220 protein-coding genes, 22 tRNA genes, 1 rRNA gene, 1 pseudogene, 1 riboswitch and 5 other annotated features (2 of these 250 running past the window's edge) are annotated in these 230,686 nt (G+C 45.4%); of the genes and pseudogenes, 41 read left to right on the top strand and 203 right to left on the bottom strand.

Annotated elements, in window-relative coordinates:
• Together recJ and RRU94_RS13945 are read right to left on the bottom strand one after the other, a co-directional pair.
• Positions 1 to 966: the 5' portion of a single-stranded-DNA-specific exonuclease RecJ gene (gene recJ / locus RRU94_RS13950; protein ID WP_315694969.1), read on the bottom strand. The gene continues 1,371 nt to the left of window position 1, outside the view; only the first 966 of its 2,337 coding nucleotides appear in the window; its start codon is at positions 964 to 966; its stop codon lies beyond the left edge, outside the window.
• A 104-nt stretch (positions 967 to 1,070) separates the two neighbouring features.
• Positions 1,071 to 1,406 carry a LapA family protein gene (locus RRU94_RS13945; protein WP_242233362.1) on the bottom strand — a complete coding sequence of 112 codons (336 nt, stop codon included), beginning with the start codon at positions 1,404 to 1,406 and terminating at the stop codon, positions 1,071 to 1,073.
• Between the two features lie 127 nt (positions 1,407 to 1,533).
• Here RRU94_RS13945 and RRU94_RS13940 point away from each other — a divergent pair, with 127 nt between their 5' ends.
• Positions 1,534 to 2,580, top strand: coding sequence for a C45 family peptidase (locus RRU94_RS13940; RefSeq protein ID WP_315694964.1), 1,047 nt, complete (start codon positions 1,534 to 1,536; stop codon positions 2,578 to 2,580).
• Positions 2,581 to 2,622: 42 nt separating this feature from the next.
• On the opposite strand, the gene gltP is transcribed toward RRU94_RS13940, so the two are convergent.
• Positions 2,623 to 3,903: a glutamate/aspartate:proton symporter GltP gene (gltP, locus tag RRU94_RS13935; RefSeq protein WP_315694962.1), complete on the bottom strand. Its 1,281-nt coding sequence runs from the start codon at positions 3,901 to 3,903 to the stop codon at positions 2,623 to 2,625.
• Between the two features lie 331 nt (positions 3,904 to 4,234).
• Between gltP and RRU94_RS13930 the strand changes: the two genes are divergently transcribed.
• Both RRU94_RS13930 and RRU94_RS13925 read left to right on the top strand, forming a co-directional pair.
• Complete coding sequence (locus RRU94_RS13930) at positions 4,235 to 5,464, top strand: ATP-binding protein (protein ID WP_315694960.1); 1,230 nt, start codon at positions 4,235 to 4,237, stop codon at positions 5,462 to 5,464.
• Positions 5,465 to 5,470: 6 nt separating this feature from the next.
• Positions 5,471 to 6,403 carry a response regulator gene (locus RRU94_RS13925; protein WP_315694958.1) on the top strand — a complete coding sequence of 311 codons (933 nt, stop codon included), beginning with the start codon at positions 5,471 to 5,473 and terminating at the stop codon, positions 6,401 to 6,403.
• A 43-nt stretch (positions 6,404 to 6,446) separates the two neighbouring features.
• Here RRU94_RS13925 and secDF read toward each other — a convergent pair whose 3' ends face one another.
• Positions 6,447 to 8,708, bottom strand: a complete 2,262-nt coding sequence (secDF, locus tag RRU94_RS13920) for a protein translocase subunit SecDF (protein ID WP_315694956.1) — start codon at positions 8,706 to 8,708, stop codon at positions 6,447 to 6,449.
• Positions 8,709 to 8,824: 116 nt separating this feature from the next.
• Entirely contained in the window at positions 8,825 to 9,142 is a 318-nt protein-coding gene (locus RRU94_RS13915) for a post-transcriptional regulator (protein WP_315694954.1), read from the bottom strand.
• 118 nt (positions 9,143 to 9,260) lie between these two features.
• Between RRU94_RS13915 and spoVB the strand changes: the two genes are divergently transcribed.
• Positions 9,261 to 10,751 (top strand): stage V sporulation protein B, encoded by a 1,491-nt coding sequence (gene spoVB / locus RRU94_RS13910; protein WP_410493046.1) that lies wholly within the window; start codon positions 9,261 to 9,263, stop codon positions 10,749 to 10,751.
• Between the two features lie 89 nt (positions 10,752 to 10,840).
• On the opposite strand, the gene yajC is transcribed toward spoVB, so the two are convergent.
• The 14 genes from yajC to nadB form a co-directional block, all read right to left on the bottom strand.
• Positions 10,841 to 11,110 (bottom strand): preprotein translocase subunit YajC, encoded by a 270-nt coding sequence (yajC, locus tag RRU94_RS13905; RefSeq protein ID WP_251269541.1) that lies wholly within the window; start codon positions 11,108 to 11,110, stop codon positions 10,841 to 10,843.
• A gap of 35 nt (positions 11,111 to 11,145) precedes the next feature.
• Complete coding sequence (tgt, locus tag RRU94_RS13900) at positions 11,146 to 12,285, bottom strand: tRNA guanosine(34) transglycosylase Tgt (protein ID WP_315694949.1); 1,140 nt, start codon at positions 12,283 to 12,285, stop codon at positions 11,146 to 11,148.
• Complete coding sequence (queA, locus tag RRU94_RS13895; protein WP_315694947.1) at positions 12,272 to 13,330, bottom strand: tRNA preQ1(34) S-adenosylmethionine ribosyltransferase-isomerase QueA; 1,059 nt, start codon at positions 13,328 to 13,330, stop codon at positions 12,272 to 12,274. The genes tgt and queA overlap by 14 nt, the downstream gene beginning before the upstream one ends.
• Positions 13,331 to 13,346: 16 nt before the next feature.
• A complete protein-coding gene (locus RRU94_RS13890) occupies positions 13,347 to 13,553 on the bottom strand; it encodes a DUF2905 domain-containing protein (RefSeq protein ID WP_251269543.1) in 207 nt (68 codons plus the stop codon).
• Complete coding sequence (gene ruvB / locus RRU94_RS13885; RefSeq protein ID WP_315694944.1) at positions 13,550 to 14,554, bottom strand: Holliday junction branch migration DNA helicase RuvB; 1,005 nt, start codon at positions 14,552 to 14,554, stop codon at positions 13,550 to 13,552. Before ruvB ends, RRU94_RS13890 begins: the two co-directional genes overlap by 4 nt.
• A gap of 15 nt (positions 14,555 to 14,569) precedes the next feature.
• On the bottom strand, positions 14,570 to 15,181 hold the full coding sequence (gene ruvA, locus RRU94_RS13880) for a Holliday junction branch migration protein RuvA (RefSeq protein ID WP_315694943.1): 612 nt from the start codon (positions 15,179 to 15,181) through the stop codon (positions 14,570 to 14,572).
• A gap of 80 nt (positions 15,182 to 15,261) precedes the next feature.
• Positions 15,262 to 16,068 (bottom strand): uroporphyrinogen-III synthase, encoded by an 807-nt coding sequence (locus RRU94_RS13875; protein ID WP_315694941.1) that lies wholly within the window; start codon positions 16,066 to 16,068, stop codon positions 15,262 to 15,264.
• 99 nt (positions 16,069 to 16,167) lie between these two features.
• Entirely contained in the window at positions 16,168 to 18,042 is a 1,875-nt protein-coding gene (locus tag RRU94_RS13870; RefSeq protein WP_315694939.1) for a PTS fructose transporter subunit IIABC, read from the bottom strand.
• Positions 18,039 to 18,968: a 1-phosphofructokinase gene (pfkB, locus tag RRU94_RS13865; RefSeq protein ID WP_315694937.1), complete on the bottom strand. Its 930-nt coding sequence runs from the start codon at positions 18,966 to 18,968 to the stop codon at positions 18,039 to 18,041. Before pfkB ends, RRU94_RS13870 begins: the two co-directional genes overlap by 4 nt.
• On the bottom strand, positions 18,965 to 19,717 hold the full coding sequence (locus tag RRU94_RS13860) for a DeoR/GlpR family DNA-binding transcription regulator (protein WP_315694935.1): 753 nt from the start codon (positions 19,715 to 19,717) through the stop codon (positions 18,965 to 18,967). The genes pfkB and RRU94_RS13860 overlap by 4 nt, the downstream gene beginning before the upstream one ends.
• A 235-nt stretch (positions 19,718 to 19,952) precedes the next feature.
• Positions 19,953 to 20,627 (bottom strand): LysM peptidoglycan-binding domain-containing protein, encoded by a 675-nt coding sequence (locus RRU94_RS13855; RefSeq protein ID WP_315694932.1) that lies wholly within the window; start codon positions 20,625 to 20,627, stop codon positions 19,953 to 19,955.
• A gap of 64 nt (positions 20,628 to 20,691) precedes the next feature.
• On the bottom strand, positions 20,692 to 21,792 hold the full coding sequence (nadA, locus tag RRU94_RS13850) for a quinolinate synthase NadA (RefSeq protein ID WP_315694930.1): 1,101 nt from the start codon (positions 21,790 to 21,792) through the stop codon (positions 20,692 to 20,694).
• On the bottom strand, positions 21,779 to 22,639 hold the full coding sequence (gene nadC / locus RRU94_RS13845; protein ID WP_315694928.1) for a carboxylating nicotinate-nucleotide diphosphorylase: 861 nt from the start codon (positions 22,637 to 22,639) through the stop codon (positions 21,779 to 21,781). The genes nadA and nadC overlap by 14 nt, the downstream gene beginning before the upstream one ends.
• Positions 22,593 to 24,179, bottom strand: coding sequence for an L-aspartate oxidase (gene nadB / locus RRU94_RS13840; protein ID WP_315694926.1), 1,587 nt, complete (start codon positions 24,177 to 24,179; stop codon positions 22,593 to 22,595). The genes nadC and nadB overlap by 47 nt, the downstream gene beginning before the upstream one ends.
• Positions 24,180 to 24,275: 96 nt before the next feature.
• Between nadB and RRU94_RS13835 the strand changes: the two genes are divergently transcribed.
• Together RRU94_RS13835 and RRU94_RS13830 are read left to right on the top strand one after the other, a co-directional pair.
• On the top strand, positions 24,276 to 25,379 hold the full coding sequence (locus tag RRU94_RS13835; RefSeq protein WP_315694924.1) for an IscS subfamily cysteine desulfurase: 1,104 nt from the start codon (positions 24,276 to 24,278) through the stop codon (positions 25,377 to 25,379).
• A 22-nt stretch (positions 25,380 to 25,401) separates the two neighbouring features.
• Entirely contained in the window at positions 25,402 to 25,935 is a 534-nt protein-coding gene (locus tag RRU94_RS13830) for a transcription repressor NadR (RefSeq protein WP_315694922.1), read from the top strand.
• A 37-nt stretch (positions 25,936 to 25,972) separates the two neighbouring features.
• Here RRU94_RS13830 and pheA read toward each other — a convergent pair whose 3' ends face one another.
• From pheA to RRU94_RS13685, 29 genes are all read right to left on the bottom strand, one after another.
• Positions 25,973 to 26,842: a prephenate dehydratase gene (gene pheA / locus RRU94_RS13825; RefSeq protein ID WP_315694920.1), complete on the bottom strand. Its 870-nt coding sequence runs from the start codon at positions 26,840 to 26,842 to the stop codon at positions 25,973 to 25,975.
• A gap of 32 nt (positions 26,843 to 26,874) precedes the next feature.
• The gene (locus RRU94_RS13820; RefSeq protein WP_050181236.1) at positions 26,875 to 27,330 is read right to left on the bottom strand and encodes an ACT domain-containing protein; all 456 of its coding nucleotides are present in this window, start codon (positions 27,328 to 27,330) and stop codon (positions 26,875 to 26,877) included.
• A 33-nt stretch (positions 27,331 to 27,363) separates the two neighbouring features.
• Complete coding sequence (gene obgE, locus RRU94_RS13815) at positions 27,364 to 28,653, bottom strand: GTPase ObgE (protein WP_315694917.1); 1,290 nt, start codon at positions 28,651 to 28,653, stop codon at positions 27,364 to 27,366.
• Between the two features lie 14 nt (positions 28,654 to 28,667).
• Positions 28,668 to 29,234 (bottom strand): Spo0B C-terminal domain-containing protein, encoded by a 567-nt coding sequence (locus tag RRU94_RS13810; protein ID WP_315694915.1) that lies wholly within the window; start codon positions 29,232 to 29,234, stop codon positions 28,668 to 28,670.
• Between the two features lie 132 nt (positions 29,235 to 29,366).
• The gene (gene rpmA, locus RRU94_RS13805) at positions 29,367 to 29,651 is read right to left on the bottom strand and encodes a 50S ribosomal protein L27 (protein ID WP_309089865.1); all 285 of its coding nucleotides are present in this window, start codon (positions 29,649 to 29,651) and stop codon (positions 29,367 to 29,369) included.
• A gap of 16 nt (positions 29,652 to 29,667) precedes the next feature.
• Positions 29,668 to 30,000 carry a ribosomal-processing cysteine protease Prp gene (locus tag RRU94_RS13800; protein WP_242233336.1) on the bottom strand — a complete coding sequence of 111 codons (333 nt, stop codon included), beginning with the start codon at positions 29,998 to 30,000 and terminating at the stop codon, positions 29,668 to 29,670.
• 12 nt (positions 30,001 to 30,012) lie between these two features.
• Positions 30,013 to 30,321 (bottom strand): 50S ribosomal protein L21, encoded by a 309-nt coding sequence (gene rplU, locus RRU94_RS13795; protein ID WP_251269559.1) that lies wholly within the window; start codon positions 30,319 to 30,321, stop codon positions 30,013 to 30,015.
• Positions 30,322 to 30,333: 12 nt separating this feature from the next.
• Positions 30,334 to 30,408: a sequence feature (ribosomal protein L21 leader region), on the bottom strand.
• 47 nt (positions 30,409 to 30,455) lie between these two features.
• Entirely contained in the window at positions 30,456 to 31,277 is an 822-nt protein-coding gene (locus tag RRU94_RS13790; RefSeq protein WP_315694912.1) for a site-2 protease family protein, read from the bottom strand.
• On the bottom strand, positions 31,270 to 31,707 hold the full coding sequence (locus RRU94_RS13785) for a hypothetical protein (protein ID WP_315694910.1): 438 nt from the start codon (positions 31,705 to 31,707) through the stop codon (positions 31,270 to 31,272). The genes RRU94_RS13790 and RRU94_RS13785 overlap by 8 nt, the downstream gene beginning before the upstream one ends.
• Before the next feature lie 71 nt (positions 31,708 to 31,778).
• A complete protein-coding gene (minD, locus tag RRU94_RS13780) occupies positions 31,779 to 32,585 on the bottom strand; it encodes a septum site-determining protein MinD (protein ID WP_315694908.1) in 807 nt (268 codons plus the stop codon).
• Positions 32,586 to 33,263, bottom strand: coding sequence for a septum site-determining protein MinC (gene minC, locus RRU94_RS13775; protein ID WP_315694906.1), 678 nt, complete (start codon positions 33,261 to 33,263; stop codon positions 32,586 to 32,588).
• Between the two features lie 66 nt (positions 33,264 to 33,329).
• Positions 33,330 to 33,842: a rod shape-determining protein MreD gene (mreD, locus tag RRU94_RS13770; RefSeq protein ID WP_315694904.1), complete on the bottom strand. Its 513-nt coding sequence runs from the start codon at positions 33,840 to 33,842 to the stop codon at positions 33,330 to 33,332.
• Positions 33,839 to 34,732, bottom strand: a complete 894-nt coding sequence (mreC, locus tag RRU94_RS13765) for a rod shape-determining protein MreC (RefSeq protein ID WP_242233329.1) — start codon at positions 34,730 to 34,732, stop codon at positions 33,839 to 33,841. The genes mreD and mreC overlap by 4 nt, the downstream gene beginning before the upstream one ends.
• 103 nt (positions 34,733 to 34,835) lie before the next feature.
• On the bottom strand, positions 34,836 to 35,846 hold the full coding sequence (locus tag RRU94_RS13760; protein WP_315694900.1) for a rod shape-determining protein: 1,011 nt from the start codon (positions 35,844 to 35,846) through the stop codon (positions 34,836 to 34,838).
• Positions 35,847 to 35,982: 136 nt separating this feature from the next.
• Positions 35,983 to 36,690, bottom strand: coding sequence for a RadC family protein (gene radC, locus RRU94_RS13755; RefSeq protein WP_315694898.1), 708 nt, complete (start codon positions 36,688 to 36,690; stop codon positions 35,983 to 35,985).
• Between the two features lie 18 nt (positions 36,691 to 36,708).
• The gene (locus tag RRU94_RS13750; RefSeq protein WP_315694896.1) at positions 36,709 to 37,293 is read right to left on the bottom strand and encodes a Maf family protein; all 585 of its coding nucleotides are present in this window, start codon (positions 37,291 to 37,293) and stop codon (positions 36,709 to 36,711) included.
• 110 nt (positions 37,294 to 37,403) lie between these two features.
• Positions 37,404 to 37,994, bottom strand: a complete 591-nt coding sequence (locus RRU94_RS13745; RefSeq protein WP_315694894.1) for a hypothetical protein — start codon at positions 37,992 to 37,994, stop codon at positions 37,404 to 37,406.
• 79 nt (positions 37,995 to 38,073) lie between these two features.
• Positions 38,074 to 38,493: a type II secretion system protein gene (locus RRU94_RS13740; protein ID WP_315694892.1), complete on the bottom strand. Its 420-nt coding sequence runs from the start codon at positions 38,491 to 38,493 to the stop codon at positions 38,074 to 38,076.
• A 1-nt stretch (position 38,494) separates the two neighbouring features.
• Positions 38,495 to 39,304: a hypothetical protein gene (locus RRU94_RS13735; protein WP_315694890.1), complete on the bottom strand. Its 810-nt coding sequence runs from the start codon at positions 39,302 to 39,304 to the stop codon at positions 38,495 to 38,497.
• Positions 39,301 to 39,909: a hypothetical protein gene (locus RRU94_RS13730; protein ID WP_315694888.1), complete on the bottom strand. Its 609-nt coding sequence runs from the start codon at positions 39,907 to 39,909 to the stop codon at positions 39,301 to 39,303. The genes RRU94_RS13735 and RRU94_RS13730 overlap by 4 nt, the downstream gene beginning before the upstream one ends.
• A 6-nt stretch (positions 39,910 to 39,915) precedes the next feature.
• Positions 39,916 to 40,866, bottom strand: coding sequence for a type IV pilus biogenesis protein PilM (gene pilM, locus RRU94_RS13725; protein ID WP_315694886.1), 951 nt, complete (start codon positions 40,864 to 40,866; stop codon positions 39,916 to 39,918).
• A gap of 15 nt (positions 40,867 to 40,881) precedes the next feature.
• A complete protein-coding gene (locus RRU94_RS13720) occupies positions 40,882 to 41,625 on the bottom strand; it encodes a prepilin peptidase (RefSeq protein WP_315694884.1) in 744 nt (247 codons plus the stop codon).
• A complete protein-coding gene (locus RRU94_RS13715; protein ID WP_315694882.1) occupies positions 41,626 to 42,132 on the bottom strand; it encodes a prepilin-type N-terminal cleavage/methylation domain-containing protein in 507 nt (168 codons plus the stop codon). It abuts the gene before it with no gap.
• Between the two features lie 123 nt (positions 42,133 to 42,255).
• Positions 42,256 to 43,470, bottom strand: coding sequence for a type II secretion system F family protein (locus RRU94_RS13710; protein ID WP_315694880.1), 1,215 nt, complete (start codon positions 43,468 to 43,470; stop codon positions 42,256 to 42,258).
• A 4-nt stretch (positions 43,471 to 43,474) separates the two neighbouring features.
• Entirely contained in the window at positions 43,475 to 44,512 is a 1,038-nt protein-coding gene (locus RRU94_RS13705) for a type IV pilus twitching motility protein PilT (RefSeq protein ID WP_315694878.1), read from the bottom strand.
• A 5-nt stretch (positions 44,513 to 44,517) separates the two neighbouring features.
• Positions 44,518 to 46,179, bottom strand: coding sequence for a GspE/PulE family protein (locus tag RRU94_RS13700; protein ID WP_315694876.1), 1,662 nt, complete (start codon positions 46,177 to 46,179; stop codon positions 44,518 to 44,520).
• Between the two features lie 12 nt (positions 46,180 to 46,191).
• On the bottom strand, positions 46,192 to 47,508 hold the full coding sequence (locus RRU94_RS13695) for a G5 domain-containing protein (protein ID WP_315694874.1): 1,317 nt from the start codon (positions 47,506 to 47,508) through the stop codon (positions 46,192 to 46,194).
• A gap of 4 nt (positions 47,509 to 47,512) precedes the next feature.
• The gene (locus RRU94_RS13690; protein WP_315694872.1) at positions 47,513 to 48,448 is read right to left on the bottom strand and encodes a PRC-barrel domain-containing protein; all 936 of its coding nucleotides are present in this window, start codon (positions 48,446 to 48,448) and stop codon (positions 47,513 to 47,515) included.
• Entirely contained in the window at positions 48,432 to 49,982 is a 1,551-nt protein-coding gene (locus RRU94_RS13685; RefSeq protein ID WP_315694871.1) for a hypothetical protein, read from the bottom strand. Before RRU94_RS13685 ends, RRU94_RS13690 begins: the two co-directional genes overlap by 17 nt.
• A 119-nt stretch (positions 49,983 to 50,101) precedes the next feature.
• Between RRU94_RS13685 and RRU94_RS13680 the strand changes: the two genes are divergently transcribed.
• The 3 genes from RRU94_RS13680 to RRU94_RS13670 are packed head-to-tail and all read left to right on the top strand — an operon-like array spanning position 50,102 to position 53,446.
• Positions 50,102 to 50,590, top strand: a complete 489-nt coding sequence (locus RRU94_RS13680) for a prepilin-type N-terminal cleavage/methylation domain-containing protein (protein WP_315694869.1) — start codon at positions 50,102 to 50,104, stop codon at positions 50,588 to 50,590.
• Complete coding sequence (locus tag RRU94_RS13675; protein WP_315694867.1) at positions 50,538 to 51,218, top strand: PilW family protein; 681 nt, start codon at positions 50,538 to 50,540, stop codon at positions 51,216 to 51,218. Before RRU94_RS13680 ends, RRU94_RS13675 begins: the two co-directional genes overlap by 53 nt.
• Positions 51,218 to 53,446 (top strand): hypothetical protein, encoded by a 2,229-nt coding sequence (locus RRU94_RS13670; protein ID WP_315694866.1) that lies wholly within the window; start codon positions 51,218 to 51,220, stop codon positions 53,444 to 53,446. Before RRU94_RS13675 ends, RRU94_RS13670 begins: the two co-directional genes overlap by 1 nt.
• Before the next feature lie 54 nt (positions 53,447 to 53,500).
• On the opposite strand, the gene RRU94_RS13665 is transcribed toward RRU94_RS13670, so the two are convergent.
• The 3 genes from RRU94_RS13665 to RRU94_RS13655 all read right to left on the bottom strand — a co-directional run bounded on the left by RRU94_RS13665 (position 53,501) and on the right by RRU94_RS13655 (position 59,020).
• A complete protein-coding gene (locus RRU94_RS13665) occupies positions 53,501 to 54,961 on the bottom strand; it encodes a hypothetical protein (protein WP_315694864.1) in 1,461 nt (486 codons plus the stop codon).
• 46 nt (positions 54,962 to 55,007) lie between these two features.
• A complete protein-coding gene (locus RRU94_RS13660; protein ID WP_315694861.1) occupies positions 55,008 to 56,315 on the bottom strand; it encodes a bifunctional folylpolyglutamate synthase/dihydrofolate synthase in 1,308 nt (435 codons plus the stop codon).
• 62 nt (positions 56,316 to 56,377) lie between these two features.
• Positions 56,378 to 59,020 carry a valine--tRNA ligase gene (locus tag RRU94_RS13655; protein ID WP_315694859.1) on the bottom strand — a complete coding sequence of 881 codons (2,643 nt, stop codon included), beginning with the start codon at positions 59,018 to 59,020 and terminating at the stop codon, positions 56,378 to 56,380.
• A 490-nt stretch (positions 59,021 to 59,510) separates the two neighbouring features.
• Here RRU94_RS13655 and RRU94_RS13650 point away from each other — a divergent pair, with 490 nt between their 5' ends.
• Positions 59,511 to 59,696 (top strand): hypothetical protein, encoded by a 186-nt coding sequence (locus tag RRU94_RS13650; RefSeq protein ID WP_245629860.1) that lies wholly within the window; start codon positions 59,511 to 59,513, stop codon positions 59,694 to 59,696.
• Here the strand turns inward: RRU94_RS13650 and RRU94_RS13645 are convergent.
• From RRU94_RS13645 to hemA, 7 genes are all read right to left on the bottom strand, one after another.
• Positions 59,638 to 60,324 (bottom strand): hypothetical protein, encoded by a 687-nt coding sequence (locus tag RRU94_RS13645; protein ID WP_315694854.1) that lies wholly within the window; start codon positions 60,322 to 60,324, stop codon positions 59,638 to 59,640. The genes RRU94_RS13650 and RRU94_RS13645 overlap by 59 nt on opposite strands.
• A gap of 106 nt (positions 60,325 to 60,430) precedes the next feature.
• Complete coding sequence (hemL, locus tag RRU94_RS13640) at positions 60,431 to 61,720, bottom strand: glutamate-1-semialdehyde 2,1-aminomutase (RefSeq protein ID WP_315694852.1); 1,290 nt, start codon at positions 61,718 to 61,720, stop codon at positions 60,431 to 60,433.
• A gap of 14 nt (positions 61,721 to 61,734) precedes the next feature.
• A complete protein-coding gene (hemB, locus tag RRU94_RS13635; RefSeq protein ID WP_315694850.1) occupies positions 61,735 to 62,712 on the bottom strand; it encodes a porphobilinogen synthase in 978 nt (325 codons plus the stop codon).
• 5 nt (positions 62,713 to 62,717) lie between these two features.
• The gene (locus RRU94_RS13630; protein ID WP_315694847.1) at positions 62,718 to 63,473 is read right to left on the bottom strand and encodes a uroporphyrinogen-III synthase; all 756 of its coding nucleotides are present in this window, start codon (positions 63,471 to 63,473) and stop codon (positions 62,718 to 62,720) included.
• Positions 63,470 to 64,396: a hydroxymethylbilane synthase gene (gene hemC, locus RRU94_RS13625; protein ID WP_315694845.1), complete on the bottom strand. Its 927-nt coding sequence runs from the start codon at positions 64,394 to 64,396 to the stop codon at positions 63,470 to 63,472. Before hemC ends, RRU94_RS13630 begins: the two co-directional genes overlap by 4 nt.
• 34 nt (positions 64,397 to 64,430) lie before the next feature.
• Positions 64,431 to 65,264, bottom strand: coding sequence for a cytochrome C assembly family protein (locus RRU94_RS13620; protein WP_251269578.1), 834 nt, complete (start codon positions 65,262 to 65,264; stop codon positions 64,431 to 64,433).
• Positions 65,265 to 65,277: 13 nt separating this feature from the next.
• Positions 65,278 to 66,621: a glutamyl-tRNA reductase gene (gene hemA / locus RRU94_RS13615; protein ID WP_315694842.1), complete on the bottom strand. Its 1,344-nt coding sequence runs from the start codon at positions 66,619 to 66,621 to the stop codon at positions 65,278 to 65,280.
• Positions 66,622 to 67,059: 438 nt separating this feature from the next.
• On the opposite strand from hemA, the gene RRU94_RS13610 reads away from it, so the two are divergent.
• Positions 67,060 to 67,554: a hypothetical protein gene (locus RRU94_RS13610; RefSeq protein ID WP_315694840.1), complete on the top strand. Its 495-nt coding sequence runs from the start codon at positions 67,060 to 67,062 to the stop codon at positions 67,552 to 67,554.
• A gap of 31 nt (positions 67,555 to 67,585) precedes the next feature.
• On the opposite strand, the gene yihA is transcribed toward RRU94_RS13610, so the two are convergent.
• The 5 genes from yihA to RRU94_RS13585 form a co-directional block, all read right to left on the bottom strand.
• Positions 67,586 to 68,224 (bottom strand): ribosome biogenesis GTP-binding protein YihA/YsxC, encoded by a 639-nt coding sequence (yihA, locus tag RRU94_RS13605; protein ID WP_315694838.1) that lies wholly within the window; start codon positions 68,222 to 68,224, stop codon positions 67,586 to 67,588.
• A complete protein-coding gene (lon, locus tag RRU94_RS13600; RefSeq protein ID WP_251269582.1) occupies positions 68,221 to 70,545 on the bottom strand; it encodes an endopeptidase La in 2,325 nt (774 codons plus the stop codon). Before lon ends, yihA begins: the two co-directional genes overlap by 4 nt.
• A gap of 256 nt (positions 70,546 to 70,801) precedes the next feature.
• A complete protein-coding gene (gene clpX, locus RRU94_RS13595; RefSeq protein ID WP_315694833.1) occupies positions 70,802 to 72,067 on the bottom strand; it encodes an ATP-dependent protease ATP-binding subunit ClpX in 1,266 nt (421 codons plus the stop codon).
• 199 nt (positions 72,068 to 72,266) lie between these two features.
• A complete protein-coding gene (gene tig, locus RRU94_RS13590) occupies positions 72,267 to 73,553 on the bottom strand; it encodes a trigger factor (protein ID WP_315694831.1) in 1,287 nt (428 codons plus the stop codon).
• A 121-nt stretch (positions 73,554 to 73,674) separates the two neighbouring features.
• Positions 73,675 to 74,622 (bottom strand): tetratricopeptide repeat protein, encoded by a 948-nt coding sequence (locus RRU94_RS13585; protein WP_315694829.1) that lies wholly within the window; start codon positions 74,620 to 74,622, stop codon positions 73,675 to 73,677.
• Between the two features lie 133 nt (positions 74,623 to 74,755).
• Here RRU94_RS13585 and RRU94_RS13580 point away from each other — a divergent pair, with 133 nt between their 5' ends.
• Complete coding sequence (locus RRU94_RS13580; protein WP_242233308.1) at positions 74,756 to 75,145, top strand: SET domain-containing protein; 390 nt, start codon at positions 74,756 to 74,758, stop codon at positions 75,143 to 75,145.
• A 274-nt stretch (positions 75,146 to 75,419) separates the two neighbouring features.
• On the opposite strand, the gene RRU94_RS13575 is transcribed toward RRU94_RS13580, so the two are convergent.
• The 11 genes from RRU94_RS13575 to RRU94_RS13525 form a co-directional block, all read right to left on the bottom strand.
• A tRNA-Arg gene (locus RRU94_RS13575) sits at positions 75,420 to 75,493 on the bottom strand.
• Positions 75,494 to 75,638: 145 nt separating this feature from the next.
• Positions 75,639 to 76,148, bottom strand: coding sequence for a metallophosphoesterase (locus RRU94_RS13570; protein ID WP_315694826.1), 510 nt, complete (start codon positions 76,146 to 76,148; stop codon positions 75,639 to 75,641).
• Positions 76,145 to 76,753, bottom strand: a complete 609-nt coding sequence (locus RRU94_RS13565; RefSeq protein ID WP_315694824.1) for an XTP/dITP diphosphatase — start codon at positions 76,751 to 76,753, stop codon at positions 76,145 to 76,147. The genes RRU94_RS13570 and RRU94_RS13565 overlap by 4 nt, the downstream gene beginning before the upstream one ends.
• Entirely contained in the window at positions 76,746 to 77,504 is a 759-nt protein-coding gene (gene rph / locus RRU94_RS13560; RefSeq protein ID WP_315694822.1) for a ribonuclease PH, read from the bottom strand. The genes RRU94_RS13565 and rph overlap by 8 nt, the downstream gene beginning before the upstream one ends.
• A 69-nt stretch (positions 77,505 to 77,573) precedes the next feature.
• Positions 77,574 to 78,569: a GerMN domain-containing protein gene (locus RRU94_RS13555; protein ID WP_315694820.1), complete on the bottom strand. Its 996-nt coding sequence runs from the start codon at positions 78,567 to 78,569 to the stop codon at positions 77,574 to 77,576.
• Between the two features lie 64 nt (positions 78,570 to 78,633).
• A complete protein-coding gene (gene racE, locus RRU94_RS13550; RefSeq protein WP_315694818.1) occupies positions 78,634 to 79,428 on the bottom strand; it encodes a glutamate racemase in 795 nt (264 codons plus the stop codon).
• A gap of 10 nt (positions 79,429 to 79,438) precedes the next feature.
• Positions 79,439 to 79,888, bottom strand: coding sequence for a MarR family winged helix-turn-helix transcriptional regulator (locus RRU94_RS13545; RefSeq protein ID WP_315694816.1), 450 nt, complete (start codon positions 79,886 to 79,888; stop codon positions 79,439 to 79,441).
• Positions 79,889 to 80,002: 114 nt separating this feature from the next.
• Positions 80,003 to 80,221 carry a helix-turn-helix domain-containing protein gene (locus tag RRU94_RS13540; protein ID WP_242233483.1) on the bottom strand — a complete coding sequence of 73 codons (219 nt, stop codon included), beginning with the start codon at positions 80,219 to 80,221 and terminating at the stop codon, positions 80,003 to 80,005.
• 468 nt (positions 80,222 to 80,689) lie between these two features.
• A complete protein-coding gene (gene sdhB / locus RRU94_RS13535) occupies positions 80,690 to 81,457 on the bottom strand; it encodes a succinate dehydrogenase iron-sulfur subunit (protein WP_315694814.1) in 768 nt (255 codons plus the stop codon).
• Positions 81,457 to 83,220 carry a succinate dehydrogenase flavoprotein subunit gene (gene sdhA, locus RRU94_RS13530; protein WP_315694812.1) on the bottom strand — a complete coding sequence of 588 codons (1,764 nt, stop codon included), beginning with the start codon at positions 83,218 to 83,220 and terminating at the stop codon, positions 81,457 to 81,459. The genes sdhB and sdhA overlap by 1 nt, the downstream gene beginning before the upstream one ends.
• A gap of 68 nt (positions 83,221 to 83,288) precedes the next feature.
• Positions 83,289 to 83,897: a succinate dehydrogenase cytochrome b558 subunit gene (locus tag RRU94_RS13525; RefSeq protein ID WP_309089606.1), complete on the bottom strand. Its 609-nt coding sequence runs from the start codon at positions 83,895 to 83,897 to the stop codon at positions 83,289 to 83,291.
• A gap of 220 nt (positions 83,898 to 84,117) precedes the next feature.
• On the opposite strand from RRU94_RS13525, the gene RRU94_RS13520 reads away from it, so the two are divergent.
• Positions 84,118 to 84,552: a YslB family protein gene (locus RRU94_RS13520; protein ID WP_315694809.1), complete on the top strand. Its 435-nt coding sequence runs from the start codon at positions 84,118 to 84,120 to the stop codon at positions 84,550 to 84,552.
• Positions 84,553 to 84,569: 17 nt separating this feature from the next.
• On the opposite strand, the gene uvrC is transcribed toward RRU94_RS13520, so the two are convergent.
• The 10 genes from uvrC to zapA form a co-directional block, all read right to left on the bottom strand.
• Complete coding sequence (gene uvrC / locus RRU94_RS13515) at positions 84,570 to 86,345, bottom strand: excinuclease ABC subunit UvrC (protein ID WP_315694807.1); 1,776 nt, start codon at positions 86,343 to 86,345, stop codon at positions 84,570 to 84,572.
• Between the two features lie 152 nt (positions 86,346 to 86,497).
• On the bottom strand, positions 86,498 to 86,812 hold the full coding sequence (trxA, locus tag RRU94_RS13510) for a thioredoxin (RefSeq protein WP_251269621.1): 315 nt from the start codon (positions 86,810 to 86,812) through the stop codon (positions 86,498 to 86,500).
• 96 nt (positions 86,813 to 86,908) lie between these two features.
• Complete coding sequence (locus tag RRU94_RS13505; protein ID WP_315694804.1) at positions 86,909 to 87,889, bottom strand: electron transfer flavoprotein subunit alpha/FixB family protein; 981 nt, start codon at positions 87,887 to 87,889, stop codon at positions 86,909 to 86,911.
• A gap of 20 nt (positions 87,890 to 87,909) precedes the next feature.
• Positions 87,910 to 88,683, bottom strand: a complete 774-nt coding sequence (locus RRU94_RS13500) for an electron transfer flavoprotein subunit beta/FixA family protein (RefSeq protein WP_315694802.1) — start codon at positions 88,681 to 88,683, stop codon at positions 87,910 to 87,912.
• A 26-nt stretch (positions 88,684 to 88,709) separates the two neighbouring features.
• Complete coding sequence (locus RRU94_RS13495) at positions 88,710 to 89,294, bottom strand: fatty acid metabolism transcriptional regulator FadR (RefSeq protein ID WP_242233294.1); 585 nt, start codon at positions 89,292 to 89,294, stop codon at positions 88,710 to 88,712.
• 106 nt (positions 89,295 to 89,400) lie between these two features.
• A complete protein-coding gene (locus RRU94_RS13490; RefSeq protein WP_315694800.1) occupies positions 89,401 to 91,080 on the bottom strand; it encodes a long-chain-fatty-acid--CoA ligase in 1,680 nt (559 codons plus the stop codon).
• 239 nt (positions 91,081 to 91,319) lie between these two features.
• Complete coding sequence (locus RRU94_RS13485; RefSeq protein ID WP_251269626.1) at positions 91,320 to 91,727, bottom strand: DUF350 domain-containing protein; 408 nt, start codon at positions 91,725 to 91,727, stop codon at positions 91,320 to 91,322.
• 14 nt (positions 91,728 to 91,741) lie between these two features.
• Positions 91,742 to 94,096 carry an endonuclease MutS2 gene (locus RRU94_RS13480; RefSeq protein ID WP_315695959.1) on the bottom strand — a complete coding sequence of 785 codons (2,355 nt, stop codon included), beginning with the start codon at positions 94,094 to 94,096 and terminating at the stop codon, positions 91,742 to 91,744.
• Positions 94,097 to 94,118: 22 nt separating this feature from the next.
• A complete protein-coding gene (polX, locus tag RRU94_RS13475) occupies positions 94,119 to 95,825 on the bottom strand; it encodes a DNA polymerase/3'-5' exonuclease PolX (RefSeq protein ID WP_315694797.1) in 1,707 nt (568 codons plus the stop codon).
• Between the two features lie 67 nt (positions 95,826 to 95,892).
• A complete protein-coding gene (zapA, locus tag RRU94_RS13470) occupies positions 95,893 to 96,171 on the bottom strand; it encodes a cell division protein ZapA (protein WP_242233290.1) in 279 nt (92 codons plus the stop codon).
• 92 nt (positions 96,172 to 96,263) lie between these two features.
• Between zapA and rnhC the strand changes: the two genes are divergently transcribed.
• On the top strand, positions 96,264 to 97,187 hold the full coding sequence (gene rnhC, locus RRU94_RS13465) for a ribonuclease HIII (protein WP_315694795.1): 924 nt from the start codon (positions 96,264 to 96,266) through the stop codon (positions 97,185 to 97,187).
• A gap of 163 nt (positions 97,188 to 97,350) precedes the next feature.
• Here the strand turns inward: rnhC and pheT are convergent, their stop codons facing one another.
• The 3 genes from pheT to RRU94_RS13450 form a co-directional block, all read right to left on the bottom strand.
• Positions 97,351 to 99,765, bottom strand: a complete 2,415-nt coding sequence (gene pheT / locus RRU94_RS13460; protein WP_315694793.1) for a phenylalanine--tRNA ligase subunit beta — start codon at positions 99,763 to 99,765, stop codon at positions 97,351 to 97,353.
• A gap of 14 nt (positions 99,766 to 99,779) precedes the next feature.
• Positions 99,780 to 100,814, bottom strand: a complete 1,035-nt coding sequence (pheS, locus tag RRU94_RS13455) for a phenylalanine--tRNA ligase subunit alpha (protein WP_309089583.1) — start codon at positions 100,812 to 100,814, stop codon at positions 99,780 to 99,782.
• A gap of 42 nt (positions 100,815 to 100,856) precedes the next feature.
• Positions 100,857 to 101,088: a binding site (T-box leader), on the bottom strand.
• Positions 101,089 to 101,136: 48 nt separating this feature from the next.
• On the bottom strand, positions 101,137 to 101,892 hold the full coding sequence (locus RRU94_RS13450) for a TrmH family RNA methyltransferase (RefSeq protein WP_315694789.1): 756 nt from the start codon (positions 101,890 to 101,892) through the stop codon (positions 101,137 to 101,139).
• Between the two features lie 91 nt (positions 101,893 to 101,983).
• Between RRU94_RS13450 and sspI the strand changes: the two genes are divergently transcribed.
• Positions 101,984 to 102,184 (top strand): small acid-soluble spore protein SspI, encoded by a 201-nt coding sequence (gene sspI / locus RRU94_RS13445; RefSeq protein WP_251269632.1) that lies wholly within the window; start codon positions 101,984 to 101,986, stop codon positions 102,182 to 102,184.
• A 39-nt stretch (positions 102,185 to 102,223) separates the two neighbouring features.
• On the opposite strand, the gene RRU94_RS13440 is transcribed toward sspI, so the two are convergent.
• The 22 genes from RRU94_RS13440 to RRU94_RS13335 form a co-directional block, all read right to left on the bottom strand.
• Positions 102,224 to 103,309, bottom strand: coding sequence for a M42 family metallopeptidase (locus tag RRU94_RS13440; protein WP_242233284.1), 1,086 nt, complete (start codon positions 103,307 to 103,309; stop codon positions 102,224 to 102,226).
• Between the two features lie 20 nt (positions 103,310 to 103,329).
• Positions 103,330 to 103,815 carry a dUTP diphosphatase gene (locus tag RRU94_RS13435; protein ID WP_315694785.1) on the bottom strand — a complete coding sequence of 162 codons (486 nt, stop codon included), beginning with the start codon at positions 103,813 to 103,815 and terminating at the stop codon, positions 103,330 to 103,332.
• A complete protein-coding gene (locus tag RRU94_RS13430; protein WP_242233481.1) occupies positions 103,812 to 104,075 on the bottom strand; it encodes a DUF1294 domain-containing protein in 264 nt (87 codons plus the stop codon). The genes RRU94_RS13435 and RRU94_RS13430 overlap by 4 nt, the downstream gene beginning before the upstream one ends.
• 211 nt (positions 104,076 to 104,286) lie before the next feature.
• A complete protein-coding gene (gene rplT, locus RRU94_RS13425) occupies positions 104,287 to 104,643 on the bottom strand; it encodes a 50S ribosomal protein L20 (protein ID WP_242233282.1) in 357 nt (118 codons plus the stop codon).
• Positions 104,644 to 104,678: 35 nt separating this feature from the next.
• Complete coding sequence (rpmI, locus tag RRU94_RS13420; protein WP_242233281.1) at positions 104,679 to 104,876, bottom strand: 50S ribosomal protein L35; 198 nt, start codon at positions 104,874 to 104,876, stop codon at positions 104,679 to 104,681.
• Between the two features lie 23 nt (positions 104,877 to 104,899).
• A complete protein-coding gene (gene infC / locus RRU94_RS13415) occupies positions 104,900 to 105,436 on the bottom strand; it encodes a translation initiation factor IF-3 (RefSeq protein WP_242233280.1) in 537 nt (178 codons plus the stop codon).
• Positions 105,437 to 105,470: 34 nt separating this feature from the next.
• Positions 105,471 to 105,609 (bottom strand) — a sequence feature (ribosomal protein L20 leader region).
• A 124-nt stretch (positions 105,610 to 105,733) separates the two neighbouring features.
• On the bottom strand, positions 105,734 to 107,665 hold the full coding sequence (gene thrS, locus RRU94_RS13410; protein ID WP_315694782.1) for a threonine--tRNA ligase: 1,932 nt from the start codon (positions 107,663 to 107,665) through the stop codon (positions 105,734 to 105,736).
• A gap of 51 nt (positions 107,666 to 107,716) precedes the next feature.
• Positions 107,717 to 107,936 (bottom strand) — a binding site (T-box leader).
• 47 nt (positions 107,937 to 107,983) lie between these two features.
• A complete protein-coding gene (gene dnaI / locus RRU94_RS13405; RefSeq protein WP_315694781.1) occupies positions 107,984 to 108,910 on the bottom strand; it encodes a primosomal protein DnaI in 927 nt (308 codons plus the stop codon).
• Positions 108,897 to 110,300 (bottom strand): replication initiation and membrane attachment family protein, encoded by a 1,404-nt coding sequence (locus RRU94_RS13400; protein WP_315694780.1) that lies wholly within the window; start codon positions 110,298 to 110,300, stop codon positions 108,897 to 108,899. The genes dnaI and RRU94_RS13400 overlap by 14 nt, the downstream gene beginning before the upstream one ends.
• Before the next feature lie 65 nt (positions 110,301 to 110,365).
• Positions 110,366 to 110,824 (bottom strand): transcriptional regulator NrdR, encoded by a 459-nt coding sequence (gene nrdR, locus RRU94_RS13395; RefSeq protein WP_242233276.1) that lies wholly within the window; start codon positions 110,822 to 110,824, stop codon positions 110,366 to 110,368.
• 131 nt (positions 110,825 to 110,955) lie between these two features.
• Positions 110,956 to 111,336, bottom strand: coding sequence for an adenosylmethionine decarboxylase (gene speD / locus RRU94_RS13390; RefSeq protein WP_242233275.1), 381 nt, complete (start codon positions 111,334 to 111,336; stop codon positions 110,956 to 110,958).
• A 210-nt stretch (positions 111,337 to 111,546) separates the two neighbouring features.
• Positions 111,547 to 112,578: a glyceraldehyde-3-phosphate dehydrogenase gene (locus tag RRU94_RS13385; protein WP_315694779.1), complete on the bottom strand. Its 1,032-nt coding sequence runs from the start codon at positions 112,576 to 112,578 to the stop codon at positions 111,547 to 111,549.
• Positions 112,579 to 112,714: 136 nt separating this feature from the next.
• On the bottom strand, positions 112,715 to 113,311 hold the full coding sequence (gene coaE, locus RRU94_RS13380; RefSeq protein WP_315694778.1) for a dephospho-CoA kinase: 597 nt from the start codon (positions 113,309 to 113,311) through the stop codon (positions 112,715 to 112,717).
• Positions 113,308 to 114,144, bottom strand: a complete 837-nt coding sequence (gene mutM / locus RRU94_RS13375; RefSeq protein WP_315694777.1) for a DNA-formamidopyrimidine glycosylase — start codon at positions 114,142 to 114,144, stop codon at positions 113,308 to 113,310. Before mutM ends, coaE begins: the two co-directional genes overlap by 4 nt.
• 12 nt (positions 114,145 to 114,156) lie before the next feature.
• Positions 114,157 to 116,781: a DNA polymerase I gene (polA, locus tag RRU94_RS13370; RefSeq protein ID WP_315694776.1), complete on the bottom strand. Its 2,625-nt coding sequence runs from the start codon at positions 116,779 to 116,781 to the stop codon at positions 114,157 to 114,159.
• Positions 116,782 to 117,138: 357 nt separating this feature from the next.
• Positions 117,139 to 118,914, bottom strand: coding sequence for a two-component system histidine kinase PnpS (gene pnpS / locus RRU94_RS13365; RefSeq protein WP_315694775.1), 1,776 nt, complete (start codon positions 118,912 to 118,914; stop codon positions 117,139 to 117,141).
• Positions 118,911 to 119,627 carry a response regulator transcription factor gene (locus tag RRU94_RS13360; RefSeq protein WP_315694774.1) on the bottom strand — a complete coding sequence of 239 codons (717 nt, stop codon included), beginning with the start codon at positions 119,625 to 119,627 and terminating at the stop codon, positions 118,911 to 118,913. The genes pnpS and RRU94_RS13360 overlap by 4 nt, the downstream gene beginning before the upstream one ends.
• A gap of 120 nt (positions 119,628 to 119,747) precedes the next feature.
• Positions 119,748 to 120,689: a malate dehydrogenase gene (mdh, locus tag RRU94_RS13355; RefSeq protein ID WP_242233268.1), complete on the bottom strand. Its 942-nt coding sequence runs from the start codon at positions 120,687 to 120,689 to the stop codon at positions 119,748 to 119,750.
• Positions 120,690 to 120,768: 79 nt separating this feature from the next.
• Positions 120,769 to 122,037: an NADP-dependent isocitrate dehydrogenase gene (gene icd / locus RRU94_RS13350; protein ID WP_315694772.1), complete on the bottom strand. Its 1,269-nt coding sequence runs from the start codon at positions 122,035 to 122,037 to the stop codon at positions 120,769 to 120,771.
• A gap of 112 nt (positions 122,038 to 122,149) precedes the next feature.
• Complete coding sequence (gene citZ / locus RRU94_RS13345; RefSeq protein WP_251269644.1) at positions 122,150 to 123,268, bottom strand: citrate synthase; 1,119 nt, start codon at positions 123,266 to 123,268, stop codon at positions 122,150 to 122,152.
• Between the two features lie 295 nt (positions 123,269 to 123,563).
• The gene (locus tag RRU94_RS13340) at positions 123,564 to 123,797 is read right to left on the bottom strand and encodes a hypothetical protein (protein WP_242233265.1); all 234 of its coding nucleotides are present in this window, start codon (positions 123,795 to 123,797) and stop codon (positions 123,564 to 123,566) included.
• Between the two features lie 69 nt (positions 123,798 to 123,866).
• Positions 123,867 to 124,319 (bottom strand): DUF441 domain-containing protein, encoded by a 453-nt coding sequence (locus RRU94_RS13335; protein ID WP_251269646.1) that lies wholly within the window; start codon positions 124,317 to 124,319, stop codon positions 123,867 to 123,869.
• A gap of 76 nt (positions 124,320 to 124,395) precedes the next feature.
• Here RRU94_RS13335 and RRU94_RS13330 point away from each other — a divergent pair, with 76 nt between their 5' ends.
• Positions 124,396 to 125,415 (top strand): AI-2E family transporter, encoded by a 1,020-nt coding sequence (locus tag RRU94_RS13330; protein ID WP_251269647.1) that lies wholly within the window; start codon positions 124,396 to 124,398, stop codon positions 125,413 to 125,415.
• Here RRU94_RS13330 and pyk read toward each other — a convergent pair.
• From pyk to RRU94_RS13290, 8 genes are all read right to left on the bottom strand, one after another.
• Positions 125,402 to 127,165: a pyruvate kinase gene (pyk, locus tag RRU94_RS13325; RefSeq protein ID WP_315694770.1), complete on the bottom strand. Its 1,764-nt coding sequence runs from the start codon at positions 127,163 to 127,165 to the stop codon at positions 125,402 to 125,404. The genes RRU94_RS13330 and pyk overlap by 14 nt on opposite strands.
• 23 nt (positions 127,166 to 127,188) lie before the next feature.
• On the bottom strand, positions 127,189 to 128,148 hold the full coding sequence (pfkA, locus tag RRU94_RS13320; protein WP_242233261.1) for a 6-phosphofructokinase: 960 nt from the start codon (positions 128,146 to 128,148) through the stop codon (positions 127,189 to 127,191).
• Positions 128,149 to 128,303: 155 nt separating this feature from the next.
• Positions 128,304 to 129,275, bottom strand: a complete 972-nt coding sequence (accA, locus tag RRU94_RS13315) for an acetyl-CoA carboxylase carboxyl transferase subunit alpha (RefSeq protein ID WP_315694769.1) — start codon at positions 129,273 to 129,275, stop codon at positions 128,304 to 128,306.
• Positions 129,272 to 130,147 (bottom strand): acetyl-CoA carboxylase, carboxyltransferase subunit beta, encoded by an 876-nt coding sequence (gene accD / locus RRU94_RS13310; RefSeq protein ID WP_315694768.1) that lies wholly within the window; start codon positions 130,145 to 130,147, stop codon positions 129,272 to 129,274. Before accD ends, accA begins: the two co-directional genes overlap by 4 nt.
• 12 nt (positions 130,148 to 130,159) lie before the next feature.
• Complete coding sequence (locus RRU94_RS13305; protein WP_315694767.1) at positions 130,160 to 130,693, bottom strand: FadR/GntR family transcriptional regulator; 534 nt, start codon at positions 130,691 to 130,693, stop codon at positions 130,160 to 130,162.
• Positions 130,694 to 131,932, bottom strand: a complete 1,239-nt coding sequence (locus RRU94_RS13300; protein WP_315694766.1) for an NADP-dependent malic enzyme — start codon at positions 131,930 to 131,932, stop codon at positions 130,694 to 130,696. It lies immediately after the preceding gene.
• Between the two features lie 87 nt (positions 131,933 to 132,019).
• Entirely contained in the window at positions 132,020 to 135,286 is a 3,267-nt protein-coding gene (gene dnaE / locus RRU94_RS13295; protein WP_315694764.1) for a DNA polymerase III subunit alpha, read from the bottom strand.
• A 74-nt stretch (positions 135,287 to 135,360) separates the two neighbouring features.
• The gene (locus tag RRU94_RS13290) at positions 135,361 to 136,296 is read right to left on the bottom strand and encodes a DHH family phosphoesterase (protein WP_315694762.1); all 936 of its coding nucleotides are present in this window, start codon (positions 136,294 to 136,296) and stop codon (positions 135,361 to 135,363) included.
• Positions 136,297 to 136,392: 96 nt separating this feature from the next.
• Between RRU94_RS13290 and RRU94_RS13285 the strand changes: the two genes are divergently transcribed.
• Positions 136,393 to 136,704 (top strand): YtpI family protein, encoded by a 312-nt coding sequence (locus RRU94_RS13285; protein ID WP_315694761.1) that lies wholly within the window; start codon positions 136,393 to 136,395, stop codon positions 136,702 to 136,704.
• Positions 136,705 to 136,733: 29 nt separating this feature from the next.
• Here the strand turns inward: RRU94_RS13285 and RRU94_RS13280 are convergent, their stop codons facing one another.
• Together RRU94_RS13280 and RRU94_RS13275 are read right to left on the bottom strand one after the other, a co-directional pair.
• Entirely contained in the window at positions 136,734 to 138,047 is a 1,314-nt protein-coding gene (locus RRU94_RS13280; RefSeq protein WP_315694760.1) for a DRTGG domain-containing protein, read from the bottom strand.
• Positions 138,048 to 138,145: 98 nt separating this feature from the next.
• Positions 138,146 to 138,823: pseudogene (locus tag RRU94_RS13275) on the bottom strand (metal-dependent hydrolase).
• 150 nt (positions 138,824 to 138,973) lie between these two features.
• On the opposite strand from RRU94_RS13275, the gene RRU94_RS13270 reads away from it, so the two are divergent.
• Positions 138,974 to 139,423: a universal stress protein gene (locus RRU94_RS13270; protein ID WP_315694759.1), complete on the top strand. Its 450-nt coding sequence runs from the start codon at positions 138,974 to 138,976 to the stop codon at positions 139,421 to 139,423.
• Between the two features lie 192 nt (positions 139,424 to 139,615).
• On the opposite strand, the gene argH is transcribed toward RRU94_RS13270, so the two are convergent.
• On the bottom strand, positions 139,616 to 140,992 hold the full coding sequence (gene argH, locus RRU94_RS13265; RefSeq protein ID WP_315694758.1) for an argininosuccinate lyase: 1,377 nt from the start codon (positions 140,990 to 140,992) through the stop codon (positions 139,616 to 139,618).
• Positions 140,993 to 140,994: 2 nt separating this feature from the next.
• Positions 140,995 to 142,197, bottom strand: coding sequence for an argininosuccinate synthase (locus RRU94_RS13260; RefSeq protein ID WP_242233250.1), 1,203 nt, complete (start codon positions 142,195 to 142,197; stop codon positions 140,995 to 140,997).
• A 233-nt stretch (positions 142,198 to 142,430) separates the two neighbouring features.
• Between RRU94_RS13260 and RRU94_RS13255 the strand changes: the two genes are divergently transcribed.
• Positions 142,431 to 142,742, top strand: coding sequence for a hypothetical protein (locus RRU94_RS13255; RefSeq protein ID WP_315694756.1), 312 nt, complete (start codon positions 142,431 to 142,433; stop codon positions 142,740 to 142,742).
• A 15-nt stretch (positions 142,743 to 142,757) separates the two neighbouring features.
• On the opposite strand, the gene RRU94_RS13250 is transcribed toward RRU94_RS13255, so the two are convergent.
• From RRU94_RS13250 to ezrA, 7 genes are all read right to left on the bottom strand, one after another.
• Positions 142,758 to 143,582, bottom strand: coding sequence for an EcsC family protein (locus RRU94_RS13250; RefSeq protein WP_315694755.1), 825 nt, complete (start codon positions 143,580 to 143,582; stop codon positions 142,758 to 142,760).
• A 5-nt stretch (positions 143,583 to 143,587) separates the two neighbouring features.
• Positions 143,588 to 144,580, bottom strand: coding sequence for a class I SAM-dependent methyltransferase (locus RRU94_RS13245; protein ID WP_315694754.1), 993 nt, complete (start codon positions 144,578 to 144,580; stop codon positions 143,588 to 143,590).
• An 83-nt stretch (positions 144,581 to 144,663) separates the two neighbouring features.
• Positions 144,664 to 145,164, bottom strand: a complete 501-nt coding sequence (gene tpx / locus RRU94_RS13240; protein WP_242233246.1) for a thiol peroxidase — start codon at positions 145,162 to 145,164, stop codon at positions 144,664 to 144,666.
• Between the two features lie 74 nt (positions 145,165 to 145,238).
• Entirely contained in the window at positions 145,239 to 146,144 is a 906-nt protein-coding gene (rarD, locus tag RRU94_RS13235; protein ID WP_315694753.1) for an EamA family transporter RarD, read from the bottom strand.
• A gap of 70 nt (positions 146,145 to 146,214) precedes the next feature.
• The gene (gene thiI / locus RRU94_RS13230; protein ID WP_315694752.1) at positions 146,215 to 147,411 is read right to left on the bottom strand and encodes a tRNA uracil 4-sulfurtransferase ThiI; all 1,197 of its coding nucleotides are present in this window, start codon (positions 147,409 to 147,411) and stop codon (positions 146,215 to 146,217) included.
• Positions 147,408 to 148,550, bottom strand: a complete 1,143-nt coding sequence (locus tag RRU94_RS13225) for a cysteine desulfurase family protein (RefSeq protein ID WP_315694751.1) — start codon at positions 148,548 to 148,550, stop codon at positions 147,408 to 147,410. Before RRU94_RS13225 ends, thiI begins: the two co-directional genes overlap by 4 nt.
• Positions 148,551 to 148,639: 89 nt before the next feature.
• Positions 148,640 to 150,331, bottom strand: coding sequence for a septation ring formation regulator EzrA (ezrA, locus tag RRU94_RS13220; protein ID WP_315694750.1), 1,692 nt, complete (start codon positions 150,329 to 150,331; stop codon positions 148,640 to 148,642).
• Positions 150,332 to 150,542: 211 nt separating this feature from the next.
• Here ezrA and hisJ point away from each other — a divergent pair, with 211 nt between their 5' ends.
• The 3 genes from hisJ (at position 150,543) to rpsD (ending at position 152,688) form a co-directional block, all read left to right on the top strand.
• Positions 150,543 to 151,358: a histidinol-phosphatase HisJ gene (gene hisJ, locus RRU94_RS13215; RefSeq protein ID WP_315694749.1), complete on the top strand. Its 816-nt coding sequence runs from the start codon at positions 150,543 to 150,545 to the stop codon at positions 151,356 to 151,358.
• Between the two features lie 2 nt (positions 151,359 to 151,360).
• Entirely contained in the window at positions 151,361 to 151,846 is a 486-nt protein-coding gene (locus tag RRU94_RS13210) for a GAF domain-containing protein (protein ID WP_315694748.1), read from the top strand.
• A gap of 239 nt (positions 151,847 to 152,085) precedes the next feature.
• Positions 152,086 to 152,688 carry a 30S ribosomal protein S4 gene (gene rpsD / locus RRU94_RS13205; RefSeq protein ID WP_251269670.1) on the top strand — a complete coding sequence of 201 codons (603 nt, stop codon included), beginning with the start codon at positions 152,086 to 152,088 and terminating at the stop codon, positions 152,686 to 152,688.
• 78 nt (positions 152,689 to 152,766) lie between these two features.
• On the opposite strand, the gene RRU94_RS13200 is transcribed toward rpsD, so the two are convergent.
• From RRU94_RS13200 to acsA, 3 genes are all read right to left on the bottom strand, one after another.
• Positions 152,767 to 153,981, bottom strand: a complete 1,215-nt coding sequence (locus tag RRU94_RS13200) for an ATP-binding protein (RefSeq protein WP_315694746.1) — start codon at positions 153,979 to 153,981, stop codon at positions 152,767 to 152,769.
• Positions 153,982 to 154,141: 160 nt separating this feature from the next.
• Complete coding sequence (gene tyrS / locus RRU94_RS13195; protein WP_315694745.1) at positions 154,142 to 155,401, bottom strand: tyrosine--tRNA ligase; 1,260 nt, start codon at positions 155,399 to 155,401, stop codon at positions 154,142 to 154,144.
• A 43-nt stretch (positions 155,402 to 155,444) separates the two neighbouring features.
• Positions 155,445 to 155,658, bottom strand: a binding site (T-box leader).
• A gap of 131 nt (positions 155,659 to 155,789) precedes the next feature.
• The gene (gene acsA / locus RRU94_RS13190) at positions 155,790 to 157,508 is read right to left on the bottom strand and encodes an acetate--CoA ligase (protein WP_315694744.1); all 1,719 of its coding nucleotides are present in this window, start codon (positions 157,506 to 157,508) and stop codon (positions 155,790 to 155,792) included.
• Positions 157,509 to 157,695: 187 nt separating this feature from the next.
• Between acsA and RRU94_RS13185 the strand changes: the two genes are divergently transcribed.
• The 3 genes from RRU94_RS13185 to RRU94_RS13175 are packed head-to-tail and all read left to right on the top strand — an operon-like array spanning position 157,696 to position 160,150.
• Positions 157,696 to 158,328: a GNAT family N-acetyltransferase gene (locus RRU94_RS13185; RefSeq protein ID WP_315694743.1), complete on the top strand. Its 633-nt coding sequence runs from the start codon at positions 157,696 to 157,698 to the stop codon at positions 158,326 to 158,328.
• Between the two features lie 17 nt (positions 158,329 to 158,345).
• On the top strand, positions 158,346 to 158,993 hold the full coding sequence (locus tag RRU94_RS13180; protein WP_315694741.1) for an acetoin utilization AcuB family protein: 648 nt from the start codon (positions 158,346 to 158,348) through the stop codon (positions 158,991 to 158,993).
• Positions 158,990 to 160,150 carry an acetoin utilization protein AcuC gene (locus RRU94_RS13175; protein WP_315694739.1) on the top strand — a complete coding sequence of 387 codons (1,161 nt, stop codon included), beginning with the start codon at positions 158,990 to 158,992 and terminating at the stop codon, positions 160,148 to 160,150. Before RRU94_RS13180 ends, RRU94_RS13175 begins: the two co-directional genes overlap by 4 nt.
• Before the next feature lie 65 nt (positions 160,151 to 160,215).
• Here RRU94_RS13175 and ccpA read toward each other — a convergent pair whose 3' ends face one another.
• The 5 genes from ccpA to RRU94_RS13150 all read right to left on the bottom strand — a co-directional run bounded on the left by ccpA (position 160,216) and on the right by RRU94_RS13150 (position 164,292).
• On the bottom strand, positions 160,216 to 161,214 hold the full coding sequence (gene ccpA, locus RRU94_RS13170; protein ID WP_315694738.1) for a catabolite control protein A: 999 nt from the start codon (positions 161,212 to 161,214) through the stop codon (positions 160,216 to 160,218).
• 78 nt (positions 161,215 to 161,292) lie between these two features.
• Entirely contained in the window at positions 161,293 to 162,369 is a 1,077-nt protein-coding gene (locus tag RRU94_RS13165; RefSeq protein ID WP_315694735.1) for a bifunctional 3-deoxy-7-phosphoheptulonate synthase/chorismate mutase, read from the bottom strand.
• Between the two features lie 201 nt (positions 162,370 to 162,570).
• A complete protein-coding gene (gene ytxJ / locus RRU94_RS13160) occupies positions 162,571 to 162,891 on the bottom strand; it encodes a bacillithiol system redox-active protein YtxJ (protein WP_315694733.1) in 321 nt (106 codons plus the stop codon).
• 51 nt (positions 162,892 to 162,942) lie between these two features.
• The gene (locus tag RRU94_RS13155) at positions 162,943 to 163,752 is read right to left on the bottom strand and encodes a YtxH domain-containing protein (RefSeq protein WP_315694731.1); all 810 of its coding nucleotides are present in this window, start codon (positions 163,750 to 163,752) and stop codon (positions 162,943 to 162,945) included.
• 51 nt (positions 163,753 to 163,803) lie between these two features.
• Positions 163,804 to 164,292 carry a DUF948 domain-containing protein gene (locus RRU94_RS13150; RefSeq protein WP_251269681.1) on the bottom strand — a complete coding sequence of 163 codons (489 nt, stop codon included), beginning with the start codon at positions 164,290 to 164,292 and terminating at the stop codon, positions 163,804 to 163,806.
• Positions 164,293 to 164,450: 158 nt separating this feature from the next.
• On the opposite strand from RRU94_RS13150, the gene RRU94_RS13145 reads away from it, so the two are divergent.
• On the top strand, positions 164,451 to 165,566 hold the full coding sequence (locus RRU94_RS13145; RefSeq protein WP_315694729.1) for an aminopeptidase: 1,116 nt from the start codon (positions 164,451 to 164,453) through the stop codon (positions 165,564 to 165,566).
• Between the two features lie 60 nt (positions 165,567 to 165,626).
• On the opposite strand, the gene murC is transcribed toward RRU94_RS13145, so the two are convergent.
• The 4 genes from murC to RRU94_RS13125 form a co-directional block, all read right to left on the bottom strand.
• Positions 165,627 to 166,925, bottom strand: coding sequence for a UDP-N-acetylmuramate--L-alanine ligase (gene murC / locus RRU94_RS13140; RefSeq protein WP_251269683.1), 1,299 nt, complete (start codon positions 166,923 to 166,925; stop codon positions 165,627 to 165,629).
• A 156-nt stretch (positions 166,926 to 167,081) separates the two neighbouring features.
• Complete coding sequence (locus tag RRU94_RS13135) at positions 167,082 to 169,361, bottom strand: DNA translocase FtsK (RefSeq protein ID WP_315694726.1); 2,280 nt, start codon at positions 169,359 to 169,361, stop codon at positions 167,082 to 167,084.
• 121 nt (positions 169,362 to 169,482) lie between these two features.
• On the bottom strand, positions 169,483 to 170,283 hold the full coding sequence (locus tag RRU94_RS13130; RefSeq protein ID WP_315694724.1) for a DUF1444 domain-containing protein: 801 nt from the start codon (positions 170,281 to 170,283) through the stop codon (positions 169,483 to 169,485).
• An 18-nt stretch (positions 170,284 to 170,301) separates the two neighbouring features.
• Entirely contained in the window at positions 170,302 to 171,372 is a 1,071-nt protein-coding gene (locus RRU94_RS13125; RefSeq protein WP_315694722.1) for a M42 family metallopeptidase, read from the bottom strand.
• 142 nt (positions 171,373 to 171,514) lie between these two features.
• Between RRU94_RS13125 and RRU94_RS13120 the strand changes: the two genes are divergently transcribed.
• Positions 171,515 to 171,835 carry a PepSY domain-containing protein gene (locus tag RRU94_RS13120; protein ID WP_315694719.1) on the top strand — a complete coding sequence of 107 codons (321 nt, stop codon included), beginning with the start codon at positions 171,515 to 171,517 and terminating at the stop codon, positions 171,833 to 171,835.
• Between the two features lie 39 nt (positions 171,836 to 171,874).
• On the opposite strand, the gene trmB is transcribed toward RRU94_RS13120, so the two are convergent.
• The 5 genes from trmB to thpR form a co-directional block, all read right to left on the bottom strand.
• A complete protein-coding gene (gene trmB / locus RRU94_RS13115) occupies positions 171,875 to 172,522 on the bottom strand; it encodes a tRNA (guanosine(46)-N7)-methyltransferase TrmB (protein WP_315694717.1) in 648 nt (215 codons plus the stop codon).
• Positions 172,506 to 173,342, bottom strand: coding sequence for a phosphotransferase (locus RRU94_RS13110; protein ID WP_410493045.1), 837 nt, complete (start codon positions 173,340 to 173,342; stop codon positions 172,506 to 172,508). Before RRU94_RS13110 ends, trmB begins: the two co-directional genes overlap by 17 nt.
• 134 nt (positions 173,343 to 173,476) lie before the next feature.
• Entirely contained in the window at positions 173,477 to 175,612 is a 2,136-nt protein-coding gene (gene pulA, locus RRU94_RS13105) for a type I pullulanase (protein ID WP_315694713.1), read from the bottom strand.
• Complete coding sequence (locus RRU94_RS13100) at positions 175,613 to 176,566, bottom strand: NERD domain-containing protein (protein ID WP_315694711.1); 954 nt, start codon at positions 176,564 to 176,566, stop codon at positions 175,613 to 175,615.
• Entirely contained in the window at positions 176,554 to 177,120 is a 567-nt protein-coding gene (gene thpR / locus RRU94_RS13095; RefSeq protein WP_315694709.1) for an RNA 2',3'-cyclic phosphodiesterase, read from the bottom strand. The genes RRU94_RS13100 and thpR overlap by 13 nt, the downstream gene beginning before the upstream one ends.
• Positions 177,121 to 177,260: 140 nt before the next feature.
• On the opposite strand from thpR, the gene cysK reads away from it, so the two are divergent.
• A complete protein-coding gene (gene cysK, locus RRU94_RS13090; RefSeq protein ID WP_315694707.1) occupies positions 177,261 to 178,196 on the top strand; it encodes a cysteine synthase A in 936 nt (311 codons plus the stop codon).
• 177 nt (positions 178,197 to 178,373) lie between these two features.
• On the opposite strand, the gene pepV is transcribed toward cysK, so the two are convergent.
• Positions 178,374 to 179,783 (bottom strand): dipeptidase PepV, encoded by a 1,410-nt coding sequence (pepV, locus tag RRU94_RS13085; protein WP_315694706.1) that lies wholly within the window; start codon positions 179,781 to 179,783, stop codon positions 178,374 to 178,376.
• A gap of 324 nt (positions 179,784 to 180,107) precedes the next feature.
• On the opposite strand from pepV, the gene RRU94_RS13080 reads away from it, so the two are divergent.
• Positions 180,108 to 180,329, top strand: coding sequence for a DeoR family transcriptional regulator (locus tag RRU94_RS13080; RefSeq protein ID WP_045851690.1), 222 nt, complete (start codon positions 180,108 to 180,110; stop codon positions 180,327 to 180,329).
• Between the two features lie 44 nt (positions 180,330 to 180,373).
• Here the strand turns inward: RRU94_RS13080 and RRU94_RS13075 are convergent, their stop codons facing one another.
• Together RRU94_RS13075 and RRU94_RS13070 are read right to left on the bottom strand one after the other, a co-directional pair.
• Positions 180,374 to 181,084, bottom strand: a complete 711-nt coding sequence (locus RRU94_RS13075) for a pseudouridine synthase (RefSeq protein ID WP_315694705.1) — start codon at positions 181,082 to 181,084, stop codon at positions 180,374 to 180,376.
• A 13-nt stretch (positions 181,085 to 181,097) separates the two neighbouring features.
• Positions 181,098 to 182,720, bottom strand: coding sequence for a putative polysaccharide biosynthesis protein (locus RRU94_RS13070; protein WP_315694704.1), 1,623 nt, complete (start codon positions 182,718 to 182,720; stop codon positions 181,098 to 181,100).
• Between the two features lie 120 nt (positions 182,721 to 182,840).
• On the opposite strand from RRU94_RS13070, the gene RRU94_RS13065 reads away from it, so the two are divergent.
• On the top strand, positions 182,841 to 184,094 hold the full coding sequence (locus tag RRU94_RS13065; protein ID WP_315694703.1) for a BaiN/RdsA family NAD(P)/FAD-dependent oxidoreductase: 1,254 nt from the start codon (positions 182,841 to 182,843) through the stop codon (positions 184,092 to 184,094).
• A gap of 36 nt (positions 184,095 to 184,130) precedes the next feature.
• On the opposite strand, the gene RRU94_RS13060 is transcribed toward RRU94_RS13065, so the two are convergent.
• Both RRU94_RS13060 and leuS read right to left on the bottom strand, forming a co-directional pair.
• Positions 184,131 to 184,439, bottom strand: coding sequence for a rhodanese-like domain-containing protein (locus RRU94_RS13060; RefSeq protein ID WP_315694702.1), 309 nt, complete (start codon positions 184,437 to 184,439; stop codon positions 184,131 to 184,133).
• Positions 184,440 to 184,458: 19 nt separating this feature from the next.
• Positions 184,459 to 186,870, bottom strand: coding sequence for a leucine--tRNA ligase (leuS, locus tag RRU94_RS13055; protein WP_315694701.1), 2,412 nt, complete (start codon positions 186,868 to 186,870; stop codon positions 184,459 to 184,461).
• Positions 186,871 to 187,141: 271 nt separating this feature from the next.
• Here leuS and RRU94_RS13050 point away from each other — a divergent pair, with 271 nt between their 5' ends.
• Together RRU94_RS13050 and RRU94_RS13045 are read left to right on the top strand one after the other, a co-directional pair.
• A complete protein-coding gene (locus tag RRU94_RS13050) occupies positions 187,142 to 188,098 on the top strand; it encodes a tRNA modification radical SAM protein MnmL/YtqA (protein ID WP_242233209.1) in 957 nt (318 codons plus the stop codon).
• The gene (locus tag RRU94_RS13045) at positions 188,095 to 188,676 is read left to right on the top strand and encodes a tRNA 5-(aminomethyl)-2-thiouridylate-methyltransferase MnmM (protein ID WP_315694700.1); all 582 of its coding nucleotides are present in this window, start codon (positions 188,095 to 188,097) and stop codon (positions 188,674 to 188,676) included. The genes RRU94_RS13050 and RRU94_RS13045 overlap by 4 nt, the downstream gene beginning before the upstream one ends.
• A gap of 65 nt (positions 188,677 to 188,741) precedes the next feature.
• Here RRU94_RS13045 and RRU94_RS13040 read toward each other — a convergent pair whose 3' ends face one another.
• The 6 genes from RRU94_RS13040 to RRU94_RS13015 form a co-directional block, all read right to left on the bottom strand.
• Positions 188,742 to 189,746 carry a FecCD family ABC transporter permease gene (locus RRU94_RS13040; RefSeq protein ID WP_315694699.1) on the bottom strand — a complete coding sequence of 335 codons (1,005 nt, stop codon included), beginning with the start codon at positions 189,744 to 189,746 and terminating at the stop codon, positions 188,742 to 188,744.
• Positions 189,743 to 190,771 (bottom strand): FecCD family ABC transporter permease, encoded by a 1,029-nt coding sequence (locus RRU94_RS13035; protein ID WP_315694698.1) that lies wholly within the window; start codon positions 190,769 to 190,771, stop codon positions 189,743 to 189,745. The genes RRU94_RS13040 and RRU94_RS13035 overlap by 4 nt, the downstream gene beginning before the upstream one ends.
• A gap of 13 nt (positions 190,772 to 190,784) precedes the next feature.
• Positions 190,785 to 191,732, bottom strand: a complete 948-nt coding sequence (locus tag RRU94_RS13030; protein ID WP_309089455.1) for an iron-hydroxamate ABC transporter substrate-binding protein — start codon at positions 191,730 to 191,732, stop codon at positions 190,785 to 190,787.
• A gap of 100 nt (positions 191,733 to 191,832) precedes the next feature.
• Entirely contained in the window at positions 191,833 to 192,840 is a 1,008-nt protein-coding gene (locus RRU94_RS13025) for an LLM class flavin-dependent oxidoreductase (protein ID WP_315694696.1), read from the bottom strand.
• Between the two features lie 14 nt (positions 192,841 to 192,854).
• Complete coding sequence (locus tag RRU94_RS13020) at positions 192,855 to 193,931, bottom strand: tetraprenyl-beta-curcumene synthase family protein (RefSeq protein ID WP_315694695.1); 1,077 nt, start codon at positions 193,929 to 193,931, stop codon at positions 192,855 to 192,857.
• A gap of 9 nt (positions 193,932 to 193,940) precedes the next feature.
• The gene (locus tag RRU94_RS13015) at positions 193,941 to 194,750 is read right to left on the bottom strand and encodes an alpha/beta hydrolase (protein WP_315694694.1); all 810 of its coding nucleotides are present in this window, start codon (positions 194,748 to 194,750) and stop codon (positions 193,941 to 193,943) included.
• Between the two features lie 108 nt (positions 194,751 to 194,858).
• Here RRU94_RS13015 and RRU94_RS13010 point away from each other — a divergent pair, with 108 nt between their 5' ends.
• Entirely contained in the window at positions 194,859 to 195,371 is a 513-nt protein-coding gene (locus tag RRU94_RS13010) for a gamma carbonic anhydrase (protein WP_315694693.1), read from the top strand.
• Positions 195,372 to 195,409: 38 nt separating this feature from the next.
• Here the strand turns inward: RRU94_RS13010 and metK are convergent, their stop codons facing one another.
• Positions 195,410 to 196,606 carry a methionine adenosyltransferase gene (metK, locus tag RRU94_RS13005; protein WP_251269708.1) on the bottom strand — a complete coding sequence of 399 codons (1,197 nt, stop codon included), beginning with the start codon at positions 196,604 to 196,606 and terminating at the stop codon, positions 195,410 to 195,412.
• A gap of 118 nt (positions 196,607 to 196,724) precedes the next feature.
• Positions 196,725 to 196,833: riboswitch (SAM riboswitch) on the bottom strand.
• A 270-nt stretch (positions 196,834 to 197,103) separates the two neighbouring features.
• Here metK and pckA point away from each other — a divergent pair.
• Positions 197,104 to 198,690 (top strand): phosphoenolpyruvate carboxykinase (ATP), encoded by a 1,587-nt coding sequence (gene pckA, locus RRU94_RS13000; protein ID WP_251270088.1) that lies wholly within the window; start codon positions 197,104 to 197,106, stop codon positions 198,688 to 198,690.
• A gap of 65 nt (positions 198,691 to 198,755) precedes the next feature.
• Here pckA and RRU94_RS12995 read toward each other — a convergent pair.
• From RRU94_RS12995 to RRU94_RS12975, 5 genes are all read right to left on the bottom strand, one after another.
• A protein-coding gene (locus RRU94_RS12995) for an IS3 family transposase (RefSeq protein ID WP_315694691.1) occupies positions 198,756 to 199,906 on the bottom strand; the annotation gives its coding sequence in 2 pieces (ribosomal slippage) (positions 198,756 to 199,636 and positions 199,636 to 199,906; 1,152 coding nt in all).
• Between the two features lie 168 nt (positions 199,907 to 200,074).
• On the bottom strand, positions 200,075 to 200,317 hold the full coding sequence (locus tag RRU94_RS12990) for a DUF2584 domain-containing protein (protein WP_242233199.1): 243 nt from the start codon (positions 200,315 to 200,317) through the stop codon (positions 200,075 to 200,077).
• A 4-nt stretch (positions 200,318 to 200,321) separates the two neighbouring features.
• The gene (locus RRU94_RS12985) at positions 200,322 to 201,071 is read right to left on the bottom strand and encodes an alpha/beta hydrolase family protein (protein WP_315694689.1); all 750 of its coding nucleotides are present in this window, start codon (positions 201,069 to 201,071) and stop codon (positions 200,322 to 200,324) included.
• On the bottom strand, positions 201,071 to 201,544 hold the full coding sequence (gene ytkD / locus RRU94_RS12980; RefSeq protein ID WP_315694688.1) for an RNA deprotection pyrophosphohydrolase: 474 nt from the start codon (positions 201,542 to 201,544) through the stop codon (positions 201,071 to 201,073). The genes RRU94_RS12985 and ytkD overlap by 1 nt, the downstream gene beginning before the upstream one ends.
• A 34-nt stretch (positions 201,545 to 201,578) precedes the next feature.
• On the bottom strand, positions 201,579 to 201,887 hold the full coding sequence (locus tag RRU94_RS12975) for a hydrolase (RefSeq protein WP_315694687.1): 309 nt from the start codon (positions 201,885 to 201,887) through the stop codon (positions 201,579 to 201,581).
• Between the two features lie 121 nt (positions 201,888 to 202,008).
• Between RRU94_RS12975 and RRU94_RS12970 the strand changes: the two genes are divergently transcribed.
• Positions 202,009 to 202,251: a DUF6154 family protein gene (locus tag RRU94_RS12970; protein ID WP_242233195.1), complete on the top strand. Its 243-nt coding sequence runs from the start codon at positions 202,009 to 202,011 to the stop codon at positions 202,249 to 202,251.
• Positions 202,252 to 202,340: 89 nt separating this feature from the next.
• Here RRU94_RS12970 and RRU94_RS12965 read toward each other — a convergent pair whose 3' ends face one another.
• Positions 202,341 to 202,781: a Dps family protein gene (locus tag RRU94_RS12965; RefSeq protein ID WP_242233194.1), complete on the bottom strand. Its 441-nt coding sequence runs from the start codon at positions 202,779 to 202,781 to the stop codon at positions 202,341 to 202,343.
• Between the two features lie 118 nt (positions 202,782 to 202,899).
• Between RRU94_RS12965 and ytzI the strand changes: the two genes are divergently transcribed.
• Positions 202,900 to 203,046: a YtzI protein gene (ytzI, locus tag RRU94_RS12960; RefSeq protein WP_315695954.1), complete on the top strand. Its 147-nt coding sequence runs from the start codon at positions 202,900 to 202,902 to the stop codon at positions 203,044 to 203,046.
• Positions 203,043 to 203,279: a membrane protein insertion efficiency factor YidD gene (gene yidD, locus RRU94_RS12955; RefSeq protein ID WP_251269714.1), complete on the top strand. Its 237-nt coding sequence runs from the start codon at positions 203,043 to 203,045 to the stop codon at positions 203,277 to 203,279. Before ytzI ends, yidD begins: the two co-directional genes overlap by 4 nt.
• A 1-nt stretch (position 203,280) precedes the next feature.
• On the opposite strand, the gene menC is transcribed toward yidD, so the two are convergent.
• From menC to RRU94_RS12925, 6 genes are read right to left on the bottom strand one after another with little or no spacing between them, the layout of a single operon-like run.
• Positions 203,281 to 204,381, bottom strand: coding sequence for an o-succinylbenzoate synthase (gene menC / locus RRU94_RS12950; RefSeq protein WP_315694686.1), 1,101 nt, complete (start codon positions 204,379 to 204,381; stop codon positions 203,281 to 203,283).
• A complete protein-coding gene (locus RRU94_RS12945; protein WP_315695952.1) occupies positions 204,371 to 205,810 on the bottom strand; it encodes an o-succinylbenzoate--CoA ligase in 1,440 nt (479 codons plus the stop codon). Before RRU94_RS12945 ends, menC begins: the two co-directional genes overlap by 11 nt.
• A 57-nt stretch (positions 205,811 to 205,867) precedes the next feature.
• A complete protein-coding gene (menB, locus tag RRU94_RS12940; RefSeq protein ID WP_410493044.1) occupies positions 205,868 to 206,680 on the bottom strand; it encodes a 1,4-dihydroxy-2-naphthoyl-CoA synthase in 813 nt (270 codons plus the stop codon).
• A gap of 19 nt (positions 206,681 to 206,699) precedes the next feature.
• Positions 206,700 to 207,470 (bottom strand): 2-succinyl-6-hydroxy-2,4-cyclohexadiene-1-carboxylate synthase, encoded by a 771-nt coding sequence (gene menH / locus RRU94_RS12935; protein WP_315694683.1) that lies wholly within the window; start codon positions 207,468 to 207,470, stop codon positions 206,700 to 206,702.
• A complete protein-coding gene (gene menD / locus RRU94_RS12930) occupies positions 207,467 to 209,170 on the bottom strand; it encodes a 2-succinyl-5-enolpyruvyl-6-hydroxy-3-cyclohexene-1-carboxylic-acid synthase (RefSeq protein ID WP_315694682.1) in 1,704 nt (567 codons plus the stop codon). The genes menH and menD overlap by 4 nt, the downstream gene beginning before the upstream one ends.
• Entirely contained in the window at positions 209,163 to 210,551 is a 1,389-nt protein-coding gene (locus tag RRU94_RS12925; RefSeq protein ID WP_315695950.1) for an isochorismate synthase, read from the bottom strand. The genes menD and RRU94_RS12925 overlap by 8 nt, the downstream gene beginning before the upstream one ends.
• A 283-nt stretch (positions 210,552 to 210,834) precedes the next feature.
• On the opposite strand from RRU94_RS12925, the gene RRU94_RS12920 reads away from it, so the two are divergent.
• The gene (locus tag RRU94_RS12920) at positions 210,835 to 211,752 is read left to right on the top strand and encodes a 1,4-dihydroxy-2-naphthoate polyprenyltransferase (RefSeq protein WP_315694681.1); all 918 of its coding nucleotides are present in this window, start codon (positions 210,835 to 210,837) and stop codon (positions 211,750 to 211,752) included.
• A 77-nt stretch (positions 211,753 to 211,829) separates the two neighbouring features.
• Positions 211,830 to 212,357: a TraR/DksA C4-type zinc finger protein gene (locus RRU94_RS12915; protein ID WP_315694680.1), complete on the top strand. Its 528-nt coding sequence runs from the start codon at positions 211,830 to 211,832 to the stop codon at positions 212,355 to 212,357.
• Positions 212,358 to 212,372: 15 nt separating this feature from the next.
• On the opposite strand, the gene RRU94_RS12910 is transcribed toward RRU94_RS12915, so the two are convergent.
• The 26 genes from RRU94_RS12910 to rrf all read right to left on the bottom strand — a co-directional run bounded on the left by RRU94_RS12910 (position 212,373) and on the right by rrf (position 222,593).
• Complete coding sequence (locus RRU94_RS12910; protein WP_315694679.1) at positions 212,373 to 214,754, bottom strand: glycogen/starch/alpha-glucan phosphorylase; 2,382 nt, start codon at positions 214,752 to 214,754, stop codon at positions 212,373 to 212,375.
• Positions 214,744 to 216,195, bottom strand: coding sequence for a glycogen synthase GlgA (gene glgA / locus RRU94_RS12905; protein WP_315694678.1), 1,452 nt, complete (start codon positions 216,193 to 216,195; stop codon positions 214,744 to 214,746). The genes RRU94_RS12910 and glgA overlap by 11 nt, the downstream gene beginning before the upstream one ends.
• On the bottom strand, positions 216,192 to 217,202 hold the full coding sequence (locus tag RRU94_RS12900) for a GlgC family sugar phosphate nucleotidyltransferase (RefSeq protein ID WP_315694677.1): 1,011 nt from the start codon (positions 217,200 to 217,202) through the stop codon (positions 216,192 to 216,194). The genes glgA and RRU94_RS12900 overlap by 4 nt, the downstream gene beginning before the upstream one ends.
• A complete protein-coding gene (locus RRU94_RS12895; RefSeq protein WP_315694676.1) occupies positions 217,202 to 218,365 on the bottom strand; it encodes a glucose-1-phosphate adenylyltransferase in 1,164 nt (387 codons plus the stop codon). The genes RRU94_RS12900 and RRU94_RS12895 overlap by 1 nt, the downstream gene beginning before the upstream one ends.
• Before the next feature lies 1 nt (position 218,366).
• Positions 218,367 to 220,241, bottom strand: coding sequence for a 1,4-alpha-glucan branching protein GlgB (gene glgB / locus RRU94_RS12890; protein WP_315694675.1), 1,875 nt, complete (start codon positions 220,239 to 220,241; stop codon positions 218,367 to 218,369).
• A gap of 245 nt (positions 220,242 to 220,486) precedes the next feature.
• Positions 220,487 to 220,558: transfer RNA gene (locus RRU94_RS12885), tRNA-Glu, on the bottom strand.
• Between the two features lie 3 nt (positions 220,559 to 220,561).
• Positions 220,562 to 220,652 (bottom strand) — tRNA-Ser (locus tag RRU94_RS12880).
• A 3-nt stretch (positions 220,653 to 220,655) separates the two neighbouring features.
• A tRNA-Asn gene (locus tag RRU94_RS12875) sits at positions 220,656 to 220,730 on the bottom strand.
• A 14-nt stretch (positions 220,731 to 220,744) separates the two neighbouring features.
• Positions 220,745 to 220,818: transfer RNA gene (locus RRU94_RS12870), tRNA-Ile, on the bottom strand.
• Between the two features lie 17 nt (positions 220,819 to 220,835).
• A tRNA-Gly gene (locus tag RRU94_RS12865) sits at positions 220,836 to 220,909 on the bottom strand.
• 12 nt (positions 220,910 to 220,921) lie between these two features.
• A tRNA-Phe gene (locus tag RRU94_RS12860) sits at positions 220,922 to 220,997 on the bottom strand.
• A 9-nt stretch (positions 220,998 to 221,006) separates the two neighbouring features.
• Positions 221,007 to 221,083 (bottom strand) — tRNA-Asp (locus RRU94_RS12855).
• Between the two features lie 6 nt (positions 221,084 to 221,089).
• Positions 221,090 to 221,163, bottom strand: a tRNA-Met gene (locus RRU94_RS12850).
• A 19-nt stretch (positions 221,164 to 221,182) separates the two neighbouring features.
• A tRNA-Ser gene (locus tag RRU94_RS12845) sits at positions 221,183 to 221,275 on the bottom strand.
• Between the two features lie 20 nt (positions 221,276 to 221,295).
• Positions 221,296 to 221,372: transfer RNA gene (locus RRU94_RS12840), tRNA-Ile, on the bottom strand.
• 65 nt (positions 221,373 to 221,437) lie between these two features.
• Positions 221,438 to 221,514, bottom strand: a tRNA-Met gene (locus RRU94_RS12835).
• 21 nt (positions 221,515 to 221,535) lie between these two features.
• Positions 221,536 to 221,611: transfer RNA gene (locus tag RRU94_RS12830), tRNA-Ala, on the bottom strand.
• Positions 221,612 to 221,624: 13 nt separating this feature from the next.
• Positions 221,625 to 221,698 (bottom strand) — tRNA-Pro (locus RRU94_RS12825).
• Between the two features lie 28 nt (positions 221,699 to 221,726).
• Positions 221,727 to 221,803: transfer RNA gene (locus RRU94_RS12820), tRNA-Arg, on the bottom strand.
• A 17-nt stretch (positions 221,804 to 221,820) separates the two neighbouring features.
• Positions 221,821 to 221,909, bottom strand: a tRNA-Leu gene (locus RRU94_RS12815).
• A 21-nt stretch (positions 221,910 to 221,930) separates the two neighbouring features.
• A tRNA-Gly gene (locus RRU94_RS12810) sits at positions 221,931 to 222,005 on the bottom strand.
• 124 nt (positions 222,006 to 222,129) lie between these two features.
• Positions 222,130 to 222,211, bottom strand: a tRNA-Leu gene (locus RRU94_RS12805).
• Between the two features lie 7 nt (positions 222,212 to 222,218).
• A tRNA-Lys gene (locus RRU94_RS12800) sits at positions 222,219 to 222,294 on the bottom strand.
• A gap of 6 nt (positions 222,295 to 222,300) precedes the next feature.
• Positions 222,301 to 222,376 (bottom strand) — tRNA-Thr (locus tag RRU94_RS12795).
• 5 nt (positions 222,377 to 222,381) lie between these two features.
• Positions 222,382 to 222,457, bottom strand: a tRNA-Val gene (locus RRU94_RS12790).
• A 20-nt stretch (positions 222,458 to 222,477) separates the two neighbouring features.
• Positions 222,478 to 222,593 (bottom strand): 5S ribosomal RNA (gene rrf / locus RRU94_RS12785).
• A 256-nt stretch (positions 222,594 to 222,849) separates the two neighbouring features.
• On the opposite strand from rrf, the gene RRU94_RS12780 reads away from it, so the two are divergent.
• Positions 222,850 to 223,548, top strand: a complete 699-nt coding sequence (locus tag RRU94_RS12780; RefSeq protein WP_410493023.1) for an MgtC/SapB family protein — start codon at positions 222,850 to 222,852, stop codon at positions 223,546 to 223,548.
• Positions 223,549 to 223,620: 72 nt separating this feature from the next.
• Here RRU94_RS12780 and RRU94_RS12775 read toward each other — a convergent pair.
• The 8 genes from RRU94_RS12775 to RRU94_RS12740 all read right to left on the bottom strand — a co-directional run bounded on the left by RRU94_RS12775 (position 223,621) and on the right by RRU94_RS12740 (position 230,382).
• A tRNA-Ala gene (locus RRU94_RS12775) sits at positions 223,621 to 223,693 on the bottom strand.
• Between the two features lie 92 nt (positions 223,694 to 223,785).
• Positions 223,786 to 225,141, bottom strand: coding sequence for a glucose-6-phosphate isomerase (locus RRU94_RS12770; protein WP_315694674.1), 1,356 nt, complete (start codon positions 225,139 to 225,141; stop codon positions 223,786 to 223,788).
• 107 nt (positions 225,142 to 225,248) lie between these two features.
• Positions 225,249 to 226,406, bottom strand: coding sequence for an iron-containing alcohol dehydrogenase (locus RRU94_RS12765; protein ID WP_315694673.1), 1,158 nt, complete (start codon positions 226,404 to 226,406; stop codon positions 225,249 to 225,251).
• Positions 226,407 to 226,506: 100 nt separating this feature from the next.
• A complete protein-coding gene (locus tag RRU94_RS12760) occupies positions 226,507 to 227,751 on the bottom strand; it encodes a Glu/Leu/Phe/Val family dehydrogenase (RefSeq protein WP_242234002.1) in 1,245 nt (414 codons plus the stop codon).
• A 100-nt stretch (positions 227,752 to 227,851) separates the two neighbouring features.
• Positions 227,852 to 228,217: a S1 domain-containing post-transcriptional regulator GSP13 gene (yugI, locus tag RRU94_RS12755; protein ID WP_050183036.1), complete on the bottom strand. Its 366-nt coding sequence runs from the start codon at positions 228,215 to 228,217 to the stop codon at positions 227,852 to 227,854.
• Between the two features lie 113 nt (positions 228,218 to 228,330).
• Positions 228,331 to 229,515: an aminotransferase gene (locus RRU94_RS12750; protein WP_315694671.1), complete on the bottom strand. Its 1,185-nt coding sequence runs from the start codon at positions 229,513 to 229,515 to the stop codon at positions 228,331 to 228,333.
• Positions 229,515 to 230,015 carry an Lrp/AsnC family transcriptional regulator gene (locus RRU94_RS12745; protein ID WP_251269732.1) on the bottom strand — a complete coding sequence of 167 codons (501 nt, stop codon included), beginning with the start codon at positions 230,013 to 230,015 and terminating at the stop codon, positions 229,515 to 229,517. The genes RRU94_RS12750 and RRU94_RS12745 overlap by 1 nt, the downstream gene beginning before the upstream one ends.
• Before the next feature lie 103 nt (positions 230,016 to 230,118).
• Positions 230,119 to 230,382, bottom strand: a complete 264-nt coding sequence (locus RRU94_RS12740; RefSeq protein ID WP_315694670.1) for a DUF1871 family protein — start codon at positions 230,380 to 230,382, stop codon at positions 230,119 to 230,121.
• A 52-nt stretch (positions 230,383 to 230,434) separates the two neighbouring features.
• Between RRU94_RS12740 and RRU94_RS12735 the strand changes: the two genes are divergently transcribed.
• Positions 230,435 to 230,686, top strand: partial view of a MalY/PatB family protein gene (locus RRU94_RS12735; protein ID WP_315694668.1) — the 5' portion only. 918 nt of this gene lie beyond the right edge of the window; the window shows 252 of its 1,170 coding nt (coding positions 1-252); its start codon is at positions 230,435 to 230,437; its stop codon lies off the right edge, out of view.

The raw sequence follows: 230,686 nt of genomic DNA, 5'->3' as shown, positions 1-230,686 counted from the left end.
CTGCCGTTGTTTATTCATCGCGTCGATTTCTTCTGCAAGCATCATCGCTTCTTCTATGTCTTCCGTTAACATTAATTCTGCAGCAGGCCCCGCATCATCAAGGCGGCCGGCTGCATTAATACGCGGTCCGATCATAAATCCGACCGTTTCTTCATCAATAGATGACTGCTCTGTGCCGGTCTGTTTGCAAAGCGCGACAATACCCGGCCGCTCTGTCTGGCGCAGGGCGGACAGACCTTTTTTGGCAATAAGCCGGTTCTCTCCGTACAGCGGCACCAGATCGGCAATGGTGCCAATCGCAGCCAAATCAAGCAGATGTTCCGGTACTTTCCCATATAACGCATGTGCCATCTTCAGCGCCACCCCTACACCGGCAAGATATCCAAATGGATACGTGCCCTCTGGATGCTTCGGGTGGATAATCGCTAATGCTTCCGGCAGTACAGGCCCGGGTTCATGGTGATCAGTAATAATTAAGTCAATGCCAATCTCCTTGGCCACCTGTGCTTCATGAACGCCTGAAATTCCGGTATCAACCGTAATAATTAAACCAAAGCCACTTTCTTTCGCATGACGAAAAGCCGGCTCATTCGGACCATAGCCTTCAGTGAACCGGTTCGGAATATAATAATCAGCGAGAACACCATAATCGCGAAGCGCTGTTAAAAGCAGCGACGTACTGCTGACACCATCAGCGTCATAGTCACCAAAAACAAGAACAGCTTCTTCCCGCTCTTTCGCCTGACGAATGCGGTCGATTGCTTTGTTCATATCTTTTAACAAAAAAGGATCGTGAAAAGCGACACCTTCATCAAACAAAAATGCACGTGCTTCTTCTTTTTCTGTGATTCCCCGTCCCAATAAAAGCGATGCAGCGAGAGGGCTTGTTCCAACTTCTTCCGCAAACGCTTCACTTTTTTTGCGGTCCACTTCTTTCAAGGACCAGCGCATTTTTGGTTTCAGCATAATTTCACCCCATAACGTACTCATTATACGGGTCAATTGAACAAATGACAATATGATTCAAAAGAAGAGAGCTGAGTGGGTTTCACTCAGCTCTCCTTTTTCTTTTATGAATCACCGTCCGGCGCCAGCCGGGTTGACGTAGCAGCGGGTGTTCTCTGCTCCCGGTGCTCAAGCTTTAATTCATGCAATTCTTTTTTTAACTGCTCATTTTGCCGGACCAGCTCCTTACGCTGCCGCTTAAGCGCCAATGTACGAAACAAACTAAACATAAAGATAGCGAGTCCGCCAAGCAGCACAGAAAACAAAATAACAAGAATTAGCGGCCATTGTGCAGAACCAAATAGGTAATTTACCGTTACCGGATTTACATTAATGACAGCAAAAACAGCGATAACAAGTGCGAAAATCAATCCTAAAATAAGAGCTGTTTGTGTTTTCATCTTTTCCCCTCCCTACATGTCCTTACTTTTCCTTTTTCGAATTCACTTCAAACATCGGCCGGCCGCTTCTCTCTTGAATTCTTTTTCCAAAACAGGCACGATAAGAGAAAAAGAAAGCAGGAGTAGCATGCAGCGTTTTTATATCGACATTCTTCAAGGAAGAGGGAGTTATTATGAGCTCGGGCTGCTTGCCGGCGAAAAATTAAAGGAATCGCCTCTTTTTGCGGCTCATCAAAAACGGCGCCAAAAGTCTCTTCGTTCTTATGATATTGATTTCAAAAAGGTAAAAGCCTACTTTCAATCCTTCCTTCCTCTTGCATGGGAAGAGCTTGAGGGCCTTGCAGAGTCTCTTGGCTGGTCTTTATATGATGTGGTTCACGAATACAGCGGTTTTCAAGCTGATGATGTAAACAGCGGCTGTTCTGCCCTGATGAACAATGGCGTTTTCGCAAGAAACTATGATTATCACCCGAAAACCTATGAAGGCAGACTTTTATTGTGGCAGCCTGCTCATGGCTATGCTTCGGTCGGTATAAGCGGCAGGATGATTGGGCGGATTGACGGCATGAATGAAAAAGGGCTTGTGATTGGCTTTCACTTTGTAAACCGGCGCCGTGCTGAAGATGGATTTACATGCAGCTTTATCGCTCGCATGGTGCTGGACTCGTGTGCGACAACAGACCAGGCGATCGACCTGCTTCGTTCTATTCCGCACCGTCATGCATTTAATTACTCTCTTTATGATGCTTCCATGCATAGTGCAGTTGTCGAAGCGTCACCACGAGGGGTACAAGTGCATAAGCAAGCTGCAGCTTGTGCGAATCATTTTTTACCGGGCACCTTATCGTCCGAAAACCGCCATCATACAGCTGAGTCTAAAGAACGGCTGCAGACGCTGCAGCACTTTTCCGGAAGCGCACAAAGCGCCATGGAACGATACAAGCTTTTCAACGATCCTGCTTATGGCATTTTTAAAAAGAAATACGCCAGCTGGGCGGGAACCCTTCACACAACCGTATATGAACCGGCTTCTCTCCGGATGCTTCTTGGCGTCGGCGAAAGCGCCCATCCTCTTCCCATTGACTTCGGCCGCTGGCTGGCTGGAGAGCGGCTTCCCATTACCCGTGTGTTTGGAAAAATTGATTCGAATGAGTCGTTTTTGCATATGTCATGAGCGTACAAAAAAAGACAGGCTTTTTCAGCCTGTCTTTTTTTATTATGCAGATTTTGATTGCTGCATTTGACGCACTTCTTCGAGGTATTGTCTACCTTTCGCTTCATTGTACTGTCCTTCCCATTTAGACATTACAATAGCAGCAAGAGAGTTACCTACAACGTTAACCACTGTACGGGCCATGTCCATGATCCGGTCGATTCCCGCGATGAATGCCAAGCCTTCAACCGGGATTCCCACACTTCCAAGTGTAGCAAGAAGCACAACGAAGGAAACACCTGGAACTCCTGCAATTCCTTTGGAAGTAACCATTAACACAAGTACAAGTGAGATTTGTTCTGCCATCGACAAGTCGATTCCATACATTTGCGCGATAAACAAAGCTGCAATCGCCTGATAAAGGGTAGATCCATCAAGGTTAAATGAATAACCCGTTGGAATAACGAATGAAACGATCGCTTTCGGGCAGCCGAACTTCTCCATTTTTTCAATTAATTTCGGCAGCACTGTCTCCGAACTTGACGTTGTATACGCAAGAATCATTTCGTCTTTTAAAATTCTAAATACGTTAAAAATGTTTACTCCAGCGATTTTCGCTGTAAGTCCCAATACAACAAGGATAAAGAAAATCATTGACCCGTATACAAGAATAACCAGTTTACTTAGCGGGATCAGTGATTCAACCCCGAATTTAGATACGGTTACACCAATCAAGGCAAATACGCCGAACGGCGCGAATTTCATGATTTGGTTTGTAATATAAAACATCGCCTCTGCCGTTCCCTGGAAAAATTGCAGAACCGGCTTTCCTTTTTCACCAATTGCGGCAATACCAAGACCAAATACAACAGAGAAAAAGATGATTGCCAGCATATCACCCTCTGCAAGAGAAGTGAATAAGTTTGACGGCACGATATTAACAAACGTTTCAGCAAACCCATGGCTGGCTGTTTCTTCTGTTGTGTCTACATAGCTGCTGATATCGGTTTTATCCAAATTGGACATATCAACTCCAGCACCTGGCTGGAAAATATTGGCGGCAGCAAGACCAACCAAAATCGCGATTGTTGTAATGATTTCAAAGTAAAGAATTGTTTTACCGCCCAGTCTTCCAAGCTTTTTCGTGTCGCCGACACCGGCTACCCCGACAATAATGCTGGAAATGACAATCGGAATGACAATCATTTTAATGAGACGCAGAAAAATATCGCCAATTGGCTGCAGATACGTGGCAACATGCGGGTTTCCAAAAAACATGGCACCGACCGCTATACCAAGAATTAAACCAATTAAAATCTGCCATGCTAAACCTATTTTTTTCATTTCATCAATCCCTTCCCCTTATTTATCATCCATCGCTGCATTCAGCTTCCCGCCAAATACGGCTGGTTATTCCCTAAAAACAGCTGTCAACCGTGCTTTTTTTATTTACATCCAGATGACAGGTATACTTCCATGTGTATAACTATATTTCACCACCTACAAAATCATACAATTACCTACAAAGGGAGCGTTTTTTTTATAAAAAAAACGTTAAGTTGTATTACGCATCGCCCAATTGTATACTATTCTTCATAAATCGAAACAAAAGGAGGGGGTTTTTATTTTTCCTTCCCGCGCCTTTTTGAAAAATGAGCGGCTCCTGATACTTATCATGATTTTGGCTGTTCCAGCAGCAGGAGAACTGAAGATTTATCCATTTGGAGAAGTGTTCCGGATTGGGCTGGGTCCGCCGGTTATGTTTTTCTTTTTGTTATATTTAAGGAAGGAACGGATCATATGGGCCGGCCTGCTTACCGCTGCAACGGTCTTTTTATTTCGTACCGGTCTTGAGACAGCTTCTTTTCATGAACAAGATCTCATCCTTTCTTTTTCGCATCATGTTCCAGCTTTTATTTATTATTTTTCATACGCTTGTTTGTTCCGTCTTTTTTACGTAAAAAGTCATCGAAATGGGCTGCTTGGCGTTGGATTTGCCATGCTTGGAATTGATTTGGCTTCCAATTCTATCGAGCTTTTTATTGATTATCTGCTGTTTGAGATTTCTCTTTCTTTCAACGACATAAAAGAAATTGTTCTCATTGCACTTGCCCGCAGTTTTATCGTTGTTAGTTTGCTGAACATGCTGAAACTAAATGAAGCGTATACAAGAGAAAAGCATATCACAGAGCGAAATGAGTATATGCTCATGCTTGTTTCCAGTTTGTATGAAGAAACTGTTTATTTAAAAAAAACACTCACTGATGCAGAAGAAGCGACAAAAGAATCCTATCATCTCTATCGCTCTCTAAAACAGGAAGATCATCCGGCAAGCCAGGAGGCATTGAAGCTGGCGGGTAAAATTCACGATATTAAAAAAGATAATCAGCGGATTTATGCCGGACTTTCCAATGTAATTACAAACGAAAGCCCGAAAGATTTTATGAGTGCTGAGGAACTTCTTCAACTAACAGTCCAGATTAATGAAAAGTATGCTGCTGCCTTAAAAAAGAAGGTGATCTTTTTATCTGCAGTATCGGGGGAGCATCCTCCATATCATGCTTATACGTTCCTGTCCCTTCTCAATAATTTGGTTTCAAATGCCGTCGAGGCCATACCAAAGGAAGGGTTTGTCCAAATCAAGCTTTTATCGCAGCAGGAGCACATTGAGCTTCAGGTGCGCAATAGCGGTCTTCCTATTTCCGATAAATATCAGAAGGTAATTTTCGAGCCGGGCTTTACAACAAAGTATGATGAACAAGGAAACCCTTCAACAGGCATTGGGCTTGCCCATGTAAAGGAGATCGTGAATGGATTTCATGGCAGTATTGAGTTAAAAAATGAACCGGGCAGTGTTTTGTTTCAAATTAACATTCCGGTTCAGGCGTTTATGCAGAAAGGTTGATTACATATGCGTTTTTTTCTTGTAGATGATGATGATGCAATTCGTCTTACGCTGACGAAAATTATTGAAGATGAGGATTTGGGAGAAGTGGCCGGAGAACAAGCAGATGGCGATGGATTAACCGGCGCGTTTTTGAACATGCAAAAAATTGATATCCTTTTTATTGATTTGCTGATGCCGATTAAAGACGGCCTGGAAACGATCCGTGACCTGGCAGGGTACAATGGCAAAGTGATTATGATTTCACAAGTAGAAACGAAGGAACTGATCGGTGAAGCATACGCCCTCGGTGTAGAATACTACGTTATGAAACCGATCAACCGAATTGAAATCATTACGGTCATTCGAAAAGTAAAAGAGCGGATTCAGCTTGAAAAATCAATCCAGACGATTAAAACATCCTTAAACAGCCTGCTGCCGGCCGAAGAATCGGACAGACGCGCTGCACAAAGCGAAACGAGCTTAATCGATACAGGAGAATATCTGCTGGCTGAACTGGGGATTGTCGGCCATAACGGCGCGAAGGATTTGCTTGATATTCTTTCCTTTTTATTTTCAGACGAGGAAGCGGCTTTTGATCCAAACTTTCCTTCTTTAAAAACCATTTTTGAAAAGACGATTCAAAAAAGACTGGGTGAATCTGCTTCCGCCCAAGCGGTTAACAGGGAAATAAAAGCTTCGGAACAGCGGGTCCGCCGCGCTATTATTCACTCCATCGTTCATTTTGCTTCACTCGGGCTGACTGATTACGCCAATCCTAAATTTGAGTTTTATGCGGCCAAGTTTTTTGACTTTATGACCGTCCGCCAAAAAATGATGGAACTGCAAAAAGACCCAAATGCCGCTTCTGCTCCCGTTAAAGTGAATATGAAAAAATTTATCCAAATGTTCTTTTTTGAAGCGAAACGCCTAAGAACCGAAACAAACCATCCATATTAACAGAAAAAACCTGCAGACTGATGCGTCTGCAGGTTTTTTGCCTTTATACTTGTAATTCGTCTTTGTTTGCTGCTTTTTCTTTGTACGTAATTAACTTGCCTTTTTTCTTTAATTCTTTCTTTTTCCAAATCAGCCATAGCTGGGAAGCAATAAAGATAGACGAGTATGCTCCACCAATCAAGCCGACCAAAAGCGCAATAGAGAAGTTTAAGATCGACGGGCTTCCAAACACAATCAACGCAATAACAGCAATGACGACAGTTAAAACCGTATTTATAGAACGGGCCAGCGTCTGCCTGATACTTTTATTGACAATAACGTCCAGTTGCTCCGGTGCCGTGATTTTCTTTGCTTTCGTCATATTTTCGCGAATCCGGTCAAATGTAACGATCGTATCGTTAATCGAATATCCGACAATCGTCAATACAGCCGCGATAAAGGTAATATCGACTTCAAGACGCGTTAAACTGAAAAACGCAATGATGAAGAATACGTCATGCAAAAGTGCCAGAACGGCAGCAAGGCCCATATAAAATTCAAAGCGGAACGCCACATACAAAATAATTCCTATTGTGGCAATGGCAAGTGCCTTCATTGCATTTTTCGCCAGCTCTTTTCCAACGACCGGCGAAACAGTGCTGATATTTGGCTCAGATCCAAATTTTTCATTCATGCCTGCTTTGACTTTAGCAATTTCCTGCTGCGTCAGCGCTTCATCAAACCGGGCAGACGCAATGGTTTGATTGTCCCCGCCAAGCGTTACATTTACGTCATAGCCAAGCTTGTCAAGCTCTGCTTCAACCGCCTCCTCGGTTAACGGCTTCTCAGACAGCAATTCCATCCGGGAACCGCTGGAGAAATCAATACCCAGGTTTAAACGGAAAACAGCCAGTACAATCATGCCGGCAATAATCGCCACAGCCGATAGTGCAAACAGCTTTTTATGCGGTTTAACAAAATCCAGCTTGTCAAATTTAGTTGGCAGATCCAGCGCATCATATCCTTCACTGATCGGATGAATATCTGCTTTTTTCACGCCAAACCAGCCCGGCTTATTATTTAGCCAGTTGCTTTTCACAAGAATGCTCATCAGCACCCTTGCACCCCAGATAGCGGTAATAAAGCTGACAAGAATACTGATAATCAAAGTTGTCGCAAAGCCTTTTACAGAGCTTGTCCCAAAGTAAAATAAAACGCCGCCTGCCAGCAGTGTCGTTAAGTTTGCGTCAACGACGGTCAGGAAGGCGTTGCTGCTTCCTGTCTTGAAAGCGGCTTTGATCGGCCGGCCAATCTTAATTTCTTCCTTGATCCGCTCTGCGGTAATGATGTTCGCATCTACTGCCATCCCAACCCCAAGTATAAGAGCCGCGATACCCGGCAGCGTCATGACTGCACCAAGCAAATCAAAAATAAGCAGTGTTAAGTAAAGAAAGGCTATCAGTGTAATGACTGCTACGAATCCCGGCAAGCGGTAATATAGAATCATAAATAAGAAGATGATCCCGATACCAACAATACCGGCAAGAATCGTTTCATTGAGTGCTTGTTCACCAAACTGTGCCCCAACGGACGTTGAATATATTTCTTTCAGTTTGACCGGAAGAGCCCCTGCATCCAGCAGTGCTGCAAGTTCCTGTGCTTCTTCTACTGTAAAATCCCCTTGAATGGTGACTTCTGTTGTATTAAATACCTCGTCAACATTTGGGGCCGACAAAAACTTCGGATCTTCTTTTTGAACTTCCTTGGCAAAGGAATCTTTGCCTTCTTCAAAATCAAGCCAGATGACCAGCTGATTGTTTGGTGCCATGGAAACAATTTTTTCTGTTACTTCTTTGAATTTATCCTTATCTTTTAACTTAACAGCGACGTTGGGCTGCCCTGTTTCCGTAAAGGACTGCTCAGCTCCACCTTCGACAAGATCGCTTCCATCCATCATCAACTTGTCGTTTACATCGCGAAAAGATAAATTTGCCTGTGTAGACAGCATGCTTCGTGCCTGCTCCTGATCCTCTATACCAGCCAGCTGCACACGAATCCGATTGCCTTCCTCCACTTGAATGCTTGGCTCGCTGACACCAAGAGCGTTAATTCGCTTATCCAGCGCTTCAGCGGTATCCGCTACTACACTTTCTGTTATTTTCTGGCCTTCTTTTGCAGGCTGTACTTCATACAGCACTTCAAAACCACCCTGCAAATCAAGCCCCAGCTTAATATCCTGGACGATGTTTTTTGCCGTTGTACTCATCGCTCCTAACAAAACGAGGACCACGAGCAAAAAAGCAACGATCCGGCTCCGTTTTACCATTCTACATTCCCACTCCTTATGATATATAAAAACCAGTTGATAAAAAAAATTCCGGTAACGAATACCAGAATCCCTTAGCCCTCTACATTATGAATGAGAACAAACAGGCTGTCAATTTACTCCCTTTCTTTAGGCGGGGCAAACAAAGCAGCTATTTCCTCATCAGACAGCGGTTCACTCCATTCCGGCGCTTTAAAGGCCGTCAGCTGCGTGTAATTCATATATTCTCCCGGCTTCACTGATAAGATATCTCCTACTAAACGGGAAAGCGAACGCTCTGTGTCCATTGATTTCCACCTTTTTTCTTTCAAAAACCGCCATAGCATACCCGTTTCTGCAGTTTCATAGTGAAGCAGCCGAAACTCTTCAACTTTGCTGATTAGTGCCGGCAGCAGCTTGTCGTAATACACATCGTACGGATGATTTCCCATCATGAATGCCCCCTGTCATGCTCGTCCATCTTTGTACATATATCTCATTATACAATACTTTTCTCACAATTACTTTCTTAGAAAAGGCGGTGGCAGATTGTCATCATTTATAAAAGGAACGATGTGGCTTGCAGGCGCTATTTTCCTTGTAAAAATCCTTGGCTTCGTCAACCGGATGGTCATTGCCCGGTTAATTGGCGAAGAAGGCGTCGGCTTGTATATGGCTGTATTTCCAGCTTTTATATTAACGATTACAGCCGTTCAGTTCGGACTGCCGGTGGCTGTTACACGAAGCGTTGCCGCTGCAGAAAATGATGCACAGCGAAAGCATATTTTCTGCACATCGCTTTTTATTACCCTTTCACTGGCAGCCGTTTTAACACCTTTATTTTGTTTGCTGGCACCCTATCTTGCTGAAAACTTATTTCATGATAAACGGGCAGTCCTGCCGCTTTATGCAATAGCACCGTCGATTCCAATTATCGCCATTTCATCTATTGTGCGCGGCTATTTTCAAGGAAAGATGAATATGAAGCCGGCTGCTCTTTCACAGCTGATTGAGCAGGTCGTCCGAATCGGCTTGATTATTGTATCAGGGAGGCTTCTTCTGCCTTATGGAATCGAGTATGCTGCAGCAGGTGCCATGGCAGCTGCTTCAGCTGGAGAGCTGATTTCCCTCCTTTATCTTCTCGGCTCCTTTCGTTCGGAGTGGCGGAAAGTCCGGAAGTATCCCGGCAGGCGGACAAGCCGGCCTCTTTTTGGCGAATTGGCGGAAACGGCTCTTCCTGCTGTTGGAAGCCGGCTGATTGGATCGGGTGCCTGGTTTTTAGAGCCGATTGTCGTCGTGAAGAGCCTGGCCATTGCAGGGCTTGCTTCAAGTGAAGCGATGAAAGAATACGGAGTGTTGACGGGCTATGCGCTGCCGCTCATGTTCCTGCCGTCTTTTTTAACGGTTGCTCTTTCATCCTCGCTCGTTCCGGATATTAGCGAGTCTTTCAGTAAAAAAAGATTCAGCAACATTGCCTGGCGGGTAAATGAATCCATCCGCTTTTGCTTGTTGTCAGGCGGATTCGCTACGATTATTCTGTTTTTGTTTGCAGAGCCTTTTATGCTGGTGATGTATCATACCCAAAAAGGAGCCGATTTAATTCAGCTTATGGCACCCTTTTTTCTTCTTTATTATTGCCAGGGACCGCTCCAGGCAGTTCTTCAGGCACTTAACTTGTCACGAGCTGCCATGCTGAACAGCTTTTATGGCGCTGTGGTAAAGCTTCTTATCATCTTTCTTTTATCAAGCCAGCCTGTGTTTGGTATTCGCGGCACAGCTATTGCCATAGCGGCCGGCATCGTGATTGTTACACTTCTTCACACAGCGGCTATGCTAAAAGCTGTACCGTTTTCACTTCAATATGGGTTATACGCAAAAATCGGTTTGCTGCTTCTCTTTACCTTTTTCAGCGCCCAGGCGTTTCTTCCCTTTCTTAAAGAGAGTACCTTCCTTTATGTAGGAGGTGGAATGGCCGGCTGCCTGTTCGTTTATGTAGCTGGTGCTGTTGTACTCGGTATCTTTAAAAAGAACGATCTGTCCACGCTTCTTTTTTGGCGCACATAAAAAGCCCGGAATATTTTCCGGGCTTTCAGGCTGCTTTCTAACTTTGTCTACGCTCAAAAAGTCCAGAGTATTTTCCCGGCTTTTGCATGTTAGACAGTCGTTTTGTTTACTACATCACGTACCGCAGAGCGGTCAAATGTTAAACGTGTACCATCGCCAACTACAATGGTAATCGTTGTTTCATCGGTTGATTCAATCATACCGTGAAGACCGCCAATTGTGACGATTTTGTCTCCTTTTTGCAAATTGGTCTGCATTTCCATCACCGTGCGCTGACGCTTTCGCTGCGGGCGGATCAATAGGAAATAAAACAGTGCAAACATGATAATCAAAGGGAGAAACTGAGCTAATGCTTCCATTCGTATTCTTCACTCCTTTCCAAAAACAAACAACGTCAAAAGTTTTTTGCATCCGGACGATTGAACCCGTATTGCTCAAAGAACTCCTCGCGGAAATCACCAAGCCGGTCCTCTCGGATCGCTTGACGTACGTTTTCCATTAATTTTATCAGAAAATGTAGGTTATGGTAAGTCGTAAGCCTAATTCCAAATGTTTCATTACAATGAAGCAAATGGCGGACATACGCACGAGAATAATTTTTACATGCATAGCAGCTGCAATTTGGATCAAGCGGCCCAAAATCACGGGCATACTTGGCGTTTTTCACGACAAGTCTTCCTTCACTTGTCATCAGGGTGCCGTTGCGGGCAATGCGTGTCGGCAGTACGCAGTCGAACATGTCGATTCCGCGTATCGCTCCATCAATTAACGAGTCTGGTGATCCTACTCCCATTAAATAGCGCGGCTTGTCTGCCGGCAAATGAGGCGTTGTAAACTCAAGTACACGATTCATGACATCTTTTGGCTCGCCGACCGATAAGCCGCCAATGGCATAACCTGGGAAGTCAAGCGACACGAGGTCACGAGCGCTTTGTTTACGAAGATCTTCATATTCACCGCCCTGTACAATACCAAACAGCCCCTGATCCTCCGGCCGTTGGTGTGCAGTAAGGCAACGTTCTGCCCAGCGGGATGTGCGCTCTACAGATTTTTTCATATATTCATACTCTGCTGGATACGGCGGGCACTCGTCAAATGCCATCATAATATCAGAACCGAGCGCATTTTGAATCTCCATCGCTTTTTCTGGAGATAAAAACAGTTTGTCGCCATTAATATGATTACGGAAATGAACGCCTTCTTCTTCGATTTTCCGGAATTCACTTAACGAAAATACCTGGAACCCGCCGGAATCCGTTAAAATAGCGCCATCCCAATTCATAAATTTATGAAGGCCGCCTGCCTCCTTCACAATATCGTGCCCAGGGCGCAGCCATAGATGGTACGTGTTGCTGAGCAAAATGTTCGCGCCCATCGCCTTAATATCTTCCGGCGCCATTGTTTTAACCGTGGCAAGCGTTCCAACTGGCATAAAAACCGGCGTCTCGAAGCTGCCATGCGGTGTATGTACACGGCCAAGACGCGCTCCTGTTTGTTTACATGTTTTAATGTGTTCATATTTAATAGCTGTCATTCGTTTTGTCACCTTTCACATCGATAATAAGCATCGCATCTCCAAAACTGAAAAAGCGGTATCTTTCCCTTACGGCTTCTTCATAAGCTGCGAGGACACGCTGCTGTCCGGCCAGGGCACTGATTAACATAATGAGCGTAGACTTTGGCAAGTGAAAATTCGTAATCATGCCGTCAATCGCCCGGAATTCAAATCCCGGATAAATAAAAATATCGGTCCAGCCGCTTGATTGTTTCACTTCCCCGTGTTCGCGCGCAGCCGTTTCAAGCGTACGAACAGAAGTTGTTCCGACTGCAATAACCCGGCCGCCTGCTCGTTTTGTTTCGCGAATCGCTTCTTCCGTTTCGGCAGAAATGGTATAGTACTCCGCATGCATATCATGGTCTTCGATTGAATCAACCGAAACCGGACGGAATGTCCCAAGACCGACATGCAGCGTAATAAACTCGATTCGCACGCCTTTTTCTTTTAACTCGGCTAAAAGCGGCTCAGTAAAATGAAGACCCGCCGTCGGTGCAGCCGCAGAGCCGCGTTCTTTCGCATATACGGTCTGGTAGCGGTCCCGTTCTTCAAGCTGTTCTTTAATATACGGTGGGAGCGGCATTTCACCAAGCTCGTCAAGCACTTCATAAAAGATTCCTTCGTATTCAAAGCGAAGCATCCGTCCGCCCTGCTCTTTTTCTCCGACACAAACCGCTTTCAGTTTACCATCTCCGAATGAGATGACACTGCCTTCTTTAATACGCTTGGCCGGCTTCACCAATGTTTCCCATACATCCGTTTCATCCTGCTTCAAAAGAAGCACTTCAATATTGGCGCCTGTTTCTTCTTTGACGCCATGCAGACGAGCCGGCAGCACTTTTGTGTCATTTAACACAAGTAAGTCGCCCGGCTGCAAATAGTTTGTGACATTTTGAAACGTTTCATGAGTGACGCTTCCCGTGCCCTTATCGAGTACCATTAAACGACTCTTAGCCCGCTCTTTCAGCGGTGTCTGTGCAATTAACTCTTCAGGAAGCTCAAAATCAAAATCTTCTACTTTCATTTCTTACACCTCTAATTTATCTCCATTTTCCAATTACATAAAAAAGAAGCGACAGCACAATGCTTGCCACGATCGATGTTACAATCGGAAAATAAAAGGTTGCGTTTTCTTTTTTAATCACAATATCGCCCGGCAGCCGGCCGAGCTTTCCAAATTGGACAAGAAGCCCAATGAGGAATAAAACGGCCCCAGCTGCCATCAGCATTTTGCCCATACTTGTCATAATGCAGGCAGCTCCATTCCAAAATGCTCATAAGCGGCCGGCAGGGCGATTCTTCCACGCGGCGTCCGCTGCAGAAAACCAATTTGCAATAAATAAGGTTCATATACGTCTTCTATTGTAGCAGATTCTTCGCCAATGCTAGCAGCCAGCGTATCAAGCCCCACCGGACCGCCTTTAAAACGGCTTAATATCGTGTTAAGCAATTTATGGTCAATATGATCAAGGCCAAGGCGGTCGACCTGCAGAAGCTCAAGCGCTTCGTTCGCTTTTTCGATCGTAATGTGCCCTTCTCCACGGACTTCCGCATAATCGCGCACCCGTTTTAATAATCGATTGGCAATACGGGGTGTACCGCGTGAGCGGCGCGCCAGCTCACCGGCTCCTTCTGCATCAATAGAGGTACCCAGTATATCTGCTGTTCGTATGACAACTTCCTTGAGCTGATCAGGCGTATAATACTCTAACCGGGAGTGAACGCCAAACCGGTCACGAAGCGGCGCAGAAAGTGCCCCGGCCCGTGTGGTTGCGCCAATAAGTGTAAACGGAGGCAGATCAAGCCGCACTGACCTTGCTTCCGGTCCTTTTCCAATCACAATATCAAGACAGAAGTCTTCCATTGCCGGATAAAGGACTTCTTCAATCGAGCGTGGCAGCCGGTGAATCTCATCAATAAACAGCACATCGCCTGGGGCAAGGGCTGTTAATACTGCGGCTAAATCTCCTGGACGTTCAATGGCCGGACCGGATGTTGTCCGGAATCCGGACCCCATTTCGTTGGCAATGACCGCTGCCATCGTTGTTTTGCCAAGTCCAGGAGGCCCATACAGAAGCACGTGATCCAGTGTTTCTTCCCGTTTCAATGCTGCTTCAATAAAAATAGACAAGTTTTGTTTAACTTGTTCCTGTCCAATATATTGACGTAACGTTTGCGGCCGGAGCGACTGCTCTTCAAATCGTTCTTCTGCTCCGGCTCCGCCTGATAATACCCGCTGATCTTCCAATCCAGTCCCTCCTTCTTATCCAAGCAGCAGCTGCAGTCCTTTTCGAATGTACTCATCAGTAGACATGGCCGCTTCTTTCTCGAGCCGGCCCGTAATGCGCTTGATTTCCCGCGCTGAATAGCCCAGCGCCTCAAGCGCAAGCAGCGCTTCATCAAGCGCAGCATTCCCCGATGAAGCAGGTTCCGGCTGTTTTGGAGCAAATAAACCGGTCAAAGAATCCGATACAACGTGATCCAGCTTTCCCTTTAAATCTAAAATCATTTGGCGCGCCGTTTTTTTGCCGATCCCCGGGAATTTCACCAAATAAGGCTCGTCTTCGCGCTCGATTGCACTGACAACATGTGATGGTGTACCAGAAGCCAGAACCGCCAGTGCTCCTTTTGGACCGATGCCGGACACACTAATCAGCTTTTCAAATAGCCTTTTTTCTTCCACCGCTGCAAATCCAAACAGAACATGAGCATCTTCACGAACATGCTGATACAAATAAACCGTTTTTTCTTCCTGCTCATGTTTTGAAAAAGCAAACGGGTTCGGTGTAAGCACTCGGTAGCCGATGCCATTGTTTTCAACAACAATATACTCCGGCCCTACAAATGTAATAAATCCTTTAATATACTCGTACAAATTCCTGTCTCCTTTTATACGCTTGTTCATTGTATCATATCATATCAGCGCTAAAAAAGAAACATTTGTTCCCTGAATATTCAGTCACCTTTAAAAAACTCATCAACTGCCACAACAAGTGCTCCCATTCGCTCATGCTCCGGTGCTACCACCCGTGTGACGCCATATTCGCTTAGCGTTCCAGTTGTAACCCTGCCAATCGAGCCGGCAACCGCTTTTTCATTAAAGGATCGCGCCAGCTGCCCAGCCAGCCCTTGTTTTTCCGCTTCTTTAAATAAAACACGCACTTGTGGTGTCGCCGTAAATAAAACAGCATCAATTTCACCGTCAATGATTTCATGGACCAGTTTCGTAACTACTTCAGGATATGGGATCGTCGTTTCGTACGGCATAATGCATGTTAAATCTGCTCCTTTTTCCGCAAACCCCTGCTCAAGAGCCGGCACCCGCTCTCCATGAAGCTGTAAGAACACGCGCTGTCCAGCTAAATCCACTTCTTCAAGCGCCCCAAGCAGTCCGGCGTTTGTGCCGTCACCATCAATAATTTCCGGAGCTAACCCATGTTTTTTTAACTCCTGCACAGTTTTGTAGCCGCGTGTTGCAATTCGGGAAGCCGCTACCGCTTTTTGAAGCGGCTCACTCAAGCCAAGCGAGGCAGCTGCTTCAAAAAGAGCCGCTGTTCCGACACCTGTTGTAAAAACACTCCAATCTGTTCCGCTTGCGATCACAGCTTCAAGAATTTCCTGCATATCCTCCGGCTTACATTTTATTGTTTCCTGAAGTGGCCGTTCGTAAGCCGTGCCGCCTTTTTTTTGAACCATCATGCTCATTTCTGCCATTTTCCGTGAGCCAGTAATGGCAATTCTTTTTTCATGCAAGTTTCCCATTTTATCTCTCCGTTTCTCTTTTCTTTTAATACTATCCGTTTCCCCGGCTTTTTTCCATAGAAAAAGGCGGTTCAACCTCGGTTGAACCGCCTAAGTTTCTTATTTAACTGGCTTTTTCAAAACAGCAAGAAGGAGAGCTGTTACAGCTGCGCCTACCAGGACTGCTACCAGGTAAAGAAGCGGGTTGCCTTGTACAACAGGGAAAACGAAGATTCCGCCGTGTGGTGCAGGCAATTTAACACCAAAAATCATGGTCAGCGCACCGGCTACTGCTGAACCGGCTACTGCTGCTGGAATTACGCGTGCTGGATCTTTTGCAGCGAATGGAATCGCGCCTTCCGTGATAAAAGAAAGACCCATAATGTAGTTTGTTTTACCTGCATCGCGTTCTTGTACAGTAAAACGATTTTTAAAGAATGTTGTCGCAAACGCGATACCAAGCGGCGGAACCATACCGCCAGCCATAACAGCCGCATGTGGTGCAAAGTTGCCGGCATCAATCATCGCAATACCGAATGTGAAAGCGGCTTTGTTAATCGGGCCACCCATATCAACAGCCATCATACCGCCAAGAATCACACCAAGAAGAACAAGGTTGCTTGTTCCCATTCCGCCAAGGACATCTACAAGCCATTGGTTCAGGGCACTTACAGGACCATTAATCACATAAACCATTGCCATACCGGTAATAAAGATACCGAATAGCGGATACAACAGAACTGGCTTAATGCCATCCAATGCCTGCGGAAGGCCAGCAAAGATTTTTTTCAACAATACAACTGCATAACCAGCAAGGAAACCGGCGATTAAACCACCAAGGAAACCAGAGCCGCCATTTGCAGCCAGCATACCACCAACTAAACCAGGAGCAAGACCAGGACGATCCGCAATACTCATCGCAATGAATCCAGCAAGAATCGGAATCATAAGAGCAAATGCACTGCCGCCGCCGATATCCATCAATGCTTTTGCAAACGGATTGTATGTTGGATCATCAGGATTTACTGCATTAATACCAAAGAAAAATGAAATCGCGATTAAAATACCGCCGCCGACTACAAGTGGAAGCATTGCGGATACACCGCTCATTAAGTGCTTGTAGAATGCGTTGCCAGCTGAAGAATCGCTTTTCGATGAAGATGCTGAAGCACCACCGCCGCCCTGGAATACAGGTGCATCTTGTTTTACGGCACGGTCAAGCAGTCCATCCGGGTTGCGAATGCCTTGTGCCACCGGCACTTGAATCACATGCTTGCCTTTAAAGCGCTCCATTTCTACCTGCTTGTCCGCTGCGACAATAATCGCTGACGCTTTCGCAATTTCATCGGCTGTAAGCGCGTTTTTCACGCCGCTTGAACCGTTTGTTTCCACTTTAAAATTCAAGCCTTTTTCTTTCGCTTTTGCTTTTAGTGAGTCTGCTGCCATATACGTATGCGCAATCCCTGTCGGGCAGGCTGTTACCGCCAGTACAAGCGGTGCATCCGCCTCAGCAGGAGCAGCTGTTTCTTCTTTTTCTTCTACATTTTCACGCAGGTCAAACGCTTGAATAATTTCGTCTTTGTTTTTGGCGTTCATTAGCTCATCCCGGAAGCCAGGATCCATTAAAAAGCCGGATAAGCTTGAAAGGGTCTCTAAGTGCGCTTCGTTTGCACCATCTGGAGCCGCGATCATGAAGAAAAGTGTAGATGGCTGTCCGTCTAATGATTCATAATCAATTCCATTTTTCGCACGGCCAAATGCTATAGCCGGTGTTTTAACCGCTGCTGTTTTTGCGTGTGGAATGGCAATGCCTTCTCCAACACCTGTTGTGCTTTGTGCTTCACGGGCTAAAATGGCTTCTTTATAGGCAGCACGGTCGTTTAAGCGGCCAGCTTGATCTAGTTTCGCAACCAATTCATCAATAACAGACGCTTTATCTGTTGCAGACAAGTCCATAATGACTGTGTCTTTTTTCAGCAAGTCTGTAATTTTCATACTAATCCCTCCTGTTCTGCTTCTACAATCGTCACACGGCTGTACACGTCTTCTACTTCCTCTTTTGTGCACAGATCATCCGAAAACGCTGTTGCGCTTCCTGCTGCTACCGCCCAGCGGAACGCTTCATGCGGCGCTAGACCCGCATCGATTTTAGCCATGAATGCTGCTACCATGGAGTCACCGGATCCGACTGTGTTTTTCACTGTGCCTTTTGGTGAAGAAGCGAAATAAACGGCTTCTTTATGAACAAGAACAGCACCATCGCCGCCCATGGAAACGATCACGTTTTGAGCGCCTTCATCTACGAGTTTTTTCGCAATAGAAGCGGCTTGTTCTTTTGTTTCTACTTTTGTATCGAACAATTCACCAAGCTCATGATGGTTTGGTTTCACGAAAAACGGCTTGTATGGAAGAAGTGCTTTAAGAGCTGCGCCGCTTGTATCAACGACAACCCGCGCCCCTTTTGCTCTTGCCGCATCAATTAATGTTCCTGCATAGTCTGCTGGCAGTGAAGACGGTACGCTTCCGCCGATGTGAAGCCAGTCCCGATCCGTTAATTCACTCGTTAGCTGAACCAGCTGCTTCGCATTCTCGTCTGAAATAAGGGGTGATGGACCATTGATTTCTGTTTCGCTGTTTGATTTCAGCTTTACATTAATACGTGTGGCACCTTCAACAGGTGTAAAGCGGTGAGATACCCCTTCGCGATCCAGTTCGCTTTTGATAAACTCTCCGGTGAATCCTCCTGCAAAACCAATCGCGCACGTGTCGCTTTCAAGGCGCTTCAGAACACGCGATACGTTAATTCCTTTTCCTCCGGCATACATATCGGCGCTTTCAGAGCGGTTTAATCCGCCTGCTTGAAATTGATCGACCCGTATTACGTAATCAATGGCCGGGTTTAGTGTGCATGTGTAAATCATGATAGTGCCTCCTTGATGTCCGTTACTTTCTCGAACATCCGTCTTGTTTTCTCCGGGATTTTGCCCGTAATTATGACTGCGTCTTCAAGATTAGCAATATGAGCAAACGTGCTTTCCTGAAACTTCGACGCATCCGCTAAAATAAACGGCTGCTGTGCACGCTTTATTGCCTCTGTTTTCACAGCTGCTTCTTCCGGATCCGGTGTAGTATACCCTGCTTTTAAATGAATCCCGTTTACACCAAGAAATGCTTTGTCAAACCAATATTGCTGAAGGCCGTGTACCGCTCCTGTTCCCGTTAAAGCTTCCGTAGACTTCTTTAACCGGCCGCCGGTTCCGTACGCTTCAATTCCCTGTTCAGCTAAGAGACGCAAATGATCAAAACCGCTCGTGACGGCGACAATATTTTTCGCTTGAATATATGGAATAAGAGCCAGTGTTGTTGTTCCCGCATCAATAAACACGCAGTCATTGTCTTCAATAAGGGATGCAGCCAGGCGTCCGGCCGCACGCTTTTCTTCTGAGAAACGATTACTTTTTTCACCCATCGTTGGTTCAATACGTTTCCTGGATACTTTTGCAGCGCCGCCGTGAACCCGCCTAAGGAGTCCTGATTCTTCCAGATCCGTCAAATCGCGGCGGATAGTAGATTCTGACGCCCTTGTTGCTTCTGTTAGTTCTTGAATCTTAACCACTTCTTTTTCTTTTAAAAGATTTAAAATCGTGGCGTGGCGTTCTTCTGTCAGCACTGGCTGCATCCCTCCTTTGTTTTTGTTACTTTCATTATATAACCGCTTTCATACAAAAACAATCATTTTCAATCATTATTTCTCAAAAACATTCATGTTTTGATTATTTGTGACTGATTTATGAAAAAAGCGGGCATTTTCCGTACTATTTTATCTGAAAATTATGTGAATATACAAAGATATACTATTTTCCATCCATACAAAAAAAGACGTGCGAAAGCGCACGCCTTTTCAGTCAACGATGACAGTATGGGCATTTTGGCATCATCATTTCCGGATAATGCATGTTATCATGATGCTCTTGTTCTTCCTCATCTTCCATCTCTGGCATCAACCCGTAAGGCTGGTGCATATACGGCACTGGGCAAGGCACCGGCACAAAGTAACATGGCATTGGCGGACAAGGCATCATCATCTCATGTTCAAGCTGTGGCGGTGCGGATGGCATGGATGGCACCTGCGGTACAGATGGCATCGATGGCATAGGCTGTATCGGCGGCACAGACGGCATCGATGGTGTTGGTGCTGGCGTTGGTACAGATTCTGCCGTTGGTGCCGGTACCGGCTCTGTCATCCATTCTTCCGGCATGGTCAGTTCGGGTTCAGATTTCATGTCTTCTTCGATTCCCTTTACTTCTTCCATTCCTTTTGTTTCTTCCATTCCCTTTGCTTCTTCCATTCCTATTGTTTCTTCCATTAAAGGTGGGTATGCAAATGGCTTGTTGTTTGCATATGGATGGCTTTTTTCCATTATTACAGCCGTATCGGGCAATTTAATTTTCATACCCGGAACGATCATATCCGGATTGGCCAAATGGGCATTTAGTTTTTGTACTTCTTCAAACGTCACTCCATGTTTCTCGGCAATCGACCATAGCGTATCACCGCGCTGCACAATATGGATCTTCATTGTGTCCCTCCTCAATGATCATTCTCCCATATTGTATGCGCCCGGTAGGCCGGTGTGCGAAAAATCAGTATGCTCGTGCCAGCATACGGTCAAGCGACCATTTGGCTTCTTGGGCCGTGCGTGCATCCACTCGAATAATGTTTCCGCTCTTTCCTTCTGCAATGGTTTCCAGTGACCAAAGCAGGTGTGGCAGATCGATCCGATTCATAGTAAGGCACGGACACATATTCGGATTTAACGAGACGATTTCTTTGTCCGGATGCTGCGCCATAATCCGTTTAACAAGGTTCATTTCTGTTCCAATAGCCCAGGCTGTACCTGGCTCTGCCTGCTCAATCACATCGATAATATACTTTGTGGAGCCGTTATCATCTGCCAGCGCCACTACTTCTCTACGGCATTCCGGATGAACGATAATCTTCATGTCCGGCCGTGTGCGGCGCAGTTCTTCAATATTAGCGACCGTGAAATTTTCGTGAACCGAGCAGTGTCCCTTCCATAAAATAACCCGGACTTTTTCTATATCTCCTTCATATTCCAATGTATCAGTAATCGGGTTCCAGACCGCCATTTCTTCAAGCGGCACACCAATATCAAAAGCTGTATTTCGCCCAAGGTGCTGATCCGGCAAAAACAAAATACGCGGCTTTTCCGTAAACGCCCATTCTACCATTGACCTTGCATTGGATGAAGTGACACATGACCCGCCATTGCGTCCGGTAAAAGCTTTTATCGCTGCGGTTGAATTGACATAAGTCAGAGGAATCATCGTGTCACCGAACAACGCCTGAAGGGCTGTCCACGCGCGCTCTGTCTGGTAAATATCAGCCATATCCGCCATGGAGCATCCTGCACGCATATCCGGCAGGTAAACCGTTTGTTTTTCACTTGTTAAAATGTCGGCTGTTTCCGCCATAAAATGAACGCCACAAAATACAATATGTTCTGCTTCACGGTTCGCTGCTGAGACCTGTGCAAGTTGAAGAGAATCTCCTACTGCATCTGCGAATTGAATGACTTCATCTTTTTGATAATGGTGGCCAGGAATAAATAACGATTTGCCCATTTCCTTTTTAATTTCCCGCACCCGTGCTTCCATATCTTCCTGCGCCATTTGCCGATACCGATCCGGCAGCATCCCTTTAACCAGTTCAGTTAATGCCATGTAAAACCTCTCCTTTCATTTCTACTTTTGCGCTAATATCAAGTGCTTGAACGGAATGTGTTAATGCGCCAAGCGAAATCCATCCGATTCCCGTTAACGCGTAGTCACGGATTGTTTCAAGCTCAATGCCTCCTGATGCTTCTGTTTCAATATGCGCCGGTACAAGAGGCAGCCATGCTTCGATCTGGGCCGGCGTGCAGTTATCAAACATAATAATATCCGCGCCTGCCTGTACAGCTTCTTTGAGCTGTTCTTCCGATTCAATTTCCACTTCAATTTTGATGGTATGTCCGCATGACTGCTTCGCTTTTGTAACAGCCTGCTTAATTCCGCCTGCAAATGCAATATGGTTATCTTTCAGCATAATGGCATCATAAAGCCCATTGCGGTGATTGAATGCACCGCCTGTCCGAACTGCATACTTTTCAAGCATACGAAGGCCGGGAACTGTTTTTCTTGTATCACATATTCTCGCCCTTGTTCCTTCTGTTTCTTTTACCGCGGCTGCTGCGGCTGTGGCAATCCCGCTCATTCGCTGAACCAAATTTAAAATGACCCGCTCTCCTGCTAAAAGCGATCGATACGGCCCTGTAATTCTTGCAAGGCATTCTCCTTTTTTCACCTGGTCGCCGTCTTGTTTCAGTACACTTGTTGAAATGGTTTCGTCTACGAGCCGGAACCCCCGTTCAATCACAGCTCTTCCGCAAAAAATACCGGCTTCTTTTGCCCAAAAAGAAAACGTCCCTGCTTCATGTTCACTAAAAATGCTCTCCCCTGTCAGGTCGCGATCTCCTATATCCTCAATAAAAAAAGCTTTCAGCATATCGTCCAGTTTCATGCCATTCATGTTCTTCACTCCTTGTATACAGCCATTTATTTTGAAAGGTAATCCATGTTTTTGCCCATTGCTCATTTTTTTCCGGGTAATCAGCCCGAATATGAGCGCCGCGTGACTCAGTACGTTTTAACGCGGCGGAAACAATCAAATAAGCAGTTATATGCATAAAGAAACGCTCGATTTTCTCGATCGGCCAGCCGCTGATATCCCCTTTTTGTGTTCCTGCCTGCTTTAAGCAGTCTTCGAGTTCTTGAAGCGTTTTCTTTGTCCGGATAATACCGGCTCCCTCCATCATAGCCGCCTGAAGCTCTTCTTTTTGTAAAAGCGGCGGAGGGGAAGCCGGCATCACCGGCTCCGGTTCATAAACACTTCTTTTCTCTTCGTCGTCGTGAAGCACCGCTTCAACAAAACGTTTTCCAAAGGCGAGGCCTTCAAGGAGAGAATTGCTTGCTAAACGATTTGCCCCATGCACACCTGTACAGGCTGTTTCTCCAATTGCATACAGCCCTTTTACGCTTGTACGGCCGCATGTGTCTGTTTTTACGCCGCCCATTAAAAAGTGGCTTCCGGGCGCAACAGGGATGCGTCCTTTTGTAACGTCTATGCCGTTCCGGCGGCATAATGCGGCAATAGATGGGAAGCGGCGGTCAAACTGTTTGATCATCGAGATATCCAAAAAAACATCTCTTCCCTGCTGCCGGGCTTTGTAAATCTCAAAAGCTGTCACATGACGGGGTGCTAAATCTTCGAGCGGATGTATATCCTTCATTATTTTGCGGCCCTGCTCATCGACCAGTACAGCTCCCGCTCCCCTGACCGCTTCTGAAACGAGTCCTTTCGTTTCGCCATTTATAAATAAAAGAGTCGGGTGAAATTGCATAAATTCCATATCGGTTACTGCGGCTCCAGCCCGGCAGGCCAAAGCAATCCCGTCACCCGTAATCGTCTCCTGGTTAGAGGTAAACGAATAAAGAGCTCCGGCCCCGCCCGTTGCCAGCACAATATGGTCTGCATCATAGTGATACAAATCCCCTTGACTTGATTTTGTTTTAACACCCGTGCAGATACCATCATGAACAATGAGTTCAATCGCCATTTCTCCTTCACGGATCGTGACCTGCTCCGGCAGGTGTGCGATTAAATGCTCAATTGTCCACTTCCCGGTTGCATCGCCGCCCGCATGAATAATCCGGCTTGCGCTGTGTGCTCCTTCTAAACCGAATGAAAGACTTCCATCTGCTTGCCGATCGGCCGGGAACCCTTCCCTCAATAAGCTGTTTACTTCACGAGCTCCTTTTACAACCAGCTCTCTGACTGCTTCTTGATTGTGATGGTATTCACCCGCCGCGAGAGTATCTTGTATGTGAGATTCATTTGTATCAGATAAAGACAAAACGGCTGCAATACCGCCTTGCGCATAGTAAGAGTTGCTTTGCCGAATCGTCGTCTTTGTGATAACAATCACATTCATATGCAGCGCTAAATGTCTAGCGGCCTGCAGCGCCGCAATCCCGGAGCCGATAATGACCGCCTGTGGCATTTTTTTCATTGCCCACCCTCACTTTACAGTTGTCTTGACACCTATCTTTACATAAAATAAAAAGAAAGACAAGCTTTAATTTTTTGCTCAGAAAGCAGGGATAATATGTATTTTGATTATGCAGCCACCTCTCCAATGAAAAAAGAGGCACTCGATATATATATAGAAGCAGCAGGTTGTTTTTGGGGAAACAGTTCCAGTCCGCATGATGAAGGAACACGCGCTTCCCTCCTGCTTGAAAGAAGCCGAGCTCTTATTGCTGAGCGGGCTGGTGTGCAAAAAGAGGGGATTTACTTTACAGGCAGCGGAACGGAAGGGAATTTGCTGGCGATTCTCTCCTTAGCGCGAAGCAGCGGAAAAAAACATATCATTACCTCTATGGCAGAGCATACATCCGTGCATTCTGCGATGTCCGTTCTGCAATCAGAAGGGTTCTCTGTGACGAAGCTGCCAATGACCGGGGAAGGAATTGTTGCTGCAGAAGCGGTAAAAGCATCGATCACCCCCCAAACCGGGCTCATTTCCATTCAGCATATTAACCCGGAAATCGGTACGATTCAGCCGGTGGAAGAACTGGCTGTGGAGGCAAAGAAGCGAGGGATTTTTTTTCATACAGACTGTGTTCAATCGTTTGGCAAAATGCCTCTTCATTCCATTCACGCCGACGCCATGACTTTTTCAGCCCATAAAGTCGGCGGCCCAAAAGGCTGCGGGGCCATTTATCTGTCTCCGTTTCATGCGTTAAAGCCTGTGTTTCCCGGTTTAACGCATGAAAAAGGCGTCCGCGGCGGTACAGTGGATACACCAGCTGCTGCGGCTTTTGCAGAAGCTGCCCAAACGAATTCATCTCTTGAGAAGCTTTCCTCCCTGCGTCGTCTGCTGAAACAGGAGCTGAAGGACTCTTCGATTCGGTGGATTGAAGGGCCAGACAGCAAGCAGTACCCGGGTGTAATTGGTATGTGTATTCCCGGCGTGGAAGGACAGCTGGTGATGCTGGCTTTAAATGCCCGGAATATGTTCATCTCAACCGGGAGTGCTTGTGACGCCTCTTCTGCATCAGGCATGAAAGCAGCACTTGCGATGGGAATGTCCATGGAAGAAGCACGGCAGTTTTTCCGCGTTTCATTTGGTTCTGAGACGACAGAAGACGAAGTCCTGCAGCTCGGACAGGCGCTTATTCATGTTGCAAAACAAGCGGTTGTGCTATGATTACCGGTGGAGGGATTGCATCATGATAGATAAAAGAAAACTGATCGGTGAAAATCGGCGTGAGCAGATTTTGCACTGGCTTCAATCAAGCCAGAATCCGCTGACCGGGAGTGAGCTGGCCGAACGGGCACAAGTGAGCCGTCAGGTTGTAGTCGGAGATATTACGCTGCTTAAAGCCCGCGGCATTCCAATTGTGGCGACAAGCCAAGGGTATGTATATATGGATTCACCTCAGAACGGACAAGTGGAACGGGTCGTTGCCTGCTCGCATCCGCCCGGTCAAACAAAAGAAGAGCTTCTTCTCCTCGTAGACCTTGGTGTTCTTGTAAAAGACGTTAAAATTGAACATCCGGTTTATGGTGATTTAACCGCGTCCATTATGGTATCAAATCGAAAAGAAGCAATGCAGTTTTTGGATAAAATCAATCAAACAGGTGCGGCTTACTTGTCTGAGCTGACAGAGGGTGTTCATTTGCATACATTGTCCGCCAAAGAAGCCGCGGTGCTTGATGAAGCTGAGCAGGCTTTGCGTGAAGCCGGATTTTTGCTTCAATAAAATAAAAAAGAAGCCCGTTTTAAAACAGGCTTCTTTTTTATGCTTTTTCTGCGGCTTGTCCTACTTCATAGCCGTAATAACTTCCGAGCACCTGCACCTTGCATCCGAGTGCTTCCATCTCAGCGAAAGCGCCCGGCACTAACACATCGTCGATGCGCTGTGCAACGTCAATAATGAAAAAGTAATTGCCCAGACCTGTTTTAAGAGGGCGAGACTCAATTTTCGCAAGGTTCAGATTTCGCCAGGCGAACGTTGCCAGTACTTGATGAAGCGTCCCCGGCCGGTCTGTCGGCAGCGTAACAACAATGGTTGTTTTACCGCCTGTTTTAGGAAGTGAAAACGATAACTCTTCGTGTGTTTTAGATAAAACAAGAAAACGAGTATGATTAAACGCAAAATCATGAATATCTGCTTTTGCTGTATACAGGCCATATTCTCTTGCTGAAAGTGAATTCGCTATGGCTACAATGCATTCTTCCGGATGCTCACTTACATATTTCGCTGCGGCCGCCGTCGAAGTCATTTGCTGCGATGGAATGCCATAAAAATGACGGTGCAAAAATTTGTGGCATTGCGCAATGGCATGCGGATGCGACAAAACTCTTTTAGCTTCTGTCCATTTATCGGCATTGTCCGGATGAACAAGCAGGTGCTGCTGAATCGGAGCCGTTAGTTCGCCGACAATGGTTAGATCTGCTTCATGAAATAAATGATCGATAGTCATATTAACCGTGCCTTCTAAGGCGTTTTCAATCGGTACGACAGCCAGCTCTGCTTTTCCTTCAATAACATAGTCCATGCATTCCGGAATAGTCACACATGGAATCCGCTCATCATTCGGGAATGCTTCTGATACTGCAATATCAGTGAATGTAGCCGCGGGACCTAAAAAAGCAATTTTCCTCAAAACAGTTCACTCCAGTCTTCTCTTCAAACAACTTATGCGCCCGAACCGAGCACTTCTACTGTATCAACAAATTCCAATTTTTTTAATTGAGATAATAGCTCGTCCAGCCCGGTGATCATGCCGGTCACATTCAAGGACAGCGTCACGTTTGCGCGTCCCTGCAGCGGAATCGTCTGGTGAATCGTCAACACGTTTCCGCCGCAGCTCGCGACAACGGCCAGCAGTTCAGATAAGGTACCCGATCGGTCTTCCAGGTGAAAAAATAAAGTAATGATCCGCTCTTTGACAACGGTGTGAAACGGAAACACCGTATCGCGGTATTTATAAAAAGCACTGCGGCTCAAATCCACTTGTTGAACCGCGTCCCAGACAGAGTCTGCTCGTTTCCGTTCGATTAATTCTTTTGCATCAAGCGTTTTTTTCATCGCTTCCGGAAGTACATCTTCGCGGACAAGATAAAATTTTTCATTCTGTTCTTTCTTCCCCATGTCGCTCCCCCTCAAAACCGCCGGCTGCAGCTTTTAATCGACAAATTCAAATTCGTAATCAAGCAGACGGACGATGTCGCCGTTTTCAGCACCCCGTTCACGCAGCGCTTCATCTACTCCCATTGAGCGCAGCTGGCGGGCAAAGCGTTGAACAGATGGTTCCCGCGAGAAGTCCGTCATTTTAAACAATTTTTCAATTTTGCTGCCTGTCAGCTCAAACGCTCCATCCGGACCGCGTGTAATCACAAACTCAGCGGCTTGCTTGTCATGGCGGTACATCACCCGGTTTACAGACAAATCTTCTTCCTCGTGCTCAAGCGGGAATTCAGGCGTCTCTTCCACTTTATCGGCAATAGCAAACAGCAAGTCGCGCAGCCCGCTGCGTGTCAGCGCAGAAATTGGGAAAATAACCGCATCTTCTCCTACTTTTTCCTTGAACACTTTTAAATTTTCTTCTGCTTCCGGCATATCCATTTTATTGGCTACAATAATTTCCGGACGCTCTGTCAGCCGAAGATTATATTCTTTTAGCTCATTGTTAATGGTTACGTAATCCTCATACGGATCACGGCCTTCCATCGCAGACATATCAAGTACGTGAACAATGACGCGCGTCCGCTCGATATGACGCAGGAATTGATGGCCAAGTCCGGTTCCTTCATGCGCACCTTCAATTAATCCTGGCAGATCGGCCATAACAAAGCTCCGGCCGTCTTCGGTCTCAACCATGCCGAGATTTGGAACGAGCGTTGTAAAGTGGTAGGCCGCGATTTTTGGCTTAGCCGCCGTTACGACTGAAAGAAGAGTGGATTTCCCTACACTTGGAAAACCGACAAGTCCTACATCTGCCAAAAGCTTTAATTCTAACGTAACATTACGCTCGATACCCGGCTCCCCGTTTTCAGAGATTTCCGGTGCCGGATTAGCCGGTGTCGCAAAGCGGCTGTTTCCACGGCCGCCGCGGCCGCCGCGTGCAATAATGGCCTGCTGCCCGTGTTCTACGAGATCCCCAATCACTTCTCCGGTTTCATCATCTGTTACAACTGTGCCTGGCGGAACTTTGATAATCATATCTTTTGAATTACGGCCATGCATGTTTTTGCTCATGCCGTGCTCGCCGCGCGGCGCTTTGAAATGGCGCTGGTAACGGAAGTCCATTAATGTGCGGAGTCCTTCTTCCACTTCAAACACTACATTCGCGCCGTTTCCGCCATCGCCGCCGGCTGGCCCGCCGTTCGGTACATATTTTTCACGGCGGAATGCGACCATCCCGTTACCTCCGTCGCCGCCTTTAACATATATTTTAACCTGATCTACAAACATATTGTCTGTTCCTCCTAAAATGTCACTTCCATTAGTATATCCCCGGAATCCGTTTCCCACACAGCACTTTTAAGCTCAAGACTATGCGCAAATTCCTTTATTTTCTTCAGAAGCAGCGGCCGGTTAGCCACTTCTCCCATCCATTCCATCTCTGCAGCAAGAGACCCTTGTTTTTCAGATAAATGAACAAACAGCTCGTGCTCGTTAAATTCTTTTACATGCTGCTCCAGCAGTGAAAATAACCGATTAAAGAAACGGCACGCTTTTTGGTCGTCCGCCGTGCCGGCTGCAATGGATTCATCCAGTTCGTATTCAAGCCGGAATAAGTGCTGCGACCAGTTAAACGTCATAAACAGCTCCGCCATCCCCGGCATGCCAAGATTACACAGCCTCGACTCCTGTACAGCCTTTAAAATGATATGATCTGCAGCTCGGGCTGCGGCATCAATGTTATTAAGAGAAAGATACCCTTTGACAATTTGTATATCATTCATCCAGTCATGACGCGCATGACGAAGCGTTTTTAACAACGTCCATTTTTCATTTTCCACTTGGCTGATCACACCCCCCGCTCGTTCCAACGTTCACACATTCTTTTTTTAGTATAGCAGAAAAATGTCCCAATTGAACGGGAAAACCTCAAAGCCTGCACACAAAAAAATAGAGGCGCTCCGAAAGGTTGACTTTCAGAACGCCTCCATTCGTTCATCCAATTATTGAGCAGCAGGATAAACACTTACTTTTTTACGATCGCGTCCAACGCGCTCGAAACGAACGATACCGTCTGTTTTCGCAAACAATGTATCATCGCCGCCACGGCCAACGTTTTCACCTGGGTGAACTTTTGTACCGCGTTGACGGTAAAGGATTGAACCACCTGTAACGAATTGACCGTCAGCACGTTTAGCGCCAAGGCGTTTTGCTTCAGAGTCACGTCCGTTCTTTGTAGAACCTACCCCTTTTTTGGATGCGAAAAATTGAAGATCCAATTTCAACAACATGTGATTTCACCTCCTATAGAAAATTTATCTTAATATACTGTCCGTGCCCTTCTTCAATCGTCTGCAGTGAAACGACCATGCCTTCGAGCAGAAGCTGAATCTGGCTGCGCTTGTCTTCAGGCAGTCCATCCGGCACTTTGCAGTAAAGCAGGCCGCCATCTTCCCCCAGTTCGATATGAGGGGTGATACCGGTCAATGCCTGTACTGCATTAATGGCGCCGAATGAAACAGCTGATGCACCGGCGCAGACAAGATCTTTGCCGCTTTCATCAAAGCCGGCATGTCCCTTCATCGTAAATGATTGAATGAGCCCGGCCTCGTTTTTGTTCACATCTACATAGATCATTGCATCATCGCCTTATGCGTTGATTTTTTCAATGACTACTTTTGTGTAAGGCTGACGGTGTCCTTGCTTTTTGCGGTAGTTTTTCTTCGCTTTGAATTTGAAAACGATGATTTTCTTCGCGCGTCCTTGCTTTTCAACCTTAGCCGTTACAGTTGCGCCTTCTACGACTGGGCTGCCGACTTTCACGTCGTTGCCACCAACGAAAAGAACTTTATCAAAAGTGACAGTGTCACCATCTTGTGCGTTCAATTTTTCGATGTAGATTGCTTGACCTTCTTCAACTTTAACCTGCTTGCCGCCTGTTTCAATAATTGCGTACATTTCTGCACCTCCCTGTTTACTCAGACTCGCCACTTAACAGGTGATCGATCGATACTTAAAACCTGCTGTGCGCGGTTGTAGCACGGGTGCTACAAACAATAACATATGAATTCTATCATCTTTTAAAAGAAGTGTCAATCCATATTTTCATCAACTTCCCGGATGTATTTTTTTCCGGCAAAAAAGGATTGAAGCAGCTGTTCTTCTGTCATGTCCCTGCCGCCTTTCACTTTAAGCGTATGCGTCCGGTTTCGTTTAAACCTTCTGACCGTGTAAAGAAGGCGGTCTGATTTCAATACCGGCAGATCAAGCAGGCGCAGTGAAACCGGCTCATAATAGCGGGCCGTTAAAAACCGGATAAACATTACCTCTTTTTCTTTCCACATGACAAGAAGCTGGACGGCCACGTAGGAAGCTGTTAAAACGAGCTGGACGTAAAAGGGAAGCAGAACAACAGCTGCCCCCATCAGCAAAGCAAGCGACGCAAATGAAAAAAAGATCGACTGCTTGTACGCTTTGTAGTAAGGGTGAAGTGTACATAGAAAGAGCTGAACCATTTTCCCCCCGTCAAGCGGCAGGACCGGCAGCAGATTAAACAAAAAAATAAAAGCATTTAATTGAAACAGCAATTGCGATACATCTGCGCTGATCCAGCCGGCTTTTTGCATAAGCGTGCTTGCCGCAAGCATAGGGACATGCATAAAAGGACCAGAGATGACAACGAGCCATTCTTCGACAAGCGGCCGTCCCGCATGCTCATCTGTTTCAAGCTTTCCGCCAAAGGGCAGGAATTCCATTTTGGTGATGCGCCAGCCTGCTGCTTTAGCGGCGGCAGCATGCCCCATTTCATGGACAAACAGAATGAGGGCGATACAAAGCCCTTCTAAAAAAAGACCTGTAGCAGCAGCAACAGCCCCAAACAGCCAGGTGATCGGATGAATGGATATCTTATTCATTTACATTCACTTTTCTGGAAGAAAGAATCTGGCCGTTTTTTCGTTCGATGAATTCAACCGATTTTCCAGAAGCGGATCCAACCGGCTCCCCTTGTTTAATGCGTTCAAAAAGACGATACGAATGAGGACGCAGTCCCTTCACCTCCATTTCTGAACCATCTTCCTGCTGAATGACGATATATTCAGCGCCAACCCGCACCACTACGCCGTTTTGTTCTGCGGCGAGCAGGCTGTTTGTGCTGGCAACGAAAGTCTGCCTGTCATTTGTTTGATGCATAGCCGGCAATAAAGGACCGAATTGTTCCTCATATGCGGCCGAAAAAACGGCAAACGAAAAGTCACGGGTAAAGATGGTTTGCACAAAGGAGGTGTGCTGATTAACATACACGGCCGCAAATAAGCAAACAGAAACGAGGACTTTCTTGATCATCAGAATCCCTCCCGCCTGCTTATGTATATGCCGTCTAAAGAAAAAAAGCCGCTTTAAAAAAGCGGCTTTTTTTATCGGCTCATGCCGATAAATCGTTTGAACTTCGTGAAAAACGTATCTTTTTCCTGCTCAAGCGGCTGAAGCGGAACCGACTCGCCGAGTATACGGCGGGCGATGTTCCGATATGCGATTGAAGCGCGGTTGTTCGGATTATGCGCAACCGGCTCTCCGTTGTGAGACGATTTAATGACCTCATCATCATCTGCTACAATCCCGATCAGCTCAATCGACAAATGAGCAGCTACTTCATCCACATCCAGCATGTCACCTTCTTTGACCATATGATTGCGTATCCGGTTTACCACAAGCTTTGGCGGTGCCATGCCTTCTTCTTTTTCCAAAAGACCAATTACACGGTCTGCATCCCGGACGGACGACTTTTCCGGTGTAGTCACGACAATGGCGCGGTCTGCTCCAGCTACAGCGTTTTTATATCCCTGCTCAATTCCAGCGGGGCAGTCAATTAAAATATAATCGTAATCTTGTTTTAATTCATCGACCAATTTTTTCATTTGCTCAGGCTGAACAGCAGACTTATCGGTCGTTTGGGCAGCCGGCAGCAAATAGAGGAGATCATTAAAACGCTTGTCCTTTACAAGAGCCTGATGCGTTTTGCATCGCTCCTCCACTACATCAACAAGGTCATAAATAATCCGATTTTCAAGTCCCATGACTACATCCAGGTTACGAAGACCGATATCTGTATCAACGAGACATACTTTTTTCTCCTGCAGCGCAAGCGCTGTGCCGAGATTGGCGGTCGTTGTAGTTTTGCCGACTCCGCCTTTTCCAGAAGTAATGACAATTGCTTCCCCCACTTAAAAGCCCCCTTTAAACGTCGATAAATCAGGACGCAAATATTTCAATACTTGCAGCCGATCAATCACCAATTGTTGTGCTTCATTAATAAACGCGCATTCCGATTCTGTAATGTCTTCTTCATCATATCGGTCTGGTGAACGGGTTAAATGACTGCTGATCCGCAGCTGGGACGGCATCATTTTCCCAGCGGCAATTACCGCATTGTCATTTCCATAGCAGCCCGCGTGCGCCATGCCTTTTAGCGCCCCCATGATAAAAATGCTTCCTCCTGCCATCACAGCACCGCCAGGATTTACATCCCCAATCAGCAGTAAATCTCCTGGCACTTCCAGCACCTGACCGGAACGGATACGGCCTGTATATGAAACAATTTCATTTTCTTCTTTCCATTGTATAGCTTCGTCAATTGTCAGCACGTTGGACTTGATGTCTTCGACAACTAGATGACGGCGCTGCCTGATCAGCTGACGCAGTTCTTCTTTTTCTTCTTCAGTCAAATATCGGTTCCCTGTTTGAACCGTGACTGTAATGAGTGCATTTTCGCCGTCTTTTGTAACGGCATCTAATTTTTCGGTTAATTCCTCTATTAATTCATTATAGGAACATTTATCACTTAACTGAAGAGTCAGGCCGTCTTTCGTCCCTTTAATGACGACATTTTGACTTTGTTTCATAGAAAGTATCCCACCTCTGTACGTCTCAATATTCGACAGCGCTATCCGATATTCCTTTTTTCTCTCTTAATCGAACACTTTTTTCAATTTCAAAAAAGCACCTCGAAGCGGGAGGGCAAACAGAATGTAAAAAAGAGCGTTTAACACAAGCGTTGCCAAAAGCCGCATATAGGTGAACTGCTCAAATGAAAAGGTTGTCCGCTGTACGAGCACATTCAATCCGTACATGACCAATTCAAGCAGGGCAATATCAAACAACACGATAACGAGAAAAACAGGCAGCGTACCATGAAGCCATTTCGTCAGCATGGATGTTATGTAAACGATAAGCGGCAGGAAAAAGAAATAGGCGCCTAGAAGCCCTGTATAAAACATATCAAATAAAAAGCCGAAGAAAAAGCCATATTTTATAGCTGTATTCCTGTCAAAGAAAACAGACATAAACAAAAGGCCAATGATAAAAAAACGCGGAACCGGCATATAAGCCCCGTCAAAGGCCTGTTCTGAAAAAAAGATCATAAACACACTATCACTATAAAACAGGGCGATCATTAAAAGAGGAAGGAGCGCTTTTTTCACATTCCTTCCTCCTCAACCACTACCTGCTGGCGGTCTTCCTCTTCAGGCAGTACTTTTGTCATTTTACGCTTGGACACCATAACGTGTTCCAAATCGTAAAAGCTTGCGGCCGGTTTGACAAGTGCTGTCTGCGTTAAACCAAACTCATCCGGAACGAGCTCTGACACCTTTCCAATCACCAGGCCTTTCGGGAAAACGCCGCCAAGGCCGGATGTTGTGACAGCTTGTCCTTTTTTTACTTTCGCATCGGATGGAATCTTCGTTAATTGAAGCATTTGTTTTTCTTCATCATATCCTTCAATAAGCCCATAAACGGTTTTGTCGCCTTGGACAAGCGCCGAAACGCGGTTGTTTGAATCGTGAGCCGACAAAAGCTGCACAGTAGACGTGAACTTTGACGTACTCTGTACTTTTCCAACCAAGCCGCTCGCTGTCATCACTGCCATATCCGGCTCAATCCCATTTGATTCTCCTTGATCGATGGTAATCAACTCATACCAGCGGTCAGGATTGCGGGCAATGACCGTTGCCTGCACGGGCTCGTAATCAGCCAGGCTGTCTTCTTTCTCAAGCACTTTACGGAGTTCGGCATTATCTTTTTCAAGACGCGCCACGTCACTTTCCAGCTGGGCAAGCTCTTCCAAGTGAGTACGAAGCTTTTCATTTTCTTCATATGTATGGCGCAATCTGCTTACATCGTCAAAAAAAGACTCCACAGCACCCGCGGGCTTCGACACAATATTCTGCCCGAAACCTGTTACATCTTTAATAAATTTTTCCGGCCAAGTGATGTTCTCCCGGTCCCGCATGGAAAAACCAATCATAGCAACAAGAAGAATAATACTGCCGAGCAATATAATCAACCGCTTGTTTGTTAAAAAGTGCGGCATGAATTCCACCTCAGTTTTCTAAGCATTCAAAACGGTGAGGCTGGTTCAACGCGCACCGGCAAACCGGTTAAGACGCGCGGAGAACCGGCCTCATCGTCAAAGATTATTTGTTTTTAAACAGATGAATGTGATCCAATGCAAGACCCGTTCCTACTGCAACACAGTCAAGTGGATTTTCGGCAATAATAACTGGCATATTGGTTTCCTTGCTGATCACCTTGTCTAAATTGCGCAGCAGCGCACCGCCGCCCGTTAGTACAATACCGCGGTCCATAATATCGGCCGCTAATTCCGGAGGCGTTTTTTCCAAGGTACCTTTTACCGTTTCTACAATGGCGTAAACTGTGTCTTTTAGCGCATCTGCTATTTCTTGTGCAGTAATTTCAATCGTTTTCGGCAATCCTGTCAACAAATCACGGCCGCGGATTTCCAAGTTTGGAATGCCTTCCGCATCGCCGGCTGACCCGACCTCCATTTTAATCATTTCTGCTGTCCGGTCTCCGATCAGCAAATTGTACTGCTTGCGGATATACGCAATAATCGCATCATCCATTTCATCACCGGCAATCCGAAGTGATTCGCTTGTCACAATACCGCCAAGCGAAATAATCGCGACTTCTGTCGTACCACCGCCGATATCTACTACCATGCTTCCCGTTGGTTCCCATACAGGAAGATTGGCCCCAATAGCTGCTGCAAACGGCTCTTCAATCGGATAAGCATCCCGTGCCCCCGCCTGGCGTGTCGCATCAATTACCGCGCGGCGTTCAACAGCTGTAATACCAGATGGCACACAAACCATTACATACGGCTTGCTTGATAGGAAGCCGCTTGCACCTTTTGTCGCCTGCTTAATGTAGTACTTAATCATTGTGGCTGTTGTTTCATAGTCGGCAATAACACCGTCTTTCATCGGGCGAGTGGCAATGATATTACCCGGTGTCCGGCCGATCATGTTACGTGCATCATTTCCAACTGCCACGATCTGTTTTGTATCTGTCTGCAATGCAACAACAGATGGCTCCCGTACAATAACACCTTTTCCTTTTGCATAAACAAGTGTATTCGCTGTTCCAAGGTCGATGCCAAGGTCACGGCTCCCAATTCCAAACATGTAGTGTATCTCCCTTTCCTCAATAGACCCTTTTTATCGTGATCATTTCACTAGATATGGCTGTTTCAAAATGTGTGAAAAGCTTCTCAAAAACCATAACTTATATTATAGCGGAACGAAAAAAAAAAGCATAGCGTTATAAATAACCTTTTTCTTTCAAACTCACATATTTCTTCTCACCTATAATCAAATGGTCGAGGATATCAATGCCTAATATTTTTCCGCACTCCACCAGCCGTTTAGTTACATCGATGTCTTCACGGCTCGGAGACGGGTCGCCCGATGGATGATTATGCAGGCAGACAATCGAAGCGGCGGAGCGGCGGAATGCTTCTTTAAAGACCTCGCGCGGATGGACAATCGAGGCATTTAAGCTGCCAATAAACAGGGTTTGTTTGTGCATCACCTGGTTTTTTGTGTTTAAGTAAAGTGCGACAAAATGCTCCTGGCTTAAGAAGCGCATTTCTTCCATCATATAATTAGCAGCATCTTCCGGAGAGCGGATGGTAAAACGCTCATCATACTTTAAGCGTTCTATACGCCGCCCTATTTCAACGGCCGCCATCAGCTGAATCGCTTTGGCGCTCCCTATTCCTTTGATGGATGTAATTTCTTCAAGTGAGGCATCCTTGAGCAGGCGAAGGCCTTCAAAGTGGATTAAAATGCGATTGGACAGCTGCAGAACCGATTCTTCTTTTGAGCCGGTACGAAGTAAAATAGCGAGGAGTTCATGGTTGGATAAACTGTGCGGACCGCTCGCAATCATTCTTTCACGCGGGCGGTCGTGCGGCGGAACATCCCGTATCATCAGCGGCTGAGATGGGATTGTTTTATCATGGGTCATTTGGATTCTTCCCTTCTTTCAATCGCGGACCGGCCCGTCCTCAAGAAGGCCCAATTGATTCAAGCGGCGGTGAAGTGAGGAAACCGGCAGTCCCACTACATTAAAATAATCACCGTGAATCGCTTTAACAAAAAGCGCGCCGGCTGTTTGAATTCCATAGCTGCCTGCTTTATCAAACGGGTCACCTGTCTTGATATAAGCCGCCATCTCCGCTTTTGTCAGTTCCCAAAATTCAACGTCGGTTTTTTCATGAAAGACCACTCTTTCATTTCTCGAGAGAATGGCAACACCGGTATAAACGGCATGGTGACGGCCGGAAAGCCTGCAAAGCATATCCATCGCCTCCTGCTCGGTTTCCGGCTTTCCAAGAATACGATCGTCAACAGACACAACGGTATCCGCACCGATCACTACTTTATCCGGATATTCAGCCAAAACAGCTTCTGCTTTTCGAAGAGCAAGCTGCTCAACTGCCTGAGCCGGATGCGTTCCAGGTATGATGGTTTCGTCGGTATTGGCCGCATGAACGGTAAAAGGAATGTTTACTTGAGCAAGCAATTCTTTTCTGCGGGGCGATGATGAAGCCAAAATAATGTGGGTCAAAGAGGATCACCTTTCCTTTTGGTTGGATATAAAGAGTCATTGGGAGTTACGCGTTTATCATATCAAACAACGTACCGGCAAACAATAAAAACCCGCCGGATGGAGGCAGGCTACGGTGACAGAATCGAGGCAGCTTCTTCCAGCTGCTGATCCTCTGCCGCTTTTTTTAACACTTTTTCTTCTTCGCTTGAAACAGTGACTTTCGTTTCTTTTACATAAGCGGCTGTTCCGCCCGCTTCCAATTGACGCTCGGCTTGATCCGCTTCGGGTTTGGAGAAAAAAACACCGTAGATCATGCTGTATTGCTTCTCTGATGAAAGAACAGCAGCTCGCTCTTCTGATGCAGCAGCTGCTTCGTCTGCCGCCGATTTTGTGGAATAAAGCCCTCCTTGAAGAACAAACAGCGAAATACTTTTTTCGGAAGCGGCTGTTCCTTTTTCGGCCGACTCCTCTTCTGACGGCGCCTGCTCAGTAGGTGCACCCGATGCCTGCACTTGTTTGGCTGATTTTTGATCCGGAACCGCGCTCATCATTAACAGCCCAAATACACTGCCTGTTAAAAGAGCAGCAACAATGATTAAGATTCCTGTCCCCGCTTTTAAAGCAGGCTTTTTCTTCGGCTTCTGCAGCACCGTTTCTTCACCAGGAAGCTGCCAAATCAATACTTCTCCATCCCGGCGTGTCCAGTCCGGCTCTTCCATGTCTATCCCTCCTCATCACTCTATATATACGACGAATCTATTAAAAAAGAACAAAACGCAGGACGCTTTGTTCTTTCTCTTATTTAATATTCTTTTCTTCTAAACCTGCCAGTGTATCGGGGCAAAGCTGTTTTCCTTCACCATACAAACAAACTTTATAAACAGACCCGTTTGAGCGAATACCGACGTAGGTTTCGTTCTCGTCCGGATCGAGCAGTTTGTCTGTAAATGGGTCGATCACTTTCTCTACCAATCCTTTTTCATACAGCTGTTTGTAAGTCACGCGTTCAGGTATCGCATCCGGATTTTCGACCCGCTCATTTGTCACAAACAATGCTGCCGCTTCTTTGAAATGAAGAGCCTGTGCAACAAATGCTTTTTCTTTTGACTGCTCAATCAAGCGGCCGATGCCGACAACGGCAATAGCTGAAATGATACCAAGAATGACTACTATAGCGAGCAGCTCTATTAGGGTGTAGCCTTTTTCATTTATCTTCATATTACTCTTCTATGGCTGCAAACGGATCTTGTTTATTGGCAGGGTCCGGCGCATCCACTTCTGGCGTATCTTCGAAAAGATCCGTCAGCTCCGGCATATAATACGCGGCAACAGTCAAATTGTACGTGACCGGTTCATTCGACCCTTTTATTTTCTCCGCTTCTTCCGGCCCGGTAAATTCCAGCTGCTCCACGCGGATCATTCTCATCTGATTTTCAACCGAGTCGATAAAAGCATTCATCTCTGCAAATCCGGGTGATTCTATAGTCAGCTGGGCGCGGATTTTTCCAATACCCGCTGGCAGTGTTTCTTCCGGAAGGGGCTCCTCTTGAGCATCCGTCTCGGCTTCTGTACCGTCCGTGATATTTTCCTCTTCCGGCTCATTTGCCTGTTCTTCCTCTGAAGCATTTTCTTCATCTGCAGCTGTATCCGGATTTTCCGGCGTTTCGTCTGTATTGCTTTCTTCCTCTGAAACAGGCTGTGTTTCTTCTTCTCCTTCGGTAAACACAATTGCTGTGATCAAGCTGTCGGATAACAATTCGGCTTTTTCGAAATCGAGCATCAGCTTGTCACTCATCGGCTTGACCGGCACTTTGTTTTGCAGAGAACTTGTCGCAACAGACGGGCCTTTTATACCAGATCCGCCGCTGTTTGCTTCAAGCGCTGCGACCAGTGTTTCTTCTGCCTGCTTTTCTCGCTCTACTGTTTCGAGCTTTACAGCGGCCGTCCGGTAAAAAGCAAAGTAACAATAAATGAATAGGAGGAGGATTAAAATGAGAAACACGCTTATATAAATGTTTTTTTTGCTCATTTTTTCGCTTCCTCCACCTTTTGCAGGACAGCCTGCCGGTTAAATACAATTTCATACTGCACTAAATAACGCGGAAGCCCATCGGTTAATTCAAGAATTTGTTTCGCTTCTTCTTCCGTTTCATCCACTGAGGTATCTACTTGAAGAATCGACGCGCTTTCCACCCATTCTGAATCTTTTAATTCAGCCAGATAGTAAGCTCCTTCCCTGCTCGTATCAAATTGAACCGTTAAATTCATCGCCTCGTCGCTTACATAAGATATCGCCTGGAAAAAACCGCGTTCCGGCAAAAGGGATACAAGGTGCTCCAAAATTGGTGAAGCGGGCAGCCGCCTTGTTTGTGACCACTCTGCCGCCTGCTGGAGCTGGTCTGCACTTGTTTGAGTACCGGAGCTGGCATTCTGCGCCGCTTGTTCAAGTGCTTCCCGCAGCTGCTGCTGGGCCGCAAGTTCCTTTTCAGCCCGCTCGACCTGCCCCTGCTTGATATGGACAGCCGCAAAAAGAGCAAGGCCTGCCGCCAGCACTGCCGCGCCCGTTAGGAGCCAGACAAAAAGAGGGATATTTTTTTTTCGTTTGGCCGGAAGTAGATTAATATCGATTAACATGCATACTCACCCATCTTTCAATGCAAGGCCAGCCGCTGCGTAAAAAGCGGGCGGAAGCTCCTCGTTCTGCTTTGTATCCATGCTGATTGCTTCATCGGTTCGAAGAGGCACATCAAAAGACTGTCGGATAAATTGCTCAGCAAACGTCCGCTGGGAATGATAGCCGGTAAATAACATCCGGTCAATTTTCACTTGTCCGCCGTGAACAGAATTTTCATAGAAGTTGATGACTTTTTCAATTTCAGACAGCGCATCTGCCAAACCGCCGCTTTCCTCTGTTTCTTCTATTTCAAGTACATCTTCACTTTTTTCAATAAACACCGGCTTTATAAATTTGAGCTGGTGCCGGTGAAAAATAGACAGCGTCATGACGTTTTTTTTCAAATGAATAATCAGCTCGTGAGCTTCCTCCTCCGTCTGCCCTCCGGCATGAAACAGCCGGTAAACAGCGAGCGGTGCGATATCGGCAGCGGCCGGTTTCAGCCGGGCATGTTCGAACAAGCCTGCGTACTCCTCCATGACCTGCTCCGGCGCCGCTACAAGAAGAACCGTCTGCTTCGTTTCTTCATAGCCCGTTACGACCACATCAAAAACCGGCTCATCAAACGGCAGATGGATAGTCGAACCGATTTGCATAAAAAAGAAGTTTTTAATTTCATCCAATGTTAAATCACGGTCCACTTTTTCTTCTTTGATCGCCACAAACCGGTCCGGAATAGTAAAGCGGATATTCCGTTTTTTCAGCTTCCACTCATCTACGATATTGTCCAAAATATCCTGCAGCTCATCGATCTTCACAAGATCACCCTGTACAATCAATCCCTCCGGCAGCTGCCGTTCGCCAAATTTTTCAATGACAATGGGGTCAGACTGGCGCAGCTCCACAAAACGAATTGCTTCATCTGTAATTGTAAAATTGATCGTTCTATCTTTTTTTTGAAATAAACGCAGCGCCATTCTTCTTTTCTCCTTTTAAAAAAACTGAAGATACCAGCGGATCATGGCTTCACCATGTGTATAAGCAGCTACAGCCGCAAGAGCAATATACGGACCAAAGGGCATTGGCTTTCCGCGCTTGACGATGCCGGCCGCCATTAAAATGAGCCCAATCGCCGCCCCGAAAAAGCAGGCAAGCAAAAACGTCAGCAGTACAAGCTTGGTACCGAGCACAAACCCGAGCACGCCAAACAGCTTAATGTCCCCGCCGCCCATTCCGCCTTTTGATACGACAGCAATGAGCAAAAGCAGAACGAAGCCGACCGCCGCGCCAAGCAGCGTATCCCACCACGGATCGAGCGGATCGATAAAACGCATCACCGCAAACAGCGGCAGAAAAAACAATAAGATTTTATCGGGAATGAGCATATACGCCGCATCCGACACGACAATAATCAACAGCATCGAAAACAACAAAATCGCCATCCAAAATGGCGCACTGAATCCATATAATACATATGCATACAAAAATAACAGCGCTGCAGCCAGCTCTGTTAGAGGATAAATGACCGATATGTTCGCACCGCATTTGCGGCAGCGCCCTTTCAAGAACACATAAGACAGTACCGGCACCAAATCACGCGCCGTCATTTGATGGCCGCACAGCGAACAGGCGCTGCGCGGCTTTACAATCGACTTCCCGTCCGGTACCCGGAGCCCGACGACGTTAAAGAACGAGCCGAATAGGAGGCCGTAAAGGAGGATAGTAAGATTAATCATTTATCTTTTCTGTGCAGCTAAAACTTTATCACGATTAAGCTCTCCAGCATTTCCTGTGATGCCACGTTCTTTACCTTTTAACAGAACTGAGTATGAGTAAGTAACAGCTTTGGCTTCAGCGGTGGTTTTACCATCAGTGCCAACCGTTGCTGGAGTAGAGCTGTTTTTTGTAATTGTAACTTTAGAAGCAGCAGTATCGTAACCATTTGTCCCTTTTTCACCAGTATCCGGGTCCTCTGGTTCATCAATAAGTCCTTGATCAATAAGGTTTTGTAAGGAAATATCTGTAGTTGCAGTGTTTGGATGACTAGCTACGTATGTTTTTGCAGAGTTAATCATCTGCGTCGCGTTTGCAACATGCGCATCTTTCTTCGAGTTATCAATTAACCCCCCAATAGCCGGAATCGCAATAGCAGCAATAATACCCAGGATCACGACAACCGCCAAAAGCTCAATCAGGGTTAACCCTTTTTCGTTTTTTATGCGGCGTTTTAGTGCGTTTAACATATTTCTTTCTCCTCTCTTTTTTCGACAATAAGTATCGTATTAGGACACCAACACTAGTATTCTACTTATTACCAAAGACAAAAGCAATGAAATATAGGAAAAAAATCTCAACAATTAGCACATTTAACCACTTTCCTGCACCGTATTAAAGATTTCAAACATCGGCACCATGACCGAAATGACAATGGTCCCGACAATGGCCGCAAGCAGAACAATCATAAGCGGTTCGATAAGGGCTTTTAACCGGTCCGTGACTGTTTCCACTTCGGCCTCGTAAAAGTCCGCAACCTTTGACAGCATTTGATCGAGCGAACCCGTTTCTTCCCCAATCGCCACCATTTGATGCAAAAGCGGCGGAAATGCCCAGTGGCGCTGCATCGGTCCTGTGATCGACTCCCCGCACTCCAGCGACTGCCTTGACTGGCGGATTACACCGGCAATCACTTCATTTCCAACGACCTCGCCGGTAATATCCATTGCCCGCAAAATAGGCACGGAGTTGGAAAACAACGAGCTGAGTGTACGGGTCATCCGGGCAAGCACTGCTTTTCGCATTAAATTCCCGAAGATGGGCATGCGCAAAATCGCATAGTCTAGGTACATTTTTGATTCCGGGCGGCGGCGCATAAGCCAAATGGCTCCTGCCGCTGCTCCCGCAAGCAGGGCAATCATATACCAGAATCGCTGCATCCATTCACTCGCGTTGATCACAAACTTCGTGATCGCCGGCAGTTCTCCGCCAAAGTCTTCAAACATATTCACAAATGTCGGCACAACGGAAACGAGCAAAAAGATCACGACACAAACGGCGACGATCCCTACGACAACCGGGTAGGCAAGCGCCGAAATGACTTTTTGGCGGGTGCGGTGCTGCCGCTCGTAGTGAACAGCGAGATCGCTGAAGGTCTGGTCAAGCGTTCCCGTCGCTTCTCCGGCTTTCAGCATATTAATAAACAATGGCTCGAAGATTTTTTTTTGCTTGGCAGCGGCTTCTGACAGCGGACGGCCTTCCCGCATTTCCATTTCCATATTCATCAGCGCCCGCTTGAGCGGCTTGCTGTCGGTTTGCTGGGAAAGAATAAAGGCGGAATCGACGACAGTAACGCCCGCCTGTAGAAGCGCCGCGAACTGGCGCAAAAAAATAACCATATGCTCAAGCTTAACCGCCCGCCCGATGATAATATCCTGCTCCCAAAAGGCTTCCGGCTTCTGTTCAATTTCTTTGACCCGAATACCGTTTGACTGCAGCTTTTCAATTGCTTCTTTTTTAGAGTTAGCGGTCAGCGTGCCTTTTTTCGGCCCGCGGCGGTCTCTTCCGGTGTATGCGAATTTAGCCATTCCGTTAATCCCTTTCTCTTAAGTAAGGAAGCAGGGCCGATTTAGAAACAGCCTCCTGACGAAACAGCTCCTGAGCATGGTCTGCCATCAGCTGCATCCCTTGTGCTTTCGATGTTTGAATGACATTAATAATTTGGTGCACTTTTTCCGAGCGGATTAAATTGGCTACCGCCGAGTTGTTCAGCATAATTTCAAGCGCAGCGCGCCGTCCCTTTAAATCTGCGGTTGGGAACAAGCGCTGGGCAATAACAGCGGTCAGCACGGTCGCAAGCTGGGTCCGGATTTGCGGCTGCTGCTCAGCTGGAAACACATCAATAATCCGTTCAATGGTCGCTGGCGCACTGGATGTATGAAGCGTCGCGAACACGAGATGTCCCGTTTCAGCCGCTGTAATCGCCGTTTGAATCGTTTCAAGATCGCGCATCTCTCCCACTAAAATCACATCCGGGTCCTGGCGCAGGGCCGCACGAAGCCCGTTGGCAAATGACTGCGTATCATAGCCGACTTCTCGCTGGTCGATAATGCATTTTCCATGCTTATGCAGGTATTCAATCGGATCTTCAAGCGTAATAATGTGCTTTCTCGTATTGCGGTTTAAGTAATCAATCATACTGGCAAGCGTCGTTGATTTTCCCGAGCCGGTCGGCCCGGTCACAAGTACAAGCCCGTGCGGACGCTCGGACACTTTTTTCAGGATTTCCGGCATATGCAGCTCTTCAAGTGTCGGCACGCCGGACGCAATCACCCGAAATGCCAGGGCGATACAATTGCGCTGGTGATAAGCGTTCACCCTGAACCGGGATACGCGCGGCAGTCCGAATGAAAAATCAAGCTCGCCTTTTTCCTTGAAGGAGTCCCACATGTGTTCAGGAATAATCGCTTTTGCCATGGCTTCTGTGTCAGCGGGCTTCAGCGGGTCTTTTCCGTATCTCTTTAAATCTCCGTGAATGCGGAAGACCGGCGCCGTACCGACTGTTAAATGAATATCGGATGCTTTCAGCTCAAAAGCGGAACGCAAAATAAATTCAAGCTTTTCTCTCATAGGTTCTACTCCATTAGGACAGCACGAAGCACTTCTTCTGTCGTGGTGATGCCCTGTTTAATTTTCAGAAGGCCATCATCCAGCAAAAAAATCGTTTTGTTCTTCAATGCCATTTGTTTTAAATTCGACAGCGGTTCATTGTTTAAAATAAGGCGTTTCATTTCTTCCGTGACAACCAGTACTTCGTGAATCGCCAATCGGCCTTTGTAGCCGGTCATATTGCAGGAGGCGCAGCCTTTTCCCCGTTTGACACTTTCAATTTTCAATCCTCTTTTGGCAAAAATCTCCCGCTCCCGCTCCGTTGCAGATTCTTCCCGGCCGCAGTCCCGGCACACTTTGCGGATTAATCGCTGGGCGACGATGCCGCTCAGGGAAGACGCCACAAGAAATGGCTCAACACCCATATCAATAAGACGGGTAATACTGCTGATTGAATCATTTGTATGTAAGGTGCTCAGTACAAGGTGGCCGGTTAAAGAAGCACGGATGGCAATTTCGGCCGTTTCTCTGTCCCGGATTTCCCCGACCATAATGACATTTGGGTCCTGGCGCAAAATCGACCGAAGTCCCGCCGCAAATGTCAGCCCTACATTCGGGTTGACTTGAATCTGGTTGACCCCTTCAAGCTGGTACTCAACCGGATCTTCGATTGTAATAATATTGACTTCTTCACTATTGAGCTGGTTTAAGCCGGCATAAAGCGTAGATGACTTACCTGACCCGGTCGGCCCGGTAATGAGCACGATCCCGTTTGGGCGCTGAAGCAGGGATTCCATCCGTTTTAAATTTACTTTATTGAACCCAAGCTGGTTCATATCATTTAATGAACTGCTTAAATCCAAAATCCGCATGACGATTTTTTCGCCGTACACGGTTGGAAGCGTAGAAATACGGAGGTCGACAGCCCGAAAGTCAATATTGGTTTTGATCCGGCCGTCCTGCGGCACGCGGTGCTCGGTAATATCCATATTCGCCATAATTTTAATGCGCGCTGTGAGCATGCCAAGCATGGACTTCGGCAGCTGGCGGTCAAGCTGAAGCACACCATCAACCCGCATGCGGACGACCACTTTGGTTTCATGCGGGTCAATATGAATATCACTCGCTTTTTCAGTGAGTGCCCGGGACATAATCTGGTTCACCAGCCGCACCACCGGAGAATCTTCTTCTGCTTCCCCCGCTTCCGAAGATTCCGCCGTGTCCTGATTTTGCTGCATAAATTCCTGAAGCGAGTCGTCCATGTCGTAATATTTATTAATAGCACGTAAAATGTCCTGCTTCGTGGCAATAACGGTCTCAATTTGAAAGCCTGTAGAAAGACGCAAATCCTCTACCGTAAAGTAATCCATCGGATCCGCCATTGCGACAAACAGCCGATTTTCCTCTTTCTTCAAGGGAATGATGACATTTTTTTTGGCTATCTCTTTCGGAACAAGGCTAAGCAGCTTGCTGTCAACCGGATAACGGTACAAGCTGACATGCGGAATGCCCAGCTGAAACTCGAGCACTTCAATCAGCTGCTGCTCTGTAATAAAGCCTCTATTGAGAAGAGCGTCACCCAGCTTCTGGTTGTCTTTTTTTTCTTTTAGCGCTACAGACAGCTGTTCCTCCGTAATAAGGCCGGATTCAACCAGCAGATCACCGAGTCGTTTTCGCTTTGTTTTCATTCCGCATCACCTTTATTGTTCATTTTCCGTACTGTTTTCTTCAGCAGATGAGGAGTCATCACCGTCCGTTTGATCTTCGTTCTGGCTTTCTTCCTCTGTGTTATCCTCCGCTTCCGATGACGCATCTTGGTCTGTTTCTTCATCCGTTTCTTCCGGCTCTGGCGGAGGCGGTGGTTCCTGTGAGCTGTACAATTCAATTTGGTGAACCGGTGGATAAAAATCAGCTGCTATTTGTTCGCTGCCCAGTTTTTGGCTTCCTTCAAATTGACTTCTATACACATCAACCATTGAGCCATCTTCCCCATACTGCTCTACCTGCATTTCCCCGTAAGGAAGTTCGGGACTAAAGTGTAAAACGGTTTTGGGGTGGAGTGTTTTTTTGTTTCTCAACTCCGTTTTATAGGTGTAGTAAAAAGGCACACCTGTTAGGGAAACTCGCAGTTCACCGTTTGAAGCTGTCCAATTGATTGTGTAAGCTTCACCGTTTGGATTAAAGAAAACGAAATCCTGTTCTTTCGTTTGTTCCACCCTTGCTTCATATCCGAGTTCGATATCGTCTGGAAGAGCATTGCTTTGATTTTTTTCCATAATATTAAAATTTGTTTTGAGCACGAGCTGGTATAAGGACGAAGCTAAAATATTTAAGCTTTCTTCACCCATCTTTCCCCCGGCCGCCTCTGCCCAGCTGTTAAATGAAACAGACATATTGGCTTTAACCGGAAGGATCGGGTTCGCTTTGACAAAGCTCTCCGCTGCACTATCCAAACCATCCGCTGTAACCTCTGCCAGTTTCGCTGATTTCTCGCCCTCACTCAAATAAAGAGAAAGATCTACCACCGATTCACCTGACTTTAAGTAGTCGCCAATATCTGAAATATCCCCCGCCACCGTTTCCAAATCAATTCTTCCTTCTGTTTGAAGAACCGGCATTTTACGTGTCAGCTCTTCCTTCAGCTCATCAGGTGAAACCGACGCAAGTAAGGGATTTTGCCGGCCATCGGCTGCTTCGCGCACAGATTGCTCAACTTGAAACGAGATTAAGCTGTTATTCATCGTCACTTCTTTTTCTGCATACTTTAATGTGATGACTGCCCGTTTCTCCCAGTCTTCTATTCTGTTATTCAAAAGTTTTGCCGAAGCATAGCTTGTCATTTCATCCACTTTTTCCGGGCCAATCGTTGTGCCTTCATCAAAGATATCATCAGCAAAAAAAATCCGATCGATGAGACTTCCTCCGTATATCGAAAAAAAGGAAAGGTAAATCACAAGCACCAGCAGCAGTCCTGCTGTTTTTCCGATCACTTTTTGGTGCCGCTGTACTTCTTCCACACCATTAAGCCTCGCTGTTCATGCTTAATTCAACGAGAATTTCCGATCCAGCTGTGCGGGCTTTTTGAATCTCTTCTTCTTGTAAAACCGTTCCGGCGGGAATTAAGATCTCTCCGTTTACTTCAATATTTTTTGTAACAGTTTTGCCGGCTAACAGCTTGCTTTGCTGCTCTTCAATCAGCTGAAGCCAGCGGTCGACAGAAGACTCCTCCTGCTCCTTTGGTGCTGGTTCTTCTTCCAGTTCTTCAAAAGCTGGTTCCGCTGCTGCTTTTTCCTGCACGGTTTCTACTTCCTGCTCCACTGGTTCAATAACTTCTAAAACAGAACTTGGCTTTTCACTGGCAGGCTGAGGTTCCTCGTTTGTATGCTCAGCATGCGCGTCGGGCTGTGTGATGGGTTCTGCCGAAGCATCTGCCTCTACGGGATCAATAGAAAGAGAGTACGGCTCCTGACTTTCTCCTTCTATCGATTCTTTTACAACATCTTCATCTACTACAATTAAATCCCGGCCATAGGTGATGACATATTGCCCGCTAACCAAAAACAACTCCTGTTTATCTTCTACAACCAGCTGACTAATTTCACCGGTTTCATCATCGATCATGTACTCCACCGCTTGTCCAATCAGCTGTCCTTTTTTCGACATAAGGGGTGTTTGCTCAATTTTTGTTCTGCGGTTTAACAGTTCGTTCGCAACCGGAATACTGTTCATTTCAATTACGCTGCTTTCATGATCAATTGTCAGCGCATAATCCCCGATGCCGATAATTTTATTGAATGGGATCGCTTTTCCTTCCTGCTCCCATTCCTCGTGTCCAATTGTAATAAAATCAATGCTTCTTTTTTCTGGATTGATAATTAATGATTTAACCTGGCCAATTTCTACTCCATCCGCGATGCTGATAATTGGAAGACCTTGTACTTCACTGCTTTTCTTCATCTCTCTCACCTGTTTCTACTGATTGATTTAAAATAATTTCTTTTATACTTTTCATTTCTTCTATTAAAACTGGATAAGCCCCTAAGCGCTGTTTAAGTTTTTCTAACAGTTGAACAGCTTCGAATGAATGGCCGTTCGCCATATAAAAAGCGACCAGCATACGGGCAATGACATAGTAATCACGATCATGAAGCCGGGATTGCAAGTAACGCTGCATCACGCTTTCGGCTTCCATATAAGGCAGCGCTTTTTGTTTAATCTCAATTTCCTGAACGATTAGATGAAGCCATTCTGGAGAAAGACGCGGCGGCGATTGGAACTCTTCTGCTTCAGAATCATTCGTTATACTATGTATTTCTTCATTAGAATGAACAACGGCATGATTATTTCCCCAAACCTCTTCTACAAAATCTGCTTCTTCCTGTTCCTCTTTATTGGATAAAAAGACTTCATTTTCTTCAACCATGTCTTCTTCGGCTAAATGAATGTCCTCTTTTTCTGTCTCTTTCCCCTCCAGCTCTAAAAGAAGTTTCTTCTCAAGCTCTGGAATGGTATCCTCAGACTCTTCAGCAGACTCAGCTTTTGATTCATTGAATTCTTCTTTCAATAAATCGTTTAAATAGTGCTTATTCAGTTTTTCCGTTTCTTCTAAGTGTTTTGCTTCTCTCTCTTTATCGTCTGAAATTGGAATTTCTTCACGGTCAAAAATCTCTGTTTCTTTCTTTTTTTCTGACTCTTCCTCTTCAAACAGTTCAAGCAAATATAAATCGCCTGCTTCTTCACCTTCAACAGACTTGATATCACTTTCGACTTCAAGATGATTGTTTTCGTTCATCTCCTCAAGCCAATCGTCTGTATGCACGTTCTCTGCTGTTTTATGATCTGCTTCTGTATTAAAAAAAAGCAGCTCGAGCTCTTCTAATTCATTCTCCTCTTTCTTCTCAGTGGATTCTTCTAGATGGTCCTCTTTAAACCATGTGAGTTCCTCAAGTTCATCCTGCTCATTCAGCAAAGTCTCCAGGGCATCTGCTTCCTGTACAGGTTCTTTTGTCACATTAAAGATATCTTCTTTATCCGCCATCAATGCATCCTTTTCTTCTGCCCTTGTTCCCTGTCCTTCTTGCTTCTGCTCCTCTGGCTCAGGTTTTTTCTCAACCTGTTCTTTTTGAAACAGCACATCTTCCGGCTCATGCGTTCCTTTTTTTCTTGTAAACAGTGCTTCACCAAAAGGTTTTTTCGGCTGACTGCTGAAATCATCTGCCGGATCGGAATCTGTAAACGATTCTGCTTCTGCTGCCCAGGCTGGAAGTCCATACTTCACTGTAAAATAACCTGTCATGACAAAAAAAAGAAAGCCGATCAAAAAACTTTGCCAAAGCGGGAGATAAGCAGTGGTGAGCAAAATAGCCCCCGCAATGGCGAAGCTTTCAATCGCAATAATCAGCTTTCCTTTTAATGAAACACCGAGTGGCAGCCAGGGTAAAATCGGCAAAATAAGCAAGAATCCGATAAACAGCATAACTGTTTTTGTCATCCACAACCCTCACTATTACTAATGTAGTAGAATAATTACAAATTTGAGTAAGAAAAAACTAGTATAATAGGAATATTGTATAATAAAGTTAAGCAATTGCAAAGAAAGGATGGAAAGTTGTGACGAAAAAGAGCAGAAATTGTCAGGCGGGGGTCACATTGTTGGAACTATTAGTATCACTGACGATCTTAAGTATCCTTTTACTTTCCATCACCCGCTTCTTTTTCCAAGCTGGGACATTTAACACTGTTAATGAAAGCAGAACCGTTGCTTTGAACGTAGCCCGTAATGCTCTCATGTTTATGGAAAAGCAGTCCTTTGTTGAAATGAGATACACATTTGAAAACCCAGGTACCAAAAAATGGATTAAAATGTGTCCCGATGATCAGGGAGAAAAGGTGTACACTCTTCAATCAAGTGCGGCAGATAAATCGGATTGCAGCAACATTTCTGTAAACGATGGAGCGTATGAAGTGACCGTTACATCCAACACTGTTAACGAGGAAACAAAAAAATATTATATCCCTGTAACAGTTAAAGTGAGGTGGAAAGAAAATGAGCCGGAAGTGGAAATCGATGGGACGATTAAAAGCGAGGATATGCGATGAACGCGGCCTCACACTGATGGAGCTTTTAGCGGTGATCACCGTTTTGGCTATCGTCGGATCTGTTTTAACAAGCACCCTTGTAACCGGCCAGAAAATTTATATGAAGCAAACGGCAGAAACCCAATTTCGTGAAGACGCCGACTATGTGACTACTCGAATCATGAATGAATTGTATTCCATCCCTTTTGATGAAGTGATGACTTGTAAAAACACAACGGCTGTGTCCGGCACTGATACGTCCTGTATTAAAATGATTGATAACACAGATACCTCTTTTAATGCCGTTCAAAATGCGAATCAGGCAAGCGCAACCGATTACTATTACGATCCGGTCCGCACAAACAAAAGCATTGCGAATGAAACAACAATTTCTATTATCGATGAGCAAGTGCAGATTGAGCAGACGGAAATAGAAAATGGCCAAAGTGCTATAACCCGTACAGAAATTTTAAAAGTGCCTTCAAGTTTTCAAGTTAACAGCGACGGCAGCCCCAGCTTTGAGCTTGCTGCCTGTTCGGCAGAAACAGAAACCGGCACCTGCCAAAGTGGAACGATCAAGCTTTTATTTACACTTGGCAGTGATCGAACAACAGAAAAACTGCAGCTGGAAAGTAGGTTTGGATTTTAATGAGGTATATGCAAAATGAAAAAGGAAACGCACTCCTGCTTGTTTTATTAGTGATGGTCATTATGTCCACAATTGGCCTGGCTGTTGTTTCTTCTACAATTGGAGGCGCCAAACGAACCACTGTCCGTACAGCTGATGTAGATATAACCTATGAATCGATTAAAGCAATGGATTCTTTTACAGCAGGGCTGTCAGACCAATTACGAACGAATGCCCAGCTGGCACTTGCCAATGTAACCCCGGCTTCGATCGATATTCTTTTGGATCAAGCGGGCAATACCGTCGTTGAGCAGGTTAAAGCAGAAAATGCAGCGATTGAAGACATTCAAGTAAGAGACATAACCGGCGAATATTCTATAGACAAAGACATCGCTCTTACACGTGTGCTATCCGTGTCTATTACAGCAAAAGAAAACGAAGGTGCTGCAGTGTCAAGAACCGCGCATAAAGAACTGATCGTTTCACCTCTTCCCAGCTTCTTAAAATACGCGCTTGGCTCTGAAAAAGGCAGATTGTCTTTAAACGGCTCTCCCCATCTTGAAGGGAATATTTTCGCTAATACTTTATCAATTGATGAAAAAGCCCACTACCTGACTCAAAATGGAACAAATCTGTCACAGCAAACGCCCAAACCATCTATTTCAGGAGATATATATGTTGGAACACCTGGAAGCTACACTGATTGGGATTTTGATCCCCAGGCTTTAACAAACGTTTTGGTTCCCGAGAATTTTTATCACGAAGAAGTGCCCGGCTTAAAAAATGACAGTCAGTACCAGGACGTTCAATTTAGCCAGGCTTATACTGAAGGGCGCCGGGCTGCTGAAGAAAAAACGAAATTCCTAACAACACTGCCTGTTCCGGATAATCCAGCGAAAAACGTATCCTCTACAAGTGAAAAACTAACCACATACGAAACAGATAAAAATGGAAAAAGCAAAAGGGTGACCCTGTCCCTTTCTGAATATGAAGCGATAGCGGATGGTCTTTCTGATGTTGACTATAAAGGAGACGCAGTTCTTGAACCGAGAGGAAAACAAATTGAAAACATACGCGTGAAAGGTTCTTTAACCATTTTTGCCGACCATGATCTCGTTCTTAAAAACATCTTTGTTTCTGGCGGCACTTTAACCATCGTCAATCGTAACAGCAGTACACTGCAGCTGGAAGAACAGGTGGTTTCCGATGGAGGCATTTTAATTGAAAACGAAGCCGGAATGATTGATTCAAAGGAAGCACAACTTTACGATGACGAAAGTATTACCATCAACAATGAAAGCCAGTCAGTCTCTTTTTATTCTATTTCGAGCCACGGTAATATTACCGTTACAAACCATTCAGGTACTGTCGAGCTTATGGGACCCCTTTGGACTCAAGAACATATAACTCTTCATAATGAAGGAGAAATGACGGTTGATTTTCCAAACTCGGACAGCAATACGGTGTTTAGTGGTGAAGAAATGAAGATTATGTCTACCGGCACATTTACTTTAAAAAACCATCTTGTTTCCGAACGTTCCATTACATTAGACTTGTCGGATAAAGCAGCACTTGAAGGACTTATTTTAGCAAAGAATAATATCAACTTATATGTACAAGACAGCAAGAAAGGTGATATTTATTTTGAGGGTTCGCTGTTTACAGACCAAAACTTAACCATACAAGGCAATGATGAAAAAAGCAGCCACTCGGAGAACGACTTTTTTTCTATCGATGCCACCATGTATGCCCGGGAAAAAACATCGATCTCCAACTTGTCCATTCGAGGCTGGAACGATGGCCAGCTCGTTTCCTTATCGGGTGATTCCCTGCTCATTACGAGGATTAATGAATTTCAAAACCTTGAAGAAAGCACCGAACCAAGAAAAGGGCTGTATGTGCCAGATTTAAACGAAAACAGTACGGTCCAGCCGTTAAAAGGCTTTTTCTACACGGACAAGGATGTTCAGGCGGGCATATCCGAGCCCGCTGCTGAACTATACGGAGTAGGGTCTCTTTTTTTAGTGGACGGCGGCGTATTTGCAAAAGGAGATTTTATTGTAAATGCGGTGCGGGGCGAAACCGATGGGTTTAACATTCAAAGTGCTATACCTTCTCTTAGCCGGCAGGATGGCCATTACTCACGCTTTATCATTCAGTATGACCGAAATATTCTGCTCGGACAGCTGGACTATTTACCAAGAGTAAAATATTTATCCGTTTACAGTGATCAATTAACCGTTCAATAAAAAACAGCGCATATTTTAAGGATATGCGCTGTTTTTTTATCGTCATTCTGTTTCTTACCACCTTCCCTGTATAACTGTGTTTTCGTCTTCTTGAAGAGACTCATTTTCGTTAACAATAACGGCATTATCATGCTTATTAGTCGTTTTTCCGCCCGAAGCAGGCTGGGTAGCGGTTACTCGTATAACGGCCTGGCCTTTTTGAGACTCTTTTGGCTGAAGCGTGTAGCCCTCTGTTTCGCTATAATTCAATTCAAAGTTTTGATTGTTTTGCATGGTAAATTCAAGCTGAACATCTGTTGCATTAGATGGATAGATTTTTACTAACGATTCAAACGGCGGAACCATCTCATCCAAATCATATTTTTTCTGTGTAAAAGAAACTCTTTCAAGCTCAATGAATTCCCTGGCTATAAAGTCAGCTTGAGCGGTTTTTTCAATTCTCTCTTTACGGCCATCACTTAATGTTCTGCTTTGAACAGCAGTTACAGTAACGGTTGTTTGTCCACCGGTATTTTCTTTTACCCGAAGATAAGATTTACCCGACTTGTTTACAACTTCCGCGATATCATCGTTATCTGTTTCAAACGTATAAGAAACGTCTGGTGCATGGCTAGGATTGATCAAAATAAGGCTTTCTAAATCTATGAGTGTTTCATGCGTGATGTCATAAAAATCCTCGCTAAATTGAACTCCCTGCAATTCAGCATAATCGGCAACCGAAACAGAAAGCTGGTCGGTTACATCAGGAAAATCTTCCAGCGATACATTTACGAACGCCTGGCCCGGTTTATGGGCAACAATGATTCCAGCTGTTTGCGTTATATTTTGAACATCAATCACACCATATTCAGCACTTTCAACGGTATATACCCAATTTTCAGAAGCTATTTTCCGTTTATTAGCCAAAACCTCTACTTGAAATGGCTGAGAATCTTTTTCTAGAAGCTCCATTCCATCCGGCGTTATTTGAATGTACATGGAAGCTTGAGCTTTCTTGTGATTATGAATGATGACTTCTTCTTCGCTATATTCATGTATCATTTTTCCTTCAGCATCTTTAATCCGAATCGTTACTTTGTTGCTGCCACTTTTATATAAAAGTATCGGATCTTCTGGTGAGAAAGGTGTAAACGATCGATTGTCCGGTCCATTATTTTTCTTAAATTCATATGTCCAATTTTTTGTGTGGTCAACATTCTCAAGCCAGACAAGCACATCTTCATCTACTTGTATTTTTTTATTCCCTCGTTCATCTTCAAGCGGTTCCCCGGATATAGTAAACAATTTCATCACCGGCCAGCTGTTATAGGAAGCCATGTAAATCGGTTCTGCAGGCATACTGACCGAAGAAGCTTCTATTCGCTCATAGGCTTCTGTTGATATCAACGTCTCATTACCAGCCACGCCTGAGCTCTCAGCCTGCTCAGCATTAGCTAAAAGAGGGTTAAAAAGCAAAATAAATAAGATCATTCCTATCATTGAACATACTGCACCACTTACCACTCTTCGAAGCATAATGGGTCATCCCCCAATTCAATCCTTTTTTACTATTATATAAAACCTAGTGTTTATTGGAAAGAATGGAACGTATATCTTTTTTCACAGTAGAAATAAAGTATAAAGACCCGGTGATAATCAGAACATCCTCTTTTTCAGCCTGATTTTGAAAAACCTGTATAGCCGTATTGTAATTTTCAATGATGTGGATTTTCTTAGACCGATATGGCTCATACTCTTTTGCGCCTGCGGCTCTTGGAAAGTCAAACGAAGTCAGGTACAGCTGATCTGCCATTTGATTTAAACGTGTAATCATTCCATCCAGCGGTTTATCTTTCATTGCCGCAAACAGGACCGTTATATTTTTATTCGGAAAACGCTGGCCGGCTGTCCGCACAAGTGCTTCTACTCCCTCTTCATTGTGGGCTCCGTCTGCAATGATCAGCGGATCGTCTAAGAGTGTTTCAAACCGTCCCGGCCATACGGCTTTTTGGAGCCCTTGCTCAATATGGTGCTCTTCGATTAAAAAAGAGTAAAATACACGTAAAAAGTCAGCTGCCATCACAGCTGTCGCTGCGTTTTGCACCTGGTGCAAACCGGCAAGTCCCGTTTCGAGAGCAGGACGGCTGCTGTAAAGAGACGTGAAGTCAAATTGTTCTCCTTTTTCCGTTGAAGCGGTCCAGCTGCCCGTGAAATCCCGGCCGTATTGGTAAAGTGCTGAACGTTTTTGCTTTGCCGTCCCGGCAATCACAGCAAGAGCTTCCAGCTGATGAACCGCTGTTATAACGGGCACACCGCTCTTAATAATGCCTGCTTTTTCCCGTGCAATTTCTTCCAGCGTGTCACCAAGGAATTGAAGGTGATCCATGCCAATCGTGGTGATCACCGATAGCAGCGGATGAACAATGTTTGTTGAATCCAGGCGGCCGCCAAGACCGACTTCAAATAAAACAAGGTCAACCGGGTGCATATAAGCAAAATAATAAAAAGCCATAGCCGTAATGATTTCAAATTCACTCGGCCCGCCCATTTCCAGCTCTTCCATTTCATCTGCAATCGTTTTAATTTTCACTGCCAAAGCCGTAATCTCTTCATCTGAAATAGGCGTCCCATCAACGCTGATCCGCTCATTGAATTGTTCAATGTAAGGTGATGTAAACGTCCCTGTTTCAAAGCCGGCTTCCGTTAAAATCGACCGCAGCATAGCGGTAGTCGAGCCTTTTCCATTTGTTCCGCCAATATGGACTGCACGCAGGCGGCGCTCGGGATGATCAAGCCGTTCCATCATATATTCCATCCGCATCAGACCCGGCTTAATGCCTACGCGCAGACGTCCATGAATCCAGGCAAGTGCTTCTTCGTACGTATTCATGCCATTTCTTCTCCTTATGTACGAAAAAGACGAACCGCCTTGAGGCGGGTTCGTCTTCTCGATTAATTCTTTAAATCTTCGATGCGTGCTTCAACAGCAGCGAGTTTTTCACGGTAATCCGCTTCTTTCGCGCGCTCTTCGTCAACGACTTTTTGCGGCGCTTTTGAGATAAACCGCTCATTAGACAGCTTTTTCAGTACGCGGTCTACTTCAGACTGCCATTTTGCTTTTTCTTTTTCAAGACGGGCAATTTCCTCATCAATATTCAATAGGCCTGCAAGCGGCATAAAGAGCTCAGCTCCCGTTACAACGGCTGTCATCGCTTTTTCAGGCGCTGCCGGATTTGTATCAATTACAAGCTCATCCGGGTTACAGAATCGCTCAATGTAGTAGCGGTTTTCTGTTAAAGTAGAAAGAACTGCTTCGTCTTTTGCTTTTAAAACAAGCGGTACTTTCTTGCTCATCGGCGTGTTCACTTCTGAACGAATGTTGCGGACAGCACGGATAATATCAACAAGCAGCTTCATATTGGCTGCTGCTTCTTTGTTTGTTAAAGAACCATCTGCTTTTGGCCATGATGCTTCGACAATCGTTTCCCCTTCATGCGGAAGGTTCTGCCAAATTTCTTCGGTAATAAACGGCATAAACGGATGCAGAAGACGCATTGTGTTATCGAGTACATAAGCAAGAACCGAACGGGTCATTTGCTTCGCCTGTTCATCTTCCCCGTACAACGGCAGTTTCGCCATTTCAATATACCAGTCACAGAAATCGTCCCAAATAAAGTTATACAGCGTCCGGCCGACTTCCCCGAACTCGTATTTATCCGATAAGTGTGTCACACTTTCAATCGTTTCATTTAAGCGTGTTAAAATCCATTCATCTGCAACTGATTTTTTGCCCGTCAAATCAATTTGATCATATGTCATGCCGCCCATATTCATCAGGGCGAATCGAGACGCATTCCAAATTTTATTGGCAAAGTTCCATGTTGCTTCCACTTTCTCGGTTGTATAGCGCAAGTCCTGTCCAGGCGAGCTTCCTGTTGCAAGGAAGTAGCGAAGTGAATCAGCTCCGTACTGGTCAATGACTTCCATCGGGTCCACACCGTTGCCAAGAGACTTCGACATTTTGCGTCCTTCCGCGTCGCGGACAAGACCGTGGATTAAAACATCTTCGAATGGACGCTCACCCGTAAATTCAAGTCCCTGGAAAATCATTCGGGATACCCAGAAGAAAATAATATCATATCCCGTTACAAGGGCTGCTGTCGGGTAGTAGCGCTTGAATTCAGCAGAATCTTCATCCGGCCAGCCCATCGTTGAAAACGGCCATAGAGCTGATGAGAACCATGTATCGAGTACATCGGTGTCCTGCTCCCAGTTTTCCGCATCCTGAGGCGCTTCCTGTCCTACATAAACTTCACCTGTTTCTTTATGGTACCAGGCTGGAATGCGGTGGCCCCACCAAAGCTGGCGGGAAATACACCAGTCACGGATGTTTTCCATCCAATGCAGGTACGTTTTTTCAAAACGGTCCGGAACAAAATCTACTTTGTTTTCGGTTTTTTGAAGCTCAACGGCTTGTTCAGCCAAAGGCCCCATTTTAACAAACCATTGGGTAGACAAGTACGGCTCGACAACAGCGCCGCTTCTTTCCGAATGGCCGACTGAATGTAAATGGTCTTCAATCTTAAATAGAACACCTTGTTCCTGAAGATCTTTGACAATCTGCTTACGGCATTCAAAACGGTCCATGCCGCTGTATGTACCGGCTTCTTTGTTCATTGTTCCATCTTCGTTCATCACAAGGATACGCGGAAGATCATGACGGTTTCCGACTTCAAAGTCGTTCGGATCATGCGCTGGCGTAATTTTCACAACACCGCTTCCGAATTCTGGATCTACATACTCATCAGCGATAATTGGAATTACCCGGCCGACAATTGGCAGGACAACATTTTTGCCGATTAAATGTTTGTAACGCTCATCTTCCGGATGCACTGCTACGGCCGTATCACCAAGCATCGTCTCCGGGCGTGTTGTGGCAACTTCAATAGAGCCCGATCCGTCCTCAAGCGGATATTTCATATGATAAAAAGCACCTTGTACATCTTTATAGATAACTTCAATATCTGACAGCGCCGTTTTAGTAGACGGATCCCAGTTGATAATGTACTCACCACGGTAGATGAGCCCTTTTTCATACAGCTTTACGAATACTTCACGAACGGCTTTTGACAACCCTTCATCCAGCGTAAAGCGTTCCCGGCTGTAATCAAGGCCAAGACCAAGCTTTGCCCACTGGGCACGGATATGCCCGGCGTATTCTTCTTTCCATTTCCATGATTCTTCAAGGAATTTCTCACGTCCAAGATCATAGCGGGTCTTGCCTTCTTCTTTTAACTTCTGTTCTACTTTTGCCTGTGTCGCGATACCGGCATGGTCCATTCCTGGAAGCCATAGAACGTCAAAGCCCTGCATGCGCTTCATACGCGTTAAAATATCCTGCAGTGTTGTATCCCATGCATGCCCAAGATGAAGCTTACCTGTAACATTCGGGGGCGGAATAACAATCGTATAAGGGGTTTTGGATTCATCGTTTTTTGCTTCGAAAAATTTGCCGGCTGTCCACCAGTCGTATCGGCCTTTCTCGATCGCCTGTGGATCATATTTTGTCGGCATCGTTGTTTCTTGTTGTGACATTGTTTTTCCTCCTTGTAAAAAGCGCAAGGCACACGTTTTTCAGCGACAAGCTTAAGACACCCCCCACAGAGACGTTTTAGGCCTCCTGAAGGAACTGGCTTATGCCCTTGCTGATGGCGCCTGGAGCTTGGACATCATAAAAAAAAGCCCCGCCGTCTGAAAAGGACGAAGAGGCTGCTTGCGGTACCACCTTTTCCCGGTCCACACGTTTCTTTTCAATACCATTATCTTAGCCGAAAATGCTTCAGTGCGTCAACCTTACGCACCTTTTTTCGTGCAATTCATATGATAAGAAAAGCGCAAGGTGCCGCTTATCGGCGACAAGCATAAGGCAATCACTGACAGAGGTGTTTTGTGCCTCCAGAAGGGGTTGCCTTATGGAACAAAAGCTAATAACACGGCATCTTGCCGTAATGCTTTTGTGACCCACAATCGTGTGGGTCCCGATGGCACCTGAAGCTGGACAGTGATATGAAAAGGAGTGTTTTCCATGATGCGCCATTACGACAGGTGGCCGCCGTGGCTGCGCCGCTGCCGCTTTATGTGCTGCCGGATTATTATTCCGCTCTGCTGCTTTCAAGGGCTGCGCACGCTTTTTTTGCCGACGACGTTTGATGTTATTCTGTTGTCTCTTTTGATTCTTCTTGCGGCTGCTCTTCATCTTGAGTGGTTATAAGTTCCACATTGCCGGAGGATACCTGGAACCGCCATTTTGCTTTTTGTGCAGGCCGCTCTTCAAGCCAGCTAAAAACGGAAGCATCGTCTTCCGCCCGTTTTTGAACTTGAACAGCGGCATCTTCTGATTCTATTTCGACTGTTTCCTGCTCTTCTTCGGCTTCTGTGCTTTCTTCTGATTCACTCTCCTCAAGCTCTTCTGCGTCGCTTTCTAAGCTTCCTTCTGGCTCGTACTCGTATGCAGCTGCCATGATTGGCGCTGGTTCTTCCTCTATTTTTCTGACAGTGGACACTGCAATAGCAAGCTCCGCTTCTAAAATAAGCCGGTCCGGCTTTTCTACTGTATAATCAAAGGTGTGAATTTCAATATCTGCCCCCTCCGCCGCACGCTGGTCCGGAGGCAAGACGGCCTGCACCGGAATATGACGGAAAAACTGGCGGATAGAATCTTCTTCCAGGCCAAAATAATCGTGTATACGATACTCGCCCGTTACCTCAATAGAGCCCTGCACACTTGCTCCTTGAATCACAACTTGCGGATCAAGGGAAATGGACAGCAGTTCATCCACTTCTTCTCCTTCTGGAAATACAACATCCTCCTGAAGCGCAACGAAAAATAACTCTTCCATGCACACCCCTCCCTTTCGCGCTAGTGTATGCGCGCAGAAACGGAAACATGAAAAAAAGGTGTCTATAACAAAGCATTGAATGCTTTGTTATAGACACCACGTCGTTTTATTTTGCCAAGCGGCTAAACGCTTTTTCGGCTGCTTGAATGGTTTGATTAATATCCTCATCTGAATGTGCTGTTGATAAAAACAGCCCTTCAAATTGGGACGGAGGCAAGAAAACACCTTCAAGCGCCATTTCGCGGAAATAATCAGCGAACAAAGCAAGGTCCGACCCTTTTGCATCGTCATAGTTTTGAACGGGTCCTTCATGGAAGAAGCAGCCGATCATCGAGCCAGCACGGTTAAACGTGATTGGAATCCCATATTTACGTGCCGCATCCGTCAGCCCTTTTTCAAGCATATCCGCTTTGCGTCCAAACTCCTCGTAGGATGCCGGTGTCAATTGACGAAGTGTTTCGATTCCGGCAGTCATGGCCATCGGGTTTCCGGACAGCGTGCCCGCCTGATAGATGGTTCCCGCCGGCGCCACATTATTCATAATTTCCGCTTTGCCGCCGTAAGCACCAACCGGAAGACCGCCGCCGATCACCTTGCCAAGACAGGTAAGATCCGGCGTAACGCCGAAGTGCCCCTGTGCACAGTTGTAGCCGACACGGAAACCCGTCATCACTTCATCAAAAATAAGCAGCGAACCATTTTGCTCCGTAATTTCACGCAGGCCTTCTAAAAAGCCCGGCAGCGGAGGAACAACGCCCATATTGCCGGCAACCGGCTCGACAATTATACAGGCGATATCCTCACCATATTGTTCAAATGCAAAACGAACACTTTCCAAATCATTGTATGGAACCGTAATGGTGTTTTTAGCAACACTCTCCGGCACACCCGGGCTGTCCGGCAGTCCGAGCGTTGCAACACCGGAACCGGCTTTAATAAGCAGCGAATCTCCATGTCCATGGTAGCACCCTTCAAACTTAAGGATTTTGTTGCGTCCTGTATATCCCCGTGCCAGCCGAAGCGTACTCATTGTAGCTTCCGTACCGCTTGATACCATTCGAACGACTTCGATCGACGGTACGCGCTCAATGACGAGATTTGCCATTTCATTTTCAAGCAGCGTAGAAGCGCCGAAACTCGTACCTGTTTCCGCCGTTTTTTTCAATGCTTCAACTACCTGGTCATTTGAATGGCCCAAAATAAGCGGACCCCATGACAGCACATAATCAATGTACTCATTCCCATCAATATCCCAAATTTTTGACCCTTTGCCCCGCTCCATGAAAATAGGATCGATATTGACCGATTTAAACGCACGAACCGGACTGTTTACGCCGCCCGGCATCATTTGAACCGCTTCTTTAAAAGCAGCTTTTGATTTTTCGAATGAACGCATGAAAAAGCCTCCTCTTATTGTTCGTTTAGCCAGCGTGCCGCATCTTTTGCATGATACGTCATAATTAAATCTGCACCTGCGCGCTTCATGCCGGTTAATGTTTCAAGAACAATCGCCCTTTCATCAACCCAGCCATTTAAAGCAGCGGCTTTCACCATGGCATATTCACCGCTTACGTTGTATGCCACAACTGGTGCATCAAATTCGTTTCGTACGTCCCGGAGGATGTCCATATAGGAAAGAGCCGGCTTAACGATTAAAAAGTCCGCACCCTGTTCAATATCAGCCCGCGCTTCCCGAATCGCTTCACGCCGGTTTGCCGGATCCATTTGATACGTTTTCCTGTCGCCAAATTGCGGGGTAGAATCGGCCGCATCACGGAATGGTCCATAATAAGCAGAAGAATATTTTACAGCGTAAGACATGATTGGCACTTCTGTAAAGCCCGCTTCATCCAGCCCTTTGCGGATTGCTGCGACAAATCCGTCCATCATGTTTGATGGCGCGATGATGTCGGCACCTGCTTCTGCCTGGCTGATTGCCGCTTTGGCCAAAAGGTCAAGAGATGGGTCGTTTAATATGCGGCTTCCTTCGATAACGCCGCAATGACCGTGATCGGTATATTCACATAAACATGTATCCGCAATCACAATAAGGTCTGGATAGTGGTTCTTAATATGGCGTGTGGCTTTCTGGACAATGCCATCATTATGATAAGCGCCTGTTCCAACTGCATCTTTTACATCAGGCAGACCGAATAAAATTACCGATTTAATGCCAAGCCCGACTACTTCTTCGATTTCCTCGTTTAATTGATCAATAGACAATTGAAAAACGCCCGGCATAGATGGAACCTCGTTGCGGATTCCCTCTCCTTCTGCTACGAAAAGCGGGTAAATAAAATCATTCACATCAAGCTGTGTTTCCCGCACAAGCGCCCGCATATTTGCGGTTTGACGCAAACGGCGGTGACGTTCAAAATTCAATTCCATTTGTATCACTCCTTATAAAATCTGCTCATTTCCTTTACAAGCGCATCAATGGTAAAAACGGATGGACAGACCGAAATCGGTATACCGCATGCAGCTGCTGCTTTTTCTGTTACCTGGCCAATCACTCCGTAATCTGTTCTTGGCAGCGGCTCTTGTGCCTGCTTCAGAATCTGCATAAAATGCCGGACAGCAGATGGACTTGTGAATGTAATCATATCTACTTTTTCCGTCCGAATCAGCTTTAATAAGTGTGCCCGCTCATCGGCTGGAAAGTACGTTTCATAAACAATCCATTCATCTGCCTGTCTGCCTGTCTCACGAACGGTATCCGCTATTAAGCTGCGCGCCATGCTGCCTTTTGGAATCAGCACTTTTTCGGGCAGAAAACATCCTTCTCGTATGTCTTCGGCAACATCCTCTGCGGAAAACCGTCCGGGCATATAAGAAACAGAAAGTCCGTAGGATGCTGCTGCTTTAGCCGTCTGTGTGCCGATCGCCGCCCATTTTGCCCTTATTCTGTGCAAATGATGACCGGCTTTTTGCATAAAAAAATCAACGCCGTTTTTGCTTGTAAACAAAATCCAATCATATGTATGCAAGCTGGCCAAAATGGCCTCTTCCTGCCCGTCTTCAAACGCCCGGAATGCGATAAGCGGCACTGCGTATGCTGTGCCGCCCGCTTCTTCTATTTTACCAATAAACGGTGCTGCCTGTCCCCTCGGACGGGTTACAACGATTCGTTTACCAGCGAGCGGCTTCATTCGGCTGCCGCCCTCGCTGCCTGGATTAATTCGAGCGCGCCCCGGTCCTTTAAAAGATGTGCCGCTTCTAAGCCCACTTTTTCAGCGTTACTTCCGGAGACCGTTTCTTTTAAAATGGTTTTTCCATCCGGTGAAGCAACAAGTGCTGTTAAAGACAGCTCTTCACCTTTTATTGTAGCAAAACCAGCTACCGGTACCTGGCATCCGCCCTCTACTGCTCCTAAAAAAGCACGCTCTGCAGTAACCGCTCGTTTCGTGTTGTCACAAGTGAATTGGTCCAGCAAATTCCGTAATTCTTTGTCATCTTCACGGCACTCAATCGCGAGAGCCCCTTGACCGACAGCAGAAACGGACAATTCTTCACTCAAAAATTCTGTTACGGTATCTGCAGACCAGCCCATACGTGCCAGACCTGCGGCAGCAAGAATAATCGCATCATATTCTTCGTTCTGGAGCTTGGTCAGCCGCGTGTCAATATTGCCCCGAATCCATTTGATCTCAAGATCCGGTCTTGCCGACAAAATCTGGGCGCTCCGGCGAAGACTGCTCGTACCAACAATGGAGCCGGCCGGCAATTCATGAAACTTCACATGCCCGTTTGAAATAAGCGCGTCGCGATGATCTTCCCGCTCCGGCACGGCGCCAATTACCAGACCTTCCGGCAGGGCAGCCGGCATATCTTTCATGCTGTGAACAGCCATATCGATCTCGCCGTCAAGCAGTGCCTGTTCGATTTCTTTTACAAACAAGCCTTTACCGCCCACTTTTGATAACGTCACATCCAGAATACGGTCGCCTTTTGTCACGATTTCTTTCACTTCAAATTCTGTTCCCGGCGACAGCGCCTTCAGCTGATCGATCACTTGATTCGTTTGTGTAAGCGCCAGGCGGCTTCTTCTCGATCCGACAATAATTTTCCGCAAGATGATTCCCTCCATAACCGCCCGAAAGCCGGTGTCACGAATACCAGAAATGGAATGTGGACAGCCGGCTTCCGAGGAAAAAGTTCATTAAGATGATAAGAAAAGCCGCTGCATTGATCGATGCAAGGGTTTTTCCCGAGACTCCTTTTCGCACTTTCACATACAAAAAAGCACTATATATAAACAGTAAAACAAAAGAAGTAACAATTTTCAAATCAAACCAGCTTACATCAGGCAGTTTAATCGTTTTCCAAACTAGTCCTAAAATTAAGCTCAGCAGCAAAAGCGGAACACCCATTGCATTCCAGATGACTGACAGCTTTTCAAGCTGGCCAAGATCTCCAAGCCTCCAGAGGCGTTCATTCCACTTTTTCATTTTTAAAAGCCGGTATTGAAGCAGGTATAGGGCTGAAAAAATAAACGACAGCGAGAACGCTCCATACGACAATATCGCTGTCGTGATATGAAGAAGCAAAAGCTCCGATACCAGTTTTTCCGCTGCCGCCTGCGACTCTACCTGAACCGGCGCAAAGGTATGGATCGTCATGATCATAAACCCTATCACATTCGTAAAGAAAACCGTGAAATCCATCCGAAGCAGCTTATTTAAAACAAGAGAAAACGTAACTAGCACCCATGCATAAAAATAAAGACCCTCAAAAAGAGTCAATACAGGAAATCGGCCTGTATTATACATATACAAGCCTAAAAAAATAGTTTGAAGGCTCCAAACCACTGTTAAAATCCAGAAGGCGATTCGATTCGCCCGCTGGTTTTTTTGAACAAAATCAAGAAAATAAAGCAATACGCTTACAGCGTACAAAATAATCATAAGTTCATGAAGGCGGATCATTCCTTGCTCCAACATCACGTAACCTCACTTAAAACTGGAGTAAAGGCTTTGTTTGAACCCTCTGAACACGCTCTTCTTCTTCCTGTGCACGCTTCAGTTCTTGAACGTCTTCCTCAATATTGAAAATGTGCATAAAAAGCTCAAGCTTTTCAGCCGCCCGCTTGTCACCGGCTAATTCTTTTGCCTGCAAGATCGGATCTTTCAGCATCTGATTGACAATACTTTTTGTGTGCTTGCTTAATACTTTCCGGTCACGCTCTGATAAATGCGGGAGCTTCCGGTTGAGGCTCTCCATCGTGTCCGCTTGAATTGAAAGTGCTTTTTGGCGCAAAGCCGAAATAACCGGCACAACACCAAGCAAATTAATCCACTCATTAAACGCGACGATTTCCCCTTCAATCATAAGACCTATTTTTGCGGCGGCTTTTTCTCGTTCAGCCAGGTTCGCTTCGACAATGCCTTCCAAGTCATCGATATCATATAAGAAAATGCTGTCCAAATCCGCAACCTCAGGTGCAATATCACGAGGAACCGCAATATCGACCATAAACAAAGGACGCCCTTTGCGCAGCTTTTGAACACCCTCGATTATTTCTTTTGTGATGACGTAATCCTTTGAGCCGGTTGAGCTGATTAAGATATCCGCTTCAACCAATGCGCCTTGCAGCTCGTCCATTGTTTTAGCCCGGCCCTGGAACCGCTCAGCAAGCGCTTCTGCTTTTTCGAACGTCCGGTTTACGACAGTCACTTTTGTCGCACCGCTGCCATGCAGGTTCTGGATGGCCAGTTCGCCCATTTTACCAGCACCCAGAACTAAAACATGACGGCCGGACAAGCGGCCAAAAATCTTTTTGGCAAGTTCCACTGCTGCATAGCTGACAGATACTGCATTCGCGCCAATGTCTGTTTCGGCATGCGCCCGTTTAGCCAATGTAATCGCCTGTTTAAATAAACGGTTAAAAACGGTACCTGCCGCTTTTACTTCTTGTGATTGCAAAAAGCTTTGGCGGACCTGTCCTAAAATTTGTGTTTCGCCCAGAACCATTGAATTTAATCCGGCAGACACACGAAAAAGATGTTCAACCGCAGCCTCTTGCTCATAAATAAACAAAAACGGCGTAAAGTCTGCCTGAGGAATATCGAACCATTTCGACAAAAATTCTTTTATATAGTAACGGCCGGTATGCAGCTGATCAACAACCGCGTAAATTTCTGTACGGTTACACGTCGATACGATGACATTTTCAAGCACACTTTTTTGTTTTTGGAGCTCTGCCATCGCTGCCGCGAGCGTTTCTTCTCTAAATGAAAGGCGCTCACGAATTTCTACCGGGGCTGTTTTATAATTTAATCCCACCGTGATGATATGCACGTCACTGCACCCCCGAAAACGATTCATTGTAGGTTTCATTATACCATAATGTAACGTTTTTATTTTTTATAAATTGTGAACATATGCTAACATAAAAGACAGTCATGTTTTTGAAACATATGTACACGTATTCCTGTTTCTGTTTGTACTATAGACAGAAACTCCAATGCTAAAACGACGGCGTTACCGATCACCGTTATAACGCATGAGCTAATGCGCTGAACAACAGGCAAAATGACATAAGTTCGGGGCCGTATTTTTTCAAACGACGTTTTGTTTGGTTTCTTATTTATAAATATTATCAAATAAAAATTATTTTAGCAACAGGTTGAAATTATTGTATAAAGACTAAGAAGGTGACGTCTTGTCACAACATTTTCATAACCCACTTCCTGTGGGCGCTCTATTAAATGTGTTGGAAAGCGGGGCTTAATCGATATGAATGAACAGCGTATCTTCCCAGGAGTTTTATTAATTGGCTTTGGTTTGTACTTCTTTCTCCACCAATCAGCTTTTACGTGGGTTAAGCCTTATCTTGGCTGGCCGGCTCTGCTCTTTATTACAGGTCTTGCTTTTCTTGCCCAAGGATTTAAAGGTGATGGGAGCGGACTGGTTCCCGGTGTCGTGCTTTCGGGATTTGGGTTTCATTTTTATGTAGTCGACTACCTTGGCTGGTGGGCCAATGATACCGGTGTTTTTCTTCTCATCATTGCCGTAGGCTTTTTGCTGCAACATCAGCAGACCGGCCGCGGTCTTTTAAACGGTGTTTTATTTTTAGCTTTAGCATCCGTCATGCTTTTTTATGGCACTGTGAAACAATGGCTCGGACCGGCGGGTTCCTTTTGGCAGTTTTGGCCGCTGATTTTAATTGTGGTGGGCGGATACCTGCTGTTTGTGAAAAGAAATAGCGGACCGGCCCGCAAAAAAACATAAAAAAACAGCCTCCCTTATTGGGAGGCTGTTTTTATTCTTCTCCGAATTCTTCTTCTTTACGCAGCTCTGCTTGATATTCTTTTTGATCGAGCATCCGTTTTTTCACAGCTTTCCACACTTCATCTTTTCCAAGGCCCGTCTCCGATGAAAAGACAATGATATCATCGAGCGGATCGAAATCAAGGGTTTCTTTTACCACTTTTAAATGCTTTTGCCATTTTCCTCTTGGAATTTTGTCTGCTTTTGTCGCAATCACAATAGCTGGAATGTCGTGATATTTTAGAAACTCATACATCGCTACATCGTCAGCAGATGGAGCATGACGCAAATCGACAATATGAATGCAGGCAGCAAGCGGCTCCCGGTCCGTCATATACGTTTCGATCATGCGTCCCCAGGCCTCACGCTCTGTTTTAGCCACTTTTGCATAGCCGTAACCCGGCACATCGACAAAAAAGACGGTGTCTTCAATTTTATAGAAGTTCAGTGTTTGCGTTTTGCCGGGTTTTGATGAAATACGGGCCAGGCTTTTACGGCCGATCATGCGGTTAATAAAAGATGATTTTCCCACGTTCGACCGTCCGGCAAGTGCAAATTCCGGCAGGCCATCCGTCGGGTATTGGTGCGGTTTCGCGGCACTGATCACCAGTTCCACATTGTTTACTTTCATGAATTGCTTCCTCCGATCGCGATGTCCAATACTTCATCCATGGTCGAAACAGGCAGGAACGTCATGCCTTCACGGATACTTTCTGGAACATCATCGATATCTTTTTCATTGTCTTTAGGCAGAATAATCGTTGTTAAACCGGCACGGTGCGCACCGAGTGATTTTTCCTTTACACCGCCGATAGGCAGCACGCGGCCGCGCAGTGTAATTTCTCCCGTCATGCCCACATCCCGGCGTACTGGGCGTCCCGTAAGAGCCGAAATAAGTGCCGTCGCCATTGTAATCCCTGCAGATGGCCCGTCTTTTGGAACCGCCCCTTCTGGAACGTGAATGTGAATGTCATGATGTTCATGAAAATCTGCTTCAATGCCGAGCTCATCCGCTTTTGAACGCACATAGCTGAATGCAGCCTGCGCGGACTCTTTCATCACGTCTCCCAGTTTTCCGGTTAAAATAAGCTTGCCTTTCCCCGGAGAAAGTGACACTTCGATTTGCAGCGTATCGCCGCCGACAGAGGTATAAGCCAGACCGTTCGCTACGCCGATCTGATCTTCGGTATCAGCCTGCCCATAGCGGAAAATACGCTTGCCAAGAAACTCCTGCAAGTTTTTGTCTGTAACCGTAATCCGCTTTTTCTCGCCTGATACGATTTTTTTAGCGGCTTTGCGGCAGATGGCAGCCATTTGGCGTTCAAGACCCCGCACGCCGGCTTCACGAGTATAATAGCGGACGATATCCCGAATCGCTTCTTCTTTTAAACGAAGCTGATTTCGTGAAAGGCCATTTTCTTTTACTTGTTTCGGGAATAAATGGTCTTTTGCAATATTGATTTTTTCTACTTCTGTGTAGCCGGCGATAGAGATCACTTCCATGCGGTCACGCAGCGGTCCTGGAATAGCGCTCAGATCATTGGCTGTTGCAATGAACATGACATTCGATAAGTCGTATGTTTCTTCAATGTAATGGTCACTGAAGTTATGGTTTTGTTCCGGATCAAGCACTTCTAAAAGCGCAGCAGATGGATCACCACGAAAATCGCTCGACATTTTATCAATTTCATCAAGCAAGAAAACAGGGTTGATGGTACCTGCTTTTTTCATGCCTTGAATAATCCGGCCCGGCATAGCACCTACGTACGTGCGGCGATGGCCGCGGATTTCCGATTCATCACGGACACCGCCAAGCGAGATGCGTACAAAATTCCGGCCAAGCGATTCCGCGATAGAACGGACCAGGCTTGTTTTCCCCACGCCCGGAGGACCTCCAAGGCAAAGAATCGGCCCGCGCAGTGACTGCGTTAATTGACGGACAGCTAAAAATTCAAGCACCCGCTCTTTTACTTTTTCAAGACCGTAGTGATCACGGTTTAACACATCTTCGGCTTTTAATACATCCAGGTCATCTTCGGTCGCCTTGGACCATGGCAGTGTAACGAGCCATTCAAGATAGTTGCGGATAACCGCGCTTTCCGCGGCGCTTTGCGGAATTTTTTCGTAACGGTCAAGCTCCTTCATGGCTGTTTTTTCCACATGCTCCGGCATATTTGCAGCCATAATGCGTGTGGTCAGTTCTTCAACTTCCCCTGTTTTTCCTTCTTTATCGCCAAGTTCAAGCTGGATCGCTTTCATCTGCTCACGCAAATAATATTCTTTCTGCGTTTTTTCCATCGATGTTTTCACACGCTGTCCGATTTTCTTTTCTAAATTCAATACTTCCCGTTCACTGTGAAGAAGGGAAATTAATCGTTCCAGTCGTTCTTTTATAGAGAATGTCGCTAAAATCTCCTGCTTTTCTTTTACTTTTAGTGACATGTGAGATGTGGCAATATCAGCCAGTCTTCCCGGTTCTTCAATATCAGCCACTGAACTGATCGTTTCCGCCGAACCTTTTTTGGACAACTTGACATATTGCTCAAACTGCTTTAACAGCATCCGCATCAGTGCTTCTGTTTCTGTATCTTTAGTCACGTCTTCTTTATGCACTTCTACGACCGCTTCATAAAATGCTCCCTGGTCTACAACAGAAATCAGTTTTGCCCGGTCCAGCCCTTCAACAAGCACACGAATCGTTCCATTTGGCAGCTTCAGCATTTGCTTTACTTTCGTTAATGTACCGACTTCGTATACATCATCCCCAGATGGATCATCTAAATCCGGGTCTTTTTGAGCGGATAAAAAAACAAGCTGATCGTTCATCATGGCTTTTTCAAGTGCTTCGATCGACCGATCACGGCCTACATCCAAATGCAGAACCATTGTCGGATATACATGCATTCCGCGCAGCGGAAGCAATGGCACAGTATAAATTGTATCTGCCTTCATGACAAATCTCCCTCCCAGTAAGAAAAGCGCAAGGCGCCCGTTTATCCATCCAAACAAAAGCCACGATATCATACCGCGGTGCTTTTATGCTTTACATAAGTGGATCTCCGGCAGCGCCTAAAGCTGGATAACGTCCAAAATATCTCTTTTCTTCCCTTTCTTTCTTCCTATCTTAACGCAAACGAACAGAAACTGTCGATTGAAAAGAAGGGACAGCACCCCGAGAGGCACTGTCCCTTCCTAAAATGACCCGTCTTTATGCAGACGTTTTATCGGCAGAGCCGACATCGTTTCCATTTTCATCAAGAAGACGCGGCGGCGCAAGGTCGGTTACGGTTTCCTTCGTGATCACACATGTTTTAATATCTTCACGTGTCGGCAATTCATACATTACATCGAGCATAATGCTTTCAATAATGGAACGAAGACCACGGGCACCTGTTTTCCGCTCAATCGCTTTTTTCGCAATTTCACTTAAAGCCTCATCTTCAAATTGAAGATCTACATCGTCAAGCTCCAGCATTTTTTGGTACTGCTTGATCAGCGCATTTTTCGGCTTTGTTAAAATTTCAATCAACGCGTCTTCATCCAGCTGCTCTAGGCTTGCAATCACTGGAAGACGTCCGATAAATTCCGGAATTAATCCAAAACGAAGCAAGTCTTCCGGTACAAGCTGAGCAAGGTAGGATTTTTCCTCGCCTTGATCATTTTTCTGCTCGGAGCCAAATCCAATGACTTTTTGGCCAAGGCGGCGTTTAATAATTTGTTCGACGCCGTCAAACGCTCCACCACAGATAAATAGGATGTTCGTTGTGTCAATTTGAATAAATTCCTGATGCGGATGCTTACGTCCTCCTTGCGGCGGTACGCTCGCTACTGTTCCTTCCAGGATTTTCAACAGTGCCTGTTGAACACCTTCACCGGATACATCACGTGTAATCGATGGGTTTTCTGATTTGCGGGCTACTTTATCAATTTCATCGATGTAAATAATCCCTTTTTCAGCTTTTTCCACATCATAATCAGCCGCTTGAATTAACTTAAGAAGGATATTTTCAACATCTTCCCCTACATAACCAGCTTCTGTCAGTGATGTTGCATCTGCAATCGCAAATGGCACATTTAAAATACGCGCCAGCGTTTGAGCAAGAAGCGTTTTCCCGCTTCCTGTCGGGCCAATCAAGCAAATATTTGATTTTGCCAATTCAACATCATCAATTTTGCTGTTTGAATTAATACGTTTATAGTGGTTATACACTGCCACAGCAAGCGATTTTTTCGCACGCTCCTGACCAATAACGTACTCACCTAAAATTTCACGAATTTCAGTTGGTTTTGGCACATCTTTAAATTCTACTTCTTCTTCTGTACCCAGTTCTTCTTCCACGATCTCTGTGCATAGTTCAATGCACTCATCGCAAATATAAACGCCAGGTCCCGCGACGAGTTTCCTCACCTGGTCCTGTGATTTTCCACAAAACGAACATTTCAATTGTCCTTTTTCTTCATTGAACTTAAACATCTGTTCACCCCTTATGCTATGTTGGTGCAGCTGGGAGCCCCTTTTTAATAGTCCGCTTTTTAACTGCGCCGTAACTAAGTTATGTATCGCATTGTAGCACATCTGCCACAAAACCAAAACGAAAAAGCGTTTCTCAGCTCTTTTTGGGTAGAAAACAAGGCACGATCACGTCGCGCCCTGTCAGTTTGTTCTTTATTTATTATGCACCAACTGTGCTGTTTTCGACAAGAAATTCGACTGCTTTACGAATTTTCAAGTCTGCTTTCATGCCTTCAAGACTTCCAAGTGCTTTTTGAACGTCTTCTTTAGAAAGACCAAATTGCTCAGACATTTTTGTTACTTCTGCATCTACATCTTCGTCTGTTGGCTCAAGGTTTTCTGCTTCTGCGATCGCTTCAAGCGTTAAGCTTGTACGTACGCGTGTTTCAGCATTTTCTTTCATTTGGCTGCGAAGGTCTTCTTCTGTTTGTCCAGAGAATTGATAGTACAAGTCAAGATTCATACCTTGCATAGAAAGGTTTTGCGTGAATTCTTGAAGCATACGGTCGATTTCTGTGTTGATCATTGCCTCAGGCACATCTGTTTGTGCATTGGCAACTGCTTTTTCAACAAGATCGTCACGAAGCTTTTGCTCTGCAGCATTTTTCTTTTGCTCTGCAAGGCGCTCTTGGATTTTTGTTTTTAATGCTTCTAATGTTTCTACTTCTTCGTCTGTTTCTTTTGCGAATTCATCGTTCAGCTCAGGAAGCTCCTGCGCTTTGATTTCATGAAGTTTTACTTTGAACGTTGCTGGTTTACCCGCAAGCTCTTCTGCATGGTACTCTTCAGGGAATGTTACTTCAACGTCTTTTTCTTCGCCTGTTTTCATGCCGATCAATTGATCTTCAAAACCTGGGATGAATGTGCCAGAACCGATTACGATTGAATAGTTGTCAGCTTGGCCGCCTTCGAATGCTTCACCATTCACGAAGCCTTCAAAATCGATTACAACTGTGTCGTCGTTTTCAACTGTACCGTCTTCTTTTACAACAAGCTCAGCATGACGTTTTTGAAGATCTTTTAATTCATTTTGCACATCTTCTTCTGTTATTTCTGTGTTTTCTTTTTCTACTTCAAGGCCTTTGTAGTCGCCAAGTGTTACTTCAGGTTTTACCGTAACTTTCGCAGTGAAGATAAACGGCTTGCCTTTTTCGAATTGCTCTACATCGATTTCTGGACGGTCAACTGGCTCAATGCCTGTTTCGTCGATCGCTTTTCCGTATGCTTCAGGAAGAATTGCATCAATCGCATCCTGGTAAAGAGCTTCCACGCCAAAACGCTGTTCAAACAACGGACGCGGCATTTTCCCTTTACGGAATCCTGGAACGTTAATTGTTTTAACTACTTTTTGAAATGCTGTGTTAAGGCCTTTATCAACGGTTTCAGCGTCAACCTCAACTGTTAGTACGCCTTGGTTGCCTTCTTGTTTTTCCCACTTTGCTGACATAAAAAATTCCCTCCAACAATCTATTAATAAATATGAACGTTCGTCCTATGTATATTCTGAATTGATATAAAAAGGACACAATACGACTTTTACATTATACCATACAGCCGCTTTGTTTCAACTAAAAGGCTGAAATTTCATCGAGTTCTTTCATAAATTGAAGCACTGCTTCGCCTTCTGAAGTACCTTCCACTGTACTGCTCATCTCGTACAGGCGGCTTATTTTCAGCACCAATGCCTCCGCCCACTGCTCTACAGATGCAGGGGGATCAAAAGGATACAGCAAAAACTGATACTGTCTGGCCAGCTCCACAGCCTGCTCGCACAGGGCGGGGTCATTTTGGCCGGCGGTTTCTTCTAAGTATTGTATTACATCTCTGAAAAAAGGATGGCTGAACACTTCTCCTTCCATCACAGGAATAACCTCTTTTTCAAAGTGAAATTTGCGCACCAACACCCTTTCGGCAGTTCCTATATCCCGCAGCAGCCCAAGAGCCATCGTTTGAATAAACGGATGCTCGATTTGATCGCCCGCCCGGTCTATCAGCTCTTTTTCAAAAGGGGCGGCATCCGTTTTGGCCAGTTCTGCCAGCTTCATCATTTTATCCTGAAAGGAATCGTCCGTTTGGAACAGCGTTTCTTCTTTTTTCACACTCATTCGGTCTGCCATTGCTTTTAAGTGTGCAAAATGCTCGTAACGATCTGGCGGAAGCCCTTCTTCAAGCAGGACGGATAATGTATCCGCGACTTCTTTATACCGCCGTTTTTGAATGAGCATCAACACATGCAGGTCAAGCACGTCAAAATAATGGCCTTCTCCTGCATGCAGCATCGCACGGGAAAGCTCTATCCCTTCATCGTGGCTCCCGCTTTCGTGATAAGCAATTAAGAGAGCTGTTTTAATTTCTTCCTGGTGCCCTTCGTCAAAACGGAGCGCTTCGGTATACAGACGAATGGCTTCATCAAACCGCTTTTCCTCCAGCGCCTGCTGTCCCTGCTGCTGGAGCCGGGCTGAAGTGCCAGGAAATTGAACGACATTGCCTGATTTTTTTCTTCTTTTTTTCTTCAACGTTCTCACCCGCCAGCTCTTATAATAGTTGAGTGTAGCATGGTACCGGGCGGTTGAACAGAGAAAACAGTTGCTCTTGCCGCTTCCGACTGTCATGCTGTTAGTATGAATACAATGAAAAGGAGATCCAATCATGATCGAAGTTAAAACATCTACATTAAGCGACGGTGAACTGAACCGCGGCGTTTTCGCTGTCCGTGATATAAAAAAGGGAGAGATGCTTCACGAGGCGCCTGTTATTCCCTACCCGAACGACCAGCACATCCATATCGAAAAGACCCTGTTAGCCGATTATGCTTTTGAATACGGCGTCAATCACTCAGCTATCCTGCTTGGTTATGGTATGCTGTTTAATCATTCCTATGACCCTAATGCTACATATGACATTCATTTTGAAAGTCATTCTTTTAAATTTTATGCATATCGGGATATTCAGGCCGGTGAAGAGATTTTAATTAATTACAATGGTGATGTGGATGACAACGCTCCGCTTTGGTTTAATGATGACAGCCTGGAGCAATAAGAGCAAAGCTGCCGTACTCTCAAGGCGGCTCTCTATGTCCAGTTTATAATAAGCCCTCTCGTCCTGTATCATGCATTGCAAAAAAGCCATACATCCCCTGTATGGCTTTTGCTTTGTTCCATATATCGGACTGCCAGATTTCCTTTTTCGCTCTAAAAAAAAATCAAAGCATTGGTCCATGCTTTGATCTGCAGCTTTACTTAATATAATAAAAATAGAGATAGATTCCTATAAATACACACAAAAAAAGCGCCCTACGGCGCTTTTTTTATTACGTCCCAGGAGGGATTCGAACCCCCGACCGACGGCTTAGAAGGCCGTTGCTCTATCCAGCTGAGCTACTGAGACTTCCTCTGAAGACAATATCTATAATATCAATCCATATATCGGCTGTCAACACTTATTTCATTTTAAAATAAATTATTTGTTATACCGCTCGATTTTTGACTTGAAACAAAAACGCCCTGCGCGAACAGCAGGACGTTCTGTTCGCTCACCGGCTGAATGTGCAGCTTAGTTCTTTTACTTCTTGATGTGTGTCATCATAAAATTGAACGGAAATCGCCGATTTGCTTACATCGACAATAGCGTATGTTTTTTCACGGCGTCCTCTCGGCAGGGAAATGCTTCCCGGGTTCAAATACAAAACACCGTCTTCCATTTCAGCACCCGGGGTATGAGAATGACCGAAAAAAACAAAATCGGCTCCGGTTTCTTTTGCCTTCATAGCTAAGTTCGTTAACGTCATCTTGATATTGTAGCGATGACCGTGTGTCACAAATACACGGCAGTCTTCTACACTTTCTAAGATGTCGTTTGGGAACTTGTCCTCATCATCGCAATTGCCGCGGACAATCGTATAGCCGACGACTTCCGGTTCTGTTGCCCTCATTTCGGAATCTCCGCAATGAATCATCACCGAAACTTTACCTGCATAGCGCTGCTTTAAATCCGACAAAATGCTGTTCCATCCATGGTTATCACTTACGACAAGCATCTTCATTCCGGTTCACCTGCCAATTCCGGCAGCTGTGCCCGTAATGACTCAAGGGCATTTGCACGGTGGCTGATTCGGTTTTTTTCTTCCGGATCAAGCTGTGCCATTGTCACATTGTACCCTTCCGGAATAAACAATGGATCATACCCGAATCCATGCTGGCCCGCTTCTTCAAAACCAATGATTCCTTCACAGCGCCCTTCTGCATAAATCGGGTCACGCCCATCCGGAAACGCTACAGCGAGCACACACATAAAACGGCCGGTCCGGTCTTCTCTCGGTACGTCTTTCATTTCGGCCCGTACTTTGTCATTGTTCGCCTGATCGTTTTTTTCTTCTCCGGCATACCGTGCTGAATACACGCCCGGACGTCCATCAAGCGCATCAATGATCAAGCCTGAATCGTCAGCAATCGCCGGCCGGCCTGTTGACCGGGCGGCAAAATCAGCTTTTAAAAAGGCATTTTCTGCAAAGGTTTTGCCTGTCTCCTCTACATCCGGAAGATCGGGATAATCAAGCAGTGTTTTCACTGTGATGCCGACAGGCTCAAACATGCGAATAAATTCCTTTGCTTTACCAGCATTACGCGTAGCCACGATGACTTCATTCATTGACTGACTTCCTTTCGTAGATCAACTCTGCTGCAACGCCCAGCGCCTCTGCTTGAATATCAAATAACGTTTCCAGGCCGCTTTGTGCTGCTTGAAGCATTTCTTGAAGCTCGTTCATAGAGAAAGTGGCTTCCTCTCCTGTTCCCTGTACTTCCACAAATTTCCCGGTCCCTGTCATGACGACATTCATATCTACTTCTGCAGTGCTGTCTTCTTCATAATTTAAATCTACAACAACTCCATGCTCCTTGACAATGCCGACACTTGTGGCCGCAAGAAAATCCGTAATCGGATAAACGGAAAACTCCTTTTCGATCGCCAAATCATGCAGAGCCAGGGTCATGGCTACGAACGCGCCTGTAATGGCTGCAGTCCGGGTTCCGCCGTCTGCCTGAATCACATCGCAGTCGATCCAGACAGTGCGCTCTCCAATAACATCAAGGTCTACGACTGCGCGCAGCGCCCGGCCGATCAGCCGCTGAATCTCCATCGTCCGTCCGGTTACTTTTCCTTTTGTTGATTCCCTCATGTTGCGCTGGCCGGTCGCTCGCGGAATCATCGCGTATTCTGCTGTAACCCAGCCTTTTCCGCTCCCTCTCATAAAAGGCGGAACCCGGTCTTCAATCGTCGCGGTGCAAATTACTTTTGTATTTCCAACTGAAATCAGCACGGACCCTTCCGGATGTGTTAAAAAGCTGGTTTGAATGTCAACCGGCCGAAGTTCTTTTTCTGTCCGTCCATCTGTGCGCATATACATTCCTCCGTTTTTTTCCTGCTTCCGCTGTCCATTTTCCAAAAATTATACGTGTCTGTCAAATATTCATTCGGCAGATGGAAGACTTTCTTCATTCACAAATAAAGGAGTCGTCAAGGAAGCCGGCAGAGGAGCCCCTGTTTCCATTTTCACCTCTGGATGGCCTTCCACCTCAACCCCTATACTTTCAATTTGGGCAGTAGCAGCCAGCGTAAGTGATAACGGCTTTAGCAGACTGCTTGAAACAAGAGCTTCTCCGTTGTTTTCCAAAACGGCTTCGTTAAACTGAAGAACAGCCCGTCCATCTTCTACTTCTGGTTCTTTTGTCAGCTTTGTATCAGCCGGCCAGCTTGTCATAAGCCCGCTGCCTGCTGCAGGTCCTTTCGCCAGCTCTTTTACCGAAGCAGCAATAAGGTCTGTTTCATCCTCTGAAATACGGCGGGTAACCGGCACTAAATAAGGTCCCTGTTCATTTTGCCCGGTAAAATACACGGTAATCGGTTTTGTTGCTCCAGGATCGGTATAGCCCGCTTTTAAGTTGATGCCATCTTCCCGCTTCATGCCTCCGGCTGCAATCGGCAGTCCTGCTTTTGGCATGGACTCTAGTGTTTCGCCGTTAAATTTAATTTGAACGCGATCTGCCTGGCCCATTCCGGTAACCGTCCACGTAATCGCTGATGCGACAAGTTCCTCTTCCTCTGCCGGATAATTAGCAAAAGCGCCCCCCACACTTACGATGGCTGTTTTCCCATCGAGCTCGACATCTTGAATAACGGTTCCTTCAGGCAATGGAGAACGGAAGCCGGCTGGAATGTTCCCTTCCGCCAGCGCGATAAGCGCAGCTTGCTCTTCCTGCCCGTTCCCTTCGACTGCCGCTATTTGAGGAACAAGAAGTCCATTTTCGTCCACCACATACAATTCTGCCATCACTTTTTCTTCTGCTGCGACCGGCTTGTCTCCCTCTTCTTCGGTATACACCACTTTCACCGGCAGTCCTTCCTCTGGTTCCGCTGAACAGCCTGACAGTATAAGCAGCAACAGCAAGCCACATTTTTTCTGCACTTAAACCGCCCCTTTCATTTGCATTCATACAAATATATGCAGACAAATGAAAAAAAGCCGGCATTTATGCCAGCTGAATTTTTTTCGTATTTAATGGAACATCCCCAAGCCAGTCTGCTGCAATCGCGTTAAAAGCCCGGACACTTCCGGTTGTAAAAAAACGGTGATCCGCCTGTTCGCTATCTGAAAGCATCTCATTAAACTCTAAAATCGCACTGACTTCACGGGCGGTTTCATCACCAGAACTAATGACTGACACCTCTTCCCCCATAAAATCCGCAATAATCGGTTCCAAGAGAGGATAGTGTGTGCAGCCAAGTATAACCGTATCAGAAGGCGTTTCTTTTAGCGGTTCAAGTGTATGGGCCACCACCTGTTTGGCTCGCTCACTGCGATATTTTCCACTTTCAACAAGCGGGACAAATCCCGGACAAGCAAGAGCATACACTTCTGCTCCCGGATCAATAGCAGCAATAGCTTTTTCATAAGCTTTGCTTTTCACCGTGCCGTCGGTTCCAAGCACAGCAATGCGACGATTCTTGGTTTGTTTAATAGCCGCGCGGGAGCCTGGCTGAATAACACCGACAACCGGAATAGGAAGCTGGCGTTTGATTTCATCTAACACAACGGCGGTAGCCGTGTTGCAGGCAATCACCAGCATTTTCATATCATACCGCTCTAAAAAACGGGTCATTTCCCAAGTAAACTGCCGTACCTCTCCGGGCAGCCGCGGGCCGTACGGACAGCGCGCTGTATCCCCTATATAATAAATGGTTTCTTTAGGCAGCTGGCGCATCATTTCTTTTGCAACCGTCAGCCCGCCGACACCTGAATCAATTACTCCAATTGGTCTGTTCAACACCGACGCCTCATTCCACTTTCATTTCAATGTGCATTTTACTTAAAAGGGCATTTAATTGCGCTGTTTCTTCCTCCGAAAAGTTATCCAGCACATCCTCCACATATTGGCGGCGCCTTTTAATAACTTCTTTAATAATTTTTTCGCCTTCTTCTAGAAGATGAATCCGGACAATGCGCCGGTCTTTTGTGTCCCGGACGCGCGCAACAAGGGATGCTTTTTCCATTCGGTTAATTAAATCCGTTGTCGTGCTGCATGCCAAAAACATTCTTGAAGAAAGATCGCCAATAGTTGTATCCCCTTTTTCATATAATGAATGCAAGGCAATAAATTGTGGCGGCGTAATCATATAATCATTTAAAATTTCACGGCCTTTTTGCTTGATAATGCTGTCAATATGACGCAGGTTCCGTTCAATATCGGCGACCGCTTCTCCCGAACTGCTTTGTGTGAGAGACATGTTTTTGCACCCTTTCATATGTAAAACAATATGCCATTCTTTTTTATTTTCGCTTTTTTTCAAACAAAATGCAAGCAAGGGAAAAGCCGCGCCCTTCCCGGCACGGCTTTAGCTTTATAACGTAAGCTCCCCGATCCGAAGCAATTCTACAATGGCTTGCGCCCGTCCTTTGACGCCCAGCTTTTGAATGCCATTTGAAATATGGTTCCGGACCGTTTTTTCACTGATTCCCAATTCTTCTGCAATGTCGTGTGTAGATTTTCCGTCAACCAGTCTCTTGAATACGTCTTTTTCGCGTTTCGTCAAAATCAGAGCTGCCACAAACAACGTCACCCTTTCAAAGAGCAGCCTGTGTCGGTTAGCCGCCACTACCCTTATCATATGCTCGCTATACGTAATTGGTTTTACATAAGAAGCTCTTTTGTATTATTGGTAAAAGAAACAGACCGGCCATAGGTTTTATCAAGGGCATCATCACGTTACTTTTTTGCCATAAAAACCACCGGGAAAGTGACAAGGGAAGCTACTTACATTTTAGTTCATTACGATAGAACACCTTTCCCTATAGTTACTTATAAATCAGCTGTTACAGCTGTAATGAGGTCCACGATTGGTTTTTTGGAGCCGCCCGCCTGCAAAAAGCAAACGAGACCTTTTCCAGAACATATAGATACGGCGGGTGTATGACCGAGACATGCCTATTCTTTCAGAGCCTCACATACGCAGTTGCTTTCATTGACCGACAACGGTCATGGTATCTTTCCGCGCAAAAAACCTCCAGCATAAGCTGGAGGTTTTCTATTAATCTACTGCGTGGTCGCTTCCGAAGAAATTACGGAACGACTGGAATGTAGTTTCACGGTTTAACGCAGCGATCGATGTCGTTAACGGAATGCCTTTCGGGCAGGACTGAACACAGTTTTGTGAGTTACCGCAGTTGGCAAGTCCTCCGTCTCCCATAATCGTTTCGAGGCGCTCATCACGGTTCATAGCACCAGTTGGATGTGCATTAAACAAACGAACCTGTGATAATGGCTGCGGACCGATAAAGTTTGATTTGCTGTTTACATTCGGACAAGCTTCTAAGCATACACCGCATGTCATACATTTGGACAGTTCATATGCCCATTGGCGCTTCCGTTCCGGCATACGCGGTCCAGGCCCTAAATCGTACGTTCCATCAATTGGCACCCACGCTTTAACACGCTTTAATGAATCAAACATACGGCTGCGGTCTACCTGAAGGTCACGGACAACCGGGAACGTATTCATTGGAGCCAGGCGAATCGGCTGCTCCAATTGGTCAACCAGAGCTGTACAAGACTGCCGCGGCTTGCCATTGATATTCATAGAGCAAGCGCCGCATACTTCCTCAAGACAGTTCATGTCCCAGGTAATCGGTGTTGTTTTTTCACCTTTTTTATTTACCGGATTACGACGGATTTCCATTAGGGCGGAAATCACGTTCATATTCGGACGGTAGGGTATTTCGAACTCTTCCTCATAAGGAGTAGAATCAGCGGCATCTTGACGTGTGATGAGAAATCGAACTGTTTTTTGCTCACTCATTATTTCTCCTCCTTCTTCTTCGAGTAGTCCCGTTTACGAGGCGGAATGAGCGATACATCGATGTCTTCGTAATGGAAAGAAGGCGCCGTGTTTTCACCTGTGAACGTGGCCATCGTTGTTTTCATAAATTCCTCGTCATTACGATCCGGGAAGTCCGGCTTGTAGTGTGCTCCTCGGCTTTCGTTCCGGTTCAAAGCACCAATCGTCATGACGCGTGCTAAATGAAGCATGTTTTTCAACTGGCGGGTAAACATCGCACCCTGATTGCTCCACTTGGCTGTATCGTTAATGTCGATGTTTTTATAGCGTTCCATCAACTCAACAATTTTATCGTCTGTCTGCTGCAACTTATCATTATATCGAACAACGGTCACATTAGCGGTCATCCATTCGCCCAATTCCTTGTGAAGAACATAGGCATTTTCAGATCCTTTGTTTAAGGACATGACATCGTTCCATTTTACCTGTTCCTGCTTCACATGATTGTCGAAAACAGACGAAGAAACGGCCTCGGCACTTTTCTCTAGCCCGTTAATGTACCGTACTGCGTTTGGTCCTGCTACCATACCGCCATAAATAGCGGAAAGGAGAGAATTCGCCCCAAGACGGTTTGCACCGTGCTGTGAATAGTCACACTCACCAGCTGCAAAAAGACCTGGAATGTTTGTCTGCTGGTCATAATCAACCCATAGTCCGCCCATAGAGTAATGAACAGCAGGGAAGATTTTCATCGGTACTTTACGCGGATCATCACCCATGAACTTTTCATAGATTTCGATAATTCCGCCCAACTTGATGTCTAGTTCGTGTGGGTCTTTATGAGACAGATCCAGGTATACCATGTTTTCACCATTGATACCTAGTTTTTGGTTTACGCAAACGTCAAAGATTTCACGTGTTGCAATATCCCGCGGTACCAGGTTTCCATAAGCTGGATACTTCTCTTCCAGGAAGTACCAAGGCTTCCCATCTTTATATGTCCAAACGCGTCCACCCTCACCACGCGCCGATTCACTCATTAGGCGAAGTTTGTCATCGCCTGGAATCGCTGTTGGGTGAATTTGAATGAACTCGCCATTTGCATAATGAACGCCCTGCTGATACACAATTGATGCAGCTGAGCCTGTGTTGATAATCGAGTTTGTAGACTTACCAAAGATAATACCAGGGCCACCTGTTGCCATAATAACCGCATCTGCTGGAAACGATTGAATTTCCATCGTTGCCAGGTTTTGCCCAACAATCCCACGGCAAATTCCTTCGTCATCAATTACGGCGCCGAGAAATTCCCAGCCTTCATATTTTGTCACAAGACCTGCTACTTCAAAGCGGCGCACCTGCTCATCCAGCGCATACAGCAGCTGCTGGCCTGTAGTGGCACCTGCAAAAGCGGTACGGTGATGCTGTGTGCCTCCGAAACGTCGGAAATCAAGAAGACCTTCCGGTGTCCGGTTAAACATAACGCCCATACGGTCAAGCAAATGAATAATGCCTGGTGCCGCTTCTGCCATCGCTTTTACCGGCGGCTGATTCGCTAAGAAATCGCCTCCATAAATGGTGTCATCAAAATGTACCCACGGGGAATCGCCTTCCCCTTTTGTATTAACCGCTCCATTAATGCCGCCCTGCGCACAAACGGAATGAGAACGCTTTACCGGGACGAGCGAAAATAACTCGACAGGCGTACCTGCCTCCGCTGCTTTAATCGTAGCCATCAAACCGGCCAAGCCGCCGCCGACTACGATAACTTTACCTTTACTCATTGTGAGGTCCACTCCCTTTTCAGTCCTGCCTTCTATCTATCTGACAAAACTCCATTCATTGCCGGGTTTTATACAAACGCAAAGATAGCGCTTAATCCGACATACGATAAAGCTAAAAATACAAGTAACGTTGCGTATGTAACAATGCGTTGCGAACGTGGCGATACTGCGATTCCCCAGCTCACACAAAACGACCATAAACCATTTGCAAAATGGAAAATTGCTGAAAGAACTCCAACTATGTAAAAAACAAGCATAAATGGATTATCTAAAATATTCTCCATCATCTGAAAATTCACTTCTGCACCAAGCGCAGCTTGAACCCGTGTTTCCCATACGTGCCATGCAACAAAGATCAGTGTAATCACGCCTGTCCAGCGCTGCAGCACAAACATCCAGTTGCGGAAGTACCCAAAGCGTCCAGGATTGTTTTTCGCAGTGAACGCAATGTAAAGCCCATAAATCGCGTGGAACAAAAGTGGCAGGAAGATCACTAACGTTTCAAGCACAAGCACAAAAGGTAAACTTCCCATAAAGCCTGCCGCCTGGTTAAACGCTTCTTCCCCTTTCGTCGCAAAATGATTCACGACTAAATGCTGCGTCATAAAAAGCCCGACTGGAATGACACCGAGCAATGAGTGCAGCCTGCGGTAAAAAAACTCTCGATTGTCAGCCACCATTTTCCCCCCTTGAATTTGAAGCATCCGACAAATATTTTGTTTATTCGCACATTGCTTCATCTAGTAATCTTACGATGTGACAAATTCATTTTACTCCCATAAATTAAGAGCGTCAAGGTAAGGTGGGGACATTTTTGTCCGGCTTTTCATGCGGAATATGCTTTTTTTGGGACGGTCAATTGTATATAATAACGAGAGAGAAAGCGAGGAATTCACTTTGACTATTGAAAACGAAGAACAGGGACTCGTTGAAGCACCGAAAGCGTCCGTTTCTGTCTTTGGCTATGAACTGATACGGGATGTTTTACTTGGCGATCTGCTCGGAAATGACGCGGCTGAAATCTTATATTGGGGCGGAAAAACGCTGGCGCGGCGCTTTCCTTGTGCAAATACAGAAGAATTGACAGCTTTTTTCAAAGAAGCCGGCTGGGGTACAATTGAACTTGTAAAAGAAACGAGAAAAGAATGGGTCTACCGCTTATCTGGAAGTTTAGTTGAACGGCGGTTTACCGTGCAGGCAGATCCTGCTTTTACGCTTGAAAGCGGCTTTATTGCGGAACAGGCAGCAGCCCGTTTTGAGTCGAACGCTGAAGCAATTTGTCAATTACATAAGAAAAATAAGCATGTCGAAATTACGGTAAAATGGGAATAGACCGCTCGCTGAGCGGTCTATTCTTCATTTAGAGCTGCCATAACGGCTTCGGCTGTTTTGGCTGGAATCCCAGCCGCCATGATTTCTTCTTTTGATGCATCTTTTAGTTTTTTAAGAGAGCCAAATGCCTTTAACAGCTGCTTTTTCCGCTGCGGCCCCACGCCCTCTATGTCATCTAAAATAGATTGGAAAGCACCTTTGCCCCGGATTTGCCGATGGAAGGTAATCGCAAACCGGTGCACTTCATCCTGAATACGCTGAAGTAAATAAAATGGCTGGCTGTTGTGCGCAAGCGGCACAATTTGCAGCGGGCTTCCATAAAGAAGCTGGGAGGTGCGGTGACGCTCGTCTTTTGCGAGGCCGGCGACCGGGATATCAAGCCCAAGCTCATCTAGCAATACATCGCGCGCTGCTTCTATCTGCCCTTTCCCGCCATCGATAATAATTAAATCAGGCAGCGGCAGCCCTTCCCGCAGCACACGAGTATACCGGCGCCGCACTACTTCCCGCATAGAGCCGTAATCATCGGGCCCTTTTACAGTTTTAATTTTATATTTTCGATATTCTTTTTTTTCAGGCTTCCCGTCAATAAAGACAATCATCGCCGATACCGGTGCTGTTCCCTGGATGTTTGAGTTATCAAATGCTTCAATTCGACGGGGAACATGAATATTCATGACTTCGCCAAGCTGCTCAGCCGCTTTGATCGTTCTTTCCTCGTCCCGGTCAATTAACGCAAATTTTTCTTTTAAAGCCGCTTTTGCGTTGTTGCCTGCAAGCTCCACCAATTCCTTTTTCTTGCCCCGCTGCGGCTTTGTAACCGGCACACCGATCAGCTGGCCGGCAAGATCTGCATCAACAGCGTCCGGAAGAAGAATCTCCTTCGGCTTAAAATGCTCCGGCGCCTCATAAAAACGGCCAAGAAATGTTAAAAATTCTTCTTCAGGCTCACTATAAATAGGAAAAGTGGACACATCCCGTTCAATTAAGCGTCCCTGACGCACAAAAAACACCTGCACACACATCCAGCCTTTATCGACTGTATAGCCAAAAACATCACGATCAGTAAGGTCGGCCATGTTGATTTTTTGCTTTTCCATCAGGGTGTCGATATGAGAAATTTGATCACGATATTCTTTTGCGCGTTCAAATTCAAGCTTTTCCGCTGCTTCTTCCATTTTTGCGGTTAAGGCTTTTTTCACTTCTTGATGGCCGCCATTTAAAAAGCGGGTAATTTCCGCTGCCATTTCTTTATACGTATCAGCTGGCACTTCTTTTACACAAGGAGCGAGACACTGCCCCATATGGTAATACAGACAAACGCGGTCAGGCAGTGTTGAGCATTTGCGGAGCGGATACAAGCGGTCCAGGAGCTTTTTTGTTTCCGATGCAGCATACGCATTCGGGTACGGGCCAAAGTACTTCCCTTTGTCTTTTTTTACCTTCCTCGTGATAATGAGGCGCGGATGCCGCTCTGCAGTCAGCTTAATAAACGGATAACTTTTGTCGTCCTTAAGCATGATATTATACTTTGGATCGTATTTTTTAATTAAGTTCAGCTCTAAAATAAGCGCTTCAAGATCCGAGGAAGTAATAATATATTCAAAGTCTACAATTTCACTGACCAGTCTCGTTGTTTTCGCATCATGCGAGCCGGTAAAATAGGAACGGACCCGGTTCTTCAGCACTTTTGCTTTTCCCACATAAATCACTGTCCCGTGCCGGTCCTTCATTAAATAGCATCCAGATTCATCCGGCAGGAGAGCCAGTTTATGCTGGATCAGTTCATTCATCTTTTTTCACTCCTTTTATATTAAGAAAGCGTACGGCGGACGAGCCAGGCAGCATTCTTTACCGGAAGGCTGCCTGGCAGGAAAACGAAGGAGATTTTTAAGGAAATAACGTAAAAAAAACGCCCCGTCAATGCGGGACGCTCTTTCTTTCATTACGCGTTGCGGTTGATTAGTTCTTCAAGCGCTTCTTTTGGCTGGAATCCAATCACTTTATCGACCGGCTGGCCGTCTTTGAACAAGATCAGTGTCGGGATACTCATTACGCCGTATTCGCCAGCAGTTTGTTGGTTTTCATCAACGTCAATTTTGACGATTTTTACTTTTTCGCTCATTTCAGAATCTAATTCTTCAAGAACAGGCGCAATCATTTTGCACGGTCCGCACCAAGGTGCCCAGAAATCCGCAAGAACAAGTCCGCTTCCTGTTTCAGTCGAGAAGTTTGCATCAGTCGCTTTTACAATTGCCATGTATAAATACCTCCTAAAGTTTCTGTACGGAAAGTATATCACCGTTTTTTGGGGTTAGCTATTATTTTGCTTACCCTAAGTAAAAGAGCCCCAAACTCAGGGGCTCACCGCCTTTATTTTTTTCAGCTCTTCCGTCAGCATCGGGACTACCTCAAATAAGTCACCGACAATTCCGTAATCTGCCACCTTAAAAATCTCTGCATCCGGGTCTTTATTGACTGCTACAATCACTTTTGAATTGGACATTCCGGCCAAATGCTGAATGGCTCCGGAAATGCCACAGGCAATGTATAAATCAGGGGTTACCACCTTGCCCGTCTGTCCAATTTGCAGAGAATAGTCACAATAGCCGGCATCACAGGCCCCCCTTGAAGCACCAACGGCTCCGCCCAGAACATCCGCCAGCTCTTGCAGCGGCCGGAAGCCTTCCGTGCTTTTTACCCCTCGTCCGCCGGCTACAATCACTTTTGCTTCTGAAAGATCCACACTTCCTGCTGATTTTCGAACGATCTCCTCGATCACAACGCGGATATCTTTAACCGGAAAAGAAAGAGGAGAAACATCTCCGGAACGCGTCCGATCCCTTGGGCATGGCTCAATGTTATTCGGCCGGATGGCCGCCAGCAAAAGGCCTTCAGGAACAGTTACTTTTTGAAAAGCCTTGCCCGCATAAATAGGTCTTGTAAATACAACCTCTCCGCTCCTTACTTCGAGAGCCGTCACATCCGAAACGAGCCCTGCATCCAGCTGTGCAGCGATTTTGGGAGCTAAATCCTTGCCGAGCGCTGTATGCCCGAAGAAAATGCCATCTGGCTGCTCCTGCTCAACAGCCGCAATTATCGCGCTGGCAAATCCGTCTGGTGTGTAGTGACCGAGCTTTTCATCTTCTGCTGTCCGCACCCGGTCTGCACCATATTGAATCATTTCTTCAGCAAGAGCACCGGCCTCTTTGCCAATCAGAACACCGACCACTTCCCCGCCCTCTGCAGCGGCTTTTGCAGCAGCAATGGTTTCAAAAGAAACACGGCGGAGCTGTCCTTCTCTTATTTCCCCTACTGCCATGATTTTCTTTGGCATAATAACCCCTCCTCTAAAAATCAAATGACATGTGCTTCAGAGCGGAGCAATGTGACCAGCTCACTGACCTGTCCGGCTAACTCTCCCTGCAGAATGCGTCCGGCTGTTTTTTGGGGCGGCATAAATACTTCAACGGTTTTTGTTTTGGGCGCTGCATCGTCTTCCTCGAGTTGAAGGTCGTCGAGCTCGCATTCTTCAAGCGGCTTTTTTTTCGCTTTCATAATGCCAGGCAAAGAAGGATAACGGGGGTCGTTTAACCCTTGCTGACAGGTTACAAGAAGCGGCAGTGTTGTTTTTACTTTTTCGGTATCACCTTCTACATCCCGGGTGATCAAAACTTGCCTTCCGTTTATTTCTATTTTTGTAATGGTCGACACGCAGACTATGCCGAGACTCTCTGCTACACGTGGTCCGACCTGACCGCTGCCTCCGTCAATCGTGACGTTTCCCGCCAAAATAAGATCTGCTTTTTTGTTTTTTAAATACTCGGTCAAAACTCGGGCTGTGGTAAAGGCATCCCCATCCTCGATCTCTTCTTCTATATTGATAAGCACGGCTTTGTCTGCACCCATGGCGAGAGCTGTTCGAAGCTGCTTTTCAGCTTCGTCCGTACCGACAGTTATAACGGTTACTTCTCCTCCGTGCGCATCCCGGATTTTGATGGCTTCTTCAATTGCATATTCATCATATGGATTGATAATAAATTCGGCTCCGTCTTCTTGAATACTTCCGTCTGAAATAAAGATTTTTTCTTCTGTATCAAATGTTCTTTTTATTAAAACATATAAGTTCATTTGATTTCCTCCTTCTGTTCAGACAATTAACGGCCGGAAAAACCATTTAACAGCATCCTGGTTACTTCTTCCGCTGAAGCAGCCAGGTTATACTTTTGGTCATTCATCACCCAGGTAGTGACCATTTCATCGAGTGTTCCGAATACCATTTGCCGGGACAGGCGTATATTTAAGACCGCGTTGAACTCGCCGTTTTGGACTCCCTTTTGTAAAATTTGTTCGATCAGCTGCAAGTATGATTTTAACACTTCATTGATTTTCAAACGCAGCTCCTTATTGGACTGACGCAGTTCTAACTGGGTTACAACCGCCAGATGGGGATCTTCTGCAAGAAGCCCGAAGTGGTTTTGGACAAGCAGCTCCAGCTGCTCAGCTGCTGTTTGCTTCGTTTCAATAATTTCACTTGTTTTTTGGATAAATGTCCCCATTTTTTCCTGGAACAATGAAATTAAAATATCTTCTTTGTTTTTAAAGTATAAATAGATGGTTCCATCCGCGACACCGGCCTGCCGGGCTATTTTCGATACTTGTGCTTGATGGTATCCGTTCTCGGCAATAGCGACAACGGCGGCATCGATGATTTGATGGTATTTTGGTTTGTTTCGCTGCATGAAGCAAGCCGCCTCCTGTGAAATCAATAATGAATGACTATTCATTCATGAATTTATCTTATTCTTATTCTTTGATTTCGTCAAGCAGGCAGCCCCTTCAGCTTGTTTAGTCCGTTTTTTGCTTTTCTTCTTCAATGAGCACGCGGCGTAAAATTTTACCGACAGCTGTTTTCGGCAACTCGTCACGGAATTCATAAATCCGGGGTACTTTAAAAGCGGCTAAATGTGTCCGGCAGTATTTGTCGAGCTCTTCTGCAGCTGTATGCCGACCTTCTTTCAAGACGATAAAAGCTTTGACTGTTTCACCGCGGTATGGATCTGGAACACCTGCCACTACGGCCTCTTGGACGTCTTCGTGCTCATAGAGTACTTCTTCTACTTCGCGCGGATATATATTAAATCCTCCTGCGATAATCATGTCTTTTTTTCGATCGACTACATAAAAGAAGCCGTCTTCATCCATATAGCCAATGTCTCCCGTTAACAGCCAGCCGTCTTGAAAACACTGTTCCGTTTCTTCCGGCCGGTTCCAATATCCTTTCATCACCTGCGGGCCGCGGACAGCAATTTCTCCGCGCTCTCCCGGCTGATCCACCGGCTTTCCGGTTTGCAGTGATAAAATCACTGCTTCTGTATCCGGCCATGGAACGCCGACACTTCCTTTTACACGCTTTTCCCAGATAAAATTAGCATGGGTAACGGGAGAGGTTTCTGTTAAGCCATATCCTTCAACAAGCTTTCCGCCTGTGGCCCGCTCAAACTTTTCCTGCACCTCAACCGGCAGCGGCGCTGAACCGCTGATACATGAATCAATAGAAGATAAATCATACTTTTGTAAGCGTGGAGCGTTAAGCAGACCAATGTAAATCGTCGGCGCCCCCGGAAAAATAGTCGGCTTTTGCTTATGAATCGTTTTTAAGGTTGTTTTCACATCAAACTTCGGCAGCAGTACCATTTTATATCCTTGCATAACGCCTAAAATCATCACGGTTGTCATGCCGTATACATGGAAAAAAGGAATGACGCCTAAAATCACTTCCCCGCCAGGGCGGTATTTGTACATCCATGCGCCGCACATTGAAGCGTTTGCCACAAGATTTTGGTGAGTTAGGACCACACCCTTTGGAAAGCCCGTCGTACCTCCTGTGTACTGCAAAACGGCCAGATCGTTTTCAATATCCACTTCCAAGGCTTCTTCTTTTGCTTCGATCTCTTCCATAATAGATGTGAAAAAGTGATTGTTATAACGGTTTTCTATACTTACCGAGATGCCAGTTTGCTTTTTTTGAATAAAGGGATAAAGGACGTTTTTTGGAAAGGGCAGATAGTCTTTGATAGCGGTTACAATCAAGTGCTGCACGTTTGTATGGTGAATGATTTTTTGAACGCGTGGATAAAGAAGGTCGAGGACAATCATCACTTTGGCACCACAATCTTTTAATTGATACTCAATTTCCCGTTCTTTGTAAAGCGGATTGAACTGGACAACGACTGCCCCTGTGTACAAAATAGCGTAAAAGCTGATCACAGCCTGTGGCGTATTGGGAAGCATAATACCGATACGATCGCCTTTTTGAATACCGAGTTTTTTAAAATAGAAGGCAAGTTTCAGTGCGGATTCATGAAGCTCTTTATAAGATAATTCTTTCCCAAGAAAATGAATAGCCGTTTTATCGGGATACTTCGCAGCGGCTTTCGTTAGAAACGATGACAGCGGATCCTTCGGGTAATCCAGCGCAGCGGGAATTTCCTTTGGATAATGAATCAGCCACGGTTTTTCGGACATCTTCATCTGCCCCTTTGCAAAAAGAATAGGTGCTGCCTTCAGTATAATGAACAGAAATTCATTTTACAAGAGAAGAAAAAGCAGCTCTTGAGCCGCTTTTTCTTTCCGCCATAAGCGGTTTTATTTCTTTTTTATTTTATGAGTTCATCACCATATAAATGATGCCGACAATCAAAAAAGCTGCACAGCAGGCCATCAAGATCTTTGCTAATGTTTCCATGTTTGTGCTCCTCTTTTCTTTACAAAAGCGCAGCGCCAATCATGTATGAGAGGCCTGCAGAAATGATAAATGAAATAAAGCCGACAGCCCGGTTATCACGCTGGATTTCTTTGTCTACGTTAAAGCTCGGCGTCAGAAACTCAAACATAAAATAGCCGGCCAATAGCAGGATAAAGCCGAAAATGCCCCATCCCGCCATGGTTAAAACAGAATCATTATGCAAAATAGAATGGTGAAAAACGTTGGCAATACCGAAGATTTTGCCTCCAGTTGCCATGGCTACTGCCATATTGCCTTTTTTGATTTCTTCCCAATTCCGATACGATGTGACCAGTTCAAATATAGCCAGGCAGATAATAATACAGATGGTTGCAATGCTGTAATAGCCCGCCATCTGCACATATTGGTTTTCCCAAAAACCTGTCATAACCCGGCCCCCTCTTATTTCAGCTCAGCGATTGTGACACCAAGTCCGCCTTCGCCCGCTCCGCCAAATCGTATATTTTTGACCATCCGGTGTTTTGTCAGGTAACTGCGTACCCCTTTCATAAGCGCACCCGTTCCTTTTCCGTGGATAATCGACACTTGATGATACCCCGCTAAAAGCGCGTCATCCAGGTACTTTTCCACTCGCTTCAGTGCATCCTCATATCGTTCACCGCGCAAATCCAGTTCAGAGGAAACGTGAAAATCTTTGCCCCTGATCGTCGCAATTGGTTTTGGTTCTTTCTTTTTCTCGGATTTAATGAATTCCATATCCGATTCGGCTACCTTCATTTTGATGATCCCCATCTGAACAATCCATTCATCGCCGGCGGCTTTTTCAATGATGCTGCCTTTTTGGCCGAAGCTGACCACTTTGACTTCATCGCCTGGTTTCCACTGGCGTTTCGCTGGTTCAATAGCCGGCTTTTTCGTTTTCCGTTCCGGCACCGCGTCTTCCAGCCTTTTACGTGCTTCAATCAGCTCGTGCTCTTTTACATTCGCTCCGCCTGCCAGGCGAAGTGCGCGAAGCTCTTTCATCACTTCTTCTGCTTCTGCACGTGCTTTTTCTACAATCTCGGCTGCTTCCGCACGCGCTTTTTCTTCCATTTTTTCTTTCTGCTCGTGGTAATCAATCACTTCTTTTTGCAGGTCACGATGAAGTTTTTCTGTGTCACGCAAATAAGCACGCGTTTCCTGTTCATGCTGTTCAGCTTTGCGGCGGCTCTCATCAAGCGCTGCAATCATATTATCCACTTCGTGCGAATCGGCGCTGATTAAATTCCGGGCATTTTCGATAAGCGCAGGATCAAGCCCAATCCGCTTCGAAATTTCAAACGCGTTGCTTCGTCCCGGAATGCCGATCAGCAAGCGGTATGTCGGGCTTAACGTTTCCACATTAAATTCCACACTTGCGTTAATGACTCTATCACGGTTATATCCGTAGGCTTTTAGCTCTGGATAATGCGTTGTTGCGATTACCCGTGCCCCTAGGCTGATCACTTCATCTAAAATCGAAATCGCCAGAGCTGATCCTTCCTGCGGGTCCGTTCCTGATCCAAGCTCATCGAATAGGACAAGGCTTTCATGGTCAATTTCTTTTAGCATGGCGGCGATATTAACCATATGAGAAGAAAAGGTACTTAAGTTTTGTTCAATCGACTGCTCGTCACCGATATCGGCAAAAACGGATTGGAAAACCGCTGTTTCGGATCCGTCTTCAGCAGGGATAAACAAACCGGACTGCGCCATCAGCACAGAAAGACCCGTTGTCTTTAGCGTAACGGTTTTACCACCAGTATTCGGACCCGTGATCACAATCGCGGTATATTCGCGGCCGATCTCAATGTCACTTGCTACCGCTTCATCCGCAGGCAAAAGCGGATGCCGCGCGCCAATATAATGAATATAGCCTTCCTCGTTTAAAAGAGGCTTTGTGGCATTCATCGAGCGGGCAAACTTTCCTTTTGTAAAAATAAAATCAATTTCAGACAGCATCTTTGTCATGGTGAAAAGACCCGGTGCGTGCTCAGCCGTTTGGGCGGTCAGCTCCTGCAGAATCTTTTCCACTTCATACTGCTCTTTTACGGTCAGCTCTCGCAGTTCATTGTTTAAGCTGACAACCGATGCCGGTTCAATAAACAGGGTTTGTCCAGAAGACGACTGGTCATGTACGATACCGCCATAGTGGGAACGGTATTCCTGCTTTACCGGAATAACATAGCGGTCGTTTCGAATAGTCACAATGGCATCCGACAGCATTTTTTGTGCACTTTGCCCGCGTGTCAGGCTTTCAAGCTTGGCCCGGATACGCGATTCCGCCGAACGCATGCCGTGACGAATATGCCGCAGGCTGTCACTTGCTGAATCAAGCACGCGGCCATTTTCATCGACTGTATGTTTAATTTTATGTTCAAGGTCTGTTAAAACCGGAATCACGGCTGTTTTTTCCGGTAAAATACGCAGGGTCACCTGTCCTTCTGAACGTACATCTTCAATAAAATTACGGATGTGGCGGCTTGCAGCGATTGTGCTGGCAATCCGCACTAGTTCTGTACCACTGAGTACGCCGCCGATTTGCGCGCGTTTAGCATGCGGACGGATATCATAAATGCCGTCAAGCGGAACATTTCCTTTAATGCGAATCACAGCGGCTGCTTCTTCTGTTTCATCGAGCCACCGCTGTACCTCTTCCGTATTTAGTGAAGGCTTTAATTCTTCCGCAAACGAACGGCCGACTTCGGAAGAAGCATGGTCGGCCAGTTTGGCAATAATTTTATCAAATTCAAGTGTGGCAAGCACTTTTTTATTCAACACGTTTCGACTCCTTTAAAAGCTACAAGCGGCGGATAAATGACATCAGTTCCGCTTTTGGCCATGTATTCACGACCGTTTCCGGCCGCAGCCATCCTTTTCGGCCAGCGCTCGCGCCAGTTTCCATAAATTGTAGATGCTCGATGGCATGGGCATCTGTATTGATCATAATTTTCACGCCGGCTTCCTGAGCCGCCTTTAAGTGCTCAGCAGACAAATCGAGCCGATGCGGATTTGCATTTAATTCAAGCGCTGTGTTCGTTTGGGCCGCAAGACGGATTAATTCTTCCATATCGACTGAATAGCCGTCGCGCCGGCCGATAATCCGCCCGGTCGGGTGAGCAATCAGTTTCACGTATGGATTGTGCAGCGCTGTTTTCAACCGCTCCATAATCTGCTCCTGCGTCTGTGAAAAGCTTGAATGAATCGATGCAATCACAAAATCAAGCTGTTTTAATACGTCGTCCTCATAGTCAAGTGTTCCATCAGGCAAAATATCCATTTCAATGCCAGAGAGGATTTCGATATCTTTATACTTAGCGTTCCACTCTTTAATTTCTTCGTTTTGTCGAAGCAGCCTGTCAACAGACAAGCCATTTGCTACTTTTAAATATTGGGAATGGTCGGTAATAGCCATGTATTCGTATCCGCGTGCGCGGCATGCTTCAATCATTTCTTCAATGGAAAATGCCCCATCCGACCAGGCTGTGTGCATATGCAGGTCGCCTTTAATATCAGACAGCTCAATTAACGTGCCTTCTTTATATTTATCCGTTTCTGTCCCGTCCTCGCGGATTTCCGGCGGAAAGTATGGCAGCCCAAGGTGATGATAAAGCGACGCTTCACTGTCGAATGTTTTGACGCTGCCGTCCGGCTGCTCAATGCCGTATTCGCTTACTTTCTCATCCCGTTCTTTTGCAATTTGACGAATCTTCACATTATGGTCTTTAGAACCGGTAAAGTGATGGAGCGCACTCGCAAACTGGTCCGGTGTGACAATGCGGAAGTCAATGGATAGATCAAATTCTCCTCCAATGACCACTGACACCTTTGTCGGCCCGGCAGCAATCACTTCTTTTATATCGGGCATGGCTAAGAGATGTTCTTTTACCCGTTCCGGCTGTTCGGTCGCAACGATAAAGTCAAGATCTTTGACTGTTTCACGGAGGCGCCGCAAGCTGCCTGCACGTGAAAAGCGGCTGATTTCTTCAAAACTGTCGAGATAAGCTTCAATCCCTTCCGCAACGGGCATAACATACATAATCGGCAGCCGTTCAGGCTGCGTTCCCGCTTTTGCTACCGCCGCTAAAATCTTTTCTTCTGTTTTAGCGCCAAACCCGGCAAGCTGCTGGACACGATGTTCTTCACAAGCTGCTTTCAGCTCAGTCATATTGGTAATACCCAGTTCCTTGTACAGCTTGGCAATTTTTTTGCCGCCGAGCCCTGGCAGTCCAAGCAGTGCCACAAGCCCTTCCGGCACCTCGCTGGAGAGCTCGGTCAGAACAGTAGATTTGCCTGTTTCGATGTACTCGGTAATCACAGCAGCCGTTCCTTTACCGATGCCGGACAGCTTCGTTACGTCATCAATTTCCGACAAGCTTCGGTCATCCTGCTCAAGTGCCGCAGCCGCTTTTCGAAACGCGGATATTTTAAAGGGATTGTCCCCTTTCAGCTCCATATAAACAGCGATTTTTTCAAGCAATCGAATGATATCTTTTTTATTTACCATACAGGTCACCTGCTTTTCTTTTATAGTAGCAGAAAAAAACTTCTCTACCAAATAGGAGAGAAGTTTTTCAGCCATTCACCGCATTGCGGCTTTTCATACGGCTCATTTCCATTTTCATTTGTTCCAATTCTTCTTCCATTTTTAAATAATCATTCACCATATTAACAGCCGTCAGCACCGCAATTTTCTGCGTATCGAGCGAGGCATTGCGGCTGCCGATTTCACGCATTTTATCATCAACCATTTCCGTTACACGGCGAATATGGTATTCTGATTCAGTTCCGATAATCGTGTACTGATAACCGTAAATGTCAACTGTTAGGCGAGTCTTTTGTCGATCTGACAAATGCAAGGCCCCCATTTCTGTTGCAATTCTGTTATATATCATACCATGAGTCATTTACCGTGAAAAGGAAGAAAGTCTGGAGGCGTGTCGAATTGAGTCATACTGTCCTTATTGTAAACGAAGCTACACTGCAAAAAATGAAAGATCATTACGGAGTACCAGCCAAACTTCCCGCTGGCGCCGTTTTTGCGGCAAAAGTGGACGGCTGTTCTGTGACAGGCTACCGGTCCGGAAAAGTGCTGTTTCAAGGAAAGGAGGCCCAAACAGAGTCTGCCAAATGGGAGGGCCAGGCAGCGGCTTCAAAACCGAAGAAGGCATCTCCGCCAAGCGGCCAGCTGCCCGCTGGGTTTGCCAATATGTCGGTGGCTGGAAGCGATGAAGTGGGCACAGGTGATTTTTTTGGACCGATTACCGTTGTGGCCGCCTACGTTGAAGCGGACCGGATTCCGGAGCTTGCCGCACTTGGTGTACGGGACTCCAAAGATATGAAAGATCCTGAGATTGTATCAGTGGCCAAAAAACTGCTCCGGACGATTCCGTACAGCCTGCTCGTTTTACGCAATGAAAAATACAATGATTTACAGGAAAGCGGCATGTCGCAGGGAAAAATAAAAGCCATCTTGCATAATCAGGCGCTTGGCAAGCTGCAGGATAAAATGGCACCCGAAAAACCAGAAGCGGTGCTAGTGGACCAATTCGCCGAAAAATCCATTTATTACCGGCATTTAAAGGGACAAAAACGGATTATAGAGGAAAATGTCTTTTTCAGCACAAAAGGGGAAAGCATTCATTTAGCGGTTGCAGCGGCTTCGATTCTAGCGCGTTATGCATTCCTGAAAGAAATGGACACGCTGTCTGAAAAAGCGGGCTTTACCATTCCCAAGGGCGCCGGTCCCAAGGTGGATGAAGCGGCCGCCCGCCTCATTCGAACTTATGATGAAAGCGTGCTGCGCCATTTTACCAAGCTTCACTTTGCTAATACAGAAAAAGCAAGACGGATCGTGCGGGGATTATAATGGTTTATGCCTGCAGAGCCGGAATATAAAAAGCAGGGCCGGATTCCTTTAAAATCCAGCCTGCCACTTGAAAATTATGGCCTAAACAAATGGATTCCGGCCCAAAAAGTACATTTTTTATCAAAAAAGCAGTCCCGCTATACGAGGGACTGCTTTTCTTCTTTTATGCGCGCAAATCAGCGTTTGCTTTTTCTTTCAACGCCGTAAGCACTTTTTCGTGTACAGCTGTGACTTCTTCATCTGTCAGTGTTTTTTCAGGATTCATATACGTCAGGGCAAAGGCAACAGATTTCTTGCCTGCTTCCATCCGGTCTCCTTCATACACATCAAACACGTGAACATTCGTTAAAAGCGCTCCGCCTGCTTCTTTAATGACAGCCTCCAGCGAAGCTGCTTCCGTTGCACTATCTACAACCAGCGCAATATCACGGCTGATCGATGGGAAGCGCGGAATTGGCGTATAAGCAAGTGCTGAACGCTCTGTATTCAATAGAACATCAAGCTTCAACTCAAACAAATACGCTTCTTTTATATCTACTTCTTTTGCTAGCGATGGATGAAGCTGTCCGATGACTCCGACCGGCTGCTCATCAAGTAAAACAGCAGCTGTCCGGCCAGGGTGGAAGCCTTCCGGCGCAGCTTTTTGGAAAGAAAGCCGGTCTGTTAAGCCAAGACGGTCAGCGATTCCTTCGATTACGCCTTTAACGGCAAAGAAATCAACGGCTGTTTTTTCTCCCTGCCACAGATGCTCCTGCCATAGGCCTGTAACGATACCCGCAAGCCGTTCTTCTTCTTTCGGCTGCACGTTTTCACCTTCATTTAAGTAAACAGAGCCTGTTTCATAAAGAGCGACAGAACCCATTTGACGGGCGTTGTTGTAAGCAGCCGCTTCGATTAAATGCGGCAGCAGGCTTTCACGCAAGTACGCACGCTCTTCACTCATCGGCATCGCAAGCGCGACCGGCTCGCGTACTTCAAGCGCAAACTGGGCAGCCCGCTTTTGGGACGTTAAAGAATACGTAACAGCCTGGTTAAATCCGGCTCCTTCCAAATAACGGCGCACCGTACGGCGGCCAAGCTGATATGGTGATAAAGCACCCGGCAGCGCTTCTCCTTCCGGCAGCGTAAGCGGTATGTGATCATAACCGTAAAGACGAGCCACTTCTTCTGTTAAATCTTCTGGAATAGTAATATCCGCGCGGCGCGTTGGAACCGTTACAGTAATCGTGTCTCCATTTGTTTCTGTTTGGAATTTCAAACGGCTGAAGATCTCTTCCACGGTTTCCATCGTTAAGCTTGTGCCAAGGCGGGTATTTAGACGGTCAAGTGTAATCGATACTTGTTTTGGCTCAGGTGCATATTCGCCAGCCACAACCGATCCTGATAAAACTGTGCCTTCTGCCAATTCTGCCATCAGCTCTGCTGCGCGGTCACATGCGGCCTGCACGCGGGCTGGATCTACCCCTTTTTCAAAGCGGGCACTCGCTTCTGAACGAAGACCATGTGCTTTAGAAGCTGCACGCACCGTTTGGCCATTAAAATAAGCAGACTCAATGAGTACATTTACCGTTTGCTCTGTTACTTCTGAATTTGCACCGCCCATTACGCCGGCAAGGGCGATTGGCTTCTGGCCGTTTGTAATCACAAGCTGATCAGCCGATAATGTCCGTTCTACGTCATCAAGCGTAGTGAATGTTTCACCTTCCTCGGCATGGCGGACCACAATTTCTCCGGTTTCAACCCGGTTAAGGTCAAAGGCATGAAGCGGCTGTCCGTATTCCATTAGGACATAGTTCGTAATATCAACCACGTTATTGTGCGGGCGGATTCCTGCATTCATAAGCAGTGTCTGCATCCATAGCGGTGACGGACCAATTTTTACATTTTTCACTACTCGTGCAATATAAAGCGGATTATCTTCAGGCGCGTCGATTTGAATGCGAACAGCGTCTGATGCTTTTTCATCCGCTTCAGCCGGCTTTGGCTCCGGCAATTTCACGTCACGGCCCAGGATGGCCGCTACTTCATAAGCTACTCCGATCATGCTGAGTGCATCTGAACGGTTTGGTGTCAGAGACAGCTCTAAAATGGCGTCGTCACGATTCAAGGCAGCGAGCGCATCCTCTCCTGGTGTAACGTCATTTGGAAAATTAAAAATACCTTCCGCGTATTCTTTCGGATTTAAGCGGCTTTCAATACCAAGTTCCGACAGCGAGCAGATCATGCCGTTTGATTCTTCGCCGCGCAGCTTGGCACGCTTAATTTTAAAGTTGCCAGGCAAAACCGCACCTGTTCGGGCTACAGCTACAAATTGGCCTGCATCTACATTTTTGGCTCCGCAAATAATTTGCACGGGCTCTTCCTCGCCTACATCCACAAGGCACTTGCTTAATTTGTCAGCATTCGGGTGCTGTTCACGTGATTGCACATACCCGACTACGATGCCTTTCATCTCAGAAGCAGGCATTTCAACGCCTTCCACTTCAATACCGGCGCGTGTAATTTTTTCGGCCAGTTCTTCCGGGGTTTGATCGGCAATGTCCACGTACTGAGACAGCCATTTATATGAAACAAACATGGGTTAATTCCTCCTTATTCGTGTACAGAAAATTGCTTTAAGAAACGAAGATCATTTGTGTAGAAATGGCGGATATCATCAATGCCATACTTCAGCATGGCAATGCGCTCCTGCCCCATGCCGAATGCGAAACCGGAATAAACATTTGAATCAAATCCGGCCATTTCAAGCACGTTTGGATGCACCATACCGGCACCCAGAACTTCAATCCAGCCGGTACCTTTACAAATCGAGCAGCCTTTGCCGCCGCACATACAGCTCACATCTACTTCAACAGACGGCTCAGTGAATGGGAAGAAACTTGGACGAAGGCGGATTTCGCGCTCTGCACCAAACATTTTCTTCGCAAATACATCGAGCGTGCCTTTTAAGTCGCTCATGCGGATGTTTTCACCCACCACAAGCCCTTCGATTTGGTTGAATTGGTGGGAGTGCGTCGCGTCATCACTGTCACGGCGGTATACTTTACCCGGGCAAATAATTTTAACCGGCCCTTTGCCTTCATGCTGAAGCATCGTTCGTACTTGTACGGGTGAGGTATGTGTACGCATTAAAAGCTCCGGTGTAATGTAAAATGTATCCTGCATATCACGCGCCGGATGGCCTTTTGGCAGGTTGAGCGCTTCGAAGTTATAATAGTCCTGCTCCACTTCCGGTCCTTCAGCCACTGTATAGCCCATGCCAATAAATAAGTCTTCAATTTCTTCTGTAATACGTGTAAGCGGATGATGTCCGCCAAGTTTGACCGGGCGGCCTGGCAGGGTTACATCAACGGATTCTTCTGCCAGCTGCTTTTGAATAGCTTCGGACTCTAATGAGGCCTGCTTCGATTCAATCGCTTTTGTGATGGCTTCACGCACAACATTGACAAGCGCCCCCATTTTCGGGCGTTCTTCTGCAGACAGCTTGCCCATGCCTTTTAGCACTTCTGTAACAGGTCCTTTTTTGCCAAGGTACGCAACGCGTACATCATTCAGTTCTTTTAAATCCTGTGCGGCTGCCGCTTTCTTAATCGCTTCTTCCTGCAGCACTTTTAACTGTTCTTCCACGTTTTTTCCTCCTTTTTGGCAACAAAAAAAGCCCCGTTCCCGGAAAGGGACGAGGCTTCTGATATCGCGGTACCACCCTTTTTAACGCGCTAGAAAAACACACGTTCACTTCATTAAGATAACGGTAAAAACCGGTATGCCTTTACACGAATGTGGTCCAAGCACCGGCTCGGGAGGTGAACTTCGGCCAGCTCTTTTTAAAAATGCTTTCAGTCGGGGCATTTTCTTCCTAAAAAAAGAGGGATGGCGTACTTTTCTCCGTCATTGCCTTTTAATTATCAAATTTTATACTTTCTTATTATAGACAACCCATTTTTGAAATTCAATTGTTTTCCCGAAAATGATAAAGAAGGATACCGGCCGCAACCGCTACATTCAGCGACTCGCTTTGGCCGAAAATCGGAATGTAAACATTTTTGGTTGTTTTCTCAAGAAGCTCTGGACGTACGCCGTTTCCTTCATTGCCCACGAGCAGCGCAAATGGCCCTGCTTGTTCCTTTCTGTAATCAGACGCTCCTTCCAAAGCCGTTCCGTACACCGGAATATTTCGTTTTTGCAGCTCTTCAACCGCTTCGGTTAAATCTACGCTTAAAACAGGCAGGTGAAAATGGCTTCCCTGTGCCGAACGAAGCACTTTTGGATTATACAGATCAGCAGATCCATGGCTGAGCAGCACCGCATCAATTCCAGCGGCATCGGCTGTCCGGATCATCGTGCCGATATTACCCGGATCCTGCACGGCATCCAGCAGCAAAAAGCTTTTGCCCGCCGGCAGTTCCGCCGCTTCCTGTTTCCGGCACACCGCAAAAACGCCCTGGCCGTTTTCCGTATCAGAAAGCTTTTTCGCCACCTCGGCCGAAATCATGGTCACGTCGAGGCCATCTATATTCCACGATGCCGGTACTGCCGCTTCCTCTGATAAAAGAAGTTCCTTTATTTGCTCTTTGTAGCGAAGCGCTTCTTCAACGAGATGAAAGCCTTCGAGCATATAAAGACCTGTTTTATCCCGTTCTTTTTTTATCCATAGTTTATTGAGCTGTTTTATATGTGTGTTATTTGCGGATTGAATGTATGTCAATGTGATTCTCCTTTCGCCGTATTCATTATAGCATTTCTCTGTATAATGGGCGCTACAGTGGTAAAAATAATCAAAACAAGGAGGGATAAACATGGATTTACGAGGCGCTATTATTCAAAATTTAAACGGACAAAATCCAAATGAATTATCGGCTGTAATTCAAGACGCAATTTCAAATGGCGAAGAAAAAACGCTGCCAGGTCTTGGTGTGATGCTTGAACTTTTCTGGAAAAAAAGCACAACAGAAGAGCAAAAAGTCGTATTAGAACGCATGGCATCTGCTCTTCAGTAACACAAAAAACCGCTCACAGCACTGTGAGCGGTTTTATTTTTAGTCAAATGTAATGGTGTTAACCGTATCGCGGTCAAGGCGAAGGATTACTTCTCCAAGCAGCTTCACGGCGTTTTCATAATCATCACGGTGAAGCATGGCCGCATGAGAATGGATGTAGCGTGTAGCAATGGTAACAGACAGCGTCGGAACGCCATTGCCTGTTTTATGAATTTCCCCTGAATCTGTTCCGCCGCCTGCCATAGCGTCAAACTGGTAAGGAATATTTAATTCATCGGCTACATCCGTTACAAAGTCACGCAGTCCTTTGTGGGATACCATTGATGCATCATACAAAATAATCTGCGGGCCTTTGCCCATTTTGCCCATTGCCTCTTTTTCCGTTACCCCTGGTGTATCGCCGGCAATGCCAACATCGACGCCAAATGCGATATCCGGGCCAATTTGGTGAGCGGATGTTTTCGCACCGCGCAGGCCGACCTCTTCCTGTACCGTTCCAACACCGTACACAATATTCGCATGCTGTTTATCTTTTACGTACTTCATCACATCAATGGCGATCGCACAGCCGATTCGGTTGTCCCAAGCTTTAGCCAGCAGCATTTTTTCATTGTTCATAACAGTAAATTCAAAGTAAGGAACGACCATGTCGCCAGGACGCACGCCCCATTCTGAAGCTTCTTCGCGGCTTGATGCGCCGATATCGATAAACATGTCTTTAATATCAACCGGTTTTTTGCGTGCTTCAGCCGGCAAAATGTGCGGCGGCTTTGAGCCGATCACGCCTGTAATATCTCCTTTGCGCGTCACGATCGTAACGCGCTGGGCGAGCATTACCTGGCTCCACCATCCGCCGACAGTTTGAAAACGGATAAACCCTTTGTCATCAATGCGTGTAACCATAAAGCCGACTTCATCCAGGTGCCCAGCCACCATGATTTTCGGGCCGTTTGCATCCCCGGTTTTTTTGGCGATCAAGCTGCCAAGGCCGTCTGTTGTCACTTCTTCTGCAAATGGCTCAATGTATTTTTGCATGACTTCCCGCGCTTCGCGTTCATTCCCGGCAATCCCTTTTGCATCCGTTAGCTCTTTTAGCATCGTTAACGTTTCATCGAGTTTCTTCATTATAAATAAAGTCCCCTTTCTTAGTAGCCCGACTGCTGGCGCTTATAGTTTACTTCATTTTTGGCGATATACGCCTGTTCCACTTCTTCTGCTGAGAATCCAAGCATATCCCCCAGTGTAAAGAAACGGTCAAGCAGGGATTGATACGCTTCTTTTGCTTTATCACGGTGGAAGGTATGAACGGCTTCTGTGACAAGCAAAAACTGGTCCGTTGCCGTTTTTGCAGGCTGCTGGGACGCCGGCACTGCATCTGTCAGGTCAGCTAAAATGCCGAGTGACAGAATAAAATGTACGCCGTCTACAAATTCTTCTAAAATGATTCCCCGCTCTGACGGCCCTTTTGTACTCCAAAATTTAAAGCATCTCGTTTCATTAGCCAGTTCACCAATTTCAACAAGCAGAGCGAGCACTTTTTGGTCAAACAAATTCGTTCCTTCCAGATTGTGTTCCTTTTCTATGTATGAATCGAGCCCGCGCTGCATTTCAAACAATGTATTCATATTCAAATGGCTGTTCCTCCTATCATTGCTAACACCATTAAATCCATAACGGCAAGAACCGGCATTCCGTATTTAAAGGATGCATGCTTCGTTTTATGCCGGTACGTCTGCATGGCCACCCATCCGCCCGGTGCACCGCCAAGCAAAGCCAGCAGCCAGAGCGTCCTTTCCCGGGTTCGGTACAGCCGTTTTTGCGCTTTTTTCTTATCATTTGCCATCGTTATATAGGCAATCATATTAATAAAAATAAAATAAATGAAGACCATCACTATCTGCTCTCCTCCTTCCCTATTTTAACAAACTTTTCCCGAAACAGCCTAATTTGGAGAACAAGCGAAACAAATCTTTTATCAGCCGGCTGCTTTCCTGAAGCTGATGATGTAAAAAACTGTTCATTCGGCTCGTTGCTTTTATAGGCCGTTAAACCCAATAGGTATAAAAAAACCGCCCTGAAGGATCAGGACGGTTTTGAGGTTATTAACCTAGTTGTTTTTTTGCAGCGTCTGCAAGCTGTGCAAATCCTTGCGCATCGCTAACAGCAAGATCAGCAAGCATTTTGCGGTTTACTTCGATACCAGCAAGCTTCAAACCGTGCATTAAACGGCTGTAAGAAAGACCGTTTGTACGAGCAGCTGCGTTGATACGAGTGATCCACAATTTGCGGAAATCACGTTTTTTGTTACGGCGATCCCGGTATGCATATTGCAGGGATTTCATAACTTGTTGGTTGGCAACTTTATATAAACGATGTTTCGAACCGAAATAACCTTTTGCTAATTTAAGAACCTTTTTACGACGTTTGCGTGTTACAGTACCGCCTTTTACGCGTGGCATACTATTTCCCTCCTAATGATGTTACGTTAATTTTCTTACAGATTGTCAAGCATGTGGCGAATACGTTTGAAATCGCCTTTTGATACAAGAGCGCCTTTGCGCAATTTACGTTTTTGTTTTTGAGATTTGTTTGCGAACAAGTGGCTTGTGTAACCGTGTGAACGTTTCAGTTTACCTGAACCTGTTTTCTTGAAACGTTTGGCAGAACCACGGTGAGTTTTCATTTTTGGCATTTCGTCTTCCTCCTCAAACTGGTTTACTTTTCGTTTTTAGGCGCCATAATAAGGAACATACTACGGCCGTCCATTTTCGGCTTGGACTCAACAGTCGCAACTTCCTTGCACGCTTCTGCAAAGCGGTCAAGTACACGCTGGCCGATTTCTTTATGCGTAATCGCACGTCCTTTGAATCGGATCGATGCTTTTACTTTATCACCTTTTTCCAAGAACTTAATCGCATTGCGAAGCTTGGTATTAAAATCGTGGTCATCAATCGTTGGACTGAAGCGCACTTCTTTTAATTGGATGATTTTCTGGTTTTTGCGGGCTTCCTTCTCTTTCTTCTGCTGTTCGAACTTGAACTTTCCATAGTCCATGATGCGGGCTACAGGCGGTTTCGCGTTCGGAGCAACAAGCACAAGATCAAGATTTACGCGGGCAGCAATTTCAAGCGCTTCGCGTTTTTGTTTAATGCCGAGCTGATCGCCGTTTTGATCGATCAAGCGTACTTCACGGGCACGGATGCCTTCGTTTAAATTCATATCTTTGCTAATAACAAGCCACCTCCGGGTCATTTTAAAAACACTATTTAAAAGAGAAGCGCACTGCTGCATGAAAAAAGCGAGGCATCTAAAAGTAGATGCCCCGCTAGTAAAAAGCTGCCCAAAACAGCTTAGTCGTTTTACCATGTCAACCTGCCAACTTTTCTGTCAGACGAGGTGAGAAGCGGGTGCTTCTGCTTTCTTTTATTATGTGTTTCATTCACCTAAGTAACTATATCATATCCTCTTTCAAATGTCCAGAAGACAAATTGAAAGAACCAACGTTTTAAATAATACCATTGCTTTTCAAAAAAAACAATAGTTTTTTTCTTAACGTTTGCCTTCTTTTTGAACAAGGTCGCGGAAAGCGTCAAATGACATCGTCTCAGACTGCTGTTCACCGTACTTGCGGACATTCACTGTACCGCTCTCAAGCTCTTTATCACCCACTACGAGCATGTACGGAATTTTCTTCATTTGCGATTCACGGATTTTATACCCGAGCTTTTCTTCACGGCTGTCCATTTCGACACGGATGCCGGCTGCTTTCAGCTCATCCTGTAACTTTCTTGCGTAGTCGTAGTGAACCTCGTTAGAAACAGGAATGATTTGAACCTGAACCGGTGCAAGCCATGTCGGGAATGCTCCCTTGTATTCTTCAATCAAAAACGCAACAAAGCGTTCCATTGTGGAAACTACACCGCGGTGAATAACAACCGGACGGTGCTGCTTGCCGTCTTCACCCACATATGTTAAGTCAAAGCGTTCCGGAAGAAGGAAATCCAGCTGTACAGTAGACAAAGTTTCTTCTTTGCCAAGCGCTGTCTTTACCTGTACGTCAAGCTTCGGACCGTAGAACGCCGCTTCATCTTCTGCTTCTACGTACTCCATGCCAAGCTCATCCATTGCGTCTTTCAGCATCGCTTGTGCTTTTTCCCACATTTCATCATCATCGTAGTATTTCTCGGTGTTTTCCGGATCGCGGTAAGACAAGCGGAACGAGTAATCATTTAAATCAAAATCTTTATAAACAGACAAGATCAGCTCGACAACACGTTTGAGTTCATCTTTGATTTGGTCCGGACGAACAAAGATGTGGGCATCATTCAATGTCATCCCGCGAACACGCTGCAGGCCGGCAAGGGCGCCTGACATTTCATAGCGGTGCATTGTGCCAAGTTCAGCAATACGGATCGGCAGCTCGCGATAGCTGTGAATGTCATTTTTATAAATCATCATGTGATGCGGGCAGTTCATCGGGCGAAGAACAAGATCCTCGTTGTCCATTTCCATGACCGGGAACATACCGTCCTGATAATGATCCCAGTGTCCGCTTGTTTTGTAAAGTTCAACGCTTCCCATTACCGGTGTGTATACATGGTCATAGCCGAGGCTTACTTCTTTATCGACAATGTAGCGTTCGATAATACGGCGGATTGTTGCACCTTTTGGCAGCCAAAGCGGCAGACCCTGTCCGACTTTCTGGGAATTTGTAAACAAATCAAGCTCTTTTCCAATTTTGCGGTGATCGCGCTCTTTTGCTTCTTCAATCATTTTCAAGTGATGCTCAAGGTCTTCCTTTTTAAAGAAAGCCGTTCCGTAAATACGCTGAAGCATTTTGTTGTCTGAATTACCGCGCCAGTATGCACCGGCGATGTTAAGCAGCTTAAATTCTTTTAACTTTCCAGTGGACGGAACGTGTACACCGCGGCATAGATCGGTGAAATCACCCTGCTCATACAGTGTAACCGTTTCGTTCTCCGGAATTGCTTCAAGAAGCTCCAGCTTGTATTCATCATCAATTTCTTTGAAAAACTGCTCTGCTTCCGCGCGTGATACTTCTTTGCGGATAACCGGCACGTTTTCGTTAATGATTTTCTTCATTTCTTTTTCGATTTTCGGCAAATCTTCCGGTGTAATGGATTCATCCAGATCAATATCATAGTAAAAGCCGCCTTCAATAACCGGGCCCACACCAAGCTTGACTTTGTCGGCTCCGTAAACACGTTTGATCGCCTGCGCCATCAAGTGTGCTGTACTGTGGCGAAGCACTTCAAGCGCGTCAGCATGCTCAGGTGTAATAATTTCAATCGCGCCATCCTGCTCGATCGGTGTTTTTAAATCAATAAACTGTCCTGATACTTTGCCGGCAAGCGCTTTTTTACGCAGGCCCGGGCTGATCGACTGCGCAACCTCTTCCATTGTTGTTCCAGACGGAAATTCCTTTACAGCGCCGTCTGGGAATGTTAATTGAATCGACATTTGTATTTCCTCCTTCTTTTTAAACGACAAAAAACCCCACTCCTTCATAAACGAAGGGGCGAGGTTTAATCGCGGTTCCACCCAACTTTCCGGGAAATTCCCGGCTTAATTACAGTCAGATAACGGTCTGGTGCCGCCGCTTCTTACTTTCAGGTTCAGAAGCAGAGCTCGAGGGTGGTGAATTCATTTGTTTCGACGGGAAAGTTGCAGCTCATCGCTTTCCCTCTCTGTAGACGTCTCAAATGAAACATGTCCCTGTCTTCGCTTTTCATATGACGTTATTATAGTCTCCCTCTCACTCAAAATCAAGAGTGAGTTTTAATGCCGGCGATTCATACCGCTCAGTTCCACCGGCGTGGTCAAAAACTTAATACGTTCCATAATGCGTGCTGCTTTCAGCTCTTCCGATTCACCGCGCTGTGAATGCGTCAAGTGATGCTCCAGCTCACTATAATTAAAGTTAGAGGTAAACAAAACCGGAAGCCCTTCAAGCATACGGTGCTGCAGAATCGTACCGAGTATATCGTCGCGAATCCAGCTCGACATCGTTTCTGCCCCAATATCGTCAATCATTAAAACAGGCGCAGATTTCACCGCTTCAATTTTCTCTCCCGTTGAATGGTCGTTAAGCGACTGTTTCATTTCACGGACAAACTCCGGAAAATAAACGATCATGGATGCAATATGCTTCTCGGCCAATTCATTGGCGATAGCACCAAATAAAAAGGATTTACCGACGCCGAATTTCCCATGTATATATAAACCTTTAGAAGACTGCCCAGGCGCGTAGCTGTCAACAAAATCTTTTGCCATTGAAACCGCATCTATTCTGCTTTCATCATCCAGCTCCACTTGATCAAATGTAGCTTTTAAAACGTCTCCCGGCATGTAGAGGCTTTTCACATGCCTGCGCAAATGTTTCATTTCATCATCCCGAATTTTACGAGGACAGCGCTTGTAATCCAGCTCAACTGCCTGGTAACGCATGGAAAGCTCCGGCTCAAAGCCCGGCATCATGTTCACACACCCGTCAAGAGATGGACATTTCCCGCAGCTTCGGCTTTGGGATACATACTCATATAGTTTGACCATCGCGCGCGTTACTTCCCGTTCACCAAGATTGTGTTCTTTAATAAATGCCTGGACCGTTTTGTCTGCCAGCACTTCCCGTTTCGTCTGCTCATATTGTTCTGCAAACCCCGGCGACGTTTTGAAATTCCCGAGTGCTTCGTTAATCTTTTTCACCGGCCGACGCCCCCTCTTTCCGTTTTCTCAATTCTTCTTCCAGTTTGCGTTTCTTCGCTTCAAAGTCTTTGCTTTGTTTAGGCCGCTCTTTTTCTGTGTCTTTTTCTTTTTCCTTTTCCGTAAACCAGGATGGCAGTTTTTCCTGGCGAACCGCTTTGCGGTTTCCATAGGATGATGAGGTGCTCTTTGGCTTTGTCCATTCCTTCGGCTGCTTTTGTTCCGTTTTTGCCAGTTCAATACCCTCTTTGGCCGTTTTTACTTTTTTGCGTGCCCACTGGGCGGCAATTTTGTCCATAAAGCTTTTAGACAGCTTCATATTTGATTTCAGCATAACATATTGAATGAGCGCATTCATTACACCCGGCGTAAAATCGTACTGCAGCATCACCTGCTCAATAAGCTTCATATCTACGGATGAGGGCGCTTTATCTGATATATCGATCATCATTTGATAGGGGGTAACCGATTCACAATGAAGGATCAGCTTTTCTTCTTTTGTTTTCGGCTCACCCGCTTCTTTAAGCTCCTGGCTTCCCATGCGCGGTGTCATGTCTGGAAGGCGCCCGCCTGATTCAAACTGATAGGCATTACGCGCAGATTTCCGAAGTTCCTCCACCTCAATTTCATCCTGTTCGTTTATCGAAGACAAAACCAGGTTCTTCATATCAAGCGGTTGAATGCCATATAAAAAAGACAATTTTTTAATGGTTTCTTTAATAAAGGGGGTGAGGGCAGATGCCGGAATCAAGGCGTCTTTAAGAGCCCGTTCAAGCGCTGAAAAATCAAAGGATTCATTTAAAACAGGTCCTGTTTTGGTTCCTTTTGAAGCGAGGCGGGTACCCGGCTCCGGCGCACTGTCTATTTCTGCTTCCTGCATTTCTGTATACCCTGTTGAAAAAACGTCCGGAAAAGCATGGGTCACATCCTGATAATCAGGCGACTTCGGCTCCCGGTCGCAAAATATCCGCTTCAGCCGCAAAAAATGAGGACGGCCAATTTTCCGGTATAAAAAAACGTTTAAAAGACCGTCTGTAAAAAATTGGTCTGGAGCAAGAGGCGGCAGCAGCTCATAAAGAAATTCGCGGTTTTCTCCTGTTTTTTTCACATAGGTTTTCAGTAAGCCAATCCCTTCCAGCTTAAGCCGGTCTTCGTATATTTGCTGCGGACTGCAGCCAAGTGTATTCATTAAATGATAGTGCAGAGCACTCTCAGACGACAGCTTGCCGTCCTCTACTTCCGCATACATGGTCATGTATAAGCTGAGTGCCTGGGCACCGATCAGCGGCTGGTACAACAGCGCAACCACTTTTTGTTCAAGGCTGTCTACACAGCCGGACACTGTCACCCTGTAAGCATCGGCGGGCTGCATTTCATTCCAGTGCCGATTCATATTCTTCACCTCAAAGTTTCTTAAATAAGAAGAAAAAAGCCCGGAGCTCTATCTCTCCCGGGAGTTTATTTTTCTTTGTTAATAATTTCTTTTAATTCATCCAAAAATACGTTAATATCTTTGAATTGCCGGTACACGGACGCAAAACGGACATACGCTACTTCATCAATTTCTGCAAGGCGGTCCATGACCATTTCACCGATTGCATCTGACTGCACTTCCGATACACCTTTTGAGCGCAGTTCCTGTTCGATATCAGCGGTCATTTTTTCAAGCGTTCCAAGCGGCACCGGGCGCTTCTCGCATGCTTTTATCAATCCGCGAAGCATTTTCTCGCGGTTAAATTCTTCGCGCATTCCTTCTTTTTTTACAACGATGAGTGGCATGTGCTCTACGCGTTCAAAAGTCGTAAACCGGTAGCCGCATTTTTCACATTCGCGGCGCCGGCGGATGGAATGCCCGTCATCTGCCGGGCGCGAATCGACAACTTTCGTCCCGTTAAAACGGCAGTCAGGGCAAATCATGGCTTTAATCAACTCCGATTTTATTTATATCCTGCAATGTGCTGGTTTCGTTCTTACTCATTATCATACTAAAAAAGAGACCTTATGAAAATAAAAAAGAGGCGTATGAAAGTTCATACACCTCGTTTTGCTTACACATTTGCAGTTTCTTTGAGTTGCGTGCGTACCGGACCCATACCACGCGGCATCTCAATTGTTTCGCGTGTTTCAGCTTCAAGTGCATCTGCAATATAGTTTGCAGCAATGTTCGGATCAAGATCCCCACATGTATAAACATCAATACTTGCATATCCATGTTCCGGGAAGCTGTGAATCGTTAAATGAGACTCGGAGATAATGACGACTCCACTTACTCCTTGAGGAGCAAACTTGTGGAACGCGACTTCGCGAATTTCCGCACCTGATTTAAGAGCGGCGTCGACAAATGTTCTCTCGATGACTTCCATATCGTTTAATTTGTCAAAATTGCAGCCCCATAATTCTGAAATGACGTGACGACCCATTGTTTCCATGATCGTTCCCCCTTTTACAAAGTAGTTTTTGAATCAATTGTAAAAGTGATCACTGCCACGGGGGAAAGTTAGTCCGAAGAGGTCCTAACCCTTTAAGCATTTATTTCACAAAGTTGAGTATACGACCTGTCAAAACATTTTGCAACAAGTTTCTTTATTTTTTTCATAGAAAAAAGCCCCGGCAGGCACCGGGGCTTATGTATGAGACAATTAAGCTGAAATATAAACTTTTTTCTTCATTTGTTCTGCCACAAACTGAACAAGATCGACAACGCGGCATGAGTAGCCCCATTCATTATCGTACCAGGCAAGCACTTTTACTTTTGTTTCGCCCATGACCATTGTAGTCAGGCCATCGATCGTAGAAGAATGAGGGTTTGTATTAAAATCAACCGATACAAGCGGCTCCTCTGTAAAGCCAAGAATACCATTTAATGGACCTGCCGCTGCTTTTTGAAAGGCTTCGTTTACTTCTTCTGCCGTTACCGGCTTTTTCACATCGACTACCAAGTCTACCAGTGAAACATTAGATGTTGGCACACGCAGGGCCATTCCATGCACTTTTCCTTTTAACTGCGGCAGCACAAGAGAAAGTGCTTTTGCTGCTCCTGTTGAAGTCGGAATAATAGACTGAGCGCAGGCACGGGCGCGGCGAAGGTCTTTATGCGGGTTATCAATATTTTTTTGATCATTTGTGTACGCATGAACGGTTGTCATCAATCCATTTTCAATACCGAATTGATCATCCAATACTTTTGCGACCGGCGCAAGACAATTTGTTGTGCAGGATGCATTGGAAATAATATGGTGATTGTCAATATCAAGTACTTCTTCGTTAACCCCCATTACAATAGTGACGTCTTCTTCTTTGCCAGGTGCCGTTAAAATGACTTTTTTTGCACCTGCCTGCAGGTGAAGGGCCGCTTTATCGCGGGCATTAAATTTACCTGTTGCTTCAATCACAATCTCTACTCCAAGCTTGTCCCATGGAAGCTCAAGCGGGTCACGGCTGGACAGAAGCTGCACGCGCTTTCCATTTACAATAAGCGCTTTTTCTTCAACTTCGATATCCCCTTCGAACTTTCCGTGATTCGTGTCGTATTTAAGCAAATGTGCAAGGGTTTCCGCCGGATAGCTGGCGTTTACCGCAATAATATCAAGGTTGTCTTCTAAAATAGCTTTACGAAATACCATACGGCCAATACGTCCAAATCCATTAATGGCTACTTTTGCTTTTGTCATAAATAAGGCCCTCCTGCTAATAAGGTTATACTTTATATTGATTAACTGAATTTAGTATAACATATTAAACGGAAAATGGAACAAAAAATGTCCCACTAATTTAAAAAAATTTATTAAGGGACAAAAAAAGACCCGATTAAGAATCGAGTCCTAGTCGGGTCAGCCACTGCTCAAGCTGCTTTGCGGTTTCTTCTTTTGTACCACTGTTATTAATGATATCATCAGCCAGCTCTTTTTTTTCTTCAATTGGCATTTGAGATTGAATGCGGGCAGATGCTTCTTCTTCCGTGTACCCGTTTCGGTTCATCAGCCTCTGCAATTGAACAGCAGGATCAGTGTAAACAAGCAGCGTGCGGTCTGCCATCCAGGTAAGCTTGCTTTCAAAAAGAAGCGGGATATCAAACACAATGGTTTTGCACCCCTTCTGGACAGCTTTATCCTTCTCAGCCATCATCCAGGCCCGCACGGCAGGATGTACAATTTCATTCAGCTGCTTTCGCTTTGCTTCATCATGAAAAATAATCGAGCCGAGCTTTTGCCGGTTTAATGATCCGTCCGCGCTTAACACATCACTGCCAAATGTATCGACAATTTCCTGTAAAGCTGGCTGTCCCGGCTCTACAACGGCACGGGCAGCAATATCAGCATCTATAACAGGGAAGCCTTTTTCTTTTAACATATTGCTGACCGTACTTTTTCCAGTCGCAATGCCGCCTGTTAATCCAATAATCATAGCGGACGCTCCAGCGGCTGGCAGTTCAGGCATATATGCGTGCCTCGCCCGCCTGTTTTCATTTTTATAATTTCTGCTCCGCACTCCACACATGCTTCCCCGGCACGTCCATATACATTTAATACTTCCTGGAAGGTCCCTTTTTGTCCCTGGCTGTTTACATATGTGCGAATCGTACTTCCGCCCCGCTCTACCGCTTCTGCCAGTACGGCGACCGTATGCTGGTGAATCTCTGCCGCTTCTTCCTTTGTAATCGTCCGGCCGAGCCGATGCGGATGCACGCGGGAACGAAACAGCACTTCGTCCACATAAATGTTGCCAAGCCCTGTTACAATCACTTGATCTAAAAGAGCCGTTTTCACCTGGCGTGATGTTTTTTGCAGCTTTTCATATAAATGATCGGCTGTAAAGTGTTCATCAAACGGCTCAGGACCGAGCCCTTTCAGCGAAGCCAGCTCGTGTTCGGCACCTTTCGCCGTTAAATGCATCGTACCGAATTTACGAACGTCCCGATACCGAAGCTCCGTACCATCTGTGAATGAAAAAACAACATGAGTATGAGGGGCTTCAGGCTCTGCAGCTTCATTTACACTAAACTTTCCTTCCATGCGCAAGTGGGAAATAAGTGCATAATGATCGAGCTGAAATATTAAAAATTTCCCCCTCCGATCGATGGACTGAATGGTTTCACCAATCAATGCATCGCGAAAAGCGTCTGCCTCGGGCTGTTTGATCATTTTCGGCCAGCGCACATCAACGCCGGCAATTGTTTTGCCCGCCGCCAGCTCGCTCAGCGTACGGCGGACCGTTTCTACTTCTGGTAATTCCGGCATGTTTCTCTCTCCTTACTTCGCATCATACCATGTTGGCCCAAATGAATAATCTACCTTCAGCGGGACATCGAGCTCAAAAGCATGCTCCATGACATCCGGCACAATTTGTTCCATTTGTTTGATTTCTTCCTTTGGCACATCAAAAATCAATTCATCATGCACCTGCAGCAGCAGCTTGGATGTTAAGCCTTCTCTCTCAAGACGTTCAGCAACATCAATCATCGCTTTTTTAATAATATCTGCTGCGCTTCCTTGAATCGGTGTGTTCATCGCCGTACGTTCCCCAAATGAACGCAGGTTAAAGTTTCGGCTGGTGACTTCCGGAATGTAACGCCGGCGGTTTAACAATGTCGTCACATAACCTTTTTCTTTGGCCTGGCGAATGGCCGTATCCATATATTCTTTTACACCTGGATAGGTGTTTAAATACCGTTCGATAAAAGCGGCTGCATCCTTTCGTGTAATGCCAAGACTTTGAGACAAGCCGTAATCGCTTATGCCGTAAACAATGCCGAAGTTAACGGCCTTTGCCTGGCGTCGCATGTTCGATGTTACTCCGTCTTCATCTACATGAAAAACTTCCATAGCCGTAGCCGTATGAATATCAAGTCCCTGCTGAAAAGCTTCAATCAGTTTTTCATCGCCGCTTATATGTGCCAGCACCCGCAGCTCAATTTGAGAGTAGTCGGCAGCAAACATAACAGAATCCTTTTTTTCCGGCACGAATGCCTGTCGGATTTTCCGTCCTTCTTCAAGCCGGATCGGAATGTTTTGCAGGTTAGGATCAGTAGAGCTTAACCGTCCCGTCTGAGTCAAAGCCTGATTAAAGCGGGTATGGATTTTATGTGTATCCGGGTCCGCTACTTTCAGCAGTCCTTCAATATACGTAGACTGCAATTTGCCGATTTGTCGGTAATCTAAAATATGCTGTACAATTTCATGTGACGGCGCCAATTTTTCAAGAACATCCGCCGAAGTCGAGTACCCGGTTTTTGTTTTTTTAACCGGCGGAAGACCGAGCTTTTCAAACAAAATAACGCCAAGCTGCTTCGGTGAATTAATATTAAAGTCCGTTCCAGCCAGCTGGTGAATCGTTTGTTCCATTTGCGCAAGCCGTTTTTTCAGCTCGGTTCCCATTTCATTTAACCGGTCCATATCAACCCGCACGCCTTCCGATTCCATGTCGGCTAAAATGAGGGCAAGCGGAAGCTCCAATTCATCAAACAATTCATTTTGGTCGTTTTTAGTCAGCTCCTGCCGGCACGTGTCATCAAGCCGGCTTAACGCTTCTGCTTTTGCACTAATATGCTTCGCATAAACAGCTTCGTCCGGAAGAGCCAGTTTTGCCCCTTTTCCATAAACGGTTTCGTCCGATGCGATGCCTGTTTCCCCATGCAGCTTCGCTACAGCAGCGAAATCTTCCGGTGATTCAGATGGGTTAATTAAATAAGACGCCAAAAACACATCAAAATCAATGCCGGCTAACTCGATCCCCGAACGCCGCAGCGCAATGACCGTTCTTTTTGCATCATAAACGGTTTTTCGGACAGACGGGTTTTCCGCCCACTGCTTAAATGCCGGAGAAGACACAGCCGTTTCGCCCGGCAGAAAAATGGTTTTCCCACTTCCCGACACAGCAATACCGGCAATTGGCGCCCGGTGGTAGTTCACATCGAGCATTTCTACATATACAGCGTCCGCTTGTTTAAAATGAGACGCCTGCGGCTCCCTTACAATGGTAAAATCCACGTCTGCTGCTGGTTCAGCTTCCTCCGTACGCTGAATACCGTCAAGTAATGACTTAAATTCGAGATCCCGGTATAAATCATACAATTTATCCTGATCTGCCCCCTGATAAGCAAGTCGTTCGACTCCGAGCTCCATAGGCACCGTCCGTAAGATCGTTGCAAGCTGCTTGCTCATGACTGCTTTATCTTTGTGTTCAACAAGCTTTTCCTTCAGCTTTGCACCGCTAACCTCATCAATAGACTCGATCAATTCTTCAACAGAGTGAAACTGCTTTAACAGTTTAATCGCTGTTTTTTCCCCGATACCCGGCACCCCGGGGATATTGTCGGAAGCATCTCCCATCAGCCCCTTCATGTCTATGATCTGCATCGGTGCCAGGCCATATTTTTCTTCAATATGTTCAGGTGTATATTCTTCAATATCTGTTATGCCTTTGCGTGTAATGCATACAGTCGTTTTGTCTGTAGCGAGCTGTGTTAAATCTTTGTCGCCCGAATATACTTTAACCGTATATCCTTCTTTTTCTGCTTGAAGAGACAATGTACCGATAATGTCATCGGCTTCATAGTTTTCTAACTCAAAGTAAGGAATACTGTATGCTTTCAGCAGTTCACGCACATAAGAAAATTGTTCAGACAGCTCGGGCGGCGTTTTTTGGCGCGTCCCTTTATATTCTGTAAATGTTTTGTGGCGAAAAGTCGTCTTACCCGCATCGAAGGCAACCAGTATATGAGTCGGCTGTTCGTCTTTCACCATTTTATTAAGCATCATCGCAAAGCCATATACGGCATTTGTATGTACACCTTTTGAATTACTTAAAAGCGGCAATGCAAAAAAAGCCCGATACGCAATGCTGTTTCCGTCAATAAGCACTAATTTTTTTTCCATACATCCTCCTTGGCATTCATAGTAAATGCACCTCAAAAAGCGCCAGGCACCCCCTTATTGGCAGCAGGCGTAAGAATGGAGCAGAAGTTGACAGCATCCGGCTGCAGTACCTTGTGACCCCTTCTCCTGTAAGCCCTCAGGCATCCGGCGCTACACATTCGTCAGTAAAAAAGCCGTTGTTTTTCTTTTTTATTCTACCATGCACGGCAGAAAAAAAGAAAACAACGGCTTGTTTGTTTTTCGGAAAAAAAAGCGGCGGAGAGCCATCAACTGAGCGCCTCCGCCAAACAAAAGCTGGATAAAGGGGTTGATATTTATACTATAACAGTTCAATATAAAATAAATGTAAACGGTTCGTTAATCTTTTGTAAAATCATTCCGCAAATTCTTGATGAACGAAACGGTAAATGTCGTTCCTTCATTCAGCTTGCTTTCCACGTTAATTTTCCCGTGATGGGCTTCCATAATATGTTTAACAATGGCAAGGCCAAGCCCTGTTCCGCCTGAATCCCGGCTCCGCGCTTTATCCACACGGTAAAACCGTTCAAAAATACGCGGCAGCTCCGCTTTTTCAATTCCAATACCAGTATCAGAAACTTTTACATTCACCATCTGGTCCGACTCGCTTGCATCCACAAAAATCTGCCCGCCTTTTGGTGTGTATAAAATCGCATTTGTAATAAGGTTAACAAACACCTGCTTGAGCCGGTATTCATCTCCTTGAATAACCAGATGATCAGACACGTTCATTTGAAGGGCAATATCTTTTGCTTCCAGACGGCTTTCAAGCGTGACAATCACTTCACTCAACAGTTTTTTCAATGGCACTGCTGTTAAATTAAGCGTAAGTCCTTTCTGCTCAATTTTGGAAAGGTCGAGTAAATCAGCCACAAGCCTTTCCATGCGGCCGCTTTCTTTCCAGATAATCTCCAGAAACATCTTTGCAGCATCCGGGTCATTCAGCGCACCGTCCAGCAGTGTTTCTGAAAAGCCTTTGATGGAGGTGATCGGTGTTTTTAATTCATGGGACACATTAGCAACAAAATCCTTACGCATTTGTTCCAAATGCTTAATTTCCGTAATGTCGTGATACACGACGAGAATCCCTTTCCATTCGTCGTTTGTACCGATAATCGGGGCACCTGATACTTCAATGTCCTTCTCTTCAAGACCAAACGTCATTTTAATTTGCCGGCGGACATTTTTCTCTGTCATAAAAACGTCCTCGACAATTTTAATCACGTCTTCCTGGGTAATGACTTCATAATAACGTTTTTTAATGATGCGGCCGGTGCTGTACATTTTTTTAAAAGACCGGTTCGCCATCACAATATAGCCGCGGTCATCAATAAGCAGAAGCCCGCTTTCAATGTTTTCAATTAGGGTTGTCAGGCGATTTTGATGAACTTCCTGCGCCTGCATCATTTCTTGAAGGTTTCTTGCTAATATGTTAATCGACGTACTGAGCATTCCCATCTCATCAGGAGGCGTTTCATATGTTCTCGCCCTATAGTTACCCTTTGCCAGCTCAATGGCCACCATAGCTGCCGATTCAATTGGCTTTACATACCGGGTTGTAATTTTGGTCCCGATTAAAATAATCAAGAGCAGGGACAGTCCGAGCGAAGTCAGCAAAATCGCCCAAATTTGACCGTATATTTCATCGAGCGCATCGACCCGCATACTCACAATGACGTAGCCTTCCTGCTCACCCGTTTTTGTTAAAATGGGTGTCCAGTGGTATTGAACATCCATTTTACGCATTAAGGAGGTTTGATAGTTTTTTTCATTTAAGGTTTCTGAGATCCGGTGGGCGATATCTCGGTGCACGGCGTTTTCTTCTTCATCTGTCCCGCCGCTGTCATAAAGAAGATCTCCATTGTTATCCGCCACACTCAAACGCGTATCCATTTGCTCGCTCCATTCGTCAAGCACCACCGGATTAATTGCTTCTGTTCCTCCCCAATCTTCCACTGCACTGGCAAGCAGGGAGGTTTCCCGCTCAAGCCGGTCATTAATGGTAGCAAGATAGTAAGATTTAAACATTTGACCAAGCCAGATTCCCAAAGCGGCCAAAACAGCCGCAATCAAAATAAAAAGCGACAGAATAAGTTTTGCCCGGAAATTGATCACGCTTCTTTCGGCTCTTCCAGTTTATATCCAAGTCCGCGGATTGTTTTAATATATTGCGGTTTTTTCGTATTTTCTTCCATCTTGTCTCTTAAATGGCTGATATGTACGTCTACAATGCGGGTATCCCCGACAAAGTCATATTTCCAGACTGCCGCAAGAAGCTGGTCGCGTGTCAGCACTCTCGTTTTGTTTTCAGCTAAAAACAGCAGCAGTTCAAATTCCTTTGGTGTTAAATCCAGCAGGTTTTGCTTGTAATACGCTTCATATTTCTCAGGATAAAGCTTTAAGTCCGCCACTTTAATTAAGGCGCTGTCCTCTTCTTCCTCAACAACTGGTTCTGCCGGCGGAAGCTGTACGCGGCGCAAAATCGCTTTTACGCGTGCAATCAGTTCTCTTGGACTGAATGGTTTTGTCATATAGTCATCTGCCCCAAGTTCAAGGCCAAGCACCTTATCAAATTCTTCGTCTTTTGCTGTCAGCATTAAAATAGGCGTAGCAACCCGTCTTTGCCGCAAGTCCTTGCACACTTCCATGCCGTCGAACTTTGGCAGCATCCAATCTAAAATAATTAAATCTGCAGACACAGACTCCGCTTTTTGAAGAGCTTCCTCTCCATCACAAGCGGTTTCCACTTCAAAACCTGCCTGCTCCAGATTATATTTAATTAACGTGACAATAGATGGTTCATCATCTACAACCAAAATTTTCTTCATATGACCCTCCTGATTCAAATATCTATCTTTCATTATAGCGAAGAAATCCTACTCGATAAAGTGCTGTTCTGCACAAAAAAGAACCTGCCGTAATACGGCAGGTTCTTTTTTATACTTGATTTAAGAAAGAACAGACATAACGCTGCGTACAGCTTCAGCAGATCTATCAAGACCTGCTTGCTCTTCCGCAGTTAATTCAAGCTCAATGATTTTTTCAATGCCGTTGCCGCCTAGAATGGTCGGAACGCCTAAATATAAATCATTGTAGCCATATTCACCTTCGAGATAGGCAATTGCCGGCAAAATACGGCGCTGATCTTTTAAAATCGCTTCAGTCATTTCAACAAGTGACGCAGCCGGTGCGTAATACGCTGAACCGTTGCCTAAAAGCTGGACAATTTCACCGCCGCCTTTACGCGTACGCTCAACAATGGCATCTAAGCGGTCCTTTGGAATAAGCGTTTCAAGCGGAATCCCGCCTGCGTAAGAATAGCGTACGAGCGGAACCATGTCGTCTCCGTGCCCGCCAAGAACGAATCCTGTAATGTCTTTTACAGAAATTTTAAGCTCTTGTGCAACGAATGTGCGGAAACGAGCTGTGTCCAGGACACCTGATTGACCGATCACACGGCTTTTCGGGAAGCCCGATTCTTTTAAAACAGTGTATGTCATCGCATCAACCGGGTTTGTTAAAACGATAATTGTACAGTTTGGAGAATATTTTACGATTTCAGACGTAACAGATTTCATAACCTTTTGATTTGTTTGAACAAGATCGTCACGGCTCATGCCTGGTTTGCGTGCAATACCTGCTGTAATAATGACGATATCTGAATCTGCTGTTTCAGCATAATCAGACGTGCCGGTAATATTTGCATCAAATCCCTGGACAGGGCTTGCTTCAAGCATATCAAGTGCTTTGCCTTTTGTTGGGCCTTCCGCCTGCGGGATATCGACAAGAACAACGTCTGCCAGCTCTTTTTGCGCTAGAAGAAATGCCGTTGTAGCACCAGTAAAGCCGCCGCCGATTACAGAAACCTTTTTACGGTTATATGCTGTCATAATAAAACTCCTCCTTTATTTATGGTGGAACCAAATATTATGCAAGATGCTCTCCTTTTAGGGAGAGCATCAAACAACATTACAGGTTTTTAATCAATTCGTCTGCGAACTCTGAACATTTAACTTCTGTTGCCCCGTCCATTAAGCGGGCAAAGTCATATGTAACAACCTTCGAAGAAATTGTTTTTTCAACTGATTTTGTAATCGCAGTTGCTGCTTCATTCCAGCCAAGGTGCTCAAGAAGCAAAACGCCTGACAACAAAACAGATGATGGATTTACTTTATCAAGACCTGCATATTTCGGCGCAGTACCGTGTGTTGCTTCGAAAATCGCGTGGCCCGTTTCATAGTTGATATTGGCACCTGGTGCGATTCCAATTCCGCCTACTTGAGCTGCAAGCGCATCAGAAATATAGTCTCCGTTCAAGTTCATTGTCGCTACGACATCAAACTCTTTCGGACGAGTTAAAATTTGTTGTAAGAAGATATCGGCAATAGAATCTTTTACGATAATTTTGCCTGCAGCTTCCGCTTCAGATTGTGCTTTGTTTGCGGCTTCTGTGCCTTCAGCTTCTTTGATTTTGTCGTATTGTGCCCAAGTGAACACTTTATCGCCAAATTCTTTTTCAGCAAGCTCATAGCCCCAGTTTTTAAATGCACCTTCTGTGAATTTCATGATGTTGCCTTTATGAACAAGCGTTAGAGATTTACGGCCTTCTTTGATTGCATAATTGATCGCCGCACGTACTAGACGCTCTGTTCCTTCTTTTGATACAGGTTTAATACCGATACCAGATGTTTCAGGGAAACGGATTTTGTTAACGCCCATTTCGTTTTTCAAGAACTCGATCACTTTTTTCACTTCATCTGAGCCTTCAGCATACTCAATACCTGCATAAATATCTTCTGTGTTTTCACGGAAGATGACCATATCAGTATCTTCAGGACGTTTTACTGGTGAAGGTACGCCATCGAAATAACGAACAGGACGAAGGCATGTGAAAAGATCCAATTCCTGGCGAAGCGCTACGTTCAATGAACGGATTCCGCCGCCAACCGGCGTTGTAAGTGGACCTTTAATTGCGATCAAATACTCGTCAATTTGCTCAAGCGTTTCTTTTGGAAGCCATTCGCCTGTTTGGTTAAAGGCTTTTTCACCCGCAAGAACTTCTTTCCAAACGATTTTCTTTTCGCCATTGTACGCTTTTTCAACCGCTGCATCTAAAACGCGTGAAGCAGCTGCCCAAATATCAGGACCAATTCCATCGCCTTCAATAAAAGGAACGATTGGATTGTTTGGTACATTTAGTACGCCATCTTGCATTGAAATTTTTTCGCCTTGAGTCATCTTGCCTTTCCCTCCAATTCCATGTTCAAAGGTTAGAGAAAATTTCTCTAACCCGTGTTTACCATCTTTCATATTACACTAGTTATTTATTTTTTTGCAAATGCTTTCTTAATTATACGCGTTCACTAATAGGTACGTATTTTTGCATATCCGGACCTGTATATTCAGCTCTCGGACGGATCAGTCTGTTGTTGGCATACTGTTCAAGAATATGTGCAATCCAGCCTGATGCACGGCTTACAGCAAAGATTGGCGTGAACAAATCATGCTCAATACCAAGGCTGTGATAAACGGATGCTGAATAGAAGTCTACGTTTGGCGGCAGATTTTTGCTTCCTGTAACAAGACTTTCAATTTCGATAGACATGTTATAAAGCTCTGCTTCACCGTTCTGCTCTGTTAAACGCTTAGACATTTCACGAAGGTGTTTAGCCCGTGGATCGCCCTGGCGGTATACGCGGTGACCGAAGCCCATGATCTTTTCTTTGTTATTGAGCTTCTCAAGAATATACGGTTCTACGTTATCCGCTGAACCGATTTCTGTAAGCATTTTCATAACCTGCTCGTTTGCGCCGCCATGAAGAGGCCCTTTTAAAGCGCCAAGAGCTGCAGTTACACCTGAATACATATCTGACAAAGTAGCGACACATACACGGGCTGTAAAAGTAGACGCATTAAGCTCATGATCTGCGTGAAGAACAAGGGCTTTATCAAATGCTTCAACTTCTACGGCTGTTGGTTCATTACCAGAAAGCATATATAAGAAGTTCTCGGCGATACCGTACTCCTTTTTCGGTGCAATCGGTTCTTCCCCTTTACGAATGCGTGAGAATGCTGTCACAAGCGCCGGAATCTTCGCCTGGATGCGAATCGCTTTACGGTAGTTGGCTTCATCTGTCATAACATCAGCTTCTTCATCGTAAAGGCCAAGCAGTGACACAGATGAACGAAGCGCCGCCATTGGATGAACTTTCTCAATTGGATACATTTTAAAATGATCCAAAATTTCTTTTGGAATTGTATAGTTTTCCGAAAGCTGCTCTTTCAGTTCATCCAGCTGCGCTTGTGTTGGAAGACGGCGATGCCAAAGCAAATAAATTACTTCTTCAAAGCTTGCATTCTCTGTCAGATCATCAATATTGTATCCTGCGTATGTAAGTGTGTCATCAATAATAGAGCTGACAGACGATGTTGTAGCCACTACTCCCTCGAGTCCGCGTGCAGTAGTCATAATTATCTCTCCTTCGCTTGTTTATTTCCCCGTTACCCGCTTTTTTATTTGTATATGTATGCCGAGCAACTGCTCAGTACCATTTTATAAATAAAAAAGCATATGTAAATTACGTGCTCCTTTTAAAACAAAATTACTTAAATGTTCAAAAAGGTGTGCGCTTACATTGCTTATTATAAACAATGTGAGCAAGTTTGTGAATCAAAACGTGCCAAATTGTTCGAATTTTTTTTGAAAACAGTAAAATTCCGGGCGTAACATACCCGGAATTTATGGTATTATAGTAAGTTTTAGTTTAAAAGTCAGACCGTCTGTTCATTCTGTCCGCTGTTTTGTAAGCATCATAAATGCCCCAGATCCATACAAGCGGATAAGTGATAAACCCAATCAGCACAAACATCAAGGCTGCATTAATCATCTGCACAACAATTAAAATTAAACCTTTCATAATCTGGCCGTTATAAATTTGCCCGACACCCGTCCAGAATACACTTAAGACAGCGGCAATACCCGGATTTTTGTTTAACAACACATCCAGCTCCTTTTATCTTATTGTGTATTCATACGAAGAAGCATTGAAAAAGTTTCATTTTTTCTGCTAAAGTACAGAAAACATCTTCATTGCATAATACGCGATGCCGGCACCAATTAACGGCCCGACTGGAACTCCATTAAAAAGAGCGACTGCTAGTACGGTGCCAAGCACCAGCGCTGTTGTAATATGGGGATCATCGGCTAAAAGCACGATTCCTCCTTTTGCAATGAGCGCTACTAAAATGCCGGCTGTAAGAGCGATCCAGGCATACGGTGATTTCAGAGCTGCGCCCAATTCCCTAAAGCCAATCGCCCCTGTTGCAATGGGGACGAGTACCGCAATTGTGATTACCGTAACCCCCCAATTTATTCCGTTTTTCTGCATCATATCAAACCACTTCAGATCAAGGCCTATTGCTTTTAAGGCCAGTAAGAATACCGAAGCAATAAGCAATGATTGGTTTTTGGCTACAATGCTGATTGCTGTCAGCAGAAGCAAAAATAAAAACGCCTGCATAACTTCACTCCTAAAAAAAGACGCATGGCCGTGCCCTTTTTCTCATACGAGTAGTATAGAAACGGGGGCATGTACCATGCGGATCATTGTTCAATATCTTATTGCCAGTGCAATTTTTCTGCTTATTTACTGGCTCCTGCCAATTTTCAAGCCATTTTTAGCTGGGGCATTTTTTGCCGCTGTGTTACATAGACCAGCCCACTTTATTCAAAGAAAGACGAATGCCTCCCGGACTGTGGCTGTATGTGTATCAATGGTCTGGATTCTTCTGCTTCTGTCAGCAGGGTGCCTTCTGTTCGCCTGGATTAGCGCCCGGACCGTTTCCCATCTGCATACGGTGATTCCTCATTATATTCCTATTGCCGTTATGCATTTGGAGCAGCTGCTTCAAAGCATGATGAATTTTTTAACAAAAGACCAGCTTGCTCTTTTGCTGCAATATCTGCACACGGTCGAAACGGCGGCTGCTCACACCGTTGAGGAATCCGCTGGAAAGTGGCTTCTTGCAGGCACTTTTTACTTTCTCTCGCTTCCAGGTACAGCCACCCAATTGCTGATTGCTCTGCTGGCTGCTTTTTTCATGGCAAAAGACGGCTCTTTTTTTCTCTCTCTTTTGCCCGAATCCATCCGTGCCAAAACAGCCCGTGCAGCCAATACCTTTTCTTTTTCCTTGTACGCCTATGGATACGCACAATTAAAGCTGTTTACTGTTACTTTTACAGCAGCATGCGCAGGCTTTTTTCTGCTGGGTACTCCTCATATACTGGAGCTGGCTTTTTTAACGGCCGTTCTTGAGTTTATTCCCATTGTCGGCTCTATCCTTTTGTTTGTACCCTGGATTTTCTTCTGCCTTCTTACTGGACAAACCCACGCAGCCATTTTCACTGCTGTTTTATATACGACCCTTGTTCTTGTACGCCAGCTGCTTGAACCGAAGCTTGTTTCCGATTCAGCGGGCCTTCATCCCCTGGCCGTTTTATTTGCAGCATTTGCAGGCTACCATTTAACCGGCGTTTTCGGGCTCATCACAGCACCCTTATTTTTGCTTCTTGGTTTGTCTATTCATCAAGCTGGTTTGTTTTTTACAAAACGTTAGCGTGACCGTTGTAAATAATACCGCGTGCCGCATCTACTGTAATTTCCTGGCCATCTGAGAACGTATTAAGAGCTCCCTCAACATCCACGATAACCGGAATGCCAAGATTGATGCCAACTACAGCTGCATGGCTTGTTAATCCGCCTTCTTCTGTAATAAGGGCACTGCATTTTTCAATGGCAGGCATCATTTCACGATCTGTTCCGTATGTGACAAGAATATCGCCCGGCTTTACTTTTTCAATGGCTTCAGAAGCTGTTTTAGCTGTAACAACTCTTCCATATGCTGAATGACGGCCGATACCTTGTGCTTTCACAAGAATGTCACCAACAACATGAATTTTCATTAAGTTCGTTGTTCCAGATTCACCTACTGGCACACCCGCTGTAATAACAACAAGCTCACCGTGGCTGATCAGCCCTTCATCAAGGCAGTGGACAATCGCGTTATCCAGCATATCATCTGTTGAAGACACACTAAGCCCCATAACCGGGAACACACCCCAGACAAGTGATAAGCTTCTCATTACGCGTTCGCTGTCTGTTACAGCATAGATAGATGCTTTAGAACGGTAACGTGAAATCATCCGTGCAGTATGTCCGCTTGACGTTGGCGCGATAATCGCTTTTACTTCCAATGCTTCTGCCGTTTTAGCTACAGACTGGCCAATAGCGTCTGTCATAGTCATACGGCCTGTATTGTTGCGGCGGCGAGGTGGAATATCTCTCATTTGCAGCTCTGCTTCTGCGCGGACTGCGATGTTGTGCATCGTTTTTACTGCTTCAAGCGGATATGAACCGGCTGCTGTTTCACCTGACAGCATAATCGCATCTGTTCCATCGAAAATCGCATTTGCTACGTCACTTGCTTCCGCACGTGTTGGACGCGGGTTACGCTGCATAGAATCAAGCATTTGTGTAGCCGTAATAACTGGTTTGCCAAGCAGATTACACTTTTTAATCAGTTTCTTTTGTACGATCGGCACTTCTTCAGCCGGAATTTCCACACCAAGATCGCCACGTGCAACCATCAGCCCGTCTGATACTTCAAGAATGTCATCGATGTTATCAACGCCTTCTTGGTTTTCAATTTTCGGGATGATTTGAATGTGAGTAGCATTGTTTTTTTCTAGCAGCTCACGAATATCCAATACGTCAGATGTGCGGCGTACAAAAGAAGCAGCGATAAAGTCGACACCCTGCTCGATACCAAAACGGATATCGTCTGCATCTTTTTCTGTAATACCTGGCAATTTAACAGAAACGCCTGGTACGTTTACACCTTTTTTATTTTTTAATGTACCGCTGTTTAAAATCCGAACGCCGATTTCGCCTTTTTCACGATCAATGCCTGTAACCAAAAGACCAATCAAGCCGTCATCAAGCAAAATACTTGAACCTGGCTCCACATCATCAATCAAACCTGAGTAAGTGATCGAAAACTTTTCAGGTGTCCCCAATACTTCTGTCATGGAAATAACAGCATCTTTGCCGCTTTCAAGCTCAATAGCTCCGTTTTCCATGTTATGTGTACGAATTTCAGGACCTTTTGTATCGAGCAAAATCGCAACAGTTTTCCCTGTGTTTTTTGCTGCCTGGCGAATGTTTTGAATGCGCGCTCCATGCTCTTCATGGCTTCCGTGAGAAAAGTTTAAGCGTGCAACATTCATGCCTGCGTTCATTAATGATTGAAGCGTTTCAAGGCTTTCGCTTGCTGGTCCAATTGTACAGACGATTTTCGTTTTTTGCATTGATAGTTCCTCCATTTTTGTGATTAAATCGACAGTTCTTGCGATAGTTCATACATACGCTGATCGACTTTATGCGGTTTTGAGAGCGCCTCAATAATGTCGTAATCAACAATTTGGTTTTGTTCGATCCCGACAGCACGACCGCCTTTTCCTTCTAGAAGTAATTCCACTGCATGTGCACCAAGACGGCTGGCGAGCACTCGGTCTGCTGCGCTCGGTGAGCCTCCGCGCTGCATATGGCCCAAAACGGAAACACGCGTGTCGAATCCTGTCAACTCTTCAATAATAGCACCAAATTTGCTGCCTGTCATGACGCCTTCTGCTACGACGATAATACTGTGTTTTTTACCGCGCTCCTGGCTGCGTTTCAGCTTGGCCGCAATTTTGTTCATATCGTAAGGTGCTTCCGGAATAAGAATGGTTTCCGCACCGCCTGCAAGGCCTGACCAAAGCGCTAGATCGCCGGCATGACGGCCCATCACTTCTACAATGAATGTGCGCTCATGAGAGCTGGCTGTATCCCGGATTTTATCGATCGCGTCGATGACTGTATTTAAAGCTGTATCAAAGCCAATTGTAAATTCTGTTCCGGGAATGTCGTTATCGATTGTTCCAGGCACACCGACACACGGAAAGCCATGCTCTGTTAATGCTTTCGCACCCATGTAAGAACCGTCTCCACCGATTACCACTAATCCTTCGATCCCAAACTTCTCCATTTGCTCGATACCCTGCTTTTGGCCTTCAAGCGTTTTAAATTCCAAACAGCGGGCTGAGCGCAGCATCGTTCCGCCCCGGTGAATAATATCGCCGACCGAACCACGATCTAATTGTTTAATATGCCCATTAATTAAGCCATGATATCCCTGATAAACACCGAATACTTCCATGTCGTGGTAAATTGCTTTCCGGACAACAGCACGCACGGCTGCATTCATTCCAGGTGCATCCCCGCCACTTGTTAATACACCAATTCGTTTCATATCTTGTCACCTCTAAAAATTTTTGTCAGTTGCATCTTTTGTATGCCTACCCTCTTTTAAGATAACAGAACGTTTTCCCGTTCACAATGTTTACTCAATAAGTAAGCGTTACCACTAAGAAAATGCCTATGCATGGAAAAAACCGGTCCTGAATATTAATTATTCAGGCCGGTTTTTTGTTCAGCATAGCCGCCGATTCGTTTGTATTTTTCATAACGCTGGTCAACCAGGTTTGCTTGATCAATGCCCTGCAGCTCTTTCATGGCCGGATACAACACTTGGTCAATCAGCTGCGCCTGCTCTTTTGCATCACGGTGTGCTCCGCCCCGCACCTCTGGAATAATTTCATCCACAATACCGAGTGAGCGCAAATCCCGAGCTGTAATTTTCATCGTTTCTGCTGCACGCTTCGCGAGACTCGCATCTTTCCATAATAAAGCTGCCGCTCCCTCAGGTGAGATAACCGAGTACGTAGAGTTTTCAAGCATAAACAGACGGTCACCAACACCGAGTGCTAAAGCTCCTCCACTACCTCCTTCACCAATAACGATGCAGATAATTGGTACGGTTAAGCCTGCCATTTCAAAAATATTGCGGGCAATGGCTTCACTTTGTCCCCGCTCCTCCGCCGCTTTGCCCGGATACGCACCTTTTGTATCAATTAAGCAAATGATCGGGCGGTTAAACTTTTCTGCCTGTTTCATTAAACGAAGTGCTTTCCGGTAGCCTTCCGGGTGGGGCATGCCAAACGTACGCTGAATGTTTTCTTTTGTATCGCGTCCCCGCTGATGTCCAATCACCGTTACCGGCTGGCCATGGTACTTTGCCACCCCTGCTACGATGGCTGCATCATCGCCGTATGCACGGTCTCCATGAAGTTCGAAAAATCCTTCAAACAAGAAAGGAATGTAATCCAGTGTGGTTGGACGATTTGGATGGCGTGCCATTTGAACACGATCCCAAGGTGTCATGCTGTTGTAAATGTCATCTTCAAGCTTTTTTAAACGCAGCTCAAGCTTTTCAATTTCATCTGACAAGTCTACATCAGAGCTAGAGGTGAAATTCTTAAGCTCGGCTATTTTTTCCTGCAGGTCACGGACCGGCTTTTCAAATTCAAGTCCTGTCATTGTTTTACACCGCCCGTTTGATGGATATCGAGTAAAAATGAAAGCTTTTCTTTCATTTCTTTTCTGTGCAGAACGGCATCAAGCTGTCCGCACTGAAGCAAAAATTCAGCTGTTTGAAAATCTTCCGGCAGCTTTTCGCGAATGGTTTGCTCAATAATCCGCCGCCCGGCAAATCCAATCAGCGCGCCCGGCTCTGCAAAGTTAAAGTCGCCGAGAGATGCAAAGCTCGCCGATACACCGCCTGTTGTTGGATGCGTCATTACAGAAATAATGAGCCCGCCCCGGTCGCTGAGACGTTTAAAAGCAGCCCCTGTTTTCGCCATTTGCATAAGTGACAATACGCCCTCCTGCATCCGCGCTCCGCCAGAAGCGGTAAAGATAATAAAAGGAATTTGCAGACGAATCGCTTCTTCAACGGCACGGGTAATTTTCTCACCCACCACTGAACCCATGCTGCCCATCCGGAAAGATGAGTCCATGAACGCAAAAGCGGCCTGATGGCCATCGATGGCTCCAACACCTGTGACAATCGCTTCATTGAGCCCGGTTTTCTTTCGGTCAGCCGCTATTTTTTCTTCATAATCAGGAAACTCGAGCGGATTAGCTGTTGAAAGCTCTGCATCAAGTTCACGGAAAGATCCTTCATCGAGAAGGCTTTCGATTCGTTCAAAGGCCTTCATCGGATAATGATACCCGCAGCCCATGCAAACATGAAGATTTTTTTCCAGTTCTTTCGTATACATGATTTTTTTGCACTTCGGACACTTTTGCATGATGCCTTCTGGAACATCCTGCTTGGCTGCCTCCGAAGGAATGGTTGCATATTTTATTTTTTTTGGTTTTTGTTTGGTAAACATATTTTTAATCGCCATTGTCCCACCCCTTTACTGGCGTTTTGAATACTGAATTTGTCTGGCTGATACCAGCAGCTTTTGGAGCCGTTCATGGTCCGGATCGCTTCCTGCGTAATTTGAAATAATCATCCATATGTTTTGCAGGAGTCGATTGCCGGTTTTACCTGTCAGCTCCTCAAAAGAACCTGTCAGCTCTATTGAATCTAAATCGGCTTTTCCCGCCAAAATGGCGAGACAGCCGAGCTCCAAGATCGCCTTTACATCGTGAAGTTCCTCTTTTGTTTGGTCGCCATCAAAAAGAAAGGTACCGATAAGCGGGACAAGCTGATGGTCTTTGAAGTCACGCAGAAAAGTCCCTTCGCCGCGCCGCGTTTCAATAAGCCCCAGCAGTTCGAGCGCCCGCAATGCTTCACGAACTGATGAACGCCCGATGGAAAGCTTGTCTGAAAGCTCGCGCTCTGAAGGAATTTTATCTCCGGGCCGAAGGCGGTCCCTTTTGATCATTTCCTGAATTTGTGCAATGGCAGCCAAAAATTTTGATGGCGGGCGCACAGAACCAGTCATTTATTCACCTTTGCCAATCAATGACAGCTGCATAGTTTTTTGGCGAACATCCTCCGGTTCTACTTTCCGGCGCGCCACGCCTGTTTCCATGCCGGCTTTTGCTACAGCCGCTGCTACGGCTGGCGCAACCCGGGGGTCAAAAGGACCTGGAATTACATAATCGGCATGAAGGTCTTCTTCAGCCACAAGGCTGGCAATCGCTTCTACAGCAGCTTGTTTCATTTTTTCATTTATATGTGTGGCACGGACATCTAATGCCCCGCGGAAAATGCCCGGAAAAGCCAGCACATTGTTTACCTGGTTCGGAAAATCAGAACGGCCGGTTCCGATTACTTTTGCTCCGGCTGCTTTTGCTTCTTCCGGCATAATTTCCGGTGTTGGGTTTGCCATCGCAAAAATAATAGGTTCTTCGTTCATCGTTTGGATCATTTCTTTCGTTAGCGCACCCGCTACCGATACTCCGATGAATACGTCCGCTCCTTCAATAACATCAGCAAGGCTGCCGGCTTTTTTCTCGCGGTTCGTAAACTTCGCAACTTCGTCTTTTACGGGATTCATGCCCTCTGGGCGCCCTTCGTAAATGGCTCCGCGCGAGTCACACATAATAATATTTTGCAAGCCATATCCTTTTAACAATTTAATAATAGCAATACCTGCCGCACCCGCACCATTTGCCACTACTTTAATGTCCGTCATTTTTTTTCCTGTCAGCTTAAGGGCATTAATTAAACCGGCTACTGTCACAATAGCAGTACCGTGCTGATCATCATGGAAAACAGGGATATTTGTTTCTTTCTTCAGCCGCTCCTCAATCACAAAGCAGTTCGGAGCCGCAATATCTTCTAAGTTTACGCCGCCAAATGTCGGCTCCATCATTTTAACCGTTTCAATGATTTTTTCTGGATCCGTTGAGTTTAAGCAGATTGGAAAAGCATCTACTCCTGCAAAGCTCTTAAACAGCACAGCTTTTCCTTCCATAACCGGAAGAGAGGCTTCCGGGCCAATATTGCCCAGTCCAAGCACTGCAGTGCCGTCTGAGACAACCGCTACCATATTGCCCTTCATTGTATAATCATACACGGTTTCTGGCTTTTCATAAATTTCTTTGCACGGCTCTGCCACACCAGGTGAATAAGCAAGACTTAAGTCTTTTGCATTTTTCACAACTGTTTTAATACCGGTCGACAATTTACCGTGATTTTCTTTATGCATTTGAAGCGCTTCTTCCCGATTCGACATTCTGCCAGCTCCTCTTTTTCTCCTTTAAGTGGTCAGACCACACAATTCAATATAATACTTTAAACGATTCAGCCCGAATTGTAAAGGTTAGTCAAAGGATTTAAGCACAACGTTGCGTGTTCCACACCTTTTTTTCAGCCCCTCAATCAACTCTTCTTTCGGTGATACTTTATACTTCGGCCCGAGCCTTACTGTTTCCTTCGTCCTTTCATAATGGATCACCACCGAGGCCTGGCCCGGATAAAGCTGAAGCTCTTCCACTACCCAGCCTGCCAGCTCACTTTCTCCTTTTCCTTCCGGCAGCTGGATAAAAAGAACTTGTTTTTTCTCCATCGTTTTGTTTATTCCTTCTTGAATCGGTTCAAGAGACTGAACAATAAGCTGGAGACTGCCGTTTCGTTCTTCTGCTGCTCCTTTTAAAAGTACAGCTTTCCCTTTTTCAATAAATGGGCCATGTTTTCGGTACACTTCCGGAAATAAGATCATTTCCCGCTCTCCTGTTTCATCTGCAATAGAGGAAAAAGCCATTTTATCGCCTTTTTTCGTGCGGATCTCACGAATGCTTCCGATCATTCCTGCTGTGATGACTTTTCGGCTGGCTTGAACCTTTATCACCGGAACGGCACCGGCTTGAGCAAGCACCTTTCGATGAAGCGCTATCGGGTGATCCGAAACATACAGACCGAGCATTTCCCGTTCTTTTTCCAGTTTTATATCTACGGGAAGTCCAGTTACGTCCGCATATTTAGGATGGAACGATACACCAAGCCCTTCAAATAAACTCCCTTCATCCGGCTGAATAAGAGCTGCGTGTTCTATGGCGGCATCAATACTGGCCAGCAGCACCGCACGATCCTGGCCAAACTCATCCATCGCTCCTGCATAAATCAGTGATTCGATTGCTTTTCGATTCACAATATTCACCGGAACCCGCTGGCAGAAATCAAACAAATCCTGAAAACGGCTCTCTTTGCGCTCCTCTATAATCGTTTTGGCAACCGTCTGGCCCACTCCTTTTATCGGCACAAGACCAAATCGAATCCCACCTTGTTCGGCTTGAAATGAATAGCCGCTCATATTAACAGAGGGTGCGAGAAAAGAAAGATCATACTCCGCTGCCTCCGCTGCGTATTGCCGCATCTTTTCTTCATTTCCCGTTTGAGATTGCAAAAGCGCTGCTAGAAAATGGGCAGGATAATGAACCTTCAGCCAGGCAAGCCAGTATGCGATCATACTGTAGGCAACCGCATGGCTTCGGTTAAAGCCGTAGTCAGCAAACCGGACAATCAAGTCGTACACGAAAAGAGCGATGTTTTCATCCACACCGTTTTGAACAGCACCACTGACAAAATGTTTTCGCTCCTGCTCCAATGTCTCTTTTTTCTTTTTGCTTACAGCACGGCGCAGCAAATCGGCTTCTCCGGGTGTGAAGCCGGCTAGCTGCACAGCGATTTGAATAATCTGCTCCTGATAGACAATAATGCCATACGTCGGCTCTAGTATCTCTTTTAAAACGGGATGTGGATATTGAAGCGATTCCTGTCCATGCCGCCGTTTAATATAGGTAGGAATCTGTTCCATTGGGCCGGGGCGGTATAAGGCATTCACGGCTACCATATCTTCGAAGCGGTTTGGCTGCAGCTGCGTGAGAACATTTTTCATTCCTTCAGATTCAAATTGAAAAATACCGGCTGTTTTTCCTTCTCCAAGCAGCTTGAAAACATCATGATCATCTAGCGAAAGCGACAATAAGTCTATCCTCCGGCCGGTTTTTCTTCGAATAGAAGCGATGATTCGTTCGATTGTTGTTAAATTGCGCAAGCCCAGCAAATCTATTTTTAAAAGCCCCAGCTGCTCAAGCGGCTCCATTGGATATTGCGTTAAATACACCTCGTCATGCCCCTTCATGATGGGCACATGGTCAGTGAGCGGCTTTTCAGTCATCACGATACCCGCTGCATGTGTAGAGGTATGGCGCGGCAGTCCTTCCAGGCGGAGTGCCGTTTGATAAATGCGTTCATGAACAGGTGACTCCGCCCGCCAGCCCTCTAAGTTAACCTGCGAAAGCTTTGTTCCTGGTGTCGACGAAATAAGCTTTGACAGCCGTGATAATTCTCCGCTGTCAAAACCGAAGACCCTGGCTGTGTCTCTCATCACCGCTTTAGCTGATAATGTACCGAACGTTACAATTTGCGCGGCGTGAACAGCACCATATTTTTGAGCGATGTACCGGATTACCTCATCACGACGATAATCTGGAAAATCAATATCAATATCCGGCATCGTAATCCGCTCCGGATTTAAAAACCGCTCAAATAAGAGATTATGGCGGATAGGATCTACTGCGGTAATACCAAGGGCAAAGGCTACAAGAGATCCGGCAGCGGATCCCCGGCCCGGCCCTGTCAGAATTCCTTGTTTTTTGGCAAAGTGTACAAAATCATGAACAATTAAAAAGTAATCACTGAAATTCATTCTGCTGATTACAGACAGCTCGTAGGAAAGGCGCTCTATATAAGCTGAATCACTTCGGTCCCTCAGCCCTTCCATACATAAATTTTTCAGCCGTTCATCGGCACTTTCTCCCTCTGGCAGAGGAAATGCAGGAAGAAGTCTGCTGCCAAATTTTATGTTTACATTGCAGAGCTTGGCAATAACCGCTGTATTGTCCATTGCTTCCGGAATATCTTGATAGAGTTCCTTCCATTCAGCCTCGGACTTAAAAGCATACGCCGCTTCCGTTAATTCTTCTTCCGGTTCAATAAGCCGGTTGTCCCGGATGGCCTGGAGGCATGCTGAAGCAAAAGCGCCTGCTGGATCGGCATACTGAACATGGCCAATGGCTACAACCGGAATGCCGTCAGCCCTTGCTTTTTCTATTAAAAAACGTTCAGCCCGCGTTCCACGAAGCCCGATATAAAAATGCTGAAAAATCTCTTTAAAAAAAGCCAGTGCTTCCCCGGAAGGATCACCATCTAGGCCTGGCAGAACGGCAATCAGATCCTTGGCATATCCGTTCAGCCAGCGAAGCGGAAGACCGGCTTCTGCTTTTGTCTGCAGAGCACTGGAAATTTTAATTAAGTTTGAAAAGCCATTATCATTTTGCGCGTACAAAAGAAGCGGATATGCCCGATCACTCTCCTGCTGGGCTTCCACTTCCGCTTTTAATCCCATAATAGGCTTAATGCCGCGCTTTTGGCAGGCAAGATAAAAAGGAATAGCTGCATGCAGGTTGTTCCAATCTGTCAGCGCGACCGCCTTTTGGCCCGCTTCCTGCGTTTTTTGAGCGATTTGCTCTGGCGTGAGCGTCGCGCCGCGAAAGCTGTATGCCGTTTCCGTTTCCAGCTGGATCACTTCTTTTCACTCCTCTCACAATCTGAATATACGTTCTCTTTTTAATATAAAAAGAAAGGAGAAAAATTTCTCCTTTATTGTCCTGCTACAAGATTTTTTAAATCTACTAATACTTGGTCTGCTTCTTCCCATGAATACACACTTGCCCCTGCCGCAAGCGCATGGCCGCCGCCTCCGTGCTTCATCGCCAGCCCATTAATGACAGGCCCCTTAGAGCGGAAGCGCACGCGGATTTGATCTTCTTCTTCAATAAAGAAGACCCACGCTTTAATGCCTTTTACACCGCTTAAAATGCTGACAAGCAGAGAGGTTTCAGCTTGTGTAGCGCCGAATTGCTTTAACAATTCTTTCGTCAGCCGCACTTCCGCTACACCCGATTCATCCATCACAAAATGCTGGAGGATATATCCTTCAAGCTTCAAGACATGTGCGTCTTTTTCATACAAATGGTTAAACAGCTCCTGCCGGTCAAACGCATACTGCATCAATTCACCAGCGCACTGCATAGTCTCAATCGTCGTAGACGGGTATAAAAAACGCCCTGTATCACTGACAATACCTGCATAAAGAAGGCGTGCTGCTTCGTCATTGATCTTCAGCTGTCCGCCAGATGTTTTAAACAGCTCATAAATCATCTGGCTGCACGCTGCCGCATCTTCCTCTACCCAAAGAAGATCGCCGTATGGATCCTCATTTGGATGATGATCAATTTTAATCACTTCTTTGCCAAGTTTGAAACGCTGATCACAAATTCGCGCCTGGTTGGCTGTATCACATACAATGACGAGCGCATTTTCATAAACACTGTCTTCAATTTGATCGAGGCGCCGCATAAAATAAAGCGTCTGCTCCTCTGCCCCAACCGTGTAAACGTTTTTTTCCGGAAACGTTGCGCGGATTATTTCAGCGAGTCCTCCTTGTGATCCGTATGCGTCCGGGTCCGGACGTACGTGACGGTGAAGAATGATCGTATCGTATTCTTTAATTTTATCAATAATCTGTTGTTTCAACTTTTTTCCCCTTCTCTACAGGCTTGTTTCCGGTGGAAATCCGCCGCTGTTCCCGTTACAATAAAACGGAAGCCAAAAAACGGAGGAATACATCGAATGCCTAATTTCTTTTTGGTCGTCATCATTGTTTTATCGTTTATGTTTTACTTGTTTTATAAAGTACAATATGTCAGAAGCAGACGGCCAATGGAAAGAAAATGGCTGTCCGCTAAATCCAGTATGGTACTGGGGTTATTTGTCGGCATGTTTGGCGTAAATACACTGCTTATTCAGCAGACTACAACCGCCTATATTATTTCCGCCATTTTTATTTTGTACGGCTTCGCCAGCATGGCGGCCGGTTTTAAATTGTACAGGCATTACCAGCCATTCGCCCGGCAGGAAGCAGAAAAAATGGATGGGCTGTAACCGAGGAAGCAGGCAGGCCGCCTGCTTTTTTATCGATCAATTAACTGGCACATCATCATCGCTTTGCCCGCAAGCACCCCTGCATTATATACCTCGACATCTACTTTCCCGAACTTACGGCCAATTTCCAGCACTTTGGGGACAACCGTAAGAATGGACTCCATCTGAATCGGTTTTAAAAAGTAAATCGTGATATTTTCTACCACGAGGTCACCACGTTTATGTGCACGCAAAACGCGATTTGCGGCTTCGGTTACAATCGTTGTAAACACTCCGTAAGAAACCGTGCCGAGCTGGTTGGTCATTTGCGGGGTTACCTCAAACTGATAACTGCCGCTTCCGCTTTGATCATCAGGCAGAATCAGCTGCTTGGCAATTGTATCATCGAGGGTCTCGGCTGCCTGTGGCTGACGCTGCGCGGTTTGCATCGCTTTAAGCACATCCTGGCGGCTGACAATACCCTGCAGACGATTTTGTTCGTCTACGACTGGCAGCAGTTCAATTCCTTCCCAGATCATCATATGGGCGGCTGAGGCCACACTTGTTTTCAAGGTGACGGTAAGCGGGTGTTTCGTCATCACTTTTTCCACACCGACTTCCCGGCCGCTTCCCATAATATCTTTCGCCGTTACAATACCGAATACCTTTAAGTGCTCATCCACAACCGGAAACCGGCTGTGTGATGTTTCTTTGTTTTTATCCAGCCAGTCACCCACTGTATCTCCAAGTTGAAGAAATACACTGCTTTCCACTGGTGTTAAAATATCCCCAACTAGTACAATTTCTTTTTTGATCAACTGATCGTAGATCGCCCGGTTGATCATAGCTGCTACAGTAAATGTATCATAGCTTGTTGAGATGACCGGCATCTCCAGCTCATCGGCCAGTTTTTTTATTTCATCGCCTGCCTCAAATCCGCCTGTAATGAGGACAGCAGCACCCGCTTGAAGAGCGAGCTCATGAGCTTTCACACGGTTACCAATAATCAGCAGGTTGCCGGGTCCTGTGTAGCGCATCATCGCTTCGAGCTGCATTGCTCCGATGACAAACTTATTTAATGTTTTATACAACCCGTTTCGCCCGCCAAGCACTTGTCCGTCTACAATATTCACAACCTCTGCAAACGTCAGCTTTTCAATATTCTCTTTTTTCTTTTGCTCGATCCGAATCGTGCCGACACGCTCAATCGCACTGACCATGCCCTTTGTCTCAGCATCCTTTATGGCCCGGTAAGCAGTCCCTTCACTAAGCGACAGCGCTTTGGCAATCTGGCGGACGGAAATTTTTTCACCGATCGGTAATTCCTCAATATATTGAAGAATTTGTTCGTGTTTTGTTGTCACTGGCTCCACCCGTCCCTTTCCGCTCTCATTCCTTTTTCAATTATAGAACAAAATAAAGCGAAAAAAAAGAAGCCGCCTCAATTGAGACGGCTCCGCTTTTATAACTCGATTACTTCCCCTACTGTCATTACCCGCCCGCTTCCATTTTGTACCACATAAGCAAAATCTGCGGGATTTTGGCGGATTGGCGGAAATGTATCGTAATGAATAGGTACAGTTATTTTTGTCTACAAAAATTCTGCTGCGACCGCCGCGTCTTCCGGCCCCATCGTAAAATTGTCTCCGATCGGAAGAAGGGCTAGATCGATTGGATGACGTTCCGCGATTAGTTTCATATCCGAAAATAAAGCGGTATCACCTGCATGATAAACGGTTTTTCCTTCATTCATAATCAGTACACCCGCCGGCATACCCATATAAAGAAACATTCCATCTGCCTGCTGAAGCCCTGATCCATGGAAAGCCTGCGTAAATTTGATTTTCCCAAACCGGCTCCCACCAATATGCATCGGCTGGGCTTCTACCCCCTGGTGCTGCAGGTAAAGAGCGAGTTCATTGACTGCAATGACGAGCGCGCCGCTTCGCTTGGAAATATCAACCGTATCTCCGACGTGATCCCCATGTCCGTGTGTAAGAATAATAAAATCCGGATTTTGTTCGTCTGCTCTTAAATCTGTTAAATCATTCCCGCTAATAAACGGATCGATTAGAACTGTTTTTCCGTTTGATCGGATTTTTACAACTGAATGCCCATAATACGATACTTTCCTGAGCAGATTTCCCTTTTAATCTTTTAATATATCAAATGAATTTTCCCTTTCTTTCATGTTTTTAAACCTATTCAAGAAAGTTTACAGAAATGTTAGACTTATCACTTTTGATTTCTTTTTTTTGAGGTAAAATAAAACTATAAGGGGGAATGATTTATGCTAAAATACAAGCACATCTTAGTAGCGGTAGATGGGTCAAAAGAAGCAGAATGGGCATTTAAAAAGTCTGTTCAAATCGCCAAACGAAATGGCGCTTCGCTTAATTTGGTCCACGTCATCGATACCCGCTCATTCGCCGCTATTGAAGCGTATGACCGTTCTATTGCCGACCGGGCAACAAAGTACGGAAATGAACTCTTAGATGATTACAAAAAAGAAGCAGCAGCGGCCGGTGTCACAAACGTAAATGTGTTTGTTGAATACGGGTCTCCAAAAGCTGTTATTCCCAAAAATGTAGCTAAGCATGTAGAAGCCGATTTAATTATATGCGGGGCCACCGGGCTTAACGCAATGGAACGCTTTTTGATTGGAAGCGTTTCTGAGCATATCACGCGGGCAGCTGGATGCGATGTGTTAATTGTCCGTACGGATGATCCTGATGAATAACAAAAAAAACCGCCACTCCTTTGGCGGTTTTTTTATAGAGGGCGCTACTGATAGCAGCGCCTTACGCTTTTTTTGATCCAGCTCCAAGCCCCATCAGCTCGAGGTCATAAGCCAATCCCTTCTGGAGGCAAAGTACGCCTCCGGCAGTGCTCGTCTTATGCTGGCCGCTGATAAGCGGGGGCCTTACGCTTTTTATTTAAGCAGTTCTTTTGCCGCTTGAATCTGGTTTTCTACTTGGTCAAAACCAGTGCCGCCAAGAGACTTCCTTCTCTTAACCGCTTCATACGGAGACAGAACACCGTAAATATCTTCTTCAATCACACTTGATGCTTCTTTCAGCTCTTCCATAGAAAGATCAAGCAGGAAGCATCCTTTTTGAATGCACGTAAAAACAAGTTTTCCTGTGATTTCATGCGCTTCCCGGAATGGGATGCCTTTTGCAGCCAGGTAATCCGCAAGCTCTGTTGCATTAGAAAAGTCATTTTGCACGGCGTCTTTCATGCGGTCTTCGTTTACCATCATTGTATCCACCATGCCAGCGAAAATTTTCAAAGAACCGAGAACAGTATGAACAGTGTCAAACATGCCCTCTTTGTCTTCCTGCATATCTTTGTTATATGCAAGCGGCAGTCCTTTTAAAATCGTCAGCAAACTAAACAAGTTTCCATATACACGGCCCGTTTTGCCGCGGATCAACTCTGCCATATCCGGATTTTTCTTTTGCGGCATAATGCTCGAGCCTGTTGAGAACGTATCATCCATCTCGACAAAACGAAACTCCTGGCTTGACCATAAAATAATTTCTTCTGCAAAGCGGGATAAGTGCATCATTAGAATTGACGATGCGCTTAAAAACTCAAGAATGAAATCCCGGTCGCTTACCGCATCCATGCTGTTTTGATAAACGCCGGCGAATCCAAGCAGTTCTGCTGAACGCTCACGGTCGATCGGGAATGTTGTTCCCGCAAGTGCCCCCGCCCCGAGCGGTGATACATCGATCCGTTTAAGCGCTTCTGTGAACCGTTCTTTGTCACGCTGCAGCATCCAAAAATATGTCATTAAATGATGACCGAATGAAATCGGCTGCGCCCGCTGCAAGTGTGTGTAGCCTGGCGCAATGGTTTCTTTGTGCTGATCGGCTTTCTCCACTAAAACCGATTGAAATTGGCTGATTAGCCCGATAATGTTTTTAACCTGCTTCTTCAGGTATAAATGCATATCTGTAGCAACTTGATCATTCCGGCTTCTTCCGGTATGAAGCTTTCCGCCAACAGGGCCAATCGAATCAATTAAAGCTTTTTCTAAATTTAAATGGATGTCTTCAAGCGAAACCGAAAACTCGATTTCACCGGCTTCGGCTTTCTTCTTTAAAGCCTCAAGTCCTGACTTGATTTGTTCCATTTCTTCACTTGTTAAAATACCTGTTTCACCAAGCATGGTCACGTGGGCGATGCTGCCTTCGATATCCTCGAAAACGAGCTCCTGGTCAAATGAGATGGACGCTCCGAATTCGTCTACCCACTCTTCCGCTGATTTTTGGAACCGGCCGCCCCATAACTTTTTCGTCATGATTACTTAAGCCCCTTCTCTTTATGAACCCGCGAGCTCACAACCGTTGGAAGACCATATAAGTTAATGAAACCAACTGCAGACGCATGGTCAAACGCATCGTCTTTCGAGTATGTTGCAAGGCTTTCGTCATACAATGAATACGGCGATTTTCTTCCCTCTACAATTGCATGGCCTTTAAACAATTTTACACGAACTGTGCCTGTTACATATTTCTGTGTATCTTTTAAAAACGCAACAAGCGATTCACGAATTGGGTTAAACCAAAGACCGTCATAAATAATTTCCGTTAAACGTTTTTCAATGACTGGTTTAAAGTGAGCCAATTCTTTTACAAGTGTAATATCTTCAAGCTCTTTATGCGCAGTGATCAATGTGGTCGCACCTGGAGTCTCGTATACTTCACGCGATTTAATGCCGATCAAGCGGTTTTCAATATGGTCAATACGGCCAATACCGTGCTTGCCTGCCACTTCATTTAAGTGAAGAATGAGTTCTGCCAGCTCCATTTTTTCACCATTCACAGATGTTGGAACTCCTTCTTCAAAATCAATTTCAATGATATCCGGCGTGTCCGGCGTATCTTCTAAGTGAGCAGTTAAGTCGTATGCCTCAAGCGGTGGTGCTGCCCAAGGATCTTCAAGAGCGCCACACTCATTAGCACGTCCCCATAGGTTTTGGTCAATTGAGAACGGGCTTTCTTTACCGATTGGCACCGGTACATTATGCTGTTTCGCATATTCGATTTCTTCTTCACGTGACCAAGCCCAGTCACGAACAGGCGCCAATACTTCAAGGTCTGGATTAAGAGCGCGGATCGCCACTTCAAAACGAACCTGGTCGTTTCCTTTTCCTGTGCATCCGTGCGCAACAGCCGTTGCATTTTCTTGTTCTGCGATTTCAACCAGCTTTTTTGAAATAAGCGGACGAGACAGTGCAGATACAACTGGATACTTGTTTTCGTACCATGTATGCCCCTGCAAAGCAACAAGCGCAAAATCTTCCGCGAATTCTTTTTTCGCATCGATCATGTAGCTTTCGACTGCACCAACCTGCAGGGCTTTGTTTTTAATAAATTCAAGATCTTTTCCTTCGCCGACGTCCAAGCAAACCGCTACAACGTCGTATCCTTTTTCTTTCAGCCACGGAATTGCAACGGATGTATCAAGGCCACCCGAATACGCCAGAACTACTTTCTTACCCATCTATATTTCCTCCTCTTTCCTGCGAACAAAAGTATATTTATTCAACGAATCTTATTTTTATTCTTATATTATGTATAAAGAATATCATGTTCAGAGCGGCCTTTCAAGTGGTTTTCTCAAAAAAAAATACATTTTTTTGTGTATTTATGTAAAGATTCTGCATATTCACCTCTTTTGCTATTTTACCCTTTTTCTTTTACTATGGAAGAAACCCGTTAAAAGCAGGTGACCAAATGTTTCAATATGATAAACGCCTGGGCATTCCTCTTCCTTTGCTTCAGCATGGCTGGTTTTCTTATTCGGTAAAAGAGCGCCAGCAGATCACTCTTGAATGGGAAACGATCCGAGGAACCATCCCAGACCGCATCGGCGAACTTGAAGGGCAAATTAATAGGAAACAAGCCGCCTTAAATGAAGAAGAGAACTTCGACCAATCGTGCCGGCTGAATACAGAGATCAGTGAGCTTGCTTCTATTATTAATGATTTATGGCTTTGGTTTAGAACGTCGCCAGACGTAGATGAAGCAAAAAAAACACATGCATAAAAAAGAACCGGTTTTTTAATTCCGGTTCTTTTTTTCATGCAAATAACGGTATTGATAGTATCGTTCGGCCAACACTGCTGTTTCGTTTACTGTCCGCCAGCTTGCTCCAATACCAATCGCCATTGACAGGAGCGGAAGGCCGGACATTTTCTGGCGGCGAAATCCTCTGACAGCTGCCAGCTTGATGATATATTGCAGCGGCTCCCGCAGCATCGACTCATTGAAGGACCAGCGGCCGTCTATATAAGATATTCCTTCTTCTACCTCCGTAATCAGCTGCGCCCATCCATCTACTTTTGAATGCTTCGGAAGCATGGCTGTATACAGTACGTGAAGGATAGTTTCTTTCTCAAACGGTTCGTTCAAATCAAAACCATAGGACATTGCAGTTGCTTCAATAACATGCAGCTGAATAATGGGCAGTGAAACCATATCGGCTGCCAGCGGCAAAAGCTTTCCAGTTCCCGTAATTGCCCCCTGTGCGGCCGCAAGCAGGCGGCTGCGGGCTGTTTGCTGGCTGCTTATGTAATGAAGCTGATCAATGGGCAGGCGGCGCATATGTGCCAGCGTTTCGATTTCCTCATCAAAAACCCGCGCCACAGCCAGCACTCGACTGCGTACTTCGTTTTGAAACTGTGTTTTGTGCATAAACGCATAAATATTCTTTAAACCTTCATCCACTTTTTCAGCGAGGAGCGTCTGCGTCTCTTCCGGCAGGACAGCTGCGGCCTGGCTCGTAAAAGAATTCGCTTCTTCCACTGTGCCGTTTTGATCCGCTGCAAGCTGCTGTTCCCACGCCATTAACTCATCCCAGTAAGCCTGATCCCGTTTTGTCCACATATTGGTCATCCCTTCTGATAATCTGCAAACCACCGATCAATTTTTTGTACAATAGACGCTGTTGCCCTTTTATCCGTTAAAGACGGCATTGCTGCGAGCAGTACTTCCTTCGGCTTTTTCACACCCGGTGCTTTTTTCCGGATCATCAAAATACTTTTTGCTGCATTTTTGTTTTTAAAAAGGGTTTCCGGCAGCTGGATTACGCCTTCGATATAAGCTTCTTCCGTTAAAAAAGCCTGCAGCTTTTTCGCTTCCGGCGTTTCGAAAAGACCATTTGGAATAATAAAGAAAAGCTGGCCGCCCGGCTTGGTGTGATGTAAGCTCTGCTCAATAAACAAATGATGTGCATACGAATGGCCGCTGTCTGCTTTTAGCTTGTAAGAAGACGCCCGGGCATCATTTGGATAATAGCCAACCGGCAGGTCGCATACAACAACATCAACTGGATCGATTAAAAGCGGCTCCAGCGCGTCCTGGTTGTACAGCGTAATAGGATGATGCAGGAGGTTGGCGCCCGCATACGCTAGCTTAAGCAGCACATCATCAACGTCAACTCCGTACGCTTCCACCTTGCCGTCAAACTCATTTAACACAGTGGCCACGAGGTTTCCCGTTCCAATAGTTGGGTCAAGAAGGGTAAAAGAAGGGTTTTTTCCCATGCTTTTTCTTAATAAATAAGCGATAAACAAACCGATCGAGTCCGGCGTCATTTGATGATTGGGCTGCACATGCTCTTTCATGCCTTTTAAAATAGCGAGCTGAAACGCTTTGCGGATCGCTTCTTTTGAATAGCGGTCGAGCTGTGCGCTGCTGTAAAGCTTTTGCAGGCGTTTTTCATCCATCTCATTTAATTCTTCCTGGATAACATCCCCGTGAAAAAGATTTTCTGCCGTTTCACCGAGCGCTTCTAAATAGGGAATAGACAAAAGACGGCTTAGAAGAGCGGCCGATTCATCGAATACCCCAAATAAATTTTCTACTGTTAATTCCTGTGTCATAAAAAAACCTCACTTTCCTGTCGAAAAAAACAGCCGGCTCCGACAAAATGTCAAAGCCGGCTGCAAACCGAGCCTGTACTAAATTAGTTTGCTGCTTTTGCAGCTTCAATTGCTGCGGCGTAGTCTGGATGATCTGTTCCTTCTCCAACATACTCCACGTATGTAACAGTGTCGCTCGAATCGATTACAAAAACAGAACGAGCCAGAAGGCGAAGTTCCTGCATTCCAACGCCGTACGCTTGTGCAAATGAAAAATCACGGTGATCTGATAATGTTTTCACATTTTCAAGACCCGCTGCTGCACACCAGCGTTTTTGAGCAAATGGAAGATCAGCTGAAATGGTTAATACTTCAACGTTGTCCAATTGGGCTGCTTCTTCGTTAAAACGGCGTGTCTGCGCATCGCAAACACCTGTATCAATCGAAGGCACTACACTGATTAAACGGACTTTGCCTGCTGTGTCTGCAAGCGTGACTGGAGATAAGTCATTCGCCAAAACAGTAAAGTCCGGCGCTTTGTCTCCTACTTTTACTTCATCGCCAATCAATGTCATTGGATTGCCTTTAAATGTTACGTTTGCCATCTATAATTCCCTCCACATTCTGCATTATACATACATCATACTGAATCGACCAATGCCATTGCAATGAAAAAGAGTTAAATAACGGCTTTTTTCTTTTGAACCGTTTTTAGTTGAGCAAATGTAAAAACAACAAGCGCACTCCAAATAAAAGAAAATGACAGCAGCTGGGATGGTGTAAAAGGCTCATGGTATAAAAACACACCGAGCAGCAGCGTCATTGTCGGAGCAATATACTGTAAAAAACCAATTAAATAAAGCGGTATTTTTTGGGCGCCGTGACCAAATAAAAGAAGGGGAACGGCCGTCAGTACGCCTCCTCCGATAAGCAGAAGATCCGTTTGTACACTGCCGGAAAACAATTGAAGGGTTCCGTTCGATGAAAGAAAAATCAAATATAAAACAGCGATCGGCGTCACAACAGCTGTCTCGATCGTTAATCCCACTGCAGCATCCATTCTGATCATTTTCTTAGCCAGTCCGTAAAGCGCAAACGAAACCGCCAGTGATATCGACACCCACGGAAAAGAGCCATAGGAAAAAGTCATAATGAGCACACCGCATCCCGCTAAAATAAAAGAAAGGATTTGTGCTTTTGAAAGAGCTTCTTTCAATACAAGAATACCAAGCAGCACACTCATAAGCGGATTGATATAATAGCCCATGCTTGTTTCAATAATATGGTTGTTGTTAACTGCCCAAATAAACACAAACCAGTTAATGCTGACTAAAACAGAAGCCGTTGCAAGTGCCGCCGCTTTCTTAGGGTGAGTGGTAATTTCTTTTAACACTTGTCCCAGCGGAGCAAGCTTTCTCATCAGAACAAGCAGCAAAATCATAAAAACAAACGACCATATCACGCGGTTAGCAAGTATTTCATAAGCGGATACACCGCTGACCAGCTTCCAGTAAATCGGAATCAAGCCCCATATTACATACGAACCGGCTGTATAGATCATGCCGGCTTTTCGTTCATCCTGCATTTTTTCACCCCCATTTATTTCTATACACGAAATATCCATTAAAAGAAGCCGCGCTCACAGGCGCGGTGTTTTACAAAAGATCGTCCATTTCTTCTTCAATGTTTGGAAGCAACATTGTCTCGGTTGATTGAATCGCTTCTTCAATCAGCGGTTCAAAGTCTAAAAAGCTTTCAAAAAACTGGACTTTTTCCGTTTTCGGCTTTGTTTTTGGTGCAGCCGGCGTAAAAATCGTGCAGCAATCTTCAAACGGAAGAATCGAAATGTCATGCGTACCGATTTTGCGGGCAATATTCATGATTTCAAGTTTGTCTACTGCAATGAGCGGCCGAAGAACTGGTGTGTTGGTTACATCATTGATCGCAGCCATGCTTTCCATCGTCTGGCTGGCTACCTGTCCAAGGCTTTCTCCTGTGACAATGGCCAGGGCGCCGGTCTGTTCACGAATGCGGTCAGCAATGCGCATCATAATCCGCCGTGTTGAGGTCATTGTGTAGTTTTCCGGCACCTGCTTGTGAATCGTTTCCTGAATCTTCGTGAACGGCACGATATGCAGACGGACATTGCCGCCATATGTTGTCAGTACGTTTGCCAGATCAATCACTTTTTGTTTAGCCCGGTCGCTTGTATAGGGAGGGCTGAAAAAATGAACTGCTTCGATTTCGACGCCGCGCTTCATCATCATGTAACCGGCAACTGGACTGTCAATTCCGCCGGATAAAAGAAGAACCGCTTTACCTGAAGCGCCCGCTGGCATGCCGCCTGCTCCAGGAATCGTTTCTGAAGATAAATAAACCCCTTCTTCTCTTACTTCGATCGTTAAGATGAAATCCGGATTTCGTACATCTACTGTTAATTGTTCCGTTTTTCGTAAAACAAAGCTGCCAATTTCATGATTCAGCTCATGCGTATCAAGCGGAAACTGTTTGTCTGCCCGGCGTGTATTGACTTTGAACGAAGCCGGTTTGCCATCCATTGCTTTTTCAACCAGCGCCAGTGCTGCTTCTTTTATGTCATCAATATTCTGCGCTGTTTTCATTACCGGGCTGAAGGATTGAATGCCCGACACATGGACAAGCGCACCCTTTACTTTGTCAAAAGATGCTCCATTTAAATAAAGAAACATCCGATCCCGCTGCGCTTCTACACTAATTCGATCATCTTTTAACAAACGTTTAATGTTGGTTTTCATTTTATTTGTAAATTTACTCCGGTTCCGCCCTTTTGTGGACATTTCACCGTACCGGATCAATACACGGTCATAATTCATGTTCGTTCATTCCTTTTTTTTGCGAGCGTTGGAACGACCTGGTCCAACGCTTCGATAAATTGTTCAGCTTCCTTCATCGTATTGCGGGATGACAAGCTGATGCGAATTGCCGAAGCCGCAAGTTCGCTGCTGATGCCCATCGCCTGAAGCACCCGGCTTGGCTTTGCGAGCTTCGAAGAACAGGCGCTGGTCGTTGAAACAATCACTTCTTCCTGTTCAAGTGCATGTACAAGAACTTCCCCCTTTAAACCAGGAAAAGATAAACTTAAAATATGTGGAGCCGATTGAGCAATCGGAGTATGGATGTTTACCCATGGACGTTTTCCCAGTTCATGATACAGCCATTCGGTGATGTGCCGCACCGGTTCCATATCCGATTCAAACGCCATACGAACGGCTTTTGCCAGTGAAGCCGCTCCAGCCGTGTGCTCTGTGCCGCTTCGGAAGCCGCTTTCCTGCCCGCCGCCCGAAAGCAAAGGAGCAAGGTGAATACCGTGCTTTTTAAATAAAAAGCCTGTGCCATTTAATCCATGCAGCTTATGACCGGATACAGACACCAGGTGAACACCCCAATCCTCCAGGTTAAGCGGCACTTTGCCAAATCCCTGAACAGCATCTACATGAAATAGTGTTTGCGGATGCTGCTGGATGATACGGCCGATCTCTTGAATCGGCTGCACTGCACCCGTTTCATTGTTCACGTGCATAACAGAAACCAAAATCGTTTCGTCTGTTATCGCCTGCTCAATATCCGCCGGCATCACAACCCCGTTTGCTGACGGCTTTACGTACGTCACTCGAAATCCATCCTGTTCGAGATCGCGGCATGCCTCAAAAACAGAAGGATGCTCAATTTGAGTCGTGACGATGTGCCGTCCCCTGCCCTTGTAGAACTGTGCCGTACCTTTGATCGCCAGGTTATTGGATTCTGTACCGCCCGACGTAAAAATAATCTCGGACGCTGACACTCCACAAAGCGAAGCCACTTGAGTACGCGCTTTATGAAGAAATCGTTCTGCCTCCATGCCTGCATGATGAAGGGAAGACGGATTGGCGAAGAAACGCTTGCTTGCTTTTATAAATGTCTCGAGCACCGAATCATCGGGCATTGTTGTCGCACTGTTGTCGAAATAGATCATAGGCGCTGCTCCTCATTTTTTTTACCTATCCATGTTAGCATATTGAGTCAGAAAAAGCCGCCTCTTTTTCTCGAGACGGCTCTGCATTATCATTGTTCTTGTTTGTACTGGGCATCAAACTTTTTGAGCCCTTTGGGATCCACTTTGTCGATCGCTGTCGCGCACAGTTCCAATGCTTTACTGTAATCTGCCTGGCGAAAAGCGAGCTCGGCTTCAGTCAGCTTAGGTCCCACAGCAGGATGCGTGCGGCGGTACCGGTTGCCAAACTGAATCATTCGTTCTGCCAGCGCTACTTGGTCGATCAGCTCGTCTGTTTTATTGGCAAGATGATCAATCGAGGCACTTGCTGCATCCAGCTGTTCCCGCACCGCTTTCATATTTAACGGTTTTTCATTCAAGTGTGTATTCGTCTGCTGAATACACACACGCGCATCTTCACTCATTTCCCGGTAATAATCTGGGATATCCGGCAGATTGCTTTGCTTTACTTTCCGCATAATCTGCTGAAGCTGGTTTCTGAGTCCGTGCAGTTCCTCTGCCGCCTCTACCTCGTCTTTTCGAAGCGTTTGAAGGAAAGCAGCAAAGCCCTGCTGCTCTTTTTTCATTTCGGCGATACGGGCCTGGATTTCTTTTAATTCATCATGAAGGAATGAATAAGCCGTTTTTTCTTCTTGAATGCGCCCGTGTAAAATTTCATATTGTTTCTCAAGATGGTAAATTTCCTCTTTTAGCCGTTTCGGCACATCGGATTCTTCTCCGCTGAGCTGATAGCTTTGTTTCACGAGATCGGTTTCTTCGAGCAGCTCCTCGTTCTGGTCAATGATCCCGGCAATAGCCGTGCCCGTTTCACCTTCATCTTTTAACACTTGATGCTTCGCCATCACTTCTTTTTCAAGCAGATCATAGAAAAATTCGATACTGTCTCTGGCATCGGACACTATAAGCTCTGTTTCCCCTACTTCTGTTTTCAAAAGAAGATCGCGTCCGCGGCTCAGCTCTTCTTTTAAAGCCGCTGTTTCTTTTTCAATCTGTAAATGATCGAGCAGATAGCCGTCCTGCTTCATTTCCTTATAGCCATGCTCAATTTCCGATAATTGAGCCGGAAGTGTATGGTTTACTTCTGTCATTAAAACAGGAATGCGCGACATCTTATGCTCCATCGCATCCATTTCCGCTTGAATTTCCATTAACAGCTCCCGCGCTTCAAGATAGTTTCCTTCTTCAGTTAAATCGGCGAACTTTTCAAAACGGCCTGCAAGCACTTCAAGCTGCACCTCAAGCACGGATGCCGCTTTGCCAAAAGTGTGACGATGAGCAAGCAGCCTTTTTTTCGCTTCACGCTGGCGTGTGTGCATGTCTTCACCTTCGGACCGGTTTTTTTCCTCACTTCCAACCAGCTGATCGAGTTCCGATAAAATATTATTTACTTTTTTTTCAATTTGATGGAGGCGGCTTTCAATCTCATTATTTGTTTTTTTGGCGGCGCCAAATCGAAATTTATCCGTCTGCTCTTCTGAAAGAAAAAGCTTTTCATCCACAGCTGGAATATCGATGGTTACGACCTCATCCCATTCGGTGCGCCATCTATCAAACAGAGCCTCTGTCTGCCCTGTCATATTAAGTCTTTTTACTTTAGCCAGCTCTTCATGAACCGGCCGGTGAAGCAGTTCTGTTTTCTTCATATCCAGCCGATCGATTTCAGCCCTGTTTTTTTTCTTATTCATCATTGTATAGATGAAAAAAACAAGTACGACAATGATCGCTCCAATGACAAATTCCACCCTCATAAGCCCCCTCGTAACCACGAATAAATAGTATGTATAGAAAGAAAACGCCTCATTGCGTCCTTTCAGTCAATTGCGTATAATTTCACTATCATTAATAATAGCATGATTGTCCACATTTTTAATGGGAACTTACGTTTTTTTAAGCGGGTTTTCGCAAAAAAATGTCAAAATAAGTGCTTTTTAAAAGAAAAAGGAGTTTTCGCGCATGCTTAGAGACGGACATATTCATACACGATACTGCCCGCACGGCTCAACCGATTCATTAGATCAGTATATTGAGCGTGCACTTGAGCTTGGCTTTTCGGAAATTACATTTACAGAACACGCGCCGCTGCCGGACCACTTTATAGACCCTGCACCAAACCGGGACAGTTCTATGCGAAAAAGCGACCTTGAACAGTATTTAAAAGAAGTGGAAAACGCGAAAAAGCAATATGCCTCTTCTCTTACCATCCATACCGGTCTGGAAGTAGATTTCATCATAGGTTTCGAAGAAGAAACCACTCAATTTCTAACAGAATACGGTCCCTTTTTAGATGATGCGATTTTATCCGTTCATTTTCTTCCGTTGAACGAACGATTTGTCTGCGTCGACTTCAGTGAAGAAGAATTTGGACGAATCATAAAAGAAGCCGGATCAATTGAATTTGTCTATGAATTATACTATGATACCGTATTGAAGTCTGTACAAGCAAATCTCGGGGCTTTTAAGCCAACCCGAATTGGACATATTACGCTTACGCGTAAATTTCAGCTCCTATATCCGTGTAAACAATCGTTCGAGCCGCATATAAATCGCTTGCTGCAGGCCATTAAACAGGCCAATTATTCGCTTGATTATAACGGGGCCGGGTTTGTTAAACCGCTTTGCGGTGAAACATATCCGCCTCTTGATATTGCCCGTGCCGCTCATTCGCTCGGTATTCCGATCGTTTACGGGTCCGATGCTCACGCGGCTGCCGGCATTGGGCAAGGATTAGAGCAAATTGACCGCACTATTATAATAGAAGGAAGTGTTTAAACATGTTTCAAACCGCCGCTTACTCTGGAACAAAACCAGAACAATATTCACTTGTAAATAAGCAGTTAGAAGCACTGCTGACAGGAGAAACGAATACGATTGCCAATTTAGCCAATGCGTCGGCTCTTCTTGGCCAATTCCTTCCCCGGATTAACTGGGTTGGATTTTATGTACTTGATGAAACCAAAAACGGACTGGTGCTTGGGCCTTTCCAGGGACTTCCTGCCTGCGTCCGTATTCCGTTCGGCAAAGGCGTATGCGGAACTGCTGCTGCTGAGGGAAAAACACTTCGTATTGAAGATGTACATGCATTTCCGGGACACATCGCCTGTGACGCTGCATCCCGTTCTGAAATTGTCGTTCCCCTTATAAAAGATGGTGAACTGCTGGGTGTGCTCGATATTGACAGCCCGGAAACAAACCGCTTTGACCAAGAGGACGAAGAAGGACTCATTCAGTTCGCCGAAACACTCGTCCGCTTTTTATAATAAAAGGTTGACACTATAATAGGCACGTTATATACTATTCTTTGTGTAAAATAAATGCAGCCTATGTGTTCGCTGTTTAGATGTCATTTTGTTTCTTTATCCGGTATCAATCTGGAAAAGGGGCATCGTGTAACCCGTTGCTGCAGGGCGATGGTGCATGAAAACAAAATGTGCTGGCAGTTATTCACACCGGTTTTTATTTTACAACAAAATAAAAACACAGAAGGAGGAGTCATTCAATGGCTCGTTACACAGGTCCAAGCTGGAAAATCTCCCGCCGTCTAGGCATTTCTCTTAGCGGTACAGGTAAAGAAATCGAAAAACGCCCTTACGCTCCAGGTCCACACGGCCCGAACCAGCGTAAAAAGATGTCTGAATACGGACAACAACTTCAAGAAAAACAAAAACTTCGTCACATGTACGGCGTGACTGAGCGTCAATTCCGTAATTTGTTTGACCGCGCTGGTAAACTAAAAGGCGTATACGGTGAAAACTTCATGATTCTTCTTGAATCACGTCTTGATAACCTTGTATACCGTTTAGGTCTTGCCCGCACTCGTCGTCAAGCTCGTCAGCTTGTTAACCATGGTCACATCACAGTTGATGGAAAACGTCTTGACATTCCATCATACCAAGTGAAAATCGGCCAAACAATCGGCGTTCGCGAAAAATCAAACAACTTCTCAATCATCAAAGAAGCAGTAGAAGTAAACAACTTCGTACCTGACTACTTGACGTTTGATGCTGATAAACTTGAAGGTACGTTCACTCGTCTTCCAGAGCGTTCTGAACTTCCAGCAGAAATCAACGAAGCGCTTATCGTAGAGTTCTACTCTCGTTAATTTTATTGCTTTATGGATTTACGCAAAACACCAGCTGTTATGTATATAACAGCTGGTGTTTTTTTATGCTCAATAGATTTACATCATCTCTTCATATAAAGGAAATTGAAGTGTTACTGTTGTTCCTTTTTCTTTTACACTTTGAAAACGTATGGTTCCTTTATATTTTTTTACGATATTGAAGCAAATCATTAAACCAAGGCCGGTTCCTTTGCTTTTTAATGAATAAAAAGGAGTGCCCAGTGATTGAATTTCCATTTCTGACATGCCCTTTCCATGATCGATAATGCTAATTTCTACGTTGTGTTTAACCTGTTTTGCCCGAACAAGTACAGAATGGCCATCTTCAGACGCTTCTATCGCGTTTTTAATGAGATTAATACATAATTGCTTGAATTCCATTTGATTGGCCGCAATAGTACACTCTTCCTCCGCTTCTAACTCAATCCGGTTTGCATGCAGCAGGCCATATGAATGAAGCAGGCCCACTACATTGTAGAGACTTTCTTTTACCTTTATTTTTTCCATACTAATTTCTTTGCTTGGCGCAGAAAGCGTTAAAAATTGAGAGATTACTTCCTCCGCCGTATCGAGTTCATCTATCATTAAAGCAAAGTGCTTTTTTGCTTCTTCATTGTATGAAGAGTCTTGTTCATACAGCTGTAAAAATCCTTTTACAACCGTTAGCGGATTTCTTATTTCATGTGCAACCGCAGCCGCTAATTGTCCGGCTGTTTTAATTCGCTCTGCCTGCTGAATTTGTTCATAATAAAGGCGCTGTTTTTTAATTCGTAAGTAGGTCAGATAAAAAAGAAGGCACAAGATAATCTGGCTGCCGAAAAAGTTAATCATATTTCCGATCAGATCCTGCTTTATTAAAACATACAGCCCGCCTTTTTGAGTGATCATGACATAACTTACAATACTTGTAATAGCGGCCGTATTCATAAACAGTGTTAAATAAAAAAGCTTTGGATCAAAGAATAAAATGGAGATAGCCGGAATCAAACAAATGTAAATAAACGTAGACCACGTATCTGGATAAAGGAAGAAAATCGTATAAAAATACGCGATGGCTGCCGAAATAAGCACGGTTTTCATCACGCGGTTTCGAAAAGCAGGATACATGAGAAGGCATAAAGAAACCAAGGCTACAAGAAGTACATGCATCATAAAGGTTGAATCCATTTGATGAAAATGAGGATTTCCCCATAATAACCCTGTGATCATGGCTGCTATCACAAATCCCATTCCAATATAATAGATTCTTTTTAAATTAAAATATGTGTTCATCTGATATAATTACTCCCTGACTTCATCACAAATGGATTGACTCTTATTTTTCTCTGCTCTTTATTTTACCATAAAACAGCAATCTCTATTTATCGATCGAAAAAGCAAAAAACCGTCCCCTTTGCGTGACGGTTTTTTGAATGCATATGCACTTTATTGATTACTTGTACTGAATTAAAAAGTACTTCTTTTTCCCACGGCGGATGACAGTGAATCGGCCGTCCATTTTGTCTTCTTCCGATAAAATATAAGCCGTGTCTGTCATTTTTTCACCGTTGATCGATACAGCGCCGTTTTGCACATCTTCACGCGCCTGGCGTTTTGATGGAGAAATCTTAGCGTCGACAAGCAGGTCAACAATGTTTGGAAGCTCTCCTTCTGCCGTGTAGCTTGGAACGTCTTTAAGCCCCTGCTCGATTTCGTCAGCAGATAATGACTTAATGTCACCGCTGAACAGCGCTTTTGTAATATTGATCGCTTGAGCCAACGCTTCTTCTCCATGAATGAGACGCGTCATTTCTTCTGCAAGCGCTTTTTGTGCTTTACGAAGGTGCGCTTCTTCTTTCATTGATGCTTCAAGTGCTTCGATTTCTTCTTTTGAAAGGAACGTGAAAATTTTCAAGTAGCGGATTGTATCAGCGTCCGCTGTGTTAATCCAAAACTGGTAAAACTCGTAAGGAGATGTTTTCTCCGGATCAAGCCATACTGCGCCGCTTTCCGTTTTTCCGAATTTAGTTCCGTCTGATTTCGTTACAAGCGGGATGGTAAAGCCATATGCCTGCTCGCCTTCTGGGTTTAGTTTACGGATCATTTCAAGGCCGGTTGTAATATTGCCCCATTGATCACTGCCCCCAATTTGCATGCGGCAGCCGTGGTTTTTATGAAGATAGTAGAAATCCATCGCCTGTAAAATCGTATAAGCAAACTCTGTGAATGAAATGCCGCTCTCAAGCCGTGATGCGACTGTATCCTTGGCCAGCATGTAGTTCACACCGATATTTTTTCCGAAGTCACGGAGGAATGTCACTACATCCATAGACCCGATCCAGTCGTAGTTATTGACAAGAACAGCGCCATTTTCACCTTCTACTGAGAAGATTTTTTCCAGCTGGGCACGAAGGCCGTTCACATTTTTTTGCACCTGCTCCATCGTCTGCAGCGTACGCTCTTCTTTTTTACCGCTCGGGTCGCCGATTGTTCCCGTCGCTCCCCCCACCAGCACAATAGGCTTATGGCCGTGCTGCTGAAAGCGGCGCAGTGTTAAAAATGGCAGCAAATGGCCGATATGCATACTGTCTGCTGTCGGATCAACACCACAGTACAGGGCAATTTTTTCATCTTTCAGCATTTTTTCAATGCCTTCTTCGTCTGTCTGCTGGTAGACGATGCCCCGCCATTTTAAGTCTTCTAACAATTCCATATTATCCTCTCCTTTTTCAACAAAAAAACGCCCCTGCAATCAATGCAGGGACGCTGTTTACGCGCGGTACCACCCAGGCTTGAGAAAATCGTTCTCCACTCTATACCGGTAACGACGGCAGACGTCAGCCGCTACTTGTTGTTCACGGCGAAAGCTCCGGGAGGTAATTCATCTCACTGTTTGTGCTTTCTTCCACCAGCCGAAAGCTCTCTTTGTAACAGGGACAGCAGACTACTTGTTCCGTTCATCGCTTTGTTTATTGAATATAACACACATTGTAGCCTGCACCACTTTGTTTGTCAAACGGAAATTGTCTTTTGTTACGTAATGCTCCTGCTTCACTAAAAAAGCTGCTCCGCTTTTTTTGCGGAGCAGCCGTTCAACCTTGTTAGTCTTCCATCGTCGATAAGTCACCCGTTGGCAGATCAAGCTCCCATGCTTTCAAGACGCGGCGCATAATTTTGCCCGAGCGTGTTTTCGGAAGCTTGTCACGAAACTCAATTTCACGTGGAGCAGCGTGAGCAGCAAGGCCTGTTTTAACAAATTGGCGGATTTCTTCTTTTAAATCGTCCGATTGTTCATATCCGTCACGAAGTGCAATAAATGCTTTGATCACTTCGCCCCGGACCGGGTCTGGTTTTCCAATCACGCCTGCTTCGGCAATAGCTGGATGCTCGACAAGCTTGCTCTCTACTTCAAATGGGCCGACGCGCTCACCAGCTGTCATAATGACGTCATCTACGCGGCCCTGGAACCAAAAATAGCCGTCTTCATCCATGTATGCAGAATCTCCAGATACATACCAGTCACCCGGCATAAAATAAGATTCATATTTGGCTTCATTGTTCCAAATCGCCGCCATCATAGACGGCCAGCCTTTTTTAATCGCCAGATTTCCCATTCGGTTTGGCGGCAGCTCATTGCCCTGGTCATCTACAATCGCTGCTTTCAATCCAGGAATTGGTTTACCCATAGACCCCGGGCGGATATCCATTGACGGATAGTTACAAATCACTTGAGCCCCTGTTTCTGTCATCCACCATGTATCGTGAATGCGAAGGTCAAAAACTTTTTTACCCCAGCGTACAACTTCCGGATTTAACGGCTCTCCAACACTTAAAATATGGCGCAGGGACGACAGATCAAACTTTTTCACAACTTCGTCACCAGCGCCCATCAGCATGCGGAAAGCTGTCGGTGCACTGTACCAAACGCTTACTTTATACTCTTCAATCGTTCCATACCATGCCTCCGGACTGAAGCGTCCCCCAACAATCACGTTTGTAGAGCCTGTCAGCCATGGGCCGAAAATGCCATAAGCTGTACCTGTTACCCAGCCTGGGTCCGCTGTACACCAGTAGACGTCATTCTCCTGCAGGTCAAGCACCCACTTGGCTGTCTGATATTGCTGAATCATTGCATTATGTACGTGCAAAACCCCTTTAGGTTTTCCGGTCGAACCAGATGTGTAATGAAGCAGCATCCCATCTTGACGATCTACCCATTCAATCTCAAACTGGTCTGATGCTTTTTTCCACTTTTGCATAAAATCTATTTGCTTTTCGTCTTCTTCTACGCTGTCAGACACGATAAATACTTTTTCCAGCTTCGGCAGCTCATCCACTGGAACACGGCTTGCAAGCTCCGGCGTCGTAATAATCATGCGTGCCTCGCTGTCTTCCAAACGGTCCCGCACAGCACCTTCCATAAATGCTTCAAACAACGGCCCCACAATAGCTCCTGCTTTAATTGCCCCTAATGCTGCGAAATAAAGCTCTGGTGAACGCGGCATAAAAATAAAGACACGATCTCCTTTTTGAAGATCTCCGTATTGCTTTAGTACATTGGCTGCTTTGTTTGTATTTGCTTTCATCTCTGCGAACGTGTATTGCTCACTGCGGCTGGCATCCCGGTAATAAAGCGCCACTTTTTCCCCTTTGCCAGACTCAGCATGACGGTCAATCGCTTCATATGCCGCGTTTACTTTACCTGTCTGGGACCAGGAAAAAGCTTTCTCTGCTTCTTTCCAATCAAAAGAGGCATACGTTTGATCATAATCTGCTAAATTATAATTTCCCTGTACAGCTGATAGCGCTTCCAATTTCATGAACCGATTCCCCCTTTTGTATGATGAATGCTCCCTTATTATATAACACATCCAGATTTTTCACAATTTATACAAAATTAAAATTATGAAGATTGTAAGGATTCTATGAAAATTTAGTGAAAACGCTTTATTTATTGTTTATTTATGTATATGGTTAGGATAGAAGATTTATGAAGGCGGTGACCTAATGGAACATATCAAAACCTATTATTCAAAAGAATTACAAACACCCAGCGGGACACTGATTGTAGAAGGTCCTATTGAGCCGGAACAGCTTGCAGAGTACAAGTTCCATGAAGGACTGGTAGCATTTCGCCAGCCTGACCAGCAGCTTGAAGCTCTTATTGAAATTGCGGGTCTTCCCGAAGGGCGGATTATTATTGCGAGAAATGATCAAACGATCGTTGGATATGTTACTTTTTTGTATCCTGACCCTCTAGAGCGGTGGTCAGAGGCAAAGCTTGATAATCTTATAGAGCTTGGCGCGATAGAAGTAGCGCCGGATTACCGGGGAGCCCGGGTCGGCCAAACGCTCCTGCACGTTGCCATGATGGATGACCAAATGGAGGACTATATTACCATTACAACTGAATATTATTGGCATTGGGATTTAAAAGGAACCGGTTTAAATGTGTGGGAATATCGTAAAATTATGGAGAAAATGATGGGTGCCGGCGGACTTGTATGGTACGCAACCGACGATCCAGAAATCAGCTCTCATCCTGCGAATTGTTTAATGGTCCGAATTGGTTCAAGAGTAGATCAGGAATCGATTCAAAAATTTGACCAGGTGCGTTTTATGAACCGTTTTATGTATTAAGAAAGGAGGGCTGACAAGTGGTCCTTGAAGAAATTATGAAAGTTTATATACATACACTTACCCCTGACGATACGATCGGGGCCGCTCTTCAGCTTTGCCGTGACCATAAAATCCGCCATATCCCTATTTTGGATGCAGATCATACATTGGCCGGACTGGTGACTGATCGAGACATAAAAGATGCGACACCCTCTATTTTAAAACAAGAAAACGGCTCTGAACAATTAAACAAGCCGCTCAGCCTTATTATGAAAACAAATGTGATTACAGGACACCCGCTCGATTTTGTTGAAGATGCCGCTGCAACCTTCTATGAGCATCATATCAGCTGCCTGCCCGTTGTTCAAAACGGCAAAGTGATCGGGCTGGTGACAGAAACCGACGTTCTTCATACCTTTGTAGAGCTCACAGGTGTTAACCAGCCTGGTTCACGCGTCGAAGTTCGTGTGGAGAATAGGGCAGGGGTTTTATATGAAATCTTACATGTGATGCATCATCGGAGGGTAAATGTACAAAGTGTTCTTGTTTATCCGGACCGCACAGCTGCAACACATAAAGTGATTGTTTTACGTATTCGAACGATGAATCCGGTCGGCGTCATCGACGATTTGAAAAAAGAAGGCCACGAGGTGCTTTGGCCAAACATGCCGGGGATTCGTTCATGAACCATGATGCCGTTTTTATTTATTCCGATCAATTACTGCGATATCGGTTTTCAGAACATCATCCCTTTAATCAGTTTCGCCTTACGCTGACCCTTGATTTGCTTCGTCACCTGAATGCATTGGACGTCAGTCAGATCATTGAACCTCGTATGGCAGATGATGAAGAGTTGACGCTTATTCATGACCGTGAGTATGTAGAAGCAGTAAAAAAAGCGGGACGCGGTGAATTGCCTGAATCAATCGGTGAAGGATTCGGACTTGGCACAGAAGATACACCGATGTTTAAAGACATGCATGAAGCAAGTGCTTTTCTGGTCGGCGGCGCTTTGACCGCAGCTGACCAGGTGATGACGGGCCGGGCCAATCATGCTATTCATCTAGGCGGCGGCCTTCATCATGGATTTCGCGGAAAAGCGTCGGGGTTTTGCATTTATAACGACAGTGCCGTTGCAATCAAGTATTTGCAAAAAAAGTACAAAGCACGGGTTTTATATGTAGATACAGATGCCCACCACGGTGATGGTGTGCAGTGGGCTTTTTATGATGATCCGGATGTGGCAACGTATTCAATCCATGAAACAGGACGTTACCTTTTCCCTGGAACAGGCAATGTAACAGAGCGAGGACATGGACAAGGCTACGGTTATTCTTTTAATGTACCGCTCGATGCATTTACAGAAGATGAGTCCTGGCTTGCTTCCTATGAAACAACGCTGCGTGAAGTAACGCACTTTTTCAAGCCGGATGTGATTTTAACGCAAAACGGTGCGGACGCCCATTATTATGACCCGCTAACGCACTTGTCTGCTACGATTAACATTTACAAGCATATTCCGGCACTGGCCCATGAGCTCGCTCACGAATACTGTGATGGCCGCTGGATTGCGGTTGGCGGGGGCGGCTATGATATATGGCGTGTTGTCCCGCGCGCTTGGTCTCTACTGTGGCTGGAGATGAGCGGACAGCAGCATCTTGCCGCAACATTTCCAGAGGGCTGGACGGCAAAGTGGCAGCCGAAAGCACCTCATTCCCTTCCCTCGTCCTGGACAGATCCGCCTGATATGTACCCTGCTATTCCGCGAAAAAGCGAAATTACAGAAAAGAACCAGCTGACGGTGGACAAGCTTCTTTATCCGCTCCGTGATCAAAAAAAATAACCGGACAGGCACAGTTTATTTTGACACTGTGCCTGCCCGGTTTTTTATTGTTTATGCTGTTTTTCTTATGCTTTCGTTGAGCCGCGCTTTTCAATGCGGTGCGGCAGTACCACGACTGGGTTTTCTACTTCTTCCTTGTTCATGAGCTTTGTTAACAAACGCATTGCAACGGCACCAATATCATATAGCGGCTGCGCAACCGCTGTCAGTTGAGGACGCACCATTAGAGACAGCTTTGTTGAATCGAAGCTGACTACTTCAAGATCATCTGGAATAGACAGACCTGCTTCTTGAGCTGTGTGAACAATACCAAGAGCCATCTCGTCATTGTATACAAATACAGCTGTTGGCTTTTCATCAGCTTCGCTTAGCTTCTCCCATGCTTCAATTCCAGAATCATATGTGTAATCGCCTTCTACAACAAGGGATTCATCGTAAAGATCCGCTTCTTCAAGCACCTCTTTGTATACCGCAAGCGCATACTCTGTGTTGATCACATCGTGGAACGGGCTGGCTACGTAAGCAATACGCTTATGACCGTTTTCAATTAAAGACTGCATCACCTCACGAGCGGCCTCTTTGTAATCGATATTAACAGAAGCTGTTTTTCCGGATGTTTCAACAGACCCTGCCAGCACAACCGGTACTGGTGAACGGTCAAATTCTTTTACATGCTCTTCTGTAATGTGATTGCCCATAAAAATAAGGCCATCTACTTGTTTGCCGAGCATCGTTTGAATTAAATGCATTTCTTTTTCTTCATTTTGATCCGAGTTGCTTAAAATAATGTTGTACTTATACATAGTCGCAATATCTTCAATTCCACGCGCGAGCTCTGCATAGAAAATATTTGAAATGTCAGGAATGATTAACCCAACAGTTGTTGTTTTTTTGCTCGCCAGCCCACGTGCAACCGCATTTGGACGATAGCCTAAACGCTCGATTACATCATTTACTTTCTTTCTTGTTGCCGGTTTCACGTTCGGGTTTCCATTTACTACGCGCGATACTGTTGCCATCGACACGTTTGCCTCTCTTGCTACATCATAAATCGTAATATTCATCGGGTAATAGCTCCTTTTCGTTTCTTTCTCTCTATATTAACGAAAAAAGGCTCCTGTGCAAACACAGGAGCTCTAATTTTATGCTTTTACCGGTACAGATTTTAAAATCTCATCATAAAATTCATCAAATTGTTGCAAATTCATCTGCTGCGCCGCATCAGACAGTGCAACGGCCGGGTCCGGATGCACTTCTGCCATAATTCCGTCTGCCCCGATTGCGATACCTGCTTTTGCCGCTGGAAGAAGAAGATCACGTCGTCCAGTGGAATGCGTAACATCCACGAAAACAGGAAGATGCGTTTCTTGTTTTAAAATTGGCACCGCGGTAATATCAAGCGTGTTTCGCGTAGCACGTTCATAAGTACGAATGCCCCGCTCGCAAAGAATGACTTGATCGTTTCCTTGGGCAAGAATATACTCTGCTGCATTAATAAATTCATCAATAGTAGCCGCTAAACCGCGTTTTAACAAAATAGGCTTTTTCACAGCCCCTGCTGCTTTTAAGAGCTCAAAATTCTGCATATTACGGGCACCGATTTGAATGACATCGATATATTCACAAGCTGTTTCAATATCAGCCGGATTGACAATTTCGCTGACAACTGCAAGGTCAAATTCATCTGCTACACGCTTTAGAATTTTCAGCCCCTCTAAGCCGAGTCCCTGGAAATCATATGGAGACGTACGCGGCTTGTAAGCACCGCCGCGGATCATTTTCAATCCTTTGCCTTTGATCGATTTTGCCACTTCTGCTACTTGCTCGTATGATTCAACCGCGCAAGGTCCAAAAACAAACGTAACATTGCCCTCTCCTACTTTATGGCCCCGCACCGTCACAACAGTATCTTCTTGCTTTTTCTTTCTTGAGACAAGAAGCGCTTTTCGATGATCGTCTTCTTGAAGTTCAAGACCTGCTTTGAAAATTTCTTTGAAAATATGTTCAATAGTGGAACGTTCAAACGGTCCATCGTTTTTATCTAGTAAATTATTAAGCATAGAGCGTTCACGAACTGGATCGTAACGGTTAACACCTTGTTTTTCTTTGATACGCCCGATTTCTTGAACAAGTTCTGCCCGTTCGTTAATTAACTTTAGCAGCTGGACATTCATTTCATCCACTCTGCTTCTTAACTGTTCTAGTTCCTGATTGCTCACATGTCTCATCCTTCCACACTGATATAATCGAAATATTTCCTCAATTCAAAGCAAACAAATGCCGTATTCAATTTTTAATTACATTTATTATAAATCAACCGTTTGGAAAAGTCACGATAATTTTACTTTATCACTAAAACGCTTTTAAGCATTAAAGTAAAAGGACCAGAAAAACCCAAACGAAATTCGTTTGGGTTTGACTTATAAAACGGAAGCAAGCTGGTCTTTTGTGATTTTCCAATGAGATTCATTCCACTCCGGTTTTCCATTTTTAAAATAAATCACCTGAGGAGATTCATGTCGAATATCCGTCACTTGAGCAATATGATTGGATAATTCTCGCGCTTCCTGGACCGCCAGGTAGACCCCCTGCTGACCAGAATCAGGGTCTTTTATAAATGATTCGTATGCTTCATATGCGGCAGCGCTGATGGGACATGTGGTACTATGCTTTAGTAAAAAGAAAGGCTCGTTTCTTTCCAAAAGTTCTTCAAACTCCGCAATATACATAATCTTCTGCATCCTGACAGCTCCTTTTTCAAAATGAAAAGCCGGAACAAGTCCGGCTTATTTTTATTTGTTGTTAAACTTTTTATTTGAGTTGTTGTTATTTCTGTTGTTGTTATTATTATTGTTGTTATTATTGTTGTTATTTAAGCCGCCGTTTTTCTTTTTTTCATTAATGCCTTTGTCAGCTGGGTCGACCCATCCGGCAGAAGTAGCATTCGTTGATGCTGTTGTGCTCGAAACCGTCGCTGTCGAGGTTGAAGTTGATGTATTGCTTGATGTATTGCTGCTTGTTTGATTTGAATTATTTTTTGCTTTTTCTGCTTCGTCAAACGCTTTTTTTGTTTCATCAAGCTTTGTTTTAGCTGTATCAGCTGTTGTATCTACTTTATCTTTTACCGCTTCTGCTACGCTGTCTACAACCGATTTTGCATCTTCTTTTTTCTCATCTAGCGATGTCGAATTCATTGTTTCAGTTCCTGAGTCAGCATTTTCAGATGACTTCATGGACTTCACTTTATCCATTAAAGCAGATGATTTTTCCTGCACTGCGCTTGTTAAAGAAGATGTTTTATCTTTTGCCGTATCCGTTAAGCCGCTGGCACGCTCTTTTAAAGAGCCAGCCTGCGAATTTAAGCTGCTGCGCAGTTCTGTACCTGATTTAGGTGCAAGCATCAAAGCGGCCGCAGCACCAACAACTGCACCAAAGATAGCGCCTGTAACAAAGTCTTTCGTATTCATTGACTCTTCATAATCATAACGGTCTGTACTCAAATCAAAGCTGTCATATTGAGGTTGAGCCTGAATTGGATATTGAGGTGAATTAACCCCATTCTTTTTAATATTAAACTGATCATATGTGTTTTTAGTTCTCATGGGTAAACGCTCCTCTTCAAATTTAGTCGTTATGCTTTACTTTTTAGTCATTCATATGTCGTTGTTTTTGTAAGCTGGAGCTGGTAAAGCTTCTGTGCGCCCTGCTGGGGACGGGGAACCTGCTGTAGTTTTTTCGTCCTGTTTAAATTTGTCAACCAGCTGCTTTATAACATTTCCCCATTGCACAGCTTGAGAAATTTTGTATTGATTTTTTTCTACTTGGGATGCAACGGTTGTTGTCACCTTTTTCAATGAATGGTTCAAGTTATGAACAGATGAACCAACATCCTTTACAGCATAAACAACTGTATTCAGCTGCTCCGTTTTATGCTGAACATCCTCAGCCAGCGCATTCGTTTTATGTAACAGTTCAGCCGTCTCCGCTGTCACATTCTTCAATTGCCCTTCTAGGCGGTCAACTGTACGGGATAGAGTATCAAGCGTGTTATCGACTGATTTTAATGTTCTGGACAAATTAAGGACCAGAATTAAAAACGCGATAGCCGCAACCGCCGCACTCAAATAAAGAATAATTTCCACTCCGGGACACCTCCAACGTTTATTTATGTAATAAAATTACCCTGTGCTTATGATTATAAACACTAATTTTATTATTTCTTTTTTTACAATTAAATTTCCTGCTTTTTGCACAAAGTTTTGGGAAATCGTACAATAAAAAGGATTAGGAGGATGATTTTATGAAAGATTCACGCATTCAAACATTAGCTGCCAATTTGATCAACTACTCTTGCCAAATACAACCCGGTGAAAAAGTATTGATTGAAAACTTTGGCCTGCAGCGCGAATTGGTCACTGCGCTGATAGAAGAAGCATATAAAGCTGGAGGATGGCCCTACGTGCTATTAAAGGACCACAGAGTAGACCGCTCCCTTCTGATGGGTGCGCAGGAAGGCCAATTTGACCTTATGGCCGATTTTGAAGCGAATGTAATGAAGGAAATGGACGCTTATATTGGTCTGCGGGCCGGTGATAATATAAATGAGCATGCTGATGTGCCGGCAGAAAAAATGAAAATCCACGGCAATACGATCGGCAAAAAAGTACACCGTGACATTCGGGTACCGAAAACAAAATGGGTTGTTCTTCGCTATCCGACATCTTCTATGGCGCAGCTTGCCAAAATGAGCACAGAGGCGTTTGAAGATTTTTATTTCGATGTATGTAACCTGGACTACAGCAAAATGGATGCAGCGATGGAGCCGCTTGTAGCGCTCATGAACCGCACAGACCGCGTACAGCTTAAAGGACCTGGAACAGATTTAACTTTTTCCATTAAGGATATTCCTGCTGTTAAATGCGCGGGTCAGCTGAATATTCCGGATGGTGAAGTATACACTGCGCCTGTGCGTGATTCTGTGAACGGCGTGATTTCTTTTAATACGCCTTCTCCTTATGAAGGCTTTACGTTTGAAAATGTAAAACTGCGGTTTGAAAACGGGAAAATTATTGATGCACATTCTAACGACGTTAAACGAATCAATGACATTTTTGATACTGATGAAGGGGCTCGGTTTATCGGTGAATTTGCCATCGGCGTCAATCCTTATATTCTTCATCCGATGCAGGATATTTTATTCGATGAAAAAATTGACGGCAGCTTTCATTTCACGCCCGGTGAATGCTATGAAGAGGCTTATAACGGCAATCATTCGAATATTCACTGGGATATGGTCAATATTCAGCGTCCGGAATACGGCGGCGGTGAAATTTGGTTTGATGACGTATTGATCCGAAAGGATGGCCGGTTTGTTCTGCCGGAACTTGAAGGCTTGAATCCAGAAAACTTAAAGTAAAAAGTGAATTTGCTCCATAAAAAACGCCTGCTGCCGGATAACGGCAGCAGGCATTTTTCATTAAGCAAGCTGTTCTTCGTAAGCAGCCTGGAATTTCTGAATGTCACCAGCGCCCATAAAAATTAAAACGCTGTTTTCATGCTTTCTTAAAACCGGCGTACCGTCTTCTTTGATAAGCTGTGCGCCTGGAATTTTTTCTTGAAGATCTTCAATCGTCAATTTGCCGTGGTTTTCACGGGCTGATCCGAAAATATCACACAAGTAAACCGCATCTGCTCCATTTAAGCTGTCTGCAAATGCATCAAGGAAAGTCTGTGTACGAGAAAACGTATGCGGCTGGAATACGGCTACGATTTCACGGTTCGGATATTTTTGGCGTGCTGCATTAATCGTTGCACGAATTTCAGTTGGATGGTGCGCATAATCGTCAATCAGCACCTGTCCTCCCGCCTGCTTTTCAGAGAAGCGGCGTTTTACACCCGAGAATGTCAGCAGCCGCTCTTTTACGATGTCTGTATCAATATCCTCGTAGTGGCATAAACCAATGACTGACAGAGCGTTTAAAACGTTATGATCGCCGTATCCAGGGATTCGGAACGTCGCATAAAATTCATTCCGGACAAACACATCAAAAGTGGTTCCTTTTTCGTCAAAAGACGTATTGCGTGCCTGGAAATCATTTTCATCGCCAAAGCCATAAAAAACAACCGGTACGTTCGCTTGAATGCCCTGCAAATACTCGTCATCACCGCATGCGAAAATACCCTTTTTCACCTGCATGGCCATTTGTTGAAAAGCAGAAACAACATCCTGCACATCAGCAAAATAATCCGGATGATCGAAATCGATATTCGTCATAACGGCGTAATCTGGCGAATAAGATAGGAAATGACGGCGGTATTCACATGCTTCAAATACAAAATAAGCTGCATCTTTTGCTCCGCGGCCTGTTCCATCTCCAATCAAATAAGACGTTGGCGCCGAGCCGCTTACAACATGTGCCATCAAGCCGGTTGTAGACGTTTTCCCGTGTGAGCCTGTAATCGCCACGCTCGTAAAGTTTTGAATAAAATCTCCTAAAAACTTGTGATAGCGGATCACCGGCACGTTCATTTCATGAGCGCGTTTGATTTCTTCGTGATCATCTCCGAAAGCATTTCCCGCAATAACTGTCATGCCTTCTTGAATATTATTTTCGTTAAATGGCAAAATTAAAATGCCTGCTTCTTCAAGCGCTTTTTGTGTAAAAAATGTTTTTTCTACGTCAGATCCCTGCACGGTATACCCTTTATCGTGAAGAATATGGGCGAGGGCGCTCATTCCAGAGCCTTTTATTCCAACAAAATGATAGGTTGTCATCATTAAACCTCCAGCATTCTCTAGCCTTTTACATGTAGTATATGTATTCCCGCCTCATTTGAAACGGAAGGCAGTCAATCATTGCATTTGTCCATTATAGCATTTTTTTCAGAGTGTGACTATTCTTCAAAAAACCGGTGCATATGCACCGGCCGGTTAATTTGATTCTTCGAAATAAGTCAGCAGCTCTTCTTCCGAAATCAACACTTCCCGCGGCCGTCCCGCCCGCTGGCCAGAAACAAGACCTTTTTCTTCCATTATTTCAATCAAGCGGGCAGCGCGATTATAGCCTACCTTTAAATTCCGCTGCAGCATAGAAGTCGAAGCGCCTCCCTGGCGGACTACCAGCTCACAGGCTTCTTGAAACAGTTCATCTTCTTCATCATGAACGGCTGCTTTTTGCAGCAGCTCTTCCTGCTTAAACAAATAATCGGGCTGCTGCTGTGCTTTTGCAAATTGAACCACTTCATCAATTTCCTCATTGGTTACAAACGTTCCCTGCAGACGGACAGATTCGCTCGCACCGTTATTTAGGAACAGCATGTCCCCTTTTCCAAGCAGTTTCTCCGCTCCTACTTTATCTAAAATCGTGCGCGAGTCAATTTGTGAAGAAACAGAAAAGGCAATCCGCGTTGGAATGTTCGCTTTAATCAAACCTGTAATAACATCTACAGACGGGCGCTGGGTTGCCACAATCAAATGAATACCGCAGGCACGGGCTTTTTGGGCAATCCGGCAAATCGACTCCTCTACATCCCCTGGTGCCATCATCATTAAATCTGCCAATTCATCAATCACTATGACCAAATACGGTAGATGCGGTTCATTGAATTCCGATGCTTTCACTTTTGCATTGTAAGAAGCCATGTCCCTTACACCTGCATGGACAAAAAGCTGATACCGCCGCTCCATCTCTTCTACCGCCCATTTCAATGCCGCAGTCGCTGCCTTTACATCCGTGATCACCGGGCTCGCTAAATGCGGAATGCCATTATACGGCGTTAACTCAACCATTTTCGGGTCAATGAGAAGCAGTTTGAGTTCATGAGGCGCTGCTTTGTACAAAAGACTAACTAAAATGGAATTAATACAGACGCTTTTCCCTGAGCCAGTCGCACCGGCAATGAGCCCGTGCGGCATTTTTTGCAAATCCAGCACAACCGGATTTCCGGCAATATCAAGGCCCAGCGCGGAAGCCAGCGGCGAAGAATGTGATTGAAAACGGCTGTGTCCGATAATTTCACTGATATAGACCGGGCGGCTTTTTTCATTAGGGAGTTCAATTCCGACCACCTGGGTGCCTGGAATTGGTGCTTCAATTCGAATCGTCCGCGCGGCAAGACTGCGTTTAATATCGTCTGTTAAACTAACAATCTTGCTCACTTTAACCCCGATCGCCGGTGTTACTTCAAAGCGCGTAATAGACGGGCCAGTGGTTACTCCAGTCACATGTGCATTGATATTAAAGCTTTTCAATGTTTCATTCAGCAGAGCTGACTTCTCCTGTACCCAAGTATCGTCAGCTGATTCCTGTGCCGGCGGTGTTAAAAACGAGAGCGGCGGACGATTTATTTTCTCAGGGATCACCATCGGTTCCTGTACAGGCGGCTTGTCCTCTTTGGCTTTGGCGGCAGGCACGTTGGATGGAGCAGAAGCGGACTGGGGCTGCTGCTTCAATGCCGGCTTAGGCTTTGTAATTTTCTCGCGATCTTTCTTCAGCATGACAACGTTAAAAGGGGAATGGCGCCGTTCTCTCGGCTTTTCTTTTTGCTCGGAAGGCATGCTCTTTTCTGGATAAAGAACGGCCGGCTTTTGTGCAGGCGCCTCCTCTTCCTCCTTCGGCTTTGGTACTTCCCGTCTTGGCACCTCTTGTATAGGTGCTTCCTTCTTCCGTTCAAACGGACGCTTCGCTTGCTCTTTTGAAAACAGCAGAAGCGGCTCATTCCTTTTTTCCCGCTCTTCGCTGCGTACACTGCGTATATCTTCTTTCACCGGCCGGGACCGAAATCCATAAATAGGTGATGGAATCTCTGTCGGCTTAAACGGCCGCGGTGCAATACGTGATGCTCCTGACGCAGAAGTATACGCTGGCTTGTGTCCCTGCTCACTCCTCGATGATTCAACCGGCGCAGCAGAAGCAGGCTCGTGCCGGGTGAGGCGCGGCGAGCGGCGTGGACTTTCCTCATGTCCGCTCCGCTTTACAGTCGGATACCGGTATGCTACACGCGTAGAAAGCTGCTGCACGGATGGAAGCGAAGGAATGGCGCGCTTCTGCTCAAAAGCAGCAGGGGCTGGAGCCTGGCGCGGCGGCGGCTCTTCCACCGGCTCTGGTTTTGGCTCTTCAACTGTATCAGCATCGACTGGTTTCGTTTCATCTACTTCAATGATTTCAATTTCTTCTCTGAAATAGGAGAGAATTTTTTTAAACAGACTCATTTGTAATCACTCTTTCTCCTTAAAGTCTTTTTCATTGTACCAACTATACACGATTTGTTAACAGAAAAACGAAATTTTGGGAAAATAGATGGGGATGAAAAAGAACCGTCCGCTAAAGACGTTACTCTTTACGCGGACGGTTTTTAGCTAAAATAAAGATTGGTTCAAGGTGTCCTTCTTCATACACAAAAGAAAGAGCGGTGATCGGAACACGGCCGGCCGCGAAAAAGCTCATCGCCATCTGTGCCAATATGTCATAGCCTGTTTCATTCCGAATGTCCCCAATAATGAGTACATCCCCATGCGGAATAGAAACCGTCATCGCTCCTTCTATTTTCTCACTCATTTCCTTTAAAAACCGGTCATTTAAAATACGAGTGGCATCATAGCCATCATTTGAATTCAAAAAATAAAAGATATTTCCCGCTACTGTATCCTGTTTCATCTCAAGCGGCAGAGAGCGCAGGTTAAAACGGGCTATTTCCCGTATTTGCTCTGCTGTCCATCCTTCTTTTTTCATGAGCCTCTCATCGATCAGCCGGTAAGTGGTACCAAGATCAACCGCATAGTATATACGGGTTTCTGCTGTATGTTCATCCCAAAAAAGCGGCACACCTTCCTCCGCCTCTGTTGGAAAGGAGGCGGCCCGGATTACCGGAAAAATCTGCTTTTCTTTTTCTTCTTTTTGCCCGGCTCCATCGAATGCATTTAACGCTTCATTTACATAATAAATCGTTTCCTCAGCTGCTTTTTGAACATTGCCTTCAAATTTAGCCAAAATGCCGCCCAGTGCTACTGTGACGCCTTTTTTCGTTTCACTGTTTTCAATCCGCATTTCTTCTTTTTCACGGTCATATACAATGGTTCGATTCGGCTGTTTAAGCGTTTGTTCAAGTTCTCTTTTTAATTTCATGGTAGACATATCAGTCTCCCCCCATCTTTAGTATTGCTTGATCGTATCAACCGTCGCTTTATCCATACTGGTGATCAATCGAACGAGCAGTTCTTTGGCCGCATCATAATCGTCCGTATGAATAATAGATGAATGTGTATGAATGTACCGGGAACAAATACCGATCACGGCACTTGGCACGCCGCTTCCTGTCGTATGAACACGGCCCGCATCTGTACCACCGGGCGATACGAAATATTGATAAGGGATGCTGTTTGATTCTGCCGTATCAAGTACAAACTCACGCATACCGCCATGCGTCACCATAGAGCGGTCAAAGATACGCAGAAGAACTCCCTTGCCAAGCTGTCCGAACTCCTTTTTATCCCCTGTTGCGTCGTTGGCCGGGCTTGCATCCAGCGCAAAAAAGATATCCGGGTTGATTAAATGGGCAGCGGTTTGTGCCCCGCGAAGACCTACTTCTTCTTGAACGGTTGCGCCTGAATACAGCATGTTCGGGACTGTTTTTCCATGAAGCTCTTTGAGCAGCTCAAGCGCCAATCCGCATCCATATCGATTATCCCAGGCTTTCGCCATGATTTTTTTCGGGTTTGCCATTGGTGTGAATGGGGAGACAGGCAAAATAGATTGACCCGGCTTAATGCCAATCGCTTCCGCGTCTGCTCTGTCGTCTGCTCCTACATCGATCTGCATGTGCTTAATCTGCATCGGTTTACTACGTTGATCTTCCGTTAACAGGTGCGGCGGCGTGGAAGAAATCACTCCTTCTATCGGACCATTCCTTGTATAGATACGGACTCTTTGGGCCAGCATGGTTTGATTCCACCAGCCGCCAAGCGGTTGAAAGCGAATCATTCCATTATCAGTAATCGCGGTTACCATAAAAGCGACTTCATCCATATGGCCTGCTACCATCACACGCGGCCCATTTTCATCCCCATTTTTCACACCAAATATGCTGCCAAGGTGATCTTGAATAATAGAATCAGCATAAGGCTCCATTTCCTTTTTCAAAAAAGCGCGCACGGCATGTTCGTTTCCCGGTGCACCCGGCAGTTCTGTCAGCGTTTTAAACATACTTTTGGTTTCCTGATTCATTTGCTCCATTCCTCCCGCTTTTCTTTTGTTCATTATACCGAAAATAACGCTCAAGGTGGACTGAAGCGCATTTTAGTTTTCAGTCCTTTCGTCTTCTTGTATACTAAAGAAGCAATCAACTAGATAAACAGGGGGTTTCAATATGGTAAAATGGGATCGAACCGCTTTTTTGATCGGCGCAGCCGCTGGAGCAGCCGCCGCCATTTTGATTCAAAAACAAACGTCCAAATCAATGAATATTCCACCTGAGAAAGTATTAAAAAAAGTAAAAGAGACCTTTAAACAGAATGGACCGGTCGATGGTTCCTGGATTCAAATGAAGCCGGAGCAAATTGACAACAATGGATTTCCTGTAATCGTTTATAAAGGCGGTATTTCCCGCCCTGGCGATTCCGGAAATACACAATTTGAATTTTCAGCAGATGCAAAAACGGGCACACTGTTAAACGTGCAGCCTGTATAAAACAAAAATCCCAAACGGGTTCGACCCGTTTGGGATTTTTTATGCACGCGGCTGGAATCGGGCCTCCGAACGGTAAATTCGCTGGCCTTTTGCCGAGAATTTTTCTTCATATTCAGTCATCACATTTCCTTCAAAGGAGCTGTTGTGCAGATCAAGGCTGACAAACGTTAACAGCATACCATATTCGGAAAAGCTTTTTAACGAGAATTCAAACAGCCCTTGGTTGTCAGTTTTAAAATGCACTTCCCCGCCCTCAGGCATAAGGGATTCATACAAGCTTAAAAATGTCTTATAGGTTAAACGGCGTTTGGCATGGCGGCTTTTAGGCCATGGATCAGAAAAGTTTAAATAAACGCGGCCTACTTCCCCTTTTTCAAAATAATTGAGCAGCTCTGCCCCATCTACATTAAGCAGTTTCAAGTTAGGAAGGTCTGCTTCAATAAGCCGGTCAAGCGCCGTCACAATGACGCTTTCATACATTTCAATCCCGATATAGTTGATATCAGGGTTTTGTTTTGCCATTCCTGTTACAAATTGGCCTTTTCCTGTTCCTACTTCAATATGGATCGGATTGTTGTTGCCAAAAATTTCATACCAGTGCCCTTTTGCTTCCTCAGGGTTTGGAACAATATATTGTGGATGAGCGCTGATTTTCTCGTGCGCCCATGGTTTATTTCGTAAACGCATCTTGCCTGTTCTCTCCATTTCCAAATAAATTATGCTCTGCTTCCAACAGCTGATGCAGAGAAGCTAAACCGCGGTTCATATCGTGGAAGCGGGTTTTTTCACGGTTCCACTCAATAGATGAAAGCAGCTGTGCTGCCGCATACCATTTCATGCGGTGAAAGAACTCTGGTGTTAATGCCAAGCCGTACTGATTGAGCCACTCGCCCCAGTTTTCCCGTTTCACATATCCAAACAGCAATGTACCAATATCCATCGCCGGATCGGCAATCATGGCACCATCCCAATCAATTAAGAATAACTCGTCCTCGTCAGAAAGGAGCCAATTATGGTGGTTTACATCTGTGTGACATACCACAAATTGATAATCCGGCACATTTGGCAGACCCTCTTCTAAAAAACAGAGCGCATCCGAGACAACCGGATGGGCAGACATCGAATGAACTTGGGAACGGATATCAGATAAAGTAGCTGCCGGCAGTACAGGCTGTTTTCCAAGCCGTTTGAGCATGTTTAAAAGCGGTTTGGATGAATGAATTTTCCCCATCAGCCGGGCAACACGATCTGACTCCATTTCTTCCGGCCCAAGTTCCCTGCCATTCATCCAATGCTGCGCGGAAATCACATCGCCGTTTTCGAGCCGCTTTGTCCAAACAAGTTTTGGGACAATTCCCTCAGCTGAAAGCATAGCAAGAAAAGGCGAAGAATTTCGCTTTAAAAACAGCTCCTGTCCAGCATGGCGCGCAAAAAAAGCTTTTCCTGTTACGCCTCCGGCAGGCATGATTTCCCAATCTCTTCCCAAAAAGTGTTCCAAAAACCTCACCTTTTTCATAAAAAAAAGACAGCAGCCGCTTCGAGAAACAATCGCTGTCTTTTTTATTACTTGTATCGTTCGTTTATCGTCTGACATATTGTATCATGAATCGGCGCTTTCGACCAGTTCCTTTATGAAACATTCTATCTGGCGAAAACGGCACAGCTGAATGGCTCTACTGAAGCGTCCTGCTTCACCGTTTGAAGCGGCTTTGTTCCAGCTTCAGTACCTGAAACGATCTGGTGCCATTCTTCTCCTTCCGGCAGTGCAAAAGTCGAAGCCATTTTACCCGTATTAAAACTTAAAACCAAGTCTTTCCACTTGCCGTACGAACCGACATCCTTCAGCCAGACAGTTAGTGTATCCGCATTGGCTGGCCATTTAACCATATGATAGCAAATGGCTTCTTCTTTTCTAAGACGAAACGCCCCCGTTGATTTTCGGACTTCTATCAGCCCTTTCACATATTGCACATGGTCTACAAATTCACCACGGCGGCGCCAATCCATTTGATTAATAATATCTGAGCTTGTGTAGCTGTTTTCAACTCCATGCTTTGTCCGGCAAAATTCCTGGCCGGCATGCAGAAACGGAATTCCCTGGGAGAAAAGTACAATAGCAGTGGCCAAAAGATGCCTTTTCTTATTCGTTTCTGTATCTCCTGGAAAGCATGCTTCAAGCTTATCCCATAGTGTATAGTTATCATGACATTCTACATAGTTGACAGACTGGGCCGGCGAGTGAAACAACCGGTCTACACCGCTGCACCCGACATTGGCTGTCAGTGCGGCAAAGGCATTGTCGAGCATCTTGCTGTTTCCAAACGCAAAACCGGTTTCAAACAGCTGAAAGGTACTTCCCTTAATGGAGTCACGGAACCGGTCATTGAAAAAAGCAACCTCCGGCAGTGCATGTTCATTGCGAATCGTTGCTTTTTCCTCAGCGGGCAGCGCGGTGTTTAAGTCCCACCCTTCTCCCAGCAGAATAAGACCTAGATTATGACGGCGAAGACGGCTGGCTGCCTGCTTCATCGTTTCCACATCAATCAGTCCCATCAGGTCGAAACGAAATCCATCGAGATTGTAGGCTTCCATCCAGTACTGAAGAGAATCTAAAATAAACTTGCGGCCCATTTTCCGCTCTGAGGCAAAGTCGTTTCCGCATCCTGATCCGTTTGAAGGCATTCCGTCGATTCCCTGGCGGAAAAAGTAGCCCGGAACGAGCTTTTCAAACGAGGAAGTCTCCCGGACGAATACATGGTTATACACCACATCCATGATGACTCGGAGCCCTTTTTTATGAAACGCTTCGATCATTTGCTTCAGTTCTACTGAGCGTGCATACAAGTCGGCTGGATTGGAGCTGAAGCTTCCTTCCGGCACGTTAAAATAAAGAGGATTGTAGCCCCAGTTGTAGTTGGCGGAAAAATCTGTGTCAGATACACCAAAAAAATCGAAAAAGGGCATCAGCTGTACGTGGGTGACACCGAGCGATGTGATGTAGTCCAGTCCAGTCGGCTGCCCGTCAGGACTTTGTGTCCCTTCCTCTGTGAGTCCAAGATACAAGCCCTGGTGCTTAATGCCGCTTTCCCGCTGGCTCGAAACATCACGAATGGAAGCTTCGTAAATAATCGCATCGAGCGGAGAAGAAAAAGGAGGGAGCTGGTGCTTTTCCACCTTCATTTTTTCATCATCGACAACACGTGCCCACTCGCTGTGAACAGAAACCATTTTTGCATAAGGATCGACCGCTTCATGCCAGATATTATTGACCCGCACTTGGTAATGGTAAAAAAAACCTTCTGCATTTCCGTTTATTTCTGCTTCAAATGTACCGGATGGTCCTCTTCTCATCGGCATATAGCGAAGCGGAGCTTCTTCTGTTTCTTTAAACTTTACAAAAGCTTCAGTTGCCGTTGGTGCCCACACTCGAAAAGAAGTTTTCTCCGGTGTGTACATGCTTCCCAGCTCACCTTCGTAGTAAAAGAGCCGGTCGAATTCTTTTGTCCGGATTACACCGCCCATTTGCAAATCGGTACGCATAAGGCGTTCATCTAAAATAACATGCTCCCGGCCAAATTCCGGCATTTCTTTTAAGCGGCACGTGTATTTTATTTCTGCATTCAATTCCTGCACGCCCACAAGCTCCATTTTCGTTACGTTGCCCCCGCTCTCAATATAAAAAGCAGAAGACTTCCCTGAATAATAATGCTTTGGAAGCAAAACAGCGACTTCAGTCAGTGTATCTAAATATGCATTAAACGGACGGGTTGAAATCATTTATATCTCCTCCTCCCATTCTGGGCGGCGCAGGCTGATCGAATCTGCATGTGCAAGCAAAACTTTTGCTGCTTTCAGCTGAATCGTTTTCAGTGGTGAAGAAAACTGTCTCATTTCTTGAAACCAGCGGGGAAATTCACGCTTATCAATGTAATATATGTCTGCTGGTGCGGACGGGTCATCAATGTAGCCGTTTCGAGATAAAATCGCTTTTCGAACGGGAATATCCACTTCATGATGCCGGAGCAGTTTTTTGGCGATTGTTTCTGTTCTTGCCAATGAAACGGCAGGACTTAACACTTTAGATTCCGTTTCTCGAAAACGCTTCATCCAAAACCGGTCAGAAGAACCGGTAAAAACCGCTTCGTCCTGCTCTTCCAAAAATGTAAGGCACCAGACTTGCAGCGGTGTGATCAGTACAATGTCCAGCTCGACAACGGCTTTTTGAAAGCGGAAAACCGGCTTATACAAAATGAGGAACGTATCTGGCAGACGCGTCGCTAAAAATTTCAGCTGCTCATCCACATAATATTTGTGATCGAGCGGTGACTGATGCAGCAGTGTTGAACTTGCCCATTTCACTTGAAAAGCAAACATTTTATCAACGAATGCTTTTTTTACATCCTCTTCTGTTTGCAAGTATATGAATTCTGATTCATTCATTGAAAACAAAGCTTCATCTTCCTGCAAAGGCCCGGGCTCTGTTTCTACCCGTTTTTCTTTTTTAGAAAACAACCCCCGGAGCAAAGAATGCTTTTCCTTTGGTTCTTCTAGCAGCCAATTTTCCTCTTTGCCGGGTTCTGTATGTATTATTCCCGTGCTCCGCTGGTATTCCCACTGGTTATGAAACTTTTCCCACTCTCCTTTTTTCAGCCGAACATACCGGGCTGGGTAATGGAAAGGGTCTTGTTCATATCTTGAGATATAATTTTGAAGCTTAATTAATTGCGCCATGGCTCTTGTTCCTCTCCTGACCCGCTTAATAGGCAGGACCATCTTTTCACGTACTTTGGACCCGCTGCCCTTTTCGTTTCATACAAAGCAATTTCAGCTGCAGGAAAAGACGGCCATTCCGGAAGTACATCTGGCACATACGGCTCGGAACCCGCCCATTTCCGCGCAGTGGTAATATGAGGACGAAACGGTTTTTCATCTATGGAAATTCCTGCTTTCCGGCACGCAGCTGCCACCCCTTTTTGCACATCGAAAAGAGAAGAAGGCTCATTCGTTCCAATCCAGAAAATACGCGGAGACGTTTTTTGGCCAAACGTACCAAATGACGTCAGTTTAAGTTCGAAAACAGGTATATGTTTTATGTTTTCCTCCATAAACACACAGGCTTTTTCCAGATCCGAAAGATCAGCTGCGCCCACGAATGCCAATGTTAAATGGTAATCCTCCTTATGGACCAGCCTTTTAAAAAGCTCATTTCTTCCTTTCATTTCATCCGCAATCTTTTTTTTCACGTCATCGGGAAGAACAAGTGCAAAAAAATAATGTGGCTGCATACTCTACACTCCTTTTTTCGGCCAATTGTTGTTTTTAGTTTACCAAAAACCCGCAAGAAAAGTCGTCTTTTCTCATCCACTGTATTTCGATTGGAATTGTTCGAGTAATATGCTTTAATTGAATAAAGAAAGGGTGACGTTTGATGAAAGTGGTTGATAATATTGCCAAACTGATTGGCGACACACCGCTCGTAAAGCTGCAGCGTTTGTCACCTGAACACGGAGCAGATGTGTACGTAAAATTAGAATTTTACAACCCGAGCGGAAGTGTAAAGGACCGCGCTGCTTATAACATGATTATAGAGGCAGAAAAATCAGGAAAGTTAAAACCGGGAGCTGTGGTCATTGAACCGACAAGCGGAAATACAGGCATCGGTATTGCGATGAACGCGGCTGCCAGAGGATACAAAGCCATTTTGGTGATGCCGGACACGATGACAAAGGAACGCATCAACCTTTTAAAAGCATATGGTGCAGAAGTCGTTTTGACGCCGGGAGATGAAAAAATGCCTGGCTCCATCCGCAAAGCACTAGAGCTGGCCGAGCGTGTTCCAAACAGTTTTATTCCCATGCAGTTTGACAATCCCGCTAATTCGGATGCCCACCGTGGCACGACATCCTCGGAAATTTCCGAAGCTGTAGAACAGATTGGCAAGCGGTTTGCTGCTTTTGTGGCAACTGCAGGTACAGGCGGAACAATTACGGGTACAGGGGAAGAACTAAAAAAGCAATTCCCTGATTTAGCTGTTCATGTCGTAGAACCGGCTGGATCCCCTGTTTTATCAGGCGGCCAGCCTGGCCGGCACAAGCTCGTCGGTACGAGCCCTGGGTTTATCCCTTCTATTTTAAATACAGAGGTTTATGACTCGATCTTTAAAATTACAGATGAGGACGCCTATGACATTACCCGCCGCCTTGCTGCTGAGGAAGGGATTTTGGTCGGTCCATCTGCCGGTGCTGCATGCTTTGCCGCGATCCAAGCAGCTAAAGCTTTATCAAAAGATGATATGGTCATTTGCCTGGCTCCGGATACGGGCGAACGGTACTTGTCTACGGATGTATTTCAAGATGAGTAAATAAGCTCTCTCCTAAAAAAGGCAGGAAATTTTTTTGGGGAAACATCGCTTCTTGAAAAGAGCCGATAGAGGAAGCCGGCCGGACTTCTTGAGCAAAAAAGAAACAAAGAGATACTTTGTCAAAAGATTTTGTTTGTCTACAAGCTGAAGAACCCTGCCTTTATGGCAGGGTTCTTTTTAATTCTTTTTTCCAGCAAGCTCGACAATAGCCCGTGCGTAAATAGCCGCTGCCCTGAACAGATCATCCAAGACCGCATATTCATCTTTCTGATGGGCAACGTCAGCCCGTCCAGGAAACAAAGCTCCAAACGCAACGCCTCTTTTTAAAGCCCGCGCATATGTACCTCCGCCGGTCGAAAGCAGCTTCGCTTCCTCGCCGGTTTCCTCTTCGTACACTCGCTTTAGCGTTTGGACAAATGGATCATCCGGCTCTGTATAATGCGGAGGATTGTTGTCTAAAACCTGTAGTGAAACAGGAGAAAGAGCTTCCTTAAGCTTATGTATTTCTTCTTCAAATGAAAAAGAAACAGGATATCGAATATTCAAGCCGATTTGCGCTGTTTGCTGCTTTTCATAGGAGAACAAGGCCGCATTCACTGTGACATCTCCCATTTCTGCATCGGTTGAGGCAATGCCCAGCCGGTGTCCCCGTGTATCATCCTTGAAATAATCTACAACAAACTGTAAATAAGCAGAAGCGGCAGGATCAATCGCTTCCTGGACTAAAAAATCCGCCAGGAACAGCGCAGCGTTTTGTCCATCCTTTGGTTCCGCTGCATGAGCAGATACGCCATTCATTTCGAGAAAAACAATTCCTCCGTCAATATAATAAGAGCCTTCTAAGTCGTTGTCTTTTATATACTCTGTATAGTTTTGTAAAAATAATGTATGCTGCTTTTCAATCCAAACGGCTGCTTTTGCATAATCCGGAACCATATTATACCGGCTGCCCGCCTTAAACGATTCGATTTGAATATCAGCTTGTCCGGGCTCCGGAACGGTCAGATTCAGCTGAACATCCGCAATCCCTTTTTCTGCAAAAATAATCGGGAAATCTGCATCAGGCGCAAATCCGACTCCTGGCATTTCTTCGGTTTTAAAGTAATGCTCCACGCATTGCCATGTACTTTCTTCATCAGTCCCCACAATCATTCGGATCCGCTTTTCAAGCGGAATGCCTAATTCCTGAACGGTTTTCATGGCATAGTACGCTGCAATAGTGGGTCCCTTATCATCAATCGCCCCGCGTCCAAAGATTTTGCCGTCCTCTACTTCTCCCTCAAATGGTTTATACGACCACCCGTCACCTGGAGGCACAACGTCGACATGGCACAAAATACCAATCAGTTCTTCTCCGTGTCCTATTTCAAGGTGTCCGGCTACGTTTCCTGTGTTTTTTACACGGAAGCCGCTTTTCTCGCCCAGTTCAAGCATAAAATCAAGCGCCTGCCGTACTTCCCTTCCGAAAGGAGCATCTTCTGCTGCTTGATCGCTTTTCACACTTGGAATTTGAATTAACGACTGCAAATCCTGAATTAATTCGCCTTCGCGTTTTTTTATTTCGTTTCGCCAGTTAATGGTACGCATAAGCATTCCTCCTTTTTTCATTTTACATGGGAACCGGCATTTTAACCAATTTCTTTACAAAAGATTTATTTTTCAATTTTTTTACCAAAATACGTACATTTTTTTTGTTAGCAGGCATAATATTATTAAAAAAGGGTAAATCTCTTGTAAATTAAGCTCTTTTCCCTAGCATAATCTCTATAAATACAGTACACTGTAATTGTCAGACAGTTTAGCGCCTGTTAAACAGGTGCAAGGAGATGTCTGAATCAGCTTATCATATTATCATTTCATGTCTCCTGCTGTCGTTATGTCTCATGGGAAAAAAGATGAGGGAGTGGTATTTTGAAGCCTACTACAAATCGGATGCTGACTCGCATAAAATCCATCTATATGTTCATTAAAGAAAATGGAACTGTGACAACGCAGGATATTGTAGATGAATTTGGCATCACCCCGCGAACCATTCAACGCGACTTGAATGTACTGGCTTACAATGAGCTTGTTTTTAGCCCGACACGTGGGAAATGGACAACCACAGAAAAGAAAGTTCGGATGACATCATAATGTTTTTATCAAAAAACGGCTGCCTCTTCAGGCAGCCGTTTTTTTTAGCTTTCACGCAGTAAAGCCAGCTCTTCTTCTGTTACTTCCCGGTACTCGCCAAGCTCCAATTCTTCGTCAAGCAAAAGACCGCCCATCGATAGTCTTTTTAAATAAAGAACTTCTTTACCTACGGCTTGAAACATTCGCTTTACTTGATGAAACTTTCCTTCCGTGATCGTCAGCTCAATCTCCGACTCTTCGCCTGCTGATAAAATAACAAGCTCTCCCGGCTTTGTATGATAGCCGTCATCAAGCGTTACTCCTTCTTGAAAAGCTGCTGCATCTTCTTCCGTTACATGGCCGAGGACACGGGCAAAATATGTTTTAGGAACATGATGCTTCGGCGAAAGCAAAGAATGGGACAGCTGTCCATCATTTGTTAAAAGAAGCAGCCCTTCTGTGTCTTTGTCAAGGCGGCCGACCGGGTGCGGGTCGAAATGCTTATGCATATCATCAAGCAAATCCACCACTGTTTCGTCCCGCTTGTCTTCTGTTGCTGAAATCACCCCTGCCGGCTTGTTCATCATCAAGTAAATAAATTCACGGTATTCAACCGGCTCATCAAACAGCATCACTTCATCTGTTTGGGGATGAACGTGCTGCTTTGCATCTTTTATTACTTTTCCGTTCACTGTTACGGCTCCCGATTTTAAAAGCTTTTTTACTTCTTTGCGGGAACCGATGCCGGAATTGGCCAGCCATTTATCTAAGCGCATAGTGTTACTCCTTTTATGCTTTTTTCAAGCGTAGTTTTCGTTTAATTCCGTCCAGTCTTGAACCGAATACTTCATCAAGCAGGCCAAACTTCTGGCTGAGCACAAAGTAAACAGCGGCTCCAGCGCCAGCACAGATGATGGTAATCAATAAAGCAGGACCGTCTGATTGTGCCGACAATACGAAAGACAGCACGCCGTAAAGGGCCATCACAACCACAGCCATCACCACGTTAAACCCAATAATCAAGCCGATTTTTTTCGCAAGCGGGCGAAGTGAGTAATTGGCATAAAAACGGATGACAACTAGATTGATGATAATAGAAGTGGAGTAGCCGAGTGCAGTCGCATAAACAGCCCCTTCTGTTTGGAACAATTTAATAAGCGGAATATTTAAAGACAGCTTAACCAATATACCGGTCAATAAACTTAAAACCGTAAAACGCTGTTCATTAATTCCTTGTAAAATGGCTGCCGTAACGGAAAATAGAGCAAATAAGATCGCAATCGGTGCATACACACGAAGTACGTCTGTGCCAAGCGCGCTCGCTTCATAAAAAATGGTATAAAGCGGTTCTGCTAAAAGCGCCATACCGACCGCCGCAGGAACCGTTAAAAAAAGCAGGACTTCAAAGGTTTTATTCAGCTGCTGCGTGACAACATCCATTCTTCCCTTTACAAATGAGCTCGTGACCATCGGAACCAGCGTCATGGCAAATGCAGTAGCAAGGGAAACGGGGATAATGACAAGCTTCTGCGTGCTGAAATTTAAAATCCCAAATGCCGATACTGCCTGATCGGCTAAACCAATTTGAGACATGGCGCGGGAAAAGGTTAACTGGTCGACAAGCTGGTAAAGCGGAATCGCGATGCCGACAAAAATAAACGGAATTGCATACACGACAATTTCTGAATACATCCCAAATAATGAAACTTTTGCTTGCCCTTTATCCTGCTCCAGGAGCTTGTCCAAATGCTTTTTACGCTTGAAGAAATACACGTATAACACAATTAACCCGAACACCGCACCGATAAAAGCAGCAAATGTCGCAACGCTGACCGCTGTTACGACCGATCCGTTCATCACATAAATCACAATATAGGCTCCAGCCAATAGAAAAGCAATACGGGCGATTTGCTCTACAACCGTTGAAACGGCTGATGGCCCCATCGATTGATGCCCCTGGAAAAACCCGCGCGTGATGCTCATAAATGGAACGATAATCAGAGCAAAGCTGACTGCGCGTATAACGGTCGTGACATCCTCAATCGTATAAGTCGTCTCTTCCCCATTTAATGATAATTGTGCAAAGAAAGGCGCAAATGAATACATAATAAGAAAAGCGGCAAAACCAGTCATCAGCATAATCACCATGCCCGATTTAAACAGCTTCCTGCCAACGGCATACTCTTCTATGGCATTATACTTTGCAATGTATTTAGAGACAGCAAGCGGAACCCCTGCAGTGGCAATACTGATAAAAATCGTATAGGGCACGTAGCCATAACTATACAGCGCTGCCGCATCTTCCCCTCCGATAATACTGTAAAACGGGATAACATAAAACAAGCCAAGAAATTTAGATATAAACGTGCCAAGTGTGAGGATAAACGTCCCTCGGATCAAATTGGATGACATACATTGAATCCCTCTTTTTCTCTTTAAACATCACTTGCTAGTGTACCTCTTTCTCTCGTGTCTGACAATTTTTTTCGCCATCTGCTATAATGAACAAAGTTCGAACAATGAGGTGACTATATGTATGACGTAATCGTCGTGGGCGGCGGACCGGCCGGCTTGATGGCAGCGATTGCCTCCGGCCGTGCAGGCGCACGCACACTGCTTATTGATAAAGGGCGTAAACCGGGAAACAAGCTGCAAATTTCCGGCGGCGGGCGCTGTAATGTAACAAACCGCCTGCCTGTTGAAGAAATTATCCGGCACATTCCCGGTAACGGCCGTTTTTTGTACAGCGCTTTTTCTGTGTTTAGCAATGAAGACATTATCCGTTTTTTTGAACAGCTAGGCGTGAAACTGAAAGAAGAAGACCACGGACGAATGTTTCCGGTCTCAAACCGGGCGCAGGACGTTGTGGAAGCACTGCTCGGTGAGCTTAAGCGCCTTCGGGTCGATATGCGCCTCGGCTCGCCTGTTGACTCACTATTGATGGATGAACAATATATACGCGGTGTCCGTCTGGTCTCCGGCGAAGATATTCATTCGAATGCAGTAGTGCTGGCAACAGGTGGAAAAGCGGTGCCGCAGACAGGCTCTACCGGTGATGGCTATCCATGGGCCCTGCAGGCGGGCCATACCATTACCGAGCTGTTCCCGACAGAAGTACCTATTACGTCAAAAGAGCCGTTTATTGTAAACCGCTCTATGCAGGGGCTTGCTCTTCGGGATGTCGGCTTGTCGGTGCTCAATAAAAAAGGCAAAGTGCTTGTTACTCACCGAATGGATATGCTGTTTACTCATTTCGGTTTATCGGGCCCTGCTGCCCTGCGCTGCAGCCAATACGTCGTGAAAGAAGGCAGGAAAAACGGCTTTCCCGTTCAAATGGCCATCGATGTGTTTCCAGACGGAAATGAACATGACGCAGGTGTTGCCATCCGCAAAACGATAAAAGAAGAACCGAAAAAAGCAGTGAAAAACAGCTTTAAAAAAATGGTGCCGGAACGATATCTGCACTTTTTGCTCCAGCAGGCCGGCATCGATCTTGAGACACCTGGAAACGGATTATCGGAAGCGTCCATCCGTGAACTCGCTTCTCTTTTCAAGTCATTTAAAATGTCCGTTCACGGAACATTGCCAATTGAAAAAGCATTTGTAACCGGCGGCGGTGTATCCGTAAAAGAAATCGAGCCCAAAACAATGGCTTCTAAAAAGAAAGATGGCCTTTTCTTCTGTGGGGAAATACTCGACATTCATGGCTATACCGGCGGCTATAATATTACGGCGGCTCTTATTACCGGACATATTGCCGGCACCAATGCAGCAGCCGTTCGATAAATAAAAAAACTGTGCGGAGCGAGTCCGCACAGTTTTTTATTTTTTCGGTGCTGTTTCACCTGTATAGTTCAGCATGCCGCCTGTCATGTTTGTGGCTTTAAAGCCGTTTTCAATGAGAAAGCGGGCTACATTCTCAGAACGTACACCTGAACGACATACGATGATATAGTCGGTTTCTGGATCAAGGCGATCCAATTCACCAGGAATGGTTCCCATGACGATATGCTCTGCTTCCGGGATCATGCCTTCTGCAACTTCATCTTCTTCACGAACATCGATCAGGGCCAATGCTTCACCGTTTTCGAGTTTTTGGCGTACTTCTTCTGCTGTAATCATTGGAATCATATTCTTCATCCCCTCAACATTAATTGGCTACAACGTTCACAAGCTTGCCCGGTACAGCAATAACCTTGCGAACCGTTTTACCAGTTAGTTCCGCTGCAAACTGTTCGTCCTGCATAGCCAGTTCTTCCAGTTGTTCACGCGTAGCGTCTTTAGATACCATACGTTTTGCTTTTACTTTTCCGTTCAGCTGCAAGACGATTTCAACTTCGTTATCGACAAGCTTTGACTCATCAAATTGCGGCCATGCTTCGTACGTTACCGTCTCGCTGTGGCCGAGCTTTTCCCATAGCTCTTCTGCCAAGTGCGGAGCAAGCGGTGATAGAAGCTTTACAAATCCTTCTGCGTATTCTGTTGGAATCGTTTCGGCTTTGTTCGCTTCATTTACAAATACCATCATTTGTGAGATGGCTGTGTTAAAGCGAAGGCCTTCATAGTCTTCCGTTACTTTCTTCACGGTCTGGTGATACACTTTCTCAAGCGCTGTATCGCCTTCGCCTACTTTTGATGTTAACGAACCATCATCCATCACAAGCAAACGCCAAATGCGGTCAAGGAAGCGGCGTGCTCCTTCTACGCCGTTCGTGCTCCAGGCAATCGATGCTTCAAGTGGGCCCATGAACATCTCGTAAAGGCGGAGCGTGTCGGCACCATGGCTTTCCACGATTTCGTCCGGATTAACGACGTTGCCTTTTGATTTACTCATTTTTTCATTGTTTTCCCCAAGGATCATTCCCTGGTTAAATAATTTCTGGAATGGCTCTTTTGTATGAACCACACCGATATCATACAGCACTTTATGCCAGAAACGCGCATATAGCAAGTGAAGTACAGCATGCTCTGCTCCGCCGATATAAATATCAACCGGCAGCCAGCGTTTTAAAAGATCGGCATCCGCAAGCGCTTCTTTGTTGGTCGGATCGATAAAGCGCAGGTAGTACCAGCAGCTTCCCGCCCATTGCGGCATTGTATTTGTTTCCCGGCGGCCTTTTTTGCCTGTTTCCGGATCCACGACATTCACCCAGTCTTCAATAATAGCAAGTGGTGATTCACCAGTGCCGGACGGACGAATTTCCTTCGTTTTCGGCAATACAAGCGGCAGCTCTGATTCTGGAACAGCTGTCATTGTACCGTCTTCCCAGTGAATAATCGGAATTGGCTCACCCCAGTAACGCTGACGGCTGAACAGCCAGTCACGAAGACGGTACGTCACTTTTTTCGTACCAATGCCTTCTTTTTCGAGCCAGGCGATCATTTGCGCAATCGCATCTTCTTTGTTTAAACCGTTAAGGAAGTCTGAATTAATATGCTCGCCGTCTCCTGTATAGGCTTCTTCTTCTACATTTCCTCCGGCTACCACTTCCTTGATTGGCAAATCAAATTTCCGCGCAAACTCATAGTCACGCTCATCATGTGCCGGAACGGCCATAATCGCACCCGTACCATATGTGATCAATACATAATCTGCGATCCAGATCGGCATTTTTTCACCGTTTACCGGGTTTACGGCATAAGCGCCTGTGAAAACACCGGTTTTGTCCTTGGCAAGATCGGTCCGCTCAAGATCACTTTTTGATTTGACTCCATCAATATATTGCTCGACGGCTTCTTTTTGTTCCGCTGTAGTAATTTTTTCAACAAATGGATGTTCAGGAGCCAAAACAGCATACGTCGCTCCAAACAGCGTGTCTGGACGCGTTGTGAATACCGTAAACGTTTCGTCATGGCCGTCAATATTGAACGTTACTTCTGCTCCTTCAGAACGGCCAATCCAGTTACGCTGCATATCTTTGATGCTCTCTGGCCAGTCCAACTCCTCTAAATCTTCGATTAAACGGTCCGCATAAGCCGTTATTTTAAGCATCCATTGACGCATTGGGCGGCGTTCAACCGGGTGGCCGCCGCGTTCTGATTTTCCATCAATCACTTCTTCATTTGCAAGAACCGTTCCTAGTGCCGGGCACCAGTTAACCGGCACTTCATCTACATATGCCAGCCCTTTTTTATACAATTCCAGGAAAATCCACTGTGTCCATTTATAATAATCCGGGTCTGTTGTATTGATTTCACGATCCCAGTCATAAGAAAACCCGAGTGATTTGATTTGACGGCGGAAGTTATTAATATTTTGTTCTGTAAATTCGGCCGGGTCGTTTCCAGTATCAAGGGCGTATTGTTCTGCCGGAAGCCCGAATGCATCCCATCCCATTGGATGAAGCACATTGTATCCCTGCATACGCTTAAAACGGCTTAAAATATCTGTTGCCGTATAGCCTTCCGGGTGACCAACGTGAAGCCCGGCGCCTGATGGATACGGAAACATATCCAGTGCGTAAAACTTCGGCTTATCCGAATCATTGTTCATTTTAAAAGTTTTATTTTGTTCCCAATAGTGCTGCCATTTTTGCTCGATCTTTTTGTGATCAAAATTCATGTTGAAACCTGCCTTCCGTTTATGTACTGCCGATCGAAAACTGAATACGCCGCGCTTCGCGGCCCACATAATAGATCTAATAGAAAACTCCTGCCCAGCGAGTGGGACAGGAGAGGTTTTTCTCTACCCAGAATGGAGCATTAGTCCGACGGCTTTCTTCATTAATCTTTACCTTTCATTTTAGAAAAATTCCAGCTAATATGCAAGCGCATTTTACCCGCTTCCCTCTTCATGCTACAATTTAAAACGAGCTTTAAAGGAGGAATGAATGATGACAAACCCGTTTCCGTACGCAAGCGACGACAGACGGTATCATACATGGAATTATCATTTGCGGCAGCACTTCGGTCATAAAGTATTTAAAGTAGCACTTGACGGCGGATTTGACTGCCCTAACCGCGACGGCACGGTTGCTTTTGGCGGCTGTACATTTTGCAGTGCAGCAGGCTCAGGTGATTTTGCCGGCGACCGGGTTGACCCGCTGGAAAAACAGTTTCATGATATAAAAACAAAAATGCACGAAAAATGGAAGCACGGAAAATATATGGCGTATTTCCAGGCATATACGAATACACATGCGCCGGTTGAGGTGCTTCGTGAAAAATACGAGACAGTCCTGAAGCAGGATGATGTGGTTGGTATTTCGATCGCCACACGTCCGGACTGCCTTCCGGATGACGTTGTTGACTATTTGGCTGAACTGAATGAGCGTACGTATTTATGGGTAGAACTCGGCCTGCAGACCGTTCATGAAAAAACAGCCCGCATTATTAATCGTGCCCACGATTTTCAAACGTATGTGGAAGGCGTTGAAAAGCTGCGCAAGCACAACATCCGTATTTGCTCCCATTTAATTAACGGCCTGCCGCTTGAAACTCCCGAAATGATGATGGAGACAGCCCAGGCTATCGCTGATTTAGATGTACAGGGCATTAAAATTCACTTGCTGCACCTTTTAAAAGGGACTCCTCTTGTCAAACAGTACGAAAAAGGCATGCTGGACTTTTTATCGATGCAGGACTATGCGAAGCTTGTTGTAGACCAGCTTGAAATCCTGCCGCCGGAAATGGTTGTCCACCGCATTACGGGCGATGGCCCAATCGAGCTGATGATCGGCCCAATGTGGAGTGTCAATAAGTGGGAAGTATTGAATGCCATTCATGCCGAAATGCAAAAGCGCGATACGTGGCAGGGCAAGTTCTACAAAGGAGCTATTGTGCAGCCATGACGCTAGATGGAATTTTGCCGTTCGCGCGGCTTCTCATTCAAAAAACCCTGTCAGATGCCCCATGCTTTGTCGATGCTACAGCCGGCAATGGACATGATACGGTATTTTTAGCCGGGCTGGCCGGCGAAGACGGCCGCGTTTTTGCATTCGACGTTCAAGAACAGGCGATTCATAATACAAAAAAACGCGTAGCAGAAGCGGGCTTCTCAAACCGTGTTTCGCTGTTTCATAGCGGCCATGAAGAGGTCCGAAAGCATATTCCAGACTTCTATCACAGAGGGATCAATGCAGCCATTTTTAATCTCGGCTACCTGCCAAAAGGCGACAAATCGATCATTACCAGACCGGATACCACTATTGAAGCCATCCGCCAGCTGTTTGATATGCTCAAACCCGGCGGTTTGATTGTACTCGTTGTATACCATGGCCATGCAGGCGGCGCTGATGAGCGGAATGCAGTGGTTGAATTTGCTGCCGGTCTTGACCAGCAGCGGGCACACGTTATGCAATACGGCTTTATCAACCAAGTAAACACGCCTCCTTTTATTGTCGCTATCGAAAAACGTCCGGCCATATAAAAAGCTTCCTCCTTTTAAAAGGAGGAAGCTTTTTTACAGATTGAAATATCTCTTTATGCAGGAGATTACTTTTTAACCATCAAATACATAAAATATGGAGCGCCGATCAATGTGACAATAATCCCTGCTGGTACAGAGGTTGTAAAAGGCATCAGGCGGCCGATCGTATCCGCTCCAAGAAGCAGCAGTGCGCCAATGACCGCCGCAACCGGCACAAAATGCTGATGACGCGGTCCTGTTAATCCTCTTGCAATATGCGGAGCCATCAAGCCGATAAACACAATGCCGCCGCTCACTGACACAGCTGCTGATGCAAGTGCAACGGATAGGAGCAGCAGCATAATCCGCTCCCTGCCAACTCTTACTCCAAGCCCCGCAGAAGTGCCTTCATTTAAGTTTAATAGATTCAATACATTTGATTTCCACAATACAGCCGGAATCAAGACAACCAGCCATGGCACCAATGCTTTTACAAAGTTCCAGTCATTACCCCATATATCGCCGGCAAGCCAGCCGGCGATAAATTCGTATTCGCGCGAGTCAAACTGTGAAGCAAGGATCAGCATGATGCCCGCCATCGCCATCGCCATGCCAACTCCTGCTAAAACAAGACGAATCGGATCAAGACCTTCTGTTTTATGATAGGAAACTGCGGAAATGATGAGTGCCGTCACCATGCCGCCAATAAATGCAAACAGCGGCACCATATATAAAAATGTAGAAGACTGCGGCGTAAAGACCAACGCGTAAATGGTGACCATCAAGCCCGCTCCCGCGTTAATGCCGAGAATTCCGGGGTCGGCCAGCGGATTGTGGGAGATACTTTGCAATATCGCGCCTGAGACGGCCAGCGCCGCTCCGGCAAGCATCGTAATCATCATGCGCGGCAGACGGAAGCTGTATAAAATAAGCTCTTCTCTAGGTGTCCCATTACCGAGCAGCGTTTCTAGAAGACGCATCGGCGGAACAGCCACTTTTCCTGACGCAGCACTTGCTATAAATAAAACAACAAGAAGTACAGCTGACACGGTGAAAACGCGTCTTGCTCTTTTCTTTAAATGATCATTCATTGTGTGAGCCGCCCCCTTTTGCGAATAAGATAAAGGAAAAACGGCACGCCGACAACAGAAATGACCGCGCCAACCGGTGTTTCAAATGGCGGGTTAATCATACGGGCTGCTGTATCAGCCAGCACAAGCATCATGCTTCCGAAAAGGGCTGAGCCCGGAATAATCCACCGATAATCCGTTCCGACAAGCGCCCGGACTAAATGTGGAGTCATTAAGCCAATAAACATAATCGGTCCCGCGACAGAGACGCCTGCCCCAGAGAGGATAAGCACGACCAAAATTAAAATCACTTTTACAAGCGTTGTCCGCTGTCCGAGCCCTTTAGCCATTTCCTCACCAAAGCTTAAAATAGTCAACGACCTCGACAGCAGAATGGCGGTCAGCAGACCAATTCCAACGACCGGAGCCAACACTTTAAGTTGAGGCCAGCTTGTCCCAGAAACACCCCCGGCCTGCCAGAAAGCAAGGTCTTGTGACAACTGAAACATAAGGGCGACACCTTCTCCAAGTGCCGTTAACAAAGCAGAAATGGCGGCCCCTGCGAGTACAATGCGCAGCGGCGAGAAGCCGCCTTTTTTGATTGAAGCCAGGCCGAATAATAAAACAGCTCCGACAACTGCACCGGCAAAAGAAAAAAGAATAGCCATTGTATAAGAACTGGCAGAAAAAAAGGCCAGCATACAGGCAAGGCCAAGACTTGCACCTGTATTCAAGCCAAGCAGACCCGGCTCCGCCAGCGGGTTGCGTGTAACCCCTTGCATAATAGCTCCTGCTGTTCCAAATGCCGCTCCCGTCAGCGCCGCTCCAATCTCCCTTGGCAGACGGATGCCCATAATAATTTGATCTGCTTCACGACTTGGATCAAATAAAAAAATAGCTTCCCAAACGGTTTTCAGCGTCAGTTCTGCTGCCCCGACTGAAACGGACAGCGCGAGACTGATCAATAAACCTGCAAATCCTGCTAAAAGAACGAATACTCCCGTCTTTGGACGGGAGCTTGCTTGTAATTCACTTGTATGATTCATACGGATCTTCCCTTTATTGCGCCGCTTTTTTCGTTAAAGCGTCTACGATAAAGTCAAGTTCTTTTTCAACTGAGATCGGATCATTGAAGTAAAAAGAATCCGAGTCAAATGTGATCACATTTCCTGCTTTCACAGCCGGAATGTTTTTCCAAAGGTCTGTTTCCATAAATGTTGAAGATGATACGTTGGCACCTTCTCCAACGAAAATATAATCACCTGCATACTCTGGAATCGCTTCAGCCGAGATGGCCTTATAGCCTGGTCCAAATGCTTCCGCTTCTACTTTTTCAGGGGCCTTCATGCCAAGAGCCTGATAGATGACTTCTGTTCCACGGCCCCAGTTTTTTCCGTATACATACGTGTCTTTACCGAATGTTTCAACTACAGTTGCTGTTGCATCTGTTCCAATCGCTTCTTGAACCTTTTTCTTTGCTTCTTCTGCTTTCGCATTCCATTCATCTACCCATTTTTGGGCTTCTTCTTCTTTGCCTAAAATTTTGCCGATTTCAAGATGCTGATCAAGATAATTGTATTTCTCGTAAGACAGTCCGACTGTTGGCGCAATTTCTTTGTATTTCGCCATGTTTTCGTCTCCTGTATACGTAATAATTAAATCCGGCTCTAAACCAATCAACGTTTCGTAATCATCTGGTGCTACTACTTTTGCATCTTTTAGCTTATCACCTAAAAACTTGCTTTTTGCAGACCAGTCTGTAATCGCAACAGGAGTTACACCAAGCTCCAGGAAATTCCCCGGATACGTAGCAGCCATGACAGCTACCCGTTCTGGGTTGGCCGGAATCTCAATGTCACCTTCTTCTGATGCATATGTACGTGTTTCTGCTTTTGTATTTGATTCTTTTTCCTGCCCGCTTTCTTCTTTCTCCTGAGAACACGCGGCTAGGAAAAGAGCACTTATGATCATAAGCAGCGGTAAAACTGAAAATAATTTACGCTTCATGTTGTTCGTCCTTTCTAAGTGAAAATGATTATCATTAACTAGGTAAATCTTATCGAAAATGATTCTCATTGTCAATGTTATTTTTTTAAAAAAGCTCCTTTTAAAGGAGCTCTTTATTACCCACTGTCTCAGCAAGTAATTGAAAGGAGCGTTTCTTTTTTTCAAAATCAAACAAGATCGTCACAGCCATGATCTCATCCGTCCCGCAATTTTGCGCTAATTCCTCCAGCTGCGTTCGAACAGTGTCCGGTCCTCCCACAATCATACGCTTTCGGTTTTCCTCAACATGCATCCGTTCAAACTTCCCATATGAGTAAGCCGCTGCTTTTTCCGGTGAAGGTGTGCCAGTTGATCGAATCCCCTGCCCGGTCATCATCAGGGACAGATCAAGGCTTCCCGCAAGAAAATCGGCTTCCTCATCTGTCTCTGCACATACAAGAAAAACAGCCACAGCGGATTTTGGCTCCTTTAAATGAGGAGACGGCTGAAAGGTGCGCCGGTACTCAGCCAGCTCATCGGGCCCCCCGTCGCCATTAATAAATTTAGCAAATACGTACGGCAGCCCTTTTTGGGCAGCGAGCGCTGCACTGGACGGGCTTGAACCAAGCAGCCACACATCAGGCGGTACTTCAAGAGCAGGAGTTGCCCTGACACCAGAATACGGATGGGGAACGGACTGATCATACAAATAAGCGAGCACATCATCAATTTGTTCCGGAAAGCGGTCTTTTTCCCGTTTCCGGCCATTCGACAGGGCAAACGAAGCCCTCGGCATACCGCCTGGTGCCCGCCCTACACCTAGATCGATTCGCTCCGGAGCAAGCGCAGACAGTACTTTAAAATTTTCAGCAACTTTATAAGCGCTGTAGTGCGTCAGCATCACACCGCCTGAGCCAAGCCGAATGCTGTTTGTTTTTGCTGCCAAATGGCCGAGCAGCACTTCTGGCGAAGAGCCCGCGAGTGTATCTGCATCATGATGCTCAGATACCCAAAACCGTTTGTATCCAAGTTCTTCCGCCCATTGAGCCAGCTCTACCGTTTCCTGAAGAGCTTTCATGGCGCTTTGTCCTTCCGACAAGGGAGACTGATCCAATATACTAAGCTTCATATTCCCCTCTCCTTTTACCGGCCGGCCTGGCGCATTTTCCGGTATGTTTTATAAGTTCGCCCATTCCAGTAAAAGAAAATACTGGCCGCTCCAGCCGTATGGACAAGCTTGCGGCAATGTCCACGCACGCTTTTTTTGCCAGCCGCTTTTTCTTCCGATAAGTAAACAGCCACAATGCCCTCAATTAAAAATGAATGAAACTTAGCGTGCGGCAGCCGTTCGGTTCCTTTTTTTGCCTGGCGCAAAAAGTGAAGAAACCGTTCCATCATTTCTGTTTCGCTATTGTAGTATGTACAGAAATTTAACTCGCCATCTTCCATATCTTCTTCCTGGTCAATAAAATAGTCGAGCAAAATGTGAATGCCCTGCCCATATGGGAAATAGCAGTCACGCACCATTTTGGCGTATGTAGGCGTAAACGCCGGCTGCATCGCGCAAGACATTAAGCAGTATACACCGACTGTCGAACCCGTGCAGGCGGCAAACTCATACCATTCCATTTCCGGTAAATCCGCTTTGTAACTCTCAAACCAGCGGACCAGGCGCTCTTCCCGCTCTTCTTCGCGGACATGCTTATGAATTTGCAGTTCGCTGTAGTAGCGGCTTAAATCCAGCACATGCGGTTTTGCAGCTCCAAAGAAAGGCATTTTTTCCACCACCTGGCGGCAGCCATCAACCAATGCATCTAAATAGCCGCCATCATTCTTGGTTTCACGAAATCGATAATAATCGCTTTTAGGATGGCCAGGAAAAAAACAGTCACGCAGCGCTTCATGAAGCGCCGCAAAATCATTCGGATCAAATGATGTAGTCTGGTCGCATAAATTATCGAGATAATCACAAATTAATTGATAAGGGACAATAAAAGAGATCGCTTCTTTCTGGCTATTACCGGCCAGCATGGAAATCACACCGCCTGCTTCGCAGTGAAAGTATTTTTTCTCATACACGTCCATTGCCTGCTTGCGCAGTTCCGGATTGGGTATTTGTTCCGCCAATTCCTTCCATTTGCTCCATTCTGTTTTCACAGCAGGGAAAATGGTTTTATATATTTTTCGCATTAACAGGAGCGAATTCGTAGGGACTGTCATGTTCTTACCTCACTTTTCCATAATAAAACCGAGCGACCGCAATCGGTTGTGGACAAAATCGAGCGCATATTGAAATACATCTTCCCGCTCTGGTTCGTTAAAAATTTCATGATAAAGGCCCGGCCATTCCTTGTATTGCAGCTCGGACAGCTCCAGCTTTTTGGCAAATGAACGGGCTGTACTTCCGTCGGTGATCCGGTCTTCTCCCGCCTGCATAATCAAGTGGGGAATATCCGGCACTTCTCCCGGTCCAGCTGTTGCGATTTTGATGGCCTGCACAATTTCTCTGTACCACCGAACCGATACTTTCCGGACAAACAAAGAGTCTTCAGCATCAAAGGCCCAAATTTCTTCGTTCCGGGTCGCCATTTCAGACGTAATGCCTGAATCAAATTTCAAGGACGGAGTCATTGAATTTAAGCCGTGTGTAAGCACATTTAAATGCTTAGGCGGCACATGTTTCATTTTAAATAGAGGAGACGACATAATGACCCCAGCAATCTCCGGCTTTTCCTCCTGTAAATAGCGGGTAATCACAAGCGCACCCATACTGTGGCCCAGCAAAAACACAGGGACGTTAAATTGGTATGCTGCCTGCACCCAGTCCGATAATTCATTCGTATATTCTTTAAAAGATGAAATGTGGCCGCGTTTTGCACGTGAAGTCATTCCCTGTCCAGGCAGATCTCCCATGACAACATGAAACCCGTTTTGCCGCCACATTTCAATAAGCCAGCCGTACCGGCCATGGTGTTCAAGGGCACCATGCACGATCACAATCACGCCTTTTGGCTTTTCTTCACATTCCCATTTCCACATATTGCTCTCTCCTTCAAAAAACGACAACCGTTTTTTCTATTATACAAATCTTTTGCTGTTCGATAAAATAAAACGGTATAACAGACAAAAAAGAAAGGGGCCTCAACCATGATTTATCCGTATAAAGATAAACAGCCGGTTATTGCTGAATCCGCTTTCGTTGCGGACTATACAACGATTACAGGAGATGTCGTGATCGGCGAACAATCCACTATTTGGTATAACACCGTCATACGCGGAGATGTTGCACCGACGATCATTGGCAGTAGAGTGAATATCCAGGACAATTCCGTTCTTCATCAAAGTCCAAACAACCCGCTCGTCATCGAAGATGAAGTGACAATTGGCCACCAAGTGATCTTACATAGCTGTAAAATTCGAAAAGGCGCCTTGATCGGCATGGGATCCATTATTTTAGACAATGCCGAAATCGGAGAAGGTGCATTTATCGGCGCGGGCAGCCTTGTACCGCCTGGCAAGGTAATTCCTCCAAATACAATGGCCTTCGGACGGCCTGCTAAAGTAGTGCGAAATGTAAACGAAGAAGACCGCAAAGACATGGAACGTATCGTGCGTGAATACGCTGAAAAAGGCCAGTATTATAAATCTATTCAAGCATAAAAAAAACCATGCCCAAGTATTTGGGCATGGTTTTTTTATTACTTCGCAGCTGCTTTCAATGCTTCTGCTTTATCTGTACGTTCCCACGGAAGATCTACATCCGTGCGGCCAAAGTGGCCATAAGCTGCTGTCTGACGGTAAATCGGACGGCGAAGATCCAGCATTTTAATAATGCCTGCTGGACGAAGATCGAAGTTTTGACGGATTACGTCAACAAGCGTTTCTTCCGCTACTGTTCCAGTTCCGAACGTATCAACTGAAATGGACACCGGATGTGCTACACCGATTGCATAAGCAAGCTGTACTTCACATTTGTCCGCAAGGCCTGCTGCTACGATGTTTTTCGCTACATAGCGTGCTGCATAAGCGGCAGAGCGGTCAACTTTTGTTGGATCTTTACCAGAGAATGCGCCGCCGCCGTGACGTGCATATCCGCCGTACGTATCTACAATGATTTTACGGCCTGTTAAGCCTGCATCCCCTTGAGGTCCGCCGATAACGAAACGGCCCGTTGGGTTAATAAAGAATTTTGTTTCCGCGTCGATTAATTCGGCTGGAACCACTTCATTAATCACTTGTTCGCGAATTTCTTTTTGAATTTGCTCAAGTGTTACTTCTGGATGGTGCTGCGTAGAAATAACGATTGTATCAACACGAACAGGTTTGCCGTTTTCATCGTACTCAACTGTTACTTGCGTTTTACCATCTGGACGAAGGTAATCAAGTGTCTCGTTTTTGCGCACTTCTGTTAAACGGCGTGCCAATTTATGAGCAAGTGAGATTGGAAGCGGCATAAGCTCTTCTGTTTCGTTACACGCAAAACCGAACATTAAGCCCTGGTCTCCGGCACCGATTTCATCAAGCTCTTTATCCGTCATTTGACCTTCACGCGCTTCAAGAGCTACGTTAACCCCTGCTGCAATATCAGGTGACTGTTCATCGATAGATGTTAAAACCCCTGCTGTTTCAGAGTCAAATCCGTATTTTGCACGAACATACCCGATTTCTTTTACCGTTTCACGAACGATTTTTGGAATATCCACGTAAGAAGTAGTGGTAATTTCCCCTGCAACAAGAACAAGTCCAGTTGTTACAGATGTTTCCGCTGCCACGCGGGCATTCGGATCTTTGTCAAGAATGGCATCAAGAATCGCATCGGAAATCTGGTCACAGATTTTGTCCGGATGTCCTTCCGTTACGGACTCTGATGTAAACAGACGGCGCTGTTTTGTCATGAAAAAATTCCTCCTTAAAATCAGTGTGTACGGTACTCATTTCCCTCAGGTGATCCAGAAAATAAAAAAACTCTCCCGGCATTGAGAGAGGAAAGGTTGTTTTCACTCGGGCCTTTCACTCTTATCGTCCAAGGCTGATCCTTGCTCAGGTTTAGCACCTTGTCCGCAAAGTACGGCAGGTTGCTGGGTTTCACAGGGCCTGTCCCTCCACCAACTCAGGATAAGAGTATCCGTTCAAGTGTCAATGTTACGAAATATCGCGCTTCGTGTCAACCCGTTTCTCTTTCAAAAAGCAAACAATTTTTAAAGGTACTTTTTTGTGTATCCTGCTTTTCTTCCTATTTAATTAAAATTCACATATTTACTAGCATGGCCCAAAAAATATAAAAATATACGAAAAATTTCATCCAATAGTATAGACTATTCATTTCAATGTGTTATACTAATTTCAAGTTAATCAAACACATTAAAACTCAAATAAAGGATGGTTGTACATGATGAACTCTTTAACTGTTTCCAGCGAATTAACTGAGCTGCTCAAAGGCTCCAATATTCTCGTTCAGCCTTCTGTACCGGTTCTTGTAGAAAAGGTACTTCAGCGCGGCGAAGGTGTTTTAACCGCGTCCGGTGCTGTTCGCGCCGAAACAGGCAAATATACAGGCCGCTCTCCAAAAGACAAGTTTACTGTCCGGGAAGCATCTGTTGAAAACAGCATAGACTGGGGTTCAGTCAACCAGCCGATTTCTGAAGAAGCGTTTAACCGCTTGTATGAAAAAGTGGTTTCTCATTTAAAAGAAAAAGAAGAACTGTTTCTTTTCAAAGGCTTTGCCGGCGCGGATCAAAAACACCGTCTTCCGATTCAGGTTGTAAATGAATATGCCTGGCATAACCTATTTGCGCACCAATTGTTCATTCGTCCAACGGAAGAAGAGCTTAAAACCCATGACGCAGGCTTCACTATTTTGTCAGCGCCTTCTTTCCAGGCGGATCCTCTTACAGATGGCACAAACTCTGAAACATTTATTATTGTTTCCTTTGAACAGCGTGTTATTCTTATTGGCGGCACAGAATATGCCGGTGAAATGAAAAAATCCATTTTTTCTGTGATGAACTACCTTCTGCCGCAAAATAATGTCCTGCCAATGCATTGCTCAGCAAACGTCGGCTACGAAGGAGATGTAGCCCTGTTCTTCGGTCTTTCGGGTACTGGAAAAACGACGCTTTCCGCTGATCCAAACCGCCGTTTGATTGGCGATGATGAACATGGATGGTCCGCCAACGGGGTGTTTAATATTGAAGGCGGCTGCTATGCAAAGACAATTGGCCTGACACGCGAAAAAGAACCACAAATTTTTGATGCGATTCGTTTTGGTTCTGTTCTTGAAAATGTTGTTCTTGATTCTAAAACACGGGAGCCGGATTACGACGATAACACATTAACCGAAAATACACGGGCCGCTTACCCGCTTCAAGCCATTGATAATATTGTAGACCCGAGCGTTGCCGGTCATCCGAATACGATTATTTTCCTGACTGCAGATGCGTTTGGTGTGCTGCCTCCAATCAGCAAACTGTCGAAAGAACAAGCAATGTACCACTTTTTAAGCGGATATACGTCTAAACTTGCTGGTACAGAACGCGGTATTACAAGCCCTCAGGCAACGTTCTCTACTTGCTTTGGGTCACCGTTCCTGCCGCTGCATGCAACGGTTTATGCAGAAATGCTCGGCAAAAAAATCGATGAGCAAAATGTGCAAGTTTTCCTCGTGAATACAGGCTGGACAGGCGGCGAGTATGGAACTGGCGAACGAATGAAGCTTTCCTACACACGTGCAATGATTCAAGCTGCTCTAGAAGGCGAATTGGCGCACACACCAACTTATAAAACAAAAGTTTTCGGCCTGGAAATTCCGCTTCATGTTCCAGGTGTGCCGGATGATGTTTTGATTCCACGCAAGGCATGGGCGGATGAAAAAGCCTTTATGCAAAAAGCGCAGGAATTAGCAGCAAAGTTCCGGGAAAACTTCAAAAAATTCAGCGGTGTAGCAGATGAAATTGCCCAAAAAGGCGGTCCGCTTCTTTAACCCATACAAAAAGCCCGAAGGATTGGGGACTGACCCCCGTTTTTGAGACAGGGATCAAAACACCTTTAAGCAGCCAGCTGCCGGTACGCAACCGGTGGCTGGTTGTTTAGTTTCGCTTGAATACGGATATGGTTATAATAGTGAATATAGTTTTCGACAGTTTGCTCTACGATGGCCGTCGTAGTGCTGTCTAACTTGTCGAGATAGAACGTTTCAGACTTTAGCGAGGAATGAAACGATTCGATGGAGGCATTATCAGCGGGTGTCCCTTTTCGGGACATGCTCATGATAATGCCTTTTTCTTTGACTGCCTGTTGATAAGCGTGAGATGTGCAAACAGATCCCTGGTCGCTGTGCAGGATGCACCCTTCTGGGAGGGAAGAAAGCTGCGACAGGGTGTCGAGCACAAAATTTGTGTCCTGGCAGTCTCCAATAGAATAGGCAATAATCTCACCGTTAAATAAATCCTGGATACTTGAAAGATACAGCTGTTTCTGGCCAAAAGGCAAGTATGTAATGTCTGTGACGAGCTTTTGAAGGGGCTGATCTGCCTGGAAATCACCTTTCAATAGATTATCGGTAATATGACAAGGCTGTCCTGTCTGCCTGCGTTTCTTCACTTTCACCCGGCACTGCCAGCCATACTTCTGCATCATACGCTGTACCGCTTTATGGTTAATCAACATCTCCCGTTTTAATAAGGCTGTGATTTTACGATAGCCATATCGAAACTTATGGTTCCGGCACAACGTGCCGATTTTTCGTTCAATGGCCTGCTTGGATGTTTCTTCCCGGCTCTGTCTTCTCCAGCGATAGTAAGTGGATCTAGTAATACCAAGATGCCGGCATATTTCCCTGACGGGCAAGCTGTTTTTGAGTTCTTCCACTAATTCTACGGCTGTTTCCGGTACCACTTCCTCTCCAATTCTTCGTACTTTTTTAAGACTTCAATCTGCTGTTTTAGATACCGGTTTTCTGCTTTCAGTTTCTCTGTTTCGTTTTCCTCCTCAGGTCCTTTTCCGAAGGAATATTGTTTGCCCACTGGCTGATCAAACCGATGAAGTTCGCCTGCTTTGTACCATTTCATCCATGTTTTAAGCTGTGTCTTATTTCGGATATTTAATTCCTTCAAGACTTCTTTGACCGGCACTCCAGCTAATCTCATTTTTACAGCTTTCATTTTTACTTCCGCTGGATAACTGACTCTTGTACCCATAGAAAAAAACACCTCCAAGTTGTTTTCAGGTATTCCATACCCGTTTTCAACTTAAAGGTGTTTTTATTTGTCTCACTCTATGGGGTCAGTCCCATTGATCCTTCGGGCTTTCTTACTTTTTGTCTACACTCTTAAAGCCCGAGAGACTGTTTCTCGGGCTTTCATTTTTTAATTCGTTGATTTCAAAGAAACGAGCGTATACGTAATGGTCGTTTTCTCCTGTTGCCATTCTACTTTTTTAATGAGGGCGGTACCGCTTTGTTCGCTGTCCTTTGTTTTAAACACGGCAATTGGAATATCAATTGGATAAAGCCGGTAGCCGTCTTTTTGAAGAACGAACCGATTTTCTTCCTCCCGTACTTCATTTCCTTTTGTGACAATCATCGTATTTAGTTCCATAGGCATTCCCATGATTTTAGTCCCCCTTTATCCATTTTGCAATGTAGCCGACAATCTGACGGTTTACTGCAGGTGGTATGTAATGATCATATTTATCCAAATACATCGTGTCTGCATGCGGCACAGCTTCCTTCAGCCGGTAAGCATGCTCTACCGATACATTCTTGTCACTGCGGCCGTGAATAATCAGCACGGGCGCTGTGATCTGGCCGGCTTCTTCCAGAGGTGTCCGCCAGTCGTACGCCTCCGGCACTTTTTGGGGCGTTCCGCCTATCACACGTTTCATCATTCGGCGCATATCCTTTCTTTCTTCATACGTAAGTTTCATGTCGGATACGCCGCCCCATGTAACAAGTGAAGACACCGGCCGGTGAATGGCTGTCCAAAGAGCCATAATGCCGCCTCGTGAAAAGCCAAACACATGAATCCGGCCATTTTTTACACGCGAATGATTTCTTAAAAGGTCAAAAGCGCTAAAGGCATCTTCGCGGTCTTCTCCTGCGAAGTCTTCATTTCCTTCTCCGCCGCGATTGCCTCTGTAAAACGGTGCGAAGACAATAAATCCTTCTGCAGCGAATTCGGCGACTCTTGACGGCCGCACCATGCCAATGCCTTTAATACCGCCTCGCAAGTATAAAAAACCTTCGTACGATTCCTGGTCAGCCGGCTCCGCTAAAAAGCCTTTTACTAAAAGACCCGCAGACTTATAATGAACCAGGAAAAGACGTACATGTGGATTTGGCGATGGGTACGGTATACACTCCATTAGACCAGCCCCTTTCTCCTTACTTCTGATAACGCGAGCGGAATCATTTCATCTTTCATTAAAAAAGAATAATGAGCTCCAAAGCGCGCTTCGAGCAAATCATCCTTTTCTATATATGGACCGTCTGTTTCTAAATAATCTTGTTTCTTTTTTATATCCGTTACGTGCGCAAAAAAAACCGCTTTTAAAAACGGCTGTTCTGGTGCATGAACATAATACTCACCTATGAAGTGCAAACCGGATATCGCGGCCCCCGTTTCTTCTGCCACTTCCCTGTGGGCTGCTGCTTCAAGCGTTTCACCCGGTTCTCTTTTTCCCCCCGGACATTCAAGACCTCGTACTTTATGTTTTGTTAAAAGCCAAGAATGCTCGAATCGGCATAAAACAAGAACGTGAGACGGCGCCCTTCCAAACGCTCCTCTTGTAAACACCATCGTAACAGGATAATTGTTTTGATCGGTAAAACTGTGCAACCGGCATCCCTCACCCCTGCTTGCTTTCTCTCTATTATACGTCATTTCTCCACTTTTTTATATGTTGTCGTGCGTCTTCATCTCCAAGTTCATAGATTTTTTCGTATACCGCCATCATATAGTCGTCATATCGGTCATTGTTTTGATCTTCATGATACGGAATAGCAGGAACGTGCGCCCGCCAGAACGAGCCAAAGTCCTCCCGGTTCATTCCATTTAACAGCTCACGCAGCGATTGTATTTCCTTATCATTGGCAAAAACACGAAAATTCCATGGGGACACATCCGGCTGTGACTGAATTTCTCCATTCGCGATGGCAATATAGTAAGGCTGTTTTTCCACATTAATCCCTCCTTTTTACAGCATGTGCGCTTTTTCTTTTCTTCATTCAATAAAAAAAGTTGGAATATGATAGCGTTTTCATGTATAACTATATATATATTCTTAAAAAGGAGGCACAGCGATGAAATTTGTAAATGAATTGTTTGAACTGTATCGCGGCCGGCTGCAAGGAACAGAAGACGACCTGGATATGATCACGCTGACCGTTCTTGGTGAAATGACTGAGACAGATATCCTGTCCATCATTGGAGAAATGCCTAATGAAGAACTTGCCTGGCTGTTCCGCGTTTATTTGTACGAAGGATTAAAAGAAAAATTCAACCAGGATCAAATACCTGCCGACCGAAACCGCCTGCTCCATTAATACATAAAGAAAAAACGGAGAGGACTCATTCTCCGTTTTTTTGTTTCCTTTCATAAAAAAACCGAGCTCTTATCGGCTCGGCTTGTTCATTATTTTCCTAGGAATGATTTAAGCATCCAAACATGCTTCTCCAGGCTTTGGTGGATCGCCAGAAGCATATCGCCTGTTGTTTCATCGCCTACTTCAGCGGCTAAATCCATTGCCTCTTTTAATTCGCCAGTCAGCGTTGTAAAGTCATTAACAACTGACTGTACCATTTCTTCCGCAGATTCCTGCCCTTCTGCTTCATTTACCGTTGCCAGTTCAAGGGATTCACGAAGCGTTGCTACCGGCTTTCCGTCCAGCGCCAAAAGACGCTCAGCCAGCTCATCAATATGCCCGCTTGCTTCAGTGTATAACTCTTCAAATTTTGCATGCAGCGTAAAGAACTGAGGTCCTTTTACATACCAATGATAGTTATGAAGCTTTGTATAAAGCACCGTCCAGTTTGCAACCTGTTTGTTTACACTGCTGATTAACTGTTCTGACATAAAAGAATCTCCTCCAACATTTTCAAATTTATCTCGACCTTTTTAGTATACCACTCTTATACAGAACTAAACAAAAACGTGATACACTATGAAAAAAGGAGAGATTTCCTTGTCGGATATGATGATGGTCCTTATCGTTTCTATGCTTGTTGTTCTCGTTGTACTGGCTCTTTCCTTATTCACCATTCAAAAAGGATACAGTTACAAACATACGATTGATCCGCCAAAAGAAAACTCCGCATATGAAAAACAGGAGGAAAAATGAAAAAGCTATTCTTGTTTTTGATCCGCTTTTACCAAAAAGGAATTTCACCGCTAAAGCCGCCTTCATGCCGCTTTTATCCGACTTGTTCCCATTATGGGTACGAAGCCGTTCAAAAGCATGGAGCCCTAAAAGGCGGACTGCTTGCTGTTATTCGTATTTTAAAATGCCATCCATTTCACCCTGGCGGCGTAGATTATGTGCCCGAAAAGTGGCCGCTAAAAAAAAGAAATTGAATTAAGCGGAATAAACCGCTTTTCGCTGCTTTTCTATTCGCTTCCGGCTGACTCCGAAGCCAATGCCTGGTTCCTGCGACAAATGAATCCGGCCGTTTTGAACAAAAATGCCGGGCTCAATAAAATCTTCTTCCCAGTAATAGTCAGTGGAAACAATGTCACCTGGCATCGTAAATCCCGGAAGCGAAGCAAGCGCCACATTGTGTGCGCGCGAAATGCCAAATTCAATCATTCCGCCTGCCCAAAGATCGATATTCTGTTGAAGGCAGTAATCATGAATGCGTTTTGCTTCCGATATTCCTCCTACCCGGCTGAATTTTACATTGATCACCCGGCAGGCCTTCATTTCAACCGCACACTTGGCATCATGGAAAGAACGGATGCTTTCGTCTAAACAAACCGGTGTCTTAAGCTGGCGCTGCAGCTTTGCATGGTTCCACATGTCGTCTGCTTCAAGCGGCTGCTCGATCATCATCAGTCCATATGTATCGAGCGTTTTTAAATGATCGATATGCTGCAGCGAGTAGGCTGAATTGGCATCAGCCATCAGCGAAATGTATGGGTATGCTTTACGAATTGCTGTCAGCATTTCGATGTCAGAGCCCTGGCTGATTTTCACTTTAATGCGCCCGTATCCGGCTTCAACATGAGCTTGTATGCGCTCCAGCATCTCGTCCGTCGTTTTTCCTGAGGCAACCGCTCCGACCGAAATGGATGAGCGCGTTCCGCCAACCACTTCAAAAAGCGGCTGATCCAGCTTTTTAGCGTACAAATCCCATAGTGCTGATTCTACACCCGCTTTAGCCATCTGATTGCCCCGTACAGCCCAAAAAAGGGACGATGCATCCGCCGGATGAGAAATGTCATGCTCTTTCAGCAGCGGAAACAGCACGTCCTTTATAATGTGCCACTCTGTGGCCACCGTTTCTTCCGTGTACCATGGCGTAGAAAAAGCGGACGCTTCTCCCCAGCCTACTGTCCCATTCCGGTCTTCTACCTCAATGATAATCGCTTCCCGCTTCGTGACCGTTTCCAAGTGTGTGTAAAACGGCGCTTTCAGCGGCATTTCTACTACATGCATCGTGAGCCGCTTAATGTTCATAACGCTCACTCCACTGCCTGGCCAGTTCACGCCGGAGCAATTTATTTGCCGCATTTCTCGGCAGGACTTCTACTTCAATAAAATAAGCCGGCACTTTAAAACGGGCGAGCTTTTCCTGACAGAAATGCAGTAATTCTGCTTTCGAAACCGGAGACTGCGCCACATAAAAAGCAGCGGGAACACTTCCCCATTTCTCATCCGGCACACCCGCCACCCCGGCTTCTAAAAGGGCTGGATGACCGGTAAGGACGGACTCGATTTCGGCCGGGTAAATATTTTCACCGCCAGAAATAATTAAATCGGAACGGCGGTCCAGCACATATAAAAATCCTTCTTCATCAAGCCGGCCGATATCTCCAGTCCGAAACCAGCCGTTTTGAAAAGCCCGCTCGTTCGCGTCCGGACGGTTTAAGTAGCCTGGCGTCACGTTGGGGCCGCTGACCCAAATTTCTCCCTCGTCTTCTCCATCAATATGGATCGCACATGGAAACAAAGGCTTGCCGGCGGAACCGATTTTCCGGAAAGCATCTTCTGGTGCGAGCGTTACAATTTGAGAGGAAGTCTCAGTCATGCCATACGTTTGGTAAACAGGGATGCCTTTTGCCTGGCACGTCTCCAATATGGGAAGAGGAGCAGGGCCTCCGCCAAGAAGAACACAGCGAAGCCGGGCGTGGTACGCTCCCTCGAGTGTATGCAGCATGGAAGAAAGCATGGCCGTGACAACTGAAATCATGGTCACTCGTCCTTCTTGTAACAGTCCGTTTACATAGTTCGGATCAAATTTTTCGATGAGGCACACTTCCATCCCATACAACACGCTTTTCATTAAAATAGAATACCCTGAAATATGAAATAGAGGCACCGCACAAAGCCAGGCATCGTCCGAGTGAAGACCAAGATTTAAAGCCGAAGCTGTCGCGCTGGCATAATGATTGCCATAGGTCTGTTTAACACCTTTTGGCCGTCCTGTTGTACCAGACGTATACATAAGCGAGCAAATGTCTTCTAAAGCAAACATTTCACGCTTGTTTTCTTTCGCTGCTTTCCCGAATGAGGTAAAACAAAAAGAGCGTATATCTGTCACAGAATGAGCTTTATTCTGATGCTCCCCGTCATACAGCAGACACACAGCATCGGCATCTTGAAGCTGCCAGGCCAGTTCTTCTGCAGCCAGCCGGCTGTTTAGCATCACTGCTGCAGCGCCGATCTGCTGAAGAGCATGAATGAGAAAAACCGTGTCCGGCCGATTTCCTGCCAGCACACCGCAATAGTCGCCTTTTTTTATTCCCGCTGCCTTCAATTGACCTGCCAGCACGGATGCTTTATCGAACAATTGTGAAAAGGTCCACGTTTCGTCATAAAAAGCAAGAGCCGTTCGCTCAGGAGTTAAAAAAGCACGCTGCTGAAGCCAGTTTGGCATGTTCATTATGATCATCCTTTCCATTTAAAAAAAGAGTGTCCGGTATAGGACACTCTTTCGATTTCGTTACGGGAATCTTGGGAACTGGCCAAAGTCTGGATCGCGTTTTTCTTTGAACGAATCGCGTCCTTCTTTTGCTTCATCTGTTGTGTAGTAAAGAAGCGTCGCATCACCTGCAAACTGCTGCAGGCCTGCAAGACCATCTGTGTCCGCATTCATAGCCGCTTTGATAAAGCGAAGCGCCGTCGGGCTCTTTGAAAGCATTTCTTCCGCCCACTGCACCGTTTCTTCTTCTAATTTTTCAAGTGGTACAACCGTGTTTACAAGACCCATGTCCAATGCTTCCTGCGCATTGTACTGACGGCAAAGGAACCAAATTTCACGCGCTTTTTTATGGCCGACGATGCGTGCCAGGTAACCTGAACCGTAACCAGCATCAAAGGAGCCGACTTTCGGTCCTGTTTGTCCGAATACAGCATTGTCTGCTGCAATCGTTAAATCACATACAACGTGAAGCACGTGGCCGCCGCCGATTGCATAGCCTGCCACCATTGCGATTACCGGCTTTGGAATAACACGGATCAAACGCTGTAAGTCCAGCACGTTTAAGCGTGGAATTTGGTCATCTCCTACGTAGCCGCCATGGCCGCGCACTTTTTGGTCACCGCCGGAGCAGAATGCTTTTCCGCCTTCACCGGCTAAAATAATAACGCCAATTTTAGAATCGTCACGCGCATATGCAAATGCATCGATCATTTCCGTGACTGTTTTCGGACGAAATGCGTTATGTACTTCGGGACGGTTGATCGTCACTTTGGCAATGCCATTATACGTTTCATACTTAATGTCTTCGTATTCGCGTTCTTTTACCCAATTAATTTCCACTTTGTTGTCCTCCTTATTGATTCAACAAAAACGTCTTTACTATTGTACCAAATTTTTCGCGCTGCTCCACATGAATTGCATGGCCTGCTCCGTCAAACTGAATCCATTCACAAAATGGAAGCCGCTCCTTCATCCGGCAGGCGATACGTGTAAATTTTTTATCTTGCGTTCCTGTAAGCAGCAAAACAGGCATGCTAAGCGTTTGAAGCCGGTTCCAATACGATGGCTGGCTGCCCGTTCCCATCAAACGAAGTGACGACGCCAGCCCTTCTGCCGACTGGGCCAGGCGCTCCCTCCGGACCTTTTCTTGAACAGCCGCTGGCAGTTTTTTCTGCGAAGCAAACATTGGAATACTTTCCCAAAAATTAACGAACGAGGCAACGCCTTCCTGTTCAATTCGTTGAGCCAGTTTTTCATCTGATTGCCGCCTTGCTGCACGCTCTTCTTCACTCTCGAGCCCCGGTGAAGTGCTTTCAAGCACCAAAGACCGGACCGCTTCTGGGTAAAGAAGCGCGAGAGCCAAAGCGAGGCGGCCGCCCATTGAATAACCGATAAGGTGAAAAGAAGAAAAACCGGCGTCATTCATCATCTTTTTAAGAGATTCAGCTTCTGTTTCCAAATCTGCTGCTAAACGGTTCGTTTGTCCATGCCCGGCAAGATCGGGCATCACAAGCTGAAAGGGAAAATGCTCGTCCAGGCCTTCCCACGTAGAAGAACTTCCCGTAAAACCATGCAGCAATAAAACCGGCTCTCCTTCGCCTTTCACTTGACGAAAAACGGTCATTGAATCACCTGTTTTGCAGCTGCAATCGCTCTTTGCCATAACTCCCGGTGAATCGCTGTGTTTTGGGAACGATCCGTTAATGCTTCTAATATGGTGATTCCGTCCCGTTTCACGGACAGCTCTCTTTGAAGCTCGCCGCTGTTCTCAATTCGAACGTAGTGGCAGCCGTAAAGTGCAGCTGCATGATCAAACTTTAAGCCAGACGGAGTGCCGAACAGCCTTTCAAAATGCTTTCGTTCCCCCGCCTGCGGCAAATAAGAAAAAATACCGCCGCCATTGTTGTTCATAATTAAAATGGTCATCGACAGGCCGTTCATTTTGGCCGCCAGCAAACCATTTACATCGTGAAAAAATGATAAATCTCCCATAACAGCATAAACCTTTTCCCCGCTTGCGGCAATGCCAAGAGCTGTAGAAACAAGACCGTCTATACCGTTTGCCCCACGATTTCCGTGAAGACGAAGAGTTTGTTCGCCTGAAAATAAAAAGGAATCAAGATCTCGAATCGGCATACTGTTTCCTGCAAAAACAGAAGAGCCGGATGGCACTGCCTCTAAAAACTGCCGAAACAATGAACCTTCGTCCATGCCTTCTGCTTTTTTCATCTCCGAGCGGGCTGCTTCGTTTATGTTCTGCCATAATGCGTACCATGAAGAGCGGCTTCCTTCCAATCTCTGTATCATTTCACGGCAAAAAGCGGCTTCATCTACATTCACCATATGAGTCGCAATGTGGGAAGGGTCACGCCATCCTCCGTCTGCGTCTACAATCACATGCACCGCATCCTGATGACGCTTCATATATTGCATGAGAGATTTGGAGACCGGCAGCGCACCAAACCGAACGATCGCTTCTGGTTTTAACGCGTCTTTCACCTCATCATCACGTAAAAAGGCGTCATAACTGTCAATCACTGCTTTGTCCGTACGAAGCTGCGAAAGCGGATCGGCTACAACCGGCCAGCCTGTTTTTTCGGAAAGCGAAAGGATCGCTTCTGACATCTCCGGCTTCACAATCTCTCCTGCTACAATAAGACCTTTTTCAACTTTGAGTGCTCCTGCTACATCATCCAGCATAATCGGATCCGGCACCTTTCTGCCAGAAATCAGCCGAACGGGAGCAGGGATTTTGATTCGTTCAAAAATACCATCATAATCCGGTACGAGCGGCTCACGGTAAGGAAAATTTAAATGAACCGGCCCTGCCGGTTCAGCAAGTGATTCAAAAACCGCCCGGGCACCTTGTGTGCGGACGTACTGCAATGCCGACTGATCTGATTCAGGAAGGGCCATTTCCGCAAACCATTTTGCTGTATGACCGTATAAGTGAAGCTGGTCAATCGTCTGCGGAGCACCAACATCCCGGAGTTCAGGCGGACGGTCTGATGTCAGCACAATAAGCGGAACGCGTGAGATTTTCGCTTCTGCTACTGCCGGCATGTAGTTGGCCGCCGCCGTGCCGGATGTACAAAGAAGCGCAACAGGATTTTGTGTGGCTTTAGCCAGCCCAAGCGCAAAAAAACCCGCCGACCGCTCATCCACTTGAATAAAAGTGCGCAGCCGGGGATGCTCTTCCATTAATAGCGCCATCGGTGTCGAACGGGAGCCGGGGCTGATAACCGCCTCCTTGACTCCCGAACGGACCAGGCTGTCTATAAAATGTGCATTGTATTGTGTCATGTTGTCCTGATGATTATTCATTGCCGCCTCCGATCGCCCGCAGCATCGGCCGCAGCTTCATGTTTGTTTCCTCAAGCTCCATCTCCGCAACAGACTCCGCCACTACTCCACAGCCTGCATATAAAAATGCTTCGTTCTGTACCAGTAATCCAGAGCGAATCGCCACCGCAAACTCACCATTTTTCCGGTAATCCATCCAGCCAACCGGCGCTGCATAAAAGCCCCGGTCCATATCTTCCAGTTCACGGATCACACCGAGTGCTTTTTCACTCGGAAGTCCGCCAAGTGCAGGAGTTGGATGAAGTGCCTGAACAAACCGCAGAATAGACTCGTCCTTGTCCGCTTCTCCGATGACCGGCGTATACAGATGCTGAATATCTCTTACTTTCATTACGACCGGCGCATCCGGCACGGCCACATAATCGCACATCGCCTGCATTTCCTCTCGGATCATCTGCACAACATAGTCATGCTCCATCCGGTTTTTACTGTCATGCAGCAGTGCATCCGCTAATTGCTCATCTTCCTGCTCTGTTGCACCGCGGGCTGTTGAACCGGCAAGGCACGTTGTTAAAACGGTTTGTGCCCGTTTCTTCACAAGCCGTTCAGGAGAAGCGCCTAAAAAACAGCTGTCCATTGCTTCAATAGAAAAAACGAAGCTGTCCGGCTGTCCCTCGTCCAAGCGGCGAAGAATGCGGTCTGACGAAATAGTACCGTCAAAAGCAGCGGTTGCTTTGCGGGCCAGTACTACTTTCTTCAGATCATCATCTGCTTCAATTCGATGAACCGCAGCTTGAACGGACTCCTTCCACGCTTGTGTATCCCCAGCACGAAGTTCCATTAATACCGCTTCTTTTTCGAATGAACGCTTCAAACCTGACAAAATGGCCTGCTTCCGTTCTTCAATTTGATCAAACAACCGGCCTGACTCTGCATCTTCGCACATCATATTGACCGTTACATATGTTTCACCGCCATAAACCGTCATCATTAATTCCGGCACATAAAAAAAAGACGGTGCAAAGCGGGACCACTCTTCTCCTTGAGAGCGAAGCGGATCAAATGAAAAACCGCCAAATGCAACGGGCCCTGTCCCGTAAATATCATAAGGATTATGGATGGAAGCACGCTTCATCAGGGCATCCCACTGCCCTTCCACATCCTCAAACCGCTCGGCTTTGCTGCTTTGGATCGTCTGTACGCTGCCGAGTCCTGCAATCGTTCTTTCCCCGTCACGGTCTTTGAAATAAAACCGTTCTCCTTTGTACCATTCTTTTCCATTTTCATAAAAACAGATCGGGTCGCCTTTTTCCACTTTTTCTACATAACTGAATAAAGTCGAACCGTTTATTTCGTTTATAAAATCAACAAAGGCCCCTTTAAGCGGGTGCCCCTTTATCATAGCCAATGAAATCCCTCCATTGTGCCGACCACACAGGGTCAAACTTCTTTGGCCCCTTAAGGCACTAAGACATTGCGGCTTTTAAACCGCTCTTTTATGTTTCCTTCTTATTATATACCACTTGTGCTACATTTTCATTTCCGAAAAACGATGTTCGATTTTTCGGAAAAAATTCAAGATTAATATCCTATTGAAAAAGGATTGACACTTTTGGTTCCGTTTTCTACACTTGATGAAGGACATTTGTTTATTTGTTCACAATGAAAATTGGGAGAGAAGAAGAATGAATCAAACCCCTTCCGCTGACACTGGCTTTCAAATATGGTGGCAGCTTATGCGGCCTCATACGTTAACAGCTGCGTTTGTTCCTGTTTTTCTTGGAACGGCGCTGGCTCTTGCCCATACAGACCTGCATGTTCCGTTGTTTCTAGCGATGTTGATTGCCTCTTTGCTTATTCAGGCAGCAACAAATATGTTTAACGAATACTTTGATTTTAAGCGTGGCCTTGATACAGAAAAATCAATCGGTATCGGAGGCGCTATTGTACGCAACGGTGTTAAGCCGAAAACCGTTCTTTATATGGCTTTCGCTTTTTTTGGCATCGCGCTTTTGCTCGGTCTGTACATTTGTACCGCTTCTTCATGGTGGATCGGCTTAATTGGCATCATTTGTATGGCTGTCGGCTACTTGTACACAGGCGGCCCCCTTCCGATTGCTTATACACCGTTTGGTGAATTGGCATCTGGCGTTTTTATGGGCGGCATTATTATCTATATTTCGTTTTATATTCAAACGGGTTTTCTGTCCACAACAGCGATTTTATTTTCAATTCCTATTATATTGCTTGTTGGCAGCATTAACTTATCCAACAATATTCGTGACCGTGTTGGCGACAGTGAAGCCGGCCGAAAAACAATGGCTATTTTAATTGGCCATGAGCGTTCGGTTTTCGTTCTTGCTGCATCTTTTTTCATTGCTTTCTTGTGGGTGATTGTTTTATTATTCACAAATTCAGGTTCCCCTTGGCTGTTTCTTTCATACTTAAGCATTCCAAAAGCCATAAAAGCAGTGAAAGGCTTTAAAGGCAAAGGCGGGGAACCTCCGTTTCAAATGATGCCGGCGATGAAGGCGACCGCCCAGACCAATACGTTTTACGGCTTCCTTCTTGCTTTCGGCTTATGCATCAGCTACCTTTTTTAACCCGATCAAACAATCGGGTTTTTTTCTATGTCAAAACGGCTATAGAGTAGGATATAGATGAAAGGATGAGGCAACTTATGCTTACACAAGAACAGTTAAACGAACTCAAACAAGAATTGCTCCTCCAAAAGGAGCAGCTCACCGGCCGGCTGGAGCAGGATAACGATAACGAGGATGTAGGAGAGCTGTCTTCTTACGACAATCACCCAGCGGATACCGGAACGGAATTGTATGTACGGGAGCGGGATATGGCCATTGATGATCACAGCCGGGATGAGCTCGATAAAGTCGAGGCTGCTCTTGCGGCGATGGAAGATGGCACATATGGCATTTGCAAAGAAAGTGGTGAGGAAATCCCATTTGAGCGTCTTCAGGCAGTCCCAACAACCCTTTATTCTGTAGATCACACACCAGATCAAGAACCTGAAACCGACCGCGTGCCGGAAGACCGTCTCTCCCATCCGGATGACGGCATTGACAGTTTTAGTGATGCAGCAAATTACGGAACTTCCGAGACTCCTGCTGATTTTGCAGAAGACAAAGAGAATTACAACGAACTGTATAAAGAAGACCGTGATGAAGACAACGAAAATCCAGCGACGTAATGTCGCTGGATTTTTTCAAATATGCCAAATGCCTTTTGCATATTCCTGAATCGTACGGTCGCTGGAAAAAATGCCGGAGCCGCTAATATTGTGGACCATCATTTTACGCCAGCGTTCCGGATCGTTTGTATAAATCCGGCCTGCTTCTTCCTGGGTTTTGCCATAAGACTCAAAATCTTTCAGCACAAAATATTGATCATTCTCTCCAAGAAGAGAATCATAAATGATATTAAACAAGCCTTTATCATCAAGCGTGCCATCCACAAGCTGGTCAAGCGTACGGCGAATGAGCGGACTATGATGATAGTAATCCATCGAACGATAACCACCTTCTCTATCATACGCCATCACTTCTTCTGCTTTTAAACCGAAGATAAGAATATTTTCAGGACCTGTTTGTTCTAAAATTTCCACATTCGCCCCATCGAGCGTGCCAATGGTAATGGCTCCGTTCATCATAAATTTCATATTTCCAGTACCGGATGCTTCCTTGCTTGCAGTAGAGATTTGTTCACTAAGATCTGCTGCCGGAATGATATCTTCCGCCAGAGATACGCGGTAATTTTCCATAAATACAACAGTAAGCAGCCCTTTTGTGGCCGGGTCGTTATTCACCAGGTCCGCTACCGAATGAATCAATTTAATGATTCGTTTCGCATAAAAATAGCCCGGTGATGCTTTTGCTCCAAACACAAAAGTGCGCGGCGGAATCTGATAAGAAGAATCTGCTTTTACCCGGTTATAAAGAGACAGGATATGAAGCACATTTAACAGCTGCCGCTTATAAGCATGAAGACGTTTAACCTGCACATCAAAAATCGACGACGGATCGACCTGAATGCCGTTTTGGTCAAAAATACGCTTAGCTAATATTTCTTTCCGCTTCATTTTTACATCCCACAGCTTTTCCTGAAATGCTGCATCGTCAGCATAAGGTGCGAGCTTAGAGAGCTCTGCCGCATTTTTGTGAAAACCGTCGCCAATCGTCTCTGTTAACAGGGATGTAAGCTCTGGATTTGCTTTTAACAGCCAGCGGCGGTGGGTAATGCCATTGGTTTTGTTATTAAACTTCTTCGGATAAAACTGATAAAAATCGTTCATTTCACGATTTTTTAAGATTTCCGTATGAAGGCGCGCTACTCCGTTCACACTGTGACTGCCGGCAATTGCTAAATGGGCCATACGAACTTCCCCGTTAGCGATAACGGCCATTTTTTCAATCCTTGACCAATCACCAGGATATTTTCCCCACAAACTTCTGCAAAAGCGTTCATTAATTTCTTCCACAATCATGAAAATACGCGGCAGTAGTGGTTTAAATAAACGAATCGGCCAGCGTTCCAGCGCTTCTGACAAAGTAGTATGATTCGTATAAGCAAATGTTTTTTCCGTAATATGCCATGCTTCTTCCCAAGAAAGCTGATACTCATCAAGCAAAAGACGCATCAATTCTGGTATAGCTAATACCGGATGAGTGTCATTGATATGGATCGCTACATGTTCATGAAGCTCCTTTAATTCCCCGCCAGTGCTGAGAAAGCGGCGTAAAATAGAACGTATGCTTGCAGATACTAGAAAGTATTGCTGCTTTAAGCGCAAAATTTTTCCTTCATCATTGGAATCATCAGGATATAGAAACTCAGAAATGGCTTCCGTTTCCCGTTTGTATTTGAGTACATCATGCATCGGTGTCATGGTAGACATTTCTGCGCTCCATAATCGCAATGTATTAATGGTTTCTCCGCCATAGCCTACAACAGGCATATCATGCGGGACAGCTCGTACGTATTCTGCATCTACATGACGAAACTTCATTGCACCGTCGCGCTCGATCACATCAACACTGCCCCAAAACGGGACATCGACTGATAAATCAGACTTTCGTATCTCCCATACATAACCATAACGCAGCCAGTTTTCCGGCAGCTCCATTTGAAAACCGTCGACCATTTTTTGTTCAAACAGTCCATGTTTGTACCGAATACCGCATCCATGTCCTGGTAAATTCAAAGAAGCCAGTGAGTCCAGGAAGCAGGCGGCAAGGCGGCCTAAGCCCCCGTTGCCAAGCGCAGCATCCGGCTCAATTTCCTCCAGTTCATGAAGCGGAATATTTAAATCTGACAGCCACGAATCCAGTTTTTCATACAAACCAAGATTAATTAAATTTTGTCCAAGCAGGCGTCCGAGCAAAAATTCTATAGACAAGTAGTACACCTGCTTGTTGCTTTTTCGATAGCGTTCATTTGTTTCAATCCACTCGCTGCTGATGTATTCACGAACCATGCTGCTGAGCGTAACAAACTGCTGGGAACGTGTAGAATCTTGAAAGCTGATGCTATAGGACTGTTCCAAACGTTTTTTAAACGAGTCTTGAAATGCTTGTTTATCAGAAAACATGACTTTCCCTCCTGTTGGATACATCCTCATAGAGCTTCATATATTCCTTAGCAGATTGCGACCAGCTGTAATCCGCCTGCATAGCATGCTCGACAATTTTCGCCCATACTTCAGGCTCTTCATGATAAAAATGCAGCGCCCTGCTCACGGTATGCAGCATATCATGGGCATTAAAATTACTAAATGAAAATCCGTTGCCTGTTCCGGTTTCTTCATTGTATGAATGAACGGTATCATTTAACCCCCCTGTTTCACGAACAATAGGCAGCGAACCATACTTCATGGCAATTAACTGGCCAAGACCGCAAGGTTCAAACTGGGAAGGCATTAAAAACAAATCAGATCCTGCGTAAATACGATGGGCCAGCTCCTCATTAAATCCAATATAGGAGCGGACTTTTTCCGGATATGCCCATTCCATTTCACGGAAAAAGTTTTCAAACTGGGCTTCACCGCTGCCCAGAAGGATAAATTGCACATCTTCCTGCATGATTTCATGAAAAACATGTTGGATGAGCGACAGTCCTTTTTGCTCTGTTAAGCGGGATACAAGACCAATAACCGGAACATCCTCTCGAACAGGCAGATGGAAAAACTCTTGAATCCGGCGCTTGTTCTCCGCTTTCCCAGCCATATTTTCAACACTGTAGGGGTCAATCATCTCATTGGTTTCTGGATTATAAATGGAATAATCTATTCCATTTAAAATACCTTTTAAATCACCCTGCCGTTCCTGCAGAACGCCTTCAAGCCGCTCTCCAAAATATGAATTTAAAATTTCATTTCGGTATGTCGGGCTCACAGTCGTAATCGCATCGGCAGCGACAAGTGCGCCTTTCATAAAGTTTGTATTGCCATTAAACTCAAGCTGGCCCGTTTGATAATGCTGGCTATGTAAGTTTAATAAATCAGTTACGGCTTCAGGCGGGAAAATCCCTTGGAACATTAAATTATGAATGGTGAACACGGTCCGTATTTTTTCATATCCCGGCCGGTGCTGATGCTCAACTTTGAGCATAAATGGAATCATGGCTGTGTGCCAATCATGACAGTGAAGGATATTTGGGAAAAAGTCCAAATGACTTAAAGAATCCAAAATAGCTCTTGTAAAATAAGAAAAACGCTCTCCGTCGTCATAATGGCCATACAAGCTGTCCCTTTGGAAATAATAAAGATTATCTATGAAGTAGTAAGTAACGCCATCCTGCTTCAACTCAAAAATGCCGCAATACTGATTTCTCCATCCAACCGGCACAGTAAAAACAGCGACTTGTTTCATTTCTTGTTGATATTTTTGAGGAATCGTGCCGTATTTCGGCATGATTACCCGTACATCCACGCCCATACTGGCTAATTCTTTAGGAAGGGCCCCTGCCACATCGGCGAGGCCCCCTGATTTGATAAATGGTACACATTCTGAAACAGCAAATAAAACCTTCACGAACTGGTCACCGCACTTTCAACAGATCCTTTTTTAATGACAAGCGGCTTTTCCGGCGTTCCGCGCAAAATAGCCCCATCTTGTACTGATACATCTTTATCAATAATGACGTGCTCCAGCACGCAATTTTCGCCTATCTTACTTTTTTGCATAACGATGCTGTTTTTAACTGTCGAATTTTTGCCGATGGCTACGCCACGAAAAACGATACTATGATTGACTTCCCCGCTGATGATGCAGCCGTTGGCAATCATGGCGTTTGTAACGTGTGAGCCTGCGAGATAATTGGTTGGTGGCTCGTCTTTTACTTTTGTATAAATAGGCTGAAATTCATTAAACAGCTCGCTCCACTTGTCTTTTTCAAGAAGCTCCATGCTTGTTTGGTAGTAATCGTCCACTGTCTTGATCCGTTGCAGGAAACCTTCAAATTCGTATTGGCATTTTATTAACGAGGAAGATGCATCTTCAACTGCTGCCTGTACAGATTCATATCCTGTTTCATTACGCCGGTCAATTAAGTCCAGCAAGAGCTCTAACGAGAGAAGATAAATATAAGTTGATTCACCTTTATGGGTAACTTCCAAAACATCACAATTTTGCTTTATAAACCGGTCCAACACAGGAGCAAAATCCATATTTGCTACTGTCGTGCAGTTTGAAACGATCACATACTTTTGATCACTGCGGTGGAAGTAGTTAAGGTGCTCCGACATGCGGTCCAGCTGCCCTTCTTTTGTTGGTGAAGGAAAGAAAAACAAGCCATCACGCTTACGATTCAAATCCCAATCTTTCCCTGAACCTAAATGATCCATTAATGAGCGGTAAGGAGATCTTGGGAAAATTGCTACACTCTGTACTCCTGAATTAACCATATTGGAGAGCACAAAATCAATAAGCCGGTACCGGCCCGCGAAAGGGATCGCTGCGGGGGAGCGATAAAGGGCAAGATCGCCCATTTCCCCTGGAAGCATAGTTGCATCAATAACACCAAGCATCGATTTTTTCATTAGGCTTCCTCCACTTTCGATTGTTGTTCAGTGTGCTCCATTAAGAATTGTTCAGTCACCAGCAAAATATCATTGGAGTCGTTTCGAATAACTGTATTTTCTGGTATTTCAAGATCACCCATCACGATCGCGCGCTCAATATAGGAACCGCGTCCGATACGGGCATTTGGCATGACTACACACTCTTTCAGTACAGCTTCTTCTTCCACTTCTACTCCCTGGAACATGACTGACTGCTCGATCACCCCGTCAATAATGCAGCCTTCATTCACAAGCGAATGCTGAACTTTCGCCTTTGAGCCGATAATTTGTGGCGGCTGATTCGGATTCACGGAATAAATGCGCCAAGAATATTCAAATAAGTTTAGATCCTGCTTTTCGTCAAGCAGATCCATATTGGCTTCCCATAAGCTTTTTACTGTGCCGACGTCTTTCCAGTAACCTTTAAATGGATAAGCAATCAGCTTTAAATTGTCCGCCAGCATAGCAGGAATAACGTCTTTTCCAAAGTCATTGGATGAGTCAGGATTGCTTTCGTCCATTTCTAAATACTTTTGGAGAACAGACCATTTAAAAATATATATGCCCATTGAAGCCAAATTGCTTTCCGGTTTTTCAGGCTTTTCATCAAAACGGGTTACATTAAAGTCCGCGTCTGTATTCATAATGCCAAAACGGCTTGCTTCTTCCCATGGCACTTCAATAACAGAGATAGTTACGTCTGCTTGTTTTTCGATATGGTAATCAAGCATTGTATCATAATTCATTTTATAAATATGATCACCGGATAAAATAAGGACATATTCCGGATCATATTGCTTAATATAGTTTAAATTTTGATAAATCGCACTTGCTGTTCCGGAGTACCATTTTACTTCAGACGACTCACTATAAGGAGGAAGAACGGTTACCCCGCCGTTTTTACGGTCAAGATCCCAGGCACTTCCAATTCCAATGTATGAATTTAAGACAAGCGGCTGATATTGTGTAAGTACACCGACTGTATGAATTCCTGAATTGGCACAATTGGAAAGCGGAAAATCAATGATCCGATATTTTCCGCCGAATGGCACTGCTGGTTTTGCAAGGTTCTCCGTCAATTCTTTTAAACGGCTTCCCTTTCCTCCAGCCAGAAGCATTGCTACACATTTTTGTTTTGCCATGTTAGTTCCTCCCTTTTTCGTCTACGCGGCGCAGATAAACTGCTCCAAATGGCGGTATATTTATTTCTACAAAAGCAGGCTGTCCATGAAACATGTCTGATACCGTTTCGATAGAACCGTTATTCACCTGATTTGATCCTCCATACAATGCGCGGTCACTATTTAATATTTCTTCATACTGCCCTGCTTCCGGAACGCCTACTCTATAACCACTGTACCCGTATTCACCAAAATTACACACAATTACGATCGGATTTCCCTCTTTGTCTTTTCGTACAAAAGACAAAATGCTTTGTTGGTGATTATGAACATCAATCCACTCAAAGCCTTCCGGACTGTGATCACGTTCAAACAATGCAGGTTCTAGTTGATAGCAGTGCAGCAGTTCTGTGAAATAACGGTTGAAACTATGATGCATGTCGTAATCGGTTAAATGCCAATCCACTTCCTCCAAATCCTTCCACTCAGAAAAAGGAGCAAGCTCTGTTCCCATAAACAGTAGCTTTTTGCCGGGATGAGCCATCATAAACATCAGCAATAAACGCAGTTGCGCGAACTTTTGCCAGTAGTCGCCCGGCATTTTATCCAGCAAGGACTTCTTGCCATGAACGACTTCATCGTGTGAAAAAGGCAAAATATAATTTTCCGAGTAGGCGTACATCAGGGAAAAAGTCATCAAGTGATGTTTCTGAGAGCGCTCGTTCCAATGTGTTTCCATATATTCAAGCACATCGTTCATCCAGCCCATATTCCACTTGTAATTAAAGCCTATGCCGCCTTGATGTACGGGAGCGGTTACTTGCGGCCAGTCACTTGAATCTTCTGCAATCATAAGCGCTTGTGGCTTAAATGAAAAAACGGCTTTATTTAATTTTTGCAAAAACGCGACGCCGTGTGGGTTTGCTTCTAATCCGTCACGGTTAGGCCAGTAAAATATGTTTGATACTGCATCGACACGAAATCCGTCGATATGGTAATAATCCATCCAAAAAAGAGCATTTGAAATTAAAAAGCTATGTACTTCTGTTTTACTTAAATCGAAATTGGCTGTTCCCCATACGTAATTTTCACGATCCCAGCTGTTTTCATATTCATAACTGAAATTCCCGTCAAAATTATGAAGACCATGCGCATCTTTACAAAAGTGACCAGGCACCCAGTCTAAAATAACCCCAAGCCCCGCGCGATGACATTCATCAACAAAGTACATAAAATCTTTCGGCTCTCCATAACGCCGTGTAGTTGCAAAATAACCTGTACTTTGATAGCCCCATGAGCGATCAAAAGGATGCTCTGTTATCGGCATAACCTCGATATGAGTAAATCCCTGTTCCTTCACATGTGGAATCAGCATATCAGCCAACTCTCTATATGTGTAAAGGTCATTTTCACCTTTTCCTTTTCTTTTCCACGTACCTAAATGCATTTCATAAATAGCCAGCGGCTCCTCATAAACAGAGGATGATTCCAAGCTGCGTAGCCATTCTTCGTCACGCCATTGATAATGATCAAGCGTTTTCACCACGCCGGCTGTATTTGGACGAAGTTCTGTCATAAAAGCAAATGGATCGGTTTTATGCATCACTCTGCCGCTTTGTGCAACAATTTCATACTTGTACAATGATCCTTCCAAATTACGTGGAACTTTTAAAAACCATACTCCTTCAGCAGATACCTGATGCATTTCATATCCTAATCCATCCCAGCTGTTAAAATCACCAATTACTCGAACCTTTCTTGCATTGGGAGCCCATAAAACGAAGCAGGTTTTTTCGTTTTGAACGTGCGCTCCAAATAGTTTGTAAGCTTTGAAAAGATTTCCCTCATGGAATAAATGGAGGTCAAAATCGCTTGGATAAAATGTTTCTGATGACATGGTCCACACCCTTTATTTATGTATTCTTGGTGAAGTGAAAAGAGGAAAATGCGGATGACTCCGTATTTATAATTGAATTATTGTTTAATATTCTTTAAAAAATCAGATTTCCCTTCTTTATTTCCATATTTATTTATTATCTTCCCTTATTTTTTAAAAAATAACACGAATCCTCATGCTAAAATTTTGCAAATAAAAAAGCACCCGGAAGTTATTTTAACTTCCGGGTGCTTTTCGCTTTTGAATGACCCCTACGGGATTCGAACCCGTGTTACCGCCGTGAAAGGGCGGTGTCTTAACCGCTTGACCAAGGGGCCATATGGCGGAGAAGGAGGGATTTGAACCCTCGCGCCGGTTACCCGACCTACACCCTTAGCAGGGGCGCCTCTTCAGCCTCTTGAGTACTTCCCCATATGGCTCCGCAGGCAAGACTCGAACTTGCGACCGATCGGTTAACAGCCGATTGCTCTACCACTGAGCTACTGCGGAATAATAAATAAAAATGGGCCTGAATGGACTCGAACCATCGACCTCACGCTTATCAGGCGTGCGCTCTAACCAGCTGAGCTACAGGCCCAAAGCGAACAATATGTATGGAGCGGGTGATGGGAATCGAACCCACGACATCAGCTTGGAAGGCTGAGGTTTTACCATTAAACTACACCCGCATATTGTTAAAATGGTGGCTCAGGACGGAATCGAACCGCCGACACAAGGATTTTCAGTCCTTTGCTCTACCAACTGAGCTACTGAGCCGTATAAAAATGGCGGTCCGGACGGGACTCGAACCCGCGACCTCCTGCGTGACAGGCAGGCATTCTAACCAACTGAACTACCGGACCAAACGATTGCGGGGGCAGGATTTGAACCTGCGACCTTCGGGTTATGAGCCCGACGAGCTACCGGGCTGCTCCACCCCGCGACGATAAAATAATGAATAATGGAGGAGGAAAGGGGATTCGAACCCCTGCGCGGTTTGACCCGCCTGTCGGTTTTCAAGACCGATCCCTTCAGCCGGACTTGGGTATTCCTCCGAATTAAATAAGAATTCAAGTGGTGGACCTTGCAGGACTCGAACCTGCGACCGGACGGTTATGAGCCGTCTGCTCTAACCAACTGAGCTAAAGGTCCTCTTATTCACCATGTGTGAATCAAGAATGCATCTTTTACAAAGGCACTCTCATTATTTAAATATATGGTAGCGGCGGAGGGGATCGAACCCCCGACCTCACGGGTATGAACCGTACGCTCTAGCCAGCTGAGCTACACCGCCATAAAAAAGTATTAAAAATATTGGTGGAGCCTAGCGGGATCGAACCGCTGACCTCCTGCGTGCAAAGCAGGCGCTCTCCCAGCTGAGCTAAGGCCCCATATTTAAACAGATCGGGAAGACAGGATTCGAACCTGCGACCCCTTGGTCCCAAACCAAGTGCTCTACCAAGCTGAGCTACTTCCCGTCAAAACGAAAGATCGTTTATGTATAAATGGCGCGCCCGAGAGGACTCGAACCTCTAACCGCTTGATTCGTAGTCAAGTACTCTATCCAATTGAGCTACGGGCGCACTATTTTGTTGTAAAGTGGTGCCGAGGACCGGAATCGAACCGGTACGGTAGTCACCTACCGCAGGATTTTAAGTCCTGTGCGTCTGCCAGTTCCGCCACCCCGGCAAGGGTGTATAAGCTTGATAATGGAGCGGAAGACGGGATTCGAACCCGCGACCCCCACCTTGGCAAGGTGATGTTCTACCACTGAACTACTTCCGCATGATCCAGCTGCAACGCTTAGAAACTCGGCCATAAGCTGCCCCGGCTTTACAGTGAAAAACACTGCTTCGCCGGTTCATCTTATGTCTGCCGTTTCTAAACAAGCGTTTACGCTTTTCATTAGTGCGGGTGAAGGGACTTGAACCCCCACGCCTTGCGGCGCCAGATCCTAAGTCTGGTGCGTCTGCCAATTCCGCCACACCCGCATATACATGGTGAGCCATGAAGGACTCGAACCTTCGACCCTCTGATTAAAAGTCAGATGCTCTACCGACTGAGCTAATGGCTCGGTAAATGGTGCCGGCAAGAGGACTTGAACCCCCAACCTACTGATTACAAGTCAGTTGCTCTACCAATTGAGCTACACCGGCATAAATGGTGGAGGATGACGGGATCGAACCGCCGACCCTCTGCTTGTAAGGCAGATGCTCTCCCAGCTGAGCTAATCCTCCACATATGTAATAAGTCAATCGCCAGGCAGCGTCCTGCTCTCACAGGGGGAACCCCCCAACTACCATCGGCGCTGAAGAGCTTAACGGCCGTGTTCGGGATGGGAACGGGTGTGACCTCTTCGCTATTGCCGCCTGACTTTTTTACGACATTTATTATTATAACATATTAAACAAATTTAGCAATCCATTTTTCAAAGGAACTTGTAAGTAATTTGTTTTTACTGCTAACGACAAAAAATAATATATCATAACTTTTTATCTTTACGCAAGTATTTTTAGAAGAATATTTTCTTCTTTTTCAAACTGAAAAGAAACTCACGTTTAATTACCTATCCTGTATAATACGAAACAAACACCTAAAGACTCTCCTTTATAGGAAGGCGGCAGATTGTATGGAATGGATGATTGATACTTCATTACTGCTTAAGCTTGGGTTATCCGGCGGACTCGGGGCCATTATAGGGTTAGAACGCGAATTAAAAAGCAAGCCGGTCGGCTTAAAAACAAGCATCGTGATCTCCGTTATCAGCTGCCTGTTAACCGCTGTTTCAGTGGAATCTGCTTATCTTTATCATGGAGATGCCGATGTAAATGTGACTATGGATCCTTTGAGATTAGCCGCCCAAATTGTTTCCGGCATTGGTTTTCTCGGTGCAGGTGTAATCCTACACCGGGCAAATGACACCATTTCCGGCTTAACGACTGCGGCCATGATCTGGGGCGCAGCAGGTATTGGTATTATTGTCGGTGCTGGTTTTTATGCGGCAGCGCTTGCAGGTGTAATCCTTATTATCCTGGCTGTAGAAATGCTGCCTGTCGTTCTTCGGTTTGCCGGTCCAAGCCGCCTCCAGGAAAAAGACCTGCACATTAAATTAAGAACTGCCTCGCATCATTATGTTGAGGAAATTTTAAAAGACGTAGAAAAGGGCCAAATTACCGTTAAAGAAATTCGTATTTTATATGATGAAAAACGCCATACTCATTTACTGGTTTTTACCGCAGGTGTACATTTTAAAAGACGAACTACAGAAGTTTATTATACCCTATCTGAAATTCCTCATGTGCAATCTGTTGAGCTTGAAAGCACATAAGCAGACTTCCTTCTTCTTTTAGATAGCAAAAAAAGCTGTTCCAATTGGAACAGCTTTTCATTTATCAATGTATGGAGACTATCGGGATCGAACCGACGACCTCTTGCATGCCATGCAAGCGCTCTCCCAGCTGAGCTAAGCCCCCGTTTTAAAGATATATGTATTTCTTAGCGTCTAGATTAAATTATAAAGATTTTTTCAGTTAATGCAAGTCTTTTTTTAAAAACTTCGGGGGAATTATTCCCCGCGAAGTCGTTTTTCAAGCTCAGCTTTCTTTTCTTCAAAACCTGGTTTGCCAAGAAGCGCAAACATATTCACTTTATATGCTTCTACGCCCGGCTGGTCGAACGGATTCACACCAAGAAGGTAGCCACTGATTGCGCATGCTTTTTCGAAGAAATAAGCTGTGTAGCCGAATGTGTACGCATCCATAGCTGGAATAGAAACGGTTAAGTTCGGTACACCGCCATCCGTATGAGCAAGAAGTGTTCCTTCAAATGCTTTATTATTCACGAAGTCCACTGTTTCACCTGCTAGGTAATTCAACCCATCCAGATCATTTTCTGCTTTTTCAATCGTTAAGGACTTACGTGGGTTTTCAACACGAATAACGGTTTCAAACAAGTCTCGGCGCCCTTCCTGCACATATTGGCCCAATGAATGAAGATCTGTTGAGAAATTGGCAGATGATGGATAAATACCTTTAAAGTCTTTTCCTTCACTTTCACCAAATAACTGCTTCCACCACTCAGAGAAGTATTGAAGCCCTGGCTCATAGTTAATCAACATTTCAATTGTTTTGCCTTTGTTGTACAAAATATTACGAACTGCTGCGTACTGGTACGCTTCATTTTCATGAAGTTCAGACGAGCTGTACGCTTCACGAGCATCGCGAGCTCCCTGCATCATGGCTTCAATATCCGCCCCTGCTGCTGCAATTGGCAGAAGGCCTACGGCTGTCAAAACAGAATAACGGCCGCCGACATCATCAGGAATAACGAATGTTTCGTATCCTTCTTCATCCGCAACGGTTTTTAAAGCGCCGCGTGCTTTGTCCGTCGTTGCGTAAATACGGCTCTTCGCTTCTTCTTTTCCGTATTGTTTTTCAAGCAGGTCACGGAACAAGCGGAATGCAAGTGCCGGCTCTGTTGTAGTACCGGATTTAGAAATAACGTTAATTGACCAGTTTTTTCCTTCCAGCACTTCGATAAGGTCACTCATGTATGTAGAACTAATGTTATTTCCGGCAAAGAATACTTGAGGGCCGTTGCGCTTTTCAGATGAAAGCACGTTATAGAAGCTGTGGTTCAGCATATCAATTGCTGCACGGGCGCCAAGGTAAGAGCCGCCAATACCGATTACTACTAAAACATCAGAGTCCTGGCGGATTTTTTCGGCCGCTTTTTGAATACGGGCGAATTCTTCTTTATCATAATCAACCGGAAGGTCGATCCACCCAAGGTAGTCGCTTCCTTGGCCTGTTTTTTCATGCAAAGAATGGTGAGCTACTTTTACAGCATCTTTTAAATAATCGATTTCATGTTCTCCGAAAAAAGGCAGTGCATTTGAGTAATCAAACTTAATATGCGTCATTCTTCATTACCCTCCATCTAAACGGTATTTTTCCACTTAACTGTATACGACTGTACGCGGTTTCGCAAGGAAAAAAACAAGGAAAAACCGGGCTTAATTCTGCCCGGTTAAAGTGATGCACGTAAGATCGCGACCACGTCTTCCCGGTCCAATTTAGTAAAATTCCCAAATGGTCCATTAAATAACGTTTTTTCCGCCATTTCCTCAAGACGGCTGTCATCAATATCGTAGTCAGCAAGGCGTGACGGAGCTCCGATCGATGTCCAGAATGCACGAAGTGCCTCAATCCCTTCCAAGCCTGCTTCGCGATCTGATTTCCCTTCTGGGTCCACATCAAAAACACGTACGGCGAGCTGCTTAAAGCGTTCCGGTTTCACATCGATATTGTGGTTCATCCAATTTGGAAAAATAATCGCCAGGCCGCCGCCATGCGGTATGTCGTACACAGCTGATACTGCATGCTCAATGTTATGGGTTGCCCAGTCGCCGCGGTACCCCATTTGCAGCATACCGTTTAATCCAAGCGTACCGGCAAACATTACTGTTTCACGCAGCTTTTCATCCTGAAGGTTATTCATAAGCGCGGGTGCTTTTTCTATCAGTGTTTTCATTGTCCCTTCAATTAAACGATCCTGCACATCGGTTTCCTCTGCATTGTGGAAGTATTGTTCCAACATATGTGACATCATATCTACGACCCCATAGACGGTTTGATCACGCGGCACCGTTAATGTCCATTTCGGATCACAAATAGAAAATTTCGGGAAGGTGTGTGGGCTTCCCCACCCAAGTTTTTCATTTGTATCCCAATTTGTAATAACGGATCCTGAATTCATTTCAGAAGCAGTCGCTGCGTGGGTTAAAATCGTTCCAAATGGAAGCGCTTCTTCCACAGTGGCTTTTCGTGTAATAAAGTCCCATGGATCTCCTTCAAATTTTGCGGCTGCTGCAATTGCTTTGGTACAGTCAATCACACTGCCGCCTCCAACCGCCAGAATAAAAGAAACGTCATTTGCCCGGCACAGTTCTGCACCGCGCTTGACCGTTGAAAGGCGAGGATTCGGTTCTACGCCGGAAAGCTCCGTAATATTAAAGCCGTCAAGCTGATCAATGACTTCATCATAAAGACCGCTTTTTTTTATGCTGCCGCCTCCATAAACGAGAAGGATGTTTTCACCAAACGGAGCAACATTATCCCGTAATTGCATCGCTGTACCTTTACCAAAAATCCACTTTACCGGGTTCCAATACATAAATTGATTCATTTATTTCAGCTCCTTTTCTTTTTCATTATGCGAAAGAAGCTGTTTGTTTTTCAACTGATTGACCTTGAGGCATAAAAAAACCGGCTGATCATCAGCCGGTTTATACCCACCCTCTAAACTTGGAAGCTTCTGCCGCGCGGCGTACGCCGACCATGTAGGCGGCAAGACGCATATTGACACCGCGTGTTTGCGCAACTTCATAAATATTATCAAATGCTTTTGTTAAGTTGTCATGCAATTTTTTATTTACTTCTTCTTCCGTCCAATAGTAGCCCTGGTTGTTTTGCACCCATTCAAAGTAAGATACCGTTACACCACCGGAGCTTGCCAGAACATCTGGAACAAGCAAAATATCGCGTTCTGATAAAATCTTTGTTGCTTCAAGCGTTGTTGGTCCATTTGCCGCCTCTACTACAATGGATGCTTTAATATTATGTGCATTGTCAGCGGTAATTTGATTTGAGATAGCCGCCGGCACCAAAATATCACAATCCATCTCTAAAAGCTGCTGGTTTGTAATTGTATTATCAAACAGTGTCGTAATCGTCCCAAAACTATCGCGGCGGTCTAATAAGTAATCAATATCAAGACCGTTTGGATCATAAAGTCCGCCATACGCATCTGAAATACCAACGACTTTCGCCCCGGCATCATGCATAAATTTCGATAAAAAGCTTCCGGCGTTTCCAAATCCCTGAACGATCACCCGAGCGCCTTTAATATCAATGTTTCGCTTTTTAGCGGCTTCGTGAATACAAATGGTTACACCTTGGGCAGTCGCTTTTTCACGGCCATGTGATCCTCCAAGTGCAAGCGGCTTTCCGGTAATAAATCCAGGTGAATCAAATTCACGAATCCGGCTGTATTCATCCATCATCCAGGCCATAATCTGGGAGTTTGTATACACATCCGGAGCTGGAATATCTTTTGTCGGGCCGACAATCTGGCTGATCGCCCGAACATAGCCACGGCTGATATTCTCAATTTCACGCATAGACAGCTGACGAGGATCACATACAACGCCGCCTTTTCCGCCGCCATATGGAAGATCTACAATGCCAGCTTTTAGCGTCATCCACATCGACAGCGCTTTCACTTCTTCTTCATTGACTTCAGGGTGAAAGCGAACTCCGCCTTTTGTCGGGCCAGGTGCGTCATTGTGCTGCGCCCGGTAGCCGGTGAAAATTTTAACCGATCCATCATCCATTTTCACCGGAATGCGCACCGTCATCATCCGGAGCGGCTCTTTCAACAGCTCGTACATTTCTTCTGTGTAACCGAGTTTTGTCAGCGCTTCTTTAATGACATTCTGGGTTGATGTGAATAAGTTTAAGTTCTCAGCCATGTACCTTCGCCTCTTTTATTCTCATTTTTTCAATCTTGCTTTTTGCTTCCGTTTTCATTTTCATTTTACGCCGGTGCAAGGACGATTCGCAAGCAATCCGTCACCCTTTTTTTCGTTCTTCTTTCATCGATTGCTCGATCCACTCCTGCAGCTTGTCCTGAAGTGGATGAAAACCGTCTCCGTCATCATCAATACGAATACCGCGCCGATGGTTTCGGCCTCCTTCGTCTGTTGCCCGGATCGACAAGCTGATCTTGCTTTCGTCCTCATTTACCGATAGCACTTTTACCGTAATTTCATCGCCCACCGTTAAATAATCATGGACATCACGGACAAATCCATGGGTAATTTCCGAAATGTGGACAAGTCCCTGACGGCCATGATCCAGCGCTACAAATGCACCATATGGCTGGATGCCGGTAATTTTCCCGGTCACAATTTGTCCCGGTTCAAATTTTGGTTCCATCAAATCTCTCCAGTTTTTTTGTGGTTTCTTGTTTTATGCGTCGCGATATTATATCACACTTTTGATTGACATAACATTATCTACCGGTTTTTTAACAAAAAAAGAAGCGCCGTTTACACGGCACTTCTTTTCTGCTTCTCTAAAAAGCGGCTAATTCGTTTGATGGCTTCCTGCAGCTGGCTCATAGAGGATGCATAGGAACAACGAATGTACCCTTCCCCTCCCTTACCGAACACGGAGCCCGGCACTACAGCGACTTTTTCTTCAAGCAGCAGCCCTTCGGCAAACTGTTCAGAAGTTAAACCTGTTGATTGAATGGATGGAAACACGTAAAAAGCACCGCCCGGCAAATGGCAGTCAAGGCCGATTTCTTTAAACGACTGCACCATGTAATTACGACGCTGCCGGTAATCTTTTTTCATGCTTTCCACGTCCGTCATTCCGTTCTGCAAGGCTTCGACGGCTGCATACTGTGCGGGTGTAGAAGCACACATCATCGTATATTGATGAATTTTCAACATGGCCCGTGAGACTTCTTCGGGCGCGCACGTAAAGCCAAGCCGCCAGCCGGTCATGGCAAATCCTTTGGAAAAGCCGTTAATTAAAATCGTCCGTTCTCGCATTCCGCTAAGTGATGCGATCGATGTGTGTGACTGGTCGTATGCCAGCTCTGCGTATATTTCATCCGCAATTACAAGCAAATCGTGTTTTTTCACAATCGAAGCGATCGCTTCAAGATCCTCCCGGTCCAGCTGTGTGCCGGTCGGGTTATTTGGATAGCAAAGCAAAACGGCTTTCGTTTTCGGGGTAATCGCTGCTTCAAGCTGCTCCGGCTGCAGTTTAAAGCCGGTCTCTCCAGTTGTGCCAATCGTTACAGCATGACCGCCTGTTAACTCTACCAGGGGAGCGTAAGACACAAAGCAAGGCTCTACCACAATGATTTCATCACCCGGGTCAATAATCGCACGCATCGCAATATCGAGTGCCTGACTTGCCCCTACCGTAACAATCACTTCTTCTTGCGGAGAATAACTTACTCGAAACCGGTCTGCCATATAACGAGCGATCTCTGTCCGCAGTTCTATTAAACCGGCATTCGCGGTATAAGAGGTAAAGCCTCGCTCTAATGAATTGATAGCAGCTTCCCGCACAGACCATGTAGTGACAAAGTCGGGTTCCCCTACACCGAGAGAAACAACTCCTTCCATTGTCGCAGCCAGGTCAAAAAATTTCCGGATACCGGACGGGCGCATTTTTTCCACAGACTTTGCAACATAACTTTTTTTAGTGAGTGTCATTATGGCGACACCACGATTCGGTTATCTTCACGCTTTGATGCATAAATCTTGCCATCATGCTTATATTTTTTCAATTGAAAATGAGTAGTTGTGGAAACGACTGAATCAAGCGTAGATAATTTTTCGGAAACAAAGCGGGCAATTTCATTCATGGACTGCCCTTCAACGGTTACCGATAAATCATAAACCCCTGACATTAAATAAACGGAGCTGACTTCTTTGAAGCGGTAAATCCGTTCTGCCACTTCGTCAAAACCGACACCTCGTTTCGGCGTGACTTTCACGTCGATCATCGCCGTTACACCTGTGAAATTATCCATCTTCGCCCAGTCAACGAGTGTGGCGTAGTGAACAATCACCTTTTCTTCTTCCAGGCGGCGAATCGTCTCCGCGACTTCAGTTTCTGACGTACCGATCATTTTGGCAATGTCCGCTGCCTCAAACCGTGCGTCTTTTTGCAGAATTTCCAGAATTTCCACTTCTTTTTCATTCAGCTTCATTACGAATCCTCCTCAACGATATCAAAAGCTACATGGATCATTATAGCAAAAAACGAAACGATTTGTGTGCTTCACTAAAAAATACGATTATATTTGTTTTTTTTCACAAAGAGCAAGAAACGGTTTGTTTAATAGAAAGCAGTTTTTTTGCGAGATGAATAGGATCTCCTCCCGGCATGGGAGCATCAAACGAATGCTCATAAATGCGGCGAATCTCTGCCGCCAGCTTTTCAGCATCGTCCTCCTGGTGAACCGCATAAATCGCATCCGCCATTTCTGTATCGTAAAATCCTTCTCCTGCTTTATAAGGGTCAAACGCCTGCAGTACGTCTGCAAGCGCAAAGTTTAATTGAGCAATTTCATTCATTTGTATCACCTTCCAACTTGATGTATGTTTATTGTCAAGGAGAGTGAAAGGCATGTCAAGATTTGATGAAGTCATTGAGCGCCGCGGAACAAACGCGGTAAAATGGGACGGATTAAAAACCGTATTTGGCCGCGAAGATGTCTTGCCGATGTGGGTGGCAGATATGGATTTTAAAGCGCCAGATGTTGTGATTGAAGCCATTAAACAATCAGCGGAGCATGGCGTGTACGGCTATACGATTGTACCAGACTCTACGCGGGAGGCTATTGTCAACTGGATGCAAGACCGGCATGGCTGGGCCATA

Origin of the sequence: Domibacillus sp. DTU_2020_1001157_1_SI_ALB_TIR_016 (assembly GCF_032341995.1) — a bacterium.
Taxonomy (GTDB): domain Bacteria; phylum Bacillota; class Bacilli; order Bacillales; family Domibacillaceae; genus Domibacillus; species Domibacillus indicus_A.
This window is presented reverse-complemented; position numbering and strand designations above follow the sequence as displayed.

What these genes read in the sequence shown, in the direction of transcription:
- RRU94_RS13945 (WP_242233362.1), bottom strand. Translation starts at nt 1,406, where the DNA reads ATGAAAACACAAACAGCTCTTATTTTAGGATTGATTTTCGCACTTGTT.
- RRU94_RS13940 (WP_315694964.1), top strand. Translation starts at nt 1,534, where the DNA reads ATGCAGCGTTTTTATATCGACATTCTTCAAGGAAGAGGGAGTTATTAT.
- gltP (WP_315694962.1), bottom strand. Translation starts at nt 3,903, where the DNA reads ATGAAAAAAATAGGTTTAGCATGGCAGATTTTAATTGGTTTAATTCTT.
- RRU94_RS13930 (WP_315694960.1), top strand. Translation starts at nt 4,235, where the DNA reads ATGATTTTGGCTGTTCCAGCAGCAGGAGAACTGAAGATTTATCCATTT.
- RRU94_RS13925 (WP_315694958.1), top strand. Translation starts at nt 5,471, where the DNA reads ATGCGTTTTTTTCTTGTAGATGATGATGATGCAATTCGTCTTACGCTG.
- secDF (WP_315694956.1), bottom strand. Translation starts at nt 8,708, where the DNA reads ATGGTAAAACGGAGCCGGATCGTTGCTTTTTTGCTCGTGGTCCTCGTT.
- RRU94_RS13915 (WP_315694954.1), bottom strand. Translation starts at nt 9,142, where the DNA reads ATGATGGGAAATCATCCGTACGATGTGTATTACGACAAGCTGCTGCCG.
- spoVB (WP_410493046.1), top strand. Translation starts at nt 9,261, where the DNA reads ATGTGGCTTGCAGGCGCTATTTTCCTTGTAAAAATCCTTGGCTTCGTC.
- yajC (WP_251269541.1), bottom strand. Translation starts at nt 11,110, where the DNA reads ATGGAAGCATTAGCTCAGTTTCTCCCTTTGATTATCATGTTTGCACTG.
- tgt (WP_315694949.1), bottom strand. Translation starts at nt 12,285, where the DNA reads ATGACAGCTATTAAATATGAACACATTAAAACATGTAAACAAACAGGA.
- queA (WP_315694947.1), bottom strand. Translation starts at nt 13,330, where the DNA reads ATGAAAGTAGAAGATTTTGATTTTGAGCTTCCTGAAGAGTTAATTGCA.
- RRU94_RS13890 (WP_251269543.1), bottom strand. Translation starts at nt 13,553, where the DNA reads ATGACAAGTATGGGCAAAATGCTGATGGCAGCTGGGGCCGTTTTATTC.
- RRU94_RS13875 (WP_315694941.1), bottom strand. Translation starts at nt 16,068, where the DNA reads ATGGGAAACTTGCATGAAAAAAGAATTGCCATTACTGGCTCACGGAAA.
- RRU94_RS13870 (WP_315694939.1), bottom strand. Translation starts at nt 18,042, where the DNA reads ATGAAAATTACAGACTTGCTGAAAAAAGACACAGTCATTATGGACTTG.
- pfkB (WP_315694937.1), bottom strand. Translation starts at nt 18,968, where the DNA reads ATGATTTACACATGCACACTAAACCCGGCCATTGATTACGTAATACGG.
- RRU94_RS13855 (WP_315694932.1), bottom strand. Translation starts at nt 20,627, where the DNA reads ATGAAGATCCATATTGTGCAGCGCGGTGATACGCTATGGTCGATTGCC.
- nadA (WP_315694930.1), bottom strand. Translation starts at nt 21,792, where the DNA reads ATGGCATTAACTGAACTGGTTAAAGGGATGCTGCCGGATCGGTATCGG.
- nadC (WP_315694928.1), bottom strand. Translation starts at nt 22,639, where the DNA reads ATGAATGGCATGAAACTGGACGATATGCTGAAAGCTTTTTTTATTGAG.
- nadB (WP_315694926.1), bottom strand. Translation starts at nt 24,179, where the DNA reads ATGAAAAAAATGCCACAGGCGGTCATTATCGGCTCCGGGATTGCGGCG.
- RRU94_RS13835 (WP_315694924.1), top strand. Translation starts at nt 24,276, where the DNA reads ATGTATTTTGATTATGCAGCCACCTCTCCAATGAAAAAAGAGGCACTC.
- RRU94_RS13830 (WP_315694922.1), top strand. Translation starts at nt 25,402, where the DNA reads ATGATAGATAAAAGAAAACTGATCGGTGAAAATCGGCGTGAGCAGATT.
- RRU94_RS13820 (WP_050181236.1), bottom strand. Translation starts at nt 27,330, where the DNA reads ATGGGGAAGAAAGAACAGAATGAAAAATTTTATCTTGTCCGCGAAGAT.
- obgE (WP_315694917.1), bottom strand. Translation starts at nt 28,653, where the DNA reads ATGTTTGTAGATCAGGTTAAAATATATGTTAAAGGCGGCGACGGAGGT.
- RRU94_RS13800 (WP_242233336.1), bottom strand. Translation starts at nt 30,000, where the DNA reads ATGATCTATGTAGATGTGAACAAAAACGAGGCCGGGCTCATTCAATCA.
- rplU (WP_251269559.1), bottom strand. Translation starts at nt 30,321, where the DNA reads ATGTACGCAATTATTGAAACAGGCGGCAAGCAGGTTAAAGTTGAAGAA.
- RRU94_RS13790 (WP_315694912.1), bottom strand. Translation starts at nt 31,277, where the DNA reads ATGAATAAGATATCCATTCATCCGATCACCTGGCTGTTTGGGGCTGTT.
- RRU94_RS13785 (WP_315694910.1), bottom strand. Translation starts at nt 31,707, where the DNA reads ATGATCAAGAAAGTCCTCGTTTCTGTTTGCTTATTTGCGGCCGTGTAT.
- minC (WP_315694906.1), bottom strand. Translation starts at nt 33,263, where the DNA reads ATGAAACAAAGTCAAAATGTCGTCATTAAAGGGACGAAAGACGGCCTG.
- mreC (WP_242233329.1), bottom strand. Translation starts at nt 34,732, where the DNA reads ATGCCGCACTTTTTAACAAACAAGCGGTTGATTATATTGCTCGGCAGT.
- RRU94_RS13760 (WP_315694900.1), bottom strand. Translation starts at nt 35,846, where the DNA reads ATGTTTGGAATTGGGAGCCGTGACCTTGGCATCGACCTTGGAACAGCG.
- radC (WP_315694898.1), bottom strand. Translation starts at nt 36,690, where the DNA reads ATGACCCATGATAAAACAATCCCATCTCAGCCGCTGATGATACGGGAT.
- RRU94_RS13745 (WP_315694894.1), bottom strand. Translation starts at nt 37,994, where the DNA reads ATGGAAGAGCCGGACTGGACACGCCGGGATGGAGAAGTATTGATTTGG.
- RRU94_RS13740 (WP_315694892.1), bottom strand. Translation starts at nt 38,493, where the DNA reads ATGAAGATAAATGAAAAAGGCTACACCCTAATAGAGCTGCTCGCTATA.
- RRU94_RS13735 (WP_315694890.1), bottom strand. Translation starts at nt 39,304, where the DNA reads ATGAGCAAAAAAAACATTTATATAAGCGTGTTTCTCATTTTAATCCTC.
- RRU94_RS13730 (WP_315694888.1), bottom strand. Translation starts at nt 39,909, where the DNA reads ATGTTAATCGATATTAATCTACTTCCGGCCAAACGAAAAAAAAATATC.
- pilM (WP_315694886.1), bottom strand. Translation starts at nt 40,866, where the DNA reads ATGGCGCTGCGTTTATTTCAAAAAAAAGATAGAACGATCAATTTTACA.
- RRU94_RS13720 (WP_315694884.1), bottom strand. Translation starts at nt 41,625, where the DNA reads ATGATTAATCTTACTATCCTCCTTTACGGCCTCCTATTCGGCTCGTTC.
- RRU94_RS13715 (WP_315694882.1), bottom strand. Translation starts at nt 42,132, where the DNA reads ATGTTAAACGCACTAAAACGCCGCATAAAAAACGAAAAAGGGTTAACC.
- RRU94_RS13710 (WP_315694880.1), bottom strand. Translation starts at nt 43,470, where the DNA reads ATGGCTAAATTCGCATACACCGGAAGAGACCGCCGCGGGCCGAAAAAA.
- RRU94_RS13705 (WP_315694878.1), bottom strand. Translation starts at nt 44,512, where the DNA reads ATGAGAGAAAAGCTTGAATTTATTTTGCGTTCCGCTTTTGAGCTGAAA.
- RRU94_RS13700 (WP_315694876.1), bottom strand. Translation starts at nt 46,179, where the DNA reads ATGAAAACAAAGCGAAAACGACTCGGTGATCTGCTGGTTGAATCCGGC.
- RRU94_RS13690 (WP_315694872.1), bottom strand. Translation starts at nt 48,448, where the DNA reads ATGAAGAAAAGCAGTGAAGTACAAGGTCTTCCAATTATCAGCATCGCG.
- RRU94_RS13685 (WP_315694871.1), bottom strand. Translation starts at nt 49,982, where the DNA reads ATGACAAAAACAGTTATGCTGTTTATCGGATTCTTGCTTATTTTGCCG.
- RRU94_RS13675 (WP_315694867.1), top strand. Translation starts at nt 50,538, where the DNA reads ATGAGCCGGAAGTGGAAATCGATGGGACGATTAAAAGCGAGGATATGC.
- RRU94_RS13670 (WP_315694866.1), top strand. Translation starts at nt 51,218, where the DNA reads ATGAGGTATATGCAAAATGAAAAAGGAAACGCACTCCTGCTTGTTTTA.
- RRU94_RS13665 (WP_315694864.1), bottom strand. Translation starts at nt 54,961, where the DNA reads ATGCTTCGAAGAGTGGTAAGTGGTGCAGTATGTTCAATGATAGGAATG.
- RRU94_RS13660 (WP_315694861.1), bottom strand. Translation starts at nt 56,315, where the DNA reads ATGAATACGTACGAAGAAGCACTTGCCTGGATTCATGGACGTCTGCGC.
- RRU94_RS13655 (WP_315694859.1), bottom strand. Translation starts at nt 59,020, where the DNA reads ATGTCACAACAAGAAACAACGATGCCGACAAAATATGATCCACAGGCG.
- RRU94_RS13650 (WP_245629860.1), top strand. Translation starts at nt 59,511, where the DNA reads ATGATGCGCCATTACGACAGGTGGCCGCCGTGGCTGCGCCGCTGCCGC.
- RRU94_RS13645 (WP_315694854.1), bottom strand. Translation starts at nt 60,324, where the DNA reads ATGGAAGAGTTATTTTTCGTTGCGCTTCAGGAGGATGTTGTATTTCCA.
- hemL (WP_315694852.1), bottom strand. Translation starts at nt 61,720, where the DNA reads ATGCGTTCATTCGAAAAATCAAAAGCTGCTTTTAAAGAAGCGGTTCAA.
- hemB (WP_315694850.1), bottom strand. Translation starts at nt 62,712, where the DNA reads ATGGAATTGAATTTTGAACGTCACCGCCGTTTGCGTCAAACCGCAAAT.
- RRU94_RS13630 (WP_315694847.1), bottom strand. Translation starts at nt 63,473, where the DNA reads ATGAAGCCGCTCGCTGGTAAACGAATCGTTGTAACCCGTCCGAGGGGA.
- RRU94_RS13620 (WP_251269578.1), bottom strand. Translation starts at nt 65,264, where the DNA reads ATGTTGGAGCAAGGAATGATCCGCCTTCATGAACTTATGATTATTTTG.
- RRU94_RS13610 (WP_315694840.1), top strand. Translation starts at nt 67,060, where the DNA reads ATGAATGAACAGCGTATCTTCCCAGGAGTTTTATTAATTGGCTTTGGT.
- yihA (WP_315694838.1), bottom strand. Translation starts at nt 68,224, where the DNA reads ATGAAAGTAAACAATGTGGAACTGGTGATCAGTGCCGCGAAACCGCAC.
- lon (WP_251269582.1), bottom strand. Translation starts at nt 70,545, where the DNA reads ATGAAGGCAGATACAATTTATACTGTGCCATTGCTTCCGCTGCGCGGA.
- clpX (WP_315694833.1), bottom strand. Translation starts at nt 72,067, where the DNA reads ATGTTTAAGTTCAATGAAGAAAAAGGACAATTGAAATGTTCGTTTTGT.
- tig (WP_315694831.1), bottom strand. Translation starts at nt 73,553, where the DNA reads ATGTCAGCAAAGTGGGAAAAACAAGAAGGCAACCAAGGCGTACTAACA.
- RRU94_RS13580 (WP_242233308.1), top strand. Translation starts at nt 74,756, where the DNA reads ATGATCGAAGTTAAAACATCTACATTAAGCGACGGTGAACTGAACCGC.
- RRU94_RS13570 (WP_315694826.1), bottom strand. Translation starts at nt 76,148, where the DNA reads ATGAAGATGCTTGTCGTAAGTGATAACCATGGATGGAACAGCATTTTG.
- RRU94_RS13565 (WP_315694824.1), bottom strand. Translation starts at nt 76,753, where the DNA reads ATGAATGAAGTCATCGTGGCTACGCGTAATGCTGGTAAAGCAAAGGAA.
- rph (WP_315694822.1), bottom strand. Translation starts at nt 77,504, where the DNA reads ATGCGCACAGATGGACGGACAGAAAAAGAACTTCGGCCGGTTGACATT.
- RRU94_RS13545 (WP_315694816.1), bottom strand. Translation starts at nt 79,888, where the DNA reads ATGTCTCTCACACAAAGCAGTTCGGGAGAAGCGGTCGCCGATATTGAA.
- sdhB (WP_315694814.1), bottom strand. Translation starts at nt 81,457, where the DNA reads ATGAGTGAGCAAAAAACAGTTCGATTTCTCATCACACGTCAAGATGCC.
- sdhA (WP_315694812.1), bottom strand. Translation starts at nt 83,220, where the DNA reads ATGAGTAAAGGTAAAGTTATCGTAGTCGGCGGCGGCTTGGCCGGTTTG.
- uvrC (WP_315694807.1), bottom strand. Translation starts at nt 86,345, where the DNA reads ATGAATGAACTGATCCAGCATAAACTGGCTCTCCTGCCGGATGAATCT.
- trxA (WP_251269621.1), bottom strand. Translation starts at nt 86,812, where the DNA reads ATGGCAATTGTAAAAGCGACTGATGCAAACTTCTCGACTGAAACAGGA.
- RRU94_RS13505 (WP_315694804.1), bottom strand. Translation starts at nt 87,889, where the DNA reads ATGCCAAAGAAAATCATGGCAGTAGGGGAAATAAGAGAAGGACAGCTC.
- RRU94_RS13500 (WP_315694802.1), bottom strand. Translation starts at nt 88,683, where the DNA reads ATGAACTTATATGTTTTAATAAAAAGAACATTTGATACAGAAGAAAAA.
- RRU94_RS13495 (WP_242233294.1), bottom strand. Translation starts at nt 89,294, where the DNA reads ATGCAGCGAAACAAACCAAAATACCATCAAATCATCGATGCCGCCGTT.
- RRU94_RS13490 (WP_315694800.1), bottom strand. Translation starts at nt 91,080, where the DNA reads ATGTCCGAAAAACCGTGGCTGATTCATTATCCAAAGGAAATTCCCGCT.
- RRU94_RS13485 (WP_251269626.1), bottom strand. Translation starts at nt 91,727, where the DNA reads ATGACAGGTTTTTGGGAAAACCAATATGTGCAGATGGCGGGCTATTAC.
- polX (WP_315694797.1), bottom strand. Translation starts at nt 95,825, where the DNA reads ATGGTAAATAAAAAAGATATCATTCGATTGCTTGAAAAAATCGCTGTT.
- pheT (WP_315694793.1), bottom strand. Translation starts at nt 99,765, where the DNA reads ATGTTTGTTTCATATAAATGGCTGTCTCAGTACGTGGACATTGCCGAT.
- sspI (WP_251269632.1), top strand. Translation starts at nt 101,984, where the DNA reads ATGGATTTACGAGGCGCTATTATTCAAAATTTAAACGGACAAAATCCA.
- RRU94_RS13440 (WP_242233284.1), bottom strand. Translation starts at nt 103,309, where the DNA reads ATGAAGAAACTCGATGAAACGTTAACGATGCTAAAAGAGCTAACGGAT.
- RRU94_RS13430 (WP_242233481.1), bottom strand. Translation starts at nt 104,075, where the DNA reads ATGGTCTTCATTTATTTTATTTTTATTAATATGATTGCCTATATAACG.
- rplT (WP_242233282.1), bottom strand. Translation starts at nt 104,643, where the DNA reads ATGCCACGCGTAAAAGGCGGTACTGTAACACGCAAACGTCGTAAAAAG.
- rpmI (WP_242233281.1), bottom strand. Translation starts at nt 104,876, where the DNA reads ATGCCAAAAATGAAAACTCACCGTGGTTCTGCCAAACGTTTCAAGAAA.
- infC (WP_242233280.1), bottom strand. Translation starts at nt 105,436, where the DNA reads ATGACCCGGAGGTGGCTTGTTATTAGCAAAGATATGAATTTAAACGAA.
- thrS (WP_315694782.1), bottom strand. Translation starts at nt 107,665, where the DNA reads ATGTCGATTCAATTAACATTCCCAGACGGCGCTGTAAAGGAATTTCCG.
- RRU94_RS13400 (WP_315694780.1), bottom strand. Translation starts at nt 110,300, where the DNA reads ATGAATCGGCACTGGAATGAAATGCAGCCCGCCGATGCTTACAGGGTG.
- nrdR (WP_242233276.1), bottom strand. Translation starts at nt 110,824, where the DNA reads ATGATTTGCCCTGACTGCCGTTTTAACGGGACGAAAGTTGTCGATTCG.
- speD (WP_242233275.1), bottom strand. Translation starts at nt 111,336, where the DNA reads ATGGAAACAATGGGTCGTCACGTCATTTCAGAATTATGGGGCTGCAAT.
- RRU94_RS13385 (WP_315694779.1), bottom strand. Translation starts at nt 112,578, where the DNA reads ATGACAAAAGCAAAAGTAGCCATTAATGGATTTGGACGTATTGGCCGT.
- coaE (WP_315694778.1), bottom strand. Translation starts at nt 113,311, where the DNA reads ATGATTATTGGATTAACAGGCGGCATTGCGACTGGAAAAAGTACGGTC.
- mutM (WP_315694777.1), bottom strand. Translation starts at nt 114,144, where the DNA reads ATGCCGGAATTACCAGAAGTAGAAACGGTCCGCCGTACGCTGAGCGAG.
- polA (WP_315694776.1), bottom strand. Translation starts at nt 116,781, where the DNA reads ATGGAAAAAAAATTAGTGCTTATTGACGGAAACAGCATTGCGTATCGG.
- RRU94_RS13360 (WP_315694774.1), bottom strand. Translation starts at nt 119,627, where the DNA reads ATGAAGAAAATTTTGGTTGTAGATGATGAACCATCTATTGTCACGTTA.
- mdh (WP_242233268.1), bottom strand. Translation starts at nt 120,689, where the DNA reads ATGACAGCATATAACCGTAAAAAGGTTTCTGTAATCGGCGGCGGCTTT.
- icd (WP_315694772.1), bottom strand. Translation starts at nt 122,037, where the DNA reads ATGACTCAAGGCGAAAAAATTTCAATGCAAGATGGCGTACTAAATGTA.
- citZ (WP_251269644.1), bottom strand. Translation starts at nt 123,268, where the DNA reads ATGACTACTGCACGCGGACTCGAGGGAGTAGTGGCTACAACATCGTCT.
- RRU94_RS13335 (WP_251269646.1), bottom strand. Translation starts at nt 124,319, where the DNA reads ATGCAGGCGTTTTTATTTTTGCTTCTGCTGACAGCAATCAGCATTGTA.
- RRU94_RS13330 (WP_251269647.1), top strand. Translation starts at nt 124,396, where the DNA reads ATGCGGATCATTGTTCAATATCTTATTGCCAGTGCAATTTTTCTGCTT.
- pyk (WP_315694770.1), bottom strand. Translation starts at nt 127,165, where the DNA reads ATGCAAAAAACGAAAATCGTCTGTACAATTGGACCAGCAAGCGAAAGC.
- pfkA (WP_242233261.1), bottom strand. Translation starts at nt 128,148, where the DNA reads ATGAAACGAATTGGTGTATTAACAAGTGGCGGGGATGCACCTGGAATG.
- accA (WP_315694769.1), bottom strand. Translation starts at nt 129,275, where the DNA reads ATGACAGGACTTGAATTTGAAAAGCCGGTCCGTGACCTGCAGGAAAAA.
- accD (WP_315694768.1), bottom strand. Translation starts at nt 130,147, where the DNA reads ATGGCGATTAAAAATATGTTTACCAAACAAAAACCAAAAAAAATAAAA.
- RRU94_RS13305 (WP_315694767.1), bottom strand. Translation starts at nt 130,693, where the DNA reads ATGACTGGTTCTGTGCGCCCGCCATCAAAATTTTTGGCTGCCATTGCA.
- RRU94_RS13300 (WP_315694766.1), bottom strand. Translation starts at nt 131,932, where the DNA reads ATGTCGAATCGGGAAGAAGCGCTTCAAATGCATAAAGAAAATCACGGT.
- RRU94_RS13285 (WP_315694761.1), top strand. Translation starts at nt 136,393, where the DNA reads ATGCCTAATTTCTTTTTGGTCGTCATCATTGTTTTATCGTTTATGTTT.
- RRU94_RS13270 (WP_315694759.1), top strand. Translation starts at nt 138,974, where the DNA reads ATGCTAAAATACAAGCACATCTTAGTAGCGGTAGATGGGTCAAAAGAA.
- argH (WP_315694758.1), bottom strand. Translation starts at nt 140,992, where the DNA reads ATGACGAAAAAGTTATGGGGCGGCCGGTTCCAAAAATCAGCGGAAGAG.
- RRU94_RS13260 (WP_242233250.1), bottom strand. Translation starts at nt 142,197, where the DNA reads ATGGGTAAGAAAGTAGTTCTGGCGTATTCGGGTGGCCTTGATACATCC.
- RRU94_RS13255 (WP_315694756.1), top strand. Translation starts at nt 142,431, where the DNA reads ATGTTTCAATATGATAAACGCCTGGGCATTCCTCTTCCTTTGCTTCAG.
- RRU94_RS13250 (WP_315694755.1), bottom strand. Translation starts at nt 143,582, where the DNA reads ATGTGGACAAAACGGGATCAGGCTTACTGGGATGAGTTAATGGCGTGG.
- RRU94_RS13245 (WP_315694754.1), bottom strand. Translation starts at nt 144,580, where the DNA reads ATGACACAGGAATTAACAGTAGAAAATTTATTTGGGGTATTCGATGAA.
- tpx (WP_242233246.1), bottom strand. Translation starts at nt 145,164, where the DNA reads ATGGCAAACGTAACATTTAAAGGCAATCCAATGACATTGATTGGCGAT.
- rarD (WP_315694753.1), bottom strand. Translation starts at nt 146,144, where the DNA reads ATGCAGGATGAACGAAAAGCCGGCATGATCTATACAGCCGGTTCGTAT.
- thiI (WP_315694752.1), bottom strand. Translation starts at nt 147,411, where the DNA reads ATGAATTATGACCGTGTATTGATCCGGTACGGTGAAATGTCCACAAAA.
- RRU94_RS13225 (WP_315694751.1), bottom strand. Translation starts at nt 148,550, where the DNA reads ATGATCTATTTCGACAACAGTGCGACAACAATGCCCGATGATTCGGTG.
- hisJ (WP_315694749.1), top strand. Translation starts at nt 150,543, where the DNA reads ATGCTTAGAGACGGACATATTCATACACGATACTGCCCGCACGGCTCA.
- RRU94_RS13210 (WP_315694748.1), top strand. Translation starts at nt 151,361, where the DNA reads ATGTTTCAAACCGCCGCTTACTCTGGAACAAAACCAGAACAATATTCA.
- rpsD (WP_251269670.1), top strand. Translation starts at nt 152,086, where the DNA reads ATGGCTCGTTACACAGGTCCAAGCTGGAAAATCTCCCGCCGTCTAGGC.
- RRU94_RS13200 (WP_315694746.1), bottom strand. Translation starts at nt 153,981, where the DNA reads ATGAACACATATTTTAATTTAAAAAGAATCTATTATATTGGAATGGGA.
- tyrS (WP_315694745.1), bottom strand. Translation starts at nt 155,401, where the DNA reads ATGGAATTGTTAGAAGACTTAAAATGGCGGGGCATCGTCTACCAGCAG.
- acsA (WP_315694744.1), bottom strand. Translation starts at nt 157,508, where the DNA reads ATGAAATTGGAAGCGCTATCAGCTGTACAGGGAAATTATAATTTAGCA.
- RRU94_RS13185 (WP_315694743.1), top strand. Translation starts at nt 157,696, where the DNA reads ATGGAACATATCAAAACCTATTATTCAAAAGAATTACAAACACCCAGC.
- RRU94_RS13175 (WP_315694739.1), top strand. Translation starts at nt 158,990, where the DNA reads ATGAACCATGATGCCGTTTTTATTTATTCCGATCAATTACTGCGATAT.
- ccpA (WP_315694738.1), bottom strand. Translation starts at nt 161,214, where the DNA reads ATGAATATTACGATTTATGATGTAGCAAGAGAGGCAAACGTGTCGATG.
- ytxJ (WP_315694733.1), bottom strand. Translation starts at nt 162,891, where the DNA reads ATGCAGAAGATTATGTATATTGCGGAGTTTGAAGAACTTTTGGAAAGA.
- RRU94_RS13155 (WP_315694731.1), bottom strand. Translation starts at nt 163,752, where the DNA reads ATGAGAACTAAAAACACATATGATCAGTTTAATATTAAAAAGAATGGG.
- RRU94_RS13145 (WP_315694729.1), top strand. Translation starts at nt 164,451, where the DNA reads ATGAAAGATTCACGCATTCAAACATTAGCTGCCAATTTGATCAACTAC.
- murC (WP_251269683.1), bottom strand. Translation starts at nt 166,925, where the DNA reads ATGACAACCTATCATTTTGTTGGAATAAAAGGCTCTGGAATGAGCGCC.
- RRU94_RS13135 (WP_315694726.1), bottom strand. Translation starts at nt 169,361, where the DNA reads ATGAGTCTGTTTAAAAAAATTCTCTCCTATTTCAGAGAAGAAATTGAA.
- RRU94_RS13130 (WP_315694724.1), bottom strand. Translation starts at nt 170,283, where the DNA reads ATGTCTACCATGAAATTAAAAAGAGAACTTGAACAAACGCTTAAACAG.
- RRU94_RS13125 (WP_315694722.1), bottom strand. Translation starts at nt 171,372, where the DNA reads ATGAATCAGGAAACCAAAAGTATGTTTAAAACGCTGACAGAACTGCCG.
- RRU94_RS13120 (WP_315694719.1), top strand. Translation starts at nt 171,515, where the DNA reads ATGGTAAAATGGGATCGAACCGCTTTTTTGATCGGCGCAGCCGCTGGA.
- trmB (WP_315694717.1), bottom strand. Translation starts at nt 172,522, where the DNA reads ATGCGTTTACGAAATAAACCATGGGCGCACGAGAAAATCAGCGCTCAT.
- pulA (WP_315694713.1), bottom strand. Translation starts at nt 175,612, where the DNA reads ATGATTTCAACCCGTCCGTTTAATGCATATTTAGATACACTGACTGAA.
- RRU94_RS13100 (WP_315694711.1), bottom strand. Translation starts at nt 176,566, where the DNA reads ATGGCGCAATTAATTAAGCTTCAAAATTATATCTCAAGATATGAACAA.
- thpR (WP_315694709.1), bottom strand. Translation starts at nt 177,120, where the DNA reads ATGCAGCCACATTATTTTTTTGCACTTGTTCTTCCCGATGACGTGAAA.
- pepV (WP_315694706.1), bottom strand. Translation starts at nt 179,783, where the DNA reads ATGCGTACCATTAACTGGCGAAACGAAATAAAAAAACGCGAAGGCGAA.
- RRU94_RS13075 (WP_315694705.1), bottom strand. Translation starts at nt 181,084, where the DNA reads ATGCGCTTAGATAAATGGCTGGCCAATTCCGGCATCGGTTCCCGCAAA.
- RRU94_RS13070 (WP_315694704.1), bottom strand. Translation starts at nt 182,720, where the DNA reads ATGTCATCCAATTTGATCCGAGGGACGTTTATCCTCACACTTGGCACG.
- RRU94_RS13065 (WP_315694703.1), top strand. Translation starts at nt 182,841, where the DNA reads ATGTATGACGTAATCGTCGTGGGCGGCGGACCGGCCGGCTTGATGGCA.
- RRU94_RS13060 (WP_315694702.1), bottom strand. Translation starts at nt 184,439, where the DNA reads ATGATTCCAATGATTACAGCAGAAGAAGTACGCCAAAAACTCGAAAAC.
- leuS (WP_315694701.1), bottom strand. Translation starts at nt 186,870, where the DNA reads ATGAATTTTGATCACAAAAAGATCGAGCAAAAATGGCAGCACTATTGG.
- RRU94_RS13050 (WP_242233209.1), top strand. Translation starts at nt 187,142, where the DNA reads ATGACAAACCCGTTTCCGTACGCAAGCGACGACAGACGGTATCATACA.
- RRU94_RS13045 (WP_315694700.1), top strand. Translation starts at nt 188,095, where the DNA reads ATGACGCTAGATGGAATTTTGCCGTTCGCGCGGCTTCTCATTCAAAAA.
- RRU94_RS13040 (WP_315694699.1), bottom strand. Translation starts at nt 189,746, where the DNA reads ATGAATGATCATTTAAAGAAAAGAGCAAGACGCGTTTTCACCGTGTCA.
- RRU94_RS13035 (WP_315694698.1), bottom strand. Translation starts at nt 190,771, where the DNA reads ATGAATCATACAAGTGAATTACAAGCAAGCTCCCGTCCAAAGACGGGA.
- RRU94_RS13030 (WP_309089455.1), bottom strand. Translation starts at nt 191,732, where the DNA reads ATGAAGCGTAAATTATTTTCAGTTTTACCGCTGCTTATGATCATAAGT.
- RRU94_RS13025 (WP_315694696.1), bottom strand. Translation starts at nt 192,840, where the DNA reads ATGAAGCTTAGTATATTGGATCAGTCTCCCTTGTCGGAAGGACAAAGC.
- RRU94_RS13020 (WP_315694695.1), bottom strand. Translation starts at nt 193,931, where the DNA reads ATGACAGTCCCTACGAATTCGCTCCTGTTAATGCGAAAAATATATAAA.
- RRU94_RS13015 (WP_315694694.1), bottom strand. Translation starts at nt 194,750, where the DNA reads ATGTGGAAATGGGAATGTGAAGAAAAGCCAAAAGGCGTGATTGTGATC.
- RRU94_RS13010 (WP_315694693.1), top strand. Translation starts at nt 194,859, where the DNA reads ATGATTTATCCGTATAAAGATAAACAGCCGGTTATTGCTGAATCCGCT.
- metK (WP_251269708.1), bottom strand. Translation starts at nt 196,606, where the DNA reads ATGACAAAACAGCGCCGTCTGTTTACATCAGAGTCCGTAACGGAAGGA.
- pckA (WP_251270088.1), top strand. Translation starts at nt 197,104, where the DNA reads ATGAACTCTTTAACTGTTTCCAGCGAATTAACTGAGCTGCTCAAAGGC.
- RRU94_RS12990 (WP_242233199.1), bottom strand. Translation starts at nt 200,317, where the DNA reads ATGGGAATGCCTATGGAACTAAATACGATGATTGTCACAAAAGGAAAT.
- RRU94_RS12985 (WP_315694689.1), bottom strand. Translation starts at nt 201,071, where the DNA reads ATGGAGTGTATACCGTACCCATCGCCAAATCCACATGTACGTCTTTTC.
- RRU94_RS12970 (WP_242233195.1), top strand. Translation starts at nt 202,009, where the DNA reads ATGAAATTTGTAAATGAATTGTTTGAACTGTATCGCGGCCGGCTGCAA.
- RRU94_RS12965 (WP_242233194.1), bottom strand. Translation starts at nt 202,781, where the DNA reads ATGTCAGAACAGTTAATCAGCAGTGTAAACAAACAGGTTGCAAACTGG.
- ytzI (WP_315695954.1), top strand. Translation starts at nt 202,900, where the DNA reads ATGATGATGGTCCTTATCGTTTCTATGCTTGTTGTTCTCGTTGTACTG.
- yidD (WP_251269714.1), top strand. Translation starts at nt 203,043, where the DNA reads ATGAAAAAGCTATTCTTGTTTTTGATCCGCTTTTACCAAAAAGGAATT.
- menC (WP_315694686.1), bottom strand. Translation starts at nt 204,381, where the DNA reads ATGAACATTAAGCGGCTCACGATGCATGTAGTAGAAATGCCGCTGAAA.
- menH (WP_315694683.1), bottom strand. Translation starts at nt 207,470, where the DNA reads ATGACCGTTTTTCGTCAAGTGAAAGGCGAAGGAGAGCCGGTTTTATTG.
- menD (WP_315694682.1), bottom strand. Translation starts at nt 209,170, where the DNA reads ATGAATAATCATCAGGACAACATGACACAATACAATGCACATTTTATA.
- RRU94_RS12925 (WP_315695950.1), bottom strand. Translation starts at nt 210,551, where the DNA reads ATGATAAAGGGGCACCCGCTTAAAGGGGCCTTTGTTGATTTTATAAAC.
- RRU94_RS12920 (WP_315694681.1), top strand. Translation starts at nt 210,835, where the DNA reads ATGAATCAAACCCCTTCCGCTGACACTGGCTTTCAAATATGGTGGCAG.
- RRU94_RS12915 (WP_315694680.1), top strand. Translation starts at nt 211,830, where the DNA reads ATGCTTACACAAGAACAGTTAAACGAACTCAAACAAGAATTGCTCCTC.
- RRU94_RS12910 (WP_315694679.1), bottom strand. Translation starts at nt 214,754, where the DNA reads ATGTTTTCTGATAAACAAGCATTTCAAGACTCGTTTAAAAAACGTTTG.
- RRU94_RS12900 (WP_315694677.1), bottom strand. Translation starts at nt 217,202, where the DNA reads ATGAAAAAATCGATGCTTGGTGTTATTGATGCAACTATGCTTCCAGGG.
- RRU94_RS12895 (WP_315694676.1), bottom strand. Translation starts at nt 218,365, where the DNA reads ATGGCAAAACAAAAATGTGTAGCAATGCTTCTGGCTGGAGGAAAGGGA.
- glgB (WP_315694675.1), bottom strand. Translation starts at nt 220,241, where the DNA reads ATGTCATCAGAAACATTTTATCCAAGCGATTTTGACCTCCATTTATTC.
- RRU94_RS12780 (WP_410493023.1), top strand. Translation starts at nt 222,850, where the DNA reads ATGGAATGGATGATTGATACTTCATTACTGCTTAAGCTTGGGTTATCC.
- RRU94_RS12770 (WP_315694674.1), bottom strand. Translation starts at nt 225,141, where the DNA reads ATGACGCATATTAAGTTTGATTACTCAAATGCACTGCCTTTTTTCGGA.
- RRU94_RS12765 (WP_315694673.1), bottom strand. Translation starts at nt 226,406, where the DNA reads ATGAATCAATTTATGTATTGGAACCCGGTAAAGTGGATTTTTGGTAAA.
- RRU94_RS12760 (WP_242234002.1), bottom strand. Translation starts at nt 227,751, where the DNA reads ATGGCTGAGAACTTAAACTTATTCACATCAACCCAGAATGTCATTAAA.
- yugI (WP_050183036.1), bottom strand. Translation starts at nt 228,217, where the DNA reads ATGGAACCAAAATTTGAACCGGGACAAATTGTGACCGGGAAAATTACC.
- RRU94_RS12750 (WP_315694671.1), bottom strand. Translation starts at nt 229,515, where the DNA reads ATGACACTCACTAAAAAAAGTTATGTTGCAAAGTCTGTGGAAAAAATG.
- RRU94_RS12745 (WP_251269732.1), bottom strand. Translation starts at nt 230,015, where the DNA reads ATGAAGCTGAATGAAAAAGAAGTGGAAATTCTGGAAATTCTGCAAAAA.
- RRU94_RS12740 (WP_315694670.1), bottom strand. Translation starts at nt 230,382, where the DNA reads ATGAATGAAATTGCTCAATTAAACTTTGCGCTTGCAGACGTACTGCAG.